This is a genomic window from Pseudomonas sp. SAR267 (assembly GCF_052077595.1).
GTDB classification, from domain to species: Bacteria; Pseudomonadota; Gammaproteobacteria; order Pseudomonadales; family Pseudomonadaceae; genus Aquipseudomonas; species Aquipseudomonas vlassakiae.
In genome coordinates this window covers 3,470,241-3,700,926 of sequence record NZ_JBQIHU010000001.1, presented here as the reverse complement: position 1 = coordinate 3,700,926, position 230,686 = coordinate 3,470,241, and the positions used below count along the sequence as shown (strand labels likewise).

192 protein-coding genes, 2 tRNA genes, 1 pseudogene and 2 riboswitches (2 of these 197 only partly in view) are annotated in these 230,686 nt (G+C 63.4%); of the genes and pseudogenes, 93 read left to right on the top strand and 102 right to left on the bottom strand.

The window, feature by feature from the left end; all coding sequences use genetic code 11:
- Positions 1-3,581 carry the 5' portion of an alpha-2-macroglobulin family protein gene (locus tag ACTORR_RS17340; protein ID WP_054886776.1) on the bottom strand. 1,321 nt of this gene lie to the left of the window's left edge, so the window shows 3,581 of its 4,902 coding nt (coding positions 1-3,581); its start codon is at positions 3,579-3,581; its stop codon lies beyond the left edge, outside the window.
- 180 nt (positions 3,582-3,761) lie between these two features.
- Here ACTORR_RS17340 and ACTORR_RS17335 point away from each other — a divergent pair, with 180 nt between their 5' ends.
- Positions 3,762-5,099 (top strand): MATE family efflux transporter, encoded by a 1,338-nt coding sequence (locus ACTORR_RS17335; protein WP_262109666.1) that lies wholly within the window; start codon positions 3,762-3,764, stop codon positions 5,097-5,099.
- Between the two features lie 123 nt (positions 5,100-5,222).
- Here ACTORR_RS17335 and ACTORR_RS17330 read toward each other — a convergent pair whose 3' ends face one another.
- The 5 genes from ACTORR_RS17330 to ACTORR_RS17310 all read right to left on the bottom strand — a co-directional run bounded on the left by ACTORR_RS17330 (position 5,223) and on the right by ACTORR_RS17310 (position 10,184).
- Positions 5,223-5,678, bottom strand: coding sequence for an REP-associated tyrosine transposase (locus tag ACTORR_RS17330; RefSeq protein ID WP_099814392.1), 456 nt, complete (start codon positions 5,676-5,678; stop codon positions 5,223-5,225).
- Between the two features lie 166 nt (positions 5,679-5,844).
- Entirely contained in the window at positions 5,845-7,758 is a 1,914-nt protein-coding gene (gene speA / locus ACTORR_RS17325; RefSeq protein WP_054886855.1) for an arginine decarboxylase, read from the bottom strand.
- Positions 7,759-7,909: 151 nt separating this feature from the next.
- Positions 7,910-8,281, bottom strand: coding sequence for a translation initiation factor Sui1 (locus ACTORR_RS17320; RefSeq protein WP_054886854.1), 372 nt, complete (start codon positions 8,279-8,281; stop codon positions 7,910-7,912).
- Between the two features lie 296 nt (positions 8,282-8,577).
- Positions 8,578-9,114 carry an NUDIX hydrolase gene (locus ACTORR_RS17315; protein ID WP_313366026.1) on the bottom strand — a complete coding sequence of 179 codons (537 nt, stop codon included), beginning with the start codon at positions 9,112-9,114 and terminating at the stop codon, positions 8,578-8,580.
- A 2-nt stretch (positions 9,115-9,116) separates the two neighbouring features.
- Entirely contained in the window at positions 9,117-10,184 is a 1,068-nt protein-coding gene (locus ACTORR_RS17310) for a DUF2333 family protein (protein WP_054886852.1), read from the bottom strand.
- Between the two features lie 246 nt (positions 10,185-10,430).
- Between ACTORR_RS17310 and ACTORR_RS17305 the strand changes: the two genes are divergently transcribed.
- The 6 genes from ACTORR_RS17305 (at position 10,431) to accC (ending at position 18,463) form a co-directional block, all read left to right on the top strand.
- Positions 10,431-11,810, top strand: a complete 1,380-nt coding sequence (locus ACTORR_RS17305; protein ID WP_313365674.1) for a diguanylate cyclase — start codon at positions 10,431-10,433, stop codon at positions 11,808-11,810.
- Between the two features lie 105 nt (positions 11,811-11,915).
- Entirely contained in the window at positions 11,916-13,877 is a 1,962-nt protein-coding gene (locus tag ACTORR_RS17300) for a methyl-accepting chemotaxis protein (protein ID WP_313365673.1), read from the top strand.
- Positions 13,878-14,117: 240 nt separating this feature from the next.
- On the top strand, positions 14,118-15,896 hold the full coding sequence (locus ACTORR_RS17295) for a protein-disulfide reductase DsbD (RefSeq protein WP_313365672.1): 1,779 nt from the start codon (positions 14,118-14,120) through the stop codon (positions 15,894-15,896).
- A 179-nt stretch (positions 15,897-16,075) separates the two neighbouring features.
- Positions 16,076-16,528, top strand: coding sequence for a type II 3-dehydroquinate dehydratase (gene aroQ, locus ACTORR_RS17290; RefSeq protein ID WP_027920816.1), 453 nt, complete (start codon positions 16,076-16,078; stop codon positions 16,526-16,528).
- Positions 16,529-16,628: 100 nt separating this feature from the next.
- Positions 16,629-17,090 (top strand): acetyl-CoA carboxylase biotin carboxyl carrier protein, encoded by a 462-nt coding sequence (accB, locus tag ACTORR_RS17285; RefSeq protein ID WP_054886848.1) that lies wholly within the window; start codon positions 16,629-16,631, stop codon positions 17,088-17,090.
- A 17-nt stretch (positions 17,091-17,107) separates the two neighbouring features.
- A complete protein-coding gene (gene accC, locus ACTORR_RS17280) occupies positions 17,108-18,463 on the top strand; it encodes an acetyl-CoA carboxylase biotin carboxylase subunit (RefSeq protein ID WP_313364726.1) in 1,356 nt (451 codons plus the stop codon).
- 78 nt (positions 18,464-18,541) lie between these two features.
- On the opposite strand, the gene ACTORR_RS17275 is transcribed toward accC, so the two are convergent.
- The gene (locus ACTORR_RS17275; protein ID WP_313364727.1) at positions 18,542-20,395 is read right to left on the bottom strand and encodes a sigma-54-dependent Fis family transcriptional regulator; all 1,854 of its coding nucleotides are present in this window, start codon (positions 20,393-20,395) and stop codon (positions 18,542-18,544) included.
- Positions 20,396-20,674: 279 nt separating this feature from the next.
- Here ACTORR_RS17275 and ACTORR_RS17270 point away from each other — a divergent pair, with 279 nt between their 5' ends.
- The 12 genes from ACTORR_RS17270 (at position 20,675) to ACTORR_RS17215 (ending at position 35,547) form a co-directional block, all read left to right on the top strand.
- On the top strand, positions 20,675-21,730 hold the full coding sequence (locus tag ACTORR_RS17270) for an ATP-NAD kinase family protein (RefSeq protein WP_313364728.1): 1,056 nt from the start codon (positions 20,675-20,677) through the stop codon (positions 21,728-21,730).
- Positions 21,731-21,752: 22 nt separating this feature from the next.
- Positions 21,753-22,730, top strand: a complete 978-nt coding sequence (locus ACTORR_RS17265) for a thiamine pyrophosphate-dependent dehydrogenase E1 component subunit alpha (protein WP_110633794.1) — start codon at positions 21,753-21,755, stop codon at positions 22,728-22,730.
- 32 nt (positions 22,731-22,762) lie between these two features.
- Complete coding sequence (locus ACTORR_RS17260; RefSeq protein WP_313364729.1) at positions 22,763-23,785, top strand: alpha-ketoacid dehydrogenase subunit beta; 1,023 nt, start codon at positions 22,763-22,765, stop codon at positions 23,783-23,785.
- On the top strand, positions 23,782-24,888 hold the full coding sequence (locus ACTORR_RS17255) for an acetoin dehydrogenase dihydrolipoyllysine-residue acetyltransferase subunit (protein WP_313364730.1): 1,107 nt from the start codon (positions 23,782-23,784) through the stop codon (positions 24,886-24,888). Before ACTORR_RS17260 ends, ACTORR_RS17255 begins: the two co-directional genes overlap by 4 nt.
- A 220-nt stretch (positions 24,889-25,108) precedes the next feature.
- Complete coding sequence (prmA, locus tag ACTORR_RS17250; protein WP_054886842.1) at positions 25,109-25,987, top strand: 50S ribosomal protein L11 methyltransferase; 879 nt, start codon at positions 25,109-25,111, stop codon at positions 25,985-25,987.
- Between the two features lie 42 nt (positions 25,988-26,029).
- Entirely contained in the window at positions 26,030-27,346 is a 1,317-nt protein-coding gene (locus ACTORR_RS17245) for a DUF3426 domain-containing protein (protein WP_313364731.1), read from the top strand.
- 159 nt (positions 27,347-27,505) lie between these two features.
- The gene (gene dusB, locus ACTORR_RS17240) at positions 27,506-28,519 is read left to right on the top strand and encodes a tRNA dihydrouridine synthase DusB (RefSeq protein WP_262109651.1); all 1,014 of its coding nucleotides are present in this window, start codon (positions 27,506-27,508) and stop codon (positions 28,517-28,519) included.
- The gene (gene fis, locus ACTORR_RS17235; RefSeq protein ID WP_008093076.1) at positions 28,516-28,836 is read left to right on the top strand and encodes a DNA-binding transcriptional regulator Fis; all 321 of its coding nucleotides are present in this window, start codon (positions 28,516-28,518) and stop codon (positions 28,834-28,836) included. Before dusB ends, fis begins: the two co-directional genes overlap by 4 nt.
- Before the next feature lie 80 nt (positions 28,837-28,916).
- Entirely contained in the window at positions 28,917-30,524 is a 1,608-nt protein-coding gene (gene purH / locus ACTORR_RS17230) for a bifunctional phosphoribosylaminoimidazolecarboxamide formyltransferase/IMP cyclohydrolase (RefSeq protein WP_313364732.1), read from the top strand.
- Between the two features lie 181 nt (positions 30,525-30,705).
- Positions 30,706-32,001, top strand: coding sequence for a phosphoribosylamine--glycine ligase (gene purD, locus ACTORR_RS17225; RefSeq protein WP_054886838.1), 1,296 nt, complete (start codon positions 30,706-30,708; stop codon positions 31,999-32,001).
- A 135-nt stretch (positions 32,002-32,136) separates the two neighbouring features.
- Positions 32,137-34,908 carry a hybrid sensor histidine kinase/response regulator gene (locus tag ACTORR_RS17220; RefSeq protein ID WP_054886837.1) on the top strand — a complete coding sequence of 924 codons (2,772 nt, stop codon included), beginning with the start codon at positions 32,137-32,139 and terminating at the stop codon, positions 34,906-34,908.
- A gap of 45 nt (positions 34,909-34,953) precedes the next feature.
- Positions 34,954-35,547, top strand: a complete 594-nt coding sequence (locus ACTORR_RS17215; RefSeq protein ID WP_176509668.1) for a MarC family protein — start codon at positions 34,954-34,956, stop codon at positions 35,545-35,547.
- 9 nt (positions 35,548-35,556) lie between these two features.
- Here ACTORR_RS17215 and cobJ read toward each other — a convergent pair whose 3' ends face one another.
- Genes cobJ through cobG form a run of 4 tightly spaced genes read right to left on the bottom strand, consistent with a single transcriptional unit; the run spans position 35,557 to position 39,932 of the window.
- On the bottom strand, positions 35,557-37,263 hold the full coding sequence (gene cobJ, locus ACTORR_RS17210; protein WP_099814381.1) for a precorrin-3B C(17)-methyltransferase: 1,707 nt from the start codon (positions 37,261-37,263) through the stop codon (positions 35,557-35,559).
- Positions 37,251-37,982, bottom strand: coding sequence for a precorrin-2 C(20)-methyltransferase (locus ACTORR_RS17205; RefSeq protein WP_054886834.1), 732 nt, complete (start codon positions 37,980-37,982; stop codon positions 37,251-37,253). Before ACTORR_RS17205 ends, cobJ begins: the two co-directional genes overlap by 13 nt.
- On the bottom strand, positions 37,982-38,608 hold the full coding sequence (locus tag ACTORR_RS17200; protein ID WP_054886833.1) for a precorrin-8X methylmutase: 627 nt from the start codon (positions 38,606-38,608) through the stop codon (positions 37,982-37,984). Before ACTORR_RS17200 ends, ACTORR_RS17205 begins: the two co-directional genes overlap by 1 nt.
- Complete coding sequence (cobG, locus tag ACTORR_RS17195; protein ID WP_313364734.1) at positions 38,601-39,932, bottom strand: precorrin-3B synthase; 1,332 nt, start codon at positions 39,930-39,932, stop codon at positions 38,601-38,603. Before cobG ends, ACTORR_RS17200 begins: the two co-directional genes overlap by 8 nt.
- A gap of 225 nt (positions 39,933-40,157) precedes the next feature.
- On the opposite strand from cobG, the gene cbiE reads away from it, so the two are divergent.
- The 13 genes from cbiE to cycA all read left to right on the top strand — a co-directional run bounded on the left by cbiE (position 40,158) and on the right by cycA (position 52,058).
- Positions 40,158-41,369, top strand: coding sequence for a precorrin-6y C5,15-methyltransferase (decarboxylating) subunit CbiE (gene cbiE, locus ACTORR_RS17190; RefSeq protein WP_313364735.1), 1,212 nt, complete (start codon positions 40,158-40,160; stop codon positions 41,367-41,369).
- Positions 41,362-42,456 carry a cobalt-precorrin-5B (C(1))-methyltransferase gene (locus ACTORR_RS17185; RefSeq protein WP_099814379.1) on the top strand — a complete coding sequence of 365 codons (1,095 nt, stop codon included), beginning with the start codon at positions 41,362-41,364 and terminating at the stop codon, positions 42,454-42,456. The genes cbiE and ACTORR_RS17185 overlap by 8 nt, the downstream gene beginning before the upstream one ends.
- Positions 42,453-43,178 carry a cobalt-precorrin-6A reductase gene (locus ACTORR_RS17180; protein WP_099814378.1) on the top strand — a complete coding sequence of 242 codons (726 nt, stop codon included), beginning with the start codon at positions 42,453-42,455 and terminating at the stop codon, positions 43,176-43,178. The genes ACTORR_RS17185 and ACTORR_RS17180 overlap by 4 nt, the downstream gene beginning before the upstream one ends.
- Positions 43,179-43,263: 85 nt before the next feature.
- On the top strand, positions 43,264-43,494 hold the full coding sequence (vapB, locus tag ACTORR_RS17175; protein WP_054887813.1) for a type II toxin-antitoxin system VapB family antitoxin: 231 nt from the start codon (positions 43,264-43,266) through the stop codon (positions 43,492-43,494).
- A complete protein-coding gene (gene vapC, locus ACTORR_RS17170; protein WP_313364736.1) occupies positions 43,494-43,913 on the top strand; it encodes a type II toxin-antitoxin system tRNA(fMet)-specific endonuclease VapC in 420 nt (139 codons plus the stop codon). Before vapB ends, vapC begins: the two co-directional genes overlap by 1 nt.
- Before the next feature lie 121 nt (positions 43,914-44,034).
- Positions 44,035-44,472, top strand: a complete 438-nt coding sequence (locus ACTORR_RS17165) for an NfeD family protein (protein WP_054887815.1) — start codon at positions 44,035-44,037, stop codon at positions 44,470-44,472.
- A 27-nt stretch (positions 44,473-44,499) separates the two neighbouring features.
- Positions 44,500-45,354 (top strand): SPFH domain-containing protein, encoded by an 855-nt coding sequence (locus tag ACTORR_RS17160; RefSeq protein WP_441343736.1) that lies wholly within the window; start codon positions 44,500-44,502, stop codon positions 45,352-45,354.
- 120 nt (positions 45,355-45,474) lie between these two features.
- Entirely contained in the window at positions 45,475-45,864 is a 390-nt protein-coding gene (locus ACTORR_RS17155; RefSeq protein ID WP_441343735.1) for a DUF2946 domain-containing protein, read from the top strand.
- Positions 45,865-45,909: 45 nt separating this feature from the next.
- Positions 45,910-46,395, top strand: coding sequence for a copper chaperone PCu(A)C (locus ACTORR_RS17150; RefSeq protein ID WP_313365087.1), 486 nt, complete (start codon positions 45,910-45,912; stop codon positions 46,393-46,395).
- 25 nt (positions 46,396-46,420) lie between these two features.
- On the top strand, positions 46,421-46,846 hold the full coding sequence (locus tag ACTORR_RS17145) for a DUF2946 domain-containing protein (RefSeq protein ID WP_099814375.1): 426 nt from the start codon (positions 46,421-46,423) through the stop codon (positions 46,844-46,846).
- Between the two features lie 65 nt (positions 46,847-46,911).
- Positions 46,912-48,969 (top strand): TonB-dependent copper receptor, encoded by a 2,058-nt coding sequence (locus tag ACTORR_RS17140; protein WP_313365086.1) that lies wholly within the window; start codon positions 46,912-46,914, stop codon positions 48,967-48,969.
- Between the two features lie 58 nt (positions 48,970-49,027).
- On the top strand, positions 49,028-50,395 hold the full coding sequence (locus ACTORR_RS17135) for a PepSY-associated TM helix domain-containing protein (protein WP_054887821.1): 1,368 nt from the start codon (positions 49,028-49,030) through the stop codon (positions 50,393-50,395).
- Between the two features lie 238 nt (positions 50,396-50,633).
- Complete coding sequence (gene cycA / locus ACTORR_RS17130) at positions 50,634-52,058, top strand: D-serine/D-alanine/glycine transporter (RefSeq protein ID WP_313365085.1); 1,425 nt, start codon at positions 50,634-50,636, stop codon at positions 52,056-52,058.
- 46 nt (positions 52,059-52,104) lie between these two features.
- On the opposite strand, the gene ACTORR_RS17125 is transcribed toward cycA, so the two are convergent.
- Positions 52,105-53,559 (bottom strand): hypothetical protein, encoded by a 1,455-nt coding sequence (locus tag ACTORR_RS17125; RefSeq protein ID WP_054887823.1) that lies wholly within the window; start codon positions 53,557-53,559, stop codon positions 52,105-52,107.
- 517 nt (positions 53,560-54,076) lie between these two features.
- Here ACTORR_RS17125 and ACTORR_RS17120 point away from each other — a divergent pair.
- The 7 genes from ACTORR_RS17120 to ACTORR_RS17090 all read left to right on the top strand — a co-directional run bounded on the left by ACTORR_RS17120 (position 54,077) and on the right by ACTORR_RS17090 (position 67,410).
- Positions 54,077-61,039, top strand: a complete 6,963-nt coding sequence (locus ACTORR_RS17120; protein ID WP_313365084.1) for a neuraminidase-like domain-containing protein — start codon at positions 54,077-54,079, stop codon at positions 61,037-61,039.
- Positions 61,040-61,236: 197 nt separating this feature from the next.
- The gene (gene urtA, locus ACTORR_RS17115) at positions 61,237-62,502 is read left to right on the top strand and encodes an urea ABC transporter substrate-binding protein (RefSeq protein ID WP_441343734.1); all 1,266 of its coding nucleotides are present in this window, start codon (positions 61,237-61,239) and stop codon (positions 62,500-62,502) included.
- 96 nt (positions 62,503-62,598) lie between these two features.
- On the top strand, positions 62,599-64,128 hold the full coding sequence (urtB, locus tag ACTORR_RS17110; RefSeq protein ID WP_371263274.1) for an urea ABC transporter permease subunit UrtB: 1,530 nt from the start codon (positions 62,599-62,601) through the stop codon (positions 64,126-64,128).
- Positions 64,128-65,207, top strand: a complete 1,080-nt coding sequence (gene urtC, locus ACTORR_RS17105; protein ID WP_441343733.1) for an urea ABC transporter permease subunit UrtC — start codon at positions 64,128-64,130, stop codon at positions 65,205-65,207. Before urtB ends, urtC begins: the two co-directional genes overlap by 1 nt.
- Positions 65,204-66,061 (top strand): urea ABC transporter ATP-binding protein UrtD, encoded by an 858-nt coding sequence (gene urtD / locus ACTORR_RS17100; protein WP_177332447.1) that lies wholly within the window; start codon positions 65,204-65,206, stop codon positions 66,059-66,061. The genes urtC and urtD overlap by 4 nt, the downstream gene beginning before the upstream one ends.
- A gap of 103 nt (positions 66,062-66,164) precedes the next feature.
- On the top strand, positions 66,165-66,863 hold the full coding sequence (gene urtE / locus ACTORR_RS17095) for an urea ABC transporter ATP-binding subunit UrtE (protein WP_313364592.1): 699 nt from the start codon (positions 66,165-66,167) through the stop codon (positions 66,861-66,863).
- 31 nt (positions 66,864-66,894) lie between these two features.
- Positions 66,895-67,410 (top strand): GNAT family N-acetyltransferase, encoded by a 516-nt coding sequence (locus ACTORR_RS17090; protein ID WP_054887829.1) that lies wholly within the window; start codon positions 66,895-66,897, stop codon positions 67,408-67,410.
- A gap of 126 nt (positions 67,411-67,536) precedes the next feature.
- Here ACTORR_RS17090 and ACTORR_RS17085 read toward each other — a convergent pair whose 3' ends face one another.
- The gene (locus tag ACTORR_RS17085; protein ID WP_054887830.1) at positions 67,537-67,842 is read right to left on the bottom strand and encodes a chaperone modulator CbpM; all 306 of its coding nucleotides are present in this window, start codon (positions 67,840-67,842) and stop codon (positions 67,537-67,539) included.
- Between the two features lie 2 nt (positions 67,843-67,844).
- Positions 67,845-68,813, bottom strand: coding sequence for a curved DNA-binding protein (gene cbpA / locus ACTORR_RS17080; protein ID WP_099814368.1), 969 nt, complete (start codon positions 68,811-68,813; stop codon positions 67,845-67,847).
- A 162-nt stretch (positions 68,814-68,975) separates the two neighbouring features.
- Between cbpA and ACTORR_RS17075 the strand changes: the two genes are divergently transcribed.
- On the top strand, positions 68,976-70,247 hold the full coding sequence (locus ACTORR_RS17075; RefSeq protein WP_054887832.1) for an Hsp70 family protein: 1,272 nt from the start codon (positions 68,976-68,978) through the stop codon (positions 70,245-70,247).
- Positions 70,248-70,368: 121 nt separating this feature from the next.
- On the opposite strand, the gene ACTORR_RS17070 is transcribed toward ACTORR_RS17075, so the two are convergent.
- From ACTORR_RS17070 to ACTORR_RS17060, 3 genes are all read right to left on the bottom strand, one after another.
- A complete protein-coding gene (locus tag ACTORR_RS17070; protein ID WP_313364591.1) occupies positions 70,369-71,376 on the bottom strand; it encodes an AI-2E family transporter in 1,008 nt (335 codons plus the stop codon).
- A gap of 70 nt (positions 71,377-71,446) precedes the next feature.
- Positions 71,447-71,734 carry a PsiF family protein gene (locus tag ACTORR_RS17065; protein ID WP_054887834.1) on the bottom strand — a complete coding sequence of 96 codons (288 nt, stop codon included), beginning with the start codon at positions 71,732-71,734 and terminating at the stop codon, positions 71,447-71,449.
- A gap of 139 nt (positions 71,735-71,873) precedes the next feature.
- Positions 71,874-72,764 carry a triacylglycerol lipase gene (locus tag ACTORR_RS17060; protein ID WP_313364590.1) on the bottom strand — a complete coding sequence of 297 codons (891 nt, stop codon included), beginning with the start codon at positions 72,762-72,764 and terminating at the stop codon, positions 71,874-71,876.
- Positions 72,765-72,887: 123 nt separating this feature from the next.
- Between ACTORR_RS17060 and osmE the strand changes: the two genes are divergently transcribed.
- Positions 72,888-73,229, top strand: coding sequence for an osmotically-inducible lipoprotein OsmE (gene osmE, locus ACTORR_RS17055; RefSeq protein ID WP_054887835.1), 342 nt, complete (start codon positions 72,888-72,890; stop codon positions 73,227-73,229).
- A gap of 48 nt (positions 73,230-73,277) precedes the next feature.
- Entirely contained in the window at positions 73,278-73,808 is a 531-nt protein-coding gene (locus tag ACTORR_RS17050; protein WP_054887836.1) for a ferritin-like domain-containing protein, read from the top strand.
- 114 nt (positions 73,809-73,922) lie between these two features.
- Here the strand turns inward: ACTORR_RS17050 and ACTORR_RS17045 are convergent, their stop codons facing one another.
- Positions 73,923-75,989, bottom strand: a complete 2,067-nt coding sequence (locus ACTORR_RS17045; protein WP_313364589.1) for an AsmA family protein — start codon at positions 75,987-75,989, stop codon at positions 73,923-73,925.
- Between the two features lie 340 nt (positions 75,990-76,329).
- On the opposite strand from ACTORR_RS17045, the gene ACTORR_RS17040 reads away from it, so the two are divergent.
- From ACTORR_RS17040 to ACTORR_RS17030, 3 genes are all read left to right on the top strand, one after another.
- On the top strand, positions 76,330-76,692 hold the full coding sequence (locus ACTORR_RS17040) for a hypothetical protein (protein WP_441343732.1): 363 nt from the start codon (positions 76,330-76,332) through the stop codon (positions 76,690-76,692).
- A gap of 122 nt (positions 76,693-76,814) precedes the next feature.
- Positions 76,815-77,447 (top strand): HTH-type transcriptional repressor FabR, encoded by a 633-nt coding sequence (gene fabR, locus ACTORR_RS17035; RefSeq protein ID WP_054887839.1) that lies wholly within the window; start codon positions 76,815-76,817, stop codon positions 77,445-77,447.
- A gap of 176 nt (positions 77,448-77,623) precedes the next feature.
- Positions 77,624-78,721, top strand: coding sequence for an AGE family epimerase/isomerase (locus ACTORR_RS17030; RefSeq protein WP_441343731.1), 1,098 nt, complete (start codon positions 77,624-77,626; stop codon positions 78,719-78,721).
- Positions 78,722-78,748: 27 nt separating this feature from the next.
- Here the strand turns inward: ACTORR_RS17030 and ACTORR_RS17025 are convergent, their stop codons facing one another.
- From ACTORR_RS17025 to ACTORR_RS17000, 6 genes are all read right to left on the bottom strand, one after another.
- Positions 78,749-79,516 (bottom strand): SDR family oxidoreductase, encoded by a 768-nt coding sequence (locus ACTORR_RS17025; protein ID WP_054887841.1) that lies wholly within the window; start codon positions 79,514-79,516, stop codon positions 78,749-78,751.
- A gap of 595 nt (positions 79,517-80,111) precedes the next feature.
- On the bottom strand, positions 80,112-80,828 hold the full coding sequence (locus tag ACTORR_RS17020) for an ABC transporter ATP-binding protein (RefSeq protein WP_054887842.1): 717 nt from the start codon (positions 80,826-80,828) through the stop codon (positions 80,112-80,114).
- A complete protein-coding gene (locus ACTORR_RS17015; protein ID WP_262108206.1) occupies positions 80,825-81,700 on the bottom strand; it encodes an ABC transporter ATP-binding protein in 876 nt (291 codons plus the stop codon). The genes ACTORR_RS17020 and ACTORR_RS17015 overlap by 4 nt, the downstream gene beginning before the upstream one ends.
- Positions 81,697-82,998, bottom strand: a complete 1,302-nt coding sequence (gene livM / locus ACTORR_RS17010; RefSeq protein WP_054887844.1) for a high-affinity branched-chain amino acid ABC transporter permease LivM — start codon at positions 82,996-82,998, stop codon at positions 81,697-81,699. Before livM ends, ACTORR_RS17015 begins: the two co-directional genes overlap by 4 nt.
- Positions 82,999-83,000: 2 nt before the next feature.
- Positions 83,001-83,915, bottom strand: coding sequence for an ABC transporter permease subunit (locus ACTORR_RS17005; RefSeq protein ID WP_313364585.1), 915 nt, complete (start codon positions 83,913-83,915; stop codon positions 83,001-83,003).
- Positions 83,916-84,069: 154 nt separating this feature from the next.
- Entirely contained in the window at positions 84,070-85,206 is a 1,137-nt protein-coding gene (locus ACTORR_RS17000; RefSeq protein ID WP_054887846.1) for a branched-chain amino acid ABC transporter substrate-binding protein, read from the bottom strand.
- Between the two features lie 468 nt (positions 85,207-85,674).
- Here ACTORR_RS17000 and pncB point away from each other — a divergent pair, with 468 nt between their 5' ends.
- Entirely contained in the window at positions 85,675-86,880 is a 1,206-nt protein-coding gene (gene pncB, locus ACTORR_RS16995; protein ID WP_099814359.1) for a nicotinate phosphoribosyltransferase, read from the top strand.
- Positions 86,881-86,883: 3 nt separating this feature from the next.
- Positions 86,884-87,711 (top strand): ammonia-dependent NAD(+) synthetase, encoded by an 828-nt coding sequence (gene nadE / locus ACTORR_RS16990; protein WP_212632776.1) that lies wholly within the window; start codon positions 86,884-86,886, stop codon positions 87,709-87,711.
- A 126-nt stretch (positions 87,712-87,837) separates the two neighbouring features.
- Here nadE and azu read toward each other — a convergent pair whose 3' ends face one another.
- Positions 87,838-88,284, bottom strand: a complete 447-nt coding sequence (azu, locus tag ACTORR_RS16985) for an azurin (RefSeq protein ID WP_054887849.1) — start codon at positions 88,282-88,284, stop codon at positions 87,838-87,840.
- Between the two features lie 348 nt (positions 88,285-88,632).
- Here azu and ACTORR_RS16980 point away from each other — a divergent pair, with 348 nt between their 5' ends.
- The gene (locus tag ACTORR_RS16980; RefSeq protein WP_313364583.1) at positions 88,633-89,220 is read left to right on the top strand and encodes a TIGR00730 family Rossman fold protein; all 588 of its coding nucleotides are present in this window, start codon (positions 88,633-88,635) and stop codon (positions 89,218-89,220) included.
- Between the two features lie 134 nt (positions 89,221-89,354).
- Here the strand turns inward: ACTORR_RS16980 and ACTORR_RS16975 are convergent, their stop codons facing one another.
- The 8 genes from ACTORR_RS16975 to rnr all read right to left on the bottom strand — a co-directional run bounded on the left by ACTORR_RS16975 (position 89,355) and on the right by rnr (position 98,941).
- Positions 89,355-91,658, bottom strand: a complete 2,304-nt coding sequence (locus ACTORR_RS16975; RefSeq protein WP_099814353.1) for a YgiQ family radical SAM protein — start codon at positions 91,656-91,658, stop codon at positions 89,355-89,357.
- A gap of 101 nt (positions 91,659-91,759) precedes the next feature.
- Positions 91,760-93,157 carry a replicative DNA helicase gene (dnaB, locus tag ACTORR_RS16970; RefSeq protein WP_054887913.1) on the bottom strand — a complete coding sequence of 466 codons (1,398 nt, stop codon included), beginning with the start codon at positions 93,155-93,157 and terminating at the stop codon, positions 91,760-91,762.
- A gap of 111 nt (positions 93,158-93,268) precedes the next feature.
- Positions 93,269-93,715 carry a 50S ribosomal protein L9 gene (rplI, locus tag ACTORR_RS16965; RefSeq protein WP_054887852.1) on the bottom strand — a complete coding sequence of 149 codons (447 nt, stop codon included), beginning with the start codon at positions 93,713-93,715 and terminating at the stop codon, positions 93,269-93,271.
- Between the two features lie 20 nt (positions 93,716-93,735).
- A complete protein-coding gene (locus ACTORR_RS16960; RefSeq protein ID WP_054887853.1) occupies positions 93,736-94,599 on the bottom strand; it encodes a hypothetical protein in 864 nt (287 codons plus the stop codon).
- A gap of 33 nt (positions 94,600-94,632) precedes the next feature.
- Positions 94,633-94,863, bottom strand: coding sequence for a 30S ribosomal protein S18 (gene rpsR, locus ACTORR_RS16955; RefSeq protein WP_003249563.1), 231 nt, complete (start codon positions 94,861-94,863; stop codon positions 94,633-94,635).
- 28 nt (positions 94,864-94,891) lie between these two features.
- Entirely contained in the window at positions 94,892-95,317 is a 426-nt protein-coding gene (gene rpsF / locus ACTORR_RS16950; RefSeq protein ID WP_013974420.1) for a 30S ribosomal protein S6, read from the bottom strand.
- A gap of 304 nt (positions 95,318-95,621) precedes the next feature.
- Positions 95,622-96,368 carry a 23S rRNA (guanosine(2251)-2'-O)-methyltransferase RlmB gene (gene rlmB / locus ACTORR_RS16945; RefSeq protein ID WP_054887854.1) on the bottom strand — a complete coding sequence of 249 codons (747 nt, stop codon included), beginning with the start codon at positions 96,366-96,368 and terminating at the stop codon, positions 95,622-95,624.
- Positions 96,365-98,941 (bottom strand): ribonuclease R, encoded by a 2,577-nt coding sequence (rnr, locus tag ACTORR_RS16940; RefSeq protein ID WP_054887855.1) that lies wholly within the window; start codon positions 98,939-98,941, stop codon positions 96,365-96,367. The genes rlmB and rnr overlap by 4 nt, the downstream gene beginning before the upstream one ends.
- Positions 98,942-99,213: 272 nt before the next feature.
- On the opposite strand from rnr, the gene ACTORR_RS16935 reads away from it, so the two are divergent.
- The 4 genes from ACTORR_RS16935 (at position 99,214) to ACTORR_RS16920 (ending at position 102,295) form a co-directional block, all read left to right on the top strand.
- Positions 99,214-99,300: transfer RNA gene (locus tag ACTORR_RS16935), tRNA-Leu, on the top strand.
- An 88-nt stretch (positions 99,301-99,388) separates the two neighbouring features.
- Positions 99,389-99,475: transfer RNA gene (locus tag ACTORR_RS16930), tRNA-Leu, on the top strand.
- Positions 99,476-99,716: 241 nt separating this feature from the next.
- Positions 99,717-100,730 (top strand): extracellular solute-binding protein, encoded by a 1,014-nt coding sequence (locus tag ACTORR_RS16925; protein ID WP_099814351.1) that lies wholly within the window; start codon positions 99,717-99,719, stop codon positions 100,728-100,730.
- Positions 100,730-102,295 (top strand): ABC transporter permease, encoded by a 1,566-nt coding sequence (locus ACTORR_RS16920; RefSeq protein WP_262108204.1) that lies wholly within the window; start codon positions 100,730-100,732, stop codon positions 102,293-102,295. Before ACTORR_RS16925 ends, ACTORR_RS16920 begins: the two co-directional genes overlap by 1 nt.
- Before the next feature lie 9 nt (positions 102,296-102,304).
- Here the strand turns inward: ACTORR_RS16920 and ACTORR_RS16915 are convergent, their stop codons facing one another.
- The 14 genes and pseudogenes from ACTORR_RS16915 to ACTORR_RS16850 form a co-directional block, all read right to left on the bottom strand.
- On the bottom strand, positions 102,305-102,787 hold the full coding sequence (locus ACTORR_RS16915; RefSeq protein WP_313364633.1) for a DUF2867 domain-containing protein: 483 nt from the start codon (positions 102,785-102,787) through the stop codon (positions 102,305-102,307).
- Between the two features lie 183 nt (positions 102,788-102,970).
- Complete coding sequence (locus tag ACTORR_RS16910; protein WP_371858374.1) at positions 102,971-103,675, bottom strand: methyl-accepting chemotaxis protein; 705 nt, start codon at positions 103,673-103,675, stop codon at positions 102,971-102,973.
- Positions 103,676-103,876: 201 nt separating this feature from the next.
- Positions 103,877-104,089 (bottom strand): annotated as a pseudogene (locus ACTORR_RS16905) (methyl-accepting chemotaxis protein); the annotation flags it as partial.
- 1,111 nt (positions 104,090-105,200) lie between these two features.
- Positions 105,201-106,493, bottom strand: coding sequence for an adenylosuccinate synthase (locus tag ACTORR_RS16900; protein WP_003249542.1), 1,293 nt, complete (start codon positions 106,491-106,493; stop codon positions 105,201-105,203).
- A 56-nt stretch (positions 106,494-106,549) separates the two neighbouring features.
- On the bottom strand, positions 106,550-107,737 hold the full coding sequence (locus tag ACTORR_RS16895; protein ID WP_054887860.1) for an ATP phosphoribosyltransferase regulatory subunit: 1,188 nt from the start codon (positions 107,735-107,737) through the stop codon (positions 106,550-106,552).
- 301 nt (positions 107,738-108,038) lie between these two features.
- Complete coding sequence (hflC, locus tag ACTORR_RS16890; protein ID WP_054887861.1) at positions 108,039-108,908, bottom strand: protease modulator HflC; 870 nt, start codon at positions 108,906-108,908, stop codon at positions 108,039-108,041.
- Positions 108,908-110,086: an FtsH protease activity modulator HflK gene (hflK, locus tag ACTORR_RS16885; protein WP_054887862.1), complete on the bottom strand. Its 1,179-nt coding sequence runs from the start codon at positions 110,084-110,086 to the stop codon at positions 108,908-108,910. Before hflK ends, hflC begins: the two co-directional genes overlap by 1 nt.
- Before the next feature lie 96 nt (positions 110,087-110,182).
- Complete coding sequence (gene hflX / locus ACTORR_RS16880; protein ID WP_054887863.1) at positions 110,183-111,484, bottom strand: ribosome rescue GTPase HflX; 1,302 nt, start codon at positions 111,482-111,484, stop codon at positions 110,183-110,185.
- Between the two features lie 12 nt (positions 111,485-111,496).
- Positions 111,497-111,757, bottom strand: a complete 261-nt coding sequence (gene hfq, locus ACTORR_RS16875; protein ID WP_027920748.1) for an RNA chaperone Hfq — start codon at positions 111,755-111,757, stop codon at positions 111,497-111,499.
- Positions 111,758-111,849: 92 nt separating this feature from the next.
- On the bottom strand, positions 111,850-112,821 hold the full coding sequence (miaA, locus tag ACTORR_RS16870; protein ID WP_313364634.1) for a tRNA (adenosine(37)-N6)-dimethylallyltransferase MiaA: 972 nt from the start codon (positions 112,819-112,821) through the stop codon (positions 111,850-111,852).
- A gap of 1 nt (position 112,822) precedes the next feature.
- Complete coding sequence (gene mutL, locus ACTORR_RS16865) at positions 112,823-114,712, bottom strand: DNA mismatch repair endonuclease MutL (RefSeq protein WP_313364635.1); 1,890 nt, start codon at positions 114,710-114,712, stop codon at positions 112,823-112,825.
- Complete coding sequence (locus ACTORR_RS16860; protein WP_054887866.1) at positions 114,709-116,139, bottom strand: N-acetylmuramoyl-L-alanine amidase; 1,431 nt, start codon at positions 116,137-116,139, stop codon at positions 114,709-114,711. Before ACTORR_RS16860 ends, mutL begins: the two co-directional genes overlap by 4 nt.
- Before the next feature lie 11 nt (positions 116,140-116,150).
- The gene (gene tsaE / locus ACTORR_RS16855; protein WP_054887867.1) at positions 116,151-116,624 is read right to left on the bottom strand and encodes a tRNA (adenosine(37)-N6)-threonylcarbamoyltransferase complex ATPase subunit type 1 TsaE; all 474 of its coding nucleotides are present in this window, start codon (positions 116,622-116,624) and stop codon (positions 116,151-116,153) included.
- Positions 116,612-117,472, bottom strand: a complete 861-nt coding sequence (locus ACTORR_RS16850) for an NAD(P)H-hydrate dehydratase (RefSeq protein WP_054887868.1) — start codon at positions 117,470-117,472, stop codon at positions 116,612-116,614. Before ACTORR_RS16850 ends, tsaE begins: the two co-directional genes overlap by 13 nt.
- Positions 117,473-117,536: 64 nt before the next feature.
- On the opposite strand from ACTORR_RS16850, the gene queG reads away from it, so the two are divergent.
- Positions 117,537-118,601: a tRNA epoxyqueuosine(34) reductase QueG gene (gene queG, locus ACTORR_RS16845; protein ID WP_099814348.1), complete on the top strand. Its 1,065-nt coding sequence runs from the start codon at positions 117,537-117,539 to the stop codon at positions 118,599-118,601.
- Positions 118,602-118,709: 108 nt separating this feature from the next.
- On the opposite strand, the gene ACTORR_RS16840 is transcribed toward queG, so the two are convergent.
- Together ACTORR_RS16840 and orn are read right to left on the bottom strand one after the other, a co-directional pair.
- Entirely contained in the window at positions 118,710-119,321 is a 612-nt protein-coding gene (locus tag ACTORR_RS16840) for a trimeric intracellular cation channel family protein (protein ID WP_054887870.1), read from the bottom strand.
- Positions 119,322-119,412: 91 nt separating this feature from the next.
- Complete coding sequence (orn, locus tag ACTORR_RS16835) at positions 119,413-119,955, bottom strand: oligoribonuclease (protein WP_054887871.1); 543 nt, start codon at positions 119,953-119,955, stop codon at positions 119,413-119,415.
- A 141-nt stretch (positions 119,956-120,096) separates the two neighbouring features.
- Here orn and rsgA point away from each other — a divergent pair, with 141 nt between their 5' ends.
- Entirely contained in the window at positions 120,097-121,128 is a 1,032-nt protein-coding gene (gene rsgA, locus ACTORR_RS16830) for a small ribosomal subunit biogenesis GTPase RsgA (protein WP_313364636.1), read from the top strand.
- 40 nt (positions 121,129-121,168) lie between these two features.
- Here rsgA and motB read toward each other — a convergent pair whose 3' ends face one another.
- Positions 121,169-122,203, bottom strand: a complete 1,035-nt coding sequence (motB, locus tag ACTORR_RS16825) for a flagellar motor protein MotB (RefSeq protein WP_441343729.1) — start codon at positions 122,201-122,203, stop codon at positions 121,169-121,171.
- 3 nt (positions 122,204-122,206) lie between these two features.
- Positions 122,207-123,058 (bottom strand): flagellar motor stator protein MotA, encoded by an 852-nt coding sequence (gene motA, locus ACTORR_RS16820; RefSeq protein ID WP_054887874.1) that lies wholly within the window; start codon positions 123,056-123,058, stop codon positions 122,207-122,209.
- Between the two features lie 130 nt (positions 123,059-123,188).
- Here motA and ACTORR_RS16815 point away from each other — a divergent pair, with 130 nt between their 5' ends.
- From ACTORR_RS16815 to asd, 3 genes are read left to right on the top strand one after another with little or no spacing between them, the layout of a single operon-like run.
- Positions 123,189-124,724: an HDOD domain-containing protein gene (locus ACTORR_RS16815; protein WP_054887875.1), complete on the top strand. Its 1,536-nt coding sequence runs from the start codon at positions 123,189-123,191 to the stop codon at positions 124,722-124,724.
- Positions 124,725-124,768: 44 nt separating this feature from the next.
- Complete coding sequence (locus ACTORR_RS16810; RefSeq protein ID WP_099814347.1) at positions 124,769-125,596, top strand: rhodanese-like domain-containing protein; 828 nt, start codon at positions 124,769-124,771, stop codon at positions 125,594-125,596.
- A complete protein-coding gene (gene asd, locus ACTORR_RS16805) occupies positions 125,593-126,456 on the top strand; it encodes an archaetidylserine decarboxylase (RefSeq protein ID WP_054887877.1) in 864 nt (287 codons plus the stop codon). The genes ACTORR_RS16810 and asd overlap by 4 nt, the downstream gene beginning before the upstream one ends.
- A gap of 58 nt (positions 126,457-126,514) precedes the next feature.
- Here the strand turns inward: asd and serB are convergent, their stop codons facing one another.
- Positions 126,515-127,729, bottom strand: coding sequence for a phosphoserine phosphatase SerB (serB, locus tag ACTORR_RS16800; RefSeq protein WP_054887878.1), 1,215 nt, complete (start codon positions 127,727-127,729; stop codon positions 126,515-126,517).
- A 135-nt stretch (positions 127,730-127,864) separates the two neighbouring features.
- On the opposite strand from serB, the gene ACTORR_RS16795 reads away from it, so the two are divergent.
- Complete coding sequence (locus ACTORR_RS16795; protein WP_054887879.1) at positions 127,865-129,322, top strand: AhpA/YtjB family protein; 1,458 nt, start codon at positions 127,865-127,867, stop codon at positions 129,320-129,322.
- Positions 129,323-129,520: 198 nt separating this feature from the next.
- Here ACTORR_RS16795 and ACTORR_RS16790 read toward each other — a convergent pair whose 3' ends face one another.
- From ACTORR_RS16790 to ACTORR_RS16750, 9 genes are all read right to left on the bottom strand, one after another.
- On the bottom strand, positions 129,521-130,231 hold the full coding sequence (locus ACTORR_RS16790; protein WP_054887880.1) for a PqiC family protein: 711 nt from the start codon (positions 130,229-130,231) through the stop codon (positions 129,521-129,523).
- A 174-nt stretch (positions 130,232-130,405) separates the two neighbouring features.
- Positions 130,406-132,664, bottom strand: coding sequence for a DNA topoisomerase IV subunit A (parC, locus tag ACTORR_RS16785; RefSeq protein ID WP_313365442.1), 2,259 nt, complete (start codon positions 132,662-132,664; stop codon positions 130,406-130,408).
- A 10-nt stretch (positions 132,665-132,674) separates the two neighbouring features.
- The gene (locus ACTORR_RS16780) at positions 132,675-133,193 is read right to left on the bottom strand and encodes a retropepsin-like aspartic protease family protein (protein WP_313365441.1); all 519 of its coding nucleotides are present in this window, start codon (positions 133,191-133,193) and stop codon (positions 132,675-132,677) included.
- On the bottom strand, positions 133,190-134,176 hold the full coding sequence (locus ACTORR_RS16775) for an esterase-like activity of phytase family protein (protein WP_054887883.1): 987 nt from the start codon (positions 134,174-134,176) through the stop codon (positions 133,190-133,192). Before ACTORR_RS16775 ends, ACTORR_RS16780 begins: the two co-directional genes overlap by 4 nt.
- Complete coding sequence (gene parE / locus ACTORR_RS16770; RefSeq protein WP_441343727.1) at positions 134,173-136,077, bottom strand: DNA topoisomerase IV subunit B; 1,905 nt, start codon at positions 136,075-136,077, stop codon at positions 134,173-134,175. Before parE ends, ACTORR_RS16775 begins: the two co-directional genes overlap by 4 nt.
- Positions 136,078-136,111: 34 nt before the next feature.
- A complete protein-coding gene (locus tag ACTORR_RS16765) occupies positions 136,112-136,720 on the bottom strand; it encodes a YqiA/YcfP family alpha/beta fold hydrolase (RefSeq protein ID WP_054887885.1) in 609 nt (202 codons plus the stop codon).
- Between the two features lie 145 nt (positions 136,721-136,865).
- The gene (gene cpdA, locus ACTORR_RS16760; protein ID WP_054887886.1) at positions 136,866-137,669 is read right to left on the bottom strand and encodes a 3',5'-cyclic-AMP phosphodiesterase; all 804 of its coding nucleotides are present in this window, start codon (positions 137,667-137,669) and stop codon (positions 136,866-136,868) included.
- A gap of 85 nt (positions 137,670-137,754) precedes the next feature.
- Positions 137,755-138,207, bottom strand: coding sequence for a DUF1249 domain-containing protein (locus ACTORR_RS16755; RefSeq protein ID WP_054887887.1), 453 nt, complete (start codon positions 138,205-138,207; stop codon positions 137,755-137,757).
- Positions 138,198-138,815 (bottom strand): NUDIX domain-containing protein, encoded by a 618-nt coding sequence (locus ACTORR_RS16750; protein ID WP_054887888.1) that lies wholly within the window; start codon positions 138,813-138,815, stop codon positions 138,198-138,200. The genes ACTORR_RS16755 and ACTORR_RS16750 overlap by 10 nt, the downstream gene beginning before the upstream one ends.
- Positions 138,816-139,000: 185 nt before the next feature.
- Between ACTORR_RS16750 and ACTORR_RS16745 the strand changes: the two genes are divergently transcribed.
- Positions 139,001-139,747, top strand: coding sequence for an RsiV family protein (locus tag ACTORR_RS16745; RefSeq protein ID WP_099814343.1), 747 nt, complete (start codon positions 139,001-139,003; stop codon positions 139,745-139,747).
- Here the strand turns inward: ACTORR_RS16745 and cytX are convergent.
- The gene (gene cytX / locus ACTORR_RS16740; RefSeq protein ID WP_313365439.1) at positions 139,716-140,999 is read right to left on the bottom strand and encodes a putative hydroxymethylpyrimidine transporter CytX; all 1,284 of its coding nucleotides are present in this window, start codon (positions 140,997-140,999) and stop codon (positions 139,716-139,718) included. The genes ACTORR_RS16745 and cytX overlap by 32 nt on opposite strands.
- A gap of 144 nt (positions 141,000-141,143) precedes the next feature.
- Entirely contained in the window at positions 141,144-143,024 is a 1,881-nt protein-coding gene (gene thiC, locus ACTORR_RS16735; RefSeq protein ID WP_441343726.1) for a phosphomethylpyrimidine synthase ThiC, read from the bottom strand.
- 153 nt (positions 143,025-143,177) lie between these two features.
- A riboswitch (TPP riboswitch) is annotated at positions 143,178-143,284 on the bottom strand.
- A 161-nt stretch (positions 143,285-143,445) separates the two neighbouring features.
- Between thiC and ACTORR_RS16730 the strand changes: the two genes are divergently transcribed.
- Entirely contained in the window at positions 143,446-144,879 is a 1,434-nt protein-coding gene (locus ACTORR_RS16730) for a TolC family outer membrane protein (protein ID WP_441343725.1), read from the top strand.
- 152 nt (positions 144,880-145,031) lie between these two features.
- Here the strand turns inward: ACTORR_RS16730 and waaA are convergent, their stop codons facing one another.
- Both waaA and ACTORR_RS16720 read right to left on the bottom strand, forming a co-directional pair.
- Positions 145,032-146,303 (bottom strand): lipid IV(A) 3-deoxy-D-manno-octulosonic acid transferase, encoded by a 1,272-nt coding sequence (gene waaA / locus ACTORR_RS16725; RefSeq protein WP_054887893.1) that lies wholly within the window; start codon positions 146,301-146,303, stop codon positions 145,032-145,034.
- An 11-nt stretch (positions 146,304-146,314) separates the two neighbouring features.
- Positions 146,315-147,205 (bottom strand): LysR family transcriptional regulator, encoded by an 891-nt coding sequence (locus ACTORR_RS16720; RefSeq protein ID WP_313365474.1) that lies wholly within the window; start codon positions 147,203-147,205, stop codon positions 146,315-146,317.
- An 87-nt stretch (positions 147,206-147,292) separates the two neighbouring features.
- On the opposite strand from ACTORR_RS16720, the gene ACTORR_RS16715 reads away from it, so the two are divergent.
- From ACTORR_RS16715 to ACTORR_RS16700, 4 genes are read left to right on the top strand one after another with little or no spacing between them, the layout of a single operon-like run.
- Positions 147,293-147,625: a DMT family transporter gene (locus ACTORR_RS16715; RefSeq protein ID WP_054887895.1), complete on the top strand. Its 333-nt coding sequence runs from the start codon at positions 147,293-147,295 to the stop codon at positions 147,623-147,625.
- 46 nt (positions 147,626-147,671) lie between these two features.
- Positions 147,672-148,847 carry an NAD(P)/FAD-dependent oxidoreductase gene (locus tag ACTORR_RS16710; RefSeq protein ID WP_054887896.1) on the top strand — a complete coding sequence of 392 codons (1,176 nt, stop codon included), beginning with the start codon at positions 147,672-147,674 and terminating at the stop codon, positions 148,845-148,847.
- The gene (locus tag ACTORR_RS16705) at positions 148,844-149,656 is read left to right on the top strand and encodes an aldo/keto reductase (RefSeq protein WP_054887897.1); all 813 of its coding nucleotides are present in this window, start codon (positions 148,844-148,846) and stop codon (positions 149,654-149,656) included. The genes ACTORR_RS16710 and ACTORR_RS16705 overlap by 4 nt, the downstream gene beginning before the upstream one ends.
- 55 nt (positions 149,657-149,711) lie before the next feature.
- Positions 149,712-150,680 carry a hypothetical protein gene (locus tag ACTORR_RS16700; RefSeq protein ID WP_054887898.1) on the top strand — a complete coding sequence of 323 codons (969 nt, stop codon included), beginning with the start codon at positions 149,712-149,714 and terminating at the stop codon, positions 150,678-150,680.
- Between the two features lie 34 nt (positions 150,681-150,714).
- On the opposite strand, the gene hldE is transcribed toward ACTORR_RS16700, so the two are convergent.
- The 3 genes from hldE to ACTORR_RS16685 all read right to left on the bottom strand — a co-directional run bounded on the left by hldE (position 150,715) and on the right by ACTORR_RS16685 (position 155,265).
- Entirely contained in the window at positions 150,715-152,136 is a 1,422-nt protein-coding gene (gene hldE, locus ACTORR_RS16695; RefSeq protein ID WP_054887899.1) for a bifunctional D-glycero-beta-D-manno-heptose-7-phosphate kinase/D-glycero-beta-D-manno-heptose 1-phosphate adenylyltransferase HldE, read from the bottom strand.
- A gap of 129 nt (positions 152,137-152,265) precedes the next feature.
- Positions 152,266-154,074: a lipid A export permease/ATP-binding protein MsbA gene (gene msbA / locus ACTORR_RS16690; protein ID WP_441343724.1), complete on the bottom strand. Its 1,809-nt coding sequence runs from the start codon at positions 154,072-154,074 to the stop codon at positions 152,266-152,268.
- Between the two features lie 15 nt (positions 154,075-154,089).
- Positions 154,090-155,265, bottom strand: coding sequence for an O-antigen ligase family protein (locus ACTORR_RS16685; RefSeq protein ID WP_441343723.1), 1,176 nt, complete (start codon positions 155,263-155,265; stop codon positions 154,090-154,092).
- A gap of 103 nt (positions 155,266-155,368) precedes the next feature.
- Here ACTORR_RS16685 and ACTORR_RS16680 point away from each other — a divergent pair, with 103 nt between their 5' ends.
- Positions 155,369-155,974: a toluene tolerance protein gene (locus ACTORR_RS16680; protein ID WP_441344124.1), complete on the top strand. Its 606-nt coding sequence runs from the start codon at positions 155,369-155,371 to the stop codon at positions 155,972-155,974.
- Positions 155,975-155,976: 2 nt separating this feature from the next.
- Here ACTORR_RS16680 and ACTORR_RS16675 read toward each other — a convergent pair whose 3' ends face one another.
- From ACTORR_RS16675 to ACTORR_RS16635, 9 genes are all read right to left on the bottom strand, one after another.
- Positions 155,977-157,068: a glycosyltransferase gene (locus ACTORR_RS16675; protein WP_054887903.1), complete on the bottom strand. Its 1,092-nt coding sequence runs from the start codon at positions 157,066-157,068 to the stop codon at positions 155,977-155,979.
- A 263-nt stretch (positions 157,069-157,331) separates the two neighbouring features.
- On the bottom strand, positions 157,332-158,288 hold the full coding sequence (locus ACTORR_RS16670) for a glycosyltransferase (protein WP_313365762.1): 957 nt from the start codon (positions 158,286-158,288) through the stop codon (positions 157,332-157,334).
- 37 nt (positions 158,289-158,325) lie between these two features.
- Complete coding sequence (locus tag ACTORR_RS16665) at positions 158,326-159,729, bottom strand: PIG-L deacetylase family protein (RefSeq protein WP_099815585.1); 1,404 nt, start codon at positions 159,727-159,729, stop codon at positions 158,326-158,328.
- A complete protein-coding gene (locus ACTORR_RS16660; protein ID WP_313365763.1) occupies positions 159,726-160,622 on the bottom strand; it encodes an antimicrobial resistance protein Mig-14 in 897 nt (298 codons plus the stop codon). The genes ACTORR_RS16665 and ACTORR_RS16660 overlap by 4 nt, the downstream gene beginning before the upstream one ends.
- Positions 160,622-161,752: a glycosyltransferase gene (locus ACTORR_RS16655; RefSeq protein ID WP_441343722.1), complete on the bottom strand. Its 1,131-nt coding sequence runs from the start codon at positions 161,750-161,752 to the stop codon at positions 160,622-160,624. Before ACTORR_RS16655 ends, ACTORR_RS16660 begins: the two co-directional genes overlap by 1 nt.
- Positions 161,736-163,493, bottom strand: a complete 1,758-nt coding sequence (locus ACTORR_RS16650) for a carbamoyltransferase family protein (protein ID WP_054887908.1) — start codon at positions 163,491-163,493, stop codon at positions 161,736-161,738. Before ACTORR_RS16650 ends, ACTORR_RS16655 begins: the two co-directional genes overlap by 17 nt.
- 226 nt (positions 163,494-163,719) lie before the next feature.
- The gene (locus tag ACTORR_RS16645; protein ID WP_283724873.1) at positions 163,720-164,556 is read right to left on the bottom strand and encodes a 23S rRNA (adenine(2030)-N(6))-methyltransferase RlmJ; all 837 of its coding nucleotides are present in this window, start codon (positions 164,554-164,556) and stop codon (positions 163,720-163,722) included.
- 106 nt (positions 164,557-164,662) lie between these two features.
- Positions 164,663-166,141 (bottom strand): sodium/proline symporter PutP, encoded by a 1,479-nt coding sequence (gene putP / locus ACTORR_RS16640; protein WP_313365599.1) that lies wholly within the window; start codon positions 166,139-166,141, stop codon positions 164,663-164,665.
- Between the two features lie 106 nt (positions 166,142-166,247).
- The gene (locus ACTORR_RS16635; protein ID WP_156352055.1) at positions 166,248-166,430 is read right to left on the bottom strand and encodes a hypothetical protein; all 183 of its coding nucleotides are present in this window, start codon (positions 166,428-166,430) and stop codon (positions 166,248-166,250) included.
- Positions 166,431-166,498: 68 nt separating this feature from the next.
- Between ACTORR_RS16635 and putA the strand changes: the two genes are divergently transcribed.
- The gene (gene putA / locus ACTORR_RS16630; protein WP_313365598.1) at positions 166,499-170,452 is read left to right on the top strand and encodes a trifunctional transcriptional regulator/proline dehydrogenase/L-glutamate gamma-semialdehyde dehydrogenase; all 3,954 of its coding nucleotides are present in this window, start codon (positions 166,499-166,501) and stop codon (positions 170,450-170,452) included.
- 378 nt (positions 170,453-170,830) lie between these two features.
- On the opposite strand, the gene ACTORR_RS16625 is transcribed toward putA, so the two are convergent.
- Positions 170,831-171,289, bottom strand: coding sequence for a hypothetical protein (locus tag ACTORR_RS16625; RefSeq protein WP_249342234.1), 459 nt, complete (start codon positions 171,287-171,289; stop codon positions 170,831-170,833).
- Between the two features lie 898 nt (positions 171,290-172,187).
- On the opposite strand from ACTORR_RS16625, the gene ACTORR_RS16620 reads away from it, so the two are divergent.
- The 7 genes from ACTORR_RS16620 to yccS all read left to right on the top strand — a co-directional run bounded on the left by ACTORR_RS16620 (position 172,188) and on the right by yccS (position 183,339).
- Positions 172,188-173,990, top strand: a complete 1,803-nt coding sequence (locus ACTORR_RS16620) for an acyl-CoA dehydrogenase (protein ID WP_313365923.1) — start codon at positions 172,188-172,190, stop codon at positions 173,988-173,990.
- 57 nt (positions 173,991-174,047) lie between these two features.
- Positions 174,048-175,448, top strand: coding sequence for a TldD/PmbA family protein (locus ACTORR_RS16615; protein WP_441344123.1), 1,401 nt, complete (start codon positions 174,048-174,050; stop codon positions 175,446-175,448).
- Entirely contained in the window at positions 175,448-176,767 is a 1,320-nt protein-coding gene (locus tag ACTORR_RS16610; protein ID WP_313366023.1) for a TldD/PmbA family protein, read from the top strand. Before ACTORR_RS16615 ends, ACTORR_RS16610 begins: the two co-directional genes overlap by 1 nt.
- A gap of 109 nt (positions 176,768-176,876) precedes the next feature.
- Positions 176,877-178,304, top strand: a complete 1,428-nt coding sequence (gene mdtD, locus ACTORR_RS16605; RefSeq protein WP_099815611.1) for a multidrug transporter subunit MdtD — start codon at positions 176,877-176,879, stop codon at positions 178,302-178,304.
- A gap of 112 nt (positions 178,305-178,416) precedes the next feature.
- Complete coding sequence (gene dbpA, locus ACTORR_RS16600) at positions 178,417-179,754, top strand: ATP-dependent RNA helicase DbpA (RefSeq protein ID WP_256218752.1); 1,338 nt, start codon at positions 178,417-178,419, stop codon at positions 179,752-179,754.
- A 136-nt stretch (positions 179,755-179,890) separates the two neighbouring features.
- Complete coding sequence (locus tag ACTORR_RS16595; RefSeq protein WP_054887919.1) at positions 179,891-181,072, top strand: NAD(P)/FAD-dependent oxidoreductase; 1,182 nt, start codon at positions 179,891-179,893, stop codon at positions 181,070-181,072.
- Between the two features lie 83 nt (positions 181,073-181,155).
- Positions 181,156-183,339 carry a YccS family putative transporter gene (yccS, locus tag ACTORR_RS16590; RefSeq protein WP_099815596.1) on the top strand — a complete coding sequence of 728 codons (2,184 nt, stop codon included), beginning with the start codon at positions 181,156-181,158 and terminating at the stop codon, positions 183,337-183,339.
- A gap of 11 nt (positions 183,340-183,350) precedes the next feature.
- Here the strand turns inward: yccS and ACTORR_RS16585 are convergent, their stop codons facing one another.
- Entirely contained in the window at positions 183,351-184,088 is a 738-nt protein-coding gene (locus tag ACTORR_RS16585) for a substrate-binding periplasmic protein (protein ID WP_054887921.1), read from the bottom strand.
- Between the two features lie 169 nt (positions 184,089-184,257).
- Between ACTORR_RS16585 and ACTORR_RS16580 the strand changes: the two genes are divergently transcribed.
- Positions 184,258-184,731 (top strand): GNAT family N-acetyltransferase, encoded by a 474-nt coding sequence (locus ACTORR_RS16580; protein WP_313364828.1) that lies wholly within the window; start codon positions 184,258-184,260, stop codon positions 184,729-184,731.
- Here ACTORR_RS16580 and ACTORR_RS16575 read toward each other — a convergent pair.
- The 9 genes from ACTORR_RS16575 to tkt form a co-directional block, all read right to left on the bottom strand.
- On the bottom strand, positions 184,706-185,002 hold the full coding sequence (locus ACTORR_RS16575) for a winged helix-turn-helix domain-containing protein (protein ID WP_054887923.1): 297 nt from the start codon (positions 185,000-185,002) through the stop codon (positions 184,706-184,708). The two genes, ACTORR_RS16580 and ACTORR_RS16575, sit on opposite strands and share 26 nt — an antisense overlap.
- Positions 185,003-185,014: 12 nt before the next feature.
- Positions 185,015-185,515 (bottom strand): M48 metallopeptidase family protein, encoded by a 501-nt coding sequence (locus ACTORR_RS16570; protein WP_313364827.1) that lies wholly within the window; start codon positions 185,513-185,515, stop codon positions 185,015-185,017.
- 39 nt (positions 185,516-185,554) lie between these two features.
- The gene (locus ACTORR_RS16565; protein ID WP_313364826.1) at positions 185,555-187,675 is read right to left on the bottom strand and encodes a putative bifunctional diguanylate cyclase/phosphodiesterase; all 2,121 of its coding nucleotides are present in this window, start codon (positions 187,673-187,675) and stop codon (positions 185,555-185,557) included.
- 196 nt (positions 187,676-187,871) lie between these two features.
- Positions 187,872-188,936, bottom strand: a complete 1,065-nt coding sequence (gene fba, locus ACTORR_RS16560; RefSeq protein ID WP_008093958.1) for a class II fructose-bisphosphate aldolase — start codon at positions 188,934-188,936, stop codon at positions 187,872-187,874.
- A gap of 100 nt (positions 188,937-189,036) precedes the next feature.
- Positions 189,037-189,366 (bottom strand): MliC family protein, encoded by a 330-nt coding sequence (locus tag ACTORR_RS16555; protein WP_054887925.1) that lies wholly within the window; start codon positions 189,364-189,366, stop codon positions 189,037-189,039.
- Between the two features lie 64 nt (positions 189,367-189,430).
- Complete coding sequence (locus ACTORR_RS16550; RefSeq protein ID WP_054887938.1) at positions 189,431-189,649, bottom strand: hypothetical protein; 219 nt, start codon at positions 189,647-189,649, stop codon at positions 189,431-189,433.
- Positions 189,650-189,681: 32 nt separating this feature from the next.
- A complete protein-coding gene (locus tag ACTORR_RS16545) occupies positions 189,682-190,845 on the bottom strand; it encodes a phosphoglycerate kinase (protein ID WP_054887926.1) in 1,164 nt (387 codons plus the stop codon).
- Positions 190,846-190,857: 12 nt separating this feature from the next.
- Positions 190,858-191,919, bottom strand: coding sequence for an erythrose-4-phosphate dehydrogenase (epd, locus tag ACTORR_RS16540; RefSeq protein ID WP_054887927.1), 1,062 nt, complete (start codon positions 191,917-191,919; stop codon positions 190,858-190,860).
- Positions 191,920-192,070: 151 nt separating this feature from the next.
- Positions 192,071-194,068, bottom strand: a complete 1,998-nt coding sequence (gene tkt, locus ACTORR_RS16535) for a transketolase (RefSeq protein ID WP_099815599.1) — start codon at positions 194,066-194,068, stop codon at positions 192,071-192,073.
- Positions 194,069-194,294: 226 nt separating this feature from the next.
- Here tkt and ACTORR_RS16530 point away from each other — a divergent pair, with 226 nt between their 5' ends.
- The 4 genes from ACTORR_RS16530 to ACTORR_RS16515 all read left to right on the top strand — a co-directional run bounded on the left by ACTORR_RS16530 (position 194,295) and on the right by ACTORR_RS16515 (position 198,857).
- Positions 194,295-195,287 (top strand): ArsR/SmtB family transcription factor, encoded by a 993-nt coding sequence (locus ACTORR_RS16530; protein ID WP_054887929.1) that lies wholly within the window; start codon positions 194,295-194,297, stop codon positions 195,285-195,287.
- A gap of 19 nt (positions 195,288-195,306) precedes the next feature.
- Complete coding sequence (gene metK / locus ACTORR_RS16525) at positions 195,307-196,497, top strand: methionine adenosyltransferase (RefSeq protein ID WP_054887930.1); 1,191 nt, start codon at positions 195,307-195,309, stop codon at positions 196,495-196,497.
- A gap of 144 nt (positions 196,498-196,641) precedes the next feature.
- The gene (gene ligB / locus ACTORR_RS16520; protein WP_313364825.1) at positions 196,642-198,333 is read left to right on the top strand and encodes an NAD-dependent DNA ligase LigB; all 1,692 of its coding nucleotides are present in this window, start codon (positions 196,642-196,644) and stop codon (positions 198,331-198,333) included.
- A 131-nt stretch (positions 198,334-198,464) separates the two neighbouring features.
- Entirely contained in the window at positions 198,465-198,857 is a 393-nt protein-coding gene (locus ACTORR_RS16515) for a DUF1090 domain-containing protein (protein ID WP_054887932.1), read from the top strand.
- A 29-nt stretch (positions 198,858-198,886) separates the two neighbouring features.
- Here ACTORR_RS16515 and ACTORR_RS16510 read toward each other — a convergent pair whose 3' ends face one another.
- Positions 198,887-199,333: a c-type cytochrome gene (locus tag ACTORR_RS16510; protein WP_054887933.1), complete on the bottom strand. Its 447-nt coding sequence runs from the start codon at positions 199,331-199,333 to the stop codon at positions 198,887-198,889.
- A gap of 119 nt (positions 199,334-199,452) precedes the next feature.
- Between ACTORR_RS16510 and mltA the strand changes: the two genes are divergently transcribed.
- Positions 199,453-200,604 (top strand): murein transglycosylase A, encoded by a 1,152-nt coding sequence (gene mltA, locus ACTORR_RS16505; RefSeq protein ID WP_313364824.1) that lies wholly within the window; start codon positions 199,453-199,455, stop codon positions 200,602-200,604.
- A 111-nt stretch (positions 200,605-200,715) separates the two neighbouring features.
- Here mltA and ACTORR_RS16500 read toward each other — a convergent pair whose 3' ends face one another.
- Positions 200,716-201,102: an MAPEG family protein gene (locus ACTORR_RS16500; RefSeq protein WP_054887935.1), complete on the bottom strand. Its 387-nt coding sequence runs from the start codon at positions 201,100-201,102 to the stop codon at positions 200,716-200,718.
- A 28-nt stretch (positions 201,103-201,130) separates the two neighbouring features.
- Positions 201,131-201,964 carry an EamA family transporter gene (locus ACTORR_RS16495; protein ID WP_313364823.1) on the bottom strand — a complete coding sequence of 278 codons (834 nt, stop codon included), beginning with the start codon at positions 201,962-201,964 and terminating at the stop codon, positions 201,131-201,133.
- 563 nt (positions 201,965-202,527) lie between these two features.
- On the opposite strand from ACTORR_RS16495, the gene ACTORR_RS16490 reads away from it, so the two are divergent.
- Positions 202,528-203,763: a cation:proton antiporter gene (locus ACTORR_RS16490; RefSeq protein ID WP_054884327.1), complete on the top strand. Its 1,236-nt coding sequence runs from the start codon at positions 202,528-202,530 to the stop codon at positions 203,761-203,763.
- 30 nt (positions 203,764-203,793) lie between these two features.
- On the opposite strand, the gene ACTORR_RS16485 is transcribed toward ACTORR_RS16490, so the two are convergent.
- Positions 203,794-204,195 carry an acyl-CoA thioesterase gene (locus tag ACTORR_RS16485; protein ID WP_054884326.1) on the bottom strand — a complete coding sequence of 134 codons (402 nt, stop codon included), beginning with the start codon at positions 204,193-204,195 and terminating at the stop codon, positions 203,794-203,796.
- A 178-nt stretch (positions 204,196-204,373) separates the two neighbouring features.
- Positions 204,374-204,470: riboswitch (S-adenosyl-L-homocysteine riboswitch) on the top strand.
- A gap of 20 nt (positions 204,471-204,490) precedes the next feature.
- On the opposite strand from ACTORR_RS16485, the gene ahcY reads away from it, so the two are divergent.
- The 4 genes from ahcY to ACTORR_RS16465 all read left to right on the top strand — a co-directional run bounded on the left by ahcY (position 204,491) and on the right by ACTORR_RS16465 (position 210,320).
- Positions 204,491-205,900: an adenosylhomocysteinase gene (gene ahcY / locus ACTORR_RS16480; protein ID WP_099815603.1), complete on the top strand. Its 1,410-nt coding sequence runs from the start codon at positions 204,491-204,493 to the stop codon at positions 205,898-205,900.
- Between the two features lie 126 nt (positions 205,901-206,026).
- Complete coding sequence (metF, locus tag ACTORR_RS16475; RefSeq protein WP_054884324.1) at positions 206,027-206,872, top strand: methylenetetrahydrofolate reductase [NAD(P)H]; 846 nt, start codon at positions 206,027-206,029, stop codon at positions 206,870-206,872.
- Between the two features lie 94 nt (positions 206,873-206,966).
- Positions 206,967-208,043 (top strand): hypothetical protein, encoded by a 1,077-nt coding sequence (locus tag ACTORR_RS16470; RefSeq protein ID WP_313365751.1) that lies wholly within the window; start codon positions 206,967-206,969, stop codon positions 208,041-208,043.
- A 378-nt stretch (positions 208,044-208,421) separates the two neighbouring features.
- On the top strand, positions 208,422-210,320 hold the full coding sequence (locus ACTORR_RS16465; protein WP_313365752.1) for a DEAD/DEAH box helicase: 1,899 nt from the start codon (positions 208,422-208,424) through the stop codon (positions 210,318-210,320).
- A gap of 67 nt (positions 210,321-210,387) precedes the next feature.
- Here ACTORR_RS16465 and ACTORR_RS16460 read toward each other — a convergent pair whose 3' ends face one another.
- The 3 genes from ACTORR_RS16460 to ACTORR_RS16450 form a co-directional block, all read right to left on the bottom strand.
- Positions 210,388-210,987 carry a YceI family protein gene (locus ACTORR_RS16460; protein WP_054884321.1) on the bottom strand — a complete coding sequence of 200 codons (600 nt, stop codon included), beginning with the start codon at positions 210,985-210,987 and terminating at the stop codon, positions 210,388-210,390.
- Between the two features lie 34 nt (positions 210,988-211,021).
- Positions 211,022-211,573: a cytochrome b gene (locus ACTORR_RS16455; protein WP_054884320.1), complete on the bottom strand. Its 552-nt coding sequence runs from the start codon at positions 211,571-211,573 to the stop codon at positions 211,022-211,024.
- Between the two features lie 230 nt (positions 211,574-211,803).
- Positions 211,804-213,594 (bottom strand): flavin monoamine oxidase family protein, encoded by a 1,791-nt coding sequence (locus tag ACTORR_RS16450; RefSeq protein ID WP_441343720.1) that lies wholly within the window; start codon positions 213,592-213,594, stop codon positions 211,804-211,806.
- 203 nt (positions 213,595-213,797) lie between these two features.
- Here ACTORR_RS16450 and ACTORR_RS16445 point away from each other — a divergent pair, with 203 nt between their 5' ends.
- The 3 genes from ACTORR_RS16445 (at position 213,798) to ACTORR_RS16435 (ending at position 216,644) form a co-directional block, all read left to right on the top strand.
- Positions 213,798-214,289 carry a hypothetical protein gene (locus tag ACTORR_RS16445; protein ID WP_313364921.1) on the top strand — a complete coding sequence of 164 codons (492 nt, stop codon included), beginning with the start codon at positions 213,798-213,800 and terminating at the stop codon, positions 214,287-214,289.
- Positions 214,290-214,367: 78 nt separating this feature from the next.
- Positions 214,368-215,774 (top strand): adenosylmethionine--8-amino-7-oxononanoate transaminase, encoded by a 1,407-nt coding sequence (locus ACTORR_RS16440; RefSeq protein ID WP_313364922.1) that lies wholly within the window; start codon positions 214,368-214,370, stop codon positions 215,772-215,774.
- A gap of 147 nt (positions 215,775-215,921) precedes the next feature.
- Positions 215,922-216,644, top strand: coding sequence for a 16S rRNA (uracil(1498)-N(3))-methyltransferase (locus ACTORR_RS16435; protein WP_313364923.1), 723 nt, complete (start codon positions 215,922-215,924; stop codon positions 216,642-216,644).
- 8 nt (positions 216,645-216,652) lie between these two features.
- Here the strand turns inward: ACTORR_RS16435 and trhA are convergent, their stop codons facing one another.
- The 7 genes from trhA to ACTORR_RS16400 all read right to left on the bottom strand — a co-directional run bounded on the left by trhA (position 216,653) and on the right by ACTORR_RS16400 (position 226,230).
- Positions 216,653-217,270: a PAQR family membrane homeostasis protein TrhA gene (gene trhA / locus ACTORR_RS16430; RefSeq protein WP_054884315.1), complete on the bottom strand. Its 618-nt coding sequence runs from the start codon at positions 217,268-217,270 to the stop codon at positions 216,653-216,655.
- Positions 217,271-217,429: 159 nt separating this feature from the next.
- Complete coding sequence (locus tag ACTORR_RS16425; protein WP_054884314.1) at positions 217,430-217,903, bottom strand: chemotaxis protein CheW; 474 nt, start codon at positions 217,901-217,903, stop codon at positions 217,430-217,432.
- Positions 217,896-222,785 carry a hybrid sensor histidine kinase/response regulator gene (locus tag ACTORR_RS16420; RefSeq protein ID WP_313364924.1) on the bottom strand — a complete coding sequence of 1,630 codons (4,890 nt, stop codon included), beginning with the start codon at positions 222,783-222,785 and terminating at the stop codon, positions 217,896-217,898. The genes ACTORR_RS16425 and ACTORR_RS16420 overlap by 8 nt, the downstream gene beginning before the upstream one ends.
- Positions 222,786-222,794: 9 nt before the next feature.
- Complete coding sequence (locus tag ACTORR_RS16415; protein WP_189660540.1) at positions 222,795-224,819, bottom strand: methyl-accepting chemotaxis protein; 2,025 nt, start codon at positions 224,817-224,819, stop codon at positions 222,795-222,797.
- Positions 224,820-224,866: 47 nt separating this feature from the next.
- Positions 224,867-225,421 (bottom strand): chemotaxis protein CheW, encoded by a 555-nt coding sequence (locus ACTORR_RS16410; RefSeq protein WP_054884311.1) that lies wholly within the window; start codon positions 225,419-225,421, stop codon positions 224,867-224,869.
- Complete coding sequence (pilH, locus tag ACTORR_RS16405) at positions 225,418-225,783, bottom strand: twitching motility response regulator PilH (protein ID WP_054884329.1); 366 nt, start codon at positions 225,781-225,783, stop codon at positions 225,418-225,420. Before pilH ends, ACTORR_RS16410 begins: the two co-directional genes overlap by 4 nt.
- Before the next feature lie 45 nt (positions 225,784-225,828).
- Complete coding sequence (locus ACTORR_RS16400) at positions 225,829-226,230, bottom strand: response regulator (protein ID WP_054884310.1); 402 nt, start codon at positions 226,228-226,230, stop codon at positions 225,829-225,831.
- Positions 226,231-226,427: 197 nt separating this feature from the next.
- Between ACTORR_RS16400 and gshB the strand changes: the two genes are divergently transcribed.
- The 6 genes from gshB to ACTORR_RS16370 all read left to right on the top strand — a co-directional run.
- Entirely contained in the window at positions 226,428-227,381 is a 954-nt protein-coding gene (gene gshB, locus ACTORR_RS16395; protein ID WP_054884309.1) for a glutathione synthase, read from the top strand.
- Positions 227,382-227,472: 91 nt separating this feature from the next.
- Positions 227,473-228,378: an energy transducer TonB gene (locus ACTORR_RS16390; RefSeq protein WP_054884308.1), complete on the top strand. Its 906-nt coding sequence runs from the start codon at positions 227,473-227,475 to the stop codon at positions 228,376-228,378.
- Between the two features lie 160 nt (positions 228,379-228,538).
- Complete coding sequence (locus tag ACTORR_RS16385) at positions 228,539-229,108, top strand: YqgE/AlgH family protein (protein ID WP_054884307.1); 570 nt, start codon at positions 228,539-228,541, stop codon at positions 229,106-229,108.
- The gene (ruvX, locus tag ACTORR_RS16380; RefSeq protein ID WP_054884306.1) at positions 229,108-229,533 is read left to right on the top strand and encodes a Holliday junction resolvase RuvX; all 426 of its coding nucleotides are present in this window, start codon (positions 229,108-229,110) and stop codon (positions 229,531-229,533) included. Before ACTORR_RS16385 ends, ruvX begins: the two co-directional genes overlap by 1 nt.
- A gap of 61 nt (positions 229,534-229,594) precedes the next feature.
- Positions 229,595-230,113: a bifunctional pyr operon transcriptional regulator/uracil phosphoribosyltransferase PyrR gene (gene pyrR, locus ACTORR_RS16375; RefSeq protein ID WP_054884305.1), complete on the top strand. Its 519-nt coding sequence runs from the start codon at positions 229,595-229,597 to the stop codon at positions 230,111-230,113.
- A gap of 13 nt (positions 230,114-230,126) precedes the next feature.
- Positions 230,127-230,686: the 5' portion of an aspartate carbamoyltransferase catalytic subunit gene (locus ACTORR_RS16370; RefSeq protein WP_008099987.1), read on the top strand. It continues 445 nt past the right edge of the window; the window shows 560 of its 1,005 coding nt (coding positions 1-560); its start codon is at positions 230,127-230,129; the stop codon falls past the right edge of the window.

The window sequence follows — 230,686 nt, the reverse complement described above, 5'->3', positions numbered from 1 at the left end:
GGCTCGCCCTTGATGCCCAGGCGTTTCAGGCTTTCGGCATCAGCGTACAGCGACGGGTAAAGGCCGCTGGTGGTCTGTTCCAGGCAGCCGTAAGGATAGGCTTCGAGGGCGCGGATCTGTTCGGCGAGGTTCAGGGGCGGGCGGCTCGACAGCGCCAGGCTGGCTTCAAGGCCGGCTGGCTCGAAGGCGGCCAGGTCGCTTTCCGGCAGGGTCCATGGCTGGTCCTTGAGGGCCACACGGTAATGCTTGAGCAGCGCCGGGTAGGCCGGGCGCACGCCCAGCGTCCATTCGCGTTCGAAGGTGTTTGCCGGTTCACCTGGCAGTTGCAGGCCATTGACCCGCACCCGCACCTTGCCCTGCCCCAGGCCACCTTGGGCCTGCACCGGGATGAGCAGCGTGCTGCGCTGGCCTTCGGCCAGGGCGACAGTCTGCTGGGCGCTGGCCGTCAGGCTCAGCTGGCCCTCGGCGAGGATCTCGACACTCAGTTGCTGGGCACGCCCCGACAGGTTGGCCAGGTCGAGTGCCAGGCTGGTGCGGTCACCACCCGCCAGGAAGCGCGGCGCCGACAGTTCGGCGATCAGCGGCGCGGCCACCACCGTCTTGCCTTCGGCCATGCCGAAGTGCTCGTCGGTCCAGGCCTGGGCCATCAGCCGCAACTCGCCATTGAAGTCCGGAATATCGACGCTCGCCTCGCCTTCGCCCTGGTCGTTCAGGGTCACCGGCAGGCTTTGCTGGGCAACGATGGTCACCGTGGTATTAGGGCGCTTGCCACCCTTGGCCATCGCCGCGTCACCGCCGAAGGCCAGGCTGGCCAGGCGGCCCTGGCCGGCCTCGATCAGCTGGCCGTAGATATCCAGCTGGTCGGCACCGTAGGCCTTGCGACCGAACAGGCTGGCGAACGGGTCGGGGGTCTTGAAATCGGTGATGTTGAGGATGCCCACGTCGACGGCCGACAGCAACACGTGCACCTGCTTCGGCACGCTGCCGTCGGCATTGGCGGCCTTGATCTTCACCGTCAGCGGCTGCTTGGGCCGCATCTTTTCAGGCGCCTGCAGGCTGACCGCCAGCTTGCGCTCGGCACGCGCCAGTGGCAGATGCAGCACGCCGACGGCGCGCTTGGGCGTGGCATTGGCCTTGCGTTCACCCGGGCGGATCACCAGCGCGCTGATATACAGGTCGTGGCGCGCCCACTGCTTGTCCAGCTGCACATCGAAAGTCTTGCCATCGGCGGGCACCTCGATTTCCTGCCACCACAGCGGCCCATCGCTGGACTCGATCATCAGGTAGCCGCTGCCGGCCGCAGGTGGGGTCACGGTGACCTTGGCGGTAGCGCCGTCGGCGTAGGCCGGTTTGTCCAGCGCCAGCTTCACCTGGTCTGGTCGCACTGCGCCGCCTTCGGCGTTGTCCTGAGCGCGGTATCCGGCCCAGAAGCGTTCGCTGGAAACCAGCCCGGTCTCAGGGTCTTCGACCTCGACCCGGTACGGGCCCCATTCCACCTGGAAGCTCAATTTGGCAGTGGAGCCGGCCTTGACGTTGACCGTCTCCTCACTCTGGGTGAGGAATTTTTCGTTGTAGTCGTAGCTCCAGCCATCGCTCTGCGAGTAGTTCCAGTAGTAATCGCGACGCTCACGGATCAGGCGCACCTTCAGGTCATTGGCGGCGAGCTTGTTGCCTTTACGGTCGGCCACGAGCACCTCGAATTCGACCGGCCCGTCGCTGTCGGTTTCCTCGCCGTCAAACAGGCCGCGCAGGCCGGGCAAGCGCTCGGCAGGCCAGATCGGCTGTTCGAGGCGGCGGGTGATCGGCCGGCCGCCGGACTCCTGCAGGCTGGCCTGTACGGTCAGCTGCAACGGCGAGCGTGCTTCGGCCCAATGGCTCTCGATATCGACCACTGCCTTGCCGGCCTGGTCGAGGGTGACTTCGTCGAGTTCCAGGTCCTGGGCCAATTCGGTTTCGGTCACGGAGCCGAACTGGTAGCCCGGCAGCGCCGGCACCGCTTCGCGCAGCGGGCGCACATAGGCTTGGCCACTCAGGCGATTGCCGGCGGCAGGCGCACCGTAGAGGTAGCGGCCATTGACCAGGATGCGCGCATCCTGGTCGGGCGATAGCGGCGTATCGCTGCCTTTGAGCTCAAGCGCCAGGCGCTCGGGGAGGAAGTCCTCGACCAGGAATTCGTAAACCTGCTTGCGTCCGCCACCCAGATCGAGCAGCAGTTGCCAACGGCCAGTCGGCGCCTCCGTGGCCAGCTGCAACTGATATTGATACAGACCACTGGCGTCAGCTTCCCAGACGAACTTGCGGCTGACCTGCTCATCCGGGCGGCGCACCTCGACGCTGACCGGCTGGGCCTTCACCGGCTTGCCATCCTGGTCGCGCAGCAAGCCGTTGAGCAGCACCGTTTCACCCGGGCGGTAGAGGTCGCGCGGGCCGAAGATGAAGAATTGCAGCGGGTTGGCCTGGGGGCCGGTGATGTCGAACTCGGCCAGGTCCAGGGCCGCGGTGTTCAGCCGCAGCAGGGTGGTGTGCACGCCTTGGGTAGCGATCAGCGTATCGGCCTTGGCCGTGATCGGCAGTTGGGCATGGCCGGCGCCATCGGTCTTGGCCTGGGCCAGCAGCTTGCCCTTGTCGTCATGCAGTTCGAGGTTGACGTCCTTGAGCGCCTTGCCGCCTTCCAGGGCCTGGGCGAACACATCCAGGCGGTCACGGTAGCGGTGGGCGGATACACCGATGTCGCTGAGGGTGAACAGCGTCGCCGGCTGTGAGTAGTCATAGGTACCCGAGGCGCGCATCACTGCCAGGTACACACCGGGCTCCTGCAGCGGCTTGATGCCTGCAATCGGCAGCAGCACGGTCTCGCGGGTGTTGCGCGCCGGGTTCAGGTCGAAGCGGCCGCTGTAGACCAGCTCGGCCATGTCCAGGGTTTCCTTGGACTGGTAGTAGTACAGGCTGCTGTTGCGGCCCCAGTTGGCGAGGAAGGTCGAGAGCATCTCTGGCTTGACCCGGAAGAACTCGACATCGACCTTCGGCACGTTCAGCGCGATCACCGGCAGCCCTTCGGCCAGGCGCGTGGGCAGCAACGAACCGCGGCTGGCGAAGCCGACAGTGGCTTGCATGTCGCGGGTTTCCAGGCGGCTCACGGATTCACTGTCGAGCTTGTTGCCGTTGACGGCCAGCAGGCCCTTGTCGACGGTCAGCACCAGCTTGCGCTGCGGCTCGAGGTGGCGCAGGCGCAATTCCATCTGGTTGTCGGAGAGTTCCCAGGCACCATCGACCTTGCCTTTGACCGTATCGACCAGGTGCACCTTGGCGGCGAAGTCCTGCTTGGCGTCCAGCGGGGCCGAGAAGCTGATCGACAGGGTACTGGCGCCATCGAGTTGCACTTCAGATACGTCCAGCACGCTGAGCTCACGCCCCTCGTAGCGTTTGGCGAGGACGGCAGGGTCTTCCCGCTTGGCCGCGGGGGCCTCGACCGCAGCGCTTGCGGCCGGTTTGTCGGGGGACGCGGGCTTGTCCGGCGTCGAGGAATCACAGGCACTGAGCAGGGCCAGCGCGCAGGCCAGCAACAATCCTTTGTTGAGCATGGAGTGGTAACTCTTTGGCAGCGTGTACGTAAGGGCAGCAACTATAGCGCAACAGTGGACGTGGGACTTTCACCGATGCGGCAAGTGAGACCCTGTTCGCGCGGATTGGTTGCCTGGCCGTTACAATGCGCCCAGTCGAATACTGGGGCGCAAAGCGGCCCCGCAGCCTCAGGAATCGCAATGTCGCAACTGTCCACCGACTGGCAGCACCGCCCCACCCACCGCAAGGTCTGGGCCCTGGCAGCGCCCATGATCCTCTCCAACATCTCGGTGCCGCTGGTGGCGCTGGTCGACAGCACCGTGATCGGCCACCTGCCCCACGCCCACCAGCTCGGAGCGGTGGCGGTGGGCGCCACGCTGTTCACTTTCATGGTTGGCCTGATGGGTTTCCTGCGCATGGGCTCCACTGGCTTTGCTGCACAGGCCGCCGGGCGTGCCGATGGCACGGCGCTGCGCCAGGTACTGGTGCAGGGGCTGCTGCTGGCCGTGGCCTTCGCGCTACTGATCGGCCTCCTTGCCCTGCCCTTCAGCCAGCTGGCCCTGCACGCCATGCAACCGAGCCAGGCGTTGCAGCAAGCCACCGAAGACTTTTTCCATACCCGGTTGCTCGGCCTGCCGGCAGCGCTGGCCAGTTATGCGCTGGTCGGCTGGTTCCTTGGCACACAGAACGCTCGAGCGCCACTGGCGATACTGCTGACCACCAACCTGCTGAACATCGCCCTCAACCTGTGGTTCGTACTGGGCCTGAACTGGGGCGTGCTGGGTTCGGCACGGGCCTCGGTGGTCGCCGAATGGTGCGCTGCGTTGCTCGGCCTGGCCCTGACCCGGCCAGCCCTTCGTGCCTACCCCGGGCAGATCGCCTGGGCTGCGCTCAAGCGCTGGCAGGCGTGGCGGCCATTGCTGGCGGTGAACCGCGACATCTTCCTGCGCAGCCTGGCGTTGCAGCTGGTGTTCCTGCTGATCACCGTGCAGGGCGCACGACTGGGCGAAGCCACGGTGGCGGCCAACGCCCTGCTGCTCAACGGGCTGCTGCTCACCGCCTACGCCCTCGATGGCCTGGCGCATGCCGTAGAGGCACTGTGCGGGCACGCCATTGGTGCGCGGGACCGGGATACCTTACGCCGCTCGCTGGTGGTGGCTTGTGGGTGGTCGTTGATCACCAGCCTGGGGTTTGCCGGCTTGTTCCTGCTGGGCGGGCATCTGTTCATCGACTTGCAGACCAATATCGATAGCGTGCGGGCGGCGGCCTACCCGTACCTGCCATATCTGGCGCTGCTGCCGTTGATTGCGGTGTGGAGCTACCTGCTCGACGGGCTGTTCATCGGCGCGACCCGGGCACGGGAGATGCGCAACACGATGGTGCTGTCGGTGCTGATTGCGCTGCCCCTGGGTTTGGTCATGAGCGGGTTTGGCAACCACGGGTTGTGGTTGGCCTTTCTCGGGTTCATGGCGTTGCGGGCGGCAACGTTGGGGTGGGTTGGCTGGCGATTGCAGGCAAGAGGGCGCTGGATCCAATGAAGTCGGGGCCGCGTTGCGGCCCCTATCGCGACACAAGGCCGCTCCCACAAGGTCCGGCGTAGTCCGATCAATGTGGGAGCGGCCTTGTGTCGCGAAATGAGGGCGAAGCCCTCACCTGCTGACTCACAGCCACACACAATCCCAATGTGGGTACTCACCTGCACGCTTGACCAGCCCGGCACGAATCGGGTTAGCAATGATGTAGCGAGCCACCACCTTCACATCCTCTTCGCGACGCAAGGCCCGATCGTGAAAACTGGGTTGCCAGATGTGACGACGGTCAGCACCTGCTCGATAGAGCGCACAGCTGCTTCGCGATTTGAATGCACACATCAGATCACTGAGATCGACGTCAGCCAGTTCGATCAACCAGTGCAGGTGGTCTGGCATCAGCACCCATGCCAGAGATCTGCAGGCTTTATCCTCATCACATTTGCGTAATTGCCGGATCACTGTTCTGGCCAAGCGAAAATCACTGAACAGCGGGATACGATCTCGCGTGTTGGTGGTAATCAAATAAAGGTGTTGGGATGCTGACCAGCGGCCTCGCCGCAACAGATTGGAGCTAGGACTTTCCATGTCACTCTCCTTTGAACATTGCATTCAAAGGTAGACGCGGTGGAGCTGAGCCTTCAGAGAGGTTCATTACCGCGTGTGAACTCGGTGAGGGCTTCGCCCTCATTTCGCGACGCAAGGCCGCTCCCACAAAAAAGCCGTACAGCGGTTGCAGGAGCGGCCTCGGCGATCACGACGACAGATAGGACGAGCGAGTCAGGCCCAGGCGCAGCGCATCGAGGAACTGGGTCCGCTCACGTGCGCTGATCTTGGCGCTGGCCACCTTGTCGCGGTAGTGAGTCATCAACTCCTCCGGCGACAGGTGCACGTAGCGCAGCATGTCTTCGATGGTGTCATGGGTCTCGATACCGGCGTGGTACACGCTGCCATCGGCATTCTGGTAGATGTTCACCGAGTCGGTGTCACCGAACAGGTTATGCATGTCGCCCAGGATTTCCTGGTAGGCGCCGACCAGGAACACACCCAGCAAGTAATCCTCGCCTTCCTTGACTGCGTGCACCGGCATGCTGGTCTCGATGCTCTGCTCGTCTACGTACTGGTTGATCTTGCCGTCGGAGTCGCAGGTCAGGTCCTGCAGTACCGCACGACGCATCGGCTCTTCGTCCAGGCGGTGCAGCGGGATGATCGGCAGTACCTGGCCGATGGCCCAGGTGTCCGGCAGGCTCTGGAACACCGAGAAATTGCAGATGTACTTGTCGGCCAGCTTGTCGTTGAGCTCGTCCAGCACCTGGCGGTGCGAGCGCTGGCGGGCCTTAAGCGAGTTGTGCAGGCGCCGGCACACGGCGAAGTAGCACTGCTCGGCCAGGGCCTTCTCGGCCAGGCTGATCTTGCCGTCGGCATACTGCGCCGCCACATCGCCCATGTAGTGGGTGGCGCGCCAGTAGGTTTCGGTGACCATTTCGATATCGGTCGGGCCAAGCAGGTCGACCAGCCATTGCACGGTCTCTGGCAGGGCTTCCTTGTTGTCGATGGTCGGCACGTCGTCGTTGTGCTTCTCGACGTCAGTCACCTGGATCACCAGCATCGCGTGGTGCGCGGTCAGCGAGCGACCGCTCTCGGAGAAGATGTGCGGGTGCGGCAGGCCCTGCGCGTCGCAGAACTCCTTGAGCATGCCCACCACCACGCCGGCGTAGTCGTCCATGTCGTAGTTGATCGAGCTGGCGTTACGCGAGTGGGTACCGTCATAGTCCACGCCCAGGCCGCCGCCGACATCGATGTGGTCGACCGGCAGGCCCAGCGCCCGCAGTTCGCCGTAGTAGCGGATGGCTTCCTTGAAACCGTGCTGGTAGTCGGCCAGGTTGGCGATCTGCGAACCCATGTGGAAGTGCAGCAGGCGGATGCCCTGGTCCAGGCCCGCATCGCGGAAGCGCTGCACCACCGAGATCAGCTGGGCGGCGGACAAACCGAACTTGGATTTCTCGCCCCCGGTGTCGGCCCACTTGCTCGACGCCAGCGACGACAGGCGCACGCGCAGGCCTACCTGTGGCTTGACCTTGAGATCGGCGGCCTCATCGATCACCAGCGCCACTTCCGACTCTTTCTCGATGACGATGAACACGTTATGGCCGAGCTTCTGGCCCATCAGCGCCAGGCGGATGAATTCGCGGTCCTTGTAGCCGTTGCAGACGATGGTTCCGCCTTTCGGCGCCAATGCCAGCACCGCCAGCAGCTCAGGCTTGGAACCGGCTTCCAGGCCGATCGAGACGTTCTGCGTGGCGATGATGTTTTCCACCACCGCTTCTTGCTGGTTGACCTTGATCGGGTACAGCGCGGTGTACTGGCTCTGGTATTCCAGGCGCGCGATGTTGGCGTCGAACGCGCCAGTCAGCTGGCGCACGCGGTCCTGCAGGATGTCGGGGAAGCGCACCAGCAGCGGCAGCGACAGGCCGCTCTGACGCAGCTCGTCGACCTGCTCGAACAAATCGATCGGCGCGCTGCTGGGGCCGTTGGGGCGCACTTCGACGCGCCCGGCTTCATTGATGGCGAAATAACCAGCGCCCCAATGGCGGATGCCATAAACACTGCGGCTGTCGGCCACGGTCCATTGGCTACCATCGTCTTTGCGTGTGCGTCGTACGGACATTGAAGTCCCCTATAGATAAGTCGAAGACACTGCCCCGCAAGGAGGCGGGCGCAGTGTAAAAGCCGAAAATGACGATTCGTCCGTGCCCTGGGTAGACCCAGATCACGGGAACGAGTTTAGAAAGCGTTGGGCAAAAAATCGCCTGGGCGTATCAGCCGCCGGACTTTTTCGCCTTGAAGCCCTGCTTGATCAGCTCAGCGATCAGCAGCTCGACGTGGTCGCCCTGGATCTCGATGACCCCATCCTTCAGCGCACCGCCGGTACCGCAGCGGCGCTTGAGGGTGGTGGCCAGCTCCTTGAGCTGGTCGAGCGGCAGCGGCACGCCGGTCACGGTCGTCACGGTCTTGCCGCCACGCCCCTTGCTTTCACGACGCACACGGGCGATGCCATCACCTTCAGGGATGACGTGCTGCTTGCAGATGCAGGCGTCCACCGGCTGGCCACAATCGGGGCAGTGCCGACCGGCATCGGTGGAGTAAACGAGACCGCCAAGGGCGGCGAAGGAAGAAGCTTTCTTGGCCACTTTTGTTCCTCTGTGCTGAGGACAAAAACTGGTCGTGCCTTAAGGTTGAGGCCGACCGCGAAGCCCCACTCTGGCAGGGGCGGCGCTACTGCTGCAGGAATTGCGGCAGCCCGAAAAGGGCGCGCAGTGTAACGATAAATCAAGCCCTTGCTAAGTACTGGAATGCGCCATTTTGCGAATGTTTTGCGACTATTCGCGGGCACGCCCGCTCCCACAAGGGCTGTGCCGTACTTGAGACCGGCGCTGTACCTGTGGGAGCGGGCGTGCCCGCGAAAGGGCCGGGACAGCCAAAACAACTATCCCAGGCTGGCCTTGTAGCGCTGCAATGCGGCCAGCGAGTCCGGGCAATACGGCTTGGCCTGGCTTTCCTGATCGGCCTGCTCAAGGCTGATGAATTTCGCCTCGATCACTTCTTCCGGTTGCAACCGCAATGGCGCATCCGAAACCGCCGAATACACCGCGCACCAAAGATGGTTGTCCGGCATATAGAAATAGAAGCGCTCATGAAAGCGCAGCTCGACACCTTCGATACCCAGCTCCTCAGCCAGCTCCCGTGCGGCCGAGTCGTCATACGCCTCCCCTGCCGTCACCATGCCACCGGCCGCCACGTCCCAATACCCCGGGTACAGCGCCTTGCTCAGGGCACGCCGGTGCACACACAGCTCACCGGCACTGTTGAACAACAGGATGAACGTGCAGCGGCCGATCAGGCCACGCTCGCGCAGCTCGGCCCTGGGCAGCGCGCCAAGTACCTGGTCGGCTTCGTCGACCCAGGTGACCAGTTCACGGTCGGAAGCCGCCCGGTGGGCGGCCTCGTTGGCGCTGATGGCCATGCTCAACCCTGCGACAGCAACTGACGCAGGTCGATGACCGCAGCGTTGGCCCGGGAAATGTAGTTGGCCATGACCAGCGAGTGGTTGGCCCACATGCCGAAGCCGCTGCCATTGAGCACCATCGGGCTCCACAGCGGCTCCTGCGAGGCTTCCAGCTCACGGATGATCTGGCGCACGCTGACGGTGGCGTTCTTCTTCGCCAGCACGTCGGCGAAGTCGACTTCGATGGCTCGCAGCAGGTGCGACAGCGCCCAGGCCTGGCCACGGGCTTCGTAGAAGACGTTGTCGATCTGCAGCCATGGGGTTTCCACCAGTTCTTCATCCACCTGTGGCGCCTGGCCGGCAACGACCGACTCGGTCTTCAGGGTGGTGTTGAGCTTGACCCGTCCAACGCTGGCCGACAGGCGCTGCGACAGCGAACCCAGCCGGGTGGCCACGTCACCCAGCCAGTTGTTCAGGTTGTCGGCACGGGTATAGAAGATCGCGCCCTTGTCGCCAGCGGCCAGACGGGTCTGGTAACGGGTCAGCGACTTGATGCCCTCTTCGAATTCCGACTCGCTCGAAGGCAGGATCCAGCTCTTGTTATCGAAGTTGAAGCGCGGCTCGGCCTTGGCCAGGTCGGCATCTTCGGTGGACTGCGACTGCGAACGGGCAAAATCCTTGCGCAGGGCACGGGACAGGTCACGCACCTGCACCAGCACGCCGTACTCCCAGCTCGGCATGTTGTCCATCCACAGGCCCGGCGGGAAGCGGTCGTTGGAAATGTACCCGCCCGGCTTGTTCAGCAAGGTGCCGGCCACGGTCTTGAGGGTTTCGATGGTGGTGTAGCCGACCACCATCTGCTGGCCGCTGCGCTCAGCGGCGGCCTGGGCATTCTGCTGTACCGGGAACAGCTTCGGCTCCTGGCTCCAGTACCAGCCCAGGCCGATGCAGACCAGCAGGTACAACCCGATGAGGGTTCCCAGGGCTCGGCTCCACAGCCCGCCAAGGTAGCTACGGGCTGCGGCGCCGCGGCCATCCACACGCTCGCGGGGCTCGGCTTTGGCCTCGCGGTTTTTCCAGTCCAGCATGGCTTTGTCCTTAATCAGTCACGACGGTTCAGGGCTTGGACCACAGGCCAGCGCCAGGGTGCCACGGCAAGCCCGCGTCGCAGCACTATAAAGCAGACACTGCCGTACGCATAAGCGACCAATGAGTCAGTAACTGAATATTCGTCCGCCAGCCTTTGTTGATGCGGCGCAGGTACGGGGGGAAAAAGTGGTGCTAGCATAGAGCCATCATCGAACCTGCATAGCCCCCTAACAAGTAGCCAGGACATGACCCAAGCCGCGGAGCCGAGCCAGGAGCGCCTATCGCAGGAGCTCGAACAGCTGTTGCAGCGCCTGTCGCGCACGCGCCTGCGCCATGACGACCAGCCCGACCAGCTGGAGCTGCCCGCTGCACGCAAACCGGTCTACCTGCTGCTGCACGACCACGAGCGTGCCGAGCGCCTCGCCCAGCAGCTGGAATTCTTCGGCCTGAGCGCGCAGCCGCAGCCTTGCGCCAGTGCGTTTCTGGCATCGCTGGCCGAACAGCCTCCAGCCGCCATCGTAATGGATGTCGACTTCGCAGGCCCCGGTGCTGGCTTGCCATTGGCCGCGCTGGCGCAACGGGGCCAGGCGCAACCCATACCGTTGCTGTTCTTCAGCCTGCACGAGGCCGATACGCCGACCCGCCTGGCCGCAGTGCGCGCCGGCGGCCAGGCGTTCCTGACCGGTACCCTGGAAGCCTCCAGCCTGCTGGAAAAGCTCGAAGCCATGACCAGCCACGCACAGCAAGACCCCTTGCGCGTGCTGATAGTCGACGACTCCCGCGCCCAGGCCCTGCATACCGAACGGGTACTGGCCAGCGCCGGGATGCTGACCCGCAGCCTGAACGACCCGATCCGCGCCATGGTCGAACTCGCCGATTTCCAGCCGGACCTGATCATCCTCGATCTCTACATGCCGACGTGCTCGGGCCCTGAACTGGCCAAGGTGATCCGGCACAATGACCGTTACGTGAGCGTGCCGATCATCTACCTGTCCGCCGAGGACGACCTGGACAAGCAGCTCGACGCGATGAGCGAGGGCGGCGACGACTTCCTGACCAAGCCAGTGCGCTCGCGGCATTTGATCACCACCGTGCGCAACCGCGCCGCCCGCGCCCGCCACCTCAAGGCACGCATGGTCCGCGACAGCCTGACCGGGCTGTACAACCACACGCACATCCTGCAATTGCTCGAAGACTGCAGCTACCGCGCCCGCCGCGAGCGGCAACCGCTGAGCTTCGCCATGCTCGACATCGACCACTTCAAGAAAATCAACGACCGCCACGGCCACCCCATGGGCGACCGGGTGATCAAGAGCCTGGCGCTGTTCCTCAAGCAACGCCTGCGCAAGACCGACTTCATCGGCCGCTATGGTGGCGAGGAGTTCGCCATCGTCATGCCCAACACCTCGCTGGAAGCCGCGTACAAGGTGCTGGACGATATTCGCCGGCGCTTTGCCGAGATTCTGTACCCGGCGCAGCCGGAAGATCTGCGATGCACCTTCAGTGCCGGGGTGGTGCAACTGGAGGATGAGCTGGATGCACTGAGCATGGCCAGCACGGCGGACGAGGCGTTGTACCGAGCCAAGCATGCCGGGCGTAACTGCGTGGTCCGGGTCGAACCGTAACCCTCGCAAGCAATAGCTCAAGGCCATCATCGTCATCACCTGGTAACAAATTCGCCATAAATTCAGGCACCTATCTCTCGACTCCCCCGCAGGAAGTTCGCGGCTATGCGCCTGAAGTGGCTGACCAATTTCAACACCCTGTTGCTGGTGACCGTCTGCATCGCCCTGGGTGCGACCCTGTGGTGGTCGCAACGCGCCCTGGAGCGGCCCTATCAGTTGATGGAGCGCTACCTGGGCCTGTCGCAGCAGTTTCAGAACCAGGCTGCGCGCAATATCCAGGCTTACCTGGGCAGTGGCGATGCCTTGCGCCACGCCGCGGCCGTCGAGGCCAACAAGCAGCTCGAAGCCTCATTGACCGACTGGCCGCCAGCACTCGCCAGCAAGCTGCGCCCGAGCCTGGGCACCTTGCAGGCCTTCACCGCCAACGAACTGCTAGCCGCCGGCAAGCTGGCCGGCGACCCGCAGGCGCTGCTGCTGCAGGCCGAGCGCGAACTGGGTGCCAACTTCGAACAGCTGACCGCCTATGCCCGCGACAGCGGCAGCAGCGAAGCCAACCGCTACCTTGTGCCATTGCTCGACGCCAGCTTGCATCTGGGCCGGCTGTCGCTGGCCCGGGACAAACTGGTCAGCAGCGGCCGCGCCGAACTGGCCGACGAGGTCGAGCGCGAACTGCAACTGATCCGTAACCAGGCGCAAATCATCGACGGCCTGCCGCTGCTGGGCGTGACCCGAGCCGCCGAATCCAGCGCCGACGACTTCGCTGCCATGATGGGCCTGGAGTCCCAGGCCAATGGGCAACAGGAAGACATGGCGGTCAGCCTCAAGCGCGAGTTGCAAAGCCTGCTCAACCGCTACCCCGCCGAGCTGCAACGCACGCGCGAACAGATCGAGCGCCGCACCGCGCTGGCCGCCAGCACCAACCAGCGGCTGGAAGCCGTGCAACAGGCCATCGCCGGCCTGGAGCCGGAAGTGCGCGGCCAGCACGCGAAGATCGCCAGCGAAGTGCGCAGCATGCAGGCGCTGATGATCGGTCTGATCCTGCTCATCGCCTTGCTCATCGACACCTTGCAACGGCGCCTGGCCCGCACCCTGACCAGCCTGGCGCCAGCCCTGTCGCGCTGGGCCGAAGGCAACTTTGCCGAGCCTGTGGTGCTGGGCAAGACCAACCGCGAGCTGCACGATATAGCGGAATCGCTCAACCGCCTGCGCCACTACCTGGTGGAGCTGGTCGGCACCATTCGCCACAACGCCGAGCAGGTCGCTGGCAGCAGCAACGCCCTGGCCGGCATGAGTGCCGCTTTGCACGACGGCGCCGAGCGCCAGGCCGGCGACACCGGGCAGATTCGCGATGCGCTGGGCGAGCTGGAAGCGACCATCCAGCAAGTGGCCGGCGACGCCAGCTCCGCCGCCGATGCCAGCCGCGATGCCGGGCGTGCGGTGGAACAGGGCCAGGCGGTGATCGGCCAGAGCCTCTCGGGGCTGCGGGCGCTGGTCGACGAGGTGCAGGGCAACGCGCGGATGATCGAGCAGCTGGCCGAGGAATCGGCCACCATCGGCGGGGTGTTGACGGTGATTCGCTCCATCGCCGAGCAGACCAACCTGCTGGCATTGAATGCCGCCATCGAGGCCGCCCGTGCAGGCGAGATGGGCCGTGGCTTCGCAGTGGTGGCCGACGAGGTGCGCTCACTGGCGCAGCGCACCACCGGGGCTACCGGCGAAATCCAGGCGCTGATCGACCGCCTGCAGCAGGCGGCGCGAGAGTCGGTGGCCGGGATGCGCACCCAGCTGGAACATGCCGAGGCCACCGCCAACCAGGCCCAGGCCGCCGATGGCGCGCTGGACGAAATTGTCAGCGCGATCCGCACGATCGCCGATACGGCGGTACGCATTGCCGACGTCACCGCGCAACAGACTGGCGCGGTGAGTGAGATTCGCGATCATAGCGAGCGGATTCACGCGTTGGGTGAAGACAACCTGCAGCGCATTGGCGAGGGACGCGAACAAGGTGAACAGCTGCTGAGCCTGGGCGGGGAGCTGAGCAAGGCAGTGCGTGCCTTCAGGGTCTAGCAGGCACACGCGATCGCTGTAGGAGCGGCCTTGTGTCGCGAAAGGGCCGCAACGCGGCCCCGGCATTATCAGTTGTGCAGCACAAATCCTGGGGGCGCTTCGCACCCCTTTCGCGACACAAGGCCGCTCCTACAGGTACGGTGCATGCTTCGAGGCTGCATGAGGCCTTGGTCGGCTGCGCCCTGCCAATCACCGCCAACTCCGTTATCATGCGGGCACGTTCCACCTCGCGAGTCCGCCATGCGCCGCCTGTTTTTCCTGCTGTTCCTGCTGCTGGCCAGCCCTGCTTTCGCCTCGGGCCTGCTCGACAACCGCCCCAGCGCCACCCTCGGCGCCGCTTCGCTGTCCAACAATGCCGACTTCCTGCCGGTGCACGAAGCCTTCAAGCTCAGCCTGGTGCAGGCTGACGCGCAGACCGTCAAGCTGCGTTTCGTCGCCACCGACGGTTACTACCTGTACCGCCATCGCTTCAACTTCCGCACGGAACCGGCGGACATCGCCCTGGGCGCGCCGAACATCCCCAAGGGCGAAGCCAAGCATGACGAGTTCTTCGGCGACGTCGAGGTCTACCACGGCGTGCTCGACATCGAGATCCCACGCACCGACACCCGCGCCTTCACTTTGCTGGTGGGTTACCAGGGCTGCGCCGACAAGGGCCTGTGTTACCCGCCGGAAACCGCGCGGCTGGACATTGATGGCGACGGCCCTGCTGCTGGCGCGGCGCTGCCGGGAGGCAGCGAACAGGGCTGGAGCTGGAAGTCACTGCTGCTGTTCTTTCTCGCCGGGGTCGGCCTGACCTTCACCCCTTGCGTGCTGCCGATGCTGCCCATCCTTTCTGGCGTGGTCCTGCGGGGCCAGGTCGGTGGCCTGCGCGGCCTTGCGCTGTCGCTGGCCTATGTGCTGCCGATGGCCGCCAGCTTCGCCGTGCTCGGCGCGCTGATGGGCCTGTTCGGCGCCGGCCTGAACCTGCAGGCACGCCTGCAGTCGGCCTGGGTACTGGTGCCTTTCGCATTGTTCTTCGTGGTGTTCGCCCTGGCCATGTTCGGTCTGTTCGAACTCAAGTTGCCCCAAGCCCTGAGCAACCGCCTCAACAACGTCGCCAACCACACACCAGGCGGCTCGCTGCTGGGTGCGGCCGTGCTCGGTGTGCTCTCCAGCCTGCTGGTCTCACCCTGCGTGTCGGCGCCGCTGGCCGGTGCCTTGTTGTACATCAGCGCCAGCGGCGATGCCCTGGGCGGTGCGCTCAAACTGTTCGCCCTGGGCCTGGGCATGGGCGCACCCTTGCTGGTGATTGCCACGGGGGGAGCAGCCTGGTTGCCGAAGAGCGGCCCTTGGCTGAATACCGTGAAGAACGCTATCGGCGTCTTGCTGCTGGGCCTGGCCATCGGTTTGCTCAGCCGCGTGCTGCCGGGGCCGGCGACCTTGTTGCTGGTAGGCTTCCTGGCGGCTGGGGTGGCGCTGTTCCTCGGTGCCCTGGAATTCGTGGTCAAGCCACCACGCCAGCGCCTGGCACAACTGGTGGGCCTGGCGTTGCTGGTGTATGCGTTGGCCTGCTGGTACGGTGCGCTGAGCGGCCAGGGCGACCCGCTGCGCCCATTGCCGTCCCCCGCCGCCACCACGGTCAGCGGTGCAGTGCCCAAGGCCGATGCCTGGCAAACCGTCACCTCCCCGGCCGCCCTGGACGCAGCCCTGGCCGAGGCCAAGGCTGCTGGCCAACCGGTGCTGCTGGACTGGTACGCCGACTGGTGCATCAGTTGCAAGGTGATCGAACACGAAGTGCTCAATGCGCCGCAGGTCCAAGGGCAATTGAGCGCCTTCAAACTGCTGCGCTTCGACATCACCGAAAGCAGCGCAGAGCAGCGCACGCTGCTTGACCGCTATCAACTGTTCGGCCCGCCGGCGCTGCTGTTCTTTGCGGCGAACGGCAGCGAAATGACCAGCGATCGGGTCGTTGGCGAGATAAACGCCGGGGAATTCGCGCAGATTCTGACGCGCATTCGCGGCAAACTCGGTCTATAACTTTCCGCGTGCCGGGCATTTTCTCCAAATGAGTGACCAGATTTAATTATCTGGTCACATACTTCGCGCGAACCTCGGGCAACGTGCTGGCTATTGCCGGGAACTGGACACTTGCTGTCGCTTTGCGGCACACTCGCCGCGCTGTGTCGAATTGCCCTACAAATCCAAGGAAACTGCAGATGGCAACCCTACTGGTGCTTCACGGCCCCAACCTGAACCTGCTCGGGACTCGCGAACCAGGCCACTACGGTGCCGTGACCCTGGCCCAGATCAACCAGGACCTGGAACAGCGTGCCCGTGCCGCTGGCCACCATTTGCAGTATCTGCAGAGCAATGCCGAATACGAACTCATCGAGCGTATTCACGCCGCACGCAACGAGGGTGTGGACTTCATCCTGATCAATCCGGCTGCTTTCACCCACACAAGCGTCGCATTACGTGACGCATTGCTCGCGGTGAGCATCCCATTCATCGAAGTGCACCTGTCCAACGTGCACAAACGCGAACCGTTCCGTCATCACTCCTACTTCTCCGATGTTGCCGTAGGAGTGATCTGCGGCCTGGGCGCCAGCGGTTATCGCCTGGCCCTGGAATCCGCGCTGGAACAACTGGCTGCCAACGCACAGCCCTGATAACGAAAACCCTGGCCTCAGTGGGCCGGGGTTGAAGAGAAACGTTCAGATACGTTTTTAAATTTCGCCCCCTGACCGAACCTTTGGGAGTTGATGATTAATGGATATCCGTAAAGTCAAGAAACTGATCGAGCTGCTGGAAGAGTCTGGCATCGACGAGCTGGAGATCAAGGAAGGCGAAGAGTCGGTCCGTATCAGCCGCCACAGCAAGACCCCGGCTGCCCAGCAGTTCTACGCACCTGCTCCAGTGGCCGCCGCGCCTGCCGCTGCTCCGGTTGCCGCTGCTGCACCTGCCGCCGAAGCCGCTGCTGCCGCTCCCGCCCTGAAAGGCACCGTGATCCGTTCGCCGATGGTCGGTACCTTCTACCGCAAGCCTTCGCCGACCTCGCCGAACTTCGCTGAAGTGGGCCAGAGCGTGAAGAAAGGCGACACCCTGTGCATCGTCGAAGCCATGAAGATGATGAACCACATCGAAGCCGATGTTGGCGGTGTCATCGACGCCATCCTGGTGGAAGACGGCCAGCCGGTTGAGTTCGACCAGCCGCTGTTCACCATCGTTTGAATCGCGGAGAGCCAACGATGTCTGGGAAGCTCGAAAAAGTCCTGATCGCCAACCGTGGGGAAATTGCCCTGCGCATCCTGCGTGCCTGCAAAGAGCTGGGCATCAAGACCGTCGCCGTGCACTCCACGGCCGACCGTGAACTGATGCACCTGGGCCTGGCAGACGAGTCGGTCTGCATCGGCCCTGCATCGTCCAAGGATTCCTACCTGCACATCCCGGCGATCATCGCTGCCGCCGAAGTCACCGGCGCCACCGCGATCCACCCGGGTTACGGCTTCCTCGCGGAAAACGCCGATTTCGCCGAGCAGGTGGAAAAGTCCGGTTTCGCCTTCATCGGCCCGAAAGCCGACACCATTCGCCTGATGGGCGACAAGGTTTCGGCCAAGGACGCGATGATCAAGTCGGGCGTGCCAACCGTACCGGGCTCCGATGGCCCGCTGCCGGAAGACGAAGAGGTCGCCCTGGCGATCGCTCGTGACGTCGGCTACCCGGTGATCATCAAGGCCGCCGGTGGCGGTGGTGGTCGCGGCATGCGCGTGGTGCACAAGGAAGAGGACCTGATTTCCTCGGCCAAACTCACCCGTACCGAAGCCGGTGCAGCCTTCGGCAACCCGATGGTCTACCTGGAGAAGTTCCTGACCAACCCACGTCACGTGGAAGTTCAGGTTCTGTCCGACGGCCAGGGCAACGCCATCCACCTGGGCGACCGTGACTGCTCGCTGCAGCGCCGCCACCAGAAGGTACTGGAAGAAGCCCCGGCCCCAGGTATCGACGAGAAGGCTCGTCAGGAAGTCTTCAAGCGTTGCGTCGATGCGTGCATCGAGATCGGCTACCGCGGTGCCGGTACCTTCGAATTCCTGTACGAGAACGGCCGTTTCTACTTCATCGAGATGAACACCCGCGTGCAGGTTGAGCACCCGGTGTCGGAAATGGTCACCGGTATCGACATCGTCAAGGAGATGCTGAGCATCGCCGCTGGCAACAAGCTGTCGTACCGCCAGGAAGACGTGGTCATCCGTGGCCACGCGCTGGAGTGCCGGATCAACGCCGAAGACCCGAAGAAATTCATTCCGAGCCCAGGCAAGGTCAAACACTTCCACGCTCCGGGCGGCAACGGCGTACGCGTCGATTCGCACCTGTACAGCGGCTATTCGGTTCCGCCGAACTACGACTCGCTGATCGGCAAGCTGATCACCTACGGCAAGGACCGTGACGAAGCCATGGCGCGCATGCGCAATGCCCTTGACGAGATCGTCGTCGACGGCATCAAGACCAACATCCCGCTGCACCGCGACTTGGTGCGTGATGAAGGTTTCTGCAAAGGCGGCGTGAACATCCACTACCTCGAGCACAAACTGGCCAACCAGGAGTGATCGCGTTAGCGTGATGCATCAAGAACCCCGGCCCCGTGCCGGGGTTTTTTATTACCCCTCAGAAGGCTTGCACGGTCGCTACCCCTTCATCCGCGGCATCTCGATCCGGTGCTCATGCACCCGCCGATACAAGGTGGCCCGCGATATCCCCAAGGCCCGCGCCGCCTCCGCCGGTATCCAGCGATGCCGTATCAAGGCATCGAGCAGCAACTGCCGAGCCGGGTTCGATACCCCGGCATCAGCCACAGGCACGGCATCGCCCCGCACCTCCTGCGGCAGATTTTCCAGGCAGACCTGCCCGCCCTCGCTGACCGCGCAGGCATAGCGCAACACCTGCCGCAGCTGACGCAGATTCCCCGGCCAGCGGTACACCAGCAGCGCCTGCAACGCATCGTCGTCCAGCACCACTTCAACGCCGCAAGCCTCGGCCTCTTCTGCCAGCAACTGATGAATCAGCCCCAACCGATCCTCCCGCTCGCGCAGCGGCGGCAACTCGAAGCGGGCATTGGCCAAGCGGAAATACAGATCCTCACGAAAACGCCCTTCACTCACCATGGTGGCCAGGTCGCGGTGGGTCGCACAGATCACCTGGATATCCACCCGCTCCCGCCGTGCAGCGCCCAGCGGCGCCACTTCGCCTTCGGCCAGCACCCGCAGCAGACGGGTCTGCAGGTGCAGCGGCATGTCGCCAATTTCGTCGAGGAACAAGGTGCCGCCATCGGCCTGCTGCAACAGCCCCTGCATACCTTTGCTCGACGCACCGGTAAACGCCCCGGCGACATAACCGAACAGTTCGCTCTCGATAAGGCTCTCGGGAATGGCGGCACAGTTCAGGGTGACGAACGGCCCGTCACGGCGCTGGCTCTGCTGATGCAACTGGCGGGCGAAAACTTCCTTGCCGGCCCCGGTCTCGCCCTGCACCAGCACGGCCAGGTGGCAATCCTTGACCCTTGTGGCCAACCGAAGGTGCTGCTCGATGCGTGCATCCTGTGCTTGCTGCAAGGGTTGCACCCGACCCCGCCGCTGAGGCGCGCTGACCCGCCCGTACAACCCGCCCCACCCTGGCAGGCGCTGGGCCGAAGCCTGGTTGGCGCGGCGCAGCTGGCCCATGTCTAACAGCTCACCGATGTGCTCAGGCAGACGCCCGTGCTGCGCCAGCAAACGCGCGCGGGCCAGGCTGTTGATCGCCTGCAGGCGGCCATCGGCATCCCAGGCCAGCAGGTAGTCAGGCTGGCTCTCCACATAACCCGGCGTGCCGTGGGCGCGCATCACCCAGTGGCCTTGGGCGCTGTGCATGAAAAAGGCGTTTTCGATCTCCCGTGCAGTCTGCTCCACCAGTTGCAGGATCAGGTGCTGGCTGCGGCGTTCGTCAGGCGATTGCAGGGCCGACACATCCACCACGCCGAGCAGCCCGCCCTGCGGGTCGAACACCGGCGCCGCCGTGCAGGTCAGGCCGATGAACGCGGCGCGAAAGTGATCGCGCTTGTGCACAGTGACCGGCGCCTGGCTGGTCAATACCGCCGCCACGCCGCAGGTGCCCTCCTCGCCTTCCGACCAGCAGGTACCCAGGTACAGGCCGGCCTTGCGGCAATCGTTGCGGATGGCCGATTCGACCCGGTAATCGATGGTGCGCCCCAACGCATCGGTCAGCAGCACGCAATAGTCGGCGCCGCGCACCCGCGCATGCAGGCGCGCCACCGCATCGCTGGCAATGCGCAGGAACAGTTCGGCGCGTTCGCGGCACTCGTTGAGCAGGGTTTGAGAAAGGATACGCGGCCCCTGCTGGGACCCAGGGTCAAGACGGTACAGCTCCATGGAACGGCGCCATGAGTCGAGGATCAGCGGCGGCACCGGCGCCTGGGGCAGGCGGTCGGCGTTCTTCAGCACCCGGCTGACGCAATCGACATGGGCTCGGGAGTTCGCGGCAAGCATGAGGCCTCCGGTTCCTGTTTGTTCTTGTCGTTGTGCGGCCATTAAGCGCCTGCCGGCATGTCCCGACAAGCGCTGTGTGATTACCGGTGGGCTTGAGACGCTGCGTCTCAGCCTGCCGGCAAACGCCCGACGATGCTGGCACGCAGCGTCTTAGGCAATGGCCACTGCAGCCTGGCCCGATAGCCATTCAAGCGCTCTGCAACGGCCCTTGCAGGGCACGCGAAGAAAGCTGGCACCCGCCTTGCTCAAGCCTAGGCAAACAAGAACACGAGGTGTGCCATGCCGCAGCCCGCCCCGACCATCGGGATCATTGCCAATCCTGCCTCCGGCCGCGACCTGCGTCGCCTGACCAGCAACGCCGGGCTCTACTCCAGCACCGACAAGGCCTCGGTCATCCAGCGCCTGCTCGGCGCCTTCGGTGCCACCGGCGTTGCCGAGGTGCTGCTGCCCACCGACATGACCGGTATTGCCGCCGCCGTGCTCAAGGCCAGCCTCGGCCCCGTGGCACAGGACCAGCACTGGCCGCGCCTGGCACTGCTCGACCTGCCGTTGACCCAGACCGTCAGCGATACCCGCCTGGCCACCCGGCAAATGGTCGAGCGCGGCGTGGCGATGATCGCCGTGCTGGGCGGCGACGGCACGCACAAGGCCGTGGCGGCCGAGGCTGGGGACACGCCCCTGCTGACCCTGTCCACCGGCACCAACAACGCCTTCCCCGAGCTGCGCGAAGCCACCAGCGCCGGCCTTGCTGGCGGTTTGCTCGCGAGTGGCCTGGTTCCGGCCAGCATCGGCCTGCGTCGCAACAAGCGGTTGCTGGTGAAAGTGCCGCAGCAACGGCTGTGTGAATGGGCACTGGTCGAAGTGGCGGTGTCGCCACAACGATTCATCGGTGCCCGCGCGCTGAGCCGCAGCGAAGACCTCAGCGAAGTCTTCGCCTGCTTTGCCGAGCCCCACGCGATCGGCCTGTCGGCGCTTTGCGGCCTGTGGCAACCGGTGGCCCGCCATGAACCCTACGGCGCCTGGGTACGGCTCAACCCCGGTGCCGAACAAGCCCTGCTCGCTCCACTGGCCCCCGGCCTGCTGCAAGGCTGCGGCATCACCGCCAGCGGCACGCTCAGCCCGGGCGTGGCCCATCGCCTGAGCCTCAGCGCCGGCACCCTGGCCCTGGATGGCGAGCGCGAAATCGAGTTCGCCGAACACGACACACCGACCATCACCCTCGACCTGCAAGGCCCGTTGACCGTCGACGTCGAGGCCGTGCTGGCACATGCCGCCCGTCATCACCTGCTGGCCGTCCCGCGCGGCCATCGGCTGCACCCTGCAACCCCGTGTTGAGACAACCCTGGAGAACAACAAGATGTCCACTCACCTCAGTTCAGAGCAATTGCTGCATGCCTATGAAGTGATGCGCACCATCCGCGCCTTCGAAGAACGCCTGCACGTGGAGTTCGCCACAGGCGAGATTCCCGGTTTCGTACACCTGTATGCCGGTGAAGAAGCTTCCGCCGCCGGGGTCATGGCGCACCTGCGCGACAGCGACTGCATCGCCTCGACCCACCGCGGCCACGGTCACTGCATCGCCAAGGGCGTCGATGTGTACGGCATGATGGCCGAGATCTACGGCAAGAAGACCGGCGTGTGCGGCGGCAAGGGCGGTTCGATGCACATCGCCGACCTGGAAAAAGGCATGCTCGGTGCCAACGGCATCGTCGGTGCCGGCGCGCCGCTGGTGGCCGGCGCCGCCCTGGCGGCCAAGATCAAGGGCAATGACAACGTGGCCGTGGCCTTCTTCGGCGACGGCGCTTCCAACGAGGGCGCAGTGTTCGAGGCGATGAACCTGGCCTCGATCATGAACCTGCCGTGCATCTTCGTCGCCGAGAACAACGGCTATGCCGAAGCCACCGCCTCGACCTGGTCGGTGGCCTGCGACCACATCGCCGACCGCGCCGCCGGTTTCGGCATGCCAGGCGTGACCATCGACGGCTTCGACTTCTTTGCCGTGCACGAGGCCGCCGGCGCCGCCATCGAGCGCGCCCGTTCCGGGCAAGGCCCGTCGCTGATCGAGGTCAAGCTGAGCCGCTACTACGGGCACTTCGAAGGCGACGCACAGACCTACCGCGCCCCTGACGAGGTGAAGAACCTGCGCGAATCCCGCGACTGCCTGCTGCAGTTCCGCAACAAGACCACCCGTGCCGGCCTGCTGCAGGCAGCGCAACTGGACGCCATCGACGCCCGTGTCGACGACCTGATCGAAGACGCCGTGCGCCGTGCCAAAGCCGATCCCAAGCCGCAGCCCGCCGACCTGCTCACCGACGTCTACGTCAGCTACCCCTGAGCCCGGACAACAAGAACAACAGGAGAACCACCATGGCTAGAAAAATCAGCTATCAGCAGGCCATCAACGAGGCACTGGCCCAGGAAATGCGCCGCGACAGCAGCGTGTTCATCATTGGCGAAGACGTTGCCGGCGGCGCGGGTGCCCCGGGCGAGGATGACGCCTGGGGTGGCGTGCTCGGCGTCACCAAAGGCCTGTACCACCAGTTCCCGGGGCGCGTGCTCGATGCGCCGCTGTCGGAAATCGGCTACGTCGGTGCCGCCGTCGGTGCCGCCACTCAAGGCCTGCGCCCGGTGTGCGAGCTGATGTTCGTCGACTTTGCCGGCTGCTGCCTGGACCAGATCCTCAACCAGGCCGCCAAGTTCCGCTACATGTTCGGCGGCAAGGCGGTCACGCCGCTGGTGATGCGCACCATGTACGGCGCCGGCCTGCGCGCTGCGGCCCAGCACTCGCAGATGCTTACCTCGCTATGGACGCACATCCCCGGCCTGAAGGTGGTCTGCCCGTCCTCGCCCTACGACGTCAAGGGCCTGCTGATCCAGGCAATCCGCGACAACGACCCGGTGATCTTCTGCGAGCACAAGCTGCTCTACAGCATGCAGGGCGAAGTGCCGGAAGAGGTGTACAGCGTGCCATTCGGCGAGGCCAACTTCCTGCGCGACGGCGACGACGTGACCCTGGTGACCTACGGGCGCATGGTCCATGTGGCCATGGAAGCGGCCAACAACCTCGCCCGCCAGGGCATCGACTGCGAAGTGCTGGACCTGCGCACCACCAGCCCGCTGGATGAGGACAGCATTCTCGAAAGCGTGGAGAAGACCGGCCGCCTGGTGGTGATCGACGAAGCCAACCCGCGCTGCTCGATGGCCACCGATATCAGCGCACTGGTCGCGCAAAAGGCCTTCGCCGCGCTCAAGGGCCCGATCGAGATGGTCACCGCGCCGCACACCCCGGTGCCGTTCTCCGATGCCCTGGAAGACCTGTACATCCCTGACGCAGCGAAGGTCGAAGCGGCCGTGCGCAAGGTCATCGAAGCTGCAAGGAGCGCCGCATGAGCCAGATCCATACCCTGACCATGCCCAAGTGGGGCCTGTCGATGACCGAAGGCCGGGTCGACGCCTGGCTCAAGCAGGAGGGCGACCAAATCAGCAAGGGCGACGAAGTGCTGGACGTCGAGACCGACAAGATCAGCAGCAGCGTCGAGGCGCCGTTCAGCGGCGTGCTGCGCCGCCAGGTGGCAAGGCCCGACGAAACCCTGCCGGTCGGTGCGCTGCTGGCCGTGGTAGTGGAGGGTGAAGCCGAGGAGTCAGAGATCGATGCCGTGGTGCAACGCTTCCAGGCCGAGTTCGTCGCCGAAGGGGGTGCTGACCAGGCCCAGGGGCCGGCACCGCAAAAGGCCGAAGTGGCCGGGCGCCTGCTGCGCTGGTTCGAACTGGGTGAAGGTGGCACGCCGCTGGTGCTGGTGCATGGTTTTGGCGGCGACCTTAACAACTGGCTGTTCAACCACCCGGCATTGGCGGCCGAGCGTCGAGTCATCGCCCTGGACCTGCCGGGGCATGGTGAATCGGCCAAGGCCCTGGCAAAAGGTGATCTGGATGAGTTGAGCGAAACGGTGCTGGCCCTGCTCGATCATCTGGATATCGCCAAGGCCCACCTGGCTGGGCACTCCATGGGCGGCGCGGTTAGTCTGAATATCGCGCGCCTGGCGCCGCAGCGGGTGGCGAGCCTCAGCCTGGTGGCCAGTGCCGGGCTGGGTGAGGCGATCAATGGCCAGTACCTGCAAGGCTTCGTCGCCGCCGCCAACCGTAATGCGCTGAAGCCGCAGATGGTGCAGCTATTCGCAGACCCGGGGCTGGTGACCCGGCAGATGCTGGAGGACATGCTCAAGTTCAAGCGCCTGGAAGGCGTGGATCAAGCCTTGCGCCAGCTAGGGGCGGCGCTGGCTGACGGTGACCGCCAGCGGCATGACCTGCGCGGGGTCCTGGGGCAGCATCCGGCGCTGGTGATCTGGGGGGCCGAGGACGCGATCATTCCGGCGGCGCATGCCGACGGAGTCGAGGCCGAGGTGCTTGTGGTGCCCGGGGTCGGGCACATGGTGCAGATGGAGGCGGCGGAACAGGTGAACCAGCGGCTGCTGGAGTTCCTGCGCAAACACTGACCCTCTCGACTGACTGTCCCGGCCTCTTCGCGGGCAAGCCCGCTCCCACAGGATCTCCACAGACCTTGAAAACCCTGGATAACCTGTGGGAGCGGGCTTGCCCGCGAAGAAGGCGACGCGGTCCCCTGCCATACCTCTACAAACCCCCCGCACTCGCGTAAACTGCCAGGCTTCGCGCAGCCTCGGGCTGCCCCTGTCAGATTTACCAAAGGTGCCCGCCATGCCTTGGCTGCAAGTACGCCTGGCCATCAGCCCGGAACAAGCCGAAACCTACGAAGACGCCCTGCTCGAAGTCGGCGCCGTATCGGTCACGTTCATGGACGCCGAAGACCAGCCGATCTTCGAACCCGACCTCAACACCACCCCGCTGTGGTCGCACACCCACCTGCTGGCCCTGTTCGAAGCCGACGCCGAGCCAGAAGCGGTATTCGCCCACCTGCGCTTGCTGACCGGCGCCGAGCTGCCCGAGCACCAGGCCGAGGTGATCGAGGACCAGGACTGGGAACGCAGCTGGATGGACGGCTTCCAGCCAATGCGCTTCGGCCAGCGCCTGTGGATCGTGCCGAGCTGGCACGAGGCCCCGGACCAGGACGCGGTCAACCTGCTGCTCGACCCCGGCCTGGCCTTTGGCACCGGCACCCACCCGACCACCGCGCTGTGCCTGGAATGGCTCGACGGCCAGCAGCTGCAAGGCACTCAGGTACTGGACTTCGGCTGCGGCTCGGGCATCCTCGCCATTGCGGCGCTGCTGCTGGGCGCGCGCGAGGCGGTCGGTACCGACATCGACGTGCAGGCCATCGAAGCCTCGCGTGACAATGCCCAGCGCAACGGCATCGCCGACGAAAAGTTCGCGCTGTACCTGCCCGAGCAGATGCCGGCGATGCAGGCCGACGTGCTGGTCGCCAACATTCTCGCCGGCCCGCTGGTGTCGCTGGCACCGCAGCTGTCCGGCCTGGTCCGCCCAGGTGGCCTGCTGGCCCTGTCGGGCATCCTCGCCGAACAGGGTGAGGAAGTGGCTGCCGCCTACGCTGCCGACTTCGATCTGGACCCGATCGTCGTGCGCGACGGCTGGGTGCGCATCAGTGGTCGGCGCCGCTAAGCGGGCCTAGAATAGTTCTCTGCACAGCTCCCGGATCGCCGCATGACCGACAGTTTCGTCACCCAGTGCCCGCATTGCCAGACCAGCTTTCGCGTCACCCATCACCAGTTGAGCGTGGCTCGCGGCGTCGTGCGCTGCGGTCACTGCCTGCAGGTGTTCAATGCGGCCAAGCAGCTGTTGGAGCAGAACCGTGCCGCGGCCAGCCCTGCGCCCGTCGTTCCACCGCCAGCGGTGGTCGAGCCGGTCGCTGCGCCTGAACCGGCGGTCAGCGAGCCGCCGCCGGTAACTAAAGAAGACTGGGCCATGACCGCCCAGGCTCTGGATGAACTCGACCTTGACCAGGAGCTGGCGCGCCTTGAACGCCGTGGCGAGCCGACCGAGCCGCGTGCCGATATCAAGGCCAATGCCTTGCAAGCCCGCCGCGACGAGCCGGCTGCCGACGAGCATGGCGACGAACTGTTCGGCACTGCCACCGACGAACCCTATGAGCCTCATGAAGCCCATGCTTCGACCCCTGTGCTGCTGGATGAACAGCCGCTGGAGCCTGAACCCGGTCATCGCCACGAGCCGACTCTTGGCGGCGACCTGGACCTCGACCTCGACGAGGAACCGTCAACGCAGCGCCTAGCTGAACCTGAACCGGTTGAGCGCTTCGAAGAACATGACGATATCATTCACGCAAAAGGCCTCAGCGCCCGTGATGACGACGACGCCGACCTACACCTGTCGGCCCGTGACGACGCCCCCCTCGAGCCGTTGCCCGGTGAACGTCTGGAGCCCGGCTTCGCCGCCAAGCCAGAACGCCCGTCACGCAAGGAACCGCTGGTCGACGTGGTCGACGACCCTCTGCAACTGGGGTGGGAAAAACCCCGGCCCAACTGGGGCAAGCGCCTGCTGTGGAGCTTCCTGACCCTGCTGGCCGCTGGCCTGCTGGCATTCCAGTACGTGTGGTTCCACTTCGACGAACTGGCCCGCCAGGACCAGTATCGCCCGATCTTCCAGCAACTGTGCCCGATGCTCGGCTGCCAGGTGCCGACCCGCGTCGATATCAGCCGGATCAAGAGCAGCAACCTGGTGGTGCGCAGCCACCCGGACTTCAAGGGCGCCCTGATCGTCGATGCGATCATCTACAACCGCGCACCGTTCTCCCAGCCGTTCCCGCTGCTGGAGCTGCGCTTCGCCGACCTCAACGGCCAGCTGATCGCCAGCCGTCGGTTCAAACCCAGCGAATACCTGTCGGGAGAACTGGCCGGGCGCGGCGAAATGCCGAGCCAGACGCCGATCCACATTGCCCTGGATATTCTCGACCCGGGCCCCAAGGCCGTGAACTACAGCCTCAGTTTCCGCTCCCCGGAATAAGCCCGCGTCCACATGGGGGCGCGCTGACCAAAGCAAATGACATAAGCCGACAGCTGTACAGAATTTATCCAAATCCTTCTTTATCCGGTCACCGAGAGCGGGTATCATGCCAACCCTTTTTCGGACTCCCATGATTCGGCCCCACAACAGGGAACACCTATGTCGGCGGTACGCATCGGCCCATACACACTACGCAACAACCTGATCCTCGCACCCATGGCCGGGGTCACGGACCAGCCTTTCCGGACACTTTGCAAGCGCTTGGGCGCCGGCATGGTGGTGTCGGAGATGGTCAGCAGCGACATGAGCCTGTGGAACAGCCGCAAGTCCAGCCTGCGCCGCATCCATGAGGGTGATCCCGAGCCACGCTCGGTACAGATCGCCGGTGGTGATGCGCAGATGATGGCCGCGGCGGCCCGGGCCAATGTCGAGGCAGGTGCGCAGATCATCGATATCAACATGGGCTGTCCGGCAAAAAAAGTCTGCAACAAAGCGGCAGGCTCTGCTTTATTGAGAGATGAAGACCTGGTCGCCGAAATCCTCCACGCCGTGGTCGGCGCGGTGGACGTACCCGTGACCCTGAAAATCCGCACCGGGTGGGACCGGGCGAACAAGAACGGCCTGAACGTGGCGAAGATCGCCGAACAGGCTGGCATCCAGGCGCTGGCGGTGCATGGCCGCACACGCGCTGACCTGTACACCGGCGAAGCCGAATACGACACCATTGCTGCTATCAAGCAGGCGGTATCGATCCCGGTTTTTGCCAATGGCGATATCACTTCGCCAGAAAAGGCCCGGGCGGTGCTGGATGCCACCGGGGTCGACGGCCTGCTGATTGGCCGGGCTGCCCAAGGGCGGCCATGGATCTTTCGCGAGATCGAACATTTTTTGGGGACTGGCCAGCATTTGCCGGCCCCGCAGTTGGACGAAGTGGAACGCATCCTGCTAGAGCACCTGGCCGCGCTGCATGCCTTCTATGGCGATGTGATGGGCGTACGTATCGCCCGCAAGCACGTGGGCTGGTACCTGGCAACACGACCCGGCGGCAGGGAGTTTCGCGCCCGGTTCAACGCTTTGGAAGACACACAAGCGCAGTGCGCCAACGTTCGCGAGTTTTTCAGTGAACGTCGACAGAGCCTTGAGACAGAGGACGGACAAGGGGTGGCCGCATGACGATGATGACCGAGACATTAGTGAGTGGAACAACGCCCGTGAGCGACAACGCCAACCTCAAACAGCACCTCAACACGCCGAGCGAAGAGGGCCAGACCCTTCGCGACAGCGTCGAGAAGGCGCTGCACAACTACTTCGCACACCTGGAAGGCGCGACCGTCACCGACGTGTACAACCTGGTGCTCTCCGAAGTCGAGGCGCCCCTGCTCGAAAGCGTGATGAACTACGTGAAGGGCAACCAGACCAAGGCCAGCGAGATGCTCGGCCTCAACCGTGGCACCCTGCGCAAGAAGCTCAAGCAGTACGACTTGTTGTAAGCCAGAATCCCGATCAGAAAAGGCGGCCTCTGCGAAGAGACGCCTTTTTTGCTGACTCCACCGCGTTATTGGAACCCGAAATGACCGACCAGACTACCCGCCTGCCAGTCCGCCGCGCCCTGATCAGCGTCTCCGACAAGACCGGTATCCTCGAATTCGCCCGTGAGCTGCAACAGCTCGGTGTCGAGATCCTGTCCACCGGCGGCACCTACAAGCTGCTCAAGGACAACGGCGTGAACGCGGTGGAAGTGGCCGACTACACTGGCTTCGCCGAGATGATGGATGGCCGGGTCAAGACCCTGCACCCGAAGATCCACGGTGGCATCCTTGGCCGTCGCGGCATCGACGACGCCATCATGAACGAGCACGGCATCAAGCCGATCGACCTGGTTGCAGTCAACCTGTACCCGTTCGAAGCCACCATTTCCAAGCCAGGCTGTGACTTGCCGACCGCCATCGAGAACATCGACATCGGCGGCCCGACCATGGTCCGTTCGGCTGCCAAGAACCACAAGGATGTCGCCATCGTGGTCAACGCCAGCGACTACGCCGGCGTGCTGGAAGGCCTCAAGGCCGGCGGCCTGACCTACGCCCAGCGCTTCGACCTGATGCTCAAGGCGTTCGAGCACACTGCTGCCTACGACGGCATGATCGCCAACTACATGGGCACCATCGACCAGGCCAAAGACACCCTGAGCACTGAAGCACGCAGCGAATTCCCGCGCACCTTCAACAGCCAGTTCGTCAAGGCCCAGGAAATGCGCTACGGCGAGAACCCGCACCAGAGCGCGGCGTTCTACGTTGAAGCGAAGAAAGGCGAAGCCAGCATTTCTACCGCCGTGCAACTGCAAGGCAAGGAACTGTCGTTCAACAACGTGGCCGACACCGACGCCGCGCTGGAGTGCGTTAAGAGCTTCATCAAGCCAGCCTGCGTCATCGTCAAGCACGCCAACCCGTGCGGCGTGGCCGTTGTGCCTGAAGACGAAGGCGGCATCCGCAAGGCCTACGACCTGGCCTACGCCACCGACACCGAGTCGGCATTCGGCGGCATCATCGCCTTCAACCGCGAGCTGGACGGCGAAACCGCCCAGGCCATCGTCGACCGTCAGTTCGTCGAAGTGATCATCGCGCCGAAAATCTCCCAGGCTGCCCGCGACGTGGTAGCGGCCAAGCAGAACGTGCGTCTGCTGGAGTGCGGCGAGTGGCCAGCCGAGCGCGCTGCCGGTTGGGACTTCAAGCGCGTCAACGGTGGCCTGCTGGTGCAGAGCCGCGATATCGGCATGATCACCGCCGATGACCTGAAGATCGTCACCAAGCGTGCACCGACCGAGCAAGAGATCCACGACCTGGTGTTCGCCTGGAAAGTGGCCAAGTTCGTCAAGTCCAACGCTATCGTCTACGCCAAGCAGCGCCAGACCATCGGCGTCGGCGCCGGCCAGATGAGCCGCGTCAACTCCGCCCGCATCGCCGCCATCAAGGCCGAGCATGCCGGCCTGCAGGTGCAGGGTGCGGTCATGGCGTCCGACGCGTTCTTCCCGTTCCGTGATGGCATCGACAATGCGGCTAAAGTGGGTATCAGCGCCGTGATCCAGCCGGGTGGTTCGATGCGTGACGCCGAGGTGATTGCTGCCGCTGATGAAGCGGGCATCGCCATGGTGTTCACCGGTATGCGCCACTTCCGCCACTAATCAAGATGGCCGGCCGAACCTCGGTCCCCTGTAGGAGCGGCCTTGTGTCGCGAAAGGGCTGCGCAGCAGCCCCCGGACCTTTGCAATACAGCAAAAATCCCGGGACCGCTCTGCGGTCCTTTCGCGACACAAGGCCGCTCCTACAGGCGGACGAGGTTCTCCGCCAAACAGAGGTTTTGACATGAAAGTTTTGATCATCGGCAGCGGCGGCCGTGAGCACGCCCTGGCCTGGAAAGTCGCCCAGGACCCACGCGTCGAAAAAGTCTTCGTTGCCCCGGGCAATGCCGGCACGGCCATCGAGCCGAAATGCGAGAACGTCGCCATCGACGTCTGCGCCCTGGAGCAACTGGCCGACTTCGCCGAGAAGAACGTCGACCTGACCATCGTCGGCCCGGAAGCGCCGCTGGTGATCGGCGTGGTCGACCTGTTCCGCAGCCGTGGCCTGGACTGCTTTGGTCCGACCAAGGGCGCGGCCCAGCTGGAAGGCTCCAAGGCCTTCACCAAGGACTTCCTGGCCCGCCACAAGATCCCGACCGCCGACTACCAGAATTTCACCGAGATCGAGCCAGCCCTGGCCTACCTGCAGGAAAAGGGTGCCCCGATCGTGATCAAGGCCGACGGCCTGGCCGCGGGCAAAGGCGTGATCGTCGCCATGACCCTGGCAGAAGCCGAAGCCGCCGTGCGTGACATGCTGGCTGGCAACGCCTTCGGCGAGGCCGGTTCGCGCGTAGTCATCGAAGAGTTCCTCGACGGCGAGGAAGCCAGCTTCATCGTCATGGTCGACGGCCACAACGTGCTGCCCATGGCCACCAGCCAGGACCACAAGCGCGTCGGCGATCAGGATACCGGGCCGAACACCGGCGGCATGGGCGCCTACTCCCCTGCCCCGGTGGTTACCCCGGACGTGCACCAGCGCGTGATGGACCAGGTGATCTGGCCGACCGTGCGTGGCATGGCCGAAGAGGGCAACGTCTATACCGGCTTCCTGTATGCCGGCCTGATGATCGACAAGGCGGGCAACCCCAAGGTCATCGAGTTCAATTGCCGCTTCGGCGACCCTGAGACCCAGCCAGTCATGCTGCGCCTGGAGTCGAGCCTGGTGCTGCTGGTCGAAGCCGCCTTCGCCAAGGCACTGGACAAGGTCGAAGCACAGTGGGACCCGCGCCCGAGCCTGGGCGTGGTGCTGGCTGCCGGCGGTTACCCGGGTGACTACGCCAAAGGCGACGTGATCAACGGCCTGGAGGCTGCAGCCAAGATCGAAGGCAAGGTGTTCCATGCCGGTACCTCGCTGAAGGACGGTCAGGTCGTCACCAACGGCGGCCGTGTGCTCTGCGCTACCGCCATGGGTGCCAGCGTCGCCGATGCCCAGCAGCAGGCCTACCGCCTGGCCAAGGAAGTGAGCTGGAACGGCAGCTTCTACCGCACCGACATCGGCTACCGGGCCATCGCTCGCGAGCGCGGTGAACACCAGCAGTAAGTGGTACCGGAGTGCCGCAGCGCCTTGTGCATGCGGCATCCGGCTCGTCGACAGGGCCCCATGGGGGCCTTGCCTTCGGCTTGGCGCGCCGCGCATAGTTAGTATCTGGCACATCGGCTAGGAAGGGATCTCGTAGTGCGTCGGCTTCGGATTGCCACAGCTCTGATCGTCAGCTTGCTGACCCTGCTCTGCCTGTTGCCGGCTTCGGCCGAACAGGGCGGAGGCTGGTCCGTTCTGCTCGATGAACAGGCCAACCTGCAATTGAGCGACGTGCGTTCCGATCGCTATCGCAGCCAGTTCAGCCCTACCACCCTTGGCGAACTCGATGCCGCACCGGCTGAACAAGCCCTGTGGTTGCACTATCGCCTGGAACCGGGTGACCAGGAGCAACTGCTGCGCATCTTCGCTCCTGACTTGTCGCGCCTCGACCTCTACGCCCTCGATGGCGACAGGCTGCTGCGCCAACTGCACCACGGCCGCCAGGCCGGTAACGGCAGCCCGACCCTGCGCGGCAGCGACCATGTATTGCCCTTGCCCAACAGCCAGCACGCGCTGGACATTTACCTGCGCCTGGTCTCGGAGCACCAGCTGCGCCCGGCGATAAGCCTGGAACCCGCAGCGGTAGCCGCCTCCGACCATGGCCAACCCCTGCTGTTCGGCATGCTGTTCGGCGGCCTGGTGATGCTCATCCTGCATAACCTGATCCGCTTCATCTACACCCGCTCCAGCACTACCCTGTATCTCGCCCTGTACCACGGGCTGATGCTGCTCAGCGGCCTGATCCTGCTCAACCTCAGCGGCCCGTGGTGGCACCTGTGGCACAGCGCGCAAACCCCGGCGGCCTACCTGACCCTGGTTCTGGCCGGGCTGTCGGGGCTGTATTTCACCCAGCATTTCTTCTCTCCCTGCAACTCACCGCGGCTCAACCGCCTGCTGCAGGGCGAAATGCTGGTCGCAGCGGTCAGCGGGCTGGTCCTGCTGTTTGTCGATACCCTGCCGCTGAACCTGATGACGTATGCCCTGCTGGCCGTCGGCAGCGTGACCATGCTGACGGCCAGCAGCTACCACTGGTACAAGGGCTATGCACCGGCACGGCTGTTCAGCGTCGCCATGCTGGTATTCAACCTTGGCGGCCTGGTGCTGCTGCCCGCCCTGCTGGGCCTGACCCGCACTTCGACGCCTTGGCTGCTGTGCATCCTCCTGGGCATGACCGTGGTCAGTGGCTTGCTGCTCAACCTGGCCGTCAGTGAGCGCCTGCGGCGCATCAGCGAAGAACGCTTCCGCGCCAGCCGTGCGCTGGCGGCCAGCGATGCCGAGATCAACGCCAAGGCGGAGTTCCTGGCCAAGATCAGCCACGAAATCCGTACCCCCATGAACGGTGTACTGGGCATGACCGAACTGCTGCTCGGCACGCCACTGTCGGTCAAGCAACGCGACTATGTACAGACCATTCACAGCGCCGGCAACGAGCTGCTGACGCTGATCAACGAGATTCTCGACATTTCCAAGCTCGAATCGCGGCAGATCGAGCTGGATGACGTGCAGTTCGACCTCAATGCCCTGATCGAAGACTGCCTGAACATTTTCCGCGCCAAGGCCGAGCAGCAGAACATCGAGCTGATCAGTTTCACCCAGCCGCAGGTGCCGCGGGTCATCAGCGGCGACCCGACACGTCTGCGCCAAGCCTTGTCGAGCCTGCTGGAAAATGCCCTGAAGAACACCTCCCAGGGCGAAATCCTGCTGGTAGTCGCGCTGGATCAGCGCGGTGAAATCCCACGCCTGCGCATTGCCGTGCAGGACAGTGGCGAGCCGCTGCCTGCGGCCGAGCGCGAGGCCTTGCTGCAGGCCGAGCTGCACAGCCACCACTTCCTTTCCAGCAACAAGCTTGGCGGCCACCTCGGGCTGGTCATCGCCAAGCAGCTGATCGGCCTGATGCAAGGCGAGTTCGGCATCAAGAGCAGCACCAGCATGGGCAATACCCTTTGGCTGACCTTGCCGCTCGATCCATCACGCCTGGAGCAGCCCCCGGCAGACCTGGACGGCCCGTTACGCGACGCCCGGGTCCTGGTGGTCGACGACAACGACACCTGCCGCAAAGTCCTGGTGCAGCAGTGCAGCGCCTGGGGCATGAATGTCAGCGCGGTGCCATCGGGCAAGGAGGCGCTGGCCCTGCTGCGGACCAAGGCGCACCTGCGCGACTATTTCGATGCGGTGTTGCTGGACCAGAACATGCCGGGCATGACTGGCATGCAGCTGGCGGCCAAGATCAAGGAAGACCCGAGCCTGAACCACGACATCCTGGTGGTCATGCTCACCGGTATCAGCAACGCGCCCAGCAAGGTCATCGCACGTAATGCCGGGATCAAGCGCATCCTTGCCAAGCCGGTTGCCGGTTATACGCTCAAGACAACCCTGGCCGAAGAACTGGCCCAGCGTGGCCGCGATCAGGCCGTGCCGGCTGCGATGCCCGGCGCGCAGGGCGCGCTTGAGTTGCCGAGCGACTTCCGGGTACTGGTGGCCGAAGACAACAGTATCTCGACCAAGGTCATCCGCGGCATGCTCGGCAAGCTCAACCTGGAGCCCGATACCGCCAGCAACGGCGAAGAGGCCTTGCAGGCGATGAAGGCGCAGCGTTACGACCTGGTGTTGATGGACTGCGAAATGCCGGTACTGGACGGTTTCTCCGCGACCCAGCAGTTGCGTGCCTGGGAAACCACCAACCAGCGTCAGCGCACCCCGGTGGTGGCGCTGACCGCGCATATACTGGCTGAGCACAAGGAGCGCGCACGGCTGGCCGGCATGGACGGCCACATGGCCAAGCCGGTTGAGCTGTCACAGTTGCGCGAGTTGATCCAGTACTGGGCCAATCAGCGCGAAGCCAAAGCTGATCCGGCGCACAGCTCGTAACCAGACTCCTGCACGCCACCCTTATCCCCCAAGGATCATCCCATGCTGCATGACTTGTTCAGTGTCTACCTGAAGATGCTGGTGCTCTATAGCCCGTTCTTCGTGCTGTCGTGCTTCATCAGCCTGACCCGTGGTCACTCCAGCAAAGAGCGCAAACAGCTGGCCTGGAAGGTCGCCTTTGCCGCGCTGGTGGCCAGCGTGCTGCTGTACCTGTTCGGCAGGGTGATCTTCGGGATTTTCGGTATCACCGCCGACGCCTTCCGCATCGGTGCGGGCAGCGTACTGTTCATCTCGGCGTTGGGCATGGCCCAGGGCAAACCGGCTGTGCAGGCCGACAACGTGCAACAGGACGTGACCATCGTGCCACTCACCATCCCGCTCACCGTGGGCCCCGGCACCATCGGGGCCCTGCTGGTGATGGGCGTGGGCCAACCGCACTGGGACGACAAGCTGCTGGCCATTGTCAGCATCGCTCTGGCCAGCTTCACCGTCGGCCTGGTGTTGTACCTCTCGCACGGCATCGAAAAACTGCTCGGTGACCAGGGCCTGCAGATCGTCAGCCGCCTGATGGGGCTATTCGTCTGCGCCCTGGCGGCGCAGATCATCTTTACCGGGATCAAGGGCTACCTGGTCGGTTAGCCCTCAGGTTCAGGGCGCGGCGGGGTACCAACGCGGGGTGTAGACCCATTGACCGCCACTGGCACGGTCGAAGGCGCAGGTCGTGGAGGAACCGACCAGCACCATGGTACGCATGTCGACCATCTCCGGCGTCAGCTCGGCCAGGCTCACCACCCTGAGCGTCTGCCCCGGCCGGCCGATATCGCGCCCCAGCACCACCGGCGTCTGTGCATCCCGGTGCCGGCGCACGATCTCCAGTGCCGTGCCTAGCTGATGCGGCCTGGACCTGGAAATCGGATTGTAGAAGGCCAGCACCAGATCCGCCTGGGCCGCCAGGTCCAGGCGCTTTTCGATGATCGACCAGGGTTTGAGGTTGTCAGACAGCGACATCACGCAGAAGTCATGCCCCAAGGGCGCGCCAGCTTGCGCGGCGGTTGCCAGCGAAGCCGATACCCCTGGCAGGATCTGCAGGTCGACACGGTGCCAGGCAGGGTCGCAGGACTCATGCAGGGCTTCGAGCACCGCTGCGGCCATGGCGAACACACCAGGGTCGCCCGACGACACCACCACCACCGAACGGCCCTGGGCCGCCAGCTCGAAGGCATGCCGGGCACGCTGCATCTCTTCCCGGTTGTCGGTGCAGTGCTGCACCTGATCGTCACGGAACGGCCCCGCCATGCGCACGTAGGTCTCGTAGCCAAGGATGTCCTCGGCACGCGCAAGCTCGGCTTTCACCGCCGGCACCATCAGCTCGGCCGCCCCTGGGCCAAGGCCGATCACTGCCAGGCGACCGCGCTTGCGAGCCAACCGTGCCGGGTCGACCGGCAACGGCGCCGCAGCGATGACCAGGCCCGGCTGCTCGATCAGGCGCGCCTCGGGCAAAGCCTCGGCCGCCATGCTGGCCAAGGTGCCGTTCATGGCCGCGAAGCGCAGCACGACGCCCAGTTCTGCGGCGGCCTCGTGCAGCAACGGCTCGGCCATCGCCTGCTCGGCGACCAGCAGACACGCCAGCGAGGGCTCGGCAATGCCGGCCTCACGCAAGGCGCCACGTACCTGTTCGGCCAGGCCGGGCGCGCCTGCGGCGAGCGCCACCACCACCGAGCGTGGGTGGATCAGCAACTCGTCACGGCTGGCCACGCGCGCGTCACTGCCGACATGGATGGTGCGCCGGGCGGTTTCACTGGCCGGCAGTTGCGCCTGCGCAAGCCAGGGGGCATCACCCTCGATACGCACGCTTTCGCCGGCCAGCAGGTCCGAGACAAAGCGCTTGCCCTGCTCGAGGTCCGCCAGGGCATAGCCCTCGGGCGGGTTGAGCAGGCAGGTGCCGAAGCGCAGTTCACCACTGGTGGTGATCGCTGCAGCCACCCCCAGCGCCTCGCCGAGTTCGCGAGCCATGAGGTTGACCCCGCTCAGGCCACCCAACAACGGCACCACCGCGCTACCGTCCTCGGCCACGGCCAGCACTGGCGGCTCCGCACCTTTCTCATCGAGCAGGCTGGCCAGGCTGCGGATGACGATGCCGGCAGCACACAGCGCGATGATCGGGGTGGCCTGCTGGTAGAGCATGCGCAGGGTATCGCCAAAGCTGTCGTAGTACTGATCGGCGCCCTCGACCCGACCGCGCAGGCCGTAGACGGTCGCCTGTGGATAACGCTGCTGGATGCGCTGCGCCGTGGCCAGGCTGCCTGCCCCCAGGATGACGATGGCCGCTGCCTGTTGCCTGTTCAGCCCTGCCATTTTTCCCCCGGTACGATGATCAGCGAGAAGTACGGCGAAGACTGTGGGTCCACCTCATCCAGCGGCACGATCTTCTGGTTGGCCATGGTCGCCCGCTCGACGTACAGCGCACGCCCGTCCAGGCCGAGTTCGGCAAGTACCTGGCGCACCTTCGGGAAGTTGCGGCCCAGCTTCATGATCACCGCCGCATCGGCGTCTGCCAGGCGACGCTTGAGCTCTTCGGCGGGCAGCACGCCCGACAGTACCGACAGGCTCTGGTTGCGGTACACCAGCGGCGCGCCAAGCACCGAGGCACCACCGAGCATCGAACAGACCCCCGGGACCACTTCGGCCTCATGCTGCTGGGCAAGCCGGTCGTGCAGGTACATGTAGGAGCCGTAGAAGAACGGGTCACCTTCGCAGATCACCGCCACGTCACGGCCGGCATCCAGGTGCTCGGCCACCTGCACGGCCGCTTCATCGTAGAAATCGCTGATCACCTGTTCGTAGGACAGCGGCGCCGGCAGTGCCTCGGTCGTGACCGGATACACCAGCGGCAGCAGGGTCTGCTCGGCTTGCAGGTGGGCCTCGATGATGCCGAAGGCGTTGCCGCGCTTGCCCTTGGCCACGAAGTACGCCACCACCGGCGCCTCGCGCAGCAGGCGCAGGGCCTTGACGGTGATCAGTTCAGGGTCGCCGGGGCCAACGCCCAGGCCCAGCAGTCGTCCGCGCGGCGCCATCACTCCACCTCCGTGGCCAGGGCGTTGACTGCGGCAGCGGCCATTGCGCTGCCGCCCAGGCGGCCTTGCATGATCACGAATGGCACGCCGCGGCTGTCGGCGGCGAGCATCGCCTTGGACTCGGCGGCACCGACGAAGCCGACCGGGAAGCCGAGGATCAGGGCGGGTTTGGGCGCCCCGGCATCGATCATCTCCAGCAGGTAGAACAGCGCAGTCGGGGCATTGCCGATCACCACCACGCTGCCCTCCAGATGCGGGCGCCACAGCTCCAGGGCAACGGCGGAGCGGGTGTTGCCGACCTCCTTGGCCAGGCCTGGCACGCTGGGGTCGCGCAAGGTGCAGATCACCGGGTTGTTGGCGGGCAGGCGCGCGCGGGTGATGCCTTCGGCGACCATGTGTGCGTCGCAGAGGATCGGCGCACCATTGGCCAGGGCTTCACGGCCTGCGCGGCCGGCACCTTCGGAGAACTGCAGGCCATCGATGGCCTCGACCATGCCGCAGGCATGGATCACGCGCACGGCGAGTTTTTCCAGGTCTGCGGGAATCCGCTCGAGCCGGGCTTCCTCGCGGATGATCCGGAAGGAATTGCGATAGATCTCCTGACCATCGCGGATGTAGTCAATCATCAAGGTGCTCCGTCGGCAGGGCGAGCATGGCGCCTGCTTCATTCAAGGTAAGGTCGGTGGCGCGCAGGGCACCCAGGCCCGGCAGGTGCGCGTCACGCAAATAGAGGTCATAGCGGCCCGGTGAACGGGCCAGCAAGGTAGCCGGGGCGACATGGGCCACGGCACAGGAACGGGGGCAGCCGGACAAATGCACGCTGCCGGGCACGCCACTGCCCAACAGCGCCGCCAGCTCGACGGCATCGGCCTTGGTCTCGGCCTGGGCCTTGGCGCAGCCACTGCTGCCGGTGCAGGCGACCATCCGCGCCAAGGGCTCGTCGGCCTGGCAGAGCAGGCCCAGTGCCGCCAGCTGGACGCGAGCCTGTTCGAGGTCGACAGCGGCGATGTTGGTCAGCATCAGGCTTTGCCACGGGCTCAGGCGCAGGCTGCCGTCACCCCATTGGCGGGCCACCCGGGCAGCGCCACGCAACATGGCCGGTGACAGGCGGCCCAACGGCGGGGCGACGCCCAAGGCCATGCCCTGCTGTTGTGCCACGGCACCCAGCCATGGGCATTGGGCGCCTTTGCGCCGCCACTCGATCACGGCGGCATCGCGACGTACTTGCAAGCCGAGACCGTCGATGAAGGCATCGACCCGGCAACCTTGCAGCAGCTGGCGCATGCGCGACTGCTCAGGGCTGGCCAGATCGAGGAAGCGATCGAGCACTGCGCGCACCAGCTCCAGCCCCTGCTCCAGTGACACCGCGCCCAATACCGGACCATCGGCCGGGCAACTGGCCAAGCCAAATGCCAGCCAGTCGCGCTGCTCCAGGCGCAGTGCCGAAAGCCACAGGTCGTGAGGGTGATCGAGCATCGCCACGCCTTCACCCCCATCGAGCTGCACGGCGAACTTGGCCGACAGCTGATGGAAGCGCGGCGTGTCTTGCAGCAGGTCGAGGATCTGCCCGGCCAAGGGGCGTACATCCAGCAGCATCGACGGATCATGGCCAGCCAAGGGGCTGAGCATCAGGTTGCGCACGTCATCGCTGGCTGCATCACGCGGACCAAGGCCGGCGGCCAGCAGGCTGTCGACCAGCCCGGCATGATCGCTGCCGATGCCGCGGATCTGCAGGTTGCCGCGGTTGGTGGCTTCGATCACCCCGCCCGCAAAACGCTCGGCTGCCGCCGCCACCGCATCGGCCTGGTCGGCCAGCAGCAGGCCGCCGGGCAGCTTGATACGGCAAATGCCACCGTCACGGGCGCTGACGATGCGCCACAACCCCGGGCAGGCCGAGGGACGGGGTGATGCTACGGGCGTGTTGGCTGGCGTCAAAGGGGCGTCCGGCAATCGCTGAAAGTGCGCTTGAGTGTAGAAGGCGCGGTATTATGCCTGCTTTGCCCGGCGGCATGAAAAGCCGGTGGTCGAGCTTCAACAGCGTTTGAGCTGAAATTTTGGGGGCGCTGTGCGCCCCATCGCGACACAAGGCCGCTCCTACAGGCATCACCGCCCCTGTAGGAGCGGCCTTGTGTCGCGATGGGCTGCACAGCAGCCCCAGACCCCAAAGAGGTATCAATGACCCCCTGGCTGACAGTAGTAGGCATCGGCGAAGACGGCTTCAGCGGCCTGGGCAAACAGGCCCGGCGCGCCCTGCTGGGCGCCACGCGGATCATCGGCAGCCCGCGCCAGCTGGCCCTGCTGCCGCGTTGCATCAGTGCCGAGCGGCAAGACTGGCCAACGCCATTCTCCCTCGCCCCGGTACTGGCACTGCGCGGTGAGCCGACCTGCGTACTGGCCAGCGGTGACCCGATGTTCTATGGCGTCGGCGCCAGCCTGGCGCGCCAGGTGGCGGCCGAAGAAATGCAGGTGCTGTCGATGCCCTCTTCCTGTGCCCTGGCTGCTGCCCGCCTGGGCTGGCCGCTGCAGGACGTGCAGGTGGTGTCCGTGGTTGCACGCCCGCTGGCGACGCTCAATGCCCAGCTATCCAGCGGCCAGCGCCTGCTGGTGCTGAGCAATGACGGCGACAGCCCTGCGGCCATCGCCGCACTATTACGCGAACGCGGTTTCGGGCCCAGCCGCCTGCACGTGCTGGAACACCTTGGTGGTGCGGCCGAGCGTCATCTCTGCGGCACCGCCGATGACTGGCCCCACAGCGAAATCGCCGCCCTCAACCTGGTCGCCATCGAGTGCCTGATCAGCCCGAATGCCATGCCGCTGTCACGCGTGCCCGGGCTGCCAGACAGCGCCTTCCGCCATGACGGCCAGCTGACCAAGCGCGATGTGCGTGCGATCACCCTGGCGCGCCTGGCGCCGCAGCCCGGTGAGTTGCTGTGGGATGTCGGTGCCGGCTGTGGCTCGATCGGCATCGAATGGATGCGTGCTCACCCGGCCTGCCGCACCCTCGCCATCGAAGCCGACGAAAGTCGCCAAGGCTTCATCGAATACAACCGCGATGTCCTCGGCGTGCCAGGCCTTCAGCTGGTTCGCGGCAAGGCACCCGACGCGTTGGCCGAACTGGAACGCCCGGACGCGATTTTCATTGGTGGCGGCGTGACCCGCGAAGGCGTGTTGCCGCGGTGCTGGGACCGCTTGCGCCCCGGTGGGCGGCTGGTGGCCAATGCAGTGACCCTGCAAAGCGAGCTGGCCCTGGCGCACTTCCGTGAACAGCACGGTGGCGAGCTGACCCGTATCCATGTTGCCCAGGCCCAGCCGCTGGGTGCCTTCGACACCTGGCGCCAGGCGTTGCCGATCACCTTGCTCGACGTGGTGAAACCCCTCGATGCGTGAAGAAACCCGCGAGCAACCCGCGCCCCTGCGCAGTGGCCTGACCACCGGTAGCTGCGCCACCGCCACCAGCCTCGCCGCTGCCAAGTTGCTGCTGACCGGCCAGTGCGACGATGCGGTGAGCATCACCCTGCCCAAGGGCAAGGTGGTGCAGATGCGCCTGGAGTTCTGCCGCCTGGTCGGCGAGCGTGCCGAGGCGGGCACACTCAAGGATGCCGGCGACGACCCAGACGTCACCCACGGCGCCCTGCTCTACAGCCAGATCCGCTTGCAGGCGCAGCCCGGCATACGCTTCGTCGCAGGCCAGGGCGTTGGTACCGTCACCCGCCCCGGCCTGGTACTGGCAGTCGGTGAGCCGGCGATCAATCCAGTACCACGGCGGATGATCAGCGAGCACTTGCAGCAGCTGGCCGACGATTGCGGCTACCCGGGCGGCTTCGAGGTCACGGTCAATGTGCAAGGCGGGGAAGCGCTGGCGCTGAAGACCATGAACCCGCGCCTGGGCATCCTCGGTGGGCTGTCGATCCTGGGCACCAGCGGCATCGTCCGGCCCTTTTCCTGCTCGGCCTATATCGCCTCGATCCACCAGGGCATCGACGTCGCCCACACCAATGGCTACACCCACATCGCCGCCTGCACCGGCAACGCCAGCGAAGACACCATGCGCCGCGTCTACAACCTGCCCGAGATCGCCCTGATCGAGATGGGCGACTTCGTCGGCGCCGTGCTCAAGCACGTACGCAAGGTGCCGGTGCCACGCCTGACCCTGTGCGGCGGTTTCGGCAAGATCAGCAAGCTGGCTGCCGGCCACATGGACCTGCACAGCCGCCACTCCAGCATCGACCTGCCGCAGCTGGCAGGCTGGGCCGCTGAAATCGGTGCCGATGCGCAGCTGCAGGCGGCCATCATCGCCGCCAACACCAGCCAGCAGGCGCTGGCCCTGGCACATGCCGCCGGCATCGCCCTGGGCGACACGGTGTGCGCCCATGCCCTGGCTTTCGCCCGCAGCGTGGTGCCGGCTCAGGTGCACGTCGAAGTGTTTGCCATCGACCGCCAGGGCGGCATCGTTGGCAAGGCAGGTGTGCAATGAACCGCCGAATCCTGCTGCTCGGTGGCGTCACCGAAGCCTTGGCCATCGCCCGTCATCTCGGCCCCGAGCATGTCTACAGCCTGGCCGGCATCGGCCGCGTGCCGCAGGACCTCGCTTGCCAGGTGCGGGTCGGTGGCTATGGCGGCGCTGACGGCCTGGCCGCATACCTGCGTGAAGCCGGCATCACCCTGCTGATCGACGCCACTCACCCCTATGCGGCGCAGATCAGCCGCAACGCTGTCAGCGCTGCACGGGCGGCCGGCATTCCCTGCTGGGCCTTGCGCCGCCCGGCCTGGCAGGCACAGCCGGGGGACGACTGGCGTGAAGTGGAAGACTGGGCGGCGCTGATCGAGGCGCTCAAGCCGTTCAGACGACCATTGTTCACGCTTGGCCGCGAGCCACTGCAGCACCTTGCCGAGATTCCCCCGGAGCAGTTCTGGACCTTGCGCGCGCTGGAAGCCTGTGCGGGCAATGAGCGCTGCGAGGTGATCGGCGCGCGTGGGCCGTTTCACATCGAGGACGAGCGGGCACTGTTCGAACGTTGTCGCATCGATGTACTGGTCAGCAAGAACAGCGGCAGCGTGGCGACCGAACCAAAGCTCGACGTGGCACGGGAACGCGGGGTGCCGGTGGTGGTCCTGAAGCGTCCGACATTGCCTGCCGTGGATCGGGAATTCACCCAGGCAGGTCTATTGCTGGCCAAGATCAAGGACTGCCTGTAATGAAGTCAAAACGTATATCCCGTTGACATATACGTCCTCTCACTTAAACTCCAGTCACAGTTTGCTGCTTCCAAGGAGGCCCATCATGGAGCAAGGTGCAGTCTTCAAAAGTAACCGCAGCCAGGCCATCCGTTTGCCGAAATCCGTTGCCCTTCCCGATGAAGTGACCCGCGTAGACATCGTTGCCGTGGGGCGAACCCGCATCATCAGCCCAGCTGGGGAGGCATGGGACAGCTGGTTTGACGGCAACGACGCAAGTACAGACTTCATGGCCAGCCGTGATCAACCTGCCGACCAGGAACGCGAAGGGTTTTAATGCTCAGGTACATGCTCGACACGAACATCTGCATCTTCACTATCAAGAACAAGCCACAATTGGTTCGTGAAGCCTTCAACCGCCACCACGGTCAGCTGGCAATCAGTACCGTTACGTTGATGGAGCTGGTGTACGGCGCAGAGAAGTCAGCACACCCCGAGCGTAATCTTTCGATAGTGGAAGGCTTCGCTGCCCGCCTGGAAGTACTCGATTACGATAGCCATGCTGCCGAACACAGTGGCCAACTACGTGCAGAACTGGCGAGGGCTGGTACACCGATCGGCCCATTCGACCAACTGATAGCTGGCCATGCCCGGGCTCGGGGGCTGGTGCTCGTAACCAACAACCTGCGTGAATTTCAACGAGTCCCAGGTTTGAGAGTTGAAGACTGGCTGGTCAATCCTGCAGGTCAGGCCTAACGCGGAAATTTCCTACTCATCACCTGCTCATCGGCAAGGAAACGCTCAGAAATTTCCAAGTGGCCTTTCGCCCACTGTGCGCCTTAGACTTTGTGCCTCCCCTCCGGAAGGCGTCGTTCATATGGAAATGCAATGGTGGATCTGGCTGGTCTTCGGTATCGGCCTGATCCTGCTCGAGCTGGTCCTGCCCACGTTCTTCATCATCTGGTTCGGCATCGGTGCCGTGCTGGTTTCGCTCATCGCCCTGGCCGCCCCCGCCCTGCAGCTGGACATGCAGGTGCTGCTGTGGGTGCTGTTCTCCTCGGTGACCACGTTCCTCTGGTTCAAGCTGTTCAAGCGCAAGCAGCCGGACGTGCGCTGGACCGCCGACAGCGTGATCGGTGAAGTCGGGTTGCTGACCAGCAGCGTCTCGCAATTCCAGAAAGGCCGCGTCCGCTTCCAGAAGCCGCTGCTCGGCAACGAGGAATGGACTTGCGTCGCCGACGGCGACATCCCGGCAGGCGAGCGTGTGCGCCTCGTCGCCATCGAAGGCAACACCGCCCGGGTCGTCCGGGCCTGAATTGGCATTTAAAAGGAAGTTTTCATCATGACCAGTCTCATCGTCGTCGGCGCCCTCGCCCTGTTCGTCCTGATCACCGTGTTCAAGGGGGTGCGCATCGTGCCCCAGGGCGAGGAATGGATCGTCGAGCGCCTGGGCCGCTACCACAACACCCTCAAGCCAGGCTTGAACATCGTCATCCCGTACATGGACGTGGTCGCCTATCGCCTGCCGACCAAGGACATCATCCTCGACGTGCAGGAGCAGGAAATCATCACCAAGGACAACGCGGTGATCGTCGCCAACGCCCTGTGCTTCGCCAAGGTGGTCGACCCACAGAAGGCCTCCTATGGCGTGCAGAATTTCTCGTTCGCCGTCACCAGCCTGACCATGACCTCGCTGCGCGCCATCGTCGGCGCCATGGACCTGGACGAGGCGCTGTCCAGCCGCGAACAGATCAAGGCGCGCCTGCGCGAGGCGATGTCCGAGCAGACCGAAGACTGGGGCGTGACCGTACGATCGGTCGAGATCCAGGACATCAAGCCTTCGCAGAACATGCAACTGGCCATGGAGCGCCAGGCGGCCGCCGAGCGTGAACGCAAAGCCGACGTGACCCGCGCCGAAGGTGCCAAGCAGGCGGCGATCCTCGAAGCCGAGGCGCGCCTGCAATCGGCCAGGCTGGATGCCGAAGCGCAGATCAACCTGGCCGAGGCTTCGGCGCGGGCGATCTCGCTGGTCAAGGAAGCGGTGGGTAACGAGACCGTACCGGCCATGTACCTGCTTGGCGAGCGTTATGTAGGGGCCATGGAGAACCTGGCCAACAGCAGCAATGCCAAGGTCGTGGTGCTGCCAGCGGACTTGCAGGAAACCGTGCGGGGCCTGCTGGGCCGCAACAAGGCTTGAATATGCCGGGGCTGTTTTGCAGCCCCGAACCAGCCGGTCTGCGTCACTTCACCGCACCCCATCATTTTTACCTATACTCCGCCTTACAATACCTTCCACGATTCCTGACCGGATCTCTCCATGCCCCCACGTCGGCACATTGCCTGGATAGCCTGCCTTGCAGTGCTGTTCAACCTGCTGGCCATGCCGCTGTCTTCTGCCGCGCCCAATGGCCCGGCCGAGCAGCTGCTGTGGGGGGCTTTCTGTTCCAGCGTGGCTGGCAAGGCCAAGGTCGATGTCCAGGCCCTGGCCAAGATCGACCTCGGTAGCCAAAGCGATCAGCACTCCAACATGCAGCACTGCTGGTGCTGTTCGGGCGCTGCCCCACTGCTGGCCCTGCCAGGTTATCCGCCGCAACTGCACAACCCGCCGACGCTGTTGGCCGGGCGCGAGCCGCCACCCGCCAGTTACCAACCCACGCCTCGCCAACTATGGCCCGCGCTCAACCCCCGCGCCTCTCCGCTGGTCTGAGTTCTTCATGCTGTCAGCCTGAACCTCACTGATCGGAGACACACCATGCTCAAGCAAGCTCTTGTACTGGCTGCCCTGTTGCTGCCCGGCGCCTACGCCAACGCCCATGAATACAGCGTGGGCGACCTGCACATCGCTCACCCGTGGTCGCTGCAACTGCCGCCCAACGCCCCTAACGTCGCTGCCTATTTCGTCGTGCACAACAACGGCAAGGCCGATGACCGTCTGCTCAGTGTCGACAGCCCGATCAGCGATGACGCGCAACTGCATGAGCACGCCATGAGCGCCAGCGGCGCGATGAAGATGCAGCAGGTACAAAGCGTGGCAGTGCCTGCCGGCAAAGACCTGGTGTTCGCCCCCAGCGCTTACCACGTGATGCTGATGCAGCCCAAGGACCGCAGCCTGCTCACCGACGGCAAGCGCTTCCCGCTGACCCTGCACTTCGAGAAAGCAGGTGACGTCACCGTCGACGTGGCCGTACAGAAACAGGCACCGGCAGACCAGCCCCAGGCCCACGAACACGCGCACTGACCCCCGCTGACCGGCGCTCGCCAGCATGAGCCTGCCACGCAACAGCCTCAGCCGTACCACCCGCCCTGAACGCAGGCGCGCCGGTGGCGGCTGGCTGAGCCTGTTCGCCATGTGGATGATCTTTATCGGCCCGCTGATTTCCCAGTCGATGCCGATGGACCACCATGCCGGCATGAGCATGCCGATGGACATGTCGATGTCCATGCCGGCGGGCAGCGATACCCATCACGGCCACGATAACGATGGCCAGTTGCATGTGATGTGGGAAAAGTGCGGCTACTGCAGTCTGCTGTTCAACTGCCCGGCCTTGCCACAAACCCTCAGCCCGCTCAGCGTCGCCAGTGCCGTTCCCCCCACAACCCTGCCCACCTCTACGCGCCAGGGCCATGCCCGGCAGGCCGTGTTCCCCGGTGCGCGCAGCCGCGCGCCGCCTCTTTCGATCAGCGTCTGAACTCCCGTTATCGCCCGGAGCCAGGAGGCTTCGCGCACACTCATGACTGATCGACTGGAATCATTATGTCCGGCTGCACCCCTGTTTTAGCTTCTTCCCTGCGAGGGACATTCGCCGCGCTGTGCGGCTCGCTGCTCGCCCCTGTGGCGCTGGCTGCCGCTCCTGGCCATGAAAGCCCCGACACCGAGCTGAGCCCGACGGTGATCACCGCGCTGGCACCGAGCTCGCCACTGACCGTGGTCACCAACCCCAAGGACCCGCGCCAACCCGTGCCGGCCAGTGATGGTGCCGACTACCTGAAGACCATCCCTGGCTTTTCCGCCATACGCGCCGGCGGCACCAATGGCGACCCGGTGCTGCGTGGCATGTTTGGCTCGCGCCTGAACATCCTTACCAACGGCGGCGTGATGCTCGGCGCCTGCCCCAACCGTATGGACGCCCCGACCTCCTACATCGCCCCGGAAACCTACGACCGCCTGACCGTGATCAAAGGCCCGCAAAGCGTGATCTGGGGGCCAGGCGGCTCGGCGGGCACCATCCTCTTCGAACGCGAGCCGGAGCAGTTCGGCACCCTCGGCAGCCGGGTCAACGCCAGCCTGCTGGCCGGCTCCAATGGCCGCTTCGACAAGGTGCTCGATGCTGCGGCCGGCAACAGCCAGGGCTATGCGCGCTTCGTCGGCAACCAGTCGCACTCGGACGATTACCAGGATGGCAACGGCGACACCGTGCCTTCGCGCTGGGAGAAATGGAACGGCGACGTGGCCCTGGGCTGGACCCCCGATCAGGACACACTGCTCGAACTCACCGCCGGCAAGGGTGACGGCGAGGCACGCTATGCCGGCCGTGGCATGGACGGCTCGCAGTTCAAGCGCGAGAGCCTGGGCCTGCGCTTCGAGAAGTCCAACCTCGGCGAGGTGCTCGACAAGGTCGAGGCACAGGTCTACTACAACTACGCCGACCACGTGATGGACAACTACAGCCTGCGCACGCCATCAGGCACCGGCATGATGGGCATGCCCATGGTCAGCAACGTCGACCGCCGCACGCTGGGCGCTCGCCTAAAGGCCACCTGGCGCTGGGCGGATGTGCAACTGATTGGCGGCATCGACGCGCAGACCAACGAACACCGCCAGCGCGGTGGCATGGGCGTCGATGCGCACAAGGGCAAGCCCTGGACCAAGGACGCCGACTTCCACAACTATGGTGCTTTCGGCGAGCTCACCTGGTACGTCACCGGCGAAGACCGGCTGATCACCGGTGCCCGGCTGGACCGTGCCTCGGCCCGGGACTTCCGCAAGGGCAGCCCGACCCAAGGCGACACCCGCGCCGACACGCTGCCCAGCGGCTTCATACGTTACGAGCACGACCTGACGGCGATCCCCGCCACCACCTACATCGGCCTCGGCCACGCCGAGCGCTTCCCGGACTACTGGGAGCTGTTCTCGCCCAAGCTGGCGCCACCCGGTGCGGCCAACGCGTTCGACGGCATCAAGCCAGAGAAGACCACCCAGCTCGACTTCGGCATCCAGTACCGCGACGAGCGCCTGGAGGCCTGGGCCTCGGGCTACGTCGGGCAGATCCGCGACTACATCCTGTTCGACTACCGCACCGGGATGATGGGCATGAGCACCTCCCAGGCTCAGAACATCGATGCCCGCATCATGGGCGGCGAACTGGGCGCGGCCTACAAGCTCACCGAGCGCTGGAAGGCCGATGCCACCCTGGCTTACGCCTGGGGCAAGAACAGCAGCGACGGCAAGGCACTGCCACAGATGCCGCCGCTGGAAAGCCGCCTGGGCCTGACCTACAGCCGCGACAGCTGGAGCGCCGGTGCCCTGTGGCGCCTGGTGGCGGAGCAGAACCGCATCGCCGAGAACCAGGGCAACGTGGTCGGCAAGGACTACGACAAGAGCGCCGGCTTCGGCGTGTTCTCGCTCAACGGCGCCTACAAGGTGAACCACAACCTCAAGCTCAGCGCAGGGGTCGACAACCTGTTCGACAAGGCCTACGCCGAGCACCTGAACCTGGCCGGGAATGCCGGGTTCGGCTACCCGGCCAATGATCCACAGCCGGTCAACGAGCCAGGCAGGACCTACTCGACCAAGGTCGATTTCAGCTTCTGACAACAACAACGGGCGCGGCTTCGGTCGCGCTCATCAGCTGGTCAAACGGGAGGTTCCCATGAGAGGAACACGCATCAACTTCTACAACCTGGCCTGGCGTTGGCACTTCTATGCGGGGCTGTTCGTCGCCCCGTTCATGATCCTGCTGGCGATCACCGGGATCATCTACCTGTTCAAGCCGCAGCTCGACCCGCTGCTGTACCGTGACTTGATGGTGGTCGAAGCCGGCCATCATCGACAGGGCGCCGACACGCTGCTGGCCGAAGTGCGCCAGGCCTACCCGAAAGGCCATGTCGGCCAGTACCTGCCGCCGATCAATGCCGAGCGCAGCGCGCAGTTCGTGGTGCATGACGGTGGCCGCGAGCTGAACGTGTTCGTCGACCCGTACAGCGGCAAGATCCTTGGCCAGCAGGACGGCAAGCAGAACCTGCAGGCCATCGCCCGCGCCCTGCACGGCGAGCTGATGGTCGGTACGGTCGGTGACCGCCTGGTTGAGTTGGCCGCCGGCTGGGGCATCGTGCTGGTGGTGTCTGGCCTGTACCTCTGGTGGCCACGCGGGCGTAACGGTGCCGGTGTGCTGTGGCCACGGTTTGCGGCGAAAGGTCGGTTGTTCTGGCGCGACCTGCACGCGGTGACCGGCTTCTGGGGTTCGGCCCTGCTGTTGCTGATGCTGGTCAGCGGCATGACCTGGACCGGCATGTGGGGCAAGCAGTACGCCGACTTGTGGAACCGCTTCCCGGCGGCCATGTGGAATGACGTGCCCAAGTCGGACCAGCAAGCGCGCGAACTGAACAGCGCACACCGTCAGACCGTGCCGTGGGCGATGGAGAACACGCCGATGCCGCAATCCGGCGCGCATGCCGAACATGCCGGGCATCACATGATGGACAGTGCACCGGCTGCGCCTCAGGTGAGCCTGCAGCAGGTGGAAGACATCGCCACTTCGCGCCAGGTCGAACCGGGCTACAGCATCACCGCGCCTACCACCGCCGAAGGCGTGTACACCATCGCCGTGTTCGCCGACGACCCGCGCAACGATGCGACGCTGCATGTCGACCAGTACACCGGCAAGGTGCTGGCCGATGTGCGCTGGCAGGATTACAGCCCGGTGGCTCGTGCTACCGAGCTGGGCGTGATGCTGCACGAGGGCAAGATGTTCGGACCGTTGAACCAGATCATCATTCTGCTGGTGTGCCTGATGATCCTGCTGGGTTCGGTGAGCGGCCTGGTGATGTGGTGGAAACGCCGGCCCGAGGGAGGGCTGGGCGTGCCGCCGCTGCGCCATGACCTGCCGCGCTGGAAGGCGGCGGTGGGGGTAATGCTGGTGCTGGGCGTGATGTTCCCGCTGGTGGGGGTGTCGATGGTGGTGATGTGGGTGGTCGATAGCCTGGTGGTGAGGCGCCGCCGGGTGCTGGCCAACGCCTGATCGCGCTTCAACCTGCACCGGCCTCTTCGCGGGCACGCCCGCTCCCACAGGAACAGCACAGCACTCGAACCCTGTGGTGTACCTGTGGGAGCGGGCGTGCCCGCGAAGAGGCCGGCACAGGAGAACAGCTGCTACCCAAAAGTCGAGTCGATCTGTCGCGCCCCGACCTGGCACGAGCGTGTTAGCCTAACCGGCTACCTCCGACAAGAAGACCGACCTTCCAAGGGAATGCAGCTTGATGACGCAAACTTCTCCCAACACGCCAGATGAACAACATCTGCAGCGCAACCTGACCAACCGCCACATCCAGCTGATCGCCATCGGCGGCGCCATCGGCACCGGCCTGTTCATGGGTTCGGGCAAGACCATCAGCCTGGCGGGCCCGTCGATCATTTTCGTCTACATGATCATCGGCTTCATGCTGTTCTTCGTCATGCGCGCCATGGGCGAACTGCTGCTGTCGAACCTCAACTACAAGTCGTTCATCGACTTCTCCGCCGACCTGCTCGGCCCCTGGGCCGGCTACTTCACCGGCTGGACCTACTGGTTCTGCTGGGTGGTCACCGGCATCGCCGACGTGGTCGCCATCGCCGCCTACACGCAGTTCTGGTTCCCCGACCTGCCGCAGTGGATACCGGCGCTGACCTGCGTCGGGCTGCTGTTGTCGCTGAACCTGGTAACCGTGAAGATGTTCGGCGAGCTGGAGTTCTGGTTCGCCCTGGTCAAGATCGTCGCCATCCTCGGCCTGGTCGCTACCGGGCTGTACATGGTCATCACCGGCTTCACTTCGCCGAGCGGGCGCACCGCGCAACTGGCCAACCTGTGGAACGACGGCGGCATGTTCCCCAATGGCCTGATGGGCTTCTTCGCCGGTTTCCAGATCGCAGTGTTCGCCTTCGTCGGCATCGAACTGGTGGGCACCACCGCCGCTGAAGCGAAGAACCCCGAGCGCACCCTGCCGCGGGCGATCAACTCGATCCCGGTGCGGATCATCGTGTTCTACGTGCTGGCACTGATCGCGATCATGGCGGTGACGCCATGGCGCGACGTGGTACCGGGCAAGAGCCCGTTCGTGGAGCTGTTCGTGCTGGCCGGCCTGCCGGCGGCGGCGAGCATCATCAACTTCGTGGTGCTGACCTCGGCCGCCTCGTCGGCCAACAGCGGGGTGTTCTCCACCAGCCGCATGCTCTATGGCCTGTCCCAGGAAGGCGATGCGCCCAAGGCGTTCGAAAAACTGTCGAGCCGCTCGGTACCGGCCAACGGCCTGTACTTCTCCTGCACGTGCCTGCTGCTGGGTGCGGTGCTGATCTACCTGGTGCCGAACGTGGTCGAAGCGTTCACCCTGGTCACCACCGTGTCAGCGGTGCTGTTCATGTTCGTCTGGACGCTGATTTTGCTGTCGTACCTGAAGTACCGCAAAAACCGTGCGGCACTGCACCAGGCCTCGAAGTACAAGATGCCGGGCGGGCGTTTCATGTGCTACGTGTGCCTGGCGTTCTTTGCCTTCATCCTGGTGTTGTTGAGCCTGGAGGCGGATACGCGTTCTGCGCTGGTCGTCACGCCTGTCTGGTTCTTGCTGCTGGCAGTGACCTATCAGTTCGTGCGTAGCAGACGTCACCCGCGCACGGCCGTACGCCGCTCACCAGACCTCCCAGGGCAGTGATGACCTGACAGGGCCTCAGGCACGCCAGGCCCCTGTCGTGCCTGATCTAGCGAAGCACTGCCAGGCTCACGAGGATGGGTGCCTTCCAGGCCGGATCATTTACATTACGAGCCTCAAGCATCAACGTACCGTTGTACCAACCTGGTGGTAGCCCGGGGTTATCCAGCGCACTGTAACCCACGATCAGCTGCACCGGACCTCCGTCAGCATCGGGATGGCATACAACCGTGCTGTTCATGGTCGTGCGCGGGCAGTTCGCTATCTGGCGCAAGGCTCTCAGGTTGACCGGACGAACGAGCCCGTCTTGCCCGGTCAGCTTCACGGTCAAGGTGGTCATGCCTGGGCCGCCATACGTCAATGACGTCGGCCCGACGTCGCTGGACAGTGCCACTACGCCGATTCTTGGGCGCCCTGGTACGGTAGCGACCACCGCGCTCGCCTCTGGCTGCTCGGAGACGTAGATCAGCCGCACGCCTTCGAACGCCGGGCTGTAGCCGCTCAACCGGCCGGCTTGCTCACGCCAGAGCCTGGCCATGTCGGCAGTCCTTGCGTTGCCCAGCGGCCTGCCTTCATAGCTGACTTGTGGGTTCGAGTAGTACGGCACGTTGTTACCGCACAGCATGGTGTGAGCGCCACCAGAGGTCTGGTAGCCAAAGCGATAATTGTCCGTGCCGTTCTCGTTGCAGTGACTCCCGCCAGCGTTATGGCCAACCTCATGGCGGAAGGCCAACGGATAATGAATGCTGTTGATGCTGCTTGCACCGGGTACGTAAGCCATTCCCGCGTAGGGTGATTTTTCGAAGTAGCCGACATTGATGTCATGCAGATAGGAAGCACGCAGCGGGTTCAGCAACTGTTGAAGCTGACCCAGGCCAGAACCGTCGACAGGAAGATCGGTTTCGGTCACGCGAACGCCGCCAAGGCGCAGCTTCACGCCCGTCACTTGTGAGTTGCGTAGGCCGAGATTGGACATTTCCAGTTGCGCCAGCGCAAATGCAACCGGATCGCTCCTGAGCACTGCCAGCGCCTGCTTCGAGAACAGTACCAAGGCATCGATTGCGCCATCGCTGCCAGGTCCGCTTGTGTCAGATGCTCTTGGTAACGCTGCGCGCTCTGCCAACGTGTCCGGCTTCAGATAGTCATAGGCAGGCTCTTCAACAAAGCGCCGTGAGCCAGCTTTATCGACATGAAGGGTGCCCCGCCGCCCCGGCCGGTCGATGATCGCCGTTAAAGCCCCTTCCCGGTCAGTGACCATTACCAATGCGCCTTCAACCCTGCCGCTGAGTGGCTCTGCAAGGTTGCCGCTGTCGATCCTGTAACCCTGGACATCAGCTTGCGAATCGATGTCCTGGAAGCGTCGGCCGCCCAGTTCCTGAGCGACCGCCGCCGTCAGAGGGCGTTCACCCGCTGTTTGAGCGGCATCTTGCGTGCAGCCCCCGGCAAACAGAAGCAGTGCTCCCCAGAGTCCGTGAATGGCTTTCCTGCACAGGACATTGTTCATGCTCTCCACCTCCAGATGTGGACTCGGGTTGACACAACATAGGGGAGCCATGCAGCTGCGCATACTGGCAGAAATGCTAGGTACAGCCAGCTGACAACAGACGCCCTCGGCGCTGGTCGTCACGCCTGTCTGGTTCTTGCTGCTGGCAGTGACCTATCAGGGCGTGCGTAGCCGCCGTCATCCGCGTTCGGCCGTGCGTAACGGCTGATGGCCTCGAGGGCTGCTTTGCAGCCCATCGCCGGCAAGCCAGGCTCCCACGGCTCCGCCCATATCGGGTGCAACCATGCAGGACACAACTATCGCAAGTGCGATGTGTCCGGTTCTGACAACGGGACGCCAATCCCGAACCGCAGAAACTACTGTGGTGCCGCATCGCTTGCCGCCCCTGCGTTGCGGCATTCGTCCTGTCTCGACCTGATATTTTTGCCAGTTGTGACCTCCCCGCCTTAGCCCTCAAATACTCCCAGATCGCGATGTATGGCAATGACCATCCTCACCCGTCAGGGAGCACGCCCGCATGACCGAGCAAGCCGCTACCGCCCACACCTACGCCAAGCTCTTCCCCGAACAGTTGGCCAACCCGTGCAGCCCCGATGCGCCCGAATCGAACACCGGGCCCATCGCCTATCTGCACGCCCTCTATCAAAAGGCCCTGGAAATGGAGGCGGCCAGCACGGACACCCGCCGCCTGACACTGGCGCAACGGCGCCCGGACATCGGCGCAATACTGCTCGATCCCGGCAAACTGGAGCACCCCGTCAGCGCACTGACCCTGGCCATTCGCGCCCTCGCGTACCATGCTCAGGAACGTGCCGGGGCAAAGGCTTACTTGCCCGAGGTACTGGCCAGCGCAGGCCAGCATGCCCACCTGCCGTTCAACTATGCCCACGAGCAAGTCAAGGCGGTACTCTCCTACAAGCGAACTCCTTTATTCGAATTGCTACAGCAGACGCAATACAGCTACCCCAACTTCTGCTATGAAGGGCTGCGCAGCGATGAGCTGCGCCAGGCCATGCGTAACGCCAGCGGCTTCAGCCCCGCCCTGCAAGCGTTGCTACTGGAAGAAAAGCCCTTGCGCGAGATCGGCAACGAATGGCGTCAGTGGTACGGGATGGCCGATATCGACGCCAAAAAGGCCATTGCTTCGTTGCACGATGTCGAAACATTCGGCCGCCGAACCGGGCTGAGCTTCGAGCAGATACTGGAAATGCTGGCCGTGGCCGGGATCGATGACAATGCCGCGGCCAGCTACAGCCTGGTGCGCAGCTCCGATGCCTACCGCCCCACCGGCAAGCCTGTGCTGGACAAATTCCATTACGGCGCGGCATACATCAATGCGCGCCGAAAAACGCCACTCACGATCAAGGATGGCTTGGCCGGGGCAGGTATCAAACCGCGGTTTGACTCAATCGATTACAACTGCCTGTCGCGTATGTACCAGATGATCCACCTGCAACGGGCGCTGGCGCTGCCATTCAAGGACGTCGACCTGCTGTTGACGTCGATCCTGCGTGCCGAAGGTCAGTTCGACAACTGGCACCTGTCGCCATCCACTATCCGTGCCATGGGGGTTTTCCGCTACCTGAACGAGGCCTACGGCATAAGCGCCGAACAGTTCGCCGCTCTGGTGTGTGAAATCAACCCGTTTGCGGTTGGCGAGCAAGCACCGATGCTCGACCGGATACTCGATGGCCCAGGTGCCGGCCAGCTCGACACACCCAACCCACTGATCCTCGACGATCGCGTATTCGACCCGGCCGATGGCAAGGACGGCCAGTTCAAGGTCGTGCCGGCACTGGCCAAGGCCTTGGGCGTGGATGAGCAGGCAACCTTGGTGTACCTCGCGCAGGTCAAGCAGGCGCAAGGGCTGAAGGTGTACAAAGTGTCGCTGTCGTTGATTTCTGCGCTGTATCGCCTCAGCCGCTTGCATCGCCTGTTCAAGCGCTCCGCCCGCGAAGCAAGCGCCTTGGTTGGGCTGCTGGCAACGACCGGCACCGATGTGCTTGCACAGCTGGCAGGCACGCCGCTGATCAGTGACGTCCCGGGTGCCAGCGATGTGCTCGACACCCTGGTCGCGCTTGGCAACCTTGACCAGTGGCTGCGTCAACAGCAGATCCTGCCCAGTGCTCTGCTGGTGACGTTGGCGCCAGTCCCCACAACGGAGCTAGCGGTGGGCAGCTCGCTGCAAAGTACCCTTCAGAAGCATGGCGAACTTATCAGGGAAGCTCTGCTTCCCAAGGCGACTGAAAGCGATCAGCAAGAGGCGGCAGCAAGCTTGCTGATGTTCGTTTTTGGCAACCTGCTGCCTCAGCCCGGCCTCAGCCTGCAGCACGTGACGGCACTATTGGGCTGGCCCGGTACGACAGCGTCGCAGGTGCTGAAGGCAGCAATGACGGTCCTCGATCAGAACAGCAAGACCAAGGCCGCTGACCGATGGGAATCAAGCCTGGTGTGGTCCAAAGCCGAGCGCCGCTGCGCGCTTGTTGGCCTGCTGCGTGTGAGCCCCGGCGTGCTAAGGGCACTGTGTGACAAGCCGGAATGGTTCGACCTGGAAAAGACCCCGGACGAGGCCATTACCCTCGACCTGTGCTATCAACTCAGTCGATTCCGGGATTGGGTCGAGGTGGGCAGAGCCAATGGCGCCGATGAGCGTGACGTCATCGGTTATCTGACCAGGCACCGTTTCTCCACCGTTCCAGAAAAAGTTACCCAAGCCGTCAAGGCATTGGGCACCTTGATAGGGTGGGATGAGCGCGAAGTGGAAGAGGCCTGCCCGAACATCATGACGGAACAGGCGGTAGAGGACACAAGGCCGACCTTTGACGACTTCCTGGAAACACTTTCCGACGCAGAACGTGACTACTACAACGTACGAGGAATCAAGCTCCACTTCGAGGCATTTATTGTGCGCCGAACGGGCAAGACCCAATACTTTGCTCCTTTCCAAGGTTTTGTGGACAAACTGATTGAATTTCTCAAGCAAAACCCGGGGCCGCTGCTACTCACACCGGACCAGTACCAAAAAGGATATAAGCCTGATGCATGGGTAGCGAGGTCGGAAGAAAAAAAAACAGACGCCGAGTTTGGCTACTTCCCGATCGCCATGGAAGCACTCGCTGACCGGCCTGGCACGGTCAATCGTCTGGTCGGCACGTCCTGTGTGCCCAGCACCATCAGCGACATCGACTATATCCTGCGGCTGAAACGGCTCAGCGAAAAGACCGGCCTGGCCTGCAGCTCACTGCTGAGCCTCAGCGAACTCAGCGAGACCTCGCCGTACCGGGAGTTCGAGGGTGCCAGCCAGTTGCTGATGGCCAGCGTCGATGACGCGCTGCGCGAAGTAGTAGACAAGCAGATGCGCGAACACTGGCGCGACGCACTGGCCGGCTACCTGATCGCACACTGGGCACCGCCCGAGCCTGATGCGAAACCCAACGTGGCCTCCTTCGATGACCTGTCGAGTTACTGCCTGACCGATATCCAGGTCGCCAGCGAGGTCACCACCACGTTGCTGAACCAGGCCATCGGCAGCCTGCAGCACTACCTTTCACGGCTGTTTGCGCGGCTTGAGCCGGGGTATGGCGACACCGGCCCTTACGGCGAGGATCAGGCCGAATGGCAGAATGGGCTAGGCCAGTACGGTACGTGGAAACGCCTGATCGACCGCTACAACCACCCCGCCAACCTCATCTACTACGCCAACCGCACCAACAAGAGCGTGGCGTTCCAGGAACTGGAGGTGGCCCTCAACCAGGGCAAGATGGACACCTCGCTGCTGCACACCGCCATCTGCAGCTACCTGGCCAAGTTCGAACGGGTCAGCAACCTGCAAGTTGTCAGCGGCTACCTGGACGGGCATAACCCCAAGCAGGACACCTATCACCTTATCGCCAAGACCAACACCACACCCTACGAGTATTACTGGCGAACGCTGGACATCAGCCTGCGTGACGATCAGAACCGGCTAAGCCCGCTGGCCTGGAGCGAGTGGGAGAAAATTGACCTGGCGGCCACGGGTGAAATAGCCCAAAGCAAGTCCGATGGCAAGCTTCACGACACCGTACGCCCGGTGGTCATTGCTGGTCGCCGGTATGTGTTCTGGGCAGAGCGAGGCAGCACTGACCTGCCGGATCACAACAACCAGAACAAGACCTTGCATAACAAGCGCAAGCTGTCGGTGAATTTCATATTCCAACAAAGCGACGCAACCTGGAGTACCAGTAATGAGCTGTTCTGTCTGGATGGCTATAAAGACGGAAAATGGGATGAAACACGCGCGAAAGATGTGAGCTTCATGCCTGGCTTGATCGTGGTGGTTCAGGAAACCAGTGACAATGAGCTATTACTGACAGCGCTATTGCATGATAGCGAAAAGAAACTGGAAGAAGGAAAAGATAAGCAACATAAGCGGAATACCGACTACTATCTTGAAGCGCGAGACCTCCTGTTGCTAGCGAACAAGGTAATAGATGATGAAGATGCTCACACACTCTATGTTTCGCTCCTGACATCCTACAAAAACGCGCACGACATCCAGCACCATTACAATGGTAACCCAAGGCAATTAAAACTAAAAAACTCCACTCTCAAAGATGCTTATACCGAGGTTGATTTTTCTTCTCCCGCCAAAGATAGAATTCGCGTCAAGATAGGCCTAAATGTAATCAAAAAAAGACATGCGATTTTAACTCAACGCCAATTTAGTGCAAAAGTCACTGCAGACAACAATATAATAGAGAAAGCAGCAGGCCAACTTGACAATCATAGCTGGGGAGAACTCTATGCCAAATTCGAATTCGAATTCAAATTTGAAACAAGCAAATACAAGGAAATTAAGATATCATTTTTCCATAAATCTATTCGGAAACTCGATTCCTTCACCGAAAAACCCGATCTGGGGGAAGTAGTATACGAGATAACGTCAAACACCGTCGCTGACGAGACCTGGACTGTTTCCCTTGCATCCAATGCGAACCAGGCACAGTATCTCGACCTGACTCAAGTTGCAAAGGATCACCCTGAGTTCCCAACGCATAAGATCCGCCTCAATACACTGTTCGGCAAGAACCTCGTCGCACGCGCCAGCCAGGGGGTCGAGCAGGTACTTGCCTGGGACACGCAGAAACTGCAAGAGCCGAGCCTTGAATCAGACTCGGACGCGCTTGTCGACATGGACTTCCATGGCGCTAACGCTCTTTATTTCCGAGAACTGTTCCTGCATGTACCGGCTCTGGTGGCCATGCGCCTGACCGAACAACAACAGTTCGAAGAAGCCGAAGACTGGTACCTGCGTTACCTGTTCAACCCTTACCGAAGCAAAGCCGACGCGCATGGCCGACCCGCCCCTTGGGGCACCCGCCCGCTTGCCCAGGTGGGCACCTTGAGTTCTTCCCTGCGCAAGGGTGTCGACCCCATCAGCCGGGTGTTCACCCTTTCGCGCCACTACCAGCAGGCGATCTACTTGTCGCTGCTGGAAAACTGGCAGTTACAGGGCGACCATTTCTACCGTCAGCTCACCCTCAGCTCACTCAACCAGGCCTGGCTGTGCTACCAGCAGGCGCAACAGTTGCTCGGCCCGCTGCCACAAGGCAGCAATGCCTCGCGCTGGAACGCTGTGACCTTGGCCTCGGTCAACGAGGGCAGCTTCCGCCGACCAATCAATGGCCGGGTGCTTGACCTGCACCAAACCCTGCAAAGCCGGCTGTACAACCTGCGCAATGGGCTTACCCTTGATGGCAAAAAGCTCCCGCCGCTGGACTGGGGCAGCGAAAGCCTGGACGCTTTCGACAATGGGCGAGGCGGCGTGAGCAACCTGCCTATCCCTTACCGCAGTGGCCAGGTTGATATCCCGCACTACCGCTTCCGTCAACTGCTGCCCCTCGCCAAGGCAGCCGCCCAGCAGTTGTCGGATTTCGGCCGGCACTACATGAGTTTGATGGAGGAAGAGTTCAACACCAGCCTGTCGGTGCAATTGAAAGCACAGGATATCAAGATGGCCGAGTTTGCAATTCGCTTGCAAAAAGAGGCCATCAGCGGCGTGACAGCCAAGAAAAAGGTACTGCTGCTCAGCCGCGACAAAGCACTGGCGCAGAAACAGTACTTGAGCGATCTCATTGATGTGGGTCGTTCACCTGAAGAGGAAAGCGCAACGGCGTTCACCTGGATGGGAAATACCTTCAGGATCGCCTCGCAAATTTTGAACACTTGTTCCGGTACGGTCGCGACGGTAACACCGACCATCTTCGGGCTCGCGGTCGGAGGCACCGAACCTAAAGGTGCACTGCAAGCTTATGCCGAGGACTTCGCGACTGGGGGCATGATAGCGGACTCTATCGCGGCAGAGCTGAAGGCCCAGGCAGATTACAACCGCCGCGCTGCCGAATGGACGTTCAATGAAGCCCAGACCGAATGGGACCTAAAAATAATCGATCAGCAAGTGAAAGAAACCAATATCGAACTCAATGCCAGCACCATTGCCCTTGAACAGTGCCAACAGGACCTGGTTAACCTGAAGGAAGCCTACGTCTCCATGACCACCGGGTTTACCATCATCCCCGTCTATAACTGGCTGGTGGCACGCCAGGAGTATATCTACGGGGCGGCCTACGACGCTGTACGCTCACTGTGCATGGGGGTAGAGGCCGCTTGGCGCTATGAAATCGGCGACTACCGGCGTGACAGCTTCATCGATACCAGCGCCTGGCGCGACAACTACAAAGGCATGCTGGCGGGCGAATCGCTGCTGCTGAACCTGCAGCAGATGGAAAATGAATACCTGGCCAGAAACGAGCGGCGGTTGACTATCAAGAAGACCTTCAGCCTCAAGAACCAGCTGGACAGTGATGCAACCAAGGCCGAAGAAAAGTGGGCCGATATTTTCAAGAAGAATGCTAAACGCACCACCCCGCTGACCCACACGTTCGAATTCAAGGCAGATGATTTCGACAAAAGTTACCCGGGTCAGTACCTCCGCCAACTGAAATATGTGTCCGTCACGCTCGTACTCAAGGCAGACAAACAGCCGCAAGAGCTGTGTGCAATCCTCAAGCAAACAGCCAGTACCACGCTGCTTGAGCCTCACAAGGATGCAGCTCGCTCCTTCTATCCAGGCACGGAGAACGACGTCGTGGTGAAGAGCGCGAAAGATAATCCCAGACTGGTCCTGCGTAACCCCCGCGAAAACCAGCAGATCGCGTTGTCGTCAACCGTGGCCGAAGACGGGCTTGGCTACGATGCCGGTACCTGGGTGTATGAATTGATGTTCCACGATGGCCGTTACCTGCCGTTCGAAGGTACCGGCGCTATCTCGCAGTGGACGCTGGAGCTATTGGGCGATGAGGGCCTGCTCAAGGACCTTTCGATCATCGAGGACATACGGTTCAACATGGTTTATACGGCCAAGGCGGGCGATGGCGATTTCATCAAGGAGATAGACAAGATCAGGAAAGGGGTTGCCACAGCACAACAAGGCGATGCGTAACGGCTGATGGCCTCGGGGGCTGCTTCCGCAGCCCCAATCCTGTGCAAAGCAACCCCCCTGGCACCAACCTGGCCCGGACAAACGCCCCAACACCTCGCACACCCCCTCTATCCCGCCGCTTTCGCCACTAGGCACACCCCTTGCAACGCCCCTCCCCGCTTGGCCAACACCATAAAAACACTCAGCGGAGAGAGCACATGAAGCGTCGCAGTCTGATCAAGGCCTTTACCCTCAGCGCATCCATTGCCGCCATGGGCCTGAGCTGGAGCATCCAGGCCGCCGAAACCATCAAGGTCGGCATCCTGCATTCGCTGTCCGGGACCATGGCGATTTCCGAGACCTCGCTCAAGGACATGGCGCTGATGACCATCGACGAGATCAACGCCAAGGGCGGTGTGAACGGCAAGCTGCTCGAACCGGTGGTGGTAGATCCGGCTTCCAATTGGCCGCTGTTCGCTGAAAAGAGCCGCCAACTGCTGACCCAGGACAAGGTCGCGGTGGTGTTCGGCTGCTGGACCTCGGTGTCGCGCAAATCGGTGCTGCCGGTGTTCGAGGAGCTCAACGGCCTGCTGTTCTACCCGGTGCAGTACGAGGGCGAAGAGATGTCGCCGAACGTGTTCTACACCGGCGCCGCGCCCAACCAGCAGGCCATTCCGGCCGTGGAATACCTGATGAGCGAGGATGGCGGCAGCGCCAAGCGCTTCTTCCTGCTGGGCACCGACTATGTCTACCCGCGCACTACCAACAAGATCTTGCGCGCCTACCTGCACAGCAAGGGTGTGGCCGACAAGGACATCGAAGAGGTCTACACCCCATTTGGTCACGCCGATTACCAGACCATCGTCGCCAACATCAAGAAGTTCTCCGCCGGCGGCAAGACGGCGGTTATCTCTACCGTCAACGGCGACTCCAACGTGCCGTTCTACAAGGAACTGGCCAATCAGGGCCTGAAAGCCACCGAGGTGCCGGTGGTGGCATTCTCGGTGGGTGAAGAGGAACTGCGCGGCATCGACACCAAGCCGCTGGTAGGCCACCTGGCGGCGTGGAGCTACTTCGAATCGGTGGATAACCCGGTCAACCAGAAGTTCGTCGCCGACTGGAAGGCCTACGCCAAGGCCAAGGGCCTGCCGGGGGCAGACAAGGCCGTGACCAACGACCCGATGGAAGCCACCTACGTGGGCATCCATATGTGGGCACAGGCCGCCGAGAAGGCCAAGTCTACCGATGTCGACAAGGTGCGCGAGGCACTGGCGGGGCAGACCTTCAAGGCGCCGTCGGGCTTTACCCTGACCATGGACAAGACCAACCACCACCTGCACAAGCCGGTGATGATCGGCGAGATCCAGGATGACGGGCAGTTCAGCGTGGTCTGGGAGACCGAGCAGCCGCTGCGGGCACAGCCTTGGAGCCCGTTCATTCCGGGCAATGACAAACGGCCGGACTATGCAGTGAAAGGTAACTGAGTGCATGGGGCTGCTCTGCAGCCCATTCGCGGGCTCGCCCGCTCCCACAGGGGTTATGCAGTGTTCAAGACCTGCACAGTACCTGTGGGAGCGGGCATGCCCGCGAAGAATCCACCGCCGTTTTTCAGGATTACCCGCATGCTCAGACTGCTGCTCACCCTGTTCCTGCTGATCCCTCTGGCAACCCAGGCCAGCGAGGGCGAATTCTTCCTCACCGCCAAGCCCGCCGAGCAAGCCCGCCTGCTCGAAAGCTGGGCGGCGCAACCCGACGCCGCACGCCTGCCGCTGCTGGACAACCTACGCCAGGGCCGCATCGCCGCCGATGACACACGCAAGGTGCGCCTGAACAACCGCCTGCGCGGCCTGATCGACAACGCCCTGGCCAGCCACCAGTTGCTCAGCGACAACAGCGCCACCCGCCTGGCCGCCGCGCAACAATTGCAAAAGAGCGCGCAACCGGCACAGATGGCCTTCCTCGACCGGCGCTTCGCCAGCGAGCCAGACGCCGCCGTGCACGCCGCCCTCGGCCTGGCCCTGGCCAACCTGCAACTGGGCGCCAGCGAGCCGGCCGTGCGCCTGGCTGCGGTGCGCCTGCTCGGCGAAACCGGTGACCCGCTGGCCCGCACCCGCCTCGAAGCCCTGCTGCAACCCGGCGCAGAAAGCGACCCGGGCGTGCGCACCGCAGCCGAAACCAGCCTGGCCCAGGTCAAGCGCAAGCTGCTGGTCGGCGAACTGCTTGGCCAGGCCTTCAGCGGCCTGTCGCTGGGCTCGATCCTGCTGCTGGCCGCGCTGGGCCTGGCGATCACCTTCGGCCTGCTCGGGGTGATCAACATGGCCCACGGCGAGATGCTCATGCTCGGCGCCTACAGCACCTACATGGTCCAGGTGCTGCTGCAGCGTTATGCCCCCGGTGCCATCGAGTTCTATCCACTGATCGCCCTGCCGGTGGCCTTCGCGGTCAGCGCCGGGGTCGGCATGGCTCTGGAGCGCACGGTGATCCGCCACCTCTACGGCCGCCCGCTGGAAACCCTGCTGGCGACCTGGGGCATCAGCCTGATCCTGATCCAGGCCATCCGCCTGCTGTTCGGCGCGCAGAACGTCGAAGTCAGCAACCCGGCCTGGCTGTCGGGCGGCATCCAGCTGCTGCCCAACCTGGTGCTGCCCTACAACCGTCTGGTGATCATTGGCTTCGCTCTCGCCGTGGTTCTGCTCACCTGGCTGCTGCTCAACCGCACGCGGCTCGGCCTGAACGTGCGCGCCGTCACTCAGAACCGCAACATGGCCGCCTGCTGCGGTGTGTCCACCGGGCGTGTCGACATGCTCGCCTTCGGCCTTGGTTCCGGCATCGCCGGCCTGGGTGGCGTGGCCTTGAGCCAGGTCGGCAACGTCGGCCCGGACCTGGGCCAGAGCTACATCATCGACTCGTTCCTGGTGGTGGTGCTCGGCGGCGTCGGCCAGCTGGCCGGCAGCCTGTGGGCAGCGTTCGGCCTCGGCATCGCCAACAAGCTGCTTGAGCCGCAGATTGGTGCGGTGCTCGGCAAGATCCTCATCCTTGCGTTGATCATTCTGTTCATCCAGAAGCGCCCGCAAGGCCTGTTCGCCCTCAAGGGACGGGTAATCGACTGATGAACCAGCCACTGCTTGTCACCGCTACGCAAAAGGCCGGGCCACGGCTGTCGCTGGCCATCGGCGCGGTCGTCGTCCTGCTGCTGGTGGCCCTGCCGCTGCTGTCGCTGCTGCCGGCTGATCACTCGCTGCAAGTTTCGGCCTACACCCTGACCCTGGTCGGCAAGATCCTCTGCTACGCCATCGTCGCCCTGGCCCTGGACCTGGTCTGGGGCTATGCCGGGTTGCTGTCGCTGGGCCACGGCCTGTTCTTCGCCCTCGGCGGCTACGCCATGGGCATGTACCTGATGCGCCAGGCGGCCGGCGACGGCCTGCCGGGGTTCATGACCTTCCTGTCCTGGACCGAACTGCCGTGGTACTGGGCCGGCACCCAGCACTTCGCCTGGGCCCTGTGCCTGGTGGTGCTGGCACCCGGGTTGCTGGCACTGGTGTTCGGCTGGTTTGCCTTCCGCTCGCGGATCAAGGGCGTGTACTTCTCGATCATGACCCAGGCGCTGACCTTCGCCGGCATGCTGCTGTTCTTCCGTAACGAAACGGGCTTCGGTGGCAACAACGGCTTCACCAGCTTCCGCACCATCCTTGGCTTCGACATCGCCGCGCAAGGCACCCGTGCAGTGCTGTTCCTGCTCACCGTCGGCCTGCTGCTGGCCAGCCTGTACCTGTGCTGGCGCCTGACCCAGAGCAAGTTCGGCCGCCTGCTCACCGCCGTGCGCGATGCCGAGAACCGCCTGATGTTCTGCGGCTACGACCCGCGTGGCTTCAAGCTGCTGGTGTGGGTGCTCAGCGCCGTGCTGTGCGGCCTGGCCGGTGCGCTGTACGTGCCGCAGGTGGGCATCATCAACCCCAGTGAAATGTCGCCGACCAACTCCATCGAAGCGGCCGTATGGATCGCCTTGGGCGGGCGCGGCACACTGATCGGCCCACTGCTCGGCGCCGGCCTGGTCAATGGCATGAAGAGCTGGTTCACCGTGGCCTTCCCGGAGTTCTGGCTGTTCTTCCTCGGCGCGCTGTTCATCATCGTGACCCTGTACCTGCCCAAGGGCGTGGTCGGCCTGTTGAAGAAAAGGAGCCAGCCATGAGAGGCGTGCCCCCGGTGCATCCGGAATTCATGCTCGAACCCGTATTCGACACCCTCGGCAGCGGCCGCGAGGCGATCGGCCTGGGCCAGAGCCGCAAGGCCGGCCTCGACACTCGCCACGGCACGGTACTGAGCCTGGAGGACATCAGCGTCAGCTTCGACGGCTTCAAGGCCCTCAACGCACTTAACCTGTACATCGGCGTCGGTGAACTGCGCTGCATCATCGGCCCCAACGGCGCCGGCAAGACCACGATGATGGACGTGATCACCGGCAAGACCCGCCCTGACACCGGCAGCGCCTTCTTCGGCGACACCCTCGACCTGACCCGCATGAGCGAATACCAGATCGCCCAGGCCGGCATCGGCCGCAAGTTCCAGAAGCCCACGGTGTTCGAGGCGCTGACTGTGTTCGAGAACCTGGAGCTGGCGTTGAAGACCGACAAGTCCGTATGGGCCAGCCTGGTCGCGCGCCTGAGCGGCGAACAGCGCCAGCGCATCGAGGACGTGCTGACCACCCTGCGCCTGCTGCCCTTGGCCCAGCGCCAGGCGGGCCTGCTGTCGCACGGGCAGAAGCAGTTCCTCGAGATCGGCATGCTGCTGGTGCAGGAACCACAACTGCTGCTGCTGGATGAACCGGTGGCGGGCATGACCGATGCCGAGACCGAGTTCACCGCCGAACTGTTCAAGGGCCTGGCCGGCAAGCATTCGTTGATGGTGGTGGAGCATGACATGGGCTTCGTCGGCAGCATCGCCGACCATGTCACCGTGCTGCACCAGGGCAGCGTGCTGGCGGAAGGGTCGCTGGAACAGGTGCAAGCGGATGAGCGGGTGGTCGAGGTGTATCTGGGCCGCTAGACAAGGAAACCTGGCTCCCACAGGGGATTGCGCAGTACCTGTGGGAGCGGGCTTGCCCGCGAAGAGGCCCGCACAGGCAAAGCAGATCTGTCAGGAACTACATATGCTGAAAATCGACACCCTGCACCAGTACTACGGCGGCAGCCACATCCTGCGCGGCCTGTCCTTCGAAGCCAAGGTCGGCGAAGTCACCTGCCTGTTGGGCCGTAATGGCGTGGGCAAGACCACCCTGCTGCGCTGCCTGATGGGGCTGGTACCGGCCCGTGAAGGCAGCATCGAGTGGGAAGGCAAGCCGATCACCACGCTCAAGCCCCAGCAGCGGGTGCACGCCGGAATCGCCTACGTGCCTCAGGGCCGTGAGATCTTCCCGCGCCTGACTGTCGAAGAAAACCTGCTGATGGGCCTGTCGCGCTTCCCGGCCCGCGAGGCACGCGAAGTCCCCGCGTTCATCTATGAACTGTTCCCGGTGCTGGAGCAGATGAAGCAACGCCGCGGCGGCGACCTGTCCGGTGGCCAGCAGCAACAACTGGCCATTGGCCGGGCCCTGGCCAGCCGCCCGCGGTTGCTCATTCTCGACGAACCGACCGAAGGCATTCAGCCCTCGGTGATCAAGGAAATCGGCGCGGTGATCCGCCGTCTGGCCGAGCGCGGCGACATGGCGATCCTGCTGGTCGAGCAATTCTACGACTTCGCCGAAGAACTGGCCGACCAGTACCTGGTCATGGCCCGGGGCGAGATCATCCAGCGTGGCCGCGGTGAAAACATGCAAGCCGAAGGTGTGCGGGGGCTGGTAACCATTTAATCTGCATCCAACGACCCTGCGAGACGCTGTCATGAGTTACGAAATCCGCGATGCCCTGGCCACCGACGTGCCGGGCATCCTCGACATCTACAACGACGCCGTGCGTAACACCACGGCGATCTGGAACGAGAACCCGGTGGACCTGGGCAACCGCCAGGCCTGGTTCGAAGCACGGGCGCAGCAGGGCTATCCGATCCTGGTGGCGGTGGATGACACCGGTGTGCTGGGTTATGCGTCCTTTGGCGACTGGCGGCCGTTCGAAGGTTTTCGCCTGACCGTGGAACACTCGGTGTATGTGCGTGGTGACCAGCGCGGCAAGGGGCTGGGCCCGGTGCTGATGGCGGCGCTGATCGAGCGCGCGCGTGGGTGTGGCAAGCATGTGATGGTCGCGGCCATCGAAAGTGGCAATGCCGCCTCGGTACGGCTGCATGAGCGGCTGGGCTTCGTGGTGACCGGGCAGATGCCGCAGGTGGGGGTGAAATTTGGCCGCTGGCTGGATTTGACCTTCATGCAGCTGGTGCTGAACCCGGGGGCAGAACCCACCTGAGATTGATGTTGGCTGTGCTGGCCTCTTCGCGGGCTCGCCCGCTCCCACAGGGATCGCACAAGATTTGAGATCTGCGCAGTACCTGTGGGAGCGGGCATGCCCGCGAAGAGGCCGGGGTTGCAAACCTCACATCTGGGTGAACCTGCCCAGCCGCTGCCTCAGCATGCTGTTCTCACTGCGCAGCTGCTGCACCTCTTGCAGCAGCTCCAGCGCCAGCGCCACCCCTTCCCACTCCAGTTCCAGCTCCTGATGCAGCTTCGCCGCGCGCTTGGCCAATAGCGGCGCCTGATCGTCGAACAACCAGTCCTCCGGCGTTCGCCCGGAAGGTTCGACAATGCCGTGCTCGACGATCTCGATCACGCAGTCAGCCGTGATATCGGCTTCCTGACACAGGGTACGCATGTCCAGTTGAACGATCAGGGTGCTGCTCATGATCACTTACTCCATTGTGTCCTCGGGTCGAACGCCGCTTTCTCGGAAAGCTGGGTCCACAGTTCACGGGTGGCAGCGTCGGATGCCGGCGGCATCACCACTTTCAGCTGCGCGTAAAGGTTGCCGCGCTCGCCGTGCTTGTTCGCCAGGCCCATGCCCGGCACGCGCAGGCGCTGGCCGCTCTGGCTGTCGGGGCGGATGGTCAGGTTGATCTTGCCGGTCAGGGTCGGCACCGCCACCTTGGTGCCCAGGGCAGCCTCCCACGGCGCCAGTGGCACGGTGATGATCAAGTCATGGCCTTCGACATCGAACAGCGGATGCGGCGCCATGCGCACGGTCAGGAACAGGTCGCCGTTGGCACCACCGCCAACGCCCGGGGCGCCCTGGCCCTTGAGGCGGATGCGCTCGCCGTCGGTGACCCCGGCAGGGATCTTCACGTTCAGGGTCTTGGTGGTGAACCCGGTGCGCTGGCCGGCCGCATTGGTCTGCGGCACCTGGAAACTGATCTGCTTGGATTCCTTGCTGAGGGTTTCTTCCAGGAAGATCGCCAGTTCAAGTTCCACGTCCTGCCCCCGCCTGCCGGCACTGCGTTGTTGTTGCCGGCCGCCGCCACCGAACGGGTTACCGCCGCGAGCACCGAAGATCGAGCTGAAGAAGTCGGAGAAGTCACCGCCTTCGAAGCCACCGCCAGCGCCACCTGCGCCACCACGGCTCTGCCAGCCTGGGGGCGCCTGGAACGGCCGGCCATGCTGGCCGCCGTACTTGCGGATTTCGTCGAACTCGGCGCGCTTCTGCGCGTCACCCAGCACCTCGTAGGCCTCGTTGGCCTCCTTGAACTTGTCCTCGGCGTCGCGTTCCTTGCTGACGTCAGGGTGATACTTGCGCGCCAGCTTGCGGTAAGCGGCCTTGATCGCCTTCTCGTCCGCCGTGGGCTCTACGCCGAGTATCTTGTAATAGTCTTTGAAGTCCATCTATGGATCACCAATGTGAATTTTCGTATTGCATCTGAAGATAGGGCTCAAGCATAGCCTTTCAAGTGCGCTTGGAGTTGCCTCAAGGCAGACGATCGGTCTTGATTCTGTAGCCAACTCGCATACACTGCGCGGCCGTTTTGCCTCCGGAAGCCTTTTCCCATGTCTGACGTATCGCCGGCCCGCGCCCTGGGCATCGACTTCGGCACCTCCAACTCCACGGTCGGCTGGCACCGCGAGGGCGCTTCGTCGCTGATCGCCCTGGAAGACGGCAAGATCACCCTGCCCTCTGTGGTGTTCTTCAACATCGAGGAGCGTCGCCCGGTGTACGGTCGCCTGGCGCTGCAGGAGTACCTGGAAGGCTACGAAGGCCGCCTCATGCGCTCGCTCAAGAGCTTGCTGGGCTCCAAGCTGATCAAGCACGACACCAGCGTGCTGGGCAGCGCCCTGCCGTTCAAGGACCTGCTCGGCATGTTCATCGGCGAGCTGAAAAAGCGTGCCGAGGCTGCCGCCGGTCGCGAATTCGAGCAGGTGGTGCTGGGTCGCCCGGTGTTCTTCGTCGATGAAGACCCGGCCGCCGACCAGGAGGCCGAGGACACCCTTGCCGAGGTGGCGCGCAAGATCGGCTTCAAGGACGTGTCGTTCCAGTATGAGCCGATTGCCGCAGCGTTCGACTATGAGTCAGGCATCAGCGCTGAAGAACTGGTGCTCATCGTTGATATCGGCGGTGGTACTTCGGACTTTACCCTGATCCGCCTGTCACCCGAGCGCCATCGGGTGGCCGAGCGCCAGAGCGACATCCTCGCCACTGGCGGTGTGCACATTGGCGGTACCGACTTCGACAAGCAGCTGAGCCTGCAGGGCGTGATGCCGCTGTTCGGCTACGGCAGCCGGATGAAGAGCGGCGCGCTGATGCCGACCAGCTACCACCTGAACCTGGCGACCTGGCACACCATCAACGCCCTGTATTCACAGAAGTCGCAGCTGGCACTGGGCAGCATGCGCTACGACATCGAGGACACCCTGGGCATCGATCGCCTGTTCAAGCTGATCGAGGAGCGCGCCGGGCACTGGCTGGCGATGGAAGTGGAAGCCAGCAAGATCGAGCTGACCGAGCAGGACAGCCGCCGCGTCGACCTCAGCCGTATCGAGCGCGAGCTCGGTGTGGACCTGACCCGCGTGCTGTTCGAGGAGGCCATCGAGGGGCTGCTGGAACGCGTGCGCGGCAGTGTGACCGAGTTGCTGGTCAAGGCTGGCGTGAGCGCGGGCCAGGTGGATACGGTGTTCTTCACCGGCGGTTCGAGCGGTATTCCGGCCTTGCGCAACAGCGTGTCGGCGATGCTGCCCAATGCGCGGCACGTGGAAGGCAACATCTTTGGCAGCATCGGTAGCGGTCTGGCTATCGAGGCGCGCAAGCGCTACGGCGCTGCCTGAGCAATTTTGGGGCGGCTTTGCAGCCCTTTCGCGACACAAGGCCGCTCCTACAGGTGACCGCGTTCCCTTGTAGGAGCGGCCTTGTGTCGCGAAAGGGCCGCAAAGCGGCCCCAGCGATCTGTCAGACCAGCTCGGCCCGCTTCAGCTCACTCTTCAGGTAGGCGTAATAGACCGGCCCCGCCACCACCCCCGGCAAGCCGAACGCCGCCTCGAACACCAGCATCGCCAGTAACAGCTCCCAGGCCTTGGCACTGATCTGCCCACCGACGATCTTGGCGTTGAGGAAATACTCGACCTTGTGGATCACGATCAGATAGCCCAGCGCCGCCGCCGCCACCCAGATCGACAACGACATGCCGACAATGGTGATCAGGGTGTTGGACATCAGGTTGCCAATGACTGGCAGTAGCCCGAGCAGGAAAGTCAGTACGATCAGTGTCTTGGTCAGCGGCAGGTGCACCCCGAACAATGGCATCACCACGGCGAGGAAGATCCCGGTGAACGCAGTGTTGAGCATCGAGATCTTGATCTGCGCGAAGACGATGTTGCGAAATGCCTGCACCAGCAGGTTCAGCCGCTCGAACAGGGCCGCAGCCAATGGCTTGCGCCGGGAAATGTCGGGGATGCGCTGCAGGGCGATGATGGCGCCGAGGATCATGCCGATCAGCAGCGTCACGAACATGTGCGCCATGCCCTTGCCCACCAGCTGCAGGTCGCTCAGGTGGCTCTTGATCCAGTCACCGATGGCCACCTTGAACTCCGCCGCACTGGCCGGCAGGTAGGCTTCGATGAACGGTGGCAGCTGGCTGCGGGCGCGCTCGACCAAAGTCATGAACTTGTCCAGCGAGGCCCCGGGGTTCTCAGCCTCGTGCAGCAGGAAGCTGAAGGCACCGGCAATCAGCAGGGTCAGGACGCTGACCACCAGCACCCCCAGCAGCGCCACCGCCAGCCAGCGCGCACGCTGCCCGGCGATCAGCGGTTGCAGGCGCGGGGTGAGCATGTTCACCAGCTCGAACACCAACAGGCCGGCCAGCAGGCTGGGCAGCAACTTCAGGGGCAGAGCTAGCAACAGGCCGGCCACGACGATGATCAGGCTGGCCAAGGTGATCTGGCGGGGGGTGAAAGTCATACAGCCTCGACGGCAGACGGCGGAAATGCCCGCAGTCTGCCAGCCTTCAGCACACAGGCATAGGCGCAGGTCACTTCTTCTTCAGGCAGTCGCTCATGAACGCCTTGCGTTCGTCACCCTTGAGCGCCTTGGTGCTGGCGTCGGCGTTGCAGGTTTTCATCTTTTCCTGCTGCGACTGCGGCACGTCCTTCTTCAGGCAGGTGCTCATGAACGCTTTGCGCTCATCGCCCTTGAGTGCCTTGGCCGTGGCGTCGGCGTTGCAGGTTTTCATCTTTTCCTGTTGCGCCGTGTTGGCGGCAAATCCTTGCGCACTGAACAGCACAGCCAGCGCCAGCAGTGGCACGTGCAGCATCTTCATGGAGTGGTCTCCTTGTCTCCGCGCCCGATGCACGGACATGTGCCTGAGTGTAGACAAGGTTTCTGACATTTTGCCTGGGCATGGATGGGCCTTCATGATGACCTTGGCCGGGGGCCATCCGGGCCGCGCCAGTACGCGGCTAAAGCCCGGCTGCCTTGAGCCGCGCCGCATGTTCGGTGAACAGCCGCAGCGGCTCGCCCCCCTTGCCCACCGCGCCTAGCGACTGGTTGACGATGTCCAGGTGATCGAGCGGAAAGTCATCGCCGATCACCTGCCCCAGGTGCGAGCTGAAGCGTCCGATCATGCCGTCGCAATGGCCCTTTTCCCTGACGAAACTGCGCGCAAACAGCCGGCAGAAATAGCTGCTGCCGTCGAAGCGGTTGCGCCCCTGGTCGGTCAGCCCCGGTTGCAAGGTGCCAGACCAGGAGTAGTAGCGCACGCCATTCACTTCATACGCGCCTTCCCCACCCCAGGTTTCCGGCAGCCCCTGTGGATAAGCCTGGTTGAACAGCGCCACGCCGGCACTGGTCAGGGCCTGATGCGAAGCATGCACGTCGACCGGCAGCGGGTCGCGCCGCCAGCCGGTTTCCAGCCATACCAGCGACACCGCCAGGCCATGCAGGACGGCCTTGAGCATGCGCCCTTGGGGTGAATCCCCAGGCGCCGAGCGCTCAAGGTGATCGGCCAGTTCCGAGCCATGGTTGGGCCCCGCCACCGAAGTGACCGAAGCGACCCGATCCGGCCGTTTGGCCGCCGCATAGCGTGCGTTGAGCGCCCCCTGGCTGTGGCCGATGAGGTTGACCTTGGCAGCGCCGGTGCGCTGGCAGATGTCTTCGATGATCGCCAGTAACTGCTCGCCGCGCACTTCATTGGAATGCACCGGCGAGACCTGCACCGGAAACACCTGGGCGCCGCCCTTGCGCAATGCCGGCACGATGCCGAACCAGTACGGATAGAGCAGCACCCGGACAAATCCGAGCATGCCCGGCACCAGCACCAACGGGTATCGCGTGGCCAACGCCTGCTGCATGGCTTGAACTCCTTTGCGTGGACGACCAGCCAACACTAGCGCCGCTTCGATGACCACCGCAATCGAACTCCTGGCGCTTCGCAGGGTTCCAAGCCAAACAGACCCTTTGCAAGGAGCGGGACCATGTACAAGCAGACCCTGGCAATCCTTCTGGCAAGCGCGGCGCTGGCCGGCTGCAGCAACCGCCCGGAAAACCCGGTGGACTACGTCACCTTCCGCGACGAACCGCTGGTCAAGCAGGTGGAAAACGGCATGACCATGCAGAAGGTCATCGCCATTGGCGGCAGCCCGTCGAACGTGATCGACCTGCCGCACGGCGGGACCTGCAACGACTACATCCTCAATCGCGACGGCCACCAGCAGCCGTACTACGTGCGCTTCGACGCCACCGGCCATGTCGATGCCAAGGGCTTCAAGACTTGCAAGCAACGAGAAGAGGACAGCAAAGCCGCCCATGGCGCTTGAGCGTCCCGCCAACCGTGACCACCCGACCTGATATGTTTGGAGACAACCATGAGCAACGTTGAACTGACCGATGTGCAAACCCTGCGCGAACGTGCCCGTCAGCATGTCGAGCAAGGGGCGGTGACCGAGGGCTACCACGCCGACCGCCAGGAAATCCTGCGCCTGCTCAACGAGTCGCTGGCCACCGAGCTGGTCTGCGTGCTGCGCTACAAGCGCCATTACTTCATGGCCAGCGGGATCAAGGCCAGCGTGGCGGCCAGCGAGTTCCTGGAGCATGCGAACCAGGAAGCCGAACATGCCGACAAACTGGCCGAACGCATCGTGCAGCTGGGCGGCGAGCCGGACTTCAACCCGGACAACCTCAGCAAGAATTCCCATGCGCAGTATGTGGCGGGTAGTTCGCTGAAGGAGATGGTGCTGGAAGATCTGGTGGCGGAGCGGATTGCGATCGACAGTTATCGCGAGATCATTCAGTACATTGGCGATAAAGACCCGACTACACGGCGGATCTTCGAGGACATCCTGGCCCAGGAAGAAGAGCACGCGGACGACATGTCCGATCTGCTTCAGGGGCTGTAATTGCTGGGGGCGCTTTGCGCCCCTTTCGCGACACAAGGCCGCTCCTACAGGGAATCGCGTAATCCTGTATAGGAGCGGCCTTGTGTCGCGAAAGGGCTGCAAAGCAGCCCCCTGCTATTTCTGCTTTTTCACCGCAGCCGGCGCCTTGCCGGCTTTCATCTGCTGCAGCAACGGCGTGCACTGGTTGGGCGCATCACCGCTGCTGGGCGCCACCAGCGCCAGCAACCCGGCCGCCGGCCCGGCGACCACGCCCAACGCCACCATCCCCGCCCCACGCAGCGCCAGCGGCACTGCCTGCACCCCGGCACTCGGCTTGGCAAACGGCCCGCGCACATACAGCGGCGAACGCAACGAGAACAGCCGCAGCCCCTTGGACTCCGGGGTGACCTTCAAGTCCAGCTGCTCACTGGCAAAGTTGGCCGTGCCGTTGATGTAGATGATCGCGTTCTCGGTATCGAAGATGAACAACCGCGTGGTCGCCAGCCCGTCCTTGATACCGATGTCCGCTGCCGCGCAGTTGATCTTCACGTCCTCGTCACCAAACAGTTTGCCGACCACGTAATTGCCGACATTCAGCCCGGCGATCTCCATCAGGCTGCGGCTGATGGCACCATCGTTGATCAACATGCGCAGGTTGCCATTGGCCGTGCCCAACAATGCCGCCACCGAGTTGCCACGCCCGCTGATGTCGGCATCGCCGTTCAACTCGCCGAAGCTGGTCTGCATCGGCGCAAAGGTGGGGAACAGCTCTTTGAGCTTGAAGCCACGGGCTGTCAGTTGGGCACGCCCCTGCAGCGGCACGTTGCGGCCGTCCAGGCGAATGTTCGAAGCCAGGCTGCCACCGGCTACGCCAAAGCGCAGCGGCTCCAGGCGCAGCAGGCCATCGTCGAGGATCACGTGGGCGGACAGGTCGTTGAATGGCAGCTTTTCGCTGTGCACGATGCGCTTGCCGGCAAAGGTGACGTCGGCGTCCATGGCTCGCCAACGCTCGGTGCGGAACTCTTCAACCGGCAGCACCTTGTCGGCCGGCTGTTTGCTGGCACCGCCGCGGGCCTTCTGCTCGGTGTTGGAGTCGGCACCGATCAGCGGCGCCAGGTCCTTGAACAGCAACTGGTTGGACACCAGGTTGCCGGAGAGCTTGGGACGTGGCTGGCTGGCGACGAACGCCAGGTCGCCATGGATGTCGCTGTCGCCGATCTTGCCGTTGAAGCCCTGGTAATTGAAGGTCGCGCCTTCGGCGGCATGCAGGTTGGCGCCGAGCCGGCCGTCGGTTGAATAGGCCGGGGTGTCGGGCAGCGTCACACCGGTCAACGGGTAGAGGTTGCCCAGGCTGGCACCGGACAGGCGCAGGCGCAGGTCCAGCGCGCCGAGGTTGCGCGGGTCGGTCAGGGTACCGGCCAGCACGACATGGGTATCGGCAATGTGTACATCGGCCTGCAGCGGGAATGGCTGGCTGGCGTCTTGCAGCGCCAGCAGGCCGCCGATCTTGCCGGTACCGGACACCGGCTGGCCCTTGTAGCGGCCTTGAGCCTTGAGCCCGAAAGCATAATCCTGCGCACCGCCGGCCTTTTCGGCGCTGGCCTTGCCGACGATTTCACTGAACGGGATCGGTTTGCCCAGCGGGTCGATCTGCACCTTCATGCTGGTTTTCAACGTCTGGTCATCGAAGCTGACATTGCCTTGGTCAAAGCCGATGGCACCGATGTCCAGCTGCCAGCTGGACGGTTCCTCGTTTTCGGCCTTGGGCCCGAAGTCGAACGTCCAGTTGGCGCGACCATCCGCCAGTCGCGTAAGGCTGGCGGTGGGTTTGGTCAGGTCGATGCGCGGGATGCTGATGCGCTGGAATACCAGTGGCAACGGCGCCAGGCGGAACTCCACGCGCTCCAGGCCGACCATCTGCGGCTGTTTGAGCCAGTCAGGGTTGCCCAGGGTCAGGTCTTCGGCAATGAAGTGCGGCCACGGCACCCAGGCGCGCCAGCCGCCTTCTTCCGGCTCGGTGCGCCAGTGCACGGCGAGGTTGCCATTGATCGCGAACGGCCGGTGCAAGGCCTCGGATACCTTCTCGTTGAGTAGCGGCTTGACGCGATTCCAGTCGAAGGTGGCGATGATCACCACCAGGATCGCCAGCAGGGTGAACAAGGTGGCTATGGTCCAGACGAAAATTCTGGCGGGACGCGTCATTGCGTGATTCTCCTGACGGCATGGCACAAAGCAGGCGTAACGGTGGCACTCAGTATCTGGGACTGATGAAAACCCGCTGGGTTTTATCGCAGACGGCCATCATAGCGAGTTTTGTCGGGTTTCTTGCTCGGCTGTTGCGCTCATCCGAGGCATTCAGGCGCCTTGACACATTAGCGGCAAATAGCCGCAACACATCTTCAAACACCTGAGATAGAGCCTTGCGCCTAAGCTATCAATAGCGTCGATTGTTACCATTACCCGTATGAACTTCTCTCTGGCGTCACCGGGCGTAGCATTGGCTTCGTACCCACTTTCCAGCCCCCGAGAGGAGCACCGAATCATGAAACGCACCCTGCTGACCCTGACCCTGTCGATCCTTGCGGCCAACGCCTTCGCTCTGCCAGCTGCCGACCAGCACCTGACCGCCGAATCGCGTTCCAGCGCTGCTGAAATCGCCCAACCGCTTAAAAGCGTCGCCGAAGGTGGCTCTGATCGCCTGATCGAACGCTCCGGTCGTGTAGCCGAAGGTGGCTCTGATCGCCTGATCGAACGCTCTGGTCGTGTAGCCGAAGGTGGCTCTGATCGCCTGATCGAACGCTCTGGTCGTGTAGCCGAAGGTGGCTCCGATCGCCTGATCGAACGCTCTGGTCGTGTAGCCGAAGGTGGCTCGGACCGTCTGGTTGAACTCAGCCATGTGAGCTGATCGCCATGGCCGAAAACAACAATCTCTGTCACACCGCTTGCTCCCCTCCCAGCCCGGTCCATTGACCGGGCTTCGTTTTTTTATCTAGAGTGCCCAGCCTCACCGTCACAGAAGCCCGCCCCATGCTGCCGCGCGCCGAACAGAAGCTACAGACCCGCCAGGCCCTGCTGGACGCCGCCTGCCAGCTCATGGAGAGCGGCCGTGGCTTTGGCAGCGTGAGCCTGCGCGAAGTGGCCAAGGCGGCAGGCATCGTGCCTACCGGTTTCTATCGGCACTTTTCCGACATGGACGCCCTGGGCCTGGCGCTGGTCGCCGAAGTCGACGCCACATTCCGCCAGACCATCCGCCTGGTGCGGCAAAACGAATTCGAGCTCGGCGGCATCACCGATGCTTCCGTGCGCATCTTCCTTGATGTGGTCGCCGCCCACCGCGCCCAGTTCCTGTTCCTCGCCCGCGAGCAATACGGCGGATCGCAAGCCGTGCGCCAGGCCATCGCCCGCCTGCGCCAGGACATCAGCGACGACCTGGCCACGGACCTTGCGCGGATGAAGCGCTGGCAACACCTGGATACCGCCGCGCTGGCGGTGATGGCCGACCTGGTGGTGAAGACTGTGTTCGCCACCCTGCCGGAACTGATCGACAGCCCGGAGCCGGGTTATTCACAGGCGCTGAGCGCCCAGGAAAAGATCACCCAGCAACTGCGCTTCATCTTCGTCGGCGCGCGCCACTGGCAAGGCCTGGGCAACCCGAGCTGATCGCTCTCCTGGTCTGGCCCTTTCGCGGGCAAGCCCGCTCCCACAAGTATTGTGTTGCCCTCAGGCCCGGTACGGTCCCTGTGGAAGCGGGCTTGCCCGCGAAGAAGCCGGCACAGCCAACCCACAACCCCAGTTCTGCTACCATGGCGCCCTGCCCGAAAGCGACGAGCGCCAACATGCCCAACCCCCGCCCCACCCTGCCCGAACTGGCCCGCTTCAACCAGCACTTCGCCGAACGCATCGTGCCGCTGTGGCAAGGCCCGGGCTGGAACGCCGACATGGCCCTGCCCTACGAGGCCCTCGACGCCCAGCACCGTCCGTTGCCGGTGCAGCGCTACCGGGCCATGGCCTGTGCCCGTCAGCTGTACCTGTTCAGCAGCCGTATCGAGCAACCGGGGGCGGCCGAGCGGGCGGCGGCGCTGTTCCGTTCGTTGCAGAAGCACTTCCACGATGCCGAGCATGGCGGCTGGTTCTACAGCATCGACGCCGAGGGCAAGCCGCTGGACCGGCGCAAGGACCTGTACACCCACGCCTTTATCGTGTTCGCCTGCGCGCACTACTGGGGCAAGGTCGGCGAAGGGCTGGTGGAAGCCACCCTCAATGCCGCCCTGGAAGTGGTCGACGAGCAATTCGCCCGCGATGATGGCCTGTACGAAGCCAGCCTTGGCGAAGACTGGGCCGACCTCGGCAGCGGCCCGCTGCAGAACCCGCAGATGCACCTGGCCGAGGCCTTCCTGCAAGTGCTGGCGGTACGCGAGGACGAGCACGTGCAGCAGTCGCTGCTGCAACTGTGCACAGCCCTGCAGGAACACTTCATCGAGCCGCAACACGGGCTGATGCTGGAAAAGCCGCGAGGCGCTGTGGATAACTGGTTCGAGCCGGGGCATCAGTTCGAATGGTTCTACCTGCTGGAAACCTCGCCGCTGCTGCGCGGGACTGCGCTGCATGCCTCCATCGAGCGGGCCTTCGGCTATGCCGAGCTGTGCGGGGTCAACAATGCGGCCGTGCTGGCCATGCTCGACGTGGAAGGCAACGTGCTCGATGCGACCCAGCGGGTCTGGGCACAGGCGGAATACCTGCGGGCGCTGGTGTTGCGCGCGGGCAATGAGGCGAAACTGCTGGTCCAGTTGAAGGCGATGGAACAGCAGTTTCTGCATGCCGGTGGCTGGTATGAGTGCCGGGATGGTGAAGGGGCGGTGAGCCGGCATGACATGCCTTCGACTACGCCTTATCACCTTGCTACCTGCCTGGAAGGCTTGCAGCGCCTGGCCTGACACCTCTCCTGTGGGAGGGTCCTCGGATCAGTCCCTGGTGGAGCGGTCGATCGACAGCCCGGCGAAGTCCTGGCGCACCGGCATCAGTTCGAGGCTGTTGATGTTGATGTGCGCCGGCTGATTGAGGATCCAGAAGATGGTCTCGGCGATGTCCTGCGGCTGGATTGGCTCGGCGCCCGCGTAGGTGGCGTCGTACTTGGCCTGGTCACCATTGTTGCGCACCAGCGAGAACTCGCTCTCGCACAGGCCCGGCTCGATGTTGCTCACCCTCACACCCGTGCCGCGCAGGTCGCAGCGCAGGCTCAGCGAGAACTGGCCGACGAAGGCCTTGGTGCCGCCATACACGTTACTGCCCGGGTAGGGGTAGTTGCCCGCCACGGAACCGACGTTGAGGATCGACGCGCCGCGACCATGGGCGATCAGGCGTGGCAGCAGCATATGGGTGGTGTACATCAGGCCCTTGATGTTGGTGTCGACCATGGTTTCCCAGTCGTCCAGGCTGCAGTTCTGCGCAGCGTCCACACCCAGCGCCAGGCCGGCGTTGTTGACCAGGCCGCGCAGCTTGTCGAAACCGGCCGGCAGGCTGGCGATGGCCTGCTCCATGGCCTTGCGATCACGCACATCGACGGCCAGGCCGTGCACTTCGGTCTTGGCCGACAGCTCGGCGCACAGGGCATCCAGCCGTTCCTTGCGACGACCGGTGAGCACCAGCTTCCAGCCGGCCTCGGCGAAACGGCGGGCGGTGGCCTCGCCAAAGCCGGAAGTGGCGCCAGTGATGAATACGGTGGACGTCATGCTCTGTTCCTCACGGTAGGTTGTCATCGGCAGCTTTGCAGCATGCCCGCGCCAGACGCTGGCAGCAAGCCGTTCAGGCCGCTGTTCATTTTTTGTTCATATGTGGCAAACCCTTGTGGCAGAGGGCTCGACGCCAGCTATACGCATGTTATCCACAAGGCTTTCCCCATGGATTGGGGGCAACTTGTCGCCTGCGCGGAACCCTTTCAGCTTGACGGGGTCGGTGGATATCTTTCGGTGATGGCGCAACGCTTTCAAGCATGCCGCCTACAGCGGTCTGTCCAATGCTTCTTCACAGAGTTATCCACAGGAAATCAAGCGCAATCTACAGGAGTGCTCCGGTGTAGAAAATGCCGCTGGGAACAGGCACCGAGGGTAACTGATCAAATTATGACCAGATCCTTGCAGGCCTTGTGAATAAAGGGATAGCGCGAGATGCCACCATGTTTTCCACAGGCGGCTCCACATGAATCGTGGACAACATCTGCCCTGTGGAAACAAAGGCTTGCGAGGGGATCGTAGCGTGGCTCGAGAAAGATATGCGACAAGTTGTCCACATTGAACAAAGGGGCTGCAGTGCAGCCCCGGCTATCACTCAATGCCCGCCAAGATACGCGTTGCGGACCTCCTCGTTGACCAGCAGCTCCTGCCCCGTCCCGCTCATGCGGATCTGCCCGTTGACCATCACGTAAGCCCGGTCCGACAGCTTCAGTGCATGGTTGGCGTTCTGTTCCACAAGGAAGATCGTCATCCCGCTCTTGGCCAGTTCGCGCAGGGTCGCGAAGATCTGCTTGACCACGATCGGCGCCAGCCCCAGCGATGGTTCGTCCAGCAACAGCAGCTTCGGCCGGCTCATCAGCGCCCGGGCAATGGCCAGCATCTGCTGCTCGCCACCGGACATGGTCATGGCCCGCTGGTTACGCCGCTCCTTCAGCCGCGGGAACAAGTCGTACATGCGCTGCATGTCTTCGTCGGCATGTTTGTCGCCGATGGGGATGGTGCCCATCATCAGGTTCTCCTCGACGGTCATGTCGGGAAACACCCGGCGCCCCTCCGGTGACTGGGCAATGCCGTTGGAGGCGATGTAGTGCGACGACTTGCGGGTGATGTCGGTGCCGCGGTAGACGATATGCCCCGCCGCCGCCCGCGGCTGGCCGAAGATCGACATCAGCAGGGTCGACTTGCCGGCGCCGTTGGCACCGATCAGGCTGACCGTCTCGCCTTCGTTGATGTGCATCGAGACCTTTTTCAGCGCCTGGATCGGCCCGTAGAACACGTCCAGGTCCTTCAGCTCGAGAATGGGTGCACTCATACCAGTTCCTCTTCGTCTGCACCCAGGTAGGCGGCGATCACCGTCGGGTTGTGGCGGATATCCTGCGGCGCGCCTTCGGCAATCACGTTGCCGTGGTCCAGCACGACGATATGGTCGGAAATGCTCATGACCATGCCCATGTCGTGCTCGATCAACACCACAGTGATGTCATGCTCGTCCCGCAGCACACGGATCATGCGGCTGAGGGCTTCGGTTTCCTGCGGATTCAGGCCTGCTGCCGGTTCGTCCAGGCAGATGATCTTCGGCCGCGTGCACATGGCCCGGGCAATTTCCAGGCGACGCTGCTGGCCGTACGACAACTCGCCAGCCAGACGGTTGGCGCAGTCGACCAGGTCGACCACTTCCAGCCAGTAGAATGCGTGGTCGAGGGCGTCGCTTTCGGCCTTGCGATAGGCCTTGGTGTTGAGCACCCCGGCCAGCAGGTTGCGGTTGACCCACATGTGCTGGGCTACCAGCAGGTTCTCCACCACCGACATTTCCTTGAACAGGCGGATGTTCTGGAAGGTGCGCGCCAGGCCTGCGCGGTTGACCAGGTGAGTACCGCCGAACATCTTGTAGTACAGGCGGTTGGCAAAGCGCGCCGGCGACACGAAGTCGGCCGCCTGGAAGCGCTCGCCAAGCAGCTGGATGACGTTTGTGCGGCTGCCGCGCACGTTCAGCTCGATACGCCCGCCGCTGGCCTTGTAGAAGCCGGTCAGGCAGTTGAACACGGTGGTCTTGCCGGCGCCGTTGGGGCCGATCAGGGCGAAGATCTGGTTGCGCTTGACCTTCAGGCTGACGTCGCTGAGCGCCTTGATGCCGCCGAACTGCATCATCAGGTTGTCGACCGAGAGAATGATTTCGTCGCTCATGGCGCCACTCCTTTACGCGGGGTCACACCGGTACGGCTGATGCGGATCAGCCCACGCGGTCGCCAGATCATCATCAGCACCATCAACACACCGAACAGCAGTACCCGGTATTCGGAGAAGCTGCGCAGCAACTCCGGCGCCACGGTCAGCACGAACGCTGCGATCACCACGCCGACGGTCGAGCCCATGCCGCCAAGCACGACGATGGCGAGGATCAGTGCGGACTCGAAGAAGGTGAACGACGACGGGTTGACGAAGCCCTGGTAGGTGGCAAAGAACACCCCGGCCAAGCCTGCGGTGGAAGCACCGAGGGTGAAGGCCGAGAGCTTGACCAGTACGTGGTTCAGGCCCATCGAGCGGCAGGCGATCTCGTCTTCGCGCAGCGCTTCCCAGGCGCGCCCGACCGGCATGCGGGTCAGCCGGTGCTTGATGTACAGCACCGCCAGCACGACCAGGAACAGCACGGCGTAGATGAACACGAACTTGAGGTTGGCGTTGTAGTCGATGCCGAGGAACTCGTGGATCGGCACCCCGCCGTCCTTGGCCCTGCGGCCGAACTCCAGGCCGAAGAAGGTCGGCGACGGCGCCGGCATGCCGTTCGGGCCGCCGGTGAACGACAACCAGTTGTTCAGCACCAGGCGGATGATCTCGCCAAAGCCAAGGGTCACGATCGCCAGGTAGTCACCGTGCATTCGCAACACCGGGAAGCCGAGGATGCACCCCGCCAGCGCTGCGGCGATGGCCGCCAGCGGCAGCACGCTCCAGAAGCCCAGGCCGAGGTACTGGTAACCCAGCGCCAGGCCGTAGGCACCGATGGCATAGAACGCCACATAGCCCAGGTCGAGCAAGCCGGCGAGGCCGACCACGATGTTCAGGCCCAGGCCCAGCAGCACGTAGATCAGGCCGAGGATGACCACGGTCAGCAGGTACTTGTTGGCGAATACCGGGAAGATGATGGCGATCACCACCAGCGCCGGGATGATGTAGCGCAACCGGGACTTGTAGTCCGGGGCGTTGACGTGCACGCCCGAGCCGCCGCTGTCGAAGCCTTCGAGCATGCGCCGGCCGGCGGCGGTCTGCACGAAGAGGCTGAGCAGGAAGCGCCCGAGCATCACCCCGCCGACCAGCCACGCCACCCGGCGTGGTTCGGCGTTGAAGGTGTAACCGTCGAGCACCACGCCGACGATCGGACCGAAGACGATGAGCGCCAGCAGGCCAGCGACGATGGTCTCCAGCAAGCTGCGTTTGATATCGAAACCGTTGGTTTCCGAGGCAGAAGCAATCTTGGCAATCGACATGTTCACACCTTAGCCACTAGCGGGCGACCCAGCAGGCCTTGTGGGCGGAAGATAAGGATCATCACCAGCAGCGAGAAGCTGAACACGTCCTTGTAGTCGGAGTTGATCAGGCCGGAGAACAGCGACTCGGAAATACCCAGGATGATGCCGCCGAGCATGGCGCCAGGCAGCGAACCGATGCCGCCCAGTACCGCAGCGGTGAACGCCTTGATACCGATGATGAAGCCGGCGTAGAAGTCGAAGGTGCCGTAGTTCAGGGTGATCAGCACGCCGGCCAGGGCGGCCATCACTGCACCGATGACGAACACGTAGGAGATGACCCGGTCGGTGTTGATGCCGAGGATCGAGGCCATCTTGCGGTCTTGCTGGGTAGCGCGGCACATGCGGCCGAGCTTGGTGTACTTGATCACATAGGTCAGCAGGCCCATACCGACTAACGCCGCCACCAGGATGAAGATCTTGGTGTAGGTCAGTTGCACGAAGCCGGTGCCGACCTCGATGCGCATGGCACCTTCGAGCAGGGTCGGCACGCCTTGCTGGCGGGCGCCCTGGCTGATCTGTGCATAGTTCTGCAGGATCAGCGAGATGCCGATGGCACTGATCAGCGGTGCCAGGCGGGTGGAGTTGCGCAAGGGTTTGTAGGCGATGCGCTCGATGGTGAAGCCATACACACCGGTGACGACGATGGTGAACAGCAGGGTACCCAGCATCAGCAGGGGGAACGACTCGATACCGAAGTAGGCCAGCAATGCCAGGCTGATCGCCGCGAGGTAAGCGGAGATCATGTACACCTCGCCGTGCGCGAAGTTGATCATGCCGATGATGCCATAGACCATTGTGTAGCCGATGGCGATCAGGCCATAGACCGACCCGAGGGTCAGGCCGTTGACCAGTTGCTGCAGGAAAATACCATCCATAACGCAATCTCACCTGAGCGAGACTGCACGAACGCTGACTACCACAAGCCACGGATGAAGCGGCCCCAGCAGCGCAGAACCGTGCACGTCTCCGAATAAGGACAGGTACCGCAGGGGCAATGGCCCGGACGGGCGTCCGGGCCAGGTGCCGTTATTATTTTTGTTTTTCCAGCTGGTGGTACTTGCCGTCCTTGTCCCACTGGTAGACCACGTAGTCGGAGACGGTCAGGTCACCCTTTTGGTCCCACTTCTTTTCGCCCATGACGGTCTTCACTGGGTTTTGCTTGAGCCACGCGGCGGCAGCCTGGCCCTCGTTTTTTCCTGCACCGTTAAATGCAGCAGCGAGTGCCTGCAGCGAGGCGTAAGCATACAGTGTGTAGCCTTCAGGCTCGGTCCCGGCCTTGCGGAACTCTTCCACCACTGCCTTGCTGTCTGGCAGCAGGCGCGGGTCGGCGCCGAAGGTCATGTAGACGCCATCGACGTACTGCGCGCCGCCGGCGGTGGACACCAGTTCGTCGGTGACGATGCCGTCATCGGACATGAACTTGACGTCCTTCAGGCCCTGCTCGCGCAGCTGGCGCACCAGCGGGCCCGCTTCCGGATGCAGGCCACCGAAGTAGACCACGTCGGCACCGGCAGCACGGATCTTGGTGACCACGGCGCTGAAGTCTTTTTCGCCGCGGGTCAGGCCTTCATACAGCACCGGCTTGACGCCGCGCTTCTCCAGCTGTGCCTTGGTCGCATCGGCCAGGCCCTGACCGTAGGTGTCCTTGTCGTGCAGCACCGCGACCTTCTTGCCCTTGAGCACGTCGACGATGTAGTCACCGGCGACGATACCCTGCTGGTCGTCACGGCCGCACATGCGGAACATGGCGGAAAGGCCGCGCTCGGTGACCAGCGGGTTGGTGGAGCCCGGGGTGATGGCGATCACGCCGGCTTCGTCATATACCTCAGAGGCCGGGATGGTGTTGGAAGAACAGAAGTGACCGACCACGCCGATCACCTTGTCCTGATCGACCAGGCGGTTGGCCACGGCCACGGCCTGCTTCGGCTCGCAGGCATCATCGCCTTTCACCAGGACGATCTTCTCGCCATTCACGCCGCCAGCGGCGTTGATCTTGTCGGCCGCTGCCTGCGCACCTTTCATGTACTGCTCGCCAAACGCTGCGTTGGCCCCGGTCATGGGGCCCGCGACGCCGATCTTGACGTCGGCCTGAACATACGAAGAAACACCCAGTGCCGTAGCTACGGCAAGAGCCAGGAAACCTTTCTTGTAAAACGTCTGCGACATGAGGTGGTGCTCCTAGAGTTTTTTTAGTGTGGCACTACAACTTCTCAGCCCTGTGCTCAGAGCAAGGGCCGTGCCATCGGTTTTGTCTTCCGGGAAAACACACTGCAACGGTCGCCCCCTGGCGACCGACGGCCTTTTCTTTATTGAGCGTGCAACCGTCTGCCACGCGGCAGGCGCCACCACACGTACAGACAAGGAGCAACCGTCGAGTGCCATCATTGCAACCCTGGCAGGTGTTTACGTGCAACCGCCCTGTAACAGTGGACGTCACCGAAGTGCACACCGGTGGTGCGCGACTGCTACAGCCAGCACTGTTTCAAGGCTAGCTGGTGCACGGAAAAAGCCACTTGTTTTGGCCCTTAAGCCGCTTTCGCGGGCTCGCCCGCTCCCACAGAGGCCGGCCCAGACACAACCGCATCGAAAAGACTGGCACAATGTCCACCATTCGCCGTTTCCGGAGCCCCTTTGATGAGCGAGAGCGCATTCGCCGAGCGCATCGTGCACAACCTGCTCGACACCGACTTCTACAAGCTCACCATGATGCAGGGCGTGCTACACAACTACCCAGACGCCGACGTCGAATGGGAATTCCGCTGCCGCAACGGCGAGGACCTGCGCCCCTACCTTGGCGAGATTCGCCACCAGCTGGAACGTCTCAGCGACCTGACGCTGGATGATGGCCAGCCGGCCTTCCTCGAACGCATCAGCTTCCTCAAGCCCGACTTCCTGCGCTTTCTGCGCCTGTTCCGCTTCAACCTGCGCTATGTGCGCCTTGGCATCGACAACGGGCAGCTGTACCTGCGCCTGAAAGGCCCCTGGCTGCACGTGATCCTGTTCGAAGTGCCGCTGCTGGCCATCATCAGCGAGGTCCGCAACCGTCACCTGCACCCGCGCATGCGCCTGGCCGAAGCCCGTGATCAGCTGTACCGCAAGTTCGACTGGCTGCGCGCCCACGCCAGCGACGACGAGCTGGCCGAGCTGCAGGTGGCCGACTTCGGTACCCGCCGGCGCTTTTCCAGCCGTGTGCAGGAGGACGTGGTGCGTGTGCTGCGCGACGACTTCCCGGGCCGCTTCGTCGGCACCAGCAATGTCGACCTGGCCTGGAAACTGGATATCAAGCCACTGGGCACCATGGCCCACGAGTGGATCATGGCCCACCAGCAGCTCGGCCCACGGCTGATCGACAGCCAGATCGCCGCCCTGGACTGCTGGGTCCGCGAGTACCGCGGCCTGCTCGGCATCGCCCTGACCGACTGCATCACCATGGATGCCTTCCTCAACGATTTCGACTTGTACTTCGCCAAGCTGTTCGACGGCCTGCGCCATGACTCGGGCGAGCCGGTGGCCTGGGCGGAAAAGGCCATCGCCCATTACCAGAAGCTGGGTATCGACCCGATGACCAAGACCCTGGTGTTCTCCGATGGGCTCAACCTGACCCGCTCACTGGAAATCTTCCGTGCCCTGCGCGGTCGCATCAATGTCAGCTTCGGTATCGGCACCAACCTTACGTGCGACATCCCAGGTGTGGCGCCCATGAACATCGTGCTTAAAATGACCGACTGCAACGGCTCGCCGGTGGCGAAGATTTCGGACGAGGCCGCCAAGACCCAGTGCCGTGACGAAAACTTTGTCACCTACATGCGTCACGTATTCAAAGTCCCCAGCAAGGAGTAACCCATGCAAGCGGTTCAGCAGGAAATTGCCCAGGCGCTGAAAGTACAGCCGCCGTTCGCCGACGCCGCTGCGCTCGAGGCCGAAGTCGCCCGGCGCGTGGCGTTCATCAAGGACTGCCTGGCCAATGCCCGGCTCAAGACCCTGGTGCTGGGCATCAGCGGCGGCGTCGATTCGCTGACTGCCGCCCTGCTCGCCCAGCGCGCCATCAACGAGCTGCGTGCCGAAACCGGCGACCAGGCCTACACCTTCATCGCCGTGCGCCTGCCGTACCAGGTGCAGCATGACGAGCACGACGCCCAGGCCTGCCTCGAGGTGATCAAGGCCGATGAGGTGCACACGGTGGATATCGCCCCAGCCGTGCGCGCATTGGCAGCGGAAGTGGCGGAGTTGAAGAACGGCTCGCCAGCCCTGGTGGACTTCGTGGTCGGCAACGTCAAGGCACGGACCCGGATGGTCGCCCAGTACACCATCGCCGGCGCTCGCGCCGGCCTGGTGATTGGCACCGACCACGCCGCCGAGGCGGTGATGGGCTTCTTTACCAAGTTCGGTGACGGCGCTTGCGACCTGGCGCCGCTGAGCGGGTTGGTGAAGAACCAGGTGCGGGCGATCGCACGCAGCTTCGGCGCGCCGGAGTCGCTGGTGGAGAAGGTGCCGACTGCCGACCTGGAAGATCTGGAGCCGGGCAAGCCGGACGAAGCGTCCCATGGCGTGACCTACCAGCAGATCGATGCCTTCCTCCATGGGCAGCCGGTGGACCAGGCAGCGTTCGATATCATCGTCGCCACCTACCGCAAGACCCAGCACAAGCGCGAACTGCCATTCGCTCCTTGATCAGGCTGTAGAAGAACCTGTGGCAGCGGGTTTACCTGCGAATGCAAGGGTGGATTCACCAAAGCATTCGGGGCGGTTCGGCGCCCCGATAAACCCGCTCCCACAGGGTTTGGCGTCAGGCTTTGTTTACTTGACGACGACCTTGCCCTTCATCATCGAGATGTGGCCTGGGAACGAGCAGAAGAAGCCGTAATCTGTGCCAGCAACCAGCTTGGCCACATCAAAAGTCAGCGAGTCCTTTTCGCCTGCACCAATGATCTTGGTGTGGGCGATGACGCGCTCATCACCGTCCTTCAGGTAATTCTTTTCGATCCCAGCGGCCAGGCCGTCGGTGGCGATCGGCTGCATGTCAGCTTCCTTGCTGATGACCACGTTGTGGCCCATGACGTTCTTCGGCAGGTTGCCGGAGTGAGTCAGGTTGACGGTGAATGCCTTGCAGCTCTTGTCGACGACGATCTCCTTGGTGTTGAAGGACATCTGGTCGGTCGAGTCGACAGTTACCGAGCACTCGGCTGCGAAGACAGAAGCGCTGGCGAGGGTCAGCAGGGATACCGCTACAGCTTTCGCAAACATCATGAATCTCCTTGGCAGGGTTTTATCAATTGCGAGACTGCCTGAAACCGTTCAGCCCCCTGCTGACATGGGTCAAGGGGGTGTCAAGTGGCCAGCCAGTAGAATTGTTCGATCGATTGTATACAACCAATCTAAGAGCACATCATGCCCTTTTAATGGACGATGGAACAACCTCTCATTTAGGAGCAATCGCAATGACCTTCACAAATTTCATGAACAGCCTACTCGCCGCCTATGCCCACGGGGCCACGGGTGCCACTTGCGAGTTCTCCCGTCCGGAGTGAAACCAGCATTGGAGACGTCAGACTATTCGCTTTACCCTGTCAGCGATATGACTGGAGAAACACGATGTCTGTACGTTCCGTTTGTGTGTTCTGTGGCGCCAGTATCGGCGCCAACCCCGCCTACCGTGAGGCGGCCATCGCGCTGGGCCAAGCCATTGCCCGCCGCGGCCTGACCCTGGTCTACGGTGGTGGCGCGGTCGGCCTGATGGGCACCGTCGCCGACGCGGCCATGGCTGCGGGTGGCGAAGTGATCGGGATCATTCCCGAAAGCCTGATGAACGCCGAGATCGGCCATAAAGGCCTGAGCCGGCTGGAAGTGGTCGACGGCATGCATGCGCGCAAGGCACGCATGGCCGAGCTGAGCGACGCCTTCATCGCCCTGCCGGGTGGCCTGGGTACGCTGGAGGAGCTGTTCGAGGTGTGGACCTGGGGGCAACTGGGTTATCACGCCAAGCCGCTGGGGCTGCTCGATGTGAATGGCTTCTACGAGAAGCTGGGCGGGTTCCTCGACCACATTGTCGAAGAAGGCTTCGTGCGGCCGCAGCATCGGGCCATGTTGTTGCTTGAGCAGCAGGCCGATGCGCTGCTGGACGGGATGGAACGGTTCGAGTCGCCGGTTTTGCCGAAGTGGGTCGACAAAAAGCCTGACTGATCCGAGATATCGGGGCTGCTTTGCAGCCCTTTCGCGACACAAGGCCGCTCCCACAAAGCACTGCGTACGCAGATCAATGTGGGAGCGGCCTTGTGTCGCGAAAGGACCGCAAAGCGGTCCCAAAAGGGGGGCTGTTAGCGCGGGATCACTGGCTGACGCGGCTTCTTGCCCTTGCCGCCACCACCCTTGGCGGCTTCCTTGCGCTCTTTGGCCGCCTGCTGGTTGCGGGCAAACGCCTCGGCCTTGGCCTTCTCGCGCTTGTCCCACGGCTTGCTGCCATCGCTGCCCCGCGGTGGCAGGCCGGTGTGCTGGGTGAGGATCTTCTGATCCTTGCCCACCTTGTGGCTACCGGCCGGGGTCGAGTTCTTGCGGCGCGCGCTCTGATACGTGTCGGTCTGCGGCTGGTGCAGCGGGATCAGCTGATGCTTGCCCGGCCCGATCAGGTCGGCACGGCCCATGCGCTGCAACGCTTCACGCAGCATCGGCCAGCCCTTCGGATCGTGATAACGCAGGAACGCCTTGTGCAGGCGGCGCTGCTCGTCGCTCTTGACGATCTCCACCCCTTCGCTCTTGTACGTGACCTTGCGCAGCGGGTTCTTGCCCGAATGGTACATGGCCGTGGCCGACGCCATCGGCGACGGGTAGAACGCTTGCACCTGGTCGGCGCGGAAGCCGTTGCCCTTGAGCCACAGGGCCAGGTTCATCATGTCTTCGTCGGTGGTGCCTGGGTGCGCGGCGATGAAGTACGGGATCAGGTACTGTTCCTTGCCCGCCTCTTTGGAGAACTTCTCGAACATGCGCTTGAAGCGGTCGTAGGTGCCGATGCCCGGCTTCATCATCTTGTCCAGCGGGCCACGCTCGGTATGCTCCGGAGCGATCTTCAGGTAGCCGCCAACGTGGTGGGTAACCAGCTCCTTGACGTACTCCGGCGATTCCACCGCCAGGTCGTAGCGCAGGCCCGAGGCGATCAGGATCTTCTTCACACCCGGCAAGGCGCGGGCCTTGCGGTACAGCTCGATCAACGAGCTGTGGTCGGTGTTGAGGTTCTCGCAGATGCCCGGGAACACGCAGGACGGCTTGCGGCAGTGCTTCTCGATGTCGTGGCTCTTGCAAGCGATGCGGTACATGTTGGCGGTCGGGCCGCCAAGGTCGGAGACCACGCCGGTGAAGCCCGGGACCTTGTCACGCATCTCCTCGATCTCGTTGAGGATCGACTCGTGGGAACGGTTCTGGATGATGCGGCCTTCGTGCTCGGTGATCGAGCAGAAGGTGCAGCCACCGAAGCAGCCTCGCATGATGTTCACCGAGAAACGGATCATCTCGTAGGCCGGGATGCGCTCCTTGCCATAGGCCGGGTGCGGCACACGGGCATAAGGCATGCCGAATACGTAGTCCATTTCCTCGGTGCTCATCGGAATGGGTGGCGGGTTGAACCACACATCCACCTCACCGTGCTTTTGCACCAGGGCGCGGGCATTGCCCGGGTTGGTCTCCAGGTGCAGCACACGGTTGGCGTGCGCGTAGAGCACCGGGTCGTTCCGCACCTTCTCGAACGACGGCAGGCGGATCACCGACTTTTCCCGGGTAACGCTCGGGCTGTCGAGGATCTGCACCACCTTGGCTTCGTTCGGGTCTTCCTGTTCGCCCTTGGCCTGCTCGATGGCGCAGGCCTGGGTGTCCTGGGTGTTCACGTACGGGTTGATGATCTTGTCGACGCGGCCGGGGCGATCGATACGGGTCGAGTCGATCTCATACCAGCCTTGCGGCGTGTCACGGCGCACGAAGGCGGTACCGCGTACGTCGGTGATGGTCTCGATCTTCTCGCCATTGGACAGGCGCTGGGCCACTTCGACCACCGCACGTTCGGCGTTGCCGAACAGCAGGATGTCAGCGCTGGCGTCGATCAGGATCGAATGGCGGACCTTGTCCTGCCAATAGTCGTAGTGGGCGATGCGGCGCAGCGAAGCCTCGATGCCGCCGAGCACGATCGGCACGTGCTTGTAGGCTTCCTTGCAGCGCTGGCTGTACACCAGGCTGGCGCGGTCCGGACGGCTGCCGGCCAGGCCACCGGGGGTATAGGCGTCGTCGGAACGGATTTTCTTGTCCGCGGTGTAGCGGTTGATCATCGAGTCCATGTTGCCGGCGGCCACGCCGAAGAACAGGTTCGGCTCGCCGAGCTTCATGAAGTCGTCTTTCGACTGCCAGTTCGGCTGGGCGATGATGCCCACGCGGAAGCCCTGGGCCTCCAGCAGGCGGCCGATGATGGCCATGCCGAACGACGGGTGGTCGACATAGGCGTCACCGGTCACGATGATGATGTCGCAGGAATCCCAGCCGAGCAGATCCATCTCCTCCCTGCTCATCGGCAGGAAAGGTGCTGGCCCGAAGCATTCGGCCCAGTACTTGGGATAGTCGTAGAGTGGTTTGGCTGCTTGCATGTCAGTGACCGGTTCTGGTGTGCAGGGAAATCGCGGGCGCGGAATATAGCACAAATTTTGACCAAATCCGACGGTGGTTGTCGGATTCATGAAGCTGAGGCTTATTCGTCGTCGTCGAAGTTATACATACCCGGCGCAAGGTTTTCGAAGCGGGTGTACTTGCCGATGAACGCCAGGCGCACGAAGCCGATGGGGCCGTTACGCTGTTTACCGATGATGATTTCCGCCACGCCCTTGTGCTCGGTTTCGGGGTGGTACACCTCGTCGCGGTACACGAACATGATGACGTCGGCGTCCTGCTCGATTGCACCAGATTCACGCAAGTCGGAGTTCACCGGGCGTTTGTTCGGCCGCTGTTCCAGGGAGCGGTTGAGCTGCGACAGGGCAATGACAGGGCAGTTGAATTCCTTGGCCAGGGCCTTGAGGGAACGGGAGATCTCGGAAATCTCGTTGGTCCGGTTGTCACCGGCCGAACCAGGGATCTGCATCAGCTGCAGGTAGTCGACCATGATCATGGCGATCTCGCCGTGCTCACGGGCCAGGCGGCGGGTACGCGCACGCATTTCCGAGGGGCTGATACCCGCGGTATCGTCGATGAACAGCTTGCGATCGTTGAGCAGGTTGACCGCCGAGGTCAGGCGCGGCCAGTCGTCGTCATCCAGCTGGCCTGAACGCACCTTGGTCTGGTCGATGCGGCCCAGGGACGAGAGCATACGCATGATCAGCGATTCACCTGGCATCTCGAGAGAGAACACCAGCACCGCCTTGTCGGTACGCAGTACGGCGTTTTCCACCAGGTTCATGGCGAAGGTGGTCTTACCCATCGACGGTCGACCGGCGACGATGATCAGGTCGGCCGGCTGCAGGCCGCTGGTCTTCTCGTCGAGGTCGGTGAAGCCGGTGGACACGCCCGTGATGTCGCTGTCGGAGTTGAACAGCGTGTCGATGCGGTCGATGGCCATGGTCAGCAGTTCGTTGACACCCACCGGGCCACCGGTTTTAGGCCGCGCCTCGGCGATCTGGAAGATCTGCCGCTCGGCATCGTCGAGGATTTCCTCGGCATTGCGCCCTTGCGGGTTGAAGGCGTTGTCAGCGATGTCGGTACTGATGCTGATCAGCTGGCGCAGGGTCGCCCGCTCGCGAATGATCGCGGCGTAGGCCTTGATGTTGGCCACCGATGGGGTGTTCTTGGCCAGTTCGGCCAGGTATGCCAGGCCGCCAACCTGTGACGAAAGGCCTTCCTTGTCCAGCTGCTCGTGCAGGGTCACCACGTCGAATGGCTGGTTGGCATCGGCCAGCTTGTGCACGGCACGGAAGATCAGGCGGTGGTCATGCCGATAGAAATCGCCATCCGAGACCTGGTCCAGTACCCGCTCCCAGGCGTTGTTGTCCAGCATGAGGCCACCGAGCACGGCCTGTTCGGCCTCGATGGAATGCGGCGGCACCTTCAGGGCAGCGGTTTGCAGGTCGAGCTGTTCGGAGTTGGTGATCTCGTTCATGGCCACGAAAAAATTCTGGAGGATGAAAAAGACAAAGGGCACGGCCTGAGTGAACAGGACCGTGCCCGATGTTAACCGGCTATCCCGTGAGGGACCACCAGTCAGTGCAGCTTAGGCAGCTACGACGACCACGCGTACGGTGGCTTCAACGTCGCTGTGCAGGTGCACGGCTACGTCGTATTCGCCAACCTGACGGATGGTGCCGTTCGGCAGACGAACTTCAGCTTTAGCTACTTCAACGCCGGAGGCGGTCAGGGCGTCAGCGATGTCGTGGGTGCCGATCGAACCGAACAGCTTGCCTTCGTCGCCAGCGGTGGCAGTGATGGTCACTTCCAGCTCGGCCAGTTGGGCAGCACGGCTTTCAGCCGAAGCTTTACGCTCAGCAGCTGCTTTTTCCAGCTCGGCGCGACGCTCTTCGAACGCAGCCAGGTTGGCGGCGTTGGCAACGGTGGCCTTGCCGAATGGCAGCAGGAAGTTACGGCCGTAACCAGCCTTAACTTTAACTTTGTCGCCCAGGTTGCCCAGGTTAGCGACTTTTTCCAGCAGGATCAGTTCCATTTGGTAAAACCTCTTAACTTTTAACCTTCACCGTTCGCGGAGTCTTTCCCCGGAGGGGACTTGCGACCGCGAAAATCAATCAGGCTGTCGACAATGGCCAGGACCATCAGCAACGGGTAGATCAGCTGCATGATCAGCGGCAACGTCACGTACATGCCCACCAGCCAGAAACCGGCCAGTCGCCCCTGTGCCACGAGGCCGTGCATCAAGGCGATGCCAGCCAGCACCAGTACCAGGCTCGACGCCGATGCCAGGATGATGAATTGCGACCCGATAAACGGAGCCACCACCATCACTGCCACCAAGACCGCCATGGTCTGCTTCGGCAACCTCAGTTCGCGAAATTCGCGACCGAAGCCTCCAGGGTTGTACAACGCTGCTTGCCAATAACGCGCCAGCACCAGGGCCAACACGCTGAACAATTGCACCGTCACTGCTGTGGAAGCGACCAGCACAGGGCGGATCAGCTCACCGGAGAGCACCGGCTCCCCTTCGATTTTCGGCATGGCTTCGGCAAACGCCTTGGCCAGCACATCGAAGGTCTGTGCCAATGCCATGTCGAGCACGAGGCTGAAAACCACGGCAAACACGGCACTGGCGACCAGCACACGGCTCCAGGGATGTTCGGCGCGCAACAGCGCGGCCAGGCCCAGGGCACCGGCGATCACCAGGAAGGTGATCGGATCGCCCATCAACCACACGGCCAGCCCGGCCAGCAGGCCGCCGGCGATGACCGTTGAAGCATCCTTGAACCCACGCCGCAGCAGCACAAGGCTACCGGCAGCGGCACTCAACCAGAACAGCAGCGGCAGTACCGCGCTGATGACCACCACCAGGGTGGCCTGCACACGACCGCGCATGATGAAACTTGCTAACGCTCGCATGCTAATCCCTTACTGCTTGTCGACGACCCGGTCTCAGCGGCCGTGGCTGTCGGTGTAGGGCAGCAGGGCCAGGAAGCGGGCGCGCTTGATAGCGGTAGCCAGCTGACGCTGATAACGAGCTTTGGTACCGGTGATACGGCTTGGAACGATCTTGCCGGTTTCGGATACGTAAGCTTTCAGGGTGTTGAGATCTTTGAAGTCGATCTCTTTCACGTCTTCAGCAGTGAAGCGGCAGAATTTACGACGACGGAAGAAACGTGCCATTTAATAGGCTCCTCTAAAGGTCCGTGGATTACTCGTCAGCGTTATCGCTGGAGTCGCTGTCATTGCTGTCGTCGCCGTCGGCGGATTCAGCATGCTCAGGACGCTCACGACGCTCACGGCGCTCGCTGCGGTTTTCTTCAGCCTTCAGCATCTCGGACTGGCCGGTTACGGCTTCGTCGCGACGGATGACGAGGTTACGGATAACGGCATCGTTGTAGCGGAAGTTGTCTTCCAGCTCGGCCAGGGCCTTGCCGGTGCACTCAACGTTCAGCATCACGTAGTGAGCCTTGTGAACATTGTTGATTGCGTAGGCCAGTTGACGACGGCCCCAGTCTTCCAGGCGGTGGATCTTGCCGCCATCTTCTTCGATCAGCTTGGTGTAACGCTCAACCATGCCGCCGACTTGCTCGCTCTGGTCCGGGTGAACCAGGAAGATGATTTCGTAATGACGCATGAATGCTCCTTACGGGTTAGTAGTCTGCCAGCGAATCTGGTCAGACAAGGAGTGAATGACACTGTATGTCTTGCACGGAGGGGAGGCACATATGCGCCTGCCAGCTCGGCAAGGGGCGCAATTGTAGAGAAGGCGTGGCGCACAAGCAAGGTGATTGGTGAATATTTGAACAGCCGGAAATATATTCACAGGCCACTGGCCCTTTCGCGGAGCAAGCCCGCTCCTACAGGGATCGCACAACATCTGTGGGAGCGGGTTTATCGAGGCGTCGAACCGCCGCGAAGAGGCCAGTACAGGCTGACGATCAGCGCTTGGCCTGACGCTGGCGTACAGCCTCGAACAGGCACACGCCCGTCGCCACCGACACGTTCAGGCTGCTGACGCTACCGCTCATCGGCAATTTCACCAGAAAATCGCAATGCTCGCGGGTCAGACGGCGCATGCCCTTGCCTTCCGCACCCATGATCATTACCAGTGGGCCGGTCAGGTCCTGCTGGTAGATCTCCTGCTCAGCTTCGCCAGCCGTGCCAACCACCCACAGGCCACGCTGCTGCAGCTTCTCCAGAGTGCGCGCCAGGTTGGTCACGGCCACCAGTGGAATCACTTCGGCCGCGCCGCAGGCCACCTTGCGCACGACCGGGGTCAGGGTTGCCGACTTGTCCTTGGGCACGATCACCGCCGTGGCACCGGCCGCATCGGCGGTGCGCAGGCAAGCGCCAAGGTTGTGCGGGTCGGTCACGCCATCGAGTACCAGGATCAGCGGCGGCGTTTCGCTGCGCTCGAGCAGTTCCTCAAGCATCAACTCACCCCACACCTGACTCGGGCTGACCTCGGCGACCACGCCCTGGTGCACGCCCTCGACCCAGGCATCCAGCTCACGGCGCTCGGCCTGGCCGACCGGCACGCGGTTCTGCGCGGCCAGTTCCAGCAACGCCTGTATGCGTGGCTCGCTACGCCCTTCCGACAGCCAGATCTGCTTGACCCGCTTTGGATGGTGTTGCAGCAATGCCTGCACGGCGTGCACGCCGTAGATCTTTTCCAGCTGACTCATGACTTGTTCTTGCTCTTGCGTGGCGCGCCGGACTTCGACGGGCCTTTACGGTGCTTGGTCGGCTTGCCAGACGGCTTGCCGCCCTTTTCCGACTTGCTGCCGGCGTGGCCGCCGCTGCGCGCCTCGCTCATCAGCGCCTTCTTCATTTCACGGCTCTTGCGCACTTCGGCGTTACGCTGCACGGCGTCTTTGGGGAAGTACGCTTCGGCAGTTTCGCTCTTGCGGCTGCGCGGTTTTGGCGTGGCCTTGGCCTCGGCCACTGGCTCGGACTTCCCGGCGACTGGCGCAGCAGCACCACGCCCCTTGCGACCGATCGGCGCACTGAGCTGCTGCTCGGAAACTTCGAAGTCGATCTTGCGCTCGTCGAGGTCGACGCGCATGACCTTGACCTCGATGGTGTCGCCCAGGCGGAAGCTACGCCCGGTGCGCTCGCCCGACAGGCGGTGGTGCACCGGGTCGAAGTGGTAGTAGTCGCCCGGCAGCGCACTGACGTGCACCAGGCCTTCCACATAGATGTCGGTCAGCTCGACGAACAGGCCAAAGCCGGTGACTGCCGTGATCACACCTGGGAAGGTCTCGCCCACGCGATCCTTCATGAACTCGCACTTGAGCCAGTTGACCACGTCACGGGTGGCTTCATCGGCACGGCGTTCGGTCATCGAGCACTGCTCACCGAGCTGGTCGAGCGCATTCACGTCATACGGGTAGATACGCGCCTTGGGAATACTCATGGCGCCTGCGCGCTTGACGTGCGGGGTATCGACCTTGGAGCGGATGATGCTGCGGATGGCGCGGTGCACCAGCAGGTCGGGGTAACGGCGGATCGGCGAGGTGAAGTGGGTGTACGCCTCGTAGTTCAAGCCGAAGTGGCCGTTGTTGTCGGTGCTGTACACCGCCTGGCTCAGCGAGCGCAGCATCACGGTCTGGATCAGGTGGAAGTCCGGGCGCCCGGCGATGCTTGCCAGCAGGGCCTGGTAGTCCTTCGGCGACGGGTCCTTGCCCTTGTGCAGGGTCAGGCCCAGCTCGCCGAGGAAAGCACGCAGTTTTTCCAGACGCTCGGGCGGTGGGCCGTCGTGCACACGGTAAAGGGCAGGCACTTCATGCTTCTGCAGGAACGCTGCGGTGGCGACGTTGGCCGCCAGCATGCACTCTTCGATCAGCTTGTGGGCATCGTTGCGCACGGTCGGGCGGATTTCCGCGATCTTGCGCTCGTCACCGAAGATGATGCGGGTTTCCTGGGTCTCGAAATCGATGGCACCCCGGGCGTGACGGGCGTCCAGCAGCACCTTGTACAGGTTGTACAGGTTCTTGAGGTGCGGCACGACTTCCTTGTATTCCTCGCGCAGCGCCTTGCCCTCACGGGTACGGGCATGCTCGAGCATGCTGCTGACCTTGTTGTAGGTCAGGCGGGCATGGGAATGGATCACCCCCTCGTAGAACTGGTAGTCGACCATCTGGCCGGCTTTGTTCATGGTCATTTCGCAGACCATGGCCAGGCGGTCGACATGCGGGTTCAGCGAGCACAGGCCATTGGACAGCTCCTCGGGGAGCATCGGCACCACGCGCTCTGGGAAATACACCGAGTTGCCACGCTGCTGGGCTTCGTTGTCCAGGGCCGAGCCCAGGCGCACGTAGCTGGAGACGTCGGCGATCGCCACGTACAGGCGCCAGCCGCCAGAGAACATGCGCAGCTTGCCCAACGGTTCGCAATAGACGGCGTCATCGAAGTCGCGGGCATCCTCGCCGTCGATGGTGACGAACGGCAGGTGGCGCAGGTCGATGCGCTTTTCCTTGTCTTTCTCTTCGACTTCGGAGCGGAACTTGCGCGCTTCCTTGACCACATCGTTGGGCCACACATGGGGAATGTCATAGCTGCGCAGGGCAACGTCGATTTCCATGCCCGGGGCCATGTAGTTGCCGATCACCTCGACCACATCACCCTGTGGCTGGAAGCGCGGCGTAGGCCAGTGGGTGATCTTGATCTCGACGAACTGGCCAATCTTGGCGCCACCGTTACGCCCGGCCGTCACCAGCACTTCCTGCTGGATCTTCGGATTGTCCGGGGTCACGTAGCCAATCCCGCCTTCTTCGAAGTAGCGGCCGACCACGCTTTCATGCGCCCGGGAGATGACCTCGACCAGCACGCCTTCGCGACGACCACGGCGGTCGACGCCCGAGACGCGGGCCAGGCCACGGTCGCCGTCGAACACCAGGCGCATCTGCGACGGGCTGAGGAACAGGTCTTCGCTGCCGTCATCGGGGATAAGGAAGCCAAAGCCGTCACGGTGACCGGAGACACGGCCACAGATCAGGTCCAGCTTGTCTACCGGGGCATAAGTGCCGCGCCGGGTATAGATAAGCTGGCCGTCACGTTCCATGGCACGCAGGCGGCGGCGCAGGGCTTCGATCTGGTCTTCTTCATAAAGACCGAACTCTGCCGCCAGCTCCTCGCGCGCGGCCGGTTCGCCACGGTCGGCGAGGCGCTGCAGGATCAGCTCACGGCTGGGAATGGGGTTGTCGTATTTTTCCGCTTCGCGAGCGGCCTCGGGATCGAGGGATTGCCAATCGGCCATCAGAAGGGGTTCACCTTGGGGTATATAGATAGGAATTCTGGCATGTGTGTATTGAAACCGGAAATGTCAGCCTTGGACAGCCCCCGCTGCAGTCTGTAGAGGGGAGCAATAGGCCTTCGGAATCAACAAGTTGAATTTTTTGAAATTTTTTTCGCTTGGGGGGTTTACAGCCCCCAGGACCGTCCGTATAGTGCGCACCACAACGACGGACAAGCCCGAAGTTGTAGTAGAGATGAACGGCGCTGTAAAGCATCTTTTAATCTCGAATGTGTGCCCAGGTGGCGGAATTGGTAGACGCGCTGGTTTCAGGTATCAGTGACCGCAAGGTCGTGGAAGTTCGAGTCTTCTCCTGGGCACCAAAAATTTTCTGGTAACAGATGACCAAGGATCTGTTACTACTGTGTGAAAGCGAACGATAGTCGCCTTCTCCAGATGATGTAAAGCTTTGCCCAGGTGGCGGAATTGGTAGACGCGCTGGTTTCAGGTATCAGTGACTTAACGGTCGTGGAAGTTCGAGTCTTCTCCTGGGCACCATATAAAAACCCACTAGCTTGCTAGTGGGTTTTTTCTTGCCTGCGATTTTTATATCCCCTCCCCCAATGCCCACCACAACCCTGCGGGAGCGGGCTTGCCCGCGAAGAGGCCAGCACTGCAGGCACACCATCATGGGTTGTACTTTCGTCTGCCGATGAATTTCTCGTCACCCGGCCACTTGAGAAACGATTTCGTTTACCATTGTTTCCGAATATGAAGCCGTAAGCGAGGAAGTACCCGCATGACGATCCGCCCGCAACCGCTGATGCGTACACTGGCTGCCGCAGTTCTGAGCCTGGTGATCGGCGCTCCGGCCGCCCTGGCAGATGAACCGGTCACGCTGACCATGTACAACGGCCAGCACAAGGAAATCGGCGAAGCCATCGCCAAGGCCTACGAGGCCAAGACCGGTATCCATATCAATATCCGCAAGGGCAGCAGCAACCAGCTGGCCAGCCAGATCATCGAAGAAGGCGACCGCTCGCCGGCCGACATCATCTATACCGAAGAATCTCCGCCACTGAACAACCTGGGCGAACTGGGCCTGCTGGCGAAGATCGACGACGCCACGCTGAACATGCTGCCCAAGGAATACGTTGGCGCCAACGGCACCTGGATGGGCGTGACCGCCCGCACCCGCGTCGTGGTGTACAACCCGAAGAAAGTCGACGAAAAAGACCTGCCGACCACCGTGATGGACTTCGCCGGCCCTGAGTGGGAAGGCCGCGTCGGCTACGTGCCAACCAGTGGCGCATTTCAGGAGCAAGCTGTAGCCATCCTGAAGATGCACGGGCGTGAAGCCACCGAAGAATGGCTGACTGGCCTGAAAGCCTTCGGCAAGACCTACACCAACAACATGGTCGCCCTCAAGGCCGTGGAAAAAGGCGAAGTCGCCGCCGTACTGGTCAACAACTACTACTGGTATGCCTTGGAGCGCGAACGCGGCAAGCTCGACTCCAAGCTGTACTACCTGGCCGACGGCGACGCCGGCAACCTGGTGACCATCTCCGGCGCGGCCGCGGTCAAGGCCAGCAAGCATCCGAAGGAAGCCCAGGCCTTGCTCAACTGGATGGCCAGTGAAGAAGGCCAGCGCGTGATCACCCAGACCACCGCCGAGTACCCGTTGCACAAGGGCATGGTGTCCGACCGTGGCCTGAAGCCGTTCGAGGACCTGCGCCCGCCGAAAATCTCGCCAGCCGACCTGGGCAATGCCGAAGAAGCGATCGAGCTTGAACGCGAGGTCGGTCTGCTCTGATGACTGCCGCCCTGTCCGAGCCGGTGCCGGTACGTTACGTGCCGCGCCGCAAGCGCCCCTCGATCTGGGTGCTGCTGCCTGTGCTGTTCCTGGTGGCGATGAGCTTGCTGCCGCTGCTGTACGTCGCCATGAAAGCCTGGGAGGCCGGCTGGCGCGAAGCCCTGCACCTGCTCTGGCGCCCTTTCGTCTGGGGGCTGATGCGCAACACCTTGATGCTGATGGCCGGGGTGACGCTGGCGTGCATGGTGGTTGGCCTGGCCCTGGCCTGGCTACTGGAGCGCAGCAACCTGCCCGGCCGCCGGCTGTGGGGCGTGGTGCTGTGCCTGCCGTTCGCGGTGCCGTCGTTCGTCAGCAGCTTCACCTGGGTATCGCTAAGCTCGGACTTCGAAGGCTTGGGCGGTGCGATCCTGGTCATGGCACTGTCCAAGTACCCGCTGGTGTTCCTGCCGGTGGCGGCAACCCTGCGCAACCTCGACACATCGCTTGAAGAGTCGGCACGCACCTTGGGCTACAGCCGCTGGGGCGTGTTCCGCAAGATCACCCTGCCGCTGCTGTGGCCGTCGATGCTCGGCGGCGCACTGCTGATTGCGTTGCACATGCTGGTCGAGTTCGGCGCGCTGTCGATCCTTGGCCTGCAGACCTTCACCACGGCGATCTACCAGCAATTCGAGCTGGAGTTCAGCAACGCCAACGCCGCCATGCTCTCGGCCGTGCTGCTCGCACTGTGCCTGCTGATGCTGTGGCTGGAACTGCGCGTGCGCGGCAAGGCCCGTCATGTGCGTATCGGCCAGGGCGTGGCACGCCGTGGGCAACCGGTGCGCCTGCGTGGCTGGACGCCGTTGGCGCAGCTGTTTTGCCTGGCCTTGGCGATTCTCGGCAGCGGCATCCCGCTGGCCATGCTGGGTTACTGGCTGAGCGTGGGTTCGTCGGCCGCCTTCCCGGTGGCGGCGATCAGTAAAGCGCTGCTGACTTCGCTGTCGGTCTCGCTGGGTGGCGCAGGCTTCTGTGTGCTGCTGGCCCTGCCAGTCAGCTTCCTGGTGGTGCGCTACAAAGGCCGCCTGGCGATCTGGGCCGAACGCTTGCCGTACCTGCTGCACGCCCTGCCCGGCCTGGTGATCGCCCTGACCCTGGTGGTGTTCTCGCTGCACTACGTGCCGGCCCTGTACCAGACCACCGCGCTGTTGCTGCTGGCCTATGCGCTGCTGTTCCTGCCCCTGGCGCAGTCACCGGTGCGTACTGCACTGAACAAGGCATCGCCAACGCTAGAAGAAGCCGCACGCACGCTGGGTGCGAGCAGCTTCGCCGCGTTTTGCCGGGTAACCTTGCCGATCATCTTCCCTGCGATGGCGGCGGCTTTCGCGCTGGTGTTCCTCGATGCCATGAAGGAGCTGACCGCTACCCTGCTGCTCAGTCCGACAGGCATGACCACTCTGGCCACCGAGGTCTGGGCGCATACCGCCAACGTCGAGTTCGCAGCGGCGGCGCCTTATGCGGCGCTGCTGATTGTGGTGTCGGGTTTGCCTGTCTATCTGCTGACTACGCGGATGTACCTGAACAAGGCATGAGCCCACGGCTCAGGCCGCCTGGCGGCCTGGGCCACGGCTTTCGATATTGCGCAGCATGCGCTTCACGATGGACCCATGGGCCAGCCCTACCGGCAGCATGTACAGCCGGCCAAAGGCGTTGAAACACCGCACCGACGTGGTCACTTTCAAGCGCTGCCCTTCGACATCCATGCAGACCATCACCGCCAGGTGCGTATCACGCGAAGTCAGCACCAATTGCTCGTCGCTGATGGCCTCGACGGTGAAGAAGTCCAGGTGTTCGCCGACAGCTGGCACATGCGCTGGATCGCGGGTAGAGAAGCCGTGGATATCGGCGACATTGAAACGACGGGAGATGAAGTCGCGAATGCGGAAGGCCCTGGCCAGCCAGCCTGGGACATTCGAGGTCATGGCGCAGTAGGCTTGCAGGGCGGTCATCGGGGCAGTGAGCTGTACGCTGTCACTGTGCAGGAAATCCAGGTCGGCCTGGGCGGCGACCAATTGGGCGGACATGAGCAACTCCCTTTGTCATGTGTCGCCGACAGCATAGCAACATGACTCGCTGTAGGAGCGGCCTTGTGTCGCGAAAGGGCCGCAAAGCGGCCCCGGCAATTTCAGCGTTGAAGCAGAAATCCCAGGCCTGCTGCGCAGCCCTTTCGCGACACAAGGCCGCTCCTACAAGGGACCGCGCAAGCTTCAAGCCCTGAACTGACCAAGGCTGGCGCGCAATTGGGCCGCCAAGTCATCCAGCACCTTGCTGCTGGCCGTGGTCTGCATCACCACCTCGGCCGAGCGCTCGGCCTGGGCATGGATGTTCTCCACTCGCCCGCGCACTGCCTGCGCGCCGCTGGCCTGCTGCTCAGCAGCGCGGGTCGCCAGGCCGATCGCCGCGTGCACCTGCTCCACGGCGGCCTGCACCGACTGCTGGCGACGCTCGTTGTCCCGCAACACCAACAGCCCTTCGCTGGCCTTGAGCCCGGCCTGGCTGATGGTCGCTACCGCCTCCTTGGCACCTTTCTGCAGGGCAGCAATGTGCGCCTGGATGTCGCCGGTAGAGCTTTGGGTCTTGCTCGCCAGCGCTCGCACCTCATCGGCCACCACGGCAAAGCCGCGACCCGTCTCACCAGCGCGCGCAGCTTCGATTGCAGCATTAAGGGCCAGCAGGTTGGTCTGCTCGGCAATACCATGGATGACAGTCAGCACCACTTCGATCTGCTCGCTCTGCTTGGCAAGACGCTCGATCACCTGCGAACCCGTTTCGACCTGGCCGGCCAGGTTCTCGATCAGGCTCGCCAGTTGCGTGGAGGAACGGCTGTTCTCGTCGGTTGCCTGGCGAATGTCCACGACCTGCTGCAACGCCGCCTGCATGGCGTGGCTTTCGGCCTGGGCCTCGTCAGCCATGCTCGACAGGTCGCGCAGGCTGGCGGCCACTTCATCACGCTGCAACGCCGCTGCGGCATCGGCACCGGCGTTGCGCTGGGCCATGGTGCCGATCTCGACCCCGGTACGCTGGGCCACCTCACCGGCTTCGCGAACGATAGGCTGCAGCTTGTCGACAAAGCGGTTGACCGCCGACGCCATGTCACCGATCTCGTCGCGGCTGTCGAGGGTCACGCGCTTGGTCAGGTCGCCTTCGCCGGCAGCCAGATCGTTGAGCGCTGCAATCAGCAGGCGCAGCTTGCTGAGCACGCGGCGACCCAGCACCACGGCGACCACCAGCAGCACACCCAGGCCGACCACCACCAGGCCCAGGCCAATCCGCCAACGCAGCTCGGCAGCCGCATCGCGCACGGTCTGTGCGGTGTTGGCCTGCATCGCGCTGGCGCTGGCCTGCGCGGTTTGCAGGCGCTCGCGCAGGGCCTTGCCACTGTCGGCAGCCGCCGCCCCCAGGCTATCGCCAACCAGTTGCTCACCGCTGGCGATCAGGGCACTGAAACGCTGATCGAGAGCCTTGAGCTGCTGGTCAACACCGGCCGTGGAAACCCCCATCAGCACTTTGCCGATCTCGGCACCATTGGGGTTGATCGACGCTTCGACGAAATACACCGATGGATCGCGACGCGCAGCATCGAGCACCTTATCCAGCGCTCTCTCACCCTGGCCCTTCTCGATCAAGGCCTGGTTGATCGGATTCTGCCGGTTCAAGTAGCGGGTAAGATGCTGGCCCTGGGCATCGTCATAAATCACGAACAGCACGTTGGGGTTGCGCTGGGCGCGGCGGGCGAAGTCGGAGAGCATCGGCACATCGTTGTCCCAGATCGCCCGCGGGGCGACCGATGCCAGCAGCTCGGCCATGTCGTTGGCCGAATCCTTGAGGTTTTTCTCCAGGGTGGCCCGCAACTGCTGCTGTTCGTCCTGCAGCCGCGTGGAAAGGCCCGCGCTCAAGCGCTGACGGGTGCTGCTGGAGAGGCTCTCGAGGCCCCCGCGAACATCTTGCCCGGCCTGCTCCAGCTCGCTGGCGAGCTGGCGGCTGTCTTTGCCCAGGCGCTCCCCCAGGTCGGCCTCCAAAGCCGTCACGGTGCTGCGGGTCAGCGCAACGGCCACCAGCACTTGCACCAAAAGGGCGATACCAAGGGCAACAAACACAGGCCGCAAGAGGCGGCTTCGTAACAGTGAAAGGATGGCAGACACGGTGTAACCCTCGTGTTTTCTGGCGCCACTATTTTGATGGCATCTACAGAAACTTCTTACAGCAAGGGTTGTGCCGTATACAGCAGGGAAAAACGCCAAGGTCTAGCAATGAGTTTTCCTGTACTGGCCTCTTCGCGGGTAAACCCGCTCCCACAGGGACTGCACAAATTTCAAGGCATGTGCAGTACCTGTGGGAGCGGGTTTACCCGCGAAAAGGCCGGCCCAGGAAAACCCACAAATAAAAACGCCGCGATCCTTTTCAGGACCGCGGCGTCAGATCAGCCTGGAGGGCAGATCAGGCGAACGGATGACGCAGGACGATGGTCTCGTTGCGGTCCGGGCCGGTCGAAATGATGTCGATCGGCGCGCCTACCAGCTCTTCAATGCGCTTGATGTAGTCACGCGCAGCTTGTGGCAGCTCTTCCAGGGTTTTCACGCCCAGGGTCGATTCGCTCCAGCCTGGCATCTCTTCGTACACCGGCTCCAGGCCGATGTAGCTGTCGGCATCGGACGGGGCGTCAATGACGGCACCGTTCTCGTTCTTGTAGCCAACGCAGATGTTGATGGTTTCCAGGCCGTCCAGCACGTCCAGCTTGGTCAGGCAGATGCCCGAGATGCTGTTGACGTCGATGGCGCGACGCAGGATGACGGCATCGAACCAGCCGCAACGGCGGGCACGGCCGGTGGTCGAACCAAACTCGTGGCCGCGCTTGGCCAGGGTGGCGCCGGTCTCGTCGAACAGTTCGGTCGGGAACGGACCGGAACCCACGCGAGTGGTGTAGGCCTTGGTGATGCCCAGGATGTAGTCGAGGTACATCGGCCCCACGCCAGAACCGGTGGAGATACCGCCAGCGGTGGTGTTGGAGCTGGTGACGTACGGGTAGGTACCGTGGTCGATGTCCAGCAGCGAACCCTGGGCGCCTTCGAACATGATGTCCTTGCCAGCGCGACGCAGGTTATGCAGCTCGGCGGTAACGTCGAGCATCATCGGCTTGAGCTGTTCAGCGTAGGCCATGCACTCGTCCAGGGTCTGCTGGAAGTCGATGGCCGGCTCTTTGTAGTAGTTCACCAGCTGGAAGTTGTGGTAGTCCAGCAGCTCACCCAGCTTGGCAGCGAAACGCTCGCGGTGGAACAGGTCGCCAACGCGCAGGCCGCGGCGTGCGACCTTGTCTTCGTAGGCTGGGCCGATGCCGCGGCCGGTGGTACCGATCTTGGCTTCGCCACGGGCTTTTTCACGGGCCTGGTCCAGGGCCACGTGGTACGACAGGATCAGCGGCGCAGCCGGGGAGATGCGCAGGCGCTCGCGCACCGGTACGCCCTTCTCTTCCAGCTTGGTGATTTCACGCATCAAGGCGTCCGGAGCAACGACCACGCCGTTGCCGATCAGGCACTGTACGCCTTCACGCAGGATGCCCGAGGGAATCAGGTGCAGAACGGTTTTCTCACCGTTGATCACCAGGGTGTGGCCCGCGTTGTGGCCACCTTGGTAGCGCACTACGGCGGCAGCATGTTCGGTCAGCAGATCGACGATCTTGCCTTTGCCCTCATCACCCCACTGGGTGCCCAGGACGACGACATTCTTACCCATTACATTGGTCCTCATTCACGCAAACTTGGTTGCCGGCCTACTGCCGACGCAGAAACTCACTGGGCCAGCGGCAGAACCTGCCAGCGCCCGTCTTGCTGAATCAATTGCCGATCACAATCCGCCTCGAGAGCAGCACTCAACGGCTGGCCAGGCAGAGCCTGGACCACACGCTGGCCCTCGTTGCGCAACTGGCAGACCTGCTGCCAGAGGGCCGCGTCGCCACTGTCCGGCATCCAGATGCCGCCAGTTGGCAATACGACCTCCGCTCGCCCCAGTGTGACCAGGGTCTTCAAATCCGTGGAGAAACCGGTGGCCGGGCGTGCCCGGCCAAAGTCGGCGCCGATGTCGTCATAGCGGCCGCCCTGGGCGATGGACTGGCCTTCGCCCGGAACGAACACGGCGAACACCACGCCCGTGTGATAGTGGTAACCGCGCAGCTCGCCGAGGTCGAAGTACAGCGGCAGCTCCGGGAAGCGCGACGCCAGGCGATCGGCGATCGCCAGCAGGTCGTCGAGCGCCGCCAATACGCTGGCCGGGGCACGACCCAGGCGCACTCGCGCTTCAGCCAGCACTTCTCGACCACCGCACAGTTCGACCAGGGCGCGCAGCATGTTGCCCAAGTCCTTCGGCAAATCGGCAGTCAGCGCCTGTACCTCATCAACCGATTTGCGCTGCAGGGCATCGAACAACTGCTGTTCGACCGCGCCCGACAGGCCGGCGGCACGGGCCAGGCCGCGGTAGATCCCGACGTGGCCGAGGTCCATGTGCACGTCGGCAACGTCAGTCAGCTGCAGCGTGGCGAGCATCAGGCTGATCACTTCGACATCGCTGGTCGGGCTGGCGTCGCCGTACAGCTCTGCACCCAGCTGAATCGGGCTGCGCGAGGTGGACAAGGCACGTGGCTGGGCGTGCAGGACGCTACCGGCATAGCACAGGCGGCTCGGGCCTTCGCGGCGCAGGGTATGGGCGTCGATGCGCGCGACCTGCGGGGTGAAGTCGGCGCGGAAGCCCATCAGGCGACCGGACTGCGGGTCGACCACCTTGAAGGTGCGCTGATCCAGGTCCTGGCCGGCGCCGGTGAGCAGCGACTCCAGGTACTCGATATGCGGGGTGACGACCAGCTCGTAGCCCCAACTCTGGAACAGGTCCAACACCTGGCGGCGCGCGATCTCGATACGCGCAGCCTCAGGTGGCAGTACTTCCTCGATGCCATCTGGCAGCAGCCAGCGGTCTACCGTTGCCATTACGCCATTTCCCCTCTGGTCCGGGCGGCTTGCCAGCTGGCGAGCCGTCAGTAAAGCCGGTATCGCGCACAGCAGCGGGCAGCACTGATCCCAGCGCAGCCACCGTACCCGATACCCTCAAATTGCCTTGCGACCTGACCAAACCGTCAACTGGCGCTTTGCCAATCAACCTTGCAGACGCAAAAAAGCCGGGAAATTTCCCGGCTGCCTCATCATACACCCCTTTTCATACAGGATGCACCCCGCCTGGTGTTTTAGCTGCCAGGCGGGGTGCCGCTGCATGGAAATCAGGGCCTGAGCGTCACGGCTTGCTCTTGTCCAGGAAGCGGAAGAACTCGTTCTTCGCATCCAGGACCAGCACGTCGCTCTTGCTCGAGAAGCTCTCGCGGTACGCCTGCAGGCTACGGTAGAACGCATAGAAATCGGCGTCCTGGGTGTAGGCCTTGGCGTAGATGGCGGCCGCCTGGGCGTCGCCGTCACCGCGGGTCTCTTCTGCTTCACGGTAGGCTTCGGCCAGCAGTACACGGCGCTGACGGTCGGCATCGGCGCGAATACCTTCGGCCAGCTCGTTACCTTTGGCGCGGTGCTCGCGGGCCTCACGCTCACGCTCGGTACTCATGCGGTCGAACACGCTGCGGTTGACTTCCTTCGGCAAGTCGATGGCCTTGACGCGCACGTCGATGACCTCGATACCCAACTCCTTGCTGGCCATGCGGTTCAGCGATGCGGTGATGTCAGCCATCAACGCGTCACGTTCACCGGAAACCACCTCGTGCAGGGTACGTTTACCGAACTGGTCACGCAGGCCGCTTTCCAGACGACGCGACAGACGCTCGTCGGCAATCTGCTTCATGCCGGAAGTGGCGGTGTAGAAGCGCTCGGCATCCTTGACGCGCCACTTGGCATAGGCGTCGACCATCACCGCTTTCTTCTCCAGGGTCAGGAACCGCTGGGTCGGGGCGTCGAGGGTCATCAGGCGTGCGTCGAACTTGCGTACCTGGTTCACGTACGGAATCTTCACATGCAGGCCCGGCTGGACATCCGCCTGGACCACCTTACCGAAGCGCAGCAGCACTGCACGCTCGGTCTGGGACACGATGTAGAAGCTGTTCCAGGCCACAATGGCCAGAACCACGGCGGCAATCAGGGCGATCAGCGATCGGTTGCTCATCAGCGGCTCTCCCTAGTACGCAGTGGCGGCTGTTGCTGTTGCAGGTCCTGCGCCGCACGCGCGGCCGCATCGTTGACCGACGGGCTGACGCTGGCGCCTGGCGCGGCCGTGTTGCGGCTGCCTTCGACCATCTTGTCCAGCGGCAGGTAGAGCAGGTTGTTCTGCCCATCCTTGGCCGTGACCAGGACCTTGCTCGAATTGCTGTAGACCTCTTGCATGGTCTCCAGGTACAGACGCTGACGGGTCACCTCAGGTGCCTTGCGGTACTCGCTGACCAGTTTGCTGAAGCGGTCAGCCTCACCCTTGGCGCGGGCGATGACTTCGTCGCGGTAACCGTTGGCGTCCTCGATGATGCGCTGGGCCTGACCGCGGGCTTCCGGCACCACGCCATTGGCGTAGGACTCGGCCTGGTTACGGGCACGCTGCTCATCTTCGCGGGCACGGATCACGTCGTCGAAGGCTTCCTGCACTTCACGCGGGGCCGCCGCGCTCTGTACGTTGACCTGGGTGACGGTGATACCCGTGCGGTAGTTGTCGAGGAAACGCTGCAGGCGCTCGCGGATATCCACGGCCATCTGCTCACGGCCCTCGGTCAGCACCTGGTCCATCGAGGTGGAACCCACCACGTGGCGCAGGGCGCTGTCGGTCGCATGCTGCAGGCTGACCTCGGGCTGGTCGACGTTGAGCACGAAGTCCTGCAGGTTGCTGATCTTGTACTGGACGGTCAGCGGCACCTCGACGATGTTCTCGTCTTCGGTGAGCATCTGCCCCTGCTTGGTGTAGGCACGCTCGCGCGTGACGTTTTCCATGTACTTGCGATCAATTGGCGGGAAGTAGATGTTCAGGCCGGGACCGACCGTCTCATAGTACTTGCCGAAGCGCAGCACCACGGCCTGCTCCTGCTCATCGACCACGTACACGGCGCTGTACAGCCAGATTGCAGCAAGCACCGCCAGGCCGATGCCCAGCAGGCCGTAGCCGCCCCCCTTGCCGACATTGCGGTCACCGCCGCCACGTTTCTTGCCACTGCCGAACATGCCGTTCAGGCTGTCCTGCAGCTTGCGGAAGGCCTCGTCCAGATCCGGCGGACCCTTCTTGTCGCCACCACCGCCGCCACCGCGACGGCCGCCCCAGGGATCCTGATTGTTCGAGTTGCCACCCGGCTCGTTCCAAGCCATAGCGCTCTCCATCTGATAAAGCAAAGACGCGCCCACGGCGCGCCGTCCAATGCTACAGAATGCCTGCCACTGCTGCCCGGTGACCTCACCGGGCATTTATTGCAAAGTGTGTTGCTCGACAAACACTTGCGGCTCCATGCCTTCGCGACTGACCAGGCGATTCAACTCGACCCTGGGCAGGCGAACACTCAGCAGGCTGCGCCCTTCTTCGTCATGCTCTTCACTCTGCACGGCACCCAGGGCAAAGAATTGCGCGCGCAAGCGGGCAAAACGCTGCTCCAGACACAGGGTACCGACAAACAGATCATCCCCCAGCAACTCGGCAATCGCCTGGCCGACCAGCTCCAGGCCACGTCCATCTCGTGCCGACACCCAGACCCGCTGCGGCTTGCCATCGGCATCGCGCTGAATCTGTGGCTCGACATCTTCGAGCAGGTCGAGTTTGTTATAGACCTCAAGGATCGGCAAGCTTTCGGCACCAATCTCGCCCAACACGGCCAGCACTTGCTCGATCTGCTCCATGCGCTCTGGCTCATGGGCGTCGATCACATGCAGCAGCAGGTCCGAGTTGCTCGATTCTTCGAGCGTAGCCCGAAATGCCTCGACCAGCTTGTGCGGCAGGTGGCGAATGAAACCCACGGTATCGGCCAGCACGATCGGCCCCAGGTCGGCCAATTCGAGCCGGCGCAGGGTCGGATCGAGCGTGGCGAACAACTGGTCCGCCGCGTAGACCTCGGATTCAGTCAGGGCATTGAACAGCGTGGACTTGCCGGCGTTGGTATAGCCGACCAGCGACACCGACGGGATATCCGCGCGCTTGCGGCCACGACGGGCCTGCTCACGCTGGCTGCGCACCTTTTCCAGGCGCCCCTTGATCTGGCGGATACGTACCCGCAACAGACGGCGGTCGGTTTCCAGCTGGGTTTCACCCGGGCCACGCAAGCCAATCCCCCCCTTTTGCCGCTCAAGGTGAGTCCAGCCGCGCACCAGCCGCGTGCTCATGTGGTCGAGCTGGGCCAGTTCGACCTGCAGCTTGCCTTCATGGGTACGCGCCCGCTGGGCGAAGATATCGAGGATCAGCCCGGTTCGGTCAAGCACGCGACACTCGAAGACTCGCTCGAGGTTGCGCTCCTGACTGGGCGTGAGGGTGTGATTGAAAATCACCAGGTCTACCTGTTCGGCTTTGACCAGGTCGCGCAACTCCTCGACCTTGCCGCTGCCAATCAGGTATTTGGCCGTAGGCTGATGCCTGGCTACCGTGGCCAACGAGACGATGTCGGCTCCGGCCGACAGTGCCAGTTCCTGAAACTCCTGCGGGTCTTCGCGCGCCTCAGGGTTCTGACCTTCCAAGTGAACGAGCAACGCTCGCTCACCACCACCGTGGCGCTCAAAGAACAATGCAGGCTCCTATCAGGCGTTGCCTGGCTCGCTGTCGCCGTGTTCGGAATCGGACGGGCTTGGCAGGCGAACCGGACGGGCAGGTACCACCGTCGAGATGGCGTGCTTGTAGACCATCTGGCTGACGGTGTTCTTCAGCAGCACCACGAACTGGTCGAAGGATTCGATCGAGCCCTGCAGCTTGATCCCGTTGACCAGATAGATCGATACCGGGACCTTTTCTTTTCTCAGTTGGTTCAAGTAAGGGTCTTGTAGCGAATGCCCTTTTGACATATGCCGCACTCCTGTAAGGATAAATAGAAAAATCAGAAAAATTGATAAGTCAGGCCGCCCCTTCGCAAGAATAGACGGCAATCAGCAGGGACTCAGCTCAATATGGAGACCGCCCCAAGGTATTTCAAGGTGCGGGACAGATTGTCGCAGGCCAGGCTGTCAAGCCAGTGCACGCCAGGCCAGCCACGCAACCAGGTGAACTGCCGCTTGGCCAGCTGTCGAGTGGCAATGATACCGCGTTCACGCATCTCATTCTCAGTCAGCTTGCCGTCGAGGTAGTCCCAGACCTGTCTATAACCCACTGCCCGTATAGACGGCAGTCCGGCGTGCAAGTCACTTCTGGCTCGCAACGATCGGACCTCATCGACGAAGCCCTGTTCCAGCATCTGCGAAAATCGTAGCGCAATTCGCTTATGCAAAATGTGACGATCCGCAGGCGCAATCGCCAAACTCGCGACAGTATAGGGCAAATGCCCGCCAGCGCCTGCGTCTGCGGCGCGACTTTCCGCGAATTGACGCTGGCGATGGGCAGTCATGCTCTCGCCACTCACCCGGTAGACCTCGAGCGCCCGGATCAGCCGCTGTGGGTCGTTGGGGTGAATGCGCGCCGCCGATTCGGGGTCGACCTCGGCCAATTGCCGGTGCAACTCGGCCAGGCCCAGCGCCTCGGCCTGGGCCTCGAGCTCTGCGCGCACGGCGGCATCGGCCGCCGGCATGTCCGCCAAGCCTTCGATCAGCGCCTTGTAATAAAGCATGGTGCCGCCGACCAGCAGCGGAATCTTGCCGCGCGCGGTGATATCGGCCATCGCCTCCAGGGCGTCAGCGCGAAACTGCGCGGCCGAGTAGCTTTCAGCCGGGTCGCGGATATCAATGAGCCGGTGCGGGTAGGCCGCCAGAATCTCTTTGGAAGGTTTGGCCGAACCAATATCCAGGCCGCGATAGACCAGCGCCGAATCGACACTGATCAGCTCGCAAGGCAGGACCTTGGTCAGCTCGATGGCGAGGTCGGTCTTGCCGGCCGCCGTCGGGCCCATGAGGAATATCGCAGGGGGTTTGCCGCTCATGTCATCGACCGCGCAGGAATAGTTTGTCCAGGTCGTCCAGGCCCATCTGGGTCCAGGTCGGACGGCCGTGGTTGCACTGGCCGCTGCGCTCGGTGTTTTCCATGTCGCGCAGCAAGGCGTTCATCTCGGGAATGGCCAGGCGCCGGTTGGCGCGCACGGCACCGTGGCAGGCCATGGTGCCAAGCAGTTCGTTGAGGTGCGCCTGGATGCGGTCGCTGGTGCCGTACTCCATCAGGTCGGCGAGCACATCCTGAACCAGGCGATTGGCCTCGGCCTGCTTGAGCAGTGCCGGAATCTGGCGGATCGCCAGCGTCTCGGGCCCCAGGCGCTGCAGCTCGAAGCCCAGGCGCTGGAACCACTGGCCATGTTCCTCGGCACAATCAGCCTCACGCTGGCTCAGCGCCAGGGTTTCTGGCACCAGCAATGGTTGGCCGCTGAGGCCTTCGCTGGCCATGGCCACCTTGAGCCGCTCGTACATGATGCGCTCGTGGGCAGCGTGCATGTCCACCAGTACCAGGCCAACGGCGTTCTCGGCAAGGATGTAGATACCCTTTAGTTGCGCCAGGGCATAGCCCAGCGGCGGGATGTCACCCTGGCTTTCCGGCAGTGCCGAAGGGGCTGAAGTGCCCTCGTTCAGTGGCTTGTAGAACTCGCGGTAGACCGCTTGGGACTCGGCGACCGGCAGCGGCTGCGCCGGGCGCGGGGTGTACTGGTACTGGTAACCGGCGCCACTGCCGCCATTGGAAATGGAACGCTGCGGCTGTTCGAGCACTGGCGAGGCCAGGCGCATTTCACCCTGCGGGCCGAACTCGCCGACTTGCAGCCCTGTCGGGCGAACCACTTCAGGCACGGCAGCAGGCGCGGCCAGCTGATCTTCAGGGCGCACGTCAGCCAGGGCACGGTGCAGCGTGCCATAGAGGAAGTCATGCACCGAGCGGCCTTCACGGAAGCGCACCTCGTGCTTGGTCGGGTGCACGTTGACGTCGACGCCGTTCGGCTCGAGCTCAAGGAACAGCACGAACGTCGGGTGCCGGCCGTTGAACAGTACATCGCGATAGGCCTGGCGCACGGCATGGGCGACCAGTTTGTCGCGCACCGCACGGCCATTGACGAAGAAATACTGCAAGTCGGCCTGGCTGCGCGAGAAGGTCGGCAGGCCGACCCAGCCCCACAGTCTCAGGCCATTGCGCTCGACGTCGATGGGCAGCGCCTGCTCCATGAAAGCCGGGCCGCAAATCGCGCCCACCCGCCTTGCCCGGGCAGCTTCGTCATGCGCCTCATGCAGGCTGAGGATGCTCTTGCCGTTGTGGCGCAGATGGAAGCCGACATCGAAGCGGGCCAGGGCCAGGCGGCGGATGACTTCCTGCAGGTGATCGAATTCGGTCTTTTCGGCCTTGAGGAACTTGCGCCGGGCCGGGGTATTGAAGAACAGGTCGCGTACTTCCACCGAAGTGCCGACCGGATGTGCGGCGGGTTGCACGCGCGGGGTCATGTCGCGGCCTTCGGTCTCGACCTGCCAGGCCTCACTTGCGCTGGCGGTGCGCGACGTGAGGGTCAGGCGCGCCACCGAGCTGATCGATGCCAGCGCCTCACCCCGGAAGCCCAGGCTCAATACGCCTTCGAGGTCTTCCAGTTCACGAATCTTGCTGGTGGCGTGACGGGCCAGGGCCAGCGGCAGGTCATCGGCGGAAATGCCACTGCCATCGTCACGCACCCGGAGCAGTTTCACACCGCCCTGCTCGACCTCCACGTCGATGCGCCGGGCACCGGAGTCCAGGCTGTTTTCCAACAGTTCCTTGGCCACCGATGCCGGCCGCTCGACCACCTCACCCGCAGCAATCTGGTTAGCCAGCCGCGGGCTGAGCAGCTGGATGCGCGAACCGCCACTCATTGCGCAGCCAGCGTGGTAGCGGGAATATCGAGGTGCTGGCCGACCTTCAGCTCATCGGTCTTGAGGCTGTTGGCGCTGCGCAGGCTGGTCACGCTGACCTGATAGCGCACGGCGAGCATCGCCAGGGTTTCGCCGGGGCGGACGGTGTGCTCACGCGGCCCCTGGGCAATCTTGCCGCTATCACGCAGCCAGGCGATATAGGTGCCTGGCGGCGGGTTCTGCTGGAAGTACTGGCGCACGCCGGTATGAATCGAGCGCGCCAAGGCCTGCTGATGGCTGGCGGTGGCCAGCTTGGCCGCCTCGTTGTTGTTCGAGATGAACCCGGTTTCAACCAGGATCGATGGGATGTCCGGCGACTTCAACACCATGAAGCCTGCCTGTTCCACCCGTTGCTTGTGCAGCGAGGTGACACGCCCCATGTTGCCGAGCACCTTTTGCCCGACGTTCAGGCTGGAACTCAACGTGGCCGTCATCGACAGGTCAAGCAGTACGCCCGCCAGCATACGGTCCTTGTCGTCGAGGCTGACGTTGCCAGCGCCCCCGATCAGGTCGGAACGGTTTTCCGTGTCGGCCAGCCAGCGCGCGGTCTCGGACGTTGCACCACGGTCGGACAGGGCGAACACCGAGGCACCAAAGGCGGCGCGCGACGGTGCGGCGTCAGCGTGGATCGAGATGAACAGGTCGGCACCCTTCTTGCGGGCGATCTCGGTACGTTTGCGCAGCGGGATGAAGTAATCACCGGTGCGCGTCAGCTCGGCGCGGTAGCCCTTTTCGGTGTTGATCTGGCGCTGCAGTTCCTTGGCGATCTGCAGCACGATGTCTTTTTCGTGCTGGCCACGCGAGCCGGATGCACCCGGGTCTTCGCCGCCGTGACCGGCATCGATGGCGACCACGATGTCACGCTTGCCACTCGGCACCGGCGGCAGCTTTATTGCCGGCTGAGCCGGGCTCACCGGTACTGCAGGCGTGGTTGCCGGAGTCTGTACCGGCGTGGGCGGCGGGGTCGGTGCAGTGGCGGCTATGGCGTCGGCTTCCTGGTCATACAGGTCGACCACCAGGCGGTTGCCGTACTGGGCATTGGGCGCCAGGGTAAAGCTCTTGGGCGTGACCGACTTTTTCAGGTCGACCACCACACGCAGGTCGGTAGGGGTACGTTGGGCCGAGCGCACGCTGCTGATCGGGGTGTTTGCGGTCGACACGTTCAGCGGCGCGGCCAACGTCGCGCCATTGATGTCGATCACCAGGCGGTCGGGTGCGCTGAGGGTGAAGACGCTATGCTGCACGGGGCCGGACAGATCGAAGACCAACCGCGTGTTGTCCGGCGCGCGCCACAGGCGCACGCTCTTGACTTGAGTGACGGCCAGAGCGTCAACGGTCACCGCTGTCAGCAGCAATCCAACGACAGCGACCAGTGCGCGTATGCGCATACCTACCCCACTTACTGTTTATAGTGTTCGGCCAGTGCGGTGCACCAGGCCTCGCCGCGAGCCCCCTGCGGCGTAAGGTCAAGCGAGCGGCCGCTCGCTTGGGGGCTTATGGTAATGGTCAGGTCGGGCTTTGGCAAAACGCCCGCACCCTTTTGTGGCCATTCGAACAGGCACAGTGGGTCACCTTCGAAATAGTCACGAATCCCCATGAACTCCAGCTCTTCCGGATCGACCAGGCGATACAGGTCGAAATGGAAGGCGCGCACCTCACCGATTTCGTAGGGTTCTACCACGGTGAACGTAGGACTTTTCACTGCACCAGTATGGCCCAGCCCACGAATCAGGCCACGCGAGAGGGTGGTCTTGCCCGCCCCCAGGTCGCCTTCCAGAAAAATCACGCCGCGACCGCCGGTCACCTCGGCCAGTTTTGCGCCGAACGCGACCGTGGCCGCTTCATCGGCCAGCAACAGGGTTAAGCCAGACACGCAGAATGCTCCTCCAACAACTCACGAATGACCGGCGCCAGATCACTGGCTGCCAGGCCTCTACCTTTGACGCCCAGGCGCTCCCCTGCACAGGCGTGCAGCCATACGCCCAGGCCCGCCGCGCTCCAGGCGTCCAGCCCTTGGGCCAGCAACGCCGCCAGCACGCCGGTGAGCACGTCCCCCAGCCCGGCACCGGCCATCGCCGGATGCCCCCGCTCGCACAGCGCCAACTGGCCGGTCGGGTCCGCCACCAGGGTGCCGGCGCCCTTGAGCACGCAGACACTGGCATAGCGCCGCGCCAGCTTGCGCGCCGCACCTGGGCGATCAGCCTGCACTGCCTCGGTGGATATGCCTAGCAGCCGCGCCGCCTCGCCCGGGTGCGGGGTAAGGATGCTGCCGCTGGGCAGCGCCAGTGGTGTGCGTGCCAGCAGGTTCAGCGCGTCGGCATCCCACACCTGCGGCCGCTCGGCATTGGCCACCGCAGACAGCAGGCTGCGGCCCCAGGCGGCCTGGCCCAGGCCGGGGCCCACCACCAGCACCGAAGCACGCTCCAGCACACCGATCAACTGATTGGCCGACTCGACCCCCAGGCACATGCTTTCCGGCATGCGCGCCAGCCCGGCCACGACGTGCTCCGGGCGTGTCGCCACACTGACCAGCCCGGCACCGCAGCGCAGCGCGGCCTCGGCACTGAGCAGCACGGCACCGCCGGTGCCCAGGTCGCCACCAACGACCAGCACATGGCCGAAGTCGCCTTTGTGCGCGTGCGCATGACGCGCCGGCAGGCGGGCGACAGTCACGCTGCTGAGCAGTTGCGGGGCGTTGCTGGGGTGTTTGGTCTGCGGCATGGGGTCAAAGGCTCCAATGTCTGGCAGAATTATACGCACCTGAGCCCGTATTGCCTGCCTATCCATGTCCGCCTGTACTCCTGACCTCGCCCAACTGGCCCAATCCATCAAGATCTGGGGCCAAGAGCTGGGTTTTGCCCACGTTGGTATCGCCGGGGTCGACCTTGGCGAACACGAACAGCACCTGCAACGCTGGCTCGACGCGGGCTACCAGGGTGAGATGGAGTACCTCGGCGCCCATGGCAGCAAGCGCGCACACCCTGACCAGCTGATTCCAGGCACGGTACGCGTGGTCTCGCTACGCATGGACTACCTGCCGGGCGACACGCAAATGGCACAACGCCTGGCCCAGCCGGAAAAGGCCTACGTGTCGCGCTACGCCCTGGGCCGCGACTACCACAAGCTGGTGCGCAAGCGCGTGCAGTTTCTGGCAGACCGCATCCAGGAAGCGATCGGCCCGTTCGGCTACCGCGCCTTCGTCGACAGCGCCCCGGTGCTGGAGAAGGCCCTCGCCGAGCAGGCCGGGCTGGGCTGGATCGGCAAGAACACGTTGCTGCTCAACCGCAAGGCCGGCAGCTACTTCTTCCTGGCCGAACTGTTCGTCGACCTGCCGCTGCCGGTGGACGAAGCGCATGCCAGTGAACACTGCGGGCGCTGCCAGGCATGCCTGGACGTCTGCCCGACCCAGGCTTTCGTCGGGCCCTACGTGCTGGATGCGCGGCGCTGCATCTCCTACCTGACCATCGAGTTGCGCGGGCCCATTCCGGTAGAGCTGCGCTCGATGATGGGCAATCGCGTGTTTGGCTGCGATGACTGCCAGATCGTCTGCCCGTGGAATCGCTTTGCCAACTACAGTCAGGAGCAAGACTTCCAGCCGCGGCATGGGTTGGAGAATGCCGAGCTGGCCGAGATGTTCCTCTGGGACGAGCGCACCTTCCTGCGCAAGACCGAAGGCGGGCCGTTGCGGCGGGCGGGGTATGAGCGGTTCTTGCGCAACCTGGCGGTGGGGCTGGGTAATGCGCCTTCGACGATTCCGGTGATCGAGGCGTTGAAGGCGCGGCGGGAGGATGATTCTGAACTGGTGCGCGAGCATGTGGAATGGGCGCTGACGCAGCACGGCGCCCTGTAGGAGCGGGCTTGCCCGCGAAGAAGACGGCGCGGTGCATGGCACCGGCTCTGCCGGTGTTCGCGGGCAAGCCCGCTCCCACAGAGAATGCGGAGCGCCTGGATACAGGGATTATTGCTGGTCGTTGTAGTGAAACTTGGGCATTTCCCAGTGGAAACGGATCGCCAGCAAACGCACCAGGAAGCCACCGAACAAGGTCAGCAGCATCGCCTGCTCCGCCGGTAGCTTGAAGTAAACGCAACCCAGGTAGAACCATGCCGCCGCGAACGACACGCTGGCGTAAAGCTCGCGACGGAACACCAGAGGAATGTCGTTGCAGAAGATGTCCCGCAGGATCCCGCCAAACACCCCGGTGATCACCCCGCTGATCGATGCCACCAGCATGCCCTGCCCCATCTCCAGCGCGGTCATGCAGCCAATCAGGGTGAAGGCCACCAGGCCCAGGGCATCCAGCACCAGAAACAGCGAACGCAAACGGCGCATCATCGGCGCGATGAAAATCGTCAGCAGCGCGGCGAAGCTGGTCAGCACCAGGTATTCCGGGTGCTTCACCCAGGTCAGCGGGTAATGCCCCAGCAGCACGTCGCGCACCGAGCCGCCACCCAGGGCAGTCACGCAGGCGATCAGCACGACGCCAAACCAGTCCATGCCGCGACGGCCGGCGGACAGGGCACCGGTCATGGCTTCGGCGGTAATGGCGATCAGGTAGAGCATCAACAACATGGCGCGGGTCCGTACGGAAAAGGCGCGCAGTCTAACCAGTTGCCCGAGGCACCAAAAGAGGGCGCAAGCACAATGCCTGCGCCCTTTCGGCTCATACCTTGATGAAATGCTCGCGGTAATGACGCAGTTCGGCGATCGACTCGCGGATATCGTCCAGCGCCAGGTGGGTGCTGCCTTTCTTGAAACTGTCCCGCACATCCGGCGCCCAGCGCGCGGCCAGCTCCTTCAGGGTGGAAACATCGAGGTTGCGATAGTGGAAGTAGTTTTCCAGGCCGCGCATGTGCCGATAGAGGAAGCGGCGATCCTGGCAGATGCTGTTGCCGCAGATTGGCGACTTGCCTTTGGGCACCCATTGTTCGAGGAAGGCGATGGTCTGCGCTTCGGCTTCGGCCATGCTGATCTTGCTGTCACGCACGCGCTGGGTCAGGCCCGAGGCACCGTGGGTGCGGGTGTTCCACTCGTCCATGCGCGCCAGCACTTCATCACTGTGGTGGATGGCGATCACCGGGCCTTCGGCCAGGGTGTTCAGCTCGCTGTCGGTGACGATGGTGGCCATCTCGATGATGACGTCGTGGTCCGGATCCAGGCCGGTCATTTCCAGATCGATCCAGATCAGGTTCTGTGGGTTCTGCATGAAGGGCTCCTCGTATAGGCCGTCATATTAGCCTAGCGACGCCGGCCTGCGCATGCGCGGCGCAAAGGTAACCAGAATGGTCTGCGAGCGGGCGTGCTAAACTGCCTGCCGTTTTCAACTTGCCCCACCTTTGGAAGGTCCATGGCCAAACGCCAGCTCAATCGTCGCCAGAACTGGCGTATCGAAAAAATCCAGAACGAACGCGCCGCTCGCGCCGCCAAACGCGAGCAGCACGTGCTGCAAGAGCTGGAGGGCGGGGATCTGGGGCCGGAACAACTCGGCCTGGTGATCGCTCACTTCGGTGTGCAGGTCGAGGTAGAAGCCCAGGACGGCGAAGCTGCCGGCCAGGTATTTCGCTGCCACCTGCGGGCCAACCTGCCGGCACTGGTCACTGGCGACCGCGTAGTCTGGCGCGCCGGCAACCAGGGCATCGGCGTGATCGTCGCGCAGATGCCGCGCAGCACAGAACTGTGCCGTCCGAACAACCACGGCCAGCTCAAGCCGGTCGCGGCCAACGTCGACCTGATCGTGATCGTCTTCGCCCCGGCGCCGGAGCCACACCCGAACCTGATCGACCGTTACCTGGTGGCCGCCGAGCACGCCGGCATCCGCCCGCTGCTGCTGCTGAACAAGGCCGACCTGATCGACGACCAGAACGGCCCTGGCCTGCATGCGCTGCTAGAGGTATACCGCGAACTGGGCTATCCGCTACTTGAGGTCTCCGCACACCACGGCGACGGCATGCAACGCCTGCAGCAGATGCTCGACGGGCACATCAGTGTGTTCGTCGGCCAGTCGGGCGTGGGCAAGTCGTCGCTGGTCAATAGCCTGCTGCCGAATGCCGGCACCCGCGTGGGCGAGCTGTCCGAATGGTCTGGCCAGGGCCAGCACACCACCACCACGGCACGCCTGTATCACTTCCCTAACGGCGGCGACCTGATCGACTCGCCGGGCATCCGCGAATTCGGCCTCGGTCATGTCAGCCGCGACGACGTGGAAGATGGCTTCATCGAGTTTCGCGACCTGTTCGGTACCTGTCGCTTCCGCGACTGCAAGCATGATCGCGAGCCCGGGTGCGCACTGCTCAAGGCACTCGAAGAAGGCCGTATCAAGCCGCAGCGGATGAACAGCTACCGCTCGATCATCGCCAGCCTGCCAGAAGACAGCTTCTGATTTGCAAGGAGGAACCTGAGGGCACTGTGTGCCCCCAGTGCTACTGGTCCTTTTGCTCATCCATCTTCAAGGTTCCATCCTCGAAGATATTCAGCTTCTGGCGCAGCTCACGCGGTTGCATCGGCGCCTGGGCAGCAGCATCACCTGTCGTCGGGGCTGTCGGGGCTGCTGCCCCGGGCGCCGCACCTGCAGGCGAAGCTGGTTGCGCTGGCGCCTCGGGCGCGCCCTGCTCACCCTCGATGCTGCGCTGCGCCTTCTTGGTCAGGACGATGATGTCGATACGGCGGTTGACCGGGTTGAACGGATTCTTGCGGTCGAACAGCGATGACGAGGCATACCCCACCACCCGCGCCACCTGGCCGTCCGGGTAGCCACCGGCAACCAGGGCTCGACGGGCGGCGTTGGCGCGGTTGGCCGACAGCTCCCAGTTACCGAAATCGCCGGTGCCGGAGTACGGCTTGGCATCGGTGTGCCCGCTGATACTGATCTTGTTCGGCACCGCCTTGATGGTGTCGGCCATGGCCAGCAGGATGTCCTCGAAATACGGCTGCAGGTGCGCACTGCCGATGTCGAACATCGGCCGGTTCTCAGCGTCCATGATCTGGATGCGCAGGCCGTCCTGGGTGATCTCGAACAGGATCTGGTCCTTGAACTTCTGCAGCTGCGGGTTTTCCTCAACCTTGTTCTGCAGTTCCTGCAACAGCAGTTCGAGGCGCTCGCGCTCGACCTGTTCGGCCATGGTCTCGACCTGGTCCTTATCCAGCTGGATGCTGGTATCAGGCGTAGGTTCGGACTTCATTTCCGGGTTGATGGTCTTTTCCGGCGCCATCTGCGGCGAGCCGCCCAGGTCGATGACGTAAGGCGTACCACTTTCGGAAAAACCGATCGGGTCCTTGAAGTAGCCGGCAATGGCGATCTTTTGTTCAGGCGTAGCCGTGGATAACAGCCACAGCACCAGGAAGAACGCCATCATCGCCGTGGCAAAGTCGGCGAAGGCGATCTTCCAGGCACCGCCATGGTGCCCGCCACCGAAGCGCTTGACGCGCTTGATGATTATCGGCTGATTGTTCTCCATGACTCAGCGACCGCGAACCGCTTGTTCCAGCTCGGCGAAGCTTGGGCGATGCTTCGGATACAGCACCTTGCGCCCGAACTCGACGGCCAGCGAAGGTGGCATGCCGGAAGCCGAGGCCACCAGCGAGGCCTTGATCGACTCATAGAGATTGAGCTCTTCCTTGGCATCGTGCTCAAGGCACTTGGCCAGCGGGCCGAAGAAACCATAGGCGGCGAGAATACCGAAGAAGGTACCGACCAGCGCCGCACCCACGTGCAGGCCGATCGACTTCTGGTCACCATCACCCAGCGATGCCATGGTCACCACGATACCCAATACCGCCGCGACGATACCGAAGCCGGGCATGCCATCGGCGATGCCGCTGACGGCGTGAGACGGGTGCTCGAGCTCTTCCTTCATGCTCAGCAGCTCCATGTCGAACAGGCCTTCGAGCTCATGGGGCGCCATGTTGCCGGTGGACATGATGCGCAGGTAGTCGCAGATGAACGCGGTCATGCGCTCATCGCCCAGTACTGCCGGGTACTTGGCAAAGATCGGGCTGGCGGCGGCGTCTTCGATATCGCTCTCGATCGCCATCATGCCTTCGCGGCGGCTCTTGTTGAGGATTTCGTACACCAGGCCCAGCACTTCCAGGTAGAACGTATGGGTGAAGCGAGAGCCGAACATCTTCATCGACTTCTTGATTACATGCATGGTCATGTAACCCGGGTTGGCCTGCATGAAGGCGCCAAAGGCTGCACCGCCAATGATCAGCACTTCGAACGGCTGGATCAGCGCCGCGATCTTGCCGTGGGAGAGTACATATCCGCCGAGCACGCTCGCGAATACGACGATGATGCCGATAATTTTAGCCATAGGATCAAAGCACTTGCTGTCGTGGTCAGGGAGAGGGACGGGAGCTTTAAAACTCTTCTTCTACTTATCGGCAGAACTGCGCCAGACTATAGCCACTCAAAGCGAAAAGCCAGTTCGGACTGATGTCAAAATGCCAATGGAATCCAAGGTGCCCACTCAGAATCCGCGTACCCTAGAGGCCTGGGTCAAGCTGCTCGATGGTGTTCGCGTGCCGGTACCCAAGCAGAGTTACGACCGGGTAATGGCCGCGATCAACGACAGTCGCCGCTCGTTGCGCGACATCGCCGAACTGATGCAGGACAGTCCCGCCCTGGTGCTGTCGGTGATGCGCGAGGCCAACCACCCCGCCAACGCCAGCCAGGCCGAACCGGCTGAAAGCCTGGAAATTGCCCTGAACCGCCTGGGCCTGGCACGTAGCAGGGAACTGCTGATGCGCCTGCCTGCCGTACCGGAAGACGACATCCCGCCGGTGCTGCGCCAATTCCTGTTGATCAGCCAGCATGCCGCACAACAGGCCAGCGGCCTTTTCGCCAGCCGCCTGGCGCGCCTGTGGCAGGAAATCCACTGGGGCAGCCTGCTGTTCCTCGCCCCTCTGTGGCCACTGGCCCTGGCCTACCCCAAGCTGCTTGACGCCTGGGAGCTGCGGGTCATCCACAAGGGCGAAACCGCAGCCGACGTGGAGCAGGAACTGTTCGGCGTGCGTATCTTCGCCCTGTGCCAGGCAATGGCCGAACACTGGCGCCTGCCCAAATGGGTGACCCAAGGCTATCGCCTGCTGCTCGAAGAACGCGAGCAGTTGGCCTCGGTACTGAGCATCGCCCGCGAAGACGACCTGCTCAACCAGCAGCATCGCCTGGACGAGGCGCCCGGATTGCGCCGCTGGTTCAACGAACCGGCCAACACCGTACTGCTGGCCAACAACCTGGCGCTGGCAGCCCAGGTCGGCTGGGACAACCCTCATTTGTTGCGCTGGCAACTGCTGACCGCGCTCTACCTGCAAACCTCACTGGAAGACGTGCAGCAGCAGGTGCACCAACAAGCCGCCGCCAGCGCCCGGCGTCACGCCAGGCATGCACTGTTCCATCCGGCCGAAGCGCTGATCTGGCCTTGGCAGCAGCGTCGCCCGCACCCGGACATGCTCACGCCACCACCACCCTCCAGCGACGACCTCGGCCGCTGGCGCAAGTTGTGCCAGGCGTTGTTGGCGCAACCCAGCCCGTTCACCAACGCCGTGCACCTGGCTACCCAGGCGCGCGAAGCCATGCTCGCCTGCGGCATGCAGCGCATCATGCTACTGACGCTGGACCGTGCCAGCGACCACCTGCGCGTGCAGCAGACCGCCGGCCTGCCCCAGGAGGCCGCCGCCATGGACTTGCCCTTGGCGCAAAACAAACTGTTGCAAAAGCTCATGAGCAAAGCCGGCCAGTTGCGCCTGACGCCCGACAATCACGCCAAGTTATCGGCACTGCTACCGGCACCGTTGCAGGCACTGTTCCGCAGTGAGCACCTGCTGCTGCGATCACTGGCAGTCAGCGGCCAAGTACTGATGCTGGCCGTGGCCGACCAGGGCGGCAAGCCGCTGGCCGATGTCAGCGTGCAAGCCTTCGGCAAGACTTCGCAATGTATCGAGCATGCCTTGGCGGTGTTTGCCAACCGCGGCGCCTGAGCCTTGCGCTACAATCGCCCCTCTTTCCACACTGGAGACCGTGGATGACTGACTTTTCCGGCCTGCCTTTGGTGATCGAAGCCGCAGACCTGCTGCCGCGCCTGGGTTCACCCCAGTTGATCCTGGTCGACCTGAGCAGCGCCAACCGCTATGTCAGCGGCCATATCCCTGGCGCCCGCTTCGTCGAAGGCAAGCGCACCCAGCTCGGCCAGCCGCCGGCGCCCGGCTTGCTGCCGGCCCTGGGCGATCTGGAAAAGCTGTTCAGCGAACTGGGCCACCGTGACGATGCCGTCTACGTGGTATACGACGACGAAGGTGGCGGCTGGGCCGGGCGCTTCATCTGGCTGCTCGATGTGATCGGCCATTCGCGCTACCACTATCTCAATGGCGGCATCCAGGCCTGGCCGGCGGACAGGCTCTCCACCGACGTGCCAACGCCGGGCAATGCCCCCGTGCATCTGCAACTGCATAGCGAACCGACTGCCACCCGTGAGTACCTGCAAAGCCGCCTGGGCGAAAAAGACCTTGTGATCTGGGATGCCCGCGGCCCACAGGAATTCAACGGCGAAAAAGTCCTGGCTGCCAAGGCCGGGCACATTCCCGGTGCCGTCAATTTCGAGTGGACGGCCGGCATGGACCTCAACGACCATCTGCGCATCCGCAAGGACATCGCTGAAGTCCTGCAACAATTGGGCATCACGCCGGACAAGGAAGTCATCACCCACTGCCAGACCCACCGCCGCTCCGGTTTCACCTACCTGGTGGCCAAGTCCCTCGGCTACCCACGCATCAAGGCCTATGCCGGCTCGTGGAGCGAATGGGGCAACCACCCGGACACGCCTGTCGAAGTTCAAGGACCATCAACCCAATGAAATCCCGTCTGTTCATCCTCAGCCAGTACCTGCTGCCGCACCATCTGCTGTCGCGCCTGGCTGGCTGCGTCGCCGAGTGCCGTGCGCGCTGGTTCAAGAACGCCTTCACCGCCTGGTTCGCCAAGCGTTACCAGGTGAACATGAGTGAAGCACTGGTCGAAGACCTCACCGCCTACGAGCACTTCAACGCCTTCTTCACTCGCGCCCTGAAACCCGGTGCACGCCCGCTCGACGAAACCCCGGGCGCCATCCTCTGCCCGGCCGATGGTGCGGTCAGCCAACTGGGCCCGATCGAACACGGGCGTATCTTCCAGGCCAAGGGCCACAGCTTCAGCGCGCTCGAGTTGCTTGGCGGTGACCCGGCCCTGGCCGCGCCGTTCATGGGCGGCGAGTTCGCCACCATCTACCTGTCGCCGAAGGACTACCACCGCGTGCACATGCCGCTGGCCGGCACCCTTCGCGAAATGGTCTACGTGCCAGGCCGCCTGTTCTCGGTCAACCAGACCACTGCCGAAAACGTTCCTGAGCTGTTCGCCCGCAACGAGCGTGTGGTGTGCCTGTTCGATACCGAGCGCGGCCCGATGGCGGTGGTGCTGGTGGGTGCCATGATCGTCGCTTCGATCGAAACCGTGTGGGCTGGCCTGGTCACCCCGCCGAAGCGCGAACTCAAGACCTTCCGTTACGACGAAGGCAGCCGTGCACCGATCCACCTGGAAAAAGGCGCCGAACTGGGCCGTTTCAAACTGGGTTCGACCGCCATCGTGCTGTTCGGGCCTGAGCAAGTGAAGTGGGCCGAGACCTTGGGCGCAGGCTCTGCAGTGCGCATGGGTGAGCTGCTGGCGAGTCCTGCCCAGGCTTGACCCTGAAAACAAAAAAAAGGCCCTGCATGCACATGCAGGGCCTTTTTTTTACTGCGAATCAGCCGCGGCCGTCGCGATCGCGCAGGCCCAGCAGGTACAGCACGCCATCCAGCCCCAAGGTGGAAATCGCCTGCTTGGCCGACTGACGTACCAGTGGCTTGGCGCGGAAGGCTACGCCCAGGCCGGCCAGCGACAGCATCGGCAGGTCGTTGGCACCATCACCCACCGCGATGGTCTGTTCCAGCTGCAGGCCTTCTTCACTGGCCAGTTGTTGCAGCAGGTCAGCCTTGCGCTGGGCATCGACGATCGGCTCCACCGCCACGCCGGTTACCTTGCCATCGACCACTTCCAGTTCGTTGGCGAACACGTAATCGATGCCCAGGCGCGCCTGCACCTGTTTGGCGAAGTACGAGAAGCCACCGGACAGGATCGCTGTCTTGTAGCCCAGGCGCTTGAGCTCGGCGAACAGGTTCTCGGCACCTTCGGTGAGGCGCAGGGAAGCACCGATCTCGTCGAGTACGCCGACATCCAGGCCCTTGAGCAGCGCCATCCGCTCCTTGAAGCTGGCGCGGAAATCCAGCTCGCCGCGCATGGCCCGTTCGGTGATCGCAGCAACCTGCTCGCCCACACCAGCGGCCTTGGCCAGTTCGTCGATGACTTCCGCCTCGATCAGCGTCGAGTCCATGTCGAATACCGCCAGGCGGCGATTGCGGCGGAACAGGTCGTCCTTCTGGAACGCGATGTCGACGTTCAGTTCTTCGGACAATGCGAAGAAGTCAGCCCGCAATGCCTGGGCGTCGCTCGGCACGCCACGCACGGAAATTTCCAGCGCCGCCTTGCTCTTCTCGCTCGAAGCGTTCAAGGCAACCCGCGCCGACAGGCGCTCGATACGCTCGATGGTCAGGCCATACTGGCTGATGACTGCACTGACGCGTTGCAACTGCTCGGGGGTGATCTTGCGGCTGAGCAGAGTCACGATATGACGTGCTTCGCCCTGGGCATCGGCCCAATGCTGGTAGTCGGCCTCGGAGATCGGCGTGTAACGCGCTTGCAGGTTCAGCTCGTGGGCTTTGGACTGCACGCTCTGCAGCAGGCTGGTAGCCACTTCGTTATCCGGGATATCGACCAGAATTCCGAACGACAGCGTGCCGTGCATGACCGCCAGGCCGATGTCGAGGATGTTCACACCGCCCTGGAGCAGGACGCCGGTGATGGCGGCGGTAAGACCCGGGCGGTCCTCACCGGTGATGTTGATCAGAACGATTTCGCGCACAACCTGGCTCCGACTTCGATGAAAAATGCGCATTCTACCGATTTTCCATGACCGTCGGGCGCCAACTCTACTTTGCCGACAAAACACTGCTCGCTATACTGCCCAACACTTTTATGCCATTAAGAGCCGCGCTCTGTGAACCGGCCCACGCCCGTCAAAACCGACAACTTCTTCATAATGATCTTCCGAGCCCTGCGCCAACGTCGCGTGCCCCTGGCATTGCGTATCGCCACCACCAACATTTTCCTGGTGGCGCTGGCGCTGGTGATCTATGCCTGCGTGATGGGCCTGCAGTTCAAGCAGGCCATGCACGAGCAGGCCGACGCCCTCGGCCAGAGCCTGACCACCCAGACCGCCACCTCGGCAACCGAGCTGCTGGTGTCCAATGACATCCTCAGCCTCAATGTGTTGCTGGGCAACCTGGTGAAGAACCCGCTGGTGGCCCATGCGGCCATCTACAGCGTGGATAACCGTATCCTCGCCGAGGCTGGCCAGCGCCCGCGCAACAGCCTGCTGGGTGAAGCCGAAGGCCTGTACCAGACCAAGATCACCTTCCAGGACGTGACCGCCGGTCAGCTGCGCATCAGCCTGGACATGAGCCAGTTCCAGCAGCCGATGCTGATCAGCCTGCAGAGCATGGGCATCCTCGCTGCCATCCTGCTGGCGTTGGCGCTGAGCCTGAGCCTGCGCCAGGGCCGCCACATCACCCTGCCGCTGCTGCAACTGCGGGTGTGGCTGCGTGACCCGCACCCTTACACCCCGGCCATCGATCGCCAGGACGAAATCGGCGACATCGCTCGCCAGCTTCATGCACGCCTGGCACCACCACCTCCGCCCGAGCCGGAACCGGAGGAGGAAGAAGACGAGTTCGACGACCTGCACCACGAGACCCCGGTCAAGCCCGCACAGCGAGCCAAGGCCGTGGTCCAGGCGGATGAGGATGACGACGCGGCCTTCGCCGGTCTGCTGGACGACGAGGAGCAAGCTGCTGTCAAACCTGCCATGGTCGAATCCGATGAGCCGCAAAACACCGCCGTACTGGCCGTTCAGCTGGGTTCCCAAGAGCAACTGCGTCGCCTGCCGCGCACACGCCTGACCGAGCTGCTGGAACGCTATCGCGGCTGCCTGGAGCAGGCTGCCTCGCTGTATGAAGGCGACATCCACACACTCAACGACGGCAGTACCCTGGTCCTGTTCCACAGCCGCGATTGCGGTGAGGACTACCTGACCAACGCCATCTGTTGTGGCGAGTTGCTGCGCGCGCTGGGCCATGCCCTGCAGATCGAAGTGGCCGACAGCGGCATCACCCTGCAATTGCAGCTGGGCCTGGCCCTGGGCGATGACTTGCAAGGGCTGGAGCAGGTCGACCTGCTGATGGCCGAAAAGGCTCAGGACGCGCTGGCGCTGTCGCAGCACAGCCGCAACCTGCTGCTGGTGGAGCGGCAGATCAGCGATGACGAGTTGATCCGCAAGCGCGCCCGCATCCGGCCGATTGCCAGCCCTGAAGGGGCATGCTGTGTGGAGCGCCTGATGGAGCCTTACCCGTCGATGCTGGAGCGCCAGTTGGCGCGGATGCACGAACGCCGGGCCTGACTTCAGATCCAGGGGGCCGCTTTGCGGCCCTTTCGCGACACAAGGCCGCTCCCACAGGTCAGCGCAATTCTCAAGAACTGCGCGCAACCTGCGGGAGCGGCCTTGTGTCGCGAAAGGGCTGCAAAGCAGCCCCAGCCATTTCGAATACCCACAAAAAAGCCCGCGAGTATGCGGGCTTTCTTGTATCTGGCGGTTCGGTCAGAACCGATAGACTTCCATATCGGTGCGAATCGGCGAAGCCATCGGGATCTTCGACTTCTCCGGTTCTTTCTTGACCTGTACCGGCGCCGCCTGCTTCTTCGGTGCTTCTTCAACAACCGCAGGCTGATTGGCCAGCGGCTTGACCGCCGTGCTCAACTGCTCGGCAAGCTTCTGCAGCAACTGCCCCTGGGCTTGAACCTGGGACGACTCGCTGCCCTCATGGTGCTGCTCGAGGTGAACGATACGGTTGTCACGCACACGGCCACGACGATCGAGCAGGCGCCATTGCGCATCGAGAATCGCAGGCTGGTTCTTGCCCGAGTCCAGGCGAGTGATCGACAGCAGCACCTGCACGTCCGGAGTGAAGCCGGCGCTGGCCGGAGCCAGTACCACGCGCTGGCTGTCCAGACGCCATGCCAGCTGACGTACCAGCAACTGATCGATGTCCGCCGACAGGCTACCCGCCCAACGACCGTCGGTCGCCGAACTCAGGCTACCATCGGCCTGACGCTGCAAGAAGGTTTCACGCTGCAGGTAATCGGCTATCGACACCGGGCCGAGTACCACGGCCATGCCCGCACTCTGCGAAGGCTGGCCAGGATCACCGCTGTCGAGTTGGTACAGGGCAACTGGCTGATGCATGCTGCACCCGCCCAGTCCCAGCAAACCCGTCATCAACAGCGCAAATGGAAGGCGCAGGAGTTTCATTCAACCCATCCAGGCGGTCGCACCAGGCAAACCGCAGTGATACTGATAGAGATTCAATCGGGCACACGGCCACGCCGGCACCGCAGGGGCACTATCATCCGCGAAATATCGGCCCGACTCCAGCATTTCCGCCTGAAACGGCGCTGAAATTGCCGTTCCAGACATTTCGTCGGATTATGCCGGGGCTTCCACCTGCAGGCTGTCGACCCGCTGGAAGCCCCGGGGCAGCTTGCTGCCGCGTCGGCCACGTTCGCCCTTGTAGTGCTCCAGGTCGTCTGGTTTAAGAGACAGGGTACGCTTGCCGGCCTGCAATACAAGGGTCGAACCCTCGCCAATCACCGCCAGGTCGGTGACAAATTCTTCACGACTGGCGACCCGATCACCGGGCACACCGATGATCTTGTTGCCCTTGCCTTTGCCCAGTTGTGGCAGGTCGGAAACCTTGAACACCAACAGGCGACCTTCTGTGGTCACCGCTGCCAGCCAGTCCTGTTCACGGTCGGCCACCGGGCGTGGGGTCATGACCTTGGCGCCGTTGGGCAAGCTGAGCAAGCCTTTGCCAGCCTTGTTCTTGGCCTGCAGGTCCTCGCCCTTGACCACGAAGCCGTAACCGGCATCCGAGGCCACCACATACAGCGCCTCATCGTCTGGCAGCAGCACGCATTCGAACGTTGCCCCGGGCGGGGGCGCCAGGCGGCCGGTCAGCGGTTCGCCCTGGCCTCGCGCCGATGGCAGGGTATGCGCGGCCAGCGAATAACTGCGCCCGGTGGAGTCGATCAGCACGGCAAACTGGTTGGAACGGCCCGCAGCAGCAGCCTTGAAGCCGTCGCCGGCCTTGTAGGACAAGCCGGTAGCGTCGATGTCGTGGCCCTTGGCGCAGCGCACCCAGCCCTTTTCCGACAACACCACGGTGACCGGCTCGGTCGGCATCAGTTCGTTTTCCGACAGGGCCTTGGCTTCAGCGCGCTCGATGATGGGCGAGCGGCGGTCGTCGCCATAGGTTTCGGCATCCTTGATCAGTTCGCTGCGCACCAGCTTGCGCAGCTTGGCGTCGCTACCCAGCAGGGCCAGCAGCTTGGCCTGCTCCTTGAGCAGTTCGTCCTGCTCGCCACGAATCTTCATCTCTTCCAGGCGCGCCAGCTGACGCAGGCGGGTTTCGAGGATGTAGTCGGCCTGGATCTCGGTCAGCTGGAAGCGCTCGATCAGGGCCTGCCTGGGGTGCTCTTCAGTGCGGATGATGTGGATCACTTCATCCAGGTTGAGGAACGCGGTGAGCAAGCCTTCCAACAGGTGCAGGCGCTTCTCGACCTTGTCCAGGCGGTGCTGCAGACGGCGGCGAACGGTGTTGGTGCGGAATTCCAGCCACTCCAGCAGCAGCGCCCGCAGGTTCTTCAGTTGCGGGCGACCGTCGAGGCCGATGATATTGACGTTGACCCGGTAGCTGCTTTCCAGGTCGGTGGTGGCAAACAGGTGCTGCATCAGTTCGTCGGCATCGACGCGGTTGGAGCGCGGGATGATGACGATACGGCACGGGTTTTCGTGGTCCGACTCGTCACGCAGGTCAGCGACCATCGGCAGCTTCTTGGCCTGCATCTGCGCGGCAATCTGCTCAAGCACCTTGGCCCCGGAGACTTGGTGCGGCAGCGCGGTGACAACGATGTCGCCATCTTCGACACGGTACACGGCGCGCATGCGGATCGAGCCACGACCGCTCTCATAGATCTTCTGGATTTCCGCACGCGGCGTAATGATCTCGGCTTCGGTCGGGTAGTCCGGCCCCTGGATGTGTTCGCACAGCTGCTCGATGGTGGCCTTGGGCTCGTCGAGCAGGCGCACACAGGCACTGGCCACTTCACGCAGGTTGTGTGGCGGCACGTCGGTAGCCATGCCCACGGCAATACCGGTGGTACCGTTGAGCAGGATGTTCGGCAGGCGTGCCGGCAGTACCGCAGGCTCCTCCAGTGTGCCGTCGAAGTTCGGTACCCAGTCGACGGTGCCTTGGCCCACTTCGCTGAGCAGCACTTCCGAATAGCGCGACAGGCGTGCCTCGGTGTAACGCATGGCGGCAAACGACTTCGGGTCGTCCGGCGCACCCCAGTTGCCTTGACCATCGACCAGGGTGTAGCGGTAGCTGAACGGCTGGGCCATCAGCACCATGGCTTCGTAGCAGGCCGAATCGCCGTGGGGGTGGAACTTGCCGAGCACGTCGCCGACGGTACGGGCAGACTTCTTGTGCTTGGCGTCGGCGTTGAGCCCCAACTCGCTCATGGCATAGACGATGCGTCGTTGCACCGGCTTCAGGCCATCGCCGATGTGCGGCAAGGCCCGGTCCATGATCACGTACATGGAATAGTTGAGGTAGGCCTGTTCGGTGAAGTCAGCCAGCGAGCGGCGTTCGACGCCGTCCAGGCTGAGTTCCAGTGAGTCGCTCATGCGGGCCTCGTCATTTCAGGTTCTGGCGCAACAGCATGGTGCCGCCGCGCTGGGTAAATTCAAGTTGTTTCAGGGCGCTCATGCCCAGTAGCACGGTGTGCCCGTCCAGGCCCGGCACCACCAGGGCGCGCACGTTCTGCAGGCGGATATCACCCAACTGCAGGGTAGTCAGCCGGGTGCGGTAGCCTTCGGTCCGGCCGTTGGCAGTGCTCAGCATCACCGTGCTGCCGCGCTGCAGGTCCAGGTCGTTGGCCAGTGACTCCGGGATCGCCACGTCGGTGGCGCCGGTGTCGAGCATGAAATGCACCCCCTGGCCATTGATCGCGCCGTCCAGCACGAAGTGGCCCTGGCCATTGCTCAGCAGCCGCAACTCGATGAAACCGTCGCCATGGGACGACTGTACCTGGGTGTTCGGGTTGCGCTCATGGTCCTCCCATTGCCCGAAGAATCGCGTGGCAAGGAACAACCCCGCCGCCCAGGCGACGATCATCAGGACCTTGCCGGCACGCTTGCCCGGTGGTGCGGTCATGGGTTGGCGCTCCAGCCGCCCTGCGGCGCTTCGAAGCGCCAGACGATCGGCCGGCTTTCGCCGTCGGCACGGTCACCGTTGTTGTTGTCCAGGCCGATCCAGGCACCCTTGGCATCGATCACCAGCGCTTCAGCCAGGCCATACGGCTGATCATAGCGGCGCTCCGGTACCAGCGCCTCGGCGGCGAATGACCAGCACTGCTCGACCTTGCCGCTCGTAGCGTCGCGCCGGCACACACGGTAAGCGTTGCGTTCGAGGGTAAACAACTTGCCCTCGAACCAGGCCAGGTCGGCAAAATCGCGCGACAGCGCCCGGGGGTTGGGCATTTGTGGCGGCTGCATCTCGACCCCGGCTTCGCTCAGCAACACGCAGCTGCGCCCGCACGTCCATACCGACTGCTGGCGCTCGATGGCCACCAGGCCGCGCCGCTCGCGCTCGGCCGCCAGCCACAGGCGGTCACCTTGCGGGTTGATCGCCAGGCCCTCGAACAAGGCATTGAAGTTGAGCAGCATGCCGCTGGCCCGGGCCTGGCGGACCATCGCCGGGTCGATCTTCAGCCACTCCGGCTCGCCCTCGGCAGGCAACTGCAGCACCGCTGCGTGGGCCTCGCTGACCAGGAAGAGATTGCCCGCCTGGTCACAGGTGATGCCTTCGTAATCCAGTTCGCCACCGCGCACATAGGACGCCGCCCAGTTACGCGACTTCAGCCCCCATGGCAGGCCGCTCTCGGGTACCGGCGGTGGTGTGAAGATCAGCGGCTGCGCGCGCCAGACGGCGCTCTGCTGGTCAAAGCGGTAAATACGGTCGTCATCCCGATCGGAAACACCCCACAGCCCGCCCCGACACTCGACAAGGCCGGACAGGTTGCCGCCGCGCATACCCTCGATCGGGTGCTCGGAGGCCAGCTTCAGTTCCGGCCAGTTGCCCGCCAGGCTCGGCAGGGCAACCAGCGTCAGGCAGGCCGCGACCAGCAGACGAATCAAACCAGAACCTCAGCCAGGTTGCCTTTGGTCTCCAGCCAGTTCTTGCGGTCACCGGCGCGCTTCTTGGCCAGCAGCATGTCCATGATCTCGGTAGTGCCCTGCACATCATCCAGGGTCAGCTGGACCAGGCGCCGGGTGTTCGGGTCCATGGTGGTTTCCCGCAGCTGCGGCGGGTTCATTTCACCCAGCCCCTTGAATCGGGTGACCTGCGGCTTGCCGCGCTTCTTCTCGGCTACCAGGCGGTCGAGAATGCCGTCACGCTCGGCTTCGTCGAGGGCGTAGTAGATTTCCTTGCCCAGGTCGATGCGGTACAGCGGCGGCATGGCGACGTAGACGTGGCCAGCCTCGACCAGCGGACGGAAGTGCTGGACGAACAGTGCGCAGAGCAAGGTGGCGATGTGCAAGCCGTCGGAGTCGGCGTCGGCGAGGATGCAGATCTTGCCGTAGCGCAGCTGCGACAGGTCGGTCGCGCCCGGGTCGACACCGATGGCTACGGCGATGTTGTGCACTTCCTGGCTGGCCAGGACTTCGCCGCCATCCACTTCCCAGGTGTTGAGGATCTTGCCACGCAGCGGCAGGATGGCCTGGTATTCCTTGTCACGCGCCTGCTTGGCCGAACCACCGGCGGAGTCACCCTCGACCAGGAACAGTTCGGCACGCATCGGGTCCTGCCCGGCGCAATCGGCCAGCTTGCCTGGCAAGGCAGGGCCCTGGGTGATGCGCTTGCGCTCGACCTTCTTGCTGGCCTTGAGGCGACGGCCGGCGTTGCTGATGGCCAGTTCCGCCAGCTGCATGCCCAGCTCCGGGTGGGCGTTGAGCCACAGGCTGAAGGCGTCCTTGACCACGCCCGAAACGAACGCTGCGGCCTCTCGGGACGACAGGCGCTCCTTGGTCTGGCCGGAGAACTGCGGTTCCTGCATCTTCATCGAGAGGACGAAGGTGATGCGTTCCCAGACGTCTTCCGGCGCCAGCTTGACGCCACGCGGCAACAGGTTGCGGAACTCGCAGAACTCGCGCATGGCATCGAGCAGGCCCTGGCGCAGGCCATTGACGTGGGTACCACCCTGGGCGGTGGGGATCAGGTTGACGTAGCTTTCCTGAACGCTGTCTCCGCCTTCGGGCAGCCACAACAGCGCACAGTCGACGGCCTCCTTGTTACCCGCCAGGCTGCCGCAGAACGGCTCGTCGGGCAGGCGCTGGAACTCGCTGACCGAATCGACCAGGTAGGAACGCAGGCCATCTTCATAGTGCCACTCGACCTTCTCGCCGCTGGCTTTGTCCTCGAAGCTGACCAGCAGGCCCGGGCACAGTACGGCCTTGGCCTTGAGCACGTGCTTGAGGCGGCTGATGGAGAACTTCGCCGAATCGAAGTACTTCGGGTCCGGGCTGAAATACACGCTGGTGCCGGTGTTGCGCTTGCCGACCGTGCCAACCACCTCCAGCTCGCTGGCCTTGAAGCCATCGGCAAAGGTCATCTGGTACTCGTTGCCGTCGCGCTTGACGCGCACGCGCACCTTGGTCGACAAGGCGTTGACCACCGAAATCCCCACGCCATGCAGGCCGCCGGAGAACTGGTAGTTCTTGTTGGAGAACTTGCCGCCGGCGTGCAGCTTGGTGAGGATCAGCTCGACGCCCGACACCCCTTCTTCAGGGTGGATGTCCACCGGCATGCCACGGCCATCGTCGCTGACTTCCAGCGAATGATCGGCGTGGAGGATGACCTGCACCGAGCGGGCATGGCCGGCCAGGGCTTCGTCGACACTGTTGTCGATGACTTCCTGGGCCAGGTGGTTGGGCCGGCTGGTGTCGGTGTACATGCCCGGGCGTTTACGCACCGGGTCGAGGCCGGAGAGGACTTCGATGGCGTCTGCGTTATAGGCGCTAGCGCTGGGATTGGCCATGGATTCTCGTCGTCAGTCTGGTGAATGCAAAAGATCAAAATACAGAAAAATCGAGCGCCGCATACTGCTGCCGGGCAATACCGGCAAACGCCAGCAGGCCTGGCAGCTGCTCGGCAAAGCCCTGGAAGCTGTGATCGCCTCCGGCCTGGATGCGCAGGGCGCACGCCCGGTAATAATGTTCGGCATGGCGGTAGTCCAGGGTTTCGTCGGCGGTCTGCAGCCACACCTGGTAGCGGCCAGGGTCGGTCGGCGCCGGCACTTCCAGCTCGGCCAGCGCCTGCACATGATCCAGCGTCAGCTCCCAGGTCTCGCCCGTGTAGTGGTTGCGCTGGGTCCCCAGATAACCATCGAAACGCTTGTGCGGGGTGACGGCGGGGTTGACCAGCAGGGCCTTCAGCCCATGGCGCTCGGCCAGATGGGTGGCATAGTAGCCGCCGAGCGAACTGCCGACCAGCAGCGGCGCACCGAGCTCGGCGATGGCGGCTTCGAGCTGGGCAATCGCCTGCCGTGGATGGTGGTGCAACTCCGGGATGCGCAGCTGCTGCGACAGGCCCAGTTGCTGCATGACGGCCGCCAGCTGGCGTGCCTTGGTGGACAGCGCCGAGCTGTTGAAGCCATGGATATAGAGGATGGAACCCGACATGCTGACCCCGGAATCTGTGGCTTCGCACCCGATCGAGCGGGCGCAGGGACGCGCAGTGTAGCGCGTTCGCCGGGCTTTGGCGCCGCGGCAGGGATTTAGCAACACATTCTTCAAAGAGCCGGGGCCGCGGCGTGGCGCCAGGTCTTCAATAACCCGCGCTGTTGAAGTCGAGCTTCACTTCAAAATCAGCGGCCCGCTCTACCCCCGTCTCCACCCGCCCATCGGCATGCAGGCGCAACCAGCGATAGCCAGGCTGTTCTTCGCTGACCTTGAAGTCCTCGCTACCCACCGCAAACTGGATGCAGGTCGAAGGCGTGGCCAGCAGGCGCAAGCCATCGCGCTGCTCATCCCACTCCTGGTGAATGTGCCCCCAAAGCAACACTTTCACCTGTGGATAACCCTGCAGGCGCCGCAGCAGCTGATCGGCATTGCGCAGACCGATCGGGGCAATCCAGGCACAGCCGATATCCACCGGCTGATGGTGACAGCACACCAGGCAATGGCGCTCGCCGGCCGAGGCCAAGGCGTCATCGAGGATCGACAACTGGTCCTGCTCGAGCAGCCCATGGGTAGCGCCCTGCACCGCCGTGTTCAGCGTGACCACGCGCCAGCTTCCTATATCCGTCACCGATTGCACCAGCTCTGGCGCAACCTGTGCCATGACCTCGGCTTCATCATGGTTGCCCGGCAACCAGCGGGTCGGTGCGGCAAAGCCGCCGGTCAGCGCGCGGAAAGCTTGGTACGACGCGACACTGCCATCCTGTGAAAGGTCGCCGGTACATAGCAGCAAGTCGATACGCGGCTGCTCGCGACCCACCTGGGCCACCACGTGCTGAAGGCTGTCGCGGGTATTGAGGCCCAGCAAGGTGCCCGCCGGGCTGGCGAACAGGTGAGCGTCGGTCAGTTGCACCACATGCACGGGCGCAGGGCTAGGGTCTGGGTGCGGCAAGGGCCGTCTCCTCGAACGGATTCTGCACGAATTATGGCGCTGGAACGGTTGCGAGCAAACACTCGAAACCGACCCAGGTCACATTTCAGCGCACACTTGCCAGTTCGTGGCCACAGGCCAGGCAATGGCTGAGCCATTCGCCGAGGAACAGATTGAGCTGCGCCTTCTCGTCCGGCTGGTGCATGGCCTCGTTGGGGTACGGATAAATGCTGCGCAGGCGGCGGGTGTGCTCGGCGCTGATCACTTCGGCCATACGCGCATCGTGATACACCTGCACTTCAAGGTGCGGCACCGGCAGCCAGGGCAGGCTGTGCTCCTGGCGCACACGCAAGGTGGTGGTATAGGGGCAGGCCAGCAGCACATCGAGCACCAGCACGCCGAGCATCTGGTCGCCCTGGGTCATGCCGATGCGCCGCGAACTCTGGGTAGTGCGCATATCGGGCAGCAGGCGCATGAGCCGGGCATAGTTGGCCTCGCAGGCTGCTTGCAGCCCGGCCAGATCGACCCGATAACGCTCACGCAACAGGTTCACTTCCACATACCTCGAACTTCATCTTTGTTCAGCGCCAGCCACTGCAGGCTGATGATGGTCGCCGCGTTGCAGATTTGACCATCGCGCACTGCCTGCATTGCATCGTCGAACGACCACACGCGCACGCGGATGTCCTCGGCCTCTTCTTCCAGGCCATGCAGGCCACCCGCGCCTTCACTGGTGCAGCGGCCGAGGTAAAGGTGCACATACTCATCACTGCCACCGGGCGAAGGGAAGTAACGGGTAATCGGCCACAAGGCGCCTATCGCCAACCCGGCTTCTTCCTGGGCTTCGCGATGCGCGACGTCTTCCAGTTCTTCCTCGCGGTCGATCAGCCCGGCAACCATCTCGATCAGCCATGGGTTGTCGACCTTGCCCAGGGCACCGACACGGAACTGCTCGATGAGCACCACCTCATCGCGCAATGGGTCGTAAGGCAGCACACAGACCGCATCGTGGCGCACGAACAGCTCACGGCTGATCTCTCGGCTCATGCCGCCTGCGAACAATTCATGGCGCAGGTGCACCTTGTCGAGCTTGTAGAAGCCCTTGAAGCAGTTGGCCCGCTCGACGATCTCGACCGCCCTGGGCACCGAATTCAACGTGTCTGACATGGAAATCCTCATCACCTCATTTACCGCATCGCGCCATCCTACTCTGCACGGTTGCCCGTTTCACCCCTTTCCGGCAACCGTTCGCACACTCGGGACAGGCCGCCTTCACTCTGTTAGCTTAGTGGCGAACTGAAGGCCGCGCAGACGGTCAAAGGCCCACTTTTCCCTGTTCTGCAAGGATCACCATGACACTTGTCAAACTGACTTCCGTGGCCGTGTTGGCACTCGCTCTGGGTGCCTGCCAGAGCCTGTTCGCACCCAATTACCGGACCCCGCTCGAGGTCAAGCGTGATGCCTGGGAGCACGTCAAGCCAGGCTGCAGCGCAAGCGACTGCCCGCTGGTGAACATCGACACCGTCCACTTTCCGGCCCAGCCCAAGCTCGATGCCATCGTCGAAAAACGCCTGCTGCAGCTGACTGAAGACAATCAGCATGGCACCGCGCCAAGCACTCTGCAGGCTTACGAGCAGCAGTACCTGGCCAGTGCCGACAAACGCAACAGCAGCTACCTGCAAGCCAAGGTACGCGAGCAGCATGACGGACTGGTGATCATCGAGTTGTCCAGCTACCTCGACAGCGGCGGTGCCCACGGCATGCCGGGGCGCGGCTTCATCAACTACTCACGCAAACTGGACAAGGTGCTGACCCTGCAGGACATGCTGGTGCCAGGCCAGGAGGAAGCCTTCTGGAAGACCGTGGAGGAGTCGCACCGGGCCTGGTTGATCAGCGTGGGCATGGACAAGGACGCCGAGTTCGTCAAGACCTGGCCCTTCAAGCGGTCGCCGCACATCGCCCTGACGTACGGCGCGCTGGTGGTGAAGTACGAGGTCTACGCCATTGCGCCCTACTCCATGGGCCACGTGGAACTGAAGATCCCCTACCCACGCCTCAACGGCGTGCTCAAGCCTGAGCTGTTTCCCGGCCGCGGCTGAAGCTCAGCAGGCCATGCAGCCCACCTGCCAGCAGCAGTGCTGGCAGGGTAGCCCCCAGCTCCGGCGCCTTGGCGGCGATCAGGTGATAGGCCGCCACACCCACCACCCAGGCCAGCAGCGCCTGCCAGTGCAAGCCACCGATTTGTGTCGGCAAGCAACGACGACGGATCACGTAGTGGTCCATCAGTACCACGCCGAACAGCGGTGCAAACACCGACCCGATCAACAGCAGGAAGTTTTCGTACTGGGCCAGTGGCGCCAGCAAGGCGATCAGGGTGCAGAGCACGCCGATGGCCAAGGCAAGGTGCTCGACCTTCAGGGGCAACAGCACGCCAGTGGAAACGGCAGCCGAGTGAATATCGGCAAAGGCCTTTTCCGACTCGTCCAGCAGGATCAGCAGCAGCGGTATGCCCATACCGGCACCTGCAAGGGCCAGCAGCAGCGCATTGACCTCGCCGCTGGCGGCAAAGGCCAGGGTATAGGCCACGCCCAGGCTCATCAGCCAGGTGTTGCCGATGAAGTAGCCGGCAACGGTACCGCCGAACACAGGCTTGCCGTTACGGGCGAAACGCGAGTAGTCGGCGATCAGCGGCAACCATGACAACGGCATGGCGATGGCGATGTCGAAGCCCACCGCCAGCGACATCGAACCATCACCAGCGCGGTTCCACAGCGCCGCCAGGTCGGCCTTGGCGAACAGGTTCCAGGTCAGCCACAGGCACGCGCCCAGCAGCAGCCAGATACCCCAGGCACGCAGCACCTTGCGCACGAACGCCAACGGGCCGCTGACCGCCAGCAGGGTGGCCAGGCCACCGAAGCACAGCGTCCACAGCATTGGGCTGTTCCAGGCGCTGGCCTCGCCGAACGCCCGTGCGCCCAGCAGGCTGGCGGCGTCGCGCATGACGATGAGTTCGAATGCGCCCCAGCCCACCAGTTGCAACAGGTTGAGCAGTGCTGGCAGGCGCGCGCCATGGCTACCCAGGCTGAGCTTCAGGGTGCCCATGGCTGAGAGGCCGGTGTCACTGCCGATGACCCCAGCAGCGCCGAGCAGCAGCACACCGACACCGGTGCCAAGGGCAATGGCCAGGACCGCGCCGGCCAGGCCAAGGCCAGGGGCGAGCATGGCGCCTACCTGCAGGACCATCAGGCCGATGCCAAGGGAGAACCACAGCGAGAACAGGTCGCGGGCGCCGAAGATGCGCTGGTGGATAGAGACCGGGTGGTCGGGGGAAAACTGGCTGGGTGATGTCATTGTTGTGTTCGCAGGAAGAATGTTGAGTTGCATGCAGCACCCTGTGGGAGCGGGCTCGCCCGCGAACACCGGCAAAGCCGGTGCCATGCACCGCGGTGCTTGCTTCGCGGGCAAGCCCGCTCCCGCAGGGTGAGGTGCCGCGTCTTAGACTTTGTGGTACAGCTGGCTGCCTTCCTGGCGGAACCGTTCGGCCTGCTCACGCATGCCTTGCTCGACCGTCACGTCCACGGTCTCGATCTTGGCGGCGTATTCACGCACTTCCTGGGTGATCTTCATCGAGCAGAACTTCGGCCCGCACATCGAGCAGAAGTGCGCGACCTTGGCCGATTCCTTCGGCAGGGTTTCGTCGTGGAAGGCTCGCGCGGTGTCCGGGTCCAGGCCCAGGTTGAACTGGTCTTCCCAGCGGAATTCGAAACGCGCCTTGGACAAGGCATTGTCACGAATCTGCGCGCCTGGATGACCCTTGGCAAGGTCGGCAGCATGGGCGGCGATCTTGTAGGTGATGATGCCGGTCTTGACGTCATCCTTGTTCGGCAGGCCCAGGTGCTCTTTCGGCGTGACGTAGCAGAGCATGGCGCAACCGAACCAGCCGATCATTGCCGCACCAATGCCGGAGGTGATGTGGTCGTAACCCGGGGCGATGTCTGTAGTCAGCGGGCCGAGGGTGTAGAACGGCGCCTCGTCGCAGCACTCCAGCTGCTTGTCCATGTTCTCCTTGATCAGTTGCATCGGCACGTGGCCAGGGCCTTCGATCATGCACTGCACATCGTGCTTCCAGGCGATCTTGGTCAGCTCGCCAAGGGTTTCCAGCTCACCGAACTGGGCGGCGTCGTTGGCGTCGGCGATCGAGCCAGGGCGCAGGCCGTCGCCTAGCGAGAAGCTGACGTCGTAGGCCTTCATGATTTCGCAAATCTCATCGAAGTGCGTGTACAGGAAGTTCTCTTTATGGTGCGCCAGGCACCACTTGGCCATGATCGAGCCGCCGCGGCTTACGATCCCGGTGACCCGCTTGGCAGTCAGCGGCACATAGCGCAGCAGCACCCCGGCGTGGATGGTGAAGTAGTCCACGCCCTGCTCGGCCTGTTCGATCAGGGTGTCGCGGAACAGCTCCCATGTCAGGTCCTCGGCGACGCCGTTGACCTTTTCCAGGGCCTGGTAGATCGGCACGGTACCGATCGGCACCGGCGAGTTGCGGATGATCCACTCGCGGGTTTCGTGAATGTGCCTGCCGGTGGACAGGTCCATGACAGTGTCCGAACCCCAGCGGATACCCCAAGTCAGCTTGGCCACTTCTTCCTCGATCGAGGAGCCCAGGGCACTGTTGCCGATGTTGCCGTTGATCTTCACCAGGAAGTTGCGGCCAATGATCATTGGCTCCAGCTCCGGGTGGTTGATGTTGGCCGGAATGATCGCGCGGCCACGAGCGATTTCCTGGCGTACGAATTCCGGGGTGATTTCTTTCGGGATGCTGGCACCGAAGCTGTGGCCGGCATGCTGCTCGTTGAGCAGGCCGGCAGCGCGGGCCTCTTGCAGCTTCATGTTCTCGCGGATGGCCACGTATTCCATCTCAGCGGTGATGATGCCCTTGCGCGCGTAATGCATCTGCGAAACGTTGGCGCCAGCCTTGGCCCGGCGCGGGTTGCGCACATGGGCGAAGCGCAGCTTGGCAAGTTCCGCATCGTTCAGGCGCTGCTGGCCGAAGTCGGAGCTCAGGCCTTCGAGGCGCTCGGTGTCACCGCGTGCATCGATCCAGGCCGAACGCACATCGGCCAGGCCCTTGCGCACGTCGATGATGACGTTAGGGTCTGTGTACGGGCCGGAGGTGTCGTAGACCAGAACTGGCGCATTGCTTTCGCCGCCGAAGTCAGTGGGCGTGTCGTCCAGGCTGATTTCGCGCATGGGCACGCGGATGTCCGGGCGCGAGCCTTCGACGTAGACCTTGCGCGAACGCGGGAACGGTTGCACGGACTGCTGATCGACTTGTGCCGATTCGCTGAGGTTGATCGTTTTTTCTTGTTTGGTCATCACAGGATCTCCAGACGGCTTCCTAGCAGGGGAATGTCGGGGTGAACCTGAAAGACGTGGACGCACCCTGGGACGGGTGCAGTGCCGGATGGGGGTGCCTGAAGCTGCGTGCAGCTGCGACATTCCCGGACCTGGCACAAGAGGCTCCCCGGGAAGGCGAGCAATCTTGTTCCCTACGCAGGCGCTAACCTGATCAGGTTCAACGGGATCCGCACCTCTGCGATCTCAGCCTTTGCTTCAAGGCACCCCGACAAGAACATGCGCAGTCTAGACTGGAGTGGTCGGCAAAGCCAAGCGGGTAAAACGCAGGGCAGATGAAAGGCGCAACCTGTGATTGTTGGCGGATGCGCATGGCACTACACTGGCCCGTCGCTCGATACTCAACAGTTCAGTAATTAAATTTCGTACAAGGATTGCCTCTATGCTGCGCAAACTTTCACTGGCGATAGCCGTGTCTTGTGCGTCCAACGGAGTGGTCTGGGCAGCAGACATGCCCATGACGGTAAGGACCGATCTGGTCAGCGTTTACCAGGAAGCGGTAGATAACAACGCCGATCTTGCTGCCGCCCGTGCCGATTATGGCGCTCAGAAAGAAGTGGTACCGCAGGCGCGTGCCGGCCTGCTGCCAAACCTCTCGGCCGGCGCCGAGATGATGAATGCCCGCACCAAGATCGACCACCCATCAGCCACCACCAACCGCAGTGGCAACACCTGGAGCGCGACCCTCGCGCAACCGATCTTCCGCGCGGATCGCTGGTTCCAGCTGCAGGCTGCCGAAGCGGTCAACGAGCAGGCGGCGCTGCAACTGTCGGCTACCGAGCAGAACCTGATCCTGCAAACTGCGCAGGACTACTTCTCCGTGCTGCGCGCCCAGGACAACCTGGCGGCGACCAAAGCTGAAGAAGCCGCCTTCAAGCGCCAGTTGGACCAGTCCAACGAACGGTTCGACGTCGGCCTGTCCGACAAGACCGACGTGCTGCAATCCCAGGCCAGCTACGATACCGCCCGGGCCAACCGGATCATTGCCGAACGCCAGGTGCAGGATGCTTTCGAGGCCCTGGTCACCCTGACCAACCGCGAATACACCTCCATCCAGGGTGTGGTCCACACGCTACCGGTGAAGGTGCCGACCCCCAACGACGCCAAGGCCTGGGTGGAAACCGCCGGGCGCCAGAACCTCAACCTGCTGGCCACCAACTACGCGGTTGCCGCCGCCGAAGAAACCCTGCGCCAGCGCAAAGCCGGCCATGCGCCGACCCTCGATGCGGTGGCCAAGTACGAAAAAGGCGACAACGATAGCCTGGGCTTCACCAACCCGTCGCCGTTCGGCCAGCGCTACAGTGGTGATGTGGAGCAGACCAGCGTCGGCCTGCAGTTGAACATCCCGATCTACAGCGGTGGCCTTACCAGTTCGCAGGTACGCGAGGCCTACCAGCGCCTCAGCCAGAGCGAACAGCAACGGGAAAGCCTACGCCGCCAGGTAGTGGAGAACACCCGTAACCTGCACCGCGCGGTGAACACCGATGTGGAGCAGGTGCAGGCGCGCAAGCAGTCGATCATCTCCAACCAGAGCGCCCTGGAAGCCACCGAAATCGGCTACCAGGTCGGCACCCGCAACATCGTCGACGTGCTCGACGCCCAGCGCCAGCTGTACACCTCGGTACGCGACTACAACAACAGCCGCTATGACTACATCCTCGACAACCTGAGCCTGAAACAGGCGGCTGGGACCTTGAACCCGCAGGACCTGCAGGACCTCAAGCAGTACCTGAAACCGGACTACAACCCGGACAAGGACTTCCTGCCACCGGACCTGGCGGCAGCCGCTGCGAAAAACTTCGAGCGCAGGCCTTGAGATAGACACCCGCCCTGTGGGAGCGGCCTTGTGTCGCGAAAGGGCTGCAAAGCAGCCCCGGCAATTTGTGCTTTTACGCTGACATCCTGGGGCCGCTTTGCGGCCCTTTCGCGACACAAGGCCGCTCCCACAGGATCCGAGCAAGCTGGCTTTCAGCGGATGAGCTTGCCCAGCCCATCCAGCAAGCGCTGCAAGGCGCCCTGGTTGGCCCGCATCACCGCCCTGCCCGCCTCGCCCATGCGCTGCGCATCCTGGGGCAACTCGATCAAGCGACGCACCGCCTCGGCCAGCCCGTCGGCATCATCAACCTGCTGCAACGCCCCCGCCTCGCGCAACATCGCGCTGATTTCAAGGAAGTTGAACACATGTGGCCCCATGAGCACCGGCAATGCCAATGCCGCAGGCTCCAGCGGGTTATGGCCGCCCGTGGCCACCAGGCTGCCGCCGACAAAGGCGATGTCGGCCAGGGCATAGAGAAACAGCAACTCACCCATGGTGTCGCCCAGCAGCACCTGCGTTCGCGCATCCACCGGCGTGCCGGCAGCGCGGCGCACCGTGGCGAAGTGCTCGGCGCACAGGGCATGTACGGCATCGAACCGCTCAGGGTGACGCGGCACCAGGATCAGCAGCGCATCACCATGCACCTGCAGCAGCTGCCGGTGCGCCTGCAGGATCAAGGCATCCTCACCCTCATGGGTGCTGGCAGCGATCCACACCGGGCGCTGGTCGGCGCCCCACTGTTCGCGAAGTGCCTTGGCACGGGGCTGCAAGTGCTCATCGAGCTTCAGGTCGAACTTGATCGAGCCGGTCACCTGCACGCAGTCGGGCCGCGCGCCCAGCTCACGGAAGCGTTGGGCCTCGGTTTCGGTCTGCACGGCGATCAGGCTCATTTCACCCAGCATTGGCCGGGTCAGCTTGGCAAAGCGCCCGTAGCCACGGGCCGAGCGCTCGGACAGCCGGGCATTGGCCAGGGCCACCGGAATGCCGCGCCTGGCGCATTGGTGGATATGGTTGGGCCACAGTTCGGTTTCCATGATGATGCCCAGCCGCGGGCGCACATGATCAAGAAATCGCCCGGCCGCCCATGGCAGGTCGTAAGGCAGGTAGCAATGCTGGATGCGCGGCTCGTCGGCGAACATCGCGCGAATGCGCTCGGAGCCGGTCGGGGTCATGCAGGTGAGCGTGATCGGCAGGTCCGGGTAGGCCTTGAGCAGCGCACGCACCATCGGTGCGGCGGCAATGCTTTCGCCGACCGACACCGCATGCACCCAGATCCCTCCCTGACGCATGGCCGGCAGGCTACAGGCAAAGCGCTCGCCGATGCGCTGGCCGTAGGCCGGGGCCTTGCGAGCACGCAGGTACAGGCGCAGCGCCACCAGCGGCAGGCCCAGATGAAACAGCAAGGTATAGAGTGTTCTGTTCATGGCCGCGGAGTTTACCCGATCGCACGCAAGTGCACTGCAAAGCGCTCGGCCAACCATTGCGCGGCCGGCCCCAGCGGTTCATCGCGGCGCCAGGCCAGCTCCGCCACCAGTGCAGGCGGGCGCCATTCGCTGTCGAGCTCGACCATGTGCGCCTGGTAGGTCGGGTATTGCACCACATGCCGCGGCAGCCACGCCCAGCCCAGGCCACGCATCAGCAGCTCAGCCATGGCGTAGAAGCTGTCGGCGCGCCAGACCTGCGGGCTGATTGCCTCGCCGCCAGGATAGCCACTCTGCTGTGGGGTGATCAGCAATTGCCGGTGGCGGGCCAGCTGCTGGCGAGTGACCCGCCCTTCATGTGCAAGCGGATGATCAACTGCACAGACCGTCACCATTTCCACACTGCCCAAAGCTCGGCGCTCCAGAGCTGCCGGGATGCTTTCATGGTGGAAGAACAACCCCAGGTCGGCGCGTCGCTCGGCCAGCTTTCGCGCTACATCCCCCTGGGCACCACTGGCCAGTTGCACCTCCAGATAAGGATAACGGCTAGCCAGTTCATCGAGGCTGTCGATCACGGGCTGGTAAGGCATCGCTTCGTCCTGAGCCACCCGCAACAAGGCCTCCTGGCCACGCATCAAGGCCAGGGCACGACCATCCAGGCGTTCGCACTGGCGCAAGAGCTCACGGGCATCTTCGAGCAAGGCCGTACCGTTTTCAGTCAGTCTGGGTTGGCGTCCGCTGCTGCGTTCGAACAGCGTGACACCGAGTTCGGTTTCAAGCAGGGCAATCGCATTGCTGATGGCCGACTGTGCCTTGCGCTGCTCACGGGCCACGGCGGAAAACGAGCGCAACTCTGCGACCCGCAGGAAAGTGCGCAGTTGATCAAGGTTCCATTGTTCAGCCATCAGCCTATCTCCAATTCAGATAGGTAATGACTTTACCGCATCCGGGCAATCGCTAGAATGCCGAGCCAGTTACCGGAGGATCCCGTCATGAATGCCTATACCTATCTCGCCATCGCCATCTGCGCCGAAGTCATCGCCACTGCCTCCATGAAGGCGGTCAAGGGGCTGAGCACGCCGTTGCCGTTGCTGCTGATGGTGGTGGGCTACGGGATCGCGTTCTGGATGCTGACCCTGGTGGTGCGCAGCATCCCGGTAGGTATCGCCTACGCGATCTGGTCGGGCCTTGGCATCGTGCTGATCAGCGTTGCGGCGCTGGTGGTCTATGGGCAGAAGCTGGATGTACCGGCGATGCTGGGCATGGCCATGATCGTGGGCGGCGTGGTTGTGATTCAGCTGTTTTCCAAAACTGCCGGGCACTGAGGCAGCCTGTATACTTGCCAGCTGTCCCAGTCTTCGAGGTACCGCCATGCCATCCGCCATTTCCACTGACGTACTGATCGTCGGCGCCGGGGTCGCAGGCCTCTGGCTCAATGCCCGCCTGCGTCGCCTGGGTTACTCGACAGTGCTGGTGGAGCGCGCCAGCCTCGGTGGCGAGCAGACCATCAAGTCCCAGGGCATCATCCACGGTGGTACCAAGTACGCCCTGCATGGCGCCCTGACCGGTGCCTCGGAAGCCATCGCCGACATGCCGCGGCGCTGGCGCGAAGCGATCAACGGCAGCGGCGAACTGGACCTGACCGGCACCCGCCTGCTTTCCGACGCGCATTACCTGTGGTCGCCTGGCACCCTGGCCGGCAACCTGACCAGCTTCTTTGCCAGCAAGGCGGTGCGTGGCCGGGTCGATCAGGTAAAAGGCGAGCAATTGCCGCCGGCCCTGCAGGATCGTGGCTTCAAGGGCAAGGTCTACCGCCTGGCAGAGCTGGTGATCGACGTGCCGAGCCTGCTGGCGAACCTGGCCGAACTGGCCGGCGACAGCCTGCTCGCTGGCGAACGGATCGAACCGCTGCGCGAGGGCGAACAGCTAACTGGCCTGCGCATCGACGGCCGCGAAATCCGCGCCCAGCGCATCGTCCTCAGCGCCGGCGCCGGCACCGAACAGCTGCTGCATGCGCTGGGCCTGGAGCAACCCGCCATGCAGACCCGGCCGTTGCACATGGTCCTGGCCAAAGGGCCAAACCTCAAGCCGCTGTATGCACACTGCCTGGGCGGTGGGCCAAAACCGCGTGTAACCGTCACCACCCACCCGGCCGCCGACGGCCAGTGGGTCTGGTACCTCGGCGGCGATCTCGCCGAAGCCGACGGTGTGGCCCGCGAGCCTGCCGCGCAGATTGCCGCAGCGCAGAAGGAAATCGCCAGCCTGCTGCCATGGGTCGATCAGAGCCAGGTGCGCTGGGCGACCCTGCGCGTTGATCGCGCCGAGCCGGCGCAGTCCGGCCTGGTCCGCCCCGACAACGCCTTCCTTGCCGAACAGCAACGCCTGCTGGTGGGCTGGCCGACCAAACTGGCACTGGCACCAGACTTCAGTGACCGCGTACTGGCCAGCCTCGACCGCGATGGCGTGCGCCCGGCAGCGCAGGCCGACCTTTCCGGCCTGCCGCGCCCGGCGCTGGGCCTACCAGCCTGGGAGCAACTGCTGCCATGACCTTGCCTACCTTGCATGGCTTGCACCGCCCACTGGGCAGCAGCGGCCTCACGGTTTCGCCATTGGGCCTGGGCACGGTCAAGCTGGGCCGAGACCAGGGCGTCAAATACCCCACTGGCTTCACCATCCCCGGCGATGACGAAGCGCGAATGCTGCTGGCCCAGGCTCGCGAGCTGGGTATCAACCTGATCGACACTGCGCCGGCCTATGGCCGCAGTGAAGAGCGCCTGGGGCCGTTGCTACGCGGCCAGCGCGATGAATGGGTGATTGTCAGCAAGGTGGGAGAGGAGTTCGAGGAGGGTCAGTCCAGCTTCGACTTCAGCGCCGCCCACACCCGCCGCTCGGTGGAGCGCAGCTTGCGCCGGCTGGAAACTGACCGCATCGAACTGGTGCTGGTGCACTCCGATGGCAATGATCTGGAAATCCTCGAGCAGCAAGAGGTCTACCAGACCCTGGCCGCGCTCAAGCAGGAAGGCAAGATTCTCGGCTATGGCCTCTCCGGCAAGACGGTCGCCGGTGGCTTGAAGGCACTGGAGCAAGGCGATTGCGCCATGGTCACCTACAACCTCAACGAGCAGGCAGAGCGCCCGGTGCTGGACTACGCTGCCGAACACGGCAAAGCCATTCTGGTAAAGAAGGCACTGGCCAGCGGGCACATCTGCCTTGCACCGGGGGTCGATCCGGTGCAAGCCAGCTTCGAGCTACTGTTCGCCCACCCGGGCGTGAGCAGTGCTATCGTCGGCACCATCAATCCGTTGCACCTGGCCCACAACGTGGCCACCGTCGCCCGCATCCTGGGCCAGCATTGAGTTTTCACTCTGCCAAGCTGGGCCTGGAGAATGACCCGACGCAAGGAGGAGCCTCGTGGCGCGTACGCTGATCCGCAAGAACCCGAGCAACTTCAAGACACTGCCACTGCATGTCGAAGCCACCCCCGAAGGCCTGGTCTACCAGAGCATCGGTATGCCGCTGAACTTCGCCCAGACCCAGCAACGGCGGCGCGCCATCCAGCTTGCCGACAAGCAGCGCTTCGTCGTCGAACTGGCCAACCTGGGCGTTTCGGTACGCCTGACCCTGCACTGGCAGAACCGTGACTACTGGGTACTGGTGAGGCAGCGCCGCCAGGACCGCGGGGATGTGGTCCTTAAACTGATTTCCGGCTATGTCCCCGCTCAGGAACTCAACCTGCCGCTGCACACCGCAGTTCAGGAGGTCGCTGAAGAATGCCTGCTGGAAACCCCGGAAGGCTGGCTGAGCGGGCGTTTCAACGACACCTGGCTGCCCGCCCCCTACGCCGCCGCACTGCATTACCGTGAAGCCTTGCCGTTCGTACTGATGCCGGAATCAGGGGCTGCCCGCCCGGTGCACTGCGGCAACCTGATGTTGCTGGAACGGCCGCGGGCCTATGTGCACCTGCCAACGGCCTCACTGCAGCTGATCTACGATATGCGCCTGCAGGTGCCAAGGGAGGCCAAGACACTCAGCCTGTTCCATGTCGATGAGCGCCTGGAAGGCGACCAACTGGTGGCACGGCTCAACCGCAAGCGACCGGATCTGTACCTGATGCCGGTACAGGATGGTCAACCGTTGGCAGAGCTTTACACACTTAAGAAGGATGAGCTTGTGCCGGCGAGTACCCGCGGGCTGTACCTGGCCGAGAGCTTTGCCCGGCAGGACGGCTGGGTGGTGGCCGACGAGCGGATTCGCTGGAGGGACTGGGTGAAGCAGCAGGGGCTGGTCGAGCGCAAGGTGGCGCCGGCTTCGCCTCTGCAGCGCTTTGGCGACAAGGCACGAGCACTGCTGGAGCGGGCCCGCACTTCACTTCACAAGTAACATCTGGGGCCGCTTTGCAGCCCCAGATGGTCAATCAGTTCTTGCGGATCTTCTCGACGATGGCCGTGGTCGAGCTGTTTTCGACCAGCCCCAGCACCTTCACGGTGCCGCCATAACCTTTGACGATATCGGCACCCACCACCTGGTCGATGCCGTAGTCACCGCCCTTGACCAGCACATCCGGCTTGACCTGACTCAGCAGGTTTTCCGGCGTGCCTTCAGGGAAACTGATCACCCAGTCCACCGCCCCCAGGCCGGCCAGCACGGCCATGCGCCGGTCAACGCTGTTGATCGGACGGCCCGGCCCCTTCAGGCGGCTGACCGACGCATCGTCGTTGACGGCGACGATCAGGCGATCACCCTGTGCACGCGCCTGCTCCAGGTAGGTGACATGCCCGGCGTGCAGAATGTCGAAGCAGCCGTTGGTGAAGACGATCTTCTCTTTGTGCGCCCGCGCATCGTCGATGGCCAGCAGCAGTTGCTCCAGGCCCAACACGCCTCGCTCGGAGCCCTCCTCACGCTGGATCGCCCGGCGCAGTTCCGGGGCACTGATTGCGGCGGTACCCAGCTTGCCGACCACGATGCCAGCAGCCAGGTTGGCCAGGGCCACCGCGTGGGGCAGGTCTTCACCCGCGGCAATGGCAGCCGCCAGGGTCGAGATGACGGTATCGCCGGCACCGGTCACATCGAACACTTCACGAGCGCGGGCAGGCAGGTGCAGCGCTGGCTGGCCGCTGCGCAGCAGGGTCATGCCATGCTCGCCACGGGTCACCAATAGCGCACCAAGGTCCAGGTCCTGAAGCAACTGCAGGCCTTTGGCGACCAGTTCGGCCTCATCGGCGCAGCGGCCGACAATGGTCTCGAATTCGCTGAGGTTCGGAGTGATCAGGCTGGCGCCTCGGTAGATGGAAAAATCCTTGCCCTTGGGGTCGGCCAGCACAGGAATGCCCTTGGCTCGAGCGGCCTGGATCAGGCTCTGGTGGTTCTTCAGCGCACCCTTGCCGTAGTCGGACAGGACCAGGACCTTGACGCCTTCGAGCAACGTGTCGACTTCCGCGCCAAGCGACAGTGGGTCGGTGGCGAACGGCTCTTCGAAATCGATGCGTAGCAGTTGCTGGTGACGGCTCATGACCCGCAGCTTGACGATGGTCGGCTGATGCGCGATGCGCTGGAACACCGAACGCACGCCAGCGGCCTGCAGGCTGTTGGCCAGGCTGTCGGCGGCCTCATCCTGGCCGGTGACACCGATCAGTGAGGCAGGTGCGCCGAGAGCGGCGATGTTCAAGGCAACGTTGGCCGCGCCGCCGGGGCGATCCTCGATCTGATCGACCTTGACCACCGGCACTGGCGCTTCAGGCGAGATACGCGAAGTACCGCCATGCCAGTAGCGGTCGAGCATGACATCGCCGACCACCAGTACCGGGGCTTGATCGAAACGCGGCATGGACAACTTCATGGGCAACCCATATGGAAATAATGAACAGGGGCAGGATATTAGCACAGGGTAGTCGACGGCTTTACGGCCAGATGCACCCTGGAAAAGTCCCGTGACAATCGGGGCCGATACGGCCCCGATCAAGGCGGGTCAGGTGATATCGGCCTTGGCCGGCTCATCCAGGCCCATGGCATGCAGACGGGCATAATGGCCATTGGCCGCGAGCAATTCGGAATGGGTACCGCGCTCGACCAGGCGCCCCTGGTCCATCACCAGGATCTGATCGGCCTTCTCGATGGTCGATAGGCGGTGGGCGATCACCAGCGTGGTCCTGCCTTCCATGACGTGGTCCAGGGCGGCCTGGATATGCCGCTCGGACTCGGTATCCAGCGCCGACGTTGCTTCGTCGAGGATCAGCAGCGGGGCGTTCTTCAACAGAGCCCGGGCAATCGCCAGGCGCTGACGCTGGCCACCGGAGAGCAGCACGCCGTTTTCACCGACTTCGGTATCGAAGCCTTTTGGCAGTCGGTCGACGAATTCCTTGGCATAGGCATCTGCGGCAGCCGCTTCGATATCGGCACGCGGGGCGCCAGCCAGGTCGCCATAGGCGATGTTGTTGGCCACGGTGTCGTTGAACAGGGTGACGTGCTGGGTCACCTGGGACACATGGCGACGCAGGTTGCGCAGGCGATAGTTCTCGATCTCCACGCCATCGAGCAAGATCTGCCCTTGGTCATGATGATAGAAACGCGGTATCAGCGCCGCCAGCGTCGACTTGCCGCTACCCGAACGCCCGACCAGCGCGATCATCTGCCCAGGCTCGGCGACGAAGCTGATGTCGCTCAACACCTCGCGCTCGGTGCCAGGATAGGTGAAGCTCAGGTTACGCACTTCAAGCCGGCCGTCCACACGCTCCTTCTCGACGGTGCCAGTGTCGATCTCCGGCTGCTCGTCCAGCTGCTCGAAGATGCTCTCTGCTCCAGCCAGGCCCTTCTGGATGGTCGAGCTGACTTCCGACAGCTGGCGAATGGGCTTGGGCAACAGTCCCGCCGCCGTGATGTAGGCCACCAGGTCACCGGCGGTGGACTCACCGCGCAGGAACAGCACCAGGAACATCAATGCTGCCATGGCGCTGTAGATCACCAACTGCAGCAGCGGCGTGTACAACGAGCCGGTCTTGGTCATGTGCAGCTGCTTGTCGGTGTTGCTCTGGCTGGCATTGCCGAAGCGCTGCCGCTCGTAGGCTTCACCGCCGAAGCTGCGCACCACGCGGTAACCCTGGATGGTTTCGGACGCGACATGCGTCACGTCGCCCATGGCAGTCTGGATTTTCTTGCTCTGCTTGCGGAATTTCTTGCTGGCGACGCTGACCATCACCGCGATCACCGGCAGGATGGCGACCATCACCAGGGTCAGGTGCCAGTTCATCCACAGCAGGTAGCCAAACAGGAATACCACCGTCAGGCCTTCACGAATGACCACCTTGATCGCATCGGTGGCAGCACCGGTGACCATGGTCACGTTGAAGGTGATCCGCGAAATCAGGTGGCCTGAGTTGTGGTTGTCGAAGTAGCGATTGGGCAGCACCAGCAGCTTGTTGAACAGTTCTACGCGCAGGTCGTGCACCAGGCACAGGGAAACCTTGGCCAGAAAGTAGTTACCCAGGAACGAGCCCAGGCCTTGCCACGCAGCGATCAGGATGATCAGCAGCGGAACCGCCTGCAGCAGCTGCAGGTCGCGCAGGTAGGGGACATTGGGGAACAATACCGCTTCCGGGTTGCTCAGCCCGTCGACGAAATACTTGAGAATCCCGGCCAGCATGGGCTGGGTCGAAGCAAAGATCACAAAACCGACAATGCTCAGCAGGAAAATGCCGACATAGGGTTTCACGTAGCTCAGCAGCCGGAAGTAGATCTTCAGACTGGAGCTGTGCTCCGCCGGTAGCGGTGTTTCGGCCATCATCGAGCTCGCTGTTCAGGTTGAACCGGAAATTTTACCACAGGCGTCATTTTCGGCACGTACCCATGGCAGTAGCATGACCAGGCCAACTGGCAGCCAGCTGACGAACCATTCTGCACGGGGCGTCGTGGTGAGGCTGGCGGCGTCGAACTGCATGGCCATGGTCGAGTAGATCCAGAGGCTGAGCAGAATCTTGCCAAAGATCGTGCCGCGCGCTCGAACGATCTCGCCGAGGGTGAACAGCCACACGGCAATCCACAGCAGCATCCCGGGCAACCCGAGCTCAACCGCAACATGGGTGAACATGTTATGGGTGTGATCGAACTGCAAACCCGCGGCTTCTACCTTGTAATAAGCACCCAGCCCCAACCCGCCCCATGGGTGCTCACTGATCATGTGCAACGTTGCGCGGAAAATTTCGGGACGGAAGGACGAGCCACGCAAGGCGATGAGGTCGTAGGCGACGTAGAAAGCCAGTCCGGTGCTGACCACTGCGAGCAGCGCCATGAGCTGGCTGTGCCTGTCACGGAACCACAGGGGTGCCAGGATCACAGGGATGATCAGTGCCAGTACCGCGCCACGGCTCTGGCTCAAGGCGACAAATGCGGCCAGGCAGGCCAGCGCCAATATCCAGCCCAGGCGCAAGGCAGGCTGCCTTGGAAGATCGTACAGCAGCAGCAAAGCCGCGATGCCGACAACATAGGCGCCAAGGATCGGGTGCGAAATCTCGCCGATACCTTCCAGGCGATCAACCAGCGGCATGCCCTGGACACCGTAGAACCTAACAATCGAGATCAGCGCGGCAATCGCCAGCAATGCAGCCCCTATCCGTAACAACTGGCGAATACGGTCCGTCCCCAACTGCCCTATGATCGGGAACGCCAGCAAGAACACCAGAATGTAAAGCAGCCGCTTGCCTTCGCGCCAGAATTGTTCATTATTTGACCAGGCCATGCTCAGCGCGCCCCAGATCAACAACAGCGCCAACGCCCCCCACAGCGCGGGCTGATGCCGCCAGGCATCAACCAGAATACGTCTCGCCGACCATGCCACTACCAACGTGGGCAGCCACATGAACAAGATCATGCCTTGCTGATACAGCTTGTTGCTGGGAGCCAAGGCAATGGCCGCCAGGAACCAGATCAACCCGAATGCCAACCAGGCCCTGGCCCAGCTCTTCTGATACAACATCCATACTCCCCGGTAACGCAAATGACACCAGACATGGTGCAACAGCTTTATTTTCGGCATTATTGCCAGTCATTTTCGCTTGCCAGACGACAAGGCCTTATACATGCAGTGCTCCCGCCTCTCCCAGGTCGACTTCGATCAGCTGACACTTGGAGCCCAGGTGCTAGAGGCAGATAGCCATGGCGCCAAAGTTTACCTGCTCAGGGATGGAAACTTCCTTAAGGTTTTTCGTAGGAAGCGTCTAATTTCATCTGCGTTGCTTCGACCGTACTCGCAGCGCTTTGTCGACAATGCCGCTCGCCTGCAACAACTCGGGATCCCCACGCTCGAAGTGATCAGCCAGCACAAGCTCGATGTCCCAGGCAGAACAGCAGTGCTGTATCGCCCTCTGCCAGGGCGCACACTGCTGCAACTATCGCGTGACGCCGAGTTCAGCTGGGCCACCTACCTGCCGCGGCTGATCGAACTGATCCGCCAACTTCACCGCAGTGGCGTGTACTTCCGCTCGCTGCACCTGGGTAATGTAGTCGTAACGCCTGATCAACATCTCGGCCTGATCGATGTGGCAGACATGCGCTTCCTGCGCCCGCCACTCTCTGCACGAATGATCAGGCGCAATGTGCAACACATGGTGCGTTACATCGAGAGGGAAAACCTGGGTGACCAATTCCCGCTCGCCGACTTCGAGGCGGCTCTGCTAGCGCGCTGACTTCAACCACGCAGCAGCTTCTGCGCCCCGTCACAGAACGCCTGCCATGCCGCCTCGGGCGCCAGTGCCTCGCGCTGACGAGCGGCCATGGCCTGAGCGCTGGGGGCATCGCAGCGTTCGATTGCCTGGGACCAAGCTTCAACGTCGCCAACCGGCAGATACAAGCCCGCTTCGCGCAACTGCTCACGAAACACTGGCAAGTCGCTGCAAATCACCGGTAGATCCGCCATTACGGCTTCTTGCACCACAAGGCCCAAGCCCTCGGCACGCGACGGCACCAACAGCCAGTCAAACGCCCGGTAGAGTTGCTGCAAATCATCATGGTGGCCGCACAACATCACCCGCCCGGTCAGCCCCAGCGCATCAATTTGCGCCGCCAGACTGGCGCGCAGAGGACCATCACCGACAATCGCCAAGCGCATGTCTGGGCGGTTGGCGGCCCCCTTGGCGAATGCCTCGATGAGCATCGCGAAGCCTTTACTTTCGACCAGCCGTCCCACGGCTCCGAGCACCTGACCGGTGGCTTTGGGTAATGCCAGCGCCTGGCGAGCCTGTTCACGACTGAGTAGCGGCCTGGCGAAGGCTTGCGGGTCGAATGCCATGCGTAGCGCCTGCACAGGACGACCAATGTCCTGCTCAAGCGAGCGCGCCAAAGTCTGCGAGACTGCTGCGATGCTAAGACGCTCTGGCGGCAACTGGTTCAACAAACGCACATCGCTGGCAGTCAGCCGGGTACTGCCATGGAACAGCACTTTGACCCGTATTCCAGGGACCTGCTGCAACACCGGTAGCACCAAGCGTGCGACCCCTACGCCATCGAGCAGGATGACGTCAGCACGGGCTTGTTGCAGCGCCCTGCGCAGACGCAGGCGCTGCCAGGGCAGCAATAGACGCCAAAGGCTTTTTCCCTTCAGCACACGTTGCGGTATGTGCCACACGCGGGTGGGGCCGCGGCCGTGACACAGCTCGCCTCCGAGTAACAACCAGTTACTGATGGAAGCATCGGCCCCTGCGTGCGACAGCACCTGCTGGTGGACCTTGTGGATGGACATGTACGGCGAACCGCCTGCCCACATCATATTGACGATATTCATGGGGATAGCGCCCCTCTCCCGTCCAGGCCAGGTGGGACTGCAACCTCAATTACAGGAATCGGATTTCCCATGCAGACAAGGGCACCCATGACCAGCGTCAATGCCGGTCTTACCCGACATGACGTCGGATAAGCGCCCTTTACCAGCATAGGCTGGAAATGCTGGACAGCGGTGCTGCCCCTTGGATGACCCTGGCAACACAGGTTAGTGCCCGGAATCAACATGAAACCTATAGCCGACGCTGTCATCGCAGAGGCAGATGGTCAGAAGCCGAGTTTCAGGCGCAAGCGCTGCCATGCAGTCAGCGGCGGCTGAGGCCTGAGCGCCGGGCGCATATGCTCGACGATACTGCGCCCCACTGCCGCGAAACTGAAACGCGACACTGCCAACTCGCGACCATTTTCGGCAATCTGCTGTGCCAGCGCAGGGTTTTCGCGCAATGTGCGCAACTTTGCCTGCAAGGTCGGTATGTTGTCGTAGAACACGACATTGACCATGTCCTGCAACCCTAACGCGCGATTCTCTGCTTCGCCCTGGTCGTAGGCCAGCAGCACACAGCCGCAAGCCATGGCTTCGAAGTTCTTGATCATGTACTCGCCCATGCCCACGTCGGCGCTGACGAAGTACTGGATACGGTTGAGCGTGTTGCAGTAATCCTCGCCCGACTTGGTACGGGTCACTACCAGGTTTTCTACCTGCCCCAGCTCATCCAGCAGCGCCTTGCGCCCGCTGTAAGCGACACTGTTGGTGCTGCCGACGAATGCCAGTACGATATCGCGCTCACGGCCCTGGTCGGCCAGCAGTTGTTCATCGTAGCCCTTGGGCACGAACACCGCGTCGAAGCCCTCCTGACGCAGACGCTCGCTGACCGTGTAGCCCGAGCTGATCACGCGCGCCCACGGCATCTTGCGGTAATGCGCGCTGAACTTGCCGGTGTACTTGCAAGGGATGTAGTTCTGGTAGGCGTCGTGTTCGAGAATGACCAGGTTTGGCACCGTGCGGATGAAGGCCGCCTGGCGGATCTCTTGCTTGAAGCGCAGGAAGAAGACGATACGGTCATAGCGCTCGGCCTGCACCTCACGCTTGAAGTAACGGCGCAGGTTGCGCTGGTCTTCGCTGGTCAGCCAGCGCAGATCGCATTCACAGTTGGCCGCGACGCCATCGTACAGGCGATCGAGGATCGCGCGCTGTTCCTTCTGTACCAGAAATAGGACTTTCATTGCTTTCCTTGGGCGCTCTGCGCCTTCGCGGTCAGGTTTACAGCTCACGCCGCCAGAACAATTCATGCCGGCGCACGGCCTTGCGGAAGAACTCGTTCTCCCCGTAAGGCGACGGCCGGCGCCCGGCCAGCCAGCGCTGCAGCAAGCGGCGCAAACGACGCTTGAACGGTGCAGGCGGCTGCAGGTCGTGCATCATGCCCAAGGCCATGGCCTTGTCGCGCTGGGTAGCGATATCCAGCAGCAAGGCACATGGCGCCCAGGCCTGCTCGGCACTCAGTTGCGGCGGCAAGGCCACGCCATCGCCACTGTCGCCCATTGGCCAGCGGTCGTTGTCATGCAGATGGTTGGCGTAACACAGCAGCGTCTGCGGCTGCCAGTCGAGGCCCTGCAGGGCCTCCATGACGGCCGCCTGGGCGCAGATATGGTCGGGGTGGGGGTCAAGTTGCGGATGGGGCATGACCAGTACTTCAGGCCTGGCCATCTCCAGCAGGGCCCGCAGGTCGGCCAGCAGGTTCTGCCAGGTTGGCGCACCATCGCGGTCGGCCGGTAGCGGGAACGGGTTGAACTGGCGGAACGGGCGGATATCGGCCATGTCCGCTTCACGGGACGCAGCAGGCTGATCAGGCGCAGCTTGCATGGCGGGCAGCTGCAGGCAGAAATACCCCAACTGCACGCAACGGGACTCGGGTACACCGGCCCAGCGCGGTACGGCGATGCTGTCCCAGGCGCGCAGGCGCCCCTTCAAGCGCGCAGCCTCCGACTTGCCCAGGCCCATCTGCTGATAGTGCTCGGCTTCGATTTCACCTGCAGTCAGGGTCACCACCCAGGTTTCGTCCGCCTGGCTGTACAAGCCATAAGCCGCCAGCTCGGCATCATCGGCATGCGGCGCGATGACCATCACGCGGCGGCGCTGCAACTCGACGCCGGGGGTTATCCACAGGCGTGGTTCCCCCTGCAACTGGCAAAAGCGCCCACGCAGACGCAGCGTGCCCGCCTGCAGCGGGGCCGCCAGCCCGGTGAGGTTGAGGAAACGCAACCCATCGACACCACGCTCGAAGGTTTGCCGATCCATGCATTCGCTGCCGTACAACTCGACCCGTGGATCGAGGAAGCGCCCCAGCCAACCACTCTTCACCCGCACTTCAAGCATCAGGGTTTCGTCACCCTGCAACGTCGCGTCCACCTTGAGCAGCCCGTCGCGCAGCACGACCGGCGCTTCCTGGCTGAGCTCGCCGAAGCGGTAGGCGTAATCTTCGCCAGGCGCATAGAACAGGTGGTCGGCGAACCAGGCTTCGTGCGCGACCCAGAGCAAAGGCAGCAGCAACAGCGGCAGCCACCACCACGTGACGATACCCAGCGCCAGCAGCACAACCAGACTGGCCAGCAAACCCAGGCGTTTGTTGCGCCGATGGCGCTTGAGCAACTGCTGCTTGCGGCTCACGACTGGAATACCGGCACAGGGTTGCACCACCGATCCTTGTACTCCCGGTCGGCTCGGCCGAACGAGAAGCGCAGGGGCTTGTTGCGCGCATTGGCATCTTCCCAGGCCGCCTGGGTGTTGAGGAAGCTCAGCACGCTACCGGGGCTGAAAGCCTTGGTTTCGGGATCGACACCACCGTTGATGTATTCGACGCTGATCCACTCAGGCGCTTCAACGCGATACACCAGCTGGATGGCAATGGGTTTGTCGTCGAGCATCAGCACCGAGCCGATCAGCAGCTCGCGCAGGCGCTCCAGCACTTCGGCCATGCGCTCGGCACCGGTGGCCGGGAAGCCCCAGCGGCGCAGGAACAGCTCGCAGTACATGGCTGCGATCTGCTGCGCGCTGAAGTCGCTGATCGCTCGCACCACCCCGCCCGCTTCTTCCAGCAGGCGCAATTCGCGGCGCTGGTTGTAGCGGAACTTCTTCGACAGGTCTTCATGGGGGCGGGCCATGGCCAGCTGCTCTTTCTGCACCTTGAGGCCGCTGAAACGGCCCTGGTTCAGTTCGGACAGGTAGCGTGCGCCATGGCGCAACGGCGCGCCGGCATCAGCCTCCGCCGGCAGGATGATCTCGGCATTGCCAAGATCGAACAGGGCCTTCTTGCCGGCACGCTTGAGCACGTCCTTGGACAACGCCAGGTGCCGCCCCCAGGTCGGGATGGCAGCTTTCAATTCATCTGCCTGGTACCAGCCAAGGTAACGCACCGGGATCTGAGCCAGATCCGCCAACTGCTCGACCACCAATGGGTGCGTCGCGACGCTGCCACCGAATCGCGCCCACGCCTCGGCGTAGGCAGGTGCATCGATGGCCTGCCACCCGCGCTCGCGGAAGGCCCGGATATGATTGAGCATCACGCCTTCCCCGCCAGCGCACGAACCTGTGGCAACTGCCAGAACGCCTCGCGCACGGCCTGATCGGAAAACCGCTCATGCAGCCGCCGCATCATGTGCGCAGCGCAGGTTTCACGCTGCTGTTCATCCAGCGCGGCCATGTGCTTGAGGCCCTGCGCCAGTTGCCCGGCGTCGGCCAGTGGGAACAGTACACCAACACCTTCCACGACTTCGCGCGCACCGCCGCAGGCCGTTGCCAATACTGGTACGCCAGCGACCATGGCTTCGAGCAGGACCATGCCGAACGGCTCATGGTCGGAGCTCAGCGCAAACACGTCGAAGGCCTGGAAATAGCGACGGGCATCCGGCACCTGACCAAGGAAGTCAACCTGCGCGGCAATCCCCAGTTCGGCAGCCTGTGCCTTGAGCTTGGCCTCCAGGCGGCCCTTGCCAAGAATAGCCAGGCGAGCACCGGCCGGCAGGCCCGGCAGCGCCTCGGCAAAGCCACGCAGCAAAGTCGCCTGATCCTTGTCCGGGTGCAGACGACCGACATTGCCGACCACCCATGCCTGGGCATGCAGGCCCAATGCCTCGCGGGCCTCGGCACGGCATACCTGGGCGGCCTGCAGGGCGTCGATATCGATACGGTTGTATAAGGTCTGGATACGTTCGGCCGGCCACTGCGGCAAGCAACGGCGCATGTCGTCACGCACCGCATCCGACACGCCCAGCAAGCTCAGGCGCTTGCTGAACAGGTTGGCGAACAGACGCCGGCCCTTGCGCTCATAATCGCCGAACGCGTGGTGCACACCGATCACCGGCAAGCCGGTTGCCAGCAGCGCGACATAGATCGGCTTGAAACGGTGAGCGATGCAGAAGCTGAAACTGCGTTCGGCCGCGATACGCCGCAGGGCGCGTATTGCACTGAGCTTCAGGCCACGCACGGCCTTGGAACTGAATTCGAGAAACAGCACCTCGTCCGACGCGCAGCCAGCCGCAACCTGCGGGTCGGCGGCGCCGGTGAGGAACACGGTGGTGACCTTGTAGCCGCTGCCCTGGAACAGGCTGGCGTACTGACGGGCACAATCGAGGAACGGCCCGTCATAGCCATGGCAGAACTGCAGGACCCGCGCTTCAGAGCGGCTGGTCATAGGCGGCAGCGCCGTCCTTCACGACCAGGATGTCTTCCATGATCAGGTACTGCAGGTCCGAACCGAAGAACATGTTCAGCGCGTCGGTCGGCGAGCAGATCATCGGCTCGCCACGGCGGTTCAGCGAGGTGTTCAGCGACACACCGTTGCCGGTCAGGTCTTCCAGCGCCTTCATCATGTCGTAGTAGCGCGGATTGTATTCACGCTTGAGCACCTGGGCACGCGAGGTGCCGTCCTCGTGGACCACTTCCGGCACACGGGTCTTCCACTCTTCAGCCACTTCGAAGGTGAAGGTCATGAACGGCGCCGGGTGGTCGACCTTGATCATTTGCGGGGCGACGGTGTCGAGCATCGACGGGCAGAAAGGTCTCCAGCGTTCGCGGAACTTGATCTGCTCGTTGATGCGGTCGGCCACGCCCGGCACGCTCGGGCAACCGATGATCGAACGACCACCCAGGGCACGCGGGCCGAACTCCATGCGGCCCTGGAACCAGGCCACCGGATTGCCCTCGACCATGATCTTGGCGATACGCTGCGGCATGTCGTCGAGTTTGCGCCATTTCGGCGCGTTCGGGTGACGGGCGCAGGCGGCGATCACGTCTTCGTTGGAGTAGGAAGGGCCGAGGTAGACGTGCTCCATCTTCTCGACCGGCACGCCACGGGCGTGAGAAACGTAGGCAGCAGCACCGACAGCAGTACCCGCGTCACCGGAAGCCGGCTGGACGAACAGTTCCTTGACGTCGGAACGGGCAATGATCTTCTGGTTGAGCTTGACGTTCAGCGCGCAGCCGCCGGCGAAGGCCAGCTTGCCGGTTTCACGCAGGGTGTCGCCCAGGTAGTGGTCGATCATCTGCAGGGCGATCTTTTCGAACAACGCCTGCATGCTGGCCGCGTAGTGGATGTACGGTTCGTCGGCGATATCGCCTTCACGCTTGGGCCCCAGCCATTCGATCAGCTTCGGCGAGAAGTAGAAGCCCTTGCCCTTCTCTTTATAGCGGCGCAGGCCGATGACGTTGGCGTACTCGGTATTGATCACCAGTTCGCCGTTCTCGAAGCTGGCCAGGCGGGAGAAATCGTACTTGCTGGCGTCGCCGTACGGCGCCATGCCCATGACCTTGAATTCACCGTCGAGCATTTCGAAACCGAGGAATTCGGTGATCGCGCCATACAGGCCACCCAGCGAGTCCGGATCGAAGAACTCCTTGATCTTGTGGATCTTGCCGTTTTCGCCGTAGCCGAAGAAGGTGGTGGCGTACTCACCCTTGCCGTCGATGCCGAGGATCGCGGTCTTTTCCTTGAAGCCCGAGCAATGGTAGGCACTGGAGGCGTGAGCCAGGTGGTGCTCGACCGGTTCGATCTTGACCTTTTTCGGGTCGAAGCCCAGCTGCTCCAGGCACCAGACGATCTTCTTGCGGTAGCGCTTGTAGCGGCGGTTGCCCATCAGGATGGCGTCGAGGGCACGGTCCGGGGCGTACCAGTAGCGCTTGGCGTAGTGCCAGCGGGCCTTGCCGAACAGGCTGATCGGGGCGAACGGAATGGCCACCACGTCAACGTCGGACGGCTTGATGCCGGCTTGTTCCAGGCAGAATTTCGCCGACTCGTAGGGCATGCGGTTCTTCGCATGCTTGTCACGCACGAAGCGCTCTTCTTCGGCGGCGGCAACCAGCTTGCCGTCAATGTACAGGGCCGCGGAAGGGTCATGGCTAAGGGCGCCGGACAGGCCAAGAATCGTCAATGCCAAGGGATTAGCCTCTTCATTCGGTAGAGATGCGCCAGCGGCCTCATGGGCGGCTGGCGGCTAAAGGGCGGGATTATAACGCAAACAATGAGGGAGACACTGCATTAACCTGTGGCAGCGGGCTTGGCCACGAAGCAGGCGCCGCGGTGCATGGCACCGGCCTTGCCGGTGTTCGCGGCGGTTCGACGCCTCGACGAGCCCGCTCCCACAAGGGACTTGTAGCGCCTGGTTACTCGGCGATCAGCCAGTCCATGCGGAAGCTGCCTGCCGTCTGCGCCAGCTCCTTGGCCAGCCACGGCAGCAATTCGCGCAGTTCTTCTTCCAGCCCCCAAGGCGGGTTGGCGATGGCCAGGCCCGAGCCGTTGAGGCCCTGCGGACTGTCCTGATGATGCACATACAGCTCGACCCGCAGCAGCTTTGGCGCGCCGGTGCTGGTCAGGTCCTGGTAGAAGCGGGTCAGCGAGCGCTGGTCCTTGATCGGATACCAGATGGCCACGACGGTCTGGCGCATGCGACCGATCGCTTCCTTCATCGAGGTGGTGCAGCGCTTGAGTTCGTCTGCCTGCTCGAACGGCGGGTCGATCAGCATGATGGCGCGCTTCTCCTGCACGGGCAGCAGGGCACGCGGGACATGCCAGCCTTCACCCAGGTGCACGGCCACTCGCGGGTCTTTCTTCATGTTCTCTTTGAGCAGCGGCCCGTCTTCCGGATGCTTCTCATTGAGCAGAGCACGATCCTGCTGGCGCATCAGGCGACGGGCCAGCTCGGGTGAACCCGGGTAGTAGCGCAGCTCACCGTCGGCATTCAGACGCTTGATGATGCGCAGGTAGTCGGCGGCCATGGCCGGCAGGTCATCCCGGTTCCACAGGCGGGCGACGCCTTCCAGGTACTCGCCGGTACGGGTGGCCTGATCGCCTTGCAAGTCGTACAGACCGAGGCCGGCATGGGTGTCGATGTAGGCGAACGGCTGCTCCTTGCGCGACATCAGGGCGATCAGGCGGGTCAGCACGATATGCTTGAGGACGTCGGCATGGTTGCCGGCATGGAAGGCGTGACGATAGTTCATGGCAACTCCTGCGGGGCTGGCAAGTTTACCTTGCCTTGCAGGCGGAGTCAGGCCTGACTGCTGATCGGCGGCACCCACAAAGCAGGTGCCGCCGAATCAACGGGAATTACTTGTCGGCGTGATACGCCGCATCAGCGGTTTCGAAGCGCTGCACCATCGCCTGCGACGGGCGGCCCAGCTTGCTCACCAGAACGATGGCAATGCTGGCGAACAAGAAGCCTGGAATGATTTCGTACAGGCCGAGCGTGTCGAAGTTCTTCCACAGGATCACCGTCAACGCACCCACCACGATACCCGCCAGCGCACCGTTACGGGTCATGCCTTTCCACAGCACAGAAATCAGTACTACCGGGCCAAAAGCGGCACCGAAGCCGGCCCAGGCGTAAGCCACCAGGCCCAGCACGCGGTTTTCCGGGTTGGCCGCCATGGCAATGGCAATCAGGGCCACGGCCAGCACCATCAGGCGGCCGACCCACACCAGTTCACCCTGCGAAGCGCTCTTGCGCAGGAAGGCCTTGTAGAAGTCTTCGGTCAGGGCACTGGAGCAGACCAGCAGCTGGCAGCTCAGGGTGCTCATCACCGCCGCCAGGATGGCCGACAGCAGCACACCGGCGACCCACGGGTTGAACAGGATCTTGGCCAGCTCGATGAATACGCGCTCATGGTTCTCGGTGACCGGGCCCGCCAGGTCAGGGTGCGCCGAGAAGTAGGCGATGCCGAAGAAGCCCACGGCGCAGGTACCCGCCAGGCACAGGATCATCCAGGTCATGGAGATGCGACGGGCGTTGGCGATCGACTTCACCGAGTCGGCGGCCATGAAGCGCGCCAGGATGTGCGGCTGGCCGAAGTAGCCCAGGCCCCAGCCCATCAGCGAGATGATGCCAACGAAGGTGGCGCCCTTGAGCATGTCGAAGTTGGCCGGGTTCTGCGCTTCGATGGCCAGGAAGGTGGTATCGAAGCCCCCCGTGGAGATCAACACGATCACCGGCGTGAGGATCAGCGCGAAAATCATCAGCGAGGCCTGTACGGTGTCGGTCCAGCTCACCGCCAGGAAGCCACCGACGAAGGTGTAGGCGATGGTCGCCGCGGCACCGGCCCACAGGGCGGTCTCATACGACATGCCGAAGGTGCTTTCGAACAGTCGGGCACCGGCTACGATGCCGGAGGCGCAATAGATAGTGAAGAACACCAGGATCACAATCGCCGAGATGATCCGCAGCAAGCCACTTTGGTCTTCGAAGCGGCTGGAGAAATAGTCCGGCAGGGTCAACGCATCGCCGTTGTGCTCGGTCTGCACACGCAGACGGCCAGCGACGAACAGCCAGTTCAGGTAGGCACCGACGGTCAGGCCGATGGCAATCCAGGCCTCGGAAAGGCCGGAGAAATAGATGGCGCCCGGCAGCCCCATGAGCAGCCAGCCGCTCATGTCGGAAGCACCGGCAGAGAGTGCAGTGACCACACTCCCCAGGCTGCGACCGCCGAGGATGTAGTCGGAAAGGTTGTTGGTGGAGCGATAGGCCGCGAAACCGATCAGCACCATTGCCGCGATGTAGATCACGAAGGTGATCGTTAGTGGATTGCCCATGCGTGTGCCCTGGCGTTTGTTTTTATCTCATGCACAACCTTCTTGACGACGGTTGCACCCAGGCGGCGAATGCTATGCAACAACGCAAAGGCGGTGCAACCATTTTTCATTTGCCAGTTGCACCCGCTCGGGCAGTTTCGGAAAAATCCGATTTTTTGCTTCTTTTGGGAGCAAAAAAGGTCTCTACAATAAGAAAACGCACCGTAATGGTTTCTTTTTGGCCTGTAGGAAACTCCGCCAGACGAGTTGCACCTTTTCCTCGGAAAAATGGGGTTGCACCTGGTTGCACCCGAAATCACCTACAGCTAATCTTGGCGCAGCTTAAGCCACACCCGTGGCAATAACGAGGATAAGAAATTGGCGACGACCACCCTTGGGGTCAAACTTGATGACCCGACCCGTGAGCGACTCAAAGCAGCTGCGCAGTCCATCGACCGCACGCCGCACTGGTTGATCAAGCAAGCGATCTTCAATTACCTGGAGAAGCTCGAGGGTGGCGCCACCCTGACCGAACTCAACGGTCACGCCAGCAACCTGGCCGATGACGCTGGCGAAGTCCAGCCAGACCACAGCCACCAGTGCTTCCTCGAATTTGCCGAGAGCATCCTGCCGCAGTCGGTGCTGCGCTCGGCGATCACCGCCGCCTACCGCCGCCCCGAGCAGGAAGTCGTGCCGATGCTGCTGGAGCAGGCGCGCTTGAGCGCCCCGCTGGCCGAAGCCACCAACAAGCTCGCCGCGGGTATCGCCGAAAAGCTACGTAACCAGAAGAGTGCTGGCGGCCGTGCCGGCATCGTTCAGGGCCTGCTCCAAGAGTTTTCCCTGTCTTCCCAGGAAGGCGTCGCCCTGATGTGCCTGGCCGAAGCCTTGCTGCGCATCCCTGACAAAGGTACCCGCGACGCCCTGATTCGCGACAAGATCAGCAACGGCAACTGGCAGCCGCACCTCGGCAATAGCCCGTCGCTGTTCGTCAACGCTGCGACCTGGGGCCTGCTGCTGACCGGCAAGCTGGTCTCCACCCATAATGAAGCCGGCCTTACCTCCTCGCTCACCCGCATCATCGGCAAGAGCGGCGAGCCGATGATCCGCAAGGGTGTCGACATGGCCATGCGCCTGATGGGCGAGCAGTTCGTCACTGGCGAAACCATCGCAGAGGCCCTGGCCAACGCCAGCCGCTTCGAAGCCAAAGGCTTCCGTTATTCCTATGACATGCTCGGCGAAGCCGCACTGACCGAGCATGATGCACAGAAGTACCTGGCGTCCTACGAGCAGGCGATTCACTCGATCGGCAAGGCCTCCCATGGCCGCGGCATCTATGAGGGCCCAGGCATCTCGATCAAGCTGTCGGCGCTCCACCCACGCTACAGCCGCGCCCAGTACGAGCGCGTGATGGAAGAGCTGTACCCGCGTCTGCTGTCGCTGACCCTGCTGGCCAAGCAATATGACATCGGCCTGAACATCGACGCCGAAGAGGCCGACCGCCTGGAATTGTCCCTCGACCTGCTCGAGCGCCTGTGCTTCGAGCCGGCCCTGGCGGGCTGGAACGGTATCGGCTTCGTCATCCAGGCCTATCAGAAGCGCTGCCCGTACGTGATCGACTATGTCATCGACCTGGCCAAGCGCAGCCGCCACCGCCTGATGATCCGCCTGGTGAAAGGCGCCTACTGGGACAGCGAGATCAAGCGTGCCCAAGTCGAAGGCCTGGAAGGCTACCCGGTCTACACCCGCAAGGTGTACACCGACGTGTCCTACGTCGCCTGCGCCCGCAAGCTGCTGGCCGTGCCGGAAGCCATCTACCCGCAGTTCGCCACCCACAACGCTCACACGCTGTCGGCCATCTACCACATCGCTGGCCAGAACTATTACCCGGGTCAGTACGAGTTCCAGTGCCTGCACGGCATGGGCGAGCCGCTCTACGAACAGGTCGTAGGCAAGGTCGCCGACGGCAAGCTGAACCGTCCGTGCCGCGTGTACGCGCCAGTCGGCACCCATGAAACCCTGCTGGCCTACCTGGTCCGCCGTCTGCTGGAAAACGGCGCCAACACCTCGTTCGTCAACCGCATCGCCGACCACTCGATTTCGATCCAGGAACTGGTCGCCGACCCGGTCGCCAGCATCGAACGCATGGGCACCCAGGAAGGTAGCATCGGCCTGCCACACCCACGCATCCCGCTGCCGCGTGAACTGTATGGCAACGAGCGCGCCAATTCGGCCGGCATCGACATGGCCAACGAACACCGCCTGGCATCGCTGTCCTGCGCCATGCTGGCCACTGCCAACAATGATTGGAAAGCCACGCCGATGCTGGCCTGCACCGCCAGCGAAGCCGCTGCCGTGCCGGTTCTGAACCCGGCCGATCATCGCGACGTGGTCGGTCACGTGCAGGAAGCCACCGTTGCCGATGTCGACAATGCCATTCAGTGCGCGCTGAACGCTGCCCCTATCTGGCAAGCCACCCCACCTGCCGAGCGTGCCGCGATCCTTGAGCGCACCGCAGACCTGATGGAAGCAGAGATCCAGCCGTTGATGGGCCTGCTCATCCGCGAGGCTGGCAAGACCTTTGCCAACGCCATCGCCGAAGTGCGCGAAGCCGTGGACTTCCTGCGCTACTACGCGGTGCAGGCACGCAACGACTTCAGCAACGACGCCCACCGCCCGCTGGGCCCGGTGGTGTGCATCAGCCCGTGGAACTTCCCGCTGGCGATCTTCACCGGCCAGGTTGCCGCCGCCCTGGCGGCCGGCAACCCGGTACTGGCCAAACCTGCCGAACAGACCCCACTGATCGCCGCTCAGGCCGTGCGCCTGCTGCTGGAGGCCGGTATTCCGGAAGGGGTGCTGCAACTGCTGCCAGGCCGCGGCGAAACCGTCGGTGCCGGCCTGGTCGGTGACGAGCGCGTCAAGGGCGTGATGTTCACCGGCTCCACCGAAGTTGCCCGCCTGCTCCAGCGTAATGTCGCTGGCCGCCTGGACAACCAGGGCAGGCCGATCCCGCTGATCGCCGAAACCGGCGGCCAGAACGCCATGATCGTCGACTCCTCGGCACTGACCGAGCAGGTGGTGATCGACGTGGTGTCCTCGGCCTTCGATAGCGCCGGCCAGCGCTGCTCGGCACTGCGCGTACTTTGCCTGCAGGAAGACTCCGCCGACCGCGTGATCGAGATGCTCAAGGGCGCCATGGCCGAAAGCCGCCTGGGCTGCCCGGACCGCCTGGCCGTGGACATCGGCCCGGTGATCGACGCAGAAGCCAAGGCCGGTATCGAGAAGCATATCCAGGGCATGCGCGAGAAAGGCCGCACGGTCTACCAAGTCGCAATCGCCGACGCGGCCGAGATCAAGCGTGGCACCTTCGTCATGCCAACCCTGATCGAACTGGACAGTTTCGACGAACTGAAACGTGAAATCTTTGGCCCGGTGCTGCACGTGGTGCGCTACAACCGCCGCAACCTGGACCAGCTGATCGAGCAGATCAACGCGTCCGGGTATGGCCTGACCCTTGGCGTGCACACCCGCATCGACGAGACCATCGCCAAGGTGGTGGAGACTGCCAACGCCGGCAACATGTACGTCAACCGCAACATCGTTGGCGCCGTGGTCGGTGTGCAGCCGTTCGGTGGTGAAGGCCTGTCCGGCACCGGCCCGAAAGCCGGCGGCCCACTGTACCTGTACCGCCTGCTGTCGACCCGCCCGGCCGACGCCATTGGCCGCCACTTCCAGCAGCAGGATGGCGAAGGCCAGCCGGACCGTACCCTGCACGACCAGCTGATCAAGCCGCTGCACGCGCTCAAGGCCTGGGCCGAGAGCAACCAGCACGCCGACCTGGCCGCCCTGTGCAGCCAGTTCGCCGGCCAGTCGCAGAGCGGCATCGCCCGCTTGCTGCCAGGCCCGACCGGTGAGCGCAACACCTATACCATCCTGCCGCGCGAGCACGTGCTGTGCCTGGCGGACAACGAGGCCGACCTGCTGGCGCAGTTCGCTGCCGTGCTGGCAGTGGGCAGCTCGGCAGTGTGGGCTGACAGCGAGCCAGGCAAGACACTGCGCGGCCGCCTGCCGCGAGAACTGCAGGCCAAGGTCAAGCTGGTGGCGGACTGGAGCAAGGATGAAGTGGCGTTCGACGCCGTGATCCACCATGGCGACTCCGACCAGCTGCGTGGCGTGTGCCAGCAGGTGGCCAAGCGTGCCGGGGCGATCGTTGGCGTGCACGGGCTGTCCAGCGGCGACCACCAGATTGCCCTGGAGCGCCTGGTGATCGAGCGGGCGGTAAGTGTGAACACGGCGGCGGCGGGTGGTAACGCCAGCCTGATGACCATTGGCTGACGCCATGAGTTGTTGATGAATAAGGAGAGCTTCGGCTCTCCTTTTTTCATGGGTGCATGTCTTGAGGGAGTATCAAGGCTGACAGGTGCATGCCTTGGTTCTTTCAGCGCCTATGAGATCGAGCGCCGCCCGCGCGGCGCATCGCGGGCAAGCCCGCTCCCACATCTGTTTCGGGCCAATCTCTCCTATGAAGCCAACAGGGACCGCCTTGTTTGTTCCCTTCGATATTGAGGTGGGCGCAACTGCTTTTCATCGATCTAATGCCATGCACCAAGGCGGGTCCTGTTGGCGGGACAGGAGTAACTGGCCCGAAACAAATGTGGGAGCGGGCTTGCCCGCGATGCGCCGCGCGGGCGGCGCCACCCTCCCATACCCCCATTAGCGCTTAAGTTGACACTTCAACGGACTAACCTGACGACACAACCACCATAGACTCCAACCTTTGATGACCTCTGAAGATAACAGCAATCCCCCCCACACCCAATTATTGACTTCAGCCGTGATCATCGGCAGAACCAAGATTGCCGAAATTGACGGAACAATAAAGAAATATCTAAATGGCAACTGCATCATCGCCAAATAGACAACCCACTTTTTCCGTGCATAAAAACCGATGCACGAGACAGCTACCGAGCCCTGCAAAACCAGACCGGTCCATATCAGCGCTTCCGGCCCCTCCCAGATACGCATAACATCAAGGCCACTTTTAAAATCCGACCAGAACGGCACACCTCCACGGGCGGCGCTCCGCAGAGAATACAAACAGATGTAAAACGCATCCATGCCAGCCCAAACCAAGTATAAAATTTGCTGCAGCCTAGCCTTTGACTCAGTCAATATGCACCTTCCCGAAACTCATATACCTCGTTAGCCACCACAGGGCGCCAATGCCAAGACTGGCCACTTATCGCCCAATCATCACTAGCCTCGACAAAGTACTGCGTTGTTCTCCGCACAGTCCCATAGCGGTGCACTGTCGACAACCTGGCGAAATCACATTCACTAGCTTTTAACGGCACCCACCTCTGACTCACAACGCGCCTGGTATTGGCATAGTATTTACCCTCGCTTGCAAAAAGACGCCCTTCGTCACCCCGTGAAGATAAGAAATTTGCCGCGAAGGCTACACTGGACCAGAGTCGATCTGCATCAATACTAAAAGTGCTCCATTTACCAGGCCCCGCAGCCTCCGCATATCTACTTTCATGCAGTTGACAGTCAGTTTTTGATTGCGCCCACTTCAACGAGGGATAACACGCCACGTCAATGGGATAGCGTACCTCCTCGCGAACAAGAAACCATCTCCCCTCACCCACCAATTTCGAAGCGCGCTCTATTTCATCGCCGAGCAATGCTCGCCCCACAGGCAAACTACAATCTCCAAGAAATTCGCTCAGCCCGCACAGCTGAGTATTTCTCTGCAGTAAGTCTCGGACTACGAACTGGGCAAAGAAGGGATCTTCAATCCTGCTAATTTCTTCTTTCCAAACATCGCGCGACTGACAAATTCTATCCACAGGGCTTCCTCCCTAGCAAAGAACAACATCTACCTCTTTTTTCATTGCTATGGTTGCAGGAGCTTTCCGCAAAGCATGTAGGCATATCCCTATTTGTGGAGGGCTGGTGGGAGCTTCTGCCACCTAGATGACTTACTCATCATCACCCATGCTTATAAACCTGCCCTTCACTTCATTATTCCGCCAGACTCGCAGCACCCCGCCTCAGGAACGCGACCATGCCCGAGACCCTGCTCAGCCCCCGCAACCTGGCCTTCGAACTCTACGAAGTCCTCGACGCCGAAGCCCTGACCCAGCGCCCGCGCTTTGCCGATCACAGCCGCGAAACCTTCGATGCGGCGCTCACTACCGCGCGCACCATCGCCGAAAAGTACTTCGCCCCGCACAACCGCAAGGCCGACGAAAACGAGCCGCGCTACGTGGACGGCCGCGCCGAACTGATCCCTGAGGTGAAGCCCGCCGTCGACGCCTTTCTCGAAGCCGGCTTCCTCAACGCCAACCGCGATTTCGACGTCGGCGGCATGCAACTGCCCAGCCTGGTCTCACAGGCCTGTTTCGCCCACTTCCAGGCGGCCAACGCCGGCACCACGGCCTACCCTTTCCTGACCATGGGCGCAGCCAACCTGATCGAGAGCTTCGGCACCGAGGAACAGAAGCGTCTGTACCTGCAGCCGATGATCGAAGGCCGCTACTTCGGCACCATGGCGCTGACCGAGCCCCATGCCGGTTCGTCGCTGGCCGATATCCGCACCCGCGCCGAACCCGCTGGCGATGGCACTTATGGGCTCAAGGGCAACAAGATCTTCATCTCTGGCGGCGACCACGAGCTATCGGAAAACATCGTGCACATGGTGCTGGCCAAGCTGCCGGACGCACCGCCCGGCGTTAAAGGCATTTCTCTGTTCATCGTGCCCAAGTACCTGGTCAACCAGGACGGTAGCCGTGGCCCGCGCAACGACGTGCTGCTGGCCGGGCTGTTCCACAAGATGGGCTGGCGCGGCACCACGTCCACCGCGCTGAACTTCGGCGACAACGGCCAGTGCGTCGGCTACCTGGTCGGCCAGCCGCACCAGGGCCTGGCGTGCATGTTCCAGATGATGAACGAGGCGCGCATCGGCGTCGGCATGGGCGCGGTGATGCTCGGCTACGCCGGCTACCTCTACTCCCTGGAGTACGCTCGCCAGCGGCCGCAGGGCCGCCTGGTGGACAACAAGGATCCGCAGAGCCCGGCGGTGCCGATCATCGAGCACACCGATGTGAAGCGCATGCTGCTGGCGCAGAAAGCCTACGTGGAGGGCGCCTTCGACCTGGGCCTGTATGCCGCACGACTCTTCGATGATACCCACACCGCCAGCGATGAAAGCGCCCGCAAGCAGGCCCAGGAACTGCTCGACCTGCTGACCCCGATCGTCAAGTCCTGGCCCTCGACCTTCTGCCTCAAGGCCAACGAACTGGCGATCCAGATTCTCGGCGGCCACGGCTACACCCGCGAGTATCCGGTGGAGCAGTACTACCGTGACAACCGCCTGAACCCGATCCACGAAGGCACCGAGGGCATCCAGTCGCTCGACCTGCTGGGCCGCAAGCTGGCACAGAACAACGGTGCAGGCCTCAAGCAACTGATCCGCCTGATCGCCACCACTGCCGAACGCGCCAGCCATCACCCCAACCTCGACCCGCTACGCCAGTCGCTGGAGCAACTGGTCAACCGGCTGCAATCGGTAACCCTGGCGCTGCTTGGCGATCTGGCCCAGGGCAAGGTCGCTGGCGCATTGGCCAATTCCGCCCTGTACCTCAAGGTCTTCGGCCACTGCGTGATCGGCTGGCGCTGGCTGGAACAGGCCATCCATGCCGAACTTGGACTGCTCGACGGCAACGCCGCCGACCGCGACTTCTACCAGGGCAAGCTGCAGGCCGCGCGTTATTTCCTGACCTGGGAAATCCCCGCCTGCCATAATGACCTGGCATTGCTCGAGGCACGCGACGACACCTGCCTCACCATGCAAGACGGGTGGTTCTAGGGGGAGCCACCGTGAAAACGGAGGCTTCCAGATGTTCGATTCCAGCGCTTTGCTGCGCTGCGCAGTACGGCCGAGTTGTTTTCCCTGCGCCATGTGAAGCAGTCGCACCAGGCGCTTTCGGTTCGCCGCAATGTTGCTGAGCCGCCCGTCTTCAGCCATGACGAAGGCGCCATGCTCACGGTGCGGGTCAATGGCGTGGAAGCCTATGCAGCCACCGCCGACCTGTCACAGGCCGGCCTGCAACGGGCACTGGATCAGGCCGAGGCACTGGCCCGACAAATCGCCCCGTTCAGCCTGCTCGACCTGCGCGAACAGCCAGCGACCAATGCTCGCCACGACCACATTTCACCCAATTTCGACCAGCCGGTACCCAGCCTTGCCGATTGCCTTGGCCTGCTCGCCGCCGAATCGGCCAGCGTGCCCAAGGACAGCCCCCTGGTCGACTGGCAGGCGAGCCTGGGCCTGAGCCTGGTCGAGCAGACCTACCTGAACTCGGCTGGCGCCGAACTTCGCCATGCCCAGCGCTTCCTGTTCCCGGGCCTGAGCGTTACCGCCAGCGACGGCCAGGACAGCCAGAGCCGCAGCCTGGGCCGCGACAACTTCGGCCAGCAAGGGGGTTTCGAAATCGTCGAGCGCTGTGGCCTGGTCGGCGCGGCCCGTCAGGTCGCCGATGACGCCTTGCAACTGCTGCTGGCACCCAACACCCCTGGCGGCGCGCGCGACCTGCTGCTGATGCCCGACCAGATGATGCTGCAGATCCACGAGTCCATCGGCCACCCGCTGGAGATGGACCGCATACTCGGCGACGAGCGCAATTACGCCGGCACCAGTTTCGTCAAAGCCAGCGATTTCGGCCACCTGCAATACGGCTCCTGCCTGCTTAACGTGACCTTCGACCCGACCATCGGCGAAGAGCTGGCCAGCTACAGCTTCGATGATGACGGGACCGCTGCCAGCAAGCAGTTCCTGATCCGCGATGGCCTGCTGCTGCGCCCGTTGGGGGGCGCCCTGTCGCAGTTCCGCTCAGGCCTGGATGGGGTTGCCAACAGCCGTGCCTGCGGCTGGAACCGTGCGCCGATCGACCGCATGGCCAACCTCAATATCGAACCGGGCGACCAGTCTCTGGACCAGCTGATCCAGGGCATCGAGCACGGCATCCTGATGCGCACCAACCGCTCCTGGTCCATCGACGATGCGCGCAACAAGTTCCAGTTCGGCTGCGAATGGGGCCAGCTGATCGAAAACGGCGAGCTCAAGGGCATCGTCAAGAACCCCAACTACCGCGGCATCTCCGCACAGTTCTGGCGTAACCTCGCGGCGGTCGGCGACCGCAGCACCTTCCAGGTTCTGGGCACACCCAACTGCGGCAAGGGCGAGCCCAACCAGGTGGTGCGGGTCGGGCATGCTTCGCCCGCCTGCGTGTTCCGCCAGATCGACGTTTTCGGGGGAGATGCCTGATGAAACACGTTTTCGAAGCCCTGATCGCGGATGTGCGCCAGGCCCTGCAGGCCGACGAGCAATTCACCCTCGGTTACAGCGCCGAACAGTCGCAATTCGTGCGTTTCAACCACGCCAAGGTGCGCCAGGCCGGCGAAGTCAGCCAGGCCAGCGCGCAACTGCGGTTGATCCGCGATGGCCGTCAGGCGGAGCAGCAGGTGACCCTGAGCGGCGACGCGCAACTTGACCGGCAACGCCTGATCGCAGCGCTGGAGCAGTTGCGCCAGACACTACCGATGCTGACGCTCGACCCATACCTGAGCCTGGACGAAAGCGCGTGGCACAGCGACAGCCAGCAGCAACAGCCGTTGCCCGAACTGAACGAAGTGCTGGCCCTGCTCGAACGTGAGGCAGGTGACCTTGACCTGGTCGGCATCTACGCCGCCGGCCCGATCTTCCGGGGCTTCGCCAGCTCGTTCGGGGCCATTGGCTGGCATCAGGCCAACAGCTTCAACTTCGACTGGAGCCTGTTCCACGAAAACGGCGAGGCGGTGAAGGCCAACTATGCCGGCCAGTTGTGGAACGCCGACGACTTCACCGCCCGCCTGCGCCTCGCTCGGCAACAGCTGGGCTTCCTCGGCCGCCGGGCAATTACCCTCAAGCCCGGCAGCTACCGCGCTTACCTGGCACCTGCGGCCATGGACGAAATTGCCGGTATGCTCTGCTGGGGCGGTTTCTCCGCGCAGGCCCTGGCCACTGGTAACAGCGCCCTGCAGCGCTTGTACAACGGCGATGCGCAACTGCACCCGCTGGTGAATTTCAGCGAGCAGGTCAGCGGCTCACTGAGCCCGGCATTCAGCGACGAGGGTTCACCGCGCCTGGATGTACCGTTGATCCAGCAGGGTCACGCGATGCAGCGGCTGGTCAGCGCCCGCAGCGCAGCGGAGTTCGAGTTGCGGGCCAATGGTGCCGACAGCTACGAGTCGCCATGCTCCCTGAGTCTGGCGCCCGGTGGCTTGCCCCGCGAGCAGATTCTGGAGCGGCTCGGTACCGGGCTGTACATCAGCAACCTGTGGTACCTGAACTACTCAGACCTGCCGGCGGCACGCATGACCGGGCTGACCCGCTTCGCTACTTTCTGGGTGGAGAACGGCGAGATTCAGGGGCCGGTGAGCACCATGCGCTTCGATGACAGCCTGTACAGTTTGCTGGGTGGCCAATTGGAGGACCTGACCCAGGAGCGCGAGATGATCCTGTCGACCAGCACCTATGGGCAGCGCAGTACCGGGTCGAGTCATTTGCCGGGGGCGCTGGTCAAAGGGCTGACCTTGACATTGTGATTTGCCTTGCCGGCCTCTTCGCGGGCACGCCCGCTCCCACAGATGTGATGCGCTACCTGTGGGAGCGGGCATGCCCGCGAAAGGGCCGGCACTGACGGAAGAGGAAGCCATGCCCGAACGCACCCCGCTGGACCCGACCACCGCCCGCTGGCTGCCCTGGGTGGTGGCCATCGCCTTCTTCATGCAATCCCTGGACGGCACCATCCTCAACACCGCCCTGCCGGCCATGGCCCGCTCGCTGGCTGAAGACCCCCTGCGCATGCAGGGCGTGATCATCGCCTACATGCTCACCGTGGCCCTGCTGATCCCCGCCTCCGGCTGGATCGCCGACCGCTTCGGCACCAAGCGCATCTTCTTCAGCGCCATCATGCTGTTCAGCTTCGGCTCGCTATTGTGCGCCACGGCCAACAGCCTCGGCTTCCTGATCTTCGCCCGCATCGTGCAGGGCCTGGGCGGCGCGCTGATGCTCCCCGTCGGGCGCCTGGTGGTGCTGCGCGCCTACCCGCGAACCGAGCTGGTGCGGATCATGAGCTTCATCACCATCCCCGGCCTGCTCGGCCCGCTGCTAGGCCCGACCCTGGGCGGCTGGCTGGTGGAAATTCTCAGCTGGCACTGGATCTTCCTGCTCAACCTGCCAGTCGGTGCGCTGGGCTGCTACGCCGTGTGGAAGTTCATACCCGACCTGCGCGGGGCCGAGCGCACCCGCTTCGACGGCCCCGGCTTCATCCTGTTCGGCGCGGCGATGGTGCTGATCACCATCGCCATGGAAGGCCTGGGCGAGCTGCACCTGCCACACCTGCGGGTGATGTTGCTGCTGTTCGCTGGCATGGCCTGCCTGGCGGCCTATTGGCTGCGCGCCGGGCGCGACCCGGAACCGCTGTTCTCACCCAGCCTGTTCCGCGTGCGCACGTTCGCCATCGGCATCCTGGGCAATCTGTTCGCACGCCTGGGCAGCGGGGCCCTGCCGTTTCTGGTGCCGTTGCTGCTGCAGGTGGCGCTGGGCTATTCGCCGGCCCAGGCCGGCATGAGCATGATTCCGCTGGCCGCCTCGGCGATGCTCGCCAAGTCGGTCGCCCGCTCGCTGATAGAGCGGCTGGGCTATCGCATCGTGCTGACCGGCAATACCTTGCTGCTGGGCATCCTGCTGGCCAGCCTGGGCCTGGTCGACGAGCAGACGCCGTATGCGCTGCTGCTGGTGCAGTTGGCCCTGCTCGGCGCCGTCAACTCGATGCAGTTCACGGCCATGAACACAGTGACCCTGATCGACCTCGACGACGCCAGCGCCAGCAGTGGCAACAGCCTGCTGTCGGTAGTCGCGCAGTTGTCGCTGAGCCTCGGCGTGGCCTGCGCCGGCGCCCTGCTCGGCGGCTTCACCGCAGCGGGCAGCGCCGACGGCGTGGAAACCACGCTAGGCGCGTTCCAGCTGACCTTCGTCACCATCGGCGTGATGGCCATGCTGGCGGCGGCGATCTTCCTGCAACTGTCGCCGACGGACGGAAGGCGTGCCCGTCGTCCGGAACAACACATGGAATCGTAGGGCGAATGGCCACGAGGCTGGTAAACTGTGCGGCATTTTTCGCTTCGCACCGCAGGCCCGCCTCGTGACCACCGAATCCACCGCCTTTGCCACCTTGCCGCTGTCTACCGCCATGCTGGCCAACCTGGACGCCCTCGGCTATGCCTCGATGACGCCGATCCAGGCCCAGAGCCTGCCTGTCATCCTGCGCGGCCAGGACCTGATCGCCCAGGCCAAGACCGGCAGTGGCAAGACCGCCGCCTTCGGCATCGGCCTGCTCAACCCGATCAACCCGCGCTACTTCGGCTGCCAGGCGCTGGTGCTGTGCCCGACCCGCGAGCTGGCCGACCAGGTCGCCAAAGAGCTGCGCCGCCTGGCCCGCGCCGAGGACAACATCAAGATCCTCACCCTTTGCGGTGGCGTGTCGCTGGGCCCGCAGATCGCCTCGCTGGAGCACGGTGCGCACATCATCGTCGGCACCCCGGGGCGCATCCAGCAGCATCTGGACAAAGGCACCCTGGTGCTCGACGGCCTGAACACGCTGGTGCTGGACGAAGCCGACCGCATGCTCGACATGGGCTTCTTCGACGCCATCGCCAGCATCATCGGCAAGACCCCGTCGCGTCGCCAGACCCTGCTGTTCTCGGCCACTTACCCGGCCGGCATCGAGCAACTGGCCGCCGACTTCATGCGCAAACCGCAGCAGGTCAAGGTCGAAAGCCTGCACGCCGACAACCAGATCGAGCAGCGTTTCATCGAGATCGACCCGCAGCAACGTCTGGAAGCCGTCACTCGCGTGCTTGGCCACTACCGCCCGCAGTCGTGCGTGGCGTTCTGCTTCACCAAGCAGCAGTGCGAGGACGTGGTAGCCCACCTGACCGCCAAGGGTATCGTCGCCCAGGCCCTGCACGGCGACCTGGAGCAGCGTGACCGCGACCAGGTGCTCACCATGTTCGCCAACCGCAGCAGCTCGGTGCTGGTGGCCACTGACGTGGCGGCCCGTGGCCTGGATATCGACGGCCTGGACATGGTCATCAACGTCGAACTGGCCCGCGATGCCGAGATCCATGTGCACCGCGTCGGCCGTACCGGCCGCGCTGGCGAGAAAGGCGTCGCGGTCAGCCTGGTAGCGCCAGCCGAAGGCCACCGCGCCCAGGCCATCGAAGACCTGCAGAAGAGCCCGCTGCGCTGGGACCAGTTGGACAGCCTCAAGAACCAGGGCGGCGCGCCGCTGCTGCCGCTGATGAGCACGCTGTGCATCGCAGCCGGGCGCAAGGACAAGCTGCGTCCGGGCGACATTCTGGGTGCGCTGACCGGTGATGCCGGGATCCCGGGCAAGCAGGTGGGCAAGATCGCCATTTTCGATTTCCAGGCATTCGTGGCTGTCGAGCGGGCGCTGGCCAAGCAGGCCATGCAGCGCCTGAACAGCGGCAAGATCAAGGGCCGGTCCCTGAAAGTCCGTATCGTCTGACCTATTTTTGGGGCCGCTTTGCGGCCCTTTCGCGACACAAGGCCGCTCCTACAGGGGATCGCATTTTCCTGTAGGAGCGGCCTTGTGTCGCGAAAGGGCTGCAAAGCAGCCCCGGCAATTCTGAAGAGGTAACACCGTGCACTCCACCGACGTGATCATCCTCGGCGCCGGCGCCGCCGGCCTGATGTGCGCCCAGCTCAGCGCCCGCCGCGGGCGCCGGGTGTTGCTGCTCGACCACGCCAACAAACCCGGCAAGAAGATCCTCATGTCAGGCGGCGGGCGCTGCAATTTCACCAACCTGTACACCGAGCCGGCCAACTTCCTCTCGCAGAACGCGCACTTCTGTAAGTCGGCCCTGGCCCGCTACACCCAGTGGGACTTCATCGAGCTGGTGAGCAAGCATGGCGTGCCGTACCACGAGAAGAAGCTCGGCCAGCTGTTCTGCGACAACAAGGCCAGCGACATCCTCGACATGCTGCTGGCCGAGTGCGACGACGCGGGCGCCGAAATCCGCATGCACACCAGCATCGAACACATCGAGAAGACCGAAACCGGCTACCTGCTGCAGACCAGCGGTGGGCAGTTCGCCTGCCAGTCGCTGGTGATCGCCACTGGCGGCCTGTCGATCCCGACCCTGGGCGCCACCGGCTTCGGTTACCAGGTGGCCCGCCAGTTCGGCCACACCTTGCTGCCGACCCGCGCCGGGCTGGTGCCGTTCACCATCACCGAGCCCCAACTGAAGGCACTGTGCACCGAATTGTCGGGCACTTCGCTGGACTGCACTGCCAGTTGCAACGGCACCAGCTTCCGCGAAAACCTGCTATTCACCCATCGCGGCCTCAGCGGCCCGGCGATCCTGCAGATCTCGTCGTTCTGGGAAGCCGGCGACACCGTGGAAATCAACCTGCTGCCCGATCGCGATGCGCTGGCCTGGCTGCAGCAGATGCAGGCCGAGCGTGCCAACGCCGAACTGAAGACCGTACTGGGCGAGGTGTTCACCCGCAAGCTGGCCAACCTGCTGGCCGAGCAATGGTTCGAGTCCCGCCCCATGAAGCAGTACACCCCTGGGGAACTGGCGCAGATCGCCGAAAAACTGGCGAACTGGCAAGTGGTGCCGGCCGGCACCGAAGGCTACCGCACGGCGGAGGTGACCCTCGGCGGGGTCGACACCCGCGAAGTGTCATCCAAGACCATGGAATCGCTGAAAAGCCCCGGCCTGTATTTCATCGGCGAGGTGCTCGACGTTACCGGCCATCTGGGTGGTTTCAATTTCCAGTGGGCCTGGGCATCCGCCAACGCCGCTGCGCAGTTCGTGTAGAGTAGAATCCATTCAGCAGCACGGAACGCTTCTTGCTGGCCGTGCTGCAATGCATTCATTCGATCACTGCCTAGCAGGCCATCATGTCATCGAGTTCGTTCAGTCAGTCACTGCGTCGCCTGTGGGGCCAAGACAAGTTCAGCTACAGCATCCGGGTCACCATCGCCCTCACCGGCAGCCTGGCCCTGTGCTGGTACCAGAACGAGATGGCACTGCTGATTCCACTGTTCCTCGGCATCATCGCCAGCGCCCTGGCCGAGACCGACGACAGTTGGCAAGGCCGCCTCAGCGCCCTGGCCGTGACCCTTCCCTGCTTTGCCATCGCCGCGCTGGCAGTCGAGTTGCTGTTCCCCTACCCGTGGATTTTCGTCGGCGCGCTGGCGCTGGCAGCGTTCGGCCTGACCATGCTCGGCGCGTTGGGCGAACGCTATGGCGCAATTGCTTCGGCGACGCTGATCACCTCGGTGTACACCATGATCGGCGTGGACCAGCGTGGCGGCCAGGTCAGCGACTTCTGGCACGAGCCGATGCTGCTGGTAGCAGGCGCAGCCTGGTACGGCCTGCTTTCGGTGCTGTGGCAGGCGCTGTTTTCCAACCAGCCGGTGCAGCAGAGCCTGGCCAAGCTGTTCTTCGAGCTAGGCAGCTACCTGAAGCTCAAGGCCAGCCTGTTCGAGCCGATCCGTAACCTTGATGTCGAGGCCCAGCGCCTGGAACTGGCCCGGCAGAATGGCAAAGTGGTCGCGGCGCTCAACGCGGCCAAGGAAATCATCCTGCACAGGGTCGGCAACAGCCAGCCGAACTCCAAGGTCAGCCGCTACCTCAAGCTGTATTTCCTGGCCCAGGACATCCATGAACGGGTCAGCGCTTCGCACTACCCTTACAACGCTCTGACCGAAGCGTTCTTCCACAGTGATGTGATGTTCCGCTGTCAGCGCCTGCTGCGTAAACAGGGGGCCTCCTGCCAGGAACTGGCGCGCTCGATCCGCCTGCGCCAGCCATTCGTATTGGCCAGCGGATTCGCCGAGGCCCTGGAAGACCTCAACGCCTCGCTTGAACACCTGCGTATCCAGAGCAACCCGGCCTGGCGCGGCCTGCTGCGTTCGCTGCGCGCCCTGGCTGCCAACCTGGCGACCCTCGACCGCTTGCTCAGCGCTGCCAGCAACCCCGACAGCTTGGCCGATGCCAGTGACAGCAGCCTGCTCGACCGCTCACCACGGAACCTGAAGGACGTATGGACACGCTTGCGCACCCAGCTGACACCGACCTCACTGCTGTTCCGTCATGCCCTGCGCCTGCCGCTGGCACTGTCGATCGGTTACGGCATGGTGCACTTGATCCACCCGACCCAGGGCTACTGGATCATCCTCACCACGCTGTTCGTCTGTCAGCCCAACTATGGCGCCACCCGGCGCAAGCTGGTGCAACGGATCTTCGGCACCGCGATCGGCCTGACTGTCGGCTGGGCCCTGTTCGACCTGTTCCCCAACCCGGTCATCCAGTCGCTGTTCGCCGTGGCTGCCGGCGTAGTGTTCTTCGTCAACCGCACCACCCGCTACACCTTGGCCACCGCAGCGATCACGCTGATGGTGCTGTTCTGCTTCAACCAGATCGGCGACGGCTACGGCCTGTTCCTGCCACGCCTGTTCGATACCTTGGTCGGTAGCCTGATTGCCATTCTTGCGGTGTTCCTGTTCCTGCCCGACTGGCAGGGCCGCCGCCTGAACAAGGCGCTGGCCAACACCCTGGCCTGTGCCAGCGTGTACCTGCGCCAGATCATGCAGCAGTACGCCCATGGCAAGCGCGACGATCTCGCCTACCGCCTGGCCCGACGCAACGCCCACAACGCCGATGCGGCGCTGTCGACCACCCTGGCCAACATGCTCATGGAACCGGGGCATTTCCGTAAGGAGGCCGATGTCGGCTTCCGCTTCCTGGTGCTGTCGCACACCTTGCTCAGCTACCTGTCAGGGTTGGGTGCGCACCGCGACACGGCCTTGCCGGCAGAGGTGCAGGAGCAGTTGATCGATGGTGCCGCGCAGAGCCTGGCCAACAGTCTGGACGAGATTGCCAATGGCCTGGCTGCGCGGCTGCCGGTAGCGATACACAGTGATGCCGAAGAATCGCTGGCCGCCGCCCTGGAGCAAATGCCGGAAGAACTGGATGAGCACCAGCGGTTGGTGCAGACACAGCTGGCGTTGATCTGCCGGCAGCTGGCGCCGCTGCGGACCTTGGCCGCCCATCTCATCAAGGAAGCACAGGCGGCTTGAGCGGGGTAAGGTCAGAAGCCATGCTGGCGTAGCAGCCGCGCATAGCTGCCATCGGCCTTCATCCCTGCGATGGCCTGCTCGAAGCGTTCGACGATCTGCTGGTGGTCGGGGTGTTTCAGGCTCACCAGAATATGCAGGGTATTCTCCGCCAGCGGCGGCTCTACCAATGTCACGCCATCGCGCACGTCCTGCGGCTCGCGTTGCAGGTTGTAGCGCGCCACATATTCGTCTTCCACGGCCAGGTTCACCCTGCCGGCTGCCAGCATGCGCACCGCGGTGGAGAAGTTGCGCACCGCCACCTTGCGCAAGCGGGTATCGCCATCGAAAGCGGGTGAATAGGCGTAGTCACGCACCACCGCGATGCTGTAGGGATAAAGGTCGCCCTGACTTTTATAACGGAACGTGTCGCCCTTGCGCTTGAGCAGGCGAATGCGGTTGTTCAGGTAGCCCTCGGAAAACTGCCCGATCTGCTGGCGCGCGTCGTTGTACCAAGCGTTGATCAGCACGTCGTAGCGCCCCTCGCCAACGCCCATCAACGCTCGCGCCCAAGGCACTTCCTCATAACTGCTGGCGTACCCCGCGCGGGTCAGCGCGGTTGTGACCAGGCTGGTCGCCAGGCCGCCGCCTGGCATGGCGCTGTCGGTGAACGGGGGCCAGGTGTCAGCCACCAGACGCAATCTGTCCTGGCCGGATACAGGTGCTGCCAGGAACAGGCCCAGCAAGCCCAACGTGCGAAGCAGTGGCCGCATGCAGAAGTCCTTTTTGCAGTGGAAGACACACGCTGAGGAAGGCGACGCGCAGATGAGAATACACAAAGGCTGCCATACGGGCAGCGGCCAATGATGTCATTTAGCCTCTATTTTGGCCGAGCCGGGGAAATTTGCGATGATCGGCCATCCATTTCGAGGAGTTGACACCATGTCCATCCACTGGCTTTGCAAGCACCACTCCGACCTCGACACGCATGAGCTCTATGCCATCCTGCAACTGCGGACCGCCGTGTTCGTGGTCGAGCAACGCTGCGCCTACCAGGAAGTCGATGGCCAGGACCTGACGGGCGACACCCTGCACCTCATGGGCTGGCAGGATGACAAGCTGGTGGCCTACCTGCGCCTGCTCGATCCGCAGTCGCAGGGCGGCGATGTGGTCATCGGCAGGGTGGTGACCTCGCCCGAGACACGCGCGCTGAAACTCGGTCATCCGCTGCTGATGAAAGGGCTGGAAGCAGCCGGGCATTGCTGGCACGGGACACCGGTGTATCTGTCGGCGCAGGCACACCTGCAACGGTTCTATGCCCAGCACGGTTTTGCCGTGGTGGGGGAGCAGTACCTCGAGGATGACATCCCGCATATCGGCATGCGCAAGGTCATGGATACCCCAGTACTGCCTTGATCTGCCGCAGGTGCCGGATGATCCACTGCTTGTCGATCGCCCCCCAGTCATGGATGCGGTAATGCCCGGCATGGTTGCGTGCGCCTTCCTGCTGCTCGAACTCGCAGACGATGTCCAGGTCGGCAAGTGCGGCGATGGTGTCCTGTGCCGTGCGCCGCGGCATGCCGGTGGCCTCCATCAACGCCGGCACGCTGGTGGCGGTCTGGCTATCGATCAGCCAGGCCACGTACAGGCGGCGGTAGAAACTGCTCTTGGTCTTGCTTACATCCATGCTGCGTGATCCTTACAGGTTGCCTGGCAACTCCCGGTAGGTCAGGTAGACGCGCAGGTCGAATTCCAGTTGGTGGTAGGCCGGCTCCATGTGCAGGCAGAGCTGGTAGAACGCCTTGTTGTGATCGCGCTCGCGCAAGTGCGCCAGTTCGTGCACCACGATCATGCGCAGGAACTCGGGCGCTGCCTCCTTGAACAGCGAGGCAATGCGGATTTCCTTCTTTGCCTTCAGCTTGCCGCCCTGCACCCGCGAAACCGCGGTATTGAGCCCCAGGGCCCGATGGGTCAGGTCCAGGCGGTTGTCGAACAGCACCTTGTCCAGGTTTGGCGCACTGCGCAGGTATTGCTGGCGCAAGTCCTGGGCATAGCCGTACAGCGCCTTGTCGCTCTGTACGTCATGGCGGCCCGGGTAGCGGCGCTGCAAGTATTCGCCCAGGCGGTCGCTGTCGATCATCTGCCGCACCTGCTCCTGCAGGTGCGGTGGGTAGGCTTGCAAATAGCGTAATACGGTCATGGCATCGCATTCGGCGTAACGAATGCCGATTCTAGCCAATCACGGCAGCAGCCAGGGGAAAATCACCGGGAAGCCAGTGGCATCGGCCGCTGTCATCGGGTGCGCGACCAGAAAACCCTGGACGTAGGCGCAACCGTTTGCCTTCAGCCACGCAGCCTGGGCCTGCGTTTCGACCCCTTCTGCGATCACGGTGATGCCACAGTCTGCACACAGGACGATGACACTTCGCACCAATGCGGCATCCGGTGCCGAATCTGGCAGACGTGCCACCAGATGGCGGTCCAGCTTCAAGGTGTCGATGGGCAGGTCGCGCAACATGCGCAACGAACAGTCGCCCGCGCCGAAATCGTCCAGCGCCACGCGAACGCCCAGTTCCCGCAGGCGGTGAATCTGCTTGATCGCCGCGTCGATGTTGTACATCAGCGAGGTCTCGGCGACCTCGACCTCCAGTTGCGACGGGTCGAGCTGATAATCCTGTATCACCCGCTGCAGTTCATCGACCAGGCTGGGCATGGAGAATTGAGCGCGACTCAAGCTGATACCCAACACCAGCTCCGGGTCGAAACGCTGGCACCAGGCCTGGCGCTGAGCAGCCCCCTGGCGGTAGATCCAGCTGGCCAGGCGGTTGATCAGCCGAGCCTCTTCCAGCAAGGGTATGAACAGCCCGGGCGGCACATCGCCAACACTTGGGTGCTGCCAGCGCAGCAGCGCCTCGAAGCCCCGGAGCTTGCCATCGGCAAAGGCCACCTGCGGTTGATACACCAGGCTGAAATCCTGTACCTCGATGGCATTGCGCACGCTGTCTTCAAGCATCAACCGCGAGCGGGCGCGACCATTGAGCTCCTGATCATAGAAGCGGTATTGCTGGCGACCTGCCTGCTTGGCTGCATACATCGCCGTGTCGGCCGCGCGCAGCAGGCCTTCGACATTACCCCCGCAGTCAGGGAAGGTGGCGATGCCGATGCTGACGCCCAGGCAGATGTCGATGCCGTCCACCTGCTGCTGGATCGACACCCTCTCGAGCAGTTTTTCGGCATAGCGCCCGGCCTGCTCCGGGTAGGGCAGGCCGTCGAACAATGCGGTGAACTCGTCGCCGCCCAAACGTGCCAGCAGCGCCTCGCTGCCCAGGCATTCCTTGATCTGCTCGGCCACCCAGAGCAGCACCCGGTCACCCGCTTCGTGGCCCAGCGAATCGTTGATCCGCTTGAAGCCATCGAGGTCCATGTACATCAGGGCCTGGGCCTTGTTCGAACGCTCGCCGCGCAGCAACGCGCCTTCGGCGGCCTGGTAGAAACCGCGACGGTTGAGCAGCCCGGTCAGCGGGTCGGTCACCGCTTGGTATTCGAGCTGCTGATGCAGGTTACGCTCCACCGACATGTCCAGCACCGTGACCACCATGGCCTGCTGCTCCGCCGGTAACGGCGCGCATGACAGCGCAACGGGGACCAGCTGGCCACCGGGGGTGCGCAGATGGGCATCATGGACCCGCACGATTTGCCGTGCGAGGTAGGCGTTGCGGAACTCCGACTCGCTCCACAAGGTGGCATTGGCCAATTGCAGCAGATCGAGCAGATGGGCACCCTGCAAGTGCTCCACCGAGCTGTGCATCAAGCGCGAGATCGCCGGGTTGGCAAAGCTGATGACACCCTCGGCGTCGACCACCAGGATGCCTTCGGCGGCATTTTCCAGGATCGAGGCGTTGAACGCCCGGGCAGTCTCCAGCTCGCGGGTCAGCTGCTGCAGCATGCGCCGGCTGCGCTGCTGGTCCAGCTGCGCCTGCACCTTGGGCTTGAGAATCTGTGGATCGAACGGTTTGAACAGGTAATCCACCGCGCCACTGGCGTAGCCCTTGAGCACGGCGGCATCGGACTGCTCGTTGGCAGTGAGGAAGATAATCGGGGTCAGCCGGGTTCGCTGGCTGCCGCGCATCAGGCGGGCGACCTCGAAGCCGTCCATTTCCGGCATCTGCACATCGAGCAGTACCAGATCGACTTCGTGTTCCAGCAACGTCCCCAGGGCTTCCATCCCCGAGCTTGCAGTCAACACTTGCCAATCGTTGCGCGCCAGCAAGGCGCGCATACTGATCAGGTTTTCCGGGTAATCGTCTACCACCAGGAGAACCGATTTGCCATCCAGTGGTTCGGGGTAAGCGCCATCCATGCTGCTTCTCTTGTTTGACAGACTTCGACTTGCTATTGGATCCAGCTGATACTCTAGACCTGCAGTTGTGACAAGCAATGCAATCAGATCGCTATCAATTGATTAGTTTCACGGTAGCCGACTAACGGTCGCCGTGCAGCATTTTCGACACATGAAAAACCCGCATCGCTGCGGGTTTTTCTTTGACGCTGGTGGATCAGTTGACCTTGGCAGCCAATTCACCCTTCAGGTAGCGCTGGAACATGCCTTCCAGCGAGATCGGCTTGATCTTCGAGGCGTTACCGGCAGTGCCGAACGCTTCGTAACGGGCGATGCACACGTCGCGCATGGCTTTCACGGTTTCACCGAAGAACTTGCGTGGGTCGAACTCGCTCGGGTTCTGTGCCATCAGGCGGCGCATGGCACCGGTGGACGCCAGGCGCAGGTCGGTGTCGATGTTGACCTTGCGCACGCCGTGCTTGATACCTTCGACGATCTCTTCGACCGGTACGCCGTAGGTTTCCTTGATGTCGCCGCCGTACTGGTTGATGATCGCCAGCCACTCTTGCGGGACCGAGGAAGAACCGTGCATCACCAGGTGGGTGTTAGGGATGCGCTTGTGGATTTCCTTGATGCGGTCGATTGCCAGCACGTCACCGGTCGGTGGCTTGGTGAACTTGTAGGCACCGTGGCTGGTGCCGATGGCGATGGCCAGGGCGTCGACCTGGGTCTTCTTGACGAAGTCAGCGGCTTCTTCCGGATCGGTCAGCATCTGGCTGTGGTCCAGTACACCCTCGGCGCCGATGCCGTCTTCTTCACCGGCCATGCCGGTTTCCAGGGAGCCCAGGCAGCCCAGCTCGCCTTCTACCGAAACGCCGCAGGCGTGGGCCATGGCGACGGTCTGCTGGGTGACGCGGACGTTGTACTCGTAGTCGGTCGGCGTCTTGCCGTCTTCACCCAGCGAGCCGTCCATCATTACCGAGCTGAAACCCAGCTGGATGGAACGTTGGCACACGTCAGGGCTGGTGCCGTGGTCCTGGTGCATGCACACCGGGATGTGCGGGAATTCTTCGATGGCAGCCAGGATCAGGTGGCGCAGGAATGGGGCACCGGCGTATTTGCGGGCGCCGGCCGAAGCCTGGACGATCACCGGGGAGTCGGTCTTGTCGGCCGCTTCCATGATGGCGCGCATCTGCTCGAGGTTGTTGACGTTGAAAGCTGGAACGCCGTAACCGAACTCGGCGGCGTGGTCCAGCATCTGGCGCATGCTAATGAGTGCCATTGTGTATCTCTCTCCCGACAAGCGTCGTTTGTTTCGTGCAAGCCTGCCGCAGGGGCGGTTGCTGTTCAAGTAGTGTGGGCCGCCTGTGCGGCCCGGCCAGTCACGGTGCCTTGCAGCCCCGCCCAATCAGATCGTTGGTTGCCACCCAGTACACCAGGCCTTCGTCGCCCTTGGTGTGGAAGGCCAGCACGCCATCGCTGTACAGCGCGCCAGAGGCGCCCGGCTCGGCCTTGAGCCGATAGACCTGGTCACCGCCGCCGAGGCGTACGTCAACCTGATCCCGCTGTGCATCAGCGAAGCGCCACAGCACTTCGGCCTGAGTGTCACAGACCCAGCGGGTCCAGTTGTCCGCCGGGGCGGGAGGTGCAGGCTGAATCAGCGAGCATCCTGCCAGTGTCGCCAGAGCCATCGAGGCCAGTAGCGCTTTCATTACATATCCTCTAGAGGACCACATAGCGGTCACTTGGTTGCCTGCTCCGACGAAACGCACGGCATCAGGGGCAACCCGGCGCCTGGCGCTGGTGTTCTTCGTCGTACTTTTCCAGCCCGTCCGGGCCAACGCGCTTGCTGATGACCGGCACGGTCTCGGCCTGCCACGCGGACTGGTAGCAACCGCCCTTGGGCGGCTGCGCCGGGTCGGCCTCCGAGGACGGGCTGCTGGAGCAGGCGCCCAGCATGCCGGCCAGAATCATCACAGGCAATTGCTTGACCATCAGGTCGCTCCCTTTGCCAGGCGCCGCCATTGTCAGGCTTTTGCCCGCTCTTCCAGGATCGCCACGGCTGGCAGCACCTTGCCCTCGACGAATTCGAGGAAGGCGCCGCCACCGGTAGAAATGTAGGAGATATCCTTGCTGACGCCATATTTGTCGATGGCTGCCAGGGTATCGCCACCACCGGCAATGGAAAACGCTGCACTTTCAGCGATGGCCTTGGCCAGCACCTTGGTGCCGTTGCCGAACTGGTCGAACTCGAACACGCCGACCGGGCCGTTCCACAGGATGGTCTTCGACGACTTCAGCAGCTCGGCGAAATGGGCAGCGGTCTGCGGGCCGATGTCCAGGATCATGTCGTCGGCGGCAACGTCGGCGATGGCCTTGACGGTGGCTTCGGCGTCCTCGGCGAACGCCTTGGCAACCACGACGTCGACCGGCAGTGGCACGCTGACCTTGGCGGCGATGGCCTTGGCGGTTTCGATCAGGTCAGGCTCGTACAGCGACTTGCCCACCGGGTGACCGGCAGCAGCCAGGAACGTGTTGGCGATGCCGCCACCGACGATCAGCTGGTCGCAAACGCTGCTCAGACTGTTCAGCACATCCAGCTTGGTCGATACCTTGGAGCCGGCAACGATGGCCGCCATTGGCTTGGCCGGGGCTTTCAGGGCCTTGCCCAGCGCGTCCAGCTCTGCAGCCAGCAGCGGGCCAGCGGCAGCCACCTTGGCGAACTTGGCAACGCCATGGGTGGAGCCTTCGGCACGGTGAGCGGTGCCGAAAGCGTCCATGACGAACACGTCGCACAGGGCGGCGTATTGCTGGGCCAGCTCGTCGGCGTTCTTCTTCTCGCCCTTGTTGAAACGTACGTTCTCGAACAGCACCAGGTCACCGGCGCTGACTTGAACACCGTTCAGGTAATCGGCAACCAGCGGCACTTCCCGGCCCAAGGCCTTGCTCAGGTAGTCGGCGACCGGCTTGAGGCTGTTCTCGGCAGAGAACTCGCCTTCGGTCGGGCGGCCCAGGTGCGAGCAGACCATTACCGCCGCACCCTTTTCCAGGGCCAGCTTGATGGTCGGCAGCGCTGCCAGGATACGCGCATCGCTGGTTACCACACCGTCCTTCACAGGTACGTTGAGGTCTTCGCGGATCAGTACGCGTTTACCTTGCAGGTCGAGGTCGGTCATCTTCAACACGGTCATGAATGCAGTCCTTCAGGGCTGTTTGCTGCGGGTTGGGTGGACGACGTGCAGATAGTGTTCGGCAACGTCGAGCATACGGTTGGCAAAACCCCATTCATTGTCGAACCAAGCCAGCAAGTTCACCAGGCGTGGGCCTGAAACGCGGGTCTGGCTGGCATCGACGATCGCCGAATGCGGGTCATGGTTGAAATCACAGCTGGCGTGAGGCAACTCGGTATAGGCCAGCAAGCCTTTCAGCGGGCCGCTCTGCGCGGCCTCGCGCAACACCCGGTTGACCTCGGCCGCACTGGTGTCGCGGGCGGTCTGCAGGGTGATGTCCAGGCAGGAGACGTTGACAGTCGGCACGCGTACCGCTTTGGCCTGGATTCGCCCGGCAAGTTCCGGAAGCAAGCGCTCGATGCCGCGCGCCAGCCCCGTGGACACCGGAATCACCGACTGGAAGGCCGAGCGCGTGCGGCGCAGGTCCTCGTGGTGATAGGCATCGATCACCGGCTGATCGTTCATCGCCGAGTGGATGGTGGTGATCTGCACATACTCGATGCCGAATGCCTGGTCCAGCACGCGCAACAGCGGGACGCCGCAATTGGTGGTGCAAGAGGCGTTGGACACCAGGCGTTCGTGGCCCGTCAGGCAATCCTGGTTGATGCCATAGACCACGGTGGCATCGACATCGGCCTCGCTGGCCATCGGCTGCGAGAACAATACGCGCGGCGCGCCAGCGTCGAGGAAACGCTGGCCATCGGCGCGGGTGTGATAGACACCGGAGCACTCCAGCACCAGGTCGATACCCAGGGCGGCCCAGTCGATGCCTTCAGGGGTGGCGCTGCGCATGACCTTCACGCAGTCGCCATTGATATGCAGACAGTCGCCGTCGACCTTCACCTCGCCGGGGAATCGCCCGTGGGTGGAGTCGAAGCGTGTCAGGTATTCGATGCTGGCCTGATCGGCCAGGTCGTTCAGCGCTACGATCTCGAAACCGGCCTTTGCCCCCCGCTCGAACAGTGCGCGCAGGACACAGCGGCCGATGCGGCCGTAACCGTTGAGTGCAACTTTGTAGGGACGCGGGTGGGGCATTGGGTGGCTCGCTAACGCATGATGGCTGTTGGGGCCGCCTTGCGGCCCATCGCGACGCAAGGCCGCTCCCACAAGGAACGGCGTACGCAGTACCCTGTAGGAGCGGCCTTGTGTCGCGAAACGAGGGCGAAGCCCTCGCCTTACGCCTGTATCAGTCTTCCAGCAGCTCTTCGGCGGTACCCAGGATGTTCTCCAGGGTGAAGCCGAATTCCTCGAACAGTGCAGCGGCCGGCGCCGACTCACCGTAGGTGGTCATGCCGATGATGCGGCCTTCCAGGCCGACGTACTTGTACCAGAAGTCCGCGTGGGCGGCTTCGATGGCGATACGTGCCGCGACTTCGACCGGCAGCACCGATTGCTTGTAGGCGGCGTCCTGGGCATCGAACACGCTGGTGCAAGGCATGGAAACCACGCGCACCTTGCGGCCCTGCTCGGTCAGTTTGGCGTGCGCCTGAACGGCCAGGCCCACTTCCGAACCGGTGGCGATCAGGATCAGCTCAGGCTCGCCAGCGCAATCCTTGAGCACGTAGCCGCCGCGGCTGATGTTGGCGATCTGCTGAGCGTCGCGATCCTGATGCTGCAGGTTCTGACGCGAGAAGATCAGTGCCGATGGGCCGTCCTTGCGCTCCAGGGCGTTTTTCCACGATACGGCCGATTCGACCGCGTCGGCTGGGCGCCAGGTGTCCAGGTTCGGCGTGCTGCGCAGGCTGGTCAGCTGCTCGATCGGCTGGTGAGTCGGGCCGTCTTCGCCCAGGCCGATGGAGTCGTGGGTATAGACGTGGATCACGCGCTGCTTCATCAGGGCCGACATGCGCACGGCATTGCGGGCGTATTCCATGAACATCAGGAAGGTCGCGCCGTAAGGCACCAGGCCACCGTGCAGGGCGACGCCGTTCATGATGGCGGTCATGCCGAACTCGCGCACGCCGTAGAACACGTAATTGCCGCTGGCATCATTGGCTTCGACGCCCTTGCAGCCCTTCCACAGGGTCAGGTTGGAGCCGGCCAGGTCAGCCGAACCGCCGAGGAACTCAGGCAGCAACGGGCCGAAGGCGTTCAGCGCGTTCTGGCTGGCCTTGCGGCTGGCAATGGTTTCGCCTTTGGCGGCCACTTCGTTGATGTACGCCTGGGCCTTCTCGCTGAAGTCGGCCGGCAGCTCGCCGCTGGCACGGCGCTTGAACTCGGCAGCCAGCTCCGGGTAGGCCTTGGCGTAGGCGTCGAAACGCTGGTTCCAGTCGGCTTCGGCCTTGGCGCCGGCAGCCTTGGCATCCCATTCGGCGTAGATGTCGGCCGGGATTTCGAACGGACCGTGGTTCCAGTTCAGTTCCTTGCGGGCCAGGGCGATTTCGTCGTTGCCCAGCGGCGCGCCGTGGCAGTCTTCCTTGCCCTGCTTGTTCGGCGAACCGAAACCGATGATGGTCTTGCAGCAGATCAGGGTCGGACGGTCGCTCTTGCGCGCGGTCTCGATGGCCATCTTGATTTCATCGGCATCATGACCGTTGACGTTACGGATCACCTGCCAGTTGTAGGCTTCGAAACGCGCCGGGGTATTGTCGGTGAACCAGCCGTGCACTTCGCCGTCGATGGAGATGCCGTTGTCGTCGTAGAAGGCGATCAGCTTGTTCAGGCCCAGGGTGCCGGCCAGCGAGGCGACTTCGTGGGAGATACCTTCCATCATGCAGCCGTCGCCGAGGAACACATAGGTGTGGTGGTCGACGATGGTGTGGCCGTCACGGTTGAACTGGGCGGCCAGCACTTTCTCGGCCAGGGCGAAGCCCACGGCGTTGGCAATGCCTTGGCCGAGCGGCCCGGTGGTGGTCTCGACGCCAGGGGTGTAGCCGTATTCCGGGTGGCCCGGGGTGCGGCTGTGCAGCTGGCGGAAGGCCTTGAGGTCGTCGATCGACAGATCGTAGCCGGTCAGGTGCAGCAGCGAATAGATGAGCATCGAGCCGTGGCCGTTGGACAGCACGAAGCGGTCACGGTCGGCGAAATCCGGGTTGCTCGGGTTGTGCTTCATGTAGTCGCGCCAAAGCACTTCGGCGATATCCGCCATGCCCATGGGGGCACCTGGGTGGCCGCTGTTGGCCTTTTGCACGGCATCCATGCTGAGGGCACGAATGGCGTTGGCACGTTCACGACGGCTGGGCATCGCTGATCTCCTGGGGCTTGAATAGGTGGTGTCACGAAAAAGGCGGCCATTTTCGCCCAGTGCGGGGGCTGGGGGCAATGACGGATGGTCGCAGTTGGGGGATTTTCCTGTGATTGGCCTGCATAACGGCGAAAAAACCGCCAGACGCACCCGCCCATCAGCCAATATCAAAACTTTTTGATATTGGCCTTGCGGGGGCAGCCCTGCCTGTCTAGACTGCCGTCCCATGAACCTCCGTGCGCAACCGATCCCTCAGCAAAGCGACACACTGGCCGCCCTGTGCAAGGCCAGTGGCGATGCGCTGCGCCTGAATGTGTTGCGCGCCCTGGCCAGTGATTCGTTCGGCGTGCTGGAACTGGCGCAGATCTTCGACATAGGCCAGTCGGGCATGAGCCATCACCTCAAGGTACTGGCCCAGGCCGAGCTGGTGGCCACGCGGCGCGAAGGCAATGCGATCTTCTACCGTCGTGCCCTGCCCGACGGCCAGCGCTTCGGCGGGCGCCTGCACATGGCCCTGCTCGATGAGGTCGACGACCTGACCTTGCCGGAGGATGTCCAGGCCCGTATCGCCCAGGTACAGCAGCGCCGCGCCGCCACCAGCCAGGACTTCTTCTTGCGCGTGGAAGAAAAATTCCGCGCCCAGCAAGACCTCATCGCCGGCTTGCCGCAATACCGCGAGAGCCTGCTGGCGCTGCTCGACAAACTGAACTTCGCGCCGACCGCCAGCGCGCTGGAGGTCGGCCCCGGCGATGGCGGTTTCCTGCCAGACCTGGCACGGCGTTTCGCCCAGGTCACGGCCCTGGACAACAGCCCGACCATGCTCGAGCTGGCGCGCCAGGTCTGCGAACGCGAACGCCTGGGTAATGTAAACCTGCAGTTGGCCGATGCACTGGGTGCAACGGATGTGGAAGCCGACTGCGTTGTGCTGAACATGGTCCTGCACCATTTCAGCGACCCGGCCCTGGCCCTGCGCCAGCTGGCCAAACGGGTGAAGGCAGGCGGCAGCCTGCTGGTCACCGAACTGTGCAGCCATGACCAGGGTTGGGCGCGGGAAGCCTGCGGCGACCTCTGGCTCGGCTTCGAACAGGACGACCTGGCCCGTTGGGCCACAGCAGCCGGGCTTGCCCCCGGGGACAGCCTCTATGTGGGCTTGCGTAACGGTTTCCAGATCCAGGTCCGCCATTTTCAGCGGACGGCTGGCGACACTCACCATCGGTAAATTTTAGGAACCCGTCGAGATGAGCGAATACTCCCTTTTCACCTCCGAGTCCGTGTCCGAAGGGCATCCGGACAAGATCGCCGACCAGATTTCGGACGCGGTCCTTGATGCCATCATTGCCCAGGACAAGTACGCCCGCGTTGCCTGCGAAACCCTGGTCAAGACCGGTGTCGCCATCATCGCCGGCGAAGTCACCACTTCCGCCTGGGTCGACCTGGAAGAGCTGGTGCGCAAGGTCATCATCGACATCGGCTACAACAGCTCCGACGTCGGATTCGACGGCGCCACCTGCGCGGTGATGAACATCATCGGCAAGCAGTCGGTGGACATCGCCCAGGGCGTCGACCGCTCCAAGCCGGAAGACCAGGGCGCAGGCGACCAGGGCCTGATGTTCGGCTATGCCAGCAACGAAACCGACGTGCTGATGCCAGCACCGATCTGCTTCTCGCACCGCCTGGTCGAGCGCCAGGCCGAAGCACGCAAGTCCGGCCTGCTGCCGTGGCTGCGCCCGGACGCCAAGTCCCAGGTCACCTGCCGCTACGAAAACGGCAAAGTGGTCGGTATCGACGCCGTGGTCCTGTCGACCCAGCATAACCCTGAGGTCTCGCAGAAAGACCTGCAGGAAGCCGTGATGGAGCTGATCGTCAAGCACACCCTGCCGGCCGAACTGCTGCACAAGGGCACCCAGTTCCACATCAACCCGACCGGCAACTTCATCATCGGTGGCCCGGTGGGCGACTGCGGCCTGACCGGCCGCAAGATCATCGTCGACTCCTACGGCGGCATGGCCCGTCACGGTGGTGGCGCGTTCTCCGGCAAGGACCCTTCCAAGGTCGACCGCTCCGCCGCCTACGCCGGCCGCTACGTGGCCAAGAACATCGTTGCCGCCGGCCTGGCCGAACGTTGCGAGATCCAGGTGTCCTACGCCATCGGCGTGGCCCAGCCGACCTCCATCTCGATCAACACCTTCGGCACCGGCAAGGTGTCCGACGACAAGATCATCCAGATCGTACGCGAGTGCTTCGACCTGCGCCCTTACGCCATCACCAAGATGCTCGACCTGCTGCACCCGATGTACCAGGAAACCGCGGCCTACGGCCACTTCGGCCGCGAGCCGCAGCAGAAGACCGTCGGCGACGACACCTTCACCACCTTCACCTGGGAACGCACCGACCGCGCCCAGGCGCTGCGTGACGCTGCCGGCCTGTAATTTTCCTGCTGCGGTAACTGAAAGCCCCTGCCGAGTGATCGGCAGGGGCTTTTTTGTGACATATCGGCTGACAACTGGGCGGCGCAACACGCGCTGCCGTTGCCTAGGCTGAGGCTTCCCCTCCGCCAAGCAAGGATGCTGGCCATGCCGTTGCTGTTCCTGTTTCTGCTCGCTTTTTCGTTCAACGCGCACGCCGCTGGCTGCCCGGCCTGGCCTGCCGAGCGGGCACGCGCCGAAGTCACACGCCTGCGCGAGGCGGTCAGCCAGTGGGATGATCACTACCATCGTCTGGGCGAATCCCTGGTGGCCGATGAAGTTTATGACCAGAGCCGGCAACGCCTGCTGCACCTGCAAGGGTGTTTCGCCCTGGAGAGCGAGCTGGACTCCTTGGCCAGCGCACGCGGGCCAATTGCCCACCCGATCCGCCACACCGGTGTCGACAAGCTCTCGGATGAACAGGCCGTGAGCCAATGGATGGTCGGCAAGACAGGCGTCTGGCTGCAGCCGAAGGTTGATGGCGTCGCCGTGACCCTGGTCTATCGCCAAGGCAGGCTGGTGCAGTTGCTCAGCCGTGGTGATGGCAACCAGGGACATGACTGGAGCCGACATATCGAAGTTCTGCAAGGTATCAACCAGCAGTTGCCCAACCCCGTTGATCTGATTCTGCAAGGTGAGCTGTACCTGCGGCTGGTTGATCATGTGCAAGCGCAGCAAGGTAGCGTCAACGCGCGCGGCACCGTCGCGGGCTTGCTGGCGCGCAAGCAACTCGCTCGTGAACAAGGCGCGGGCATTGCGCTGTTTGTCTGGGACTGGCCGCAAGGGCCAAGCGATCAGGGCGAGCGAGTGGCTCAGCTGGCTGCGCTGGGTTTTCCCGATAGCCAGCGCTACAGCGTGGCCATCCGCAGCGCTGGCGAGGCGGCACACTGGCGCGAGCATTGGTATCGCTCTGCCCTGCCCTTCGCCACGGATGGGGTGATCCTGCGTCAGAACGCACGGCCATCCGCCGAACGCTGGCAAACCAATGCGCCGTACTGGATTGCCGCCTGGAAGCACCCCTTTGCCCGGGCGTTGGCCGAAGTACGTGACGTGCGCTTTCGCATAGGCCGCACGGGGCGAATCACACCGGTGCTGAAGCTGCAGCCAGTACGGCTCGACGACCGCCTGGTTACCCAGGTAAGCCTGGGCTCCCTGGCTCGCTGGCAGGCACTCGACATTCGCCCGGGAGACCAGGTAGCCATCAGCCTGGCGGGGCTGACCATCCCGCGCTTCGAGCAGGTAGTGCTGCGCGCCACCGAGCGCGATGCGGTTACGGCACCTGCGCCAGATCAATACAACGCTTTGACATGCTGGCAGGCTGGCGAAGGCTGTGAAGACCAGTTCATTGCTCGGCTCACCTGGCTCAGCGGCAAACAGGGCCTGGCCATGCCGGGCACCGGGCCCGGCACATGGCGACGACTGGTACGAGGCGGGCAGGTGGCAACGCTGGCAGACTGGCTGGCGCTGGACGCCGAGCGACTGGCCCAGCTACCTGGCATCAGCGATACCCGCGCCAGGCGCCTGCAACAAAGCTTCGAGGCTGGCCGCAGCAGGCCTTTCGCCCAGTGGGTCAGCGGTCTTGGCGTGCCAGTACCGCGCAATCTTCCACTCGAGGAGGACTGGGCAACCCTAACCCAGCGTTCAGCCACGCAATGGCAAGCCTTGCCCGGTATTGGCGCATCCCGCGCCAGCCACCTGCACGCATTTTTTGCGGCCGAGCAGGTGCAGGCCCTGGCGGAGCAGCTGAGCGAAAGCGGCATCCAGGGGTTCCCTGCGGCTGCCACCGGTGTGAGGCAATGAGTTTTAACAAAATCCGTTGTAGGAAATTGTCTGGATCACTTCAGAAATATCCACCAAGGGTTCCTATATAGGCAAAACCAAGGCAGGATTTGCTCCATCTTTTGCTGCCCCGCCCCCTCAAGGAGGCTTTAATGAACATGTTTTCCACCCTGGCACTGCTGACCACGCTTGGCCTGGCTGCTGGCGCTGCCCAAGCAGCCCAGCCCGACGAGGGCCTGACCGGTTGCGCCGCCAAGCGCAGTGCCATCGAGAACCAGCTGAAAATCGCCCGCGACCACGGTAACAGCGATCAGGTTGCTGGGCTCGAGGAAGCATTGCGCGGCGTTGAGCATTGCACCGACGCCGGCCTGCGCAAAGAGCGCGAGCAGAAAGTGCTCGATGCCCGTCACGAGGTGGCGCAGCGCGAGAAGGACCTGAAGAAGGCCGAGAAAAAAGGCGACGCGGAAAAGATCAACAAGCGCAAGGACAAGCTTGCCGAGTCTCGTAAAGAACTGCAGGAAGCGGTGGACGACCTGGATCGCTGATCTGCCTGATCGCCTGTTGACGCAGGCGATCAATGGTTGCGGAATTCGCTATGACACGCCTTGCACGCCGCCTCGACCTTGTCCATCGGCGCCTTCAGTTGCGCCGCGTCCAACGGCTGGGTCCGGGTCACGTCAACCAACTCACCGGTCACGCTCTCCAGTTGCCGGGCAAGGTCATGGAAGCGCGCCTGACGTTCCCACACTTCCGGTCGGGCACTACTGTCACCCTCGTCCCGCGCTTGCGGAAAATGCTGCCACGGCGCATGGGCCAAGCCATCGAGCTTCAACGCACCCGCGGCGAACTTCACCCCGTCGAAGGGCAAGCGGCCGCGCAACATGCCGCCCATGTCTTCGCTGGTCTTGAGCATGTCCTTGAATATTGCCTTGCGTTTGCCCAGCGGCGAATTAGGGTCGACCCGGTCACAGGCCGTCAGGGCAAGGGCAGCGAGCAGTACAACGGTCAATCGCTTGAACATCACGGTCACTTGAGCCTACACAAAGGGGCGGTCAGTATCGCTGCCTGCCAGGCAAAGACCAATAGCCATATAAAACACAAGGGCGAATCTTCATGTTCGCCAGCCACAGGTAATCATTGATGAAATCTGCCCTGCGCCATCTGGCCTGGACACTCCCGGCACTCGCCCTGCTGGCCGGCTGCAACGGCGGCGAAAACGCCAAGCCCGAGCCTCACGCCATTGCTACCTATGCCCCTGCTACCTGGAAAGACCTGCCTGCGGTCAGCGATGAAGACCTGCTGGCCGGCTTCTACGCCTGGCGCAGCGGCTGCGAGAAACTCAAGCGTGACACGGTGTGGGCCGCCACCTGTGAAGCGGCCGGCAGCGACACGGCGAGTGCCACCCAGGTACGTACGTTCCTTGAGCAGAACCTGCAGGTGTATGGCCTGCGTGCCGCCGACAACAACGCCAACGGCCTGATCACCGGCTACTACGAGCCGGTCTACCCCGGCAGCCTGAAGCGCACCGAAGCGGCCCACGTGGCGGTCTATGGCGTACCCGAAGACATGATCGTGGTCGATCTGGCCAGCGTATACCCCGAACTCAAGGGCAAGCGCCTGCGTGGCCGCCTGGACGGTCGCGTGCTCAAACCCTACGACACCGCCGAGGTGATCAGCCGCGATGGGGTCAAGGCGCCTGTGCTGGCCTGGCTGACCGATCCGATGGACCTGCAATTCCTGCAGATCCAGGGTTCGGGCCGGATCCAGCTGGAGGATGGCCGCCAGCTGCGGCTGGGCTACGCCGACCAGAACGGCCACCCCTACCGGCCAATCGGCCGCTGGCTGGTGGAGCAAGGCCAGTTGAAAAAAGAAGACGTGACCATGGGCAGCATCCACGCCTGGGCCATGGCCAACCCGCAGCGCGTGCCGGAACTGTTGGCCAGCAACCCGAGTTATGTGTTCTTCAGTGCTCGCCCGGACAGCAACGAAGGGCCTCGCGGCTCGCTGAACGTGCCGCTCACCGCTGGATATAGCGTGGCCATCGACCGCAAGGTGATTCCGCTGGGTAGCCTGCTGTGGCTGTCTACCACGCGCCCGGATGGGTCGCCGGTGGTACGCCCGGTGGCGGCCCAGGACACGGGTGGAGCGATTGCCGGCGAAGTGCGTGCCGACCTGTTCTGGGGGACCGGCCCGGAGGCCGGGGAACTGGCCGGGAACATGAAGCAGCAGGGGCAGATCTGGATGCTGTGGCCCAAAGGCCAGCCACTGCCTGAGGTGCCTAAAGTGCTTTGATCGGCGGTGGGTTCTTCGCGGGCTCGCCCGCTCCCACAGGTACGCCACGGCCCTCGACTGCTGCGCTGTACCTGTGGGAGCGGGCAAGCCCGCGAAGCAGGCGACTCGGTCTCAGACTGAAACCACGAAGAACGAAACGATCAACGCCAACCCGGCAACCCAAACCAGCGAACGCAGCGCCGCCCAGTCCGCCAGATAGCAGATGATGTAGAGCAGGCGACTGGTGATATACATCACACCCAGTACATCCTGGGTCACCTGCTCGGCATTACCGACGATATCGGCCACCAGCACCGCCGCCGCAAACGCCGGAAAAGCCTCGTAGCTATTTTGCTGGGCAGCATGTGCGCGGCGCGGCAAGCCCGACAGCGTGTCGAGGAAGGCGCGCGGGTCGTGATTGTCCTTGAGGCCAAAGCGGCCGCTCGACACCTTGGCGATCAATGCGCACAGTGGCGCCAGAAACAACGCGATGAGAATGCACCACAGGGCAACGGTCATGGACTGGATTCCTTGTTCGATCGAGAGGTCAGAGCTTCATCACCAGCATGCCTGCCAGGACCAGCCCGCAAGCTAGGAGTCTCGGCCCGCCAAAAGGTTCTTTGAGGTAGCGCATGCCCATCAGCACCACCAGGATCACACTCAGTTCGCGCAGGGCCGCCGCTTCGGCCACCGACCCCAGGTGCATGGCCCACAACACCAGTGCGTAACTGAACAGTACGCAAAAGCCCACTGCCAACCCCAAACGCCACTGGGTGCGCCAGAACAGCATGAATGGCGCCCGCCGCGCCACCCCGGCCAGCAACGGGAATGGCCAGGCGCTGAGCAGCGTCAACCACACCAGGTAGTCCCAAGGCTTCCCCCACAAACGCACCGCCTGGCCATCGAACCAGGTGTAGCAACCGATACACAGGCCGATCAGCGCCACCACCGGCAACATCGACCAGGGCAACCGATCACCCCCTCCTCCTTGCCACAACAGGCAAGCCATGCCACACGGGATCAGCAGGATGCCGATGATCTGCTGCTGGCTGAGCGACTCACCGGCAAACGCCAGGGTCAGCCCCAGTACCACCAGCGGCGACAGGCCGCGCATCAGAGGATAGACCAGCCCCAGGTCACCGACCCGATAGGCCTGGATCAGCAGGAATCGGTACAACTGCTCGGCCAGCGCCGAAGCCAGCAGCCAAGGCCAGATCTCGGCGGGCGGAAACTCGGTGAAGGCCACGGCGCACACGGCGAACAGCAACGCCACGACGTCCATGCTGGCGATCACCAGCAGGCGCTCGGCGCTGAATTTGATCAAGGTGTTCCAGGTCGCGTGCAGCAGGGCGGCGACCAATACCAGGGAAGTTGCCAGCACGCCTCTGGATCCTTGTGACGTTTTTGAGGGATGAATATATAGCGTTGGGCCGCAGGTTGCCTGGGATGTGTACGCCGGGAGCGATTCAGCGCCTGTCAGATCGAGCGCCGCCCGCGCGGCGCATCGCGGGCAAGCCCGCTCCCACATTTGTTTCGGGCCAATCTCTACTGTGAAGCCATCAGGGACCGCCTTGTTTGTCCCCTTCCATATCAAGGCGGGCACCATTGCTTACCATCGGCCTTCAGCCATGCGTCACTGCTTATCATCGACCTTCAGTCATGCACCAAGGCGGGCCCTGTTGGCGGTACAGGAGTGACTGGCCCGAAACAGATGTGGGAGCGGGCTTGCCCGCGATGCGCCGCGCGGGCGGCGCTCGATCTTACAGGCGCTGAAAATGCTGTGGCATGCACCTGGCCGCCCTAATGGAACCTTCAGCAGTGAACGCTCGGAACGTTTCCAACAATCCTGGTCAAATCCTGTGTCCCGACCCCCTCGCCAGATCATCAAAGAACTGCCCGAGCCATTCGGGTAACGACTTGGAAGCCACTGTCACAGGATTCGGGATGCTTGAACTAGTTGCCGCGTTTATCTGCCTCACCACCCTCCTCACCTATGTGAATTACCGTTTCATCGGCCTGCCACCCGCCATCGGCGTAATGGTCACGGCGTTACTGTTCTCCCTCATCCTGCAGGGCCTGAGCCTGATCGGCTTCCCCGGCCTGGAAGAACGCGTCGAAGGCCTGATGAACCAGATCGATTTCAACGACCTGCTGATGCACTGGATGCTGGCCTTCCTGCTGTTCGCCGGGGCACTGCACGTCAACCTCAGCGACCTGCGCAGCTACCGCTGGCCGATTGGCCTGCTGGCCACCCTGGGCGTGCTGATCGCCACCGTGGTGATCGGCTACCTGTCGCACTGGGTGTTCGCCCTGTTCGGCTGGCAGGTGCCGCTGATCTACTGCCTGTTGTTCGGCGCGCTGATCTCCCCGACCGACCCGATCGCCGTGCTGGGTGCGCTGCGCACCGCCAACGCCTCCAAGCCATTGAAGACCACCATCGTCGGCGAATCGTTGTTCAACGACGGTACCGCGGTCGTGGTGTTCACCGTTTTGCTGGGCATCATTCAGCTGGGCGAAACGCCGAGCGTCACCGACACCGCCCTGTTGTTCGCCCGCGAAGCCATCGGCGGGGTGCTGTTCGGCGGTGTGATCGGCTATGCCACCTACCGCATGATCAAGAGCGTCGAGCAGTATCAGGTCGAGGTCATGCTGACCCTGGCACTGGTGATCGGTGGCTCGGCGATGTGCTACGAGCTGCATGTTTCAGCACCGATCGCCATGGTGGTGGCGGGGCTGATCATCGGCAACCTGGGCCGCAACCTGGCGATGAACGACATGACCCGCCGCTATATGGACGGCTTCTGGGAACTGATCGACGACATGCTCAATGCCCTGCTGTTCGCCTTGATTGGCCTGGAGCTGTTGCTGCTGCCGTTCAACTGGCTGCACCTGGCGGCGGGTGGTGTGCTGGCGCTGGCAGTGCTGCTCTCGCGGCTACTGACCGTAGCCCCAGCGATCGTGCTGTTGCGGCGCTGGCGGCCGGTGCCCCAAGGCACCATCCGTGTGCTGACCTGGGGCGGCCTGCGGGGAGGCGTGTCGGTTGCACTGGCGCTGTCGCTGCCAATGGGCGACGAACGCGACCTGCTGCTATCGATCACCTACATCGTGGTGTTGTCGTCGATCCTGGTGCAGGGTTTGAGCATCGGGCGCGTGGTGCGCAAGGTCAGCGTACAGCCTTGAAAACGCTGGGGCCGCCCTGCGGCCCCAGCGTCATTCGACTGCGGAGTCCGGGAACTGGTCCTGGATATACTTGATTTCGGTCCGCCCATGGGCCGCCGGCAGGCCATCCTCACCCAGGTTGACGAAAACCATCTTGTCGACCGTCAGAATGCTCTTGCGGGTGATCTTGTTGCGCACTTCACACTTGAGGGTGATCGAGGTGCGGCCGAACTCGGTGGCGGTGATGCCCAGTTCGATGATGTCGCCCTGGCGCGAGGCGCTGACGAAGTTGATCTCCGACATGTACTTGGTCACCACGCGCTGGTTGCCTAGCTGGACGATCGCGTAGATTGCCGCTTCTTCGTCGATCCAGCGCAGCAGGCTGCCGCCGAACAGCGTGCCGTTGGGGTTGAGGTCTTCGGGTTTAACCCACTTGCGGGTGTGAAAGTTCATCTGTACTCCTGACCGGCTTGGCTAACGTGAAGTAATGATGGCAGAGCGGCCGCCGCCGCTCCATTGAACATCGACTATCGTCGCGATAAATCGACAGAAAGCCTTGGGTGTGTCACACAGCCACGGCTATAATCGCAGCCGTTCTCATGGCTGCTCACAGTGGCGGCCATCCCGCCACCCATCCGAGGGGCGCTGCAGCAGGCTCGGCCTGTCAGGCTCGGTTGGGGCGTTGTCCGCTGAAGCGGACGCTCAACGCACAACGGCGCCCATTCGCACACTACGAATGGAGGCTCTCATGAGCGCTGTAAACACGCCTGCTGGTTTTTCCGATTTCAAGGTCGCCGACATTTCCCTGGCCGACTGGGGCCGCAAGGAAGTCATCATCGCCGAATCGGAAATGCCCGCACTGATGGGCCTGCGCCGCAAGTATCAAGCCGAGCAACCGCTCAAGGGCGCGAAGATCATCGGCTGCATCCACATGACCATCCAGACCGCCGTGCTGATCGAAACCCTGGTCGCACTGGGCGCCGAAGTCCGCTGGTCGTCGTGCAACATCTTCTCCACCCAGGACCAGGCCGCTGCCGCCATCGCCGCCGCCGGCATTCCTGTATTCGCCTGGAAAGGTGAAACCGAGCAGGAATACGAGTGGTGCATCGAGCAGACCATCCTGAAGGATGGCCAGCCTTGGGACGCCAACATGGTGCTGGACGACGGTGGTGACCTGACCGAAATCCTGCACAAGAAATACCCGGCCATGCTGGAAAAGATCCACGGCGTGACCGAAGAAACCACCACCGGCGTGCACCGCCTGCTGGACATGCTGGCCAAAGGCGAGCTGAAAGTCCCGGCGATCAACGTCAACGACTCGGTCACCAAGAGCAAGAACGACAACAAGTACGGCTGCCGTCACAGCCTGAACGATGCCATCAAGCGCGGCACCGACCACCTGCTGTCGGGCAAGCAAGCGCTGGTCATCGGCTACGGTGACGTGGGCAAGGGCTCGGCCCAGTCGCTGCGTCAGGAAGGCATGATCGTCAAGGTCACCGAAGTTGACCCGATCTGCGCCATGCAGGCCTGCATGGACGGCTTCGAAGTCGTTTCGCCATTCAAGGACGGTATCAACACCGGTACCGAAGCCGGCATCAACGCCGACCTGCTGGGCCGCATCGACCTGATCGTCACCACCACCGGCAACGTCAACGTCTGCGACGCCAACATGCTCAAGGCCCTGAAGAAGCGTGCCGTGGTCTGCAACATCGGCCACTTCGACAACGAGATCGACACCGCCTTCATGCGCAAGAACTGGGCCTGGGAAGAGGTCAAGCCGCAGGTTCACAAGATTCACCGCACCGGCGCGGGTACTTTTGACCCGCAGAACGACGATTACCTGATCCTGCTGGCCGAAGGCCGTCTGGTGAACCTGGGTAACGCCACTGGCCACCCGAGCCGCATCATGGACGGTTCGTTCGCCAACCAGGTGCTGGCACAGATCTTCCTGTTCGAGCAGAAGTTCGCCGAACTGCCAGCTGCCAAGAAGGCCGAGCGCCTGACCGTGGAAGTGCTGCCGAAGAAACTCGACGAAGAAGTGGCCCTGGAAATGGTCCGCGGCTTCGGTGGCGTGGTCACCCAGCTGACCCCGCAACAGGCCGAGTACATCGGTGTGACCGTCGAAGGCCCGTTCAAGCCGGACGCCTACCGCTACTAAGCGGCAGGCTTGAAGCGACACGCTTCAACGCCGAAACCTGAACGATGCCCAAGCCAGATCGGCCATCACCGATCTGGCTTTTACTTGCAGCTTGCTGCTTGAGGCTTGCTGCTCGAGGAACGCCAGATGTCCCAAGATCGCCGTTACAGTTTCGAGTTCTTCCCAACCAAGACCGACGCCGGTCACGAAAAGCTGATGGGCGTGGCCCGCCAGCTGGCCGCGTACAATCCGGACTTCTTCTCTTGCACCTACGGTGCCGGTGGCTCGACCCGCGACCGCACACTGAACACCGTGCTGCAGCTGGAAAGCGAAGTGAAGGTCCCTGCCGCACCGCACCTGTCCTGCGTGGGTGACACCAAGGACGAGCTGCGCGCCCTGCTGGCCGAATACAAGGCCGCCGGCATCAAGCGCATCGTCGCCCTGCGTGGCGACCTGCCGTCGGGCATGGGGATGGCCAGTGGCGAGCTGCGCTATGCCAGCGACCTGGTCGAGTTCATCCGCCAGGAAACCGGCGACCACTTTCACCTGGAAGTAGCGGCCTATCCGGAAATGCACCCACAGGCGCGCAACTTCGAGGCCGACCTGGGCAACTTCGTGCACAAGGTCAAGGCCGGTGCCGATAGCGCCATCACCCAGTACTTCTTCAACGCCGACAGCTATTTCTACTTCGTCGAGCGGGCGCAGAAGATGGGCGTGGACATCCCGGTGGTGCCCGGCATCATGCCGATCACCAACTACAGCAAACTGGCGCGTTTCTCCGATGCGTGCGGCGCCGAGATCCCGCGCTGGATTCGCAAGCAGCTGGAAGCCTACGGCGACGATACGGCGAGCATCCAGGCCTTTGGCGAAGAAGTCATCACCCGCATGTGCGAACAACTGCTGCAAGGCGGCGCACCGGGCCTGCACTTCTACACCCTCAACCAGGCCGAGGCGAGCCTGGCGATCTGGAACAATCTGAAACTGCCACGCTGAAACTTTTTGGCGTCATCAAATTCTCAAACAATTAAGGCTTTAGTCGTAGACTAGGGCCTTATTTATTTTGTGGCTTTGATAGGTGTCGTCTGCAATGCAACATTTTCTGCCATCTCGCCCTCAGCTCGTCTACTTGGCGTTCGGCCCGGCCACCTATCATCAGGAAGCCTGCTTTAGCATCGTCAGCGCTATTGCGAATCTGGGGGGCAATACCAACCTGGCCATCGACATCCAGGTCTATACCGACAAAGCCGAGCCTTACGCAAAACTGCCCGTAACCGTTCATCTGCTTGACGAGGCCACCCGCAAGGCCTGGAACCAGCCCCACGGTTATCACTTCCGCAGCAAGCACGTGCTGTTGCGCCAAGTGCTGCAGCAACACCCCCAGGCCGTGCTGATCGACACCGATACCTTCTTCCGCAAGTCGCCGCTGCAACTGTTCCAGCGGGTCAAGCCAGGCACGCTGCTGTGCAATGCCATTGGCGCGCGCTACGGTGCGAACCAGCAGTGCCTGCTGTACAAGAATCTGCTCGGCATTCTCGAACCACGTGGCCTGGCCGATTGCCAGATGCCGTTGGTCAACTCGGGCGTGATCGGCCTGTGCGCCGAGAACAGCGACGTGCTGGACCGCTCGATTGCCATGATGGACGAGTTCTACCCATTGGCCCGCACTGCCTACACCCTGGAAGAGTTCTGCCTGGCGGTGGCCGCTTACCGCAAGATGGAATTGGCCGAATGCACCGACGTCATTCATCACTACTGGAGCCGCAAGGCCCAGTTCCGCGCCAAGATCCAGGCCTGGCTGGGTAAGCACGGCCATAACCCACTGGGGCCGGCGGCGCTTGCCGATGTGGCACTGGTCAACGACCAGCTGCCACGCCCTCCGACCTTGCAGCGTCTGGGTTACAAAGCCTTGAGCCTGACCATGCCCAGCCGCGAGCGCCAGTTCGTGCGCGAACTGCTGTATGGCTGCTACCCCTACCCCAACGAGTTCGATCGCGCTTGTGCAACGGCCTGGTGGGACAAGGCGCTGGAGAACTTCAACGAACGCCATGGGCGCATCGAGCCCGAGCAATTGCGTCAGTGCCTGCGCCACCCGAGCCTGCGCCTGTCACTGGGCGGCCGGCGCAAGGATATCGAGGCGCACCTGCTGCGTTCTTCCGATCGCTGAGGCCTGAAACAGGGGCTTGATCTTCACTGGCCTTACCCTTGGCGAGCACGTGATCCCGCGCCACGCCACGCATCGCCCATTTGCGGTGCCCCCTACTGCTTACGATGCTGGCAGTCTTGCCGGCACCGTTGAGCAGCAGGAAAGCAGCACGCGGCGTCAGCTCTGTTATACTCGGGCCTTCCCGCCCGGCTCACGCCCGGACGCTCGGCCTCGCAACAGGCATCCCGATCGGCATCGACGCCCCTTGGCGTCCACCCTCCGCTTCCCGGATGCGCAGTGAAAGCCCAGCTGGACCGGACGCGATCGCATCCCTTGGATGCCCGTCGCGCCAGGCAGAACATCCCAACGGGCCCAGCCCACACGAGAACAGGATTGCCCATGTCCTTTGCTTCCCTCGGTCTCTCCGAGGCTCTTGTCCGCGCTATCGAGGCTGCGGGCTACACCCAGCCGACCCCGGTGCAACAGCGGGCCATTCCCGCCGTGTTGCAAGGCCGCGACCTGATGGTTGCCGCACAGACTGGTACTGGTAAAACCGGCGGCTTCGCCTTGCCGATCCTTGAGCGCCTGTTCCCGGCCGGCCACCCCGACAAATCCCAGCGTCATGGCCCACGCCAGCCGCGTGTCCTGGTCCTGACCCCAACCCGCGAGCTCGCCGCCCAGGTGCACGACAGCTTCAAGGTGTACGCCCGCGACCTGCCACTGGTCAGCGCCTGCATCTTCGGCGGCGTCGGCATGAACCCGCAGATCCAGGCCATCGCCAAGGGTGTCGACGTGCTCGTCGCCTGCCCGGGGCGCCTGCTCGACCTGGCCGGCCAAGGCAAGGTCGACCTGGCCCACGTTGAAATCCTGGTCCTCGACGAAGCCGACCGCATGCTCGACATGGGCTTCATCCATGACGTGAAGAAGGTCCTTGCCCGCCTGCCGGTCAAGCGCCAGAACCTGCTGTTCTCGGCGACCTTCTCCAAAGACATCACCGACCTCGCCGACAAGCTCCTGCACAACCCGGAGCGTATCGAGGTCACCCCGCCAAACACCACCGTCGAGCGTATCGAGCAGCGCGTCTACCGGCTGCCCGCCAGCCACAAACGCGCCCTGCTGGCGCATTTGATCACGCTGGGCGCCTGGGAGCAGGTTCTGGTATTCACCCGCACCAAGCACGGCGCCAACCGCCTGGCCGAGTACCTGGAAAAGCACGGCCTGACCGCTGCCGCTATCCACGGCAACAAGAGCCAGAACGCCCGCACCAAGGCCTTGGCCGACTTCAAGGCCAACAGCGTACGCGTGCTGGTGGCCACCGACATCGCCGCCCGAGGCCTGGACATCGACCAGCTGCCCCACGTGGTCAACTTCGAGCTGCCGAACGTCGAGGAAGACTACGTGCACCGCATCGGCCGTACCGGCCGTGCCGGGCGCTCGGGCGAGGCCATCTCGATGGTTGCGCCGGATGAAGAAAAACTGCTCAAGAGCATCGAGCGGGTCACCAAGCAGAAGATCCCGGATGGCGACCTGATGGGCTTCGACGCCAGCCAGGTAGAAGCTGAAAAGCCTGAAGTGCGCGAACGCCAGCAGAACAGCGGCCGCGGCGGTCGCAACCAGCAGGCTCGCGGCGAAGGCGGCAAAGATGCCAATGGCGGCCGCAAGGACAAGGGCAAGGATAAAGGCAAGGCCAAGCCGCAGGCTGCGGACAAGCCGGCCGACAAGGAAAAGTCTGGCGACAAGCAACAGCAGCAACGCAAGCCGCGTGACAAGAAGCCGCGCCAGCAACAGCAGACCAGCAACAGCCCTATCCCGAAACCGGCTGCCGACCGAGATCCAGAGGAGTTCCTGGACGACGATATCGACAACTTCGGGAACCGCGCCGACTACGTCAGCCCTTACCAGAACGCTAAGGGCCAAGGCCGCAACCGCCGTCCGGGTGGTGCAGGTCAAGGCCAGGGCCAGAGCCAAGGCGCAAGCCAGCGCAGCAACAACGGTGGTGGCCAAGGCCGCAACACTGGCGGCCAGCAGCGCAGCGGCAGTGGCGAAAAGCGCCCACGCAACAGCAACGGTGGTGGTGGTGCACGTCGTGACAACAATGGCGCGGGCCGCAACCGTTCGGCCGGGCGTAACGATGCATCGCGCCAGGAGCCGGCAGTACGCAGCCCCCGCGAACAGCACCAGCCCGTGATCATCCGCAAGGAATCCAAGCTCGACCGTTACCCGACGCCAGAGCAGTTGGATGAGCTGCCGAGCCGCCCGCGTGGTGAGCGACCTGCGCTGCTCACCCGCAAAGGCTGAGTTCATGCATCAGGCATAAAAAAACGCCGCCCAATGGGCGGCGTTTTTTATTGCCTGTTCAGCAATATCACTTCTGCTGAACACCTTCGAACACAAAGTACAGCTCAACTTTTTCGGACAGCGGGCCGAGGTCCATGGATTTCGGCGCGAAATCCTTGCGGTTGATATCGAGCTTGCCCTCGAAGCCGGCACGGTAGCCGCCCCATGGGTCCTTGCCTTCACCAATGAAGGTGGCCTTGATCACCACCGGCTTGGTCACGCCAGTCAGGGTCAGATCACCGGCGACATCGGCAGTCAGTTGACCTTCGGCGTTCTTGCCGGTCGGGGTCACCTTGGTCGACTTGAAGGTGGCAGTGGGGTACTTGGCTACGTCAAGGAAGTCCTTGCTCTTGATGTGCTTGTCCCGCTCGGCGTGGTTGGTATCTACGCTCACAGTCTTGAGGGTGACATCGATCTTGCTGGCTTCAGGCTTGGCCGGGTCCCAGCTGAAGTTACCATCCCAGTCCTTGAAGGTACCGGTGATGAAGCTGTAGCCCAGGTGGCTGATCTTGAAATCAACGAACGCGTGCTGGCCTTCCTTGTCGATCTTGTACTCGGCAGCCATGGCCTGGCCGGCGGAGAACAGAGCGGTACCGAGCGCCAGAGCGGCAAAAGTCTTTTTCAACATCCTTACTTCCTTCCTATGCAATTGAGGTTGAGAGTCAAGCTTTGCGGCCCAGCATGCGGGTCAGGGTCGCGTCACGGTCGATGTAATGGTGTTTCAGGGCCGCCAGGGCATGCAGCACGGCGAAGATCACCAGGCCCCATGCCAACCACAGGTGAATCACGCCGGCGACGTCCGCTTGGTCGGGCAGGTCGCTGATCAGCGCCGGCACGTCAAACAGGCCGAACACCGGAATGCCGACGCCGTCGGCAGTGGAAATCAGGTAACCGGCGATCATCACCGCAAACAGCCCGAGGTACAGCGCCAGGTGCCCCAGCTTGGCCGCCACGCGGGTGAATGCCCCGTGGTTGGCCGGTGCCGGCGGTGGCGGACTGATGAAACGCCAGACCACACGCAACAGCATCACCGCCAGCAATACCAGGCCGATGCTTTTGTGCAGGTCAGGGCCGGCCTTGCGCCAAGGGTCGTAGTAGCCGAGATCGACCATCCACAGGCCCAGGCCGAACAGGCCGAAGACTGCCAGTGCAACGCCCCAGTGCAGGACGATGCTGACCACGCCATAGCGAGAAGGTGAATTGCGCAATTGCATGATGACGTAGTTCCCCGTGAAAGCTGTGCACAGACTAGCGCGTAACGTATCGAATAAAAGCTTAAAAAACTGCTTTGGATTATCGAGAAATACGATGAATAGTGTGTAAGTTACCTATTAAGGAAACATTAACAATAGGTGGAGAGTTTGTGGTTGCCAGTACCGGCCTCTTCGCGGACGCGCCCGCTCCCTGTAAGAGCGGGTTTACCCGCGAGAGGCCGCTACAGGATTCAGTTGGCCTTGGCCTGAGTATTGTTCACCGCCTTCTTCACCGGCTCGGATCTGACCGTGGCTTTCTTCGGCTCGACGGCCTTTTTCGTCTGTTTGGCCGCAGGCTTGTGTGCCGGTGCATGCTTGGCCGGTACCGGCTTGGCTGGCGCAGCCTTCGTCGCGGCGGGCTTGGCTGGCTCTTCCTTGACGATTTCAGCAGGGGCAGGCGCTACAGGGGCTGCTGCGGGTACCGGTGCTGGCGCGCCTGCCTCAACCTTGGGCTCCACCTTGGCAACCGGCGCAGCCTTGACCTCAGGCTTGTCGGAACCACCGAACAGGCGCGAGAAGAAACCGCCGCCATTGTCCTTCTTCGCCACAGCGGCACCGGCTGTCGCCGCTGCCGCGACGGTCGCAGCCTTGGCCGGGTCGAACGACTTGCCGGCGAGCAAGTCCTGCACCTGGCCGGCAGCACGCTGGCCGCTGCGCAGGGCGCCTTCGAGGGTGCCTGGGTAGAGCGCATCGGTGTGCTCACCGGCAAAGGTGATGCGCTGCACCGGGCGCTCCCACAGGCGCCAGTACTTGCTGATCTGCCCTGGGCCGTATGCCAGGTAGGCGCCACCGGTGCCGGCATCGATGCTGTAACGCTTGACCTCATAACCGGTAAACGCACCGCGAGCCTGTGGATAGAACGCATGCAGGCGGATCAGCACCTGGTCGACCATCTGTTTGTCGCCGAACGCCTGCAGCAGCCGCGCATTGTCACCCGACAGGTTGATCACCACGTTGGCACCGCCCTTGAGCGCCGGCTCGATCCACAGCATGCCGAGGCCGGCGTTACTGAAGATCTCGCCCGACATGCGCGCGCGGCTTTCCCAAACAGGTTGCTTGAACTTGAGCATCAGCTGGTCACGCCAGCCGTAGTTGGTGCCCTTGAGCGCCGCCATATGCTGGGTGTCCAGGCCTGGGGTGATCTGAATCTTGGCCAGCGCCCGCAGAGGAACCGCCATCACCAGGTAATCGGCCTTGTAGTCGGTGCTGCCGACCTTGACGCTGACGCCGTCCTTGTCCTGCACGATCGCCGTGACCGGCGAGCTGGTCTTGATGGTCTTCAGTTGCTTGACGAATGCCTGGGCCAGCACCGGGCTGCCGCCTGGCAGGCGCGCGGCACGCAGGTCGCGATCACTGACGCCGCGGTAGACGCGGTTCTGCTGAGCGAAGTAGAGCAGCGACAGGCGCGATGGCTCGTCGTAGCGGGTACGGATCTGCTGGTTGATCAACTGCCGTGCGGTGGCCGGCAATTGCAGCTTGTCGAGCCAGGTGGCGACGTTGATCTGGTCCAGGGCGAACAGGGTGCTGTTCGCCTGCGGGTTGAGCGGGTCATCGATCGAACGGGCCAGGTCGTCGAGGGTCTTTTCGTAGCGCTTGAGGGCCTCGGCGGTAGCCGGCTGCTTGGTGGTCAGGTCGGCGGCGCTGAAGTACTCGCCGTCGATCAGGTAGCCGGGGGTACGGACGAACTCCGGAGCGGGCAGTGTTTCAAGCTTGAAACGGTCAAGGTACTGGTTCAGCACCGGCTGGGCCTTGGCGTTACCGATCCATTCGCTGGTGGCCAGGCCCGAACGGCCACCCATGCCTGACTTGGCCTCCAGCAGGGTGACCTGCCAACCCTTGTTCTGCAGTTCATAGGCCGCAGTCAGGCCAGCCAGGCCGCCACCCACGACGATTGCCGAAGGTGTCTTGTCCTTTGCCAGCGCGGCGCCGCTGGACACACCGATCAATACCAACGCGCACAGGCGCACCCAAGCAGCAGCCATGTCGGCGAACTCCGAGTTGAAATAGCAGGGATGGGAAGAGGCGGGAATGCCCCGAGAGTCGATGCGCTAAGAATACGTCAGGTATCTGGACCCTGCCAGCACGGCGACATCAAGTGCCTCTGGCAACTGGCATTTTTGTCAGTAGCCAGGCTTCTGGCCATTAGGCGAAGCTGGCTGAAAAAACCGACAAAAGGAGCTGCGCCATGACCTATGTGGAGCATTTCGCACAGGTAGAAAGGCAATTCTTGTGGCACAACCAGACGGTACGCACCCCCTCAGGCCTGAAAATCCGCTCCAACGGTACGTCATGGACCGGCCTGCATGAAGCCTTCAAAGGCAATGAAGGCACCGAGCTGGTGATTGGCGAGCACAGTGACGTGGAAATCACCTTCAACCAGGAAGTCGAATGCCTGCGGCTGGAGTATTACGTCGTCAGCGACCAGCACTTCGACGATGTGCAGGTGCTGCTGGATACCGATGGCTGCGACATGGAACTGATCGCCCCGATACCGCGCAATTTCTACTGGCTCACCCTGTCCGGCAGCGGCTATACCGACTTCAGGCCGGGCCCGATCTCCACCCAACCCTATCATCAGCTCATCGAGGGACCCTTCCGTCGCCTGACCATATCCACTTCACAGGCTGGCACCGTACATATTCGCAAGCTGGAATGGACCCGCACCTGCCGTCATTGACCACTAGCGGTTGTCCTGCCCCCTGGCTTTGCTTAGGCTTACGCGGTCAAAGCAGGCAGTAAGCCAGGAGAAGTGCCCATGGGCCTCAACGATCAGTGGATGCAACGCGACCTCAAGGTCTTGTGGCACCCCTGCACCCAGATGAAAGACCACGAGCAGCTGCCACTGATCCCGATCCGGCGTGGTGAAGGCGTGTGGCTCGAGGACTTCGACGGCAAACGCTACCTGGATGCCGTGAGCAGCTGGTGGGTCAACGTGTTCGGCCATGCCAACCCGCGCATCAACCAGCGCATCAAGGATCAGGTCGACCAGCTGGAGCATGTCATCCTCGCCGGCTTCAGCCATCAACCGGTGATCGAGCTGTCCGAACGCCTGGTCGCCATGACCCCCGCCGGGCTCGACCGGGTGTTCTACGCCGACAACGGCTCGTCGTGCATCGAAGTGGCGTTGAAGATGAGCTTCCATTACTGGCAGAACAACGGCAAACCGGCGAAAAAGCGCTTCGTGACGCTGACCAACAGCTACCACGGCGAGACCATTGCCGCGATGTCGGTCGGCGACGTGCCCCTGTTCACCGAAACCTACAAGGCACTGCTGCTCGACACCATCAAGGTGCCAAGCCCCGACTGCTACCTGCGCCCCGAGGGCATGAGCTGGGAAGAGCACTCGCGCAACATGTTCGCCGCCATGGAACAGACCCTGGCCGAGCACCACGAAACCCTCTCGGCAGTGATCATCGAACCGCTGATCCAGGGTGCTGGCGGAATGCGCATGTATCACCCGGTGTACCTCAAGCTGCTGCGCGAAGCCTGTGACCGTTATGACGTGCACCTGATCCATGACGAGATCGCCGTTGGTTTCGGCCGCACCGGCACGATGTTCGCCTGCGAGCAGGCCGGCATCCGCCCGGACTTCCTGTGCCTGTCCAAGGCCCTGACCGGTGGCTACCTGCCGCTGGCCGCCTGCCTGACCACCGACAAGGTGTACCAGGCCTTCTACGACGATTACCCGACCCTGCGCGCGTTCCTCCACTCGCACAGCTACACCGGCAACCCGCTGGCCTGCGCCGCCGCCCTGGCGACGCTGGACATCTTCGAGCAGGACAACGTGATCGAGGCCAACAAGGCACTGGCCGCGCGCATGGCCAGCGCCACCGCGCACCTGGCCGATCACGCCCACGTCGCCGAGATCCGCCAGACCGGCATGGCCCTGGCCATCGAGATGGTTCAGGACAAGACCACCAAGGCTGCCTACCCGTGGCAGGAGCGTCGTGGCCTGAAAGTGTTCGAGCACGCCCTGACCCGCGGCGCCTTGCTGCGCCCGCTAGGTAGCGTGGTGTACTTCCTGCCGCCGTACGTGATCACCCCGGAGCAGATCGACTTCCTCGCCGAAGTGGCCAGCGAAGGCATCGACATCGCCACCCGCGACAGCGTCAGCGTCGCCGTACCGGCCAACTTCCACCCCGACTTCCGCGACCCGGGCTAAATCCGACCGTTCGCCATACCACTTTCCCTGTGGGAGCGGGCATGCCCGCGAACAAGGGCGAAGCCCTTGCCAGGCACCGCGGTGCCTAATTCGCGGGCCCGCCCGCTCCCACAAGGGATCTGTGTCTCTCTTATACCGAGCAAACCCATGAGACTGTCCCGCTTCTTCATCGACGCCCCCCTGAGCCTTGGCGAGCACGACCTGCCCGAAGCCCAGGCCCACTACATCGGCCGCGTCCTGCGCATGGCCCCTGGCGACGCCGTGCAACTGTTCGATGGCAGTGGCCAGGAATACCTCGGCCAACTGCTCGAGGTCGGAAAGAAGACGGTACGCGTCAACCTCGACCAGGCCCTGGCCGGCCAGCCCGACTCACCGCTTCACGTCCACCTCGGCCAAGGCCTGTCCCGCGGCGAGCGCATGGATTGGGCGATCCAGAAGGCCACCGAGCTTGGCGCCAACGCAATCACCCCGATCGTCAGCGAACGCTGTGAAGTGCGCCTGAAGGACGAACGTGCCGACAAGCGCCTGGCCCACTGGCGCCAGGTGGCAATCAGTGCCTGCGAACAATGCGGCCGCTCGACCCTGCCGGTCATTCATCCAACGGTGACCCTGGCCGAATGGCTCAAGGGCACCGAGGCCGAGCTCAAGCTGGTGCTGCACCCGGTCGCCGCGCCATTGACCAGCCATGACAAGCCGGCAACGCTGGCGTTCCTGATCGGCCCGGAAGGCGGCCTGAGCGAGGCGGAAGTCGATCAGGCCAAGGCTGCGGGCTTCCATGCCGCACGCCTCGGGCCGCGGGTATTGCGTACCGAGACAGCGCCGGTGGTAGCGCTGTCGGTAGCGCAGCAGTTGTGGGGTGATTTTTCGTAAACAAAAAGCTAACGCACGTACAGCGACACCGCCACGAAGTGCATCAGGCTGCCGACAATCACGAACAGGTGCCAGATGCCATGTGCATGGCGTAAGCGGCTGTCGAGGGCGAAGAAAATGATGCCGACGGTGTAGAACACGCCGCCGGCCGCCAGCCAGGTGAAGCCGGCAGTACCGAGGCTGTTCAGCAGCGGCTTCACCGCCACCAGCACGATCCAGCCCATCAGCGCATAGATGATGATCGACAGGATACGCGCTTCCGAGCGCGGCTTGATCTCTTGCAGCATGCCGATCACCGCCAGGCCCCAGACCACGCCGAACAGGCTCCAGCCCCAGGGCCCGCGCAGGCTGACCAGGCAGAACGGGGTGTAGCTGCCGGCGATCAGCAGGTAGATCGACAGGTGATCGAGCTTGCGCATGATCACCTTCGCCCGCCCGCGGGTGCTGTGATAGAGGGTAGAGATGCTGTAGAGCAACAGCAAGGTGCTGCCGTAGATGGAGAAACTGACGATCTTCCAGGGGTCGCCCTGCAGGCCAGCAGCGACGATCAGCCAGATGGCACCGATACAGGCCAGGACGGCACCGACCAGGTGGGTCCAGGCATTGAAGCGTTCACCGTAGTACATGCAAACACAGACCTCCTGAGGTGGGCTGGGTTCCTGAGTCATCCTGTTCCGGCCTCTTCGCGGGCATGCCCGCTCCCACAGGGATCGCACATGTTTCAAGGGCAGTGCAGTACCTGTGAGAGCGGGTTTACCCGCGAAAGGGCCATGAGCCCGAACATCCTACCCAAGCACAGGTTGCAGTTCAGCGTCACGCACCAGCCTTTCCAGCCCGACCAGGTCCGGCACACGCGCCACTTGCTCGCCTACCTGCACCGCGGCCAGCTCCAGGCTGCCCAGCGGCACATCCACATAGTTGAGCTGGCTGTCGAGTTTGCACGAGCGCGGAATGTCCTGCAGCAGCACTGCCAGGTAGCGCAAGCCGGTGTCCCCGAGCGCATTCAGCACTACGATCCGCGCCCGCTCGCCACAGGGCGTCTCACCGCCGCAGGCGGCCTCGAAACCGATCAACGGCAGATGCTGCTGTCGCCAGTCGATCCACCCCAGGTGCCAAGCCGGGTCTCCCGGTTCGCACACCAGGTTGCGTTGGCCGATCAGTTCGACCACAGCGACATTGGGCAATACCAGCGTACGGTCGCCCAGCGGCAGCAGCAGGCCTGTGAGGCTGCTGCGTTGCCCTGCAATCAGTTCAAGCATGGGTCTGGCTCCAGTGGGCGATGCTCTGCAGCAGCACCGACTCCTGATAGGGTTTGCCCAGGTAATCGTTGACGCCGATGGCCATGGCCCGGTCGCGGTGCTTCTGCCCGGTGCGCGAGGTGATCATGATGATCGGCAGGTCTTTCAGACGCTCGTCGCGGCGAATGCGGGTGGCCACTTCGAAACCATCCATGCGCGGCATCTCGATGTCCAGCAACAGCACATCGGGGCGGTGCTCTTCCAGCAGGGCCATGGCATCGACACCATCCTTGGCCGTCATCACGCTCATGCCATGGCGCTCCAGCAGGCGGCTGGTGACCTTGCGCACGGTTACCGAGTCATCCACCACCATCACCAGCGTGGCCCGCCGGGGTGCCGGGCCGAACAAGGTGCGCTGCACCCCGCTGCCACCCGGCAGACGCGCCAGCCGCCGCTGCTGGCCACGCAGCTGGCCCAGCAGGTCGAGGATCAGTACCACGCGGCCATCACCGAGCAAGGTCGCCCCCGACAAACCCGCCACGGCGGCGAACTGCGGGCCAAGGCTCTTGACCACGATCTCACGGCTCGGCGACAGGCTGTCTACCTGGATGGCGAACGACTGCTCCTGGGAATGCAGCAGCAACACCGGCAGCGGCACGCTCTGCCCCAGCAGCACTGGGCGCGGCAGCCCCTGCAGCAGCTCGCCGAGGTAACGCAACTCGTACTCGTGGCCGCCATACACATAACGCGGGGCGTCCAGCTGATAACAGGTGGCCAGTTCGGCCGGTGGTACACGCACGATGCCTTCGATGGTGTTGAGCGGTATGGCGTACTGCTCCTCGCCCAGGTGCACCATCAAGGCCCGGTTGATCGACACGGTGAACGGCAAGCGGATCAGGAACCGTGCGCCCTTGCCCTGTGCCGACTCGATGCTCATCGAGCCGCCCAGTTGCTTGACCTCTTCGTGGACCACGTCCATGCCCAGGCCGCGCCCGGAAATCTGGGTGATCTTCTCCGCCGTGGAAAAGCCCGGGCGCAGGATGAACTGCAGGATCTCGTGATCGCTCAGGTGCGCCTGCGGGTCCAGCAGGCCGCGCTTGATTGCCTTGCGCCGGACCGCCTCCAGCGGCACGCCGGCGCCGTCGTCGGTCATTTCGATGACGATGTCTGCGCCTTCATGCAGCAAGTTCAGGTGAATGGTGCCCTGCTCCGGCTTGCCCGCAGCCAGGCGTATCTCGCGCGCTTCCAGGCCATGGTCGACTGCATTGCGCAGCATGTGCTCCAGTGGCGCGACCATCCGTTCCAGCACACTGCGGTCCAGTTCACCCTCGGCATTGCCGACCACCAGTTCGACCTGCTTGCCCAGCTCGCTGGCCACCTGGCGCACGACCCGCTGCAAGCGCGGCACCAGGCGCTCGAACGGGACCATCAGGGTCGCGGTCAGGCCTTCCTGCAACTGGCTGTTCACCCGGGCCTGTTGTTGCAGCAGGCTGTAGGCCTCCTGGGCACGCTGGGCAAGGGTTTCCTTGAGGTCGAGCAGGTCGGAGGCCGACTCGAACAGGGCCCGCGACAGCTGCTGCAGTTGCGAATGGCGGTCCATCTCCAGCGGGTCGAAATCTTCGTAGGCGTCTCCCTCGAACGCCTGGCGGCTGCTGATCCGCCCCTGGGTCTCGATGTCCAGGCGCAGCAGCTGGTCGCGCATGCGCTCCAGGGTGGTTTCCATCTCGTTGAGGGCGAACTGGGCATCGTTGACTTGCTGTTCGATACGGCCGCGAATGACCGAATGCTCGCCGGCCAGGTTACCCAGGTCGTCGAGCAGCTCGGCGTCGACCTTGACCATGTCGCCCGGCGCCCGCTCCGGTGCCGCCACCGGTATTTCGGCGGGTGCGGTGTCCGCCGTGGCCTGGCTGGCCGCGCTGTCGGTCAGTGCGGCACTGCTGAAGTTACGAATGTAGTCGATCAGCGCGGTAGCCGTGTGCAGCGGCTGGCCCAGGCGCACGGCGTCGAGCATATGCGCCAGGCGGTCATGGCAGTTCTGCAGCAGTGCGAACAACGCCGAGCTCGGCGGCAGGCGCCCGGCGGCGAGCAGCTCGTAAAGGAATTCCAGCTCATGGGCCAGATCGCCGATGGCGCTGATCTCGACCATGCGCGCGCCACCCTTGAGGGTGTGCAGATCACGCAGCAGGTTCTCCACCTCGACGCCGCTGCGCGGGTCGGCCTGCCAGCGCGCCAGGGCTGCGGCGGCGCTTTCGACGATGTCCGAGCTTTCTTCGAGGAACACCTCGAGCAGCTCCTTGTCGCCTGGGCTGTCAGCATCCTCTTCGTGCTCCAGCGCGCCAGCAAGCGGCGTAACCGCATCAGCGCTTACCAAGCCGGTGGCATCAGCCGCCAGCGCCCCCTCCAACACGTCGCGCAGGGCGTCGATACAGTCAGGCCGTGGGCTGAGCGCCTGCCCGGCGGCCACTTCGTCGAGCATGTCCAGCAGGGCTTCATGGGCTTGCAGGGCAACGGCGAAAAAGCGCGGGCTGGCGCCCAGGCTGCCCTCCTCCACCGCGCCGTAGAGATCGAGAAGTGCCTCGCAGATGGCATCCATCTGCCACAGGTCGGCAAGGTGCGCGGCGTGGCCAAGGCTGGTCAGCTCATCGAGCAAGGTCTCCAGCGGTTCGCGCTGCCCGGGCTGCTGTTGCCAACGCAACAGCAGCGACTCGGCGTCCAGCAGGATGTCCATGGCCTGGGCCAGGAAACTGGCGATCAGCTGTGGGTCGCGCTTGCCACTGCGTGTATGTTGAGGCTCGGCATGCAGGCTGGCCAGGCGCAGGTCCACCGCCTCGCCGACCTGCTCGATCAGCTGCGCCGCCCCCGGGATGGTCGCCAAAGGGGTACTGCCGAGCTGCGCCAGGCCCTGCAGGAGCAGACCATGGGCGGTGTGCAGCCACTGCATCTCCGCTGCCTGCAACGGCAGCTGGTGCCCCCGGTACTCACGTACCAGGCGGTCGAAGGCAGTGGCCAACTCGGCGATCGGCATGACCCCGGCCATGGCAGCGCTGCCCTTGAGCGTGTGCAAGGCGCGCTGCAGGCTGTCGCTGACTTCGCTGCCCTGGCCGTCGGCGCCCTGCAGAAAGCCTTCCAGGCTGGCCAGGTGGCCTTGCGCCTCGTTGCGGAAGATATCCAGTAGTTGCGGGTCGAGGCCATCGATGTCGGCGCTGGCCGGGGTATCGTTCTCGGCCAAGGCATGCAGGTGGCTCGCCAACTGTTCGATTTCGCTCAATTGCGGCAACTGGCCAGCCGCAAAGTCGGCCAGCAGGTCCGGCAGATGGACGAACACCTGCTGCAGCGCTACTGCGCCTTCCGGGGTCAGGGCGATGCGCCCCTCCAGCACCCGGTTGAGCAGGTGTTCACCGCCCCAGGCCAGCTCCGCTACCGCCTCGGCATGCACCATGCGCCCGCTGCCCTTGAGTGTATGCAGGTCACGGCGTACCTCGATCAACGCGTCGCGCAGGCTGTTGTCGGCGCGCCAGCGCAACCAGTGTCGCTCGATCTCCGGTAGCAATTCGCCGGCCTCCTCGAGGAACACTTCGCGCAATTCGTCATCGATACCATCGCTGCCATCCTGCGCCTCGGACGGGCCCGCATGGGTGCACTGCACGCCCAGCGCCGTCAGGCTGGCGCGGGCCATGTCGAGAAACGGCTGAGCATCGGCCAGCGCGTCGGCGACCCGCCATTGCAGGTAGCACTCGGCGGCGCTTAGGGCCTCGGCCAGGTGGGTCAGCTCGTCCGCAGGCGGCTCCTCCTCCAGGTGCTGCAGCCAGCCCTGCACATAGCCCGCACAGCCGGCAAACACTTCGGCGGCCGCCGGCAGCATGAGCATCGCCAACGCGCCACGCACTTGCTGCAACAGCCCCGGCAGAGGCTGCAGGCGCTGACGGGGCCAGCCAGATTCCAGGCAATCGCCGATCAGGTCCTTGGCCTGCTGCAACACCGACAGTGACTCGTTCAGCACCAGCTGGCGAATCTCGGCCAGGTCCGAGCCGGGCAGGCCGCCCTGCCCGCCCTCCTCCAGCGGCAGGACCATGCCGTTGAGCGTGGCCTCCACATACAGCAGCGCACCGGCCACATCCATCAATACCGCGTCGTCCACCACGCGCTCCCCCTGGGCCAGGGCCTGCAGCGCCAGCACCTGGTCGATGATGACCCGGCGTGGCTGCTGGAACCCCAGCACTGCCAGGGTGTCGGCCACATGGCGCAACGGTGCGAGCAGTGCGTCCAGGTCCTCGCTGTGCTGGCGGTCGCCGCGCACGAACTGGTCCAGGCGCTCCTTGATCCGCATCAGGTCGTCGCACAGGGCGCTGATCACCGAGCGCAAGGCGTCACGCCCCGGCCCGGCCTGCATCTGCTCCCGCCAGTTGCCCAAGGACAAGTCGAGGTTGGCCAGGTCATCGGAGCCGGCAAAGCGCTGCGCGGCACCGCTGATCAGGCTGGCCTGGGCCAACGGCTCGACGCCGCGGCAGGCGCGCAGTTGATTGAGCAGCGGCAGCATCACCAGTGGCAGGTCATGGCGCGCTCCGCGCAACCGCTCCAGATAGGACGGCAACTGCTCCAGGCCGCGGAACAGCGGCCCCAGGCAGTCCCCGCGGGGGCTTAACTGCCCCTCGGCCAAAGCTTTGGCCAGCAATTCCAGCTCTTCGGCCAGGCGGGCGGCACCGCGCAGCTCGAGCATGCGCAGGCAGCCGTGCACCTGATGCAGGTTATCCACGACGAAAGCCAGCATCGACAAGTCGTCGGTCTCGCCGGCAAAGCGTTCCAGGGCCTGACGGGCCTGGCCCAGGCAATCGAGGATGGCGGCCCGGGTCCAGGCCAGGGCCACGGTATCGTGGCGTTCAGGGCTTACGACGGCAGAAGCCATGGCTGGTCCTCAGCTTCGCTCGGCGGGCGCCGGCAGGGTGAAACCGGAGACCGAGCGGCGCATTTCGCTGGCCATCCGCGCCAAGTGGCGGATGCTGTCGGCGGTGGCGCTGGAGCCGGCGGACGTCTGCGCGGTGATCTGCTGGATCACCGCCATGGTGTGGGAAATCTGCCCTGCGGAAGAGGTCTGCAGCTGTGCTGCATCAGAGATGCTGTGGATAAGCTCGGCAAGGTTCTGCGATACGCCCTCGATCTCGGCCAGTGCCACGCCGGCATCCTGGGCCAGCCGCGCACCGCGCACCACCTCGGCGGTGGTCTGCTCCATGGAGATGACGGCCTCGTTGGTGTCCGCCTGGATGGTCCGCACCAGCGCTTCGATCTGCCGGGTTGCCGAGGACGAGCGCTCGGCCAGGCGCTGCACCTCGTCGGCGACCACGGCAAAGCCGCGACCGGCCTCGCCTGCCAGCGAGGCCTGAATCGCGGCATTGAGGGCAAGGATGTTGGTCTGGTCGGCAATGTCGTCGATCAGGCTGACGATGTCGCCGATTTCCTGGGAGGATTCACCCAGGCGCTTGATCCGTTTGGCGGTGTCCTGGATCTGCTCGCGGATGTTGTCCATGCCATTGATGGTGTTATGCACCACCTCGTTGCCCTTGTTGGCGATCGCCACCGAGCGCTCGGCGACCTTGGCCGACTCATAGGCGTGGGCGGAAACCCGGTCGATCGACTCGACCATATCGCCGACCGCCTCGGACGCCTCGCTGATCTGCTCGGCCTGGTGCTCCGAGGCCTTGGCCAGTTGGCGCGCGGTGTTCTGCGTGTCCTGCACGGCAGCCGCGACTTGCTCGGCGCTGTGGTTGATGGTGGCCACCAGGTCGCGCAGCTGGTCGACCGAGTAGTTGATCGAGTCGGCGATGGCGCCAGTGAAGTCTTCGGTCACCGACACGGTGACGGTCAGGTCGCCATCGGCCAGCTCTTCGATTTCATCGAGCAGGCGCATGATCGCCTGCTGGTTACGTTCGTTCTTTTCCGCGGTTTCCTGCAACTGGCGGTGGGTGGTGCGGACCATCACCAAGCCGATCAGGATGATCGACGCCAGCGCCAGCAGGCCCAACGCATAACCGCCGACGGTATCCAAGGTGCGGCCGCTGGCAAGGTTTTCGAAGCCGTTGGCCAGGTGCGAGGCCTCATCGAGCAAGGTTTGCGACAGGCTGAAGATGTTGCCCGCCGCTTCGCGCACGCGGAACAGCTCGGGCGAGGTTTCGAGGATTTCATCGACAGACCCTGCCACGAACTGGAACAGCTCGGCGATTTCCGCCAGGCGCGCGCGGGCGTCGGCGTCCTCGACGCGGGTCACCTGGATCGCCGGGTTGCCGCCGAGCATGCCCTCGAGCACCTGGCCGAAGCGGCTGGCATCGCGGCCGAAGGTATCGGCGGCCTGCGCCGCGGTGTCATCGCCAGCCAAAACGGTATTGACCGACCCAAGGATACGCTCTGCCAGCAGCAGCTGGCGCTGGGCTACCACGACCTGATTGGCCGGGGCACCACTTTGCAGCAGGATCTCGACCACCTTTTCATACTCGACCTGTAATTGCGGTACGGTTTCGGCGAGGGTCGCCGCCACCTGATGCAACGACAGCACGGTCTGTTCGCTGGCCAGAATGGTGTCGGTGTTCTTGCGCAGGTTTTCCCAGTCCTGGCGCACCGCTTCCATTTCATCGCGCACTGCAGGCGGCGCCGCTGGCAGGCCGGTGGACTTGTCACCTTCGCGCAGGTAGCTCCAGCGCCGCTCGAAGTCGTTGCGCGCATCCGACAGCAGCTTGAAGGCCAGGGCCTTGCCCGCCGCGGCCTCGGTGGCATTCTTGGCGATACGCTGGGACAACACCCGCAGTTCGCCGGCATGGCCGATGTACTGCTTGTCGTGATTGGCCTGGGTGTTGAGGTAGGCGAAGTTGGCGAACAACAGAATGATCGACAGAATCAGGATCACGAACAGCACGGTGATCTGCACGATGCTGCGCGTGCGAGGGGTCATGCTGGCGGGGGCGACGGGTGTGGCCGGCTTGTTCACGTTCGAAAGTCCTATAGCGCCACGTCAAGAAAGCCCGGCGCCTGGGCCAGGGCGAAGGGGCTGAAGATCGCCCAGTTGCGTTCACGCGGAAAGTGCCCCTGCACGAAGCGGGCAGCAGCCCGCAGCAATGGTTGCGGGGGCGACAGGTCCAGGCTGCTCAGGGCGAAATGTTGCAGCCCCAGCACCTCATCGACCAGCAAGCCGACGAACAGGTCGTCATGGTCCAGCACCAGCACCCGTCGCTGCTTGCCTGGCGCAGCGGGGCCAAGGCCGAAGAAACTGCTCAGGTCCATCACCGGCAACAACCGGCCGCGCAGGTTGGCCACCCCGCACACCCAAGGCTGCACGCCTGGCACGCGGCTGCTGCGTGGCTCGCGCAGCACCTCGGCGACCTCGCCCATGGGGGCGACGAACCACTGCCCGGCGACGCGAAAACCGATGCCGCTCCATTGCTGCAGGCGCGTGTCCTGCGGCGGCTGGTCGGCCACCAGCAGGCGGCAGCGCCGGTCGATGTCCAGCAACAGCTCGAAGGCGGTCAGCGACGCGCCCTGTGGGCGGGTGGTCAAGCGCCCAGCACTTCTTCGAGCTTGGCGATCAGCGCGTCCTCTTCCACCGGCTTGGTCAGAAAGTCGCGGGCACCCTGGCGCGTGGCCCAGATACGGTCGGTCTCCTGGTCCTTGGTGGTCACCACCACCACGGGAATGGCGCGGGTTTCAGGGTCCTTGCTCAACTGGCGGGTGGCCTGGAAACCGTTCATGCCGGGCATGACGATGTCCATCAGCACCGCATCGGGCTTTTCCTGGCGGGCCAGGGCCACGCCGTCGGCACCGTTGCTGGCCTTGAGCACCTGGTGACCATGCTTTTCCAGCCATCCGGTCAATTTGTACATCTCTGTCGGCGAGTCGTCGACAATCAGAACTCGGGCCATGCTGTTCCCCATCAGGACATTGAAAGCCGCGCCAGCGCGGCGTGATCAGGGTGCGGGTTGTTCGGGCGCGGCGAAACCGGGCACATGGGCCCTGATTGCGTCGAGCAGTTCTTCCTTGCTGAATGGTTTGGTCAGGAACTGGTCGGAACCGACCACCCGGCCGCGGGCCTTGTCGAACAGGCCATCGCGAGACGACAGGAGAATCACCGGGATGTCCCTGAAAGCACTGTTGTGCTTGATCACTGCACAGGTCTGATAACCGTCCAGACGGGGCATCAGCACGTCGACGAAGATGATCTGTGGCTGGTGATCGATGATCTTGGCCAGGGCATCGAAGCCGTCACTGGCGGTGATTACCTCGCAGCCCGCTTCGCCGAGCAACATCTGCGCGGTGCGGCGGATCGTGCGGGAATCGTCGATCACCATCACCTTCAGGGGCTGTTCCATAAGTCGCGCTACCATCGCTGCACTAGGTGGGCGACAAGCCACGGATGGCTTGACGCTTGAAGCTGAGGGCATTTTTAGCACACTCCGGGGGCCCGTTCCATCTGCCACCCCCCTTGACCCGCGGCGTTCACAGCGCCACCCTGAGCCACTTTTCTTTCGATTCACCGCGGCCACGGGCCGCCAAGAGGAACCACCCCATGAGCGTTCGCCTCGGCATTGTCATGGACCCGATCGCGTCCATCTCCTACAAGAAGGACAGCTCGCTGGCCATGTTGCTGGCCGCCCAGGCCCGTGGCTGGGAGCTGTTCTACATGGAGCAGCGCGACCTTTATCTGGGTGCCGGCCAGGCCCGTGCGCAGATGCGCCCGCTGAAGGTATTCGCCGACCCCGCGCGCTGGTTCGAACTGGGCGATGAACAGGACAGCGCCCTGGCCGAGCTGGACGTGATCCTGATGCGCAAGGATCCGCCCTTCGACATGGAGTTCGTCTACAGCACCTACTTGCTGGAGCAGGCCGAGCGCGAAGGTGTGCTGGTGGTCAACCGCCCACAGAGCCTGCGCGACTGCAACGAAAAGCTGTTCGCCACTCAGTTCCCGCAGTGCATGGCGCCAACCCTGGTCAGCCGTCGCGTCGACATCCTGCGCGAGTTCGCCGAAAGCCGTGGTGACGTGATCCTCAAGCCGCTGGACGGCATGGGCGGTGCATCGGTATTCCGCCACCGCAAGGACGACCCCAACCTGTCGGTCATCCTGGAAACGCTGACCCAGCACGGTACCCAGCAGATCATGGCCCAGGAATACCTGCCGCAGATCGTGGACGGCGACAAGCGCATCCTGATGATCGACGGCGAACCGGTCGACTACTGCCTGGCACGCATCCCGGCCAGCGGCGAAACCCGTGGCAACCTGGCCGCCGGTGGTCGTGGTGAAGCCCGCCCACTGACTGAGCGCGACCGCTGGATTGCTGCCCAGGTCGGCCCGACCCTGCGTGAAAAGGGCCTGCTGTTCGTCGGCCTGGACGTGATCGGCGACTCGCTCACCGAAATCAACGTCACCAGCCCTACCTGCATCCGCGAGATCGACGCTGCCTACAACACCGATATCGGTGGCAAGCTGATGGATGCCATTGATCGCCAGCTCAAGGCGCGCTGACCGCCGACGCGGAGCAAATGCGCGGAGTGGGGTATGATGCCGGTCCTTTTCGACTGAGCTGCTGCCCCGCCTTGCGGTTGCTGGATACCTGATGACGCTGCCTGCCGACATCCCTTCCGACCTGCTGCCACCGCGCATTCGCCCGGTGGACCGGCTTGGCTTTACCCTGTTCGTGGCTGCCCTGGTGCACCTGGCGCTGATCCTTGGCGTGGGCTTTACCGTGGTCAAACCGGCCGAAATTCGCCAGACCATGGACATCACCCTGGCCACCTTCAAGAGCGAGAAGGCGCCGAACAAGGCTGATTTCCAGGCCCAGGCCAATCAGCAGGGCAGCGGCACCCTGGAAAAGAAAGCGGTACCGACCACCACCGAGCTGGCGCCGTTCCAGGACAGCAAGATCAACAAGGTCACCCCGCCGCCTGCCGCCAAGCCTGAAGTAACACCACCGCCCGTGCCGGAGAAATCCGCCGTGGCAACCAAGGCGCCGAAAGCGCAGAAAGTCGAGCCCAAGCCCAAGGAAAGCAAGCCGCAGCCCAAGCCGGCAGCGGCCACCCCGGATTTCGACAGCTCGCAATTGTCGAGTCAGATCGCCAGCCTTGAGGCGGAGCTGTCCAACGAACAGCAGATGTACGCCAAGCGCCCGAAGATTCACCGCCTCAATGCGGCTTCGACCATGCGCGACAAGGGCGCCTGGTACAAGGAAGAGTGGCGCAAGAAGGTCGAGCGGGTGGGCAACCTCAACTACCCCGACGAGGCACGCCGGCAACAGATCTACGGCAACTTGCGGATGATGGTTTCGATCAACCGCGATGGCTCGCTGTACGAGGTGCTGGTACTGGAGTCGTCCGGGCAGCCGGTGCTGGACCAGGCGGCGCAGCGGATCGTGCGGTTGGCGGCGCCCTTCGCGCCGTTTACCGGCGACCTGGCCGAGTTCGACCGGCTGGAGATCATCCGCACCTGGCGCTTCGCCCGCGGCGACCGCCTGTCCAGTAACTGATCCGACGGCCCTTTCGCGGGCACGCCCGCTCCCACAGGATTCTCACAATTCCCGGGCTTGTAGTAATCCTGTGGGAGCGGGCGAGCCCGCGAAGAGGCCGGCACATCTGACACATATCCGCACCTTGTCAGCCTCGCCACCTGGCGCCACACTATCCCCCATGAAAACCCTCACCCCGAGCTACCTCAAGCATCAGTTCCTGATCGCCATGCCGCACATGGCCGATCCGAACTTCGCCCAGACCCTCACGTACATCGTCGAGCACAACGCCAATGGCGCCATGGGCCTGGTGGTCAACCGACCACAGGAGCTGAACCTGGCCGACATTCTCGAGCAGTTGCGCCCCAACGAGGTACCTCCGGCCAGCACCTTGCACGTGCCCATCTACCAAGGTGGCCCGGTGCAGACTGACCGCGGCTTCGTCCTGCACAGCAGCGAATGCAGCTACCAGGCCACCGTCGAACTGCAGGGCCTGTCGCTGTCCACTTCGCAGGACGTGCTGTTCGCCATCGCCGAAGGCGTAGGGCCACAGCAAAGCCTGATCACCCTGGGTTATGCCGGCTGGGAAGCGGGCCAGCTGGAAGCGGAACTGGCCGACAACGCCTGGCTCAACTGCCCGTTCGACCCGGACATCCTCTTCGCCATGGCCAGCGAGCAACGCCTGGGGGCCGCCGCCCGCAGCCTGGGGATCAACCTCAGCTTGCTGACCAGCCAGGCGGGGCACGCCTGATGGCCGAATTACGCCTGCTGCTGGGCTTCGACTACGGCAGCAAACAGATCGGCGTCGCCGTCGGCCAGGTGATAACCGGCCAGGCCCGTGAGTTGTGCACCTTGAAGGCGCAGAACGGCGTGCCGGACTGGGCCCAGGTGGAAAAACTCATCAGCGAGTGGAAGCCCGATGCCATCGTCGTCGGCCTGCCGCTGAACATGGACGGCACACCCAGCGAAATGAGCGAGCGCGCGGAAAAGTTCGCCCGCCGCCTCAATGGCCGCTTCAACGTGCCGGTGCACACCCACGACGAACGCCTGACCACCTTCGAGGCCAAGGGCGAGCGCATGGCCCGTGGCGGCCAGCGCGGCAGCTACCGTGACAACCCGGTCGACGCCATCGCCGCCGCCCTGCTGCTGCAAGGCTGGCTGGAGGCCAATACCTGATTTTTCCCGCGTTTACGTCGGGGCAATCACAACGCCCTCGGCGCCCCCCAGGAGATACGCAATGAGCCTACCCAATCCCGCCGACCTGATCCGGCAGATGGCTGTCGACCTTCGCGCCCATCTGGCCCGCCGCAACATCACCGAGCCGCGCTTCATCGGCATCCGTACCGGCGGCGTCTGGGTTGCCCAGGCCCTGCAGGCGGAAATGGCCGACCAGAGCCCGCTCGGCACCCTGGACGTGTCGTTCTACCGCGATGACTTCAGCCAGAACGGCCTGCACCCGCAGGTGCGCCCCTCGGAGCTGCCATTCGAAGTCGAAGGCCAGCACCTGGTGCTGATCGATGACGTGCTGATGAGTGGCCGCACCGTCCGCGCCGCGCTCAACGAATTGTTCGATTATGGCCGCCCGGCCAGTGTCACCCTGGTCTGCCTGCTCGACCTGGATGCCGGCGAGCTGCCGATCCGCCCCAATGTACTCGGCGCCACCCTGTCGCTGGCCGCCCATGAACGGGTAAAATTGACCGGACCCGCACCGCTCGCCCTCGAGCGCCAGGACCTCGCCACCGCTTCCGCCCTTTAAGAGTCCCCCCGCGATGACGCCAATCGACGCCAAGCGCCCGCTGCAGCTCAATGATCAGGGCCAGCTGCGCCACTTCCTCTCGCTCGACGGTTTGCCCCGCGAACTGCTGACCGAGATACTCGACACCGCCGACTCGTTCCTCGAAGTCGGCGCCCGGGCCGTGAAGAAGGTCCCGTTGCTGCGCGGCAAGACCGTGTGCAACGTGTTCTTCGAGAACTCGACCCGTACCCGCACCACCTTCGAACTGGCCGCCCAGCGCCTGTCGGCCGACGTGATCAGCCTGAACGTGTCGACCTCCTCGACCAGCAAAGGCGAGACCCTGTTCGACACCCTGCGCAACCTCGAAGCCATGGCTGCCGACATGTTCGTCGTGCGTCACTCCGACTCCGGCGCCGCGCACTTCATCGCCGAGCACGTGTGCCCGGACGTCGCCGTGATCAACGGCGGTGACGGCCGCCACGCGCACCCGACCCAGGGCATGCTCGACATGCTGACCATCCGCCGTCACAAGGGCAGCTTCGAGAACCTCTCGGTGGCGATCGTCGGTGACATCCTGCACTCGCGCGTGGCGCG

Coding starts and splice junctions, on each gene's coding strand:
- rnr (WP_054887855.1), bottom strand. CDS start 98,941: ATGGCCGATTGGCAATCCCTCGATCCCGAGGCCGCTCGCGAAGCGGAA.
- parC (WP_313365442.1), bottom strand. CDS start 132,664: ATGAGCGACTCACTGGAACTCAGCCTGGACGGCGTCGAACGCCGCTCG.
- ACTORR_RS16390 (WP_054884308.1), top strand. CDS start 227,473: ATGACGCTGCCTGCCGACATCCCTTCCGACCTGCTGCCACCGCGCATT.
- ACTORR_RS17030 (WP_441343731.1), top strand. CDS start 77,624: ATGCCCAACCCCCGCCCCACCCTGCCCGAACTGGCCCGCTTCAACCAG.
- ACTORR_RS16555 (WP_054887925.1), bottom strand. CDS start 189,366: ATGAAAGCGCTACTGGCCTCGATGGCTCTGGCGACACTGGCAGGATGC.
- ACTORR_RS16910 (WP_371858374.1), bottom strand. CDS start 103,675: ATGGCTGACGAGGCCCAGGCCGAAAGCCACGCCATGCAGGCGGCGTTG.
- urtE (WP_313364592.1), top strand. CDS start 66,165: ATGCTGAAAATCGACACCCTGCACCAGTACTACGGCGGCAGCCACATC.
- ACTORR_RS16425 (WP_054884314.1), bottom strand. CDS start 217,903: ATGCTTGAACTGATTGCAGGGCAACGCAGCAGCCTCACAGGCCTGCTG.
- ACTORR_RS16670 (WP_313365762.1), bottom strand. CDS start 158,288: ATGAAAGTCCTATTTCTGGTACAGAAGGAACAGCGCGCGATCCTCGAT.
- cytX (WP_313365439.1), bottom strand. CDS start 140,999: ATGACATCACCCAGCCAGTTTTCCCCCGACCACCCGGTCTCTATCCAC.
- ACTORR_RS17085 (WP_054887830.1), bottom strand. CDS start 67,842: ATGAGCAGCACCCTGATCGTTCAACTGGACATGCGTACCCTGTGTCAG.
- vapB (WP_054887813.1), top strand. CDS start 43,264: ATGGAGCAAGGTGCAGTCTTCAAAAGTAACCGCAGCCAGGCCATCCGT.
- ACTORR_RS16895 (WP_054887860.1), bottom strand. CDS start 107,737: ATGGCAACGGTAGACCGCTGGCTGCTGCCAGATGGCATCGAGGAAGTA.
- ACTORR_RS17045 (WP_313364589.1), bottom strand. CDS start 75,989: ATGACGCGTCCCGCCAGAATTTTCGTCTGGACCATAGCCACCTTGTTC.
- ruvX (WP_054884306.1), top strand. CDS start 229,108: ATGGCCGAATTACGCCTGCTGCTGGGCTTCGACTACGGCAGCAAACAG.
- ACTORR_RS16515 (WP_054887932.1), top strand. CDS start 198,465: ATGAACATGTTTTCCACCCTGGCACTGCTGACCACGCTTGGCCTGGCT.
- pilH (WP_054884329.1), bottom strand. CDS start 225,783: ATGGCCCGAGTTCTGATTGTCGACGACTCGCCGACAGAGATGTACAAA.
- waaA (WP_054887893.1), bottom strand. CDS start 146,303: ATGAACAGAACACTCTATACCTTGCTGTTTCATCTGGGCCTGCCGCTG.
- dbpA (WP_256218752.1), top strand. CDS start 178,417: ATGCTGGCCAACCTGGACGCCCTCGGCTATGCCTCGATGACGCCGATC.
- accB (WP_054886848.1), top strand. CDS start 16,629: ATGGATATCCGTAAAGTCAAGAAACTGATCGAGCTGCTGGAAGAGTCT.
- trhA (WP_054884315.1), bottom strand. CDS start 217,270: ATGTACTACGGTGAACGCTTCAATGCCTGGACCCACCTGGTCGGTGCC.
- ACTORR_RS16465 (WP_313365752.1), top strand. CDS start 208,422: ATGTCCTTTGCTTCCCTCGGTCTCTCCGAGGCTCTTGTCCGCGCTATC.
- motA (WP_054887874.1), bottom strand. CDS start 123,058: ATGGCTAAAATTATCGGCATCATCGTCGTATTCGCGAGCGTGCTCGGC.
- motB (WP_441343729.1), bottom strand. CDS start 122,203: ATGGAGAACAATCAGCCGATAATCATCAAGCGCGTCAAGCGCTTCGGT.
- ACTORR_RS16575 (WP_054887923.1), bottom strand. CDS start 185,002: ATGGATGTAAGCAAGACCAAGAGCAGTTTCTACCGCCGCCTGTACGTG.
- speA (WP_054886855.1), bottom strand. CDS start 7,758: ATGTCCGTACGACGCACACGCAAAGACGATGGTAGCCAATGGACCGTG.
- putP (WP_313365599.1), bottom strand. CDS start 166,141: ATGGGCAATCCACTAACGATCACCTTCGTGATCTACATCGCGGCAATG.
- ACTORR_RS17025 (WP_054887841.1), bottom strand. CDS start 79,516: ATGACGTCCACCGTATTCATCACTGGCGCCACTTCCGGCTTTGGCGAG.
- ACTORR_RS17090 (WP_054887829.1), top strand. CDS start 66,895: ATGAGTTACGAAATCCGCGATGCCCTGGCCACCGACGTGCCGGGCATC.
- ACTORR_RS16610 (WP_313366023.1), top strand. CDS start 175,448: ATGAAACACGTTTTCGAAGCCCTGATCGCGGATGTGCGCCAGGCCCTG.
- ACTORR_RS16815 (WP_054887875.1), top strand. CDS start 123,189: ATGCCAATGGAATCCAAGGTGCCCACTCAGAATCCGCGTACCCTAGAG.
- hflK (WP_054887862.1), bottom strand. CDS start 110,086: ATGGCTTGGAACGAGCCGGGTGGCAACTCGAACAATCAGGATCCCTGG.
- ACTORR_RS16580 (WP_313364828.1), top strand. CDS start 184,258: ATGTCCATCCACTGGCTTTGCAAGCACCACTCCGACCTCGACACGCAT.
- parE (WP_441343727.1), bottom strand. CDS start 136,077: ATGGCCAATCCCAGCGCTAGCGCCTATAACGCAGACGCCATCGAAGTC.
- ACTORR_RS16420 (WP_313364924.1), bottom strand. CDS start 222,785: ATGGCTTCTGCCGTCGTAAGCCCTGAACGCCACGATACCGTGGCCCTG.
- purH (WP_313364732.1), top strand. CDS start 28,917: ATGACCGACCAGACTACCCGCCTGCCAGTCCGCCGCGCCCTGATCAGC.
- ACTORR_RS16765 (WP_054887885.1), bottom strand. CDS start 136,720: ATGTCGGGTTCCATCCTCTATATCCATGGCTTCAACAGCTCGGCGCTG.
- ACTORR_RS17295 (WP_313365672.1), top strand. CDS start 14,118: ATGCGCCGCCTGTTTTTCCTGCTGTTCCTGCTGCTGGCCAGCCCTGCT.
- ACTORR_RS17070 (WP_313364591.1), bottom strand. CDS start 71,376: ATGACTTTCACCCCCCGCCAGATCACCTTGGCCAGCCTGATCATCGTC.
- ACTORR_RS16620 (WP_313365923.1), top strand. CDS start 172,188: ATGCCCGAGACCCTGCTCAGCCCCCGCAACCTGGCCTTCGAACTCTAC.
- ACTORR_RS16510 (WP_054887933.1), bottom strand. CDS start 199,333: ATGTTCAAGCGATTGACCGTTGTACTGCTCGCTGCCCTTGCCCTGACG.
- ACTORR_RS17065 (WP_054887834.1), bottom strand. CDS start 71,734: ATGAAGATGCTGCACGTGCCACTGCTGGCGCTGGCTGTGCTGTTCAGT.
- ACTORR_RS16645 (WP_283724873.1), bottom strand. CDS start 164,556: ATGAACTATCGTCACGCCTTCCATGCCGGCAACCATGCCGACGTCCTC.
- ACTORR_RS16385 (WP_054884307.1), top strand. CDS start 228,539: ATGAAAACCCTCACCCCGAGCTACCTCAAGCATCAGTTCCTGATCGCC.
- ACTORR_RS16460 (WP_054884321.1), bottom strand. CDS start 210,987: ATGTTGAAAAAGACTTTTGCCGCTCTGGCGCTCGGTACCGCTCTGTTC.
- ACTORR_RS16585 (WP_054887921.1), bottom strand. CDS start 184,088: ATGCGGCCACTGCTTCGCACGTTGGGCTTGCTGGGCCTGTTCCTGGCA.
- yccS (WP_099815596.1), top strand. CDS start 181,156: ATGTCATCGAGTTCGTTCAGTCAGTCACTGCGTCGCCTGTGGGGCCAA.
- ACTORR_RS17310 (WP_054886852.1), bottom strand. CDS start 10,184: ATGCTGGACTGGAAAAACCGCGAGGCCAAAGCCGAGCCCCGCGAGCGT.
- ACTORR_RS16810 (WP_099814347.1), top strand. CDS start 124,769: ATGACTGACTTTTCCGGCCTGCCTTTGGTGATCGAAGCCGCAGACCTG.
- ACTORR_RS16660 (WP_313365763.1), bottom strand. CDS start 160,622: ATGCTCAATCATATCCGGGCCTTCCGCGAGCGCGGGTGGCAGGCCATC.
- cbpA (WP_099814368.1), bottom strand. CDS start 68,813: ATGGACTTCAAAGACTATTACAAGATACTCGGCGTAGAGCCCACGGCG.
- ACTORR_RS16550 (WP_054887938.1), bottom strand. CDS start 189,649: ATGGTCAAGCAATTGCCTGTGATGATTCTGGCCGGCATGCTGGGCGCC.
- cycA (WP_313365085.1), top strand. CDS start 50,634: ATGACGCAAACTTCTCCCAACACGCCAGATGAACAACATCTGCAGCGC.
- ACTORR_RS17040 (WP_441343732.1), top strand. CDS start 76,330: ATGAAACGCACCCTGCTGACCCTGACCCTGTCGATCCTTGCGGCCAAC.
- hldE (WP_054887899.1), bottom strand. CDS start 152,136: ATGAAGTTGTCCATGCCGCGTTTCGATCAAGCCCCGGTACTGGTGGTC.
- ACTORR_RS16730 (WP_441343725.1), top strand. CDS start 143,446: ATGCTGCGCAAACTTTCACTGGCGATAGCCGTGTCTTGTGCGTCCAAC.
- msbA (WP_441343724.1), bottom strand. CDS start 154,074: ATGGCCGAAACACCGCTACCGGCGGAGCACAGCTCCAGTCTGAAGATC.
- ACTORR_RS17005 (WP_313364585.1), bottom strand. CDS start 83,915: ATGGATGGTATTTTCCTGCAGCAACTGGTCAACGGCCTGACCCTCGGG.
- ACTORR_RS16530 (WP_054887929.1), top strand. CDS start 194,295: ATGAACCTCCGTGCGCAACCGATCCCTCAGCAAAGCGACACACTGGCC.
- ACTORR_RS17120 (WP_313365084.1), top strand. CDS start 54,077: ATGACCGAGCAAGCCGCTACCGCCCACACCTACGCCAAGCTCTTCCCC.
- azu (WP_054887849.1), bottom strand. CDS start 88,284: ATGTTTGCGAAAGCTGTAGCGGTATCCCTGCTGACCCTCGCCAGCGCT.
- ACTORR_RS16565 (WP_313364826.1), bottom strand. CDS start 187,675: ATGGATGGCGCTTACCCCGAACCACTGGATGGCAAATCGGTTCTCCTG.
- ACTORR_RS16925 (WP_099814351.1), top strand. CDS start 99,717: ATGACGATCCGCCCGCAACCGCTGATGCGTACACTGGCTGCCGCAGTT.
- ACTORR_RS16675 (WP_054887903.1), bottom strand. CDS start 157,068: ATGAATATCGTCAATATGATGTGGGCAGGCGGTTCGCCGTACATGTCC.
- ACTORR_RS17315 (WP_313366026.1), bottom strand. CDS start 9,114: ATGGCCATCAGCGCCAACGAGGCCGCCCACCGGGCGGCTTCCGACCGT.
- ACTORR_RS17050 (WP_054887836.1), top strand. CDS start 73,278: ATGAGCAACGTTGAACTGACCGATGTGCAAACCCTGCGCGAACGTGCC.
- epd (WP_054887927.1), bottom strand. CDS start 191,919: ATGCCCCACCCGCGTCCCTACAAAGTTGCACTCAACGGTTACGGCCGC.
- ACTORR_RS17060 (WP_313364590.1), bottom strand. CDS start 72,764: ATGCAGCAGGCGTTGGCCACGCGATACCCGTTGGTGCTGGTGCCGGGC.
- ACTORR_RS16545 (WP_054887926.1), bottom strand. CDS start 190,845: ATGACCGTGTTGAAGATGACCGACCTCGACCTGCAAGGTAAACGCGTA.
- ACTORR_RS16920 (WP_262108204.1), top strand. CDS start 100,730: ATGACTGCCGCCCTGTCCGAGCCGGTGCCGGTACGTTACGTGCCGCGC.
- ACTORR_RS16500 (WP_054887935.1), bottom strand. CDS start 201,102: ATGACCGTTGCCCTGTGGTGCATTCTCATCGCGTTGTTTCTGGCGCCA.
- ACTORR_RS16975 (WP_099814353.1), bottom strand. CDS start 91,658: ATGCAAGCAGCCAAACCACTCTACGACTATCCCAAGTACTGGGCCGAA.
- ACTORR_RS16900 (WP_003249542.1), bottom strand. CDS start 106,493: ATGGGTAAGAATGTCGTCGTCCTGGGCACCCAGTGGGGTGATGAGGGC.
- miaA (WP_313364634.1), bottom strand. CDS start 112,821: ATGAGCGGCAAACCCCCTGCGATATTCCTCATGGGCCCGACGGCGGCC.
- ACTORR_RS16400 (WP_054884310.1), bottom strand. CDS start 226,230: ATGGAACAGCCCCTGAAGGTGATGGTGATCGACGATTCCCGCACGATC.
- ACTORR_RS17335 (WP_262109666.1), top strand. CDS start 3,762: ATGTCGCAACTGTCCACCGACTGGCAGCACCGCCCCACCCACCGCAAG.
- metK (WP_054887930.1), top strand. CDS start 195,307: ATGAGCGAATACTCCCTTTTCACCTCCGAGTCCGTGTCCGAAGGGCAT.
- fabR (WP_054887839.1), top strand. CDS start 76,815: ATGCTGCCGCGCGCCGAACAGAAGCTACAGACCCGCCAGGCCCTGCTG.
- orn (WP_054887871.1), bottom strand. CDS start 119,955: ATGCAGAACCCACAGAACCTGATCTGGATCGATCTGGAAATGACCGGC.
- metF (WP_054884324.1), top strand. CDS start 206,027: ATGTCCCAAGATCGCCGTTACAGTTTCGAGTTCTTCCCAACCAAGACC.
- purD (WP_054886838.1), top strand. CDS start 30,706: ATGAAAGTTTTGATCATCGGCAGCGGCGGCCGTGAGCACGCCCTGGCC.
- ACTORR_RS16490 (WP_054884327.1), top strand. CDS start 202,528: ATGCTTGAACTAGTTGCCGCGTTTATCTGCCTCACCACCCTCCTCACC.
- gshB (WP_054884309.1), top strand. CDS start 226,428: ATGAGCGTTCGCCTCGGCATTGTCATGGACCCGATCGCGTCCATCTCC.
- ACTORR_RS16415 (WP_189660540.1), bottom strand. CDS start 224,819: ATGACCCCTCGCACGCGCAGCATCGTGCAGATCACCGTGCTGTTCGTG.
- ACTORR_RS16960 (WP_054887853.1), bottom strand. CDS start 94,599: ATGCGAGCGTTAGCAAGTTTCATCATGCGCGGTCGTGTGCAGGCCACC.
- ACTORR_RS16745 (WP_099814343.1), top strand. CDS start 139,001: ATGACACTTGTCAAACTGACTTCCGTGGCCGTGTTGGCACTCGCTCTG.
- ACTORR_RS17165 (WP_054887815.1), top strand. CDS start 44,035: ATGGAAATGCAATGGTGGATCTGGCTGGTCTTCGGTATCGGCCTGATC.
- thiC (WP_441343726.1), bottom strand. CDS start 143,024: ATGACCAAACAAGAAAAAACGATCAACCTCAGCGAATCGGCACAAGTC.
- prmA (WP_054886842.1), top strand. CDS start 25,109: ATGCCTTGGCTGCAAGTACGCCTGGCCATCAGCCCGGAACAAGCCGAA.
- cobJ (WP_099814381.1), bottom strand. CDS start 37,263: ATGGCAGGGCTGAACAGGCAACAGGCAGCGGCCATCGTCATCCTGGGG.
- ACTORR_RS16915 (WP_313364633.1), bottom strand. CDS start 102,787: ATGTCCGCCCAATTGGTCGCCGCCCAGGCCGACCTGGATTTCCTGCAC.
- hflC (WP_054887861.1), bottom strand. CDS start 108,908: ATGAGCAACCGATCGCTGATCGCCCTGATTGCCGCCGTGGTTCTGGCC.
- dnaB (WP_054887913.1), bottom strand. CDS start 93,157: ATGAACGAGATCACCAACTCCGAACAGCTCGACCTGCAAACCGCTGCC.
- ACTORR_RS16440 (WP_313364922.1), top strand. CDS start 214,368: ATGGGCCTCAACGATCAGTGGATGCAACGCGACCTCAAGGTCTTGTGG.
- urtB (WP_371263274.1), top strand. CDS start 62,599: ATGCCCGCGAAGAATCCACCGCCGTTTTTCAGGATTACCCGCATGCTC.
- ACTORR_RS17160 (WP_441343736.1), top strand. CDS start 44,500: ATGACCAGTCTCATCGTCGTCGGCGCCCTCGCCCTGTTCGTCCTGATC.
- urtC (WP_441343733.1), top strand. CDS start 64,128: ATGAACCAGCCACTGCTTGTCACCGCTACGCAAAAGGCCGGGCCACGG.
- ACTORR_RS16780 (WP_313365441.1), bottom strand. CDS start 133,193: ATGACCGCACCACCGGGCAAGCGTGCCGGCAAGGTCCTGATGATCGTC.
- ACTORR_RS16980 (WP_313364583.1), top strand. CDS start 88,633: ATGTCTGTACGTTCCGTTTGTGTGTTCTGTGGCGCCAGTATCGGCGCC.
- rplI (WP_054887852.1), bottom strand. CDS start 93,715: ATGGAACTGATCCTGCTGGAAAAAGTCGCTAACCTGGGCAACCTGGGC.
- ACTORR_RS17125 (WP_054887823.1), bottom strand. CDS start 53,559: ATGAACAATGTCCTGTGCAGGAAAGCCATTCACGGACTCTGGGGAGCA.
- fis (WP_008093076.1), top strand. CDS start 28,516: ATGACGATGATGACCGAGACATTAGTGAGTGGAACAACGCCCGTGAGC.
- accC (WP_313364726.1), top strand. CDS start 17,108: ATGTCTGGGAAGCTCGAAAAAGTCCTGATCGCCAACCGTGGGGAAATT.
- ACTORR_RS17275 (WP_313364727.1), bottom strand. CDS start 20,395: ATGCTTGCCGCGAACTCCCGAGCCCATGTCGATTGCGTCAGCCGGGTG.
- ACTORR_RS17270 (WP_313364728.1), top strand. CDS start 20,675: ATGCCGCAGCCCGCCCCGACCATCGGGATCATTGCCAATCCTGCCTCC.
- ACTORR_RS16705 (WP_054887897.1), top strand. CDS start 148,844: ATGACCTTGCCTACCTTGCATGGCTTGCACCGCCCACTGGGCAGCAGC.
- rlmB (WP_054887854.1), bottom strand. CDS start 96,368: ATGAGTCAGCTGGAAAAGATCTACGGCGTGCACGCCGTGCAGGCATTG.
- ACTORR_RS16720 (WP_313365474.1), bottom strand. CDS start 147,205: ATGGCTGAACAATGGAACCTTGATCAACTGCGCACTTTCCTGCGGGTC.
- ACTORR_RS17145 (WP_099814375.1), top strand. CDS start 46,421: ATGAGCCTGCCACGCAACAGCCTCAGCCGTACCACCCGCCCTGAACGC.
- mltA (WP_313364824.1), top strand. CDS start 199,453: ATGAAATCTGCCCTGCGCCATCTGGCCTGGACACTCCCGGCACTCGCC.
- osmE (WP_054887835.1), top strand. CDS start 72,888: ATGTACAAGCAGACCCTGGCAATCCTTCTGGCAAGCGCGGCGCTGGCC.
- ACTORR_RS17305 (WP_313365674.1), top strand. CDS start 10,431: ATGACCCAAGCCGCGGAGCCGAGCCAGGAGCGCCTATCGCAGGAGCTC.
- ACTORR_RS17015 (WP_262108206.1), bottom strand. CDS start 81,700: ATGAGCGACGAAATCATTCTCTCGGTCGACAACCTGATGATGCAGTTC.
- ACTORR_RS16850 (WP_054887868.1), bottom strand. CDS start 117,472: ATGCCGCAGACCAAACACCCCAGCAACGCCCCGCAACTGCTCAGCAGC.
- ACTORR_RS17140 (WP_313365086.1), top strand. CDS start 46,912: ATGTCCGGCTGCACCCCTGTTTTAGCTTCTTCCCTGCGAGGGACATTC.
- rpsR (WP_003249563.1), bottom strand. CDS start 94,863: ATGGCACGTTTCTTCCGTCGTCGTAAATTCTGCCGCTTCACTGCTGAA.
- ACTORR_RS17205 (WP_054886834.1), bottom strand. CDS start 37,982: ATGGCGCCGCGCGGACGACTGCTGGGCCTGGGCGTTGGCCCCGGCGAC.
- pncB (WP_099814359.1), top strand. CDS start 85,675: ATGAGCGAGAGCGCATTCGCCGAGCGCATCGTGCACAACCTGCTCGAC.
- ACTORR_RS16445 (WP_313364921.1), top strand. CDS start 213,798: ATGACCTATGTGGAGCATTTCGCACAGGTAGAAAGGCAATTCTTGTGG.
- rsgA (WP_313364636.1), top strand. CDS start 120,097: ATGGCCAAACGCCAGCTCAATCGTCGCCAGAACTGGCGTATCGAAAAA.
- nadE (WP_212632776.1), top strand. CDS start 86,884: ATGCAAGCGGTTCAGCAGGAAATTGCCCAGGCGCTGAAAGTACAGCCG.
- queG (WP_099814348.1), top strand. CDS start 117,537: ATGTCCGCCTGTACTCCTGACCTCGCCCAACTGGCCCAATCCATCAAG.
- ACTORR_RS17180 (WP_099814378.1), top strand. CDS start 42,453: ATGAACCGCCGAATCCTGCTGCTCGGTGGCGTCACCGAAGCCTTGGCC.
- ligB (WP_313364825.1), top strand. CDS start 196,642: ATGCCGTTGCTGTTCCTGTTTCTGCTCGCTTTTTCGTTCAACGCGCAC.
- vapC (WP_313364736.1), top strand. CDS start 43,494: ATGCTCAGGTACATGCTCGACACGAACATCTGCATCTTCACTATCAAG.
- rpsF (WP_013974420.1), bottom strand. CDS start 95,317: ATGCGTCATTACGAAATCATCTTCCTGGTTCACCCGGACCAGAGCGAG.
- dusB (WP_262109651.1), top strand. CDS start 27,506: ATGTCGGCGGTACGCATCGGCCCATACACACTACGCAACAACCTGATC.
- ACTORR_RS16790 (WP_054887880.1), bottom strand. CDS start 130,231: ATGAAACTCCTGCGCCTTCCATTTGCGCTGTTGATGACGGGTTTGCTG.
- livM (WP_054887844.1), bottom strand. CDS start 82,998: ATGTCGATTGCCAAGATTGCTTCTGCCTCGGAAACCAACGGTTTCGAT.
- ACTORR_RS17135 (WP_054887821.1), top strand. CDS start 49,028: ATGAGAGGAACACGCATCAACTTCTACAACCTGGCCTGGCGTTGGCAC.
- ACTORR_RS16680 (WP_441344124.1), top strand. CDS start 155,369: ATGCAGTGCTCCCGCCTCTCCCAGGTCGACTTCGATCAGCTGACACTT.
- ACTORR_RS16840 (WP_054887870.1), bottom strand. CDS start 119,321: ATGTTGTTGATGCTCTACCTGATCGCCATTACCGCCGAAGCCATGACC.
- mdtD (WP_099815611.1), top strand. CDS start 176,877: ATGCCCGAACGCACCCCGCTGGACCCGACCACCGCCCGCTGGCTGCCC.
- ACTORR_RS17185 (WP_099814379.1), top strand. CDS start 41,362: ATGCGTGAAGAAACCCGCGAGCAACCCGCGCCCCTGCGCAGTGGCCTG.
- ACTORR_RS17200 (WP_054886833.1), bottom strand. CDS start 38,608: ATGATTGACTACATCCGCGATGGTCAGGAGATCTATCGCAATTCCTTC.
- ACTORR_RS16570 (WP_313364827.1), bottom strand. CDS start 185,515: ATGACCGTATTACGCTATTTGCAAGCCTACCCACCGCACCTGCAGGAG.
- ACTORR_RS17300 (WP_313365673.1), top strand. CDS start 11,916: ATGCGCCTGAAGTGGCTGACCAATTTCAACACCCTGTTGCTGGTGACC.
- ACTORR_RS17075 (WP_054887832.1), top strand. CDS start 68,976: ATGTCTGACGTATCGCCGGCCCGCGCCCTGGGCATCGACTTCGGCACC.
- ACTORR_RS16715 (WP_054887895.1), top strand. CDS start 147,293: ATGAATGCCTATACCTATCTCGCCATCGCCATCTGCGCCGAAGTCATC.
- ahcY (WP_099815603.1), top strand. CDS start 204,491: ATGAGCGCTGTAAACACGCCTGCTGGTTTTTCCGATTTCAAGGTCGCC.
- ACTORR_RS17245 (WP_313364731.1), top strand. CDS start 26,030: ATGACCGACAGTTTCGTCACCCAGTGCCCGCATTGCCAGACCAGCTTT.
- hfq (WP_027920748.1), bottom strand. CDS start 111,757: ATGTCAAAAGGGCATTCGCTACAAGACCCTTACTTGAACCAACTGAGA.
- aroQ (WP_027920816.1), top strand. CDS start 16,076: ATGGCAACCCTACTGGTGCTTCACGGCCCCAACCTGAACCTGCTCGGG.
- ACTORR_RS16470 (WP_313365751.1), top strand. CDS start 206,967: ATGCAACATTTTCTGCCATCTCGCCCTCAGCTCGTCTACTTGGCGTTC.
- ACTORR_RS17330 (WP_099814392.1), bottom strand. CDS start 5,678: ATGGAAAGTCCTAGCTCCAATCTGTTGCGGCGAGGCCGCTGGTCAGCA.
- pyrR (WP_054884305.1), top strand. CDS start 229,595: ATGAGCCTACCCAATCCCGCCGACCTGATCCGGCAGATGGCTGTCGAC.
- ACTORR_RS16655 (WP_441343722.1), bottom strand. CDS start 161,752: ATGACCAGCCGCTCTGAAGCGCGGGTCCTGCAGTTCTGCCATGGCTAT.
- mutL (WP_313364635.1), bottom strand. CDS start 114,712: ATGAGTGGCGGTTCGCGCATCCAGCTGCTCAGCCCGCGGCTGGCTAAC.
- urtA (WP_441343734.1), top strand. CDS start 61,237: ATGAAGCGTCGCAGTCTGATCAAGGCCTTTACCCTCAGCGCATCCATT.
- ACTORR_RS16860 (WP_054887866.1), bottom strand. CDS start 116,139: ATGCGCATACGCGCACTGGTCGCTGTCGTTGGATTGCTGCTGACAGCG.
- ACTORR_RS17155 (WP_441343735.1), top strand. CDS start 45,475: ATGCCCCCACGTCGGCACATTGCCTGGATAGCCTGCCTTGCAGTGCTG.
- ACTORR_RS17260 (WP_313364729.1), top strand. CDS start 22,763: ATGGCTAGAAAAATCAGCTATCAGCAGGCCATCAACGAGGCACTGGCC.
- asd (WP_054887877.1), top strand. CDS start 125,593: ATGAAATCCCGTCTGTTCATCCTCAGCCAGTACCTGCTGCCGCACCAT.
- ACTORR_RS17255 (WP_313364730.1), top strand. CDS start 23,782: ATGAGCCAGATCCATACCCTGACCATGCCCAAGTGGGGCCTGTCGATG.
- ACTORR_RS16485 (WP_054884326.1), bottom strand. CDS start 204,195: ATGAACTTTCACACCCGCAAGTGGGTTAAACCCGAAGACCTCAACCCC.
- ACTORR_RS16750 (WP_054887888.1), bottom strand. CDS start 138,815: ATGTCAGACACGTTGAATTCGGTGCCCAGGGCGGTCGAGATCGTCGAG.
- ACTORR_RS16710 (WP_054887896.1), top strand. CDS start 147,672: ATGCCATCCGCCATTTCCACTGACGTACTGATCGTCGGCGCCGGGGTC.
- fba (WP_008093958.1), bottom strand. CDS start 188,936: ATGGCACTCATTAGCATGCGCCAGATGCTGGACCACGCCGCCGAGTTC.
- ACTORR_RS17020 (WP_054887842.1), bottom strand. CDS start 80,828: ATGAGTGCACCCATTCTCGAGCTGAAGGACCTGGACGTGTTCTACGGG.
- ACTORR_RS16450 (WP_441343720.1), bottom strand. CDS start 213,594: ATGGCTGCTGCTTGGGTGCGCCTGTGCGCGTTGGTATTGATCGGTGTG.
- urtD (WP_177332447.1), top strand. CDS start 65,204: ATGAGAGGCGTGCCCCCGGTGCATCCGGAATTCATGCTCGAACCCGTA.
- ACTORR_RS16455 (WP_054884320.1), bottom strand. CDS start 211,573: ATGCAATTGCGCAATTCACCTTCTCGCTATGGCGTGGTCAGCATCGTC.
- ACTORR_RS17265 (WP_110633794.1), top strand. CDS start 21,753: ATGTCCACTCACCTCAGTTCAGAGCAATTGCTGCATGCCTATGAAGTG.
- ACTORR_RS17000 (WP_054887846.1), bottom strand. CDS start 85,206: ATGTCGCAGACGTTTTACAAGAAAGGTTTCCTGGCTCTTGCCGTAGCT.
- cbiE (WP_313364735.1), top strand. CDS start 40,158: ATGACCCCCTGGCTGACAGTAGTAGGCATCGGCGAAGACGGCTTCAGC.
- tkt (WP_099815599.1), bottom strand. CDS start 194,068: ATGCCCAGCCGTCGTGAACGTGCCAACGCCATTCGTGCCCTCAGCATG.
- ACTORR_RS16685 (WP_441343723.1), bottom strand. CDS start 155,265: ATGTTGTATCAGAAGAGCTGGGCCAGGGCCTGGTTGGCATTCGGGTTG.
- ACTORR_RS16435 (WP_313364923.1), top strand. CDS start 215,922: ATGAGACTGTCCCGCTTCTTCATCGACGCCCCCCTGAGCCTTGGCGAG.
- ACTORR_RS17150 (WP_313365087.1), top strand. CDS start 45,910: ATGCTCAAGCAAGCTCTTGTACTGGCTGCCCTGTTGCTGCCCGGCGCC.